The sequence below is a fragment of the Cytobacillus kochii genome, from assembly GCF_020171845.1.
GTDB lineage: Bacteria > Bacillota > Bacilli > Bacillales > Cytobacillaceae > Cytobacillus > Cytobacillus kochii.
Window position 1 is genome coordinate 115,344 of sequence record NZ_JAIVAM010000005.1, and the last position, 230,686, is coordinate 346,029.

Sequence of the window (230,686 nt, forward strand, 5' to 3'; positions counted from 1 at the left end):
GACTGCGATCGCTTTAGCCTTCTCTGAATCGCCACTTTCATTCGCGTTCTTTGCCTTTCGTTTCGCTGCAGCGGCTGCTTTTGCTTTGGCAATAGCGATTGCCTTTTGTTTTTCTAAGTCTTGGTTTGATGTTGAATCTGTTTCTGTTCCTTCTGTCTCTTTTGCTTTTTTCTTTGCTAATGCGGCTGCTTTTGCCTTAGCGGCGGCCGCCGCTTTTTGCTTTTCTAGGTCTTGATTGGAGGTTGGCTCTGTTTCTGTTCCTTCTGCTTCTTTTGCTTTTTTCTTTGCTAATGCGGCTGCTTTTGCCTTGGCGGCGGCCGCTGCCTTTTGTTTTTCTAGATCTTGATTGGAGGTTGGCTCTGTTTCTGTTCCTTCTGCTTCTTTTGCTTTTTTCTTTGCTATTGCGGCTGCTTTTGCCTTAGCGGCGGCCGCTGCTTTTTGTTTTTCTAGATCTTGATTGGATGTAACATCATCTTTTGTTTGGTTCACTTCCGATACTGAGTCATGCGATTCTTCTTTTTTCTTTTCCCTCTCTTCCCGTTTTCTTTGTGCAGCTGCTCTTGCTTTTTCCGCTGCTTCCTTTTTTAACCGCTCTTTATCTTTTTCATCCAAGTCAGATCACCCGCTTTCCTGTTTTCGCCTCATAACGGATTTTTGCCTTTAACTTATTGACACCGTAAATGAGTGCTGCAGGATTAGGTGGACAACCAGGTATGTACACATCAACTGGGACCACTTGGTCTACCCCTTTTACAACAGAATAAGAATAAACATATGGACCACCTGCAGTCGCACAAGAGCCCATGGCAATCACCCACTTCGGTTCAGGCATTTGATCGTAAAGCCGCCTAATGACTGGAGCCATTTTTTTCGTGACGGTACCAGATACAATCATGACATCAGATTGTCGTGGAGAAGTGCGGAAAAAAGAGCCAAAACGATCGAGATCATAGTGAGAAGAACCCACACCCATCATTTCAATGGCACAACAGGCGAGCCCAAACGTCATCGGCCATAATGAATTACTTCTAGCCCATCCTTTTAGCTGCTCTAATGTAGACATGAATATATTACGCTGAATTTCAGCCATTTCCTTTTCACTCATTTGGTCTAATTTTAAATCCATTTCAGCACCTTCTTTTTCCAAGCATATATTAAACCTATCACTAACATAAACACGAAAATCAGCATCTCTATTAAAGCAAATATGCCTAATTTTTCATATGCTACGGCCCATGGATATAAAAACACAGTCTCCACATCAAAAATGACGAAAAGAAGAGCAAACATGTAATAACGAACCGTGAATTGTACCCTTGAGTCTTGAAAGGGATCAATTCCACTTTCATAAGTAGTATACTTATTCTCATTTGGTTGATATGGTCGCAATAATTTCCCGAAAAATAGAGCAACTAATGGTAATAGCACACCGATAATTATAAAAGAAAGGACTATCAAATAATTATTTTGATACAGATGCCATAATTCCAATATCATCCCCCCTGCAATAATAAAATTATTCATAATTTTTAAAATGTAATCGGATACATTATAACATTCCTGCCATATTCTGTCGATAATCCAAAGATCAATTCCACCTGTCCTTACTCATTTATATGACAAGTTGTTTAGGATATATCTTTTTTACTCAATCTTATTTGAAAAAATGATTGATTGTTGCTTTTGTTATCTTGAAATGAGAATGTGAATGATGGATAGAGTTGGGAGGAAATCGTTCGAATATAGCTTTGTGTCAAGGATGAACGAAGGAAACAGGGTTGGGAACTGATTTTAGACTCTTTTAAGAAATCCTCAAACCAAAGGGATTTCATCACATGAAGGGATTTAATATTTAGTCGCACTAATTCGTACATAAAAAAACACGAGCCAAATCCTGCTTCAGCAGCAGCATTTTGGCTCGTGTTCGTGATGATTATATATTTCTCTCCGAAACATTGATACGATTCATCGCACGTTTTAGTGCAAGTTCTGCACGTTTGAAGTCGACGTTTTCACGCTTTGTTTCATTCAAACGTTGTTCTGCACGATCTTTTGCACGTTTGGCACGATCAAGATCGATATCAGTCGCTTGTTCCGCAGATTGCGCTAAAATCGTTACTTGGTCCGGACGTACTTCGAGGAAACCACCGCTAACAGCAACCAAATCAGATTGATTTTCTTTCTTTAGACGGACAGCTCCAATTTGTAACGGTGCAACCATAGGGACGTGACCTGCTAAAATACCTAGCTCTCCACTTTCAGCTTTGGTACTTACCATTTCCACATCGGATTCATACACCGGGCCATCGGGAGTAACAACACTGACTTTAATCGTCTTCATTTTTTACCCTCCTGGTCCTAAATTATACCTCTACGCCCATTTTTTTAGCAGCTTCAATTACTTCTTCAATACGACCAACTAGACGGAAAGCATCTTCTGGTAGGTGGTCATATTTACCTTCAAGGATTTCTTTAAATCCTTTAACAGTTTCTTTTACAGGAACATAAGAACCTGGTTGGCCTGTAAATTGCTCTGCTACGTGGAAGTTTTGAGATAAGAAGAATTGGATACGACGCGCACGTTCAACGATAAGCTTATCTTCGTCTCCAAGCTCATCCATACCTAGGATCGCGATAATATCTTGAAGCTCTCTGTAACGTTGTAATGTTTGTTGTACAGTACGAGCTACTTCATAATGCTCTTCACCAACTGTTTCAGGTGAAAGTGCACGTGATGTAGATGCTAATGGATCCACGGCAGGGTAAATACCCATTTCAGATAATTTACGCTCTAAGTTTGTTGTCGCATCTAAGTGAGCGAAAGTTGTTGCTGGAGCCGGGTCAGTATAGTCATCGGCAGGTACATAAATCGCTTGGATTGATGTAACAGATCCAACATTCGTTGAAGTGATACGTTCTTGTAATTTACCCATTTCAGTAGCAAGTGTTGGTTGGTAACCAACGGCAGATGGCATACGACCAAGTAGGGCAGATACCTCAGAACCTGCTTGCGTGAAACGGAAGATGTTATCCATGAAGAAAAGAACGTCTTGTCCTTGCTCATCACGGAAATATTCAGCCATTGTTAAACCAGTTAGGGCAACACGCATACGTGCTCCAGGCGGCTCATTCATTTGTCCGAATACCATTGCTGTTTTCTTAATAACGCCTGAGTCAGTCATTTCATAGTAAAGGTCATTACCTTCACGTGTACGCTCACCAACACCAGCGAATACAGAAATACCACCGTGCTCTTGAGCGATGTTATTGATTAACTCTTGAATTAAAACGGTTTTACCAACACCGGCACCACCGAATAGACCGATTTTACCACCTTTGATGTAAGGAGCAAGTAAGTCTACTACTTTAATTCCTGTTTCAAGAATTTCTACTTCTGTAGAAAGTTTTTCGAATGTAGGTGCTTCTCTATGAATAGAGTCACGACGAGCATCACCCGTAATGGCTGGATCCAGGTCAATTGTATCACCTAGTACGTTAAATACACGGCCAAGAGTGATATCACCTACTGGTACAGAGATGGCTGCACCTGTATCTAATACTTCAGTTCCACGTTGTAAACCATCTGTTGAAGACATAGCAATTGTACGTACAGTGTCATCACCTAAATGAAGGGCAACTTCAAGGGTTAAGTTGATTCCAACTTCAGATTCGTTACGCGAAGTGTTATCAATTTGCAATGCGTTATAGATTGCTGGTAATTGACCGTTTTCGAACTTTACGTCAACAACCGGACCCATAACTTGAAGAACGCGTCCTTTGTTCATCTTTTTCCCTCCTAATAAGAAATGCTATTTAATTATTCTAGAGCAGCTGCTCCACCGACAATTTCAGTAATCTCTTGAGTAATTGCAGCCTGACGCGCACGGTTATAGCTTAAGTCTAATGCATTGATTAGATCTTTCGCATTATCCGTAGCATTCTTCATCGCTGTCATACGCGCGGCATGCTCACTAGCTTTACTATCTAATAATGCACCATAGATTAAGCTTTCAGCATACTGAGGTAGCAATACTTTCAAAATTTCTTCAGCGGAAGGCTCAAATTCATACGAAGTTAACTGGTCTGATCCACTAGAAATGTCTGTTAGTGGTAAGATTTTTTTCGATGTTACTTCTTGAGTAATTGCGCTGACATAGTGATTGTAATAAATGTATAGCTCATCATATGTTTCATCAGAGAACATACCAACCGTTTTAGTTGTTAAGTCTTTGATTTCAGCAAATGATGGCTGGTCTGCTACGCCGACGATATCGACGATTACATTCATCCCTTTTCCTTTGAAGAAATCAACGGCCATTCTACCAATCGCTATTATCGCAAACTCATCATTAGACTTATGTCTTTGTTGAATTGTTTGGTTAACGGCTTTTAGAACTCTACTGTTAAATGCCCCAGCTAGTCCACGGTCAGATGTAATGACGACATAACCCGTTTTCTTAACCGGACGGCTCACTAACATTGGATGTGATGCATCTGCACTACCAAGTGCAATAGAAGCTGTTACCTCTTGGATTTTTTCCATATAAGGTACAAATGCTTTTGCATTCATTTCCGCACGAGTCATCTTTGAAGCTGATACCATCTGCATAGCTTTAGTAATTTGACTTGTTTTCTTCGTAGAATTGATTCGGTTCTTTATATCACGTAATGATGCCACAGGTTCTCACCACCCTTATACTTAAGTGTGTTTGATTGGTTAGCGCGTAGGCTGTCCAACCCTTATATTTCATTAGATCCTGTAAAAACAATGCATGAAAAGGCAGGAAGGGACAACAATCCCATCCTGTCTAACTCTGCAATGATTATTCAGAAACCACAAACGTTTTCTTGAATTCGTTAATTGCAGCTGCCATATCTTCATCAGCCGGAAGGCCTTGAGTTGTAGCGATATGGTCAAGCAATTCTTTATGATTTTGATCTAACCAAGTAAGATATTCTTCTTCAAAACGACGGATATCTTCAACTGGAATATCATCAAGGAAACCACGAGTTAACGCATAAAGAATCGCAACTTGCTTTTCTACTTTAAGTGGTTTATTAAGGTCTTGTTTAAGAACCTCAACTGTACGAGCACCACGGTTTAACTTCGCTTGTGTTGCTGCATCTAAATCTGAACCAAATTGAGAGAATGATTCAAGTTCACGGAATGAAGCAAGGTCTAGACGTAATGTACCAGCTACTTTTTTCATTGCCTTGATTTGTGCAGAACCACCAACACGTGATACAGAAAGACCTGCGTTGATCGCTGGACGAACACCAGAGAAGAATAGGTCAGACTGAAGGAAGATTTGTCCGTCAGTGATAGAAATAACGTTTGTTGGAATATAGGCAGAAACGTCACCTGCTTGTGTTTCAATGAAAGGTAGCGCAGTGATTGAACCGGCACCTTTTGCGTCACTTAGTTTAGCTGCACGCTCTAAAAGACGGCTGTGCAAGTAGAATACATCCCCTGGATATGCTTCACGACCTGGAGGACGACGTAATAATAATGAAAGTTCACGGTAAGCAGATGCTTGTTTTGTTAAGTCATCATAAACAACTAGTACATGTTTACCGTTATACATGAACTCTTCACCCATTGCTACCCCAGCGTATGGTGCTAAGTAAAGTAATGGAGCTGGTTGAGATGCAGATGCAGTTACAACAATCGTGTAATCTAGTGCACCTGTTTTACGTAATGTTTCAACAGCATTACGTACAGTTGATTCTTTTTGACCAATTGCAACATAGATACAAATCATATCTTGGTCAGCTTGGTTTAAAATGGTGTCGATTGCAACAGATGTTTTACCTGTTTGACGGTCACCGATGATTAACTCACGTTGACCACGACCGATTGGCACTAATGCGTCAATCGCTTTAATACCTGTTTGTAATGGCTCATGTACAGATTTACGATCCATAACACCTGGAGCCGGTCCTTCAATCGGACGAGTTTTTGTTGTATTGATTGGTCCCATTCCATCAACAGGGTGTCCAAGAGGGTTTACAACACGGCCAATAAGTTCTTCACCTACTGGTACCTCCATGATGCGTCCTGTGCGGCGTACTTCATCGCCTTCTTTGATCTCTGTGAATGGTCCTAAAATAACAATACCGACGTTACTTTCTTCAAGGTTTTGCGCCATACCCATAACGCCATTCGAAAATTCAACAAGTTCGCCAGCCATGGCGTTATCTAAACCATGAACACGCGCGATACCATCACCTACTGAGATAACTGTACCGACATCACTCACTTGAATTTCCGACTGATAACCTTCAATTTGCTTTTTTATCAGCGCACTGATTTCTTCAGCTTTGATGCTCATGAGTTTCACCCCTATCTACGAATCTTAGCCTAACAATTGTCGCTCAAGTCTATCTAGCTTGCCACGTAAGCTGCCATCGAAAATCTTGTTTCCTATGCGAAGCTTGACACCGCCCAATAAATTTGAATCAACGATATTTTCTATACGAAGGGATTGCTTGCCCACTTTAGCTGCAAATGTTGCAGATAAAGCGCTTCTCTCTTCATCAGTTAAAGGACGAACAGAGTAAACTTTCGCTTCAGCAATTCCTTTTTGCTCATCTGATAGGTCTAAGAAATGCTCGACCATACCGGTGATTTCATCTTCACGATGACGCTCCACCATGATGAGTAAAGTGTTTATCACATATGTGTTAACAGATGCAAAAGCTTCTTTTACGATCTCTTTCTTTTTTTGAATAGAGAGCTTAGGAGTCTTTAGCACTGCTTTAAATTCAGAGTCATGATTCACTACGTCTTTCACTGCACGAAGCTCATCTTCCATTTGGTCAAGAAGCTGATGTTCATTCGCAAGCTGGAATAGAGCTAACGCGTAACGTTTTGCCACTATTGAGCTCGTCATTGCTTCTCGCCTGCCTCTTGAATATATTCGTTAATTAGTTTTTCTTGATCGGCTGCACTTAATTCCTTCTCAATGACTTTCGAAGCAACTAGGACAGATAATGAAGCAACTTGTTCACGAATAGCTGATACAGCTTGTTCTTTTTGCTGCTCGATTTCAAGTTTTGCAGAATTTTTCAAACGATCGCCTTCAGCACGTGCCGCAACAATTATCTCTTCGCGTTGCGCTTCACCTTGCTTTTTCGCGCTTTCAATTAACGTTTGCGCTTCTGTACGCGCTTCTTTTAATAGAAGTTTTTGCTCTTCTAGTAATTTCTTCGCCTCTACACGACTTGCTTCTGCTGCTTCAATTTCACCAGCGATATGTTCTTCACGTTGGTTCATGATTCCCATAAGTGGGCCCCATGCAAACTTTTTAATTAAAGCTAACAAAATGATGAACATAATCAATTGGAATACGATGTCGCCACCATTAAAGCCGCCAGATGCACCTAATACATAACTATCTAATAACACCCTCGATTCACTCCCTTCAAGAGACGTTCACTTAAGGTCAAACTATTTTAAAGTCATTCGATTGATTTTCACATAAAGGAAAGGCGAAGGTCCACTTGTGATGATCTTCGCCATTTTACAAATACAAAAAATTAGCCACCGATAACCATGAATGCGATAACTACGCCGATGATCGGAATCGCCTCAACTAACGCTACCCCGATGAACATAGTAGTTTGAAGCATACCACGAGCTTCTGGTTGACGTGCCATACCTTCAACTGTTTTTGAAACGATTAATCCGTTACCAATACCTGCACCAAGTGCTGCTAAACCGATTGCGATTGCTGCTGCTATAAGACCCATTATTTGTTTCCTCCTTAAAATTTTGGAATATAATTATTTTTATCAAACATGTTTTGTTCATGTAATGAACAGGTATATATTAATGGTCGTGACTCACTTTGTGAGACATATAAACCATTGTTAACATACAGAAAATAAATGCTTGGATAGCACCGATAAATACGGAGAATCCCATCCATAATAATGTTGGTAATACTGCTACAGCATGTCCTAAGAACCCTGTTGCAAGTGATCCTGCAAGTAATGTCAGTAGGATTTCCCCTGCATAAATATTACCGTAAAGACGCAAACCAAGTGTTAATGTGTTGGCAAACTCTTCAATGATTTTCAATGGGAACATAAACCACATTGGCTTGAAGAAATCTTTCCCATATTCTTTCAGACCCTTCACTCTCACACCATAATAATGTGAAAGACCTACCACCATCGCTGCTAGTGTAAGCGTTACGACCGGATCAGCTGTTGGTGATTTCCACCATAGCTCGTGGTTATAGGTGACTGCAAATGGAAGTCCTAGCATGTTCGATACAAATACGTACATGATGAGTGTGATTCCAAGCACGTGGAATCTACCACCATCTTTCCATGCCATGTTGCTGTTGATGATGTTCTTAACGAAGTCCATCACCCATTCAAAAAAGTTTTGCATGCCTGTCGGCTTCATTGCTAAACGACGAGTTGAAATGACAGCAATTAAGAAAACTATCGCACTTGCTACTGTTATCATCAAAATATTAGATAAGTTGAAGGTTAACCCCATAAATTCTCTCAATGGAGCTCCATGATCCATAAATTATTCACCTCTCTTCCCGCTTTTTACGTAAATGAAAAGATTGAAGAAAAAAATCTATCATAATGACTAAATAGGACGTCATTAATCCCAACACTACACTTATAAGGTGAAAATACGCTGGATACTCCAGTGCGATGATAACTGCCAAAGCGGCAGATGCCATTCGCGACATTGTTCCTAGTGAACGCACCTTTTGCTCTTTCTCTACTGCTTCTCGGAACTGAATCATCTTCCTTACAATTAACCAAAGATTAAAGAAGCTGAGAACGGTTCCCAAAATCAGGCCAAGAAAGATAGATTGATAAGACGTAAAGCCCCAGCCGAGTACAAAGAACGACAACAAGAAAAGCATGTATTTACGTTGTCTACTGAATCTTTCTTGTATTTCCGGCATATTTGTTTATTCTCCTGAAAAAAATTGTTGGATTAAACGAAGCATGGCATAAATGCCCACTGTCAAACCTAGTAATAAACCGATTATTAGAAACAGTGGTTCGGTCTCTAGTAACCGATCGAACCATCTTCCAGCAAAAACACCTAGAAGGATGGCGCCTACTAATTGGGAAAGAATGGCGGACATGAGTGCCATCGCTTTAAAAGGGCGACGGTCATTATGACGCATTAAAACGCATCCTCTCAGTCGAGAATGGTAAGAGGTTTTCTGAGGAAAGCAGTATGTTAAATCGTCATTTTCATATGATATAAAACTATAAAATCTGCTCATGAAAACCTTATCAATAATACCCTTTGTAAGCATACAATAGGGGCATGTCAATGTCAATGCGTTTAATGGGAATTTCGCCAGTTCTCTTTTGGGCAAAATATGGATGTTCACACTTTTTTCATAAAATCTTCACTAGATTTTTCTTGCAAATTCAGAAAATTTATGCGTTATTTTTGCCAATTGTTTTTCAATTATAATAATTTTATACTGCTTAATTCCCTATCATTTCTAATTCACCATTAGCCCCAATGAATAAACGGGTCTCTATCCAATCTTCTTGTCCAGATTTGCGAGCAAATACTTTTGCAATATACAAACCAGGTTGTGGTAAATCGCTTATGACTAAATCCTCTTCTACCTGGCCTTTCTTTACATCTTTCTTCCAATCGAGCATGCCTATAAAAGTTAATGAAGTTGAATCGAATAAAGCAATCCCAAACTCTTCAGCTCCACCTGGTAAATATACTTCATAGCGATACGTTTTCTTACTATCACCTTTACCAAAACTAAAGCCCATGACACGGGGATAATCCGGTTCTTCCAATACGTATAAATAAGGAAGCTGAATCGTTTGCTTATTACTATTCAATCGAATCGTACCGTCTGCCAGTTTTTCAGTGAGTTCTTTCGGATTAACGATCATATGTAAACGAATGGTTTTCTTCTCCTTAGGCTCAAGCATAAATGATAATGGTAGACGCCATTCAATCCCCTTTTGTTTTTTCGGGATTTCAAAAGCATAGGACTGCTTTTCATCGGTTGTATTTTCTACCGTAATTTTTGCTACATGGTCATGATGTTGTTCTGATAACTTAAACTTACCAAACTGTATGGACGATGGATAGATCAATGTGGATGTCATTAATGCTTCCTTCAATTGAATCCGGCCCGCACCTTGTTCAAAAGTCCGGTAAGGTGTACCATCTTCATTCACCATAGATAAGGCTGTATTCATGAGTGCTGCTTTTACTTGTTCAGGTCGCCAATCAGGATGAGCCTGTATTAACAAAGCAGCTGCCCCCGCCACATGAGGCGCTGCCATACTTGTTCCTTGTAATGGTGTGTACCCACCAGGTACCGTACTATTAATGGCTACTCCTGGTGCAACCACATCGGGCTTTATTTCCCAAGTAGAAGTCACAGGACCCCTTGAGCTAAATTCAGCTAAGATGTCTTTTTCTTCCTTTATCACTGTTTGTCCATATAATCTTTTAGCTTGTGAAAGCTCTTGATTAATCTCTTCCCCATCTGCCTTCGTTAAGGACACAACCGGGATATCTAACAGCTCTTCTAAATTGCCCATGAAGGAGCCCGGTGTATTATTGTAAATGAGCAAAGCAATTGCTCCTGCTTCCTTGGCATTCTTACTTTTTTCCGTGAAAGTTAATTCCCCTCTCTCAACAATAACTACTTTTCCATTAGCCCCTTTTAATTGCTCCTCTTTCCCAATGCCACCGTTATATAACTCAAATGATTTATTTAAATCCCATGGAATCGTTCCTTGCATTGGGTACAACTTCATTTCTTTTTTACCAATATGTAAATAAGGTACTTTTAATGTAGGGGTAGAAGCTCCTACAGAAATAGCTTTGGCAGCCGTACCCGGTGAGCCAACACTCCATATGCCAGGCCCTGAATTACCCGATGATGTAACAGCAACAATTCCACTATCGACTGCCTTATTTAAAGCAAGACTAATAGGGAGATCAGGTCCGTTCACATTATTTCCCAATGAAAGATTAATGACATCTACTTTATCTTTCATTGCTTGTTCTATTGCTTGTAACACTTGCTCTGTCGTCCCGCTTCCTCCTGGGCCTAAAGCACGATAGGCAATAATCTCTGCTTTTGGTGCTACACCTTTTACTTTTCCGTTGGCTGCAATGATACCTGCCACATGGGTGCCGTGCAATGTATCCAACCGTCCCATATTCACTGTTTCCATCGGATCGTCATCTTGGTCCACGAGGTCTTTCCCACCACCATAACTAATGCGTAAATCTGGGTGACGATAATCAATTCCCGTATCAATGACGCCAACCTTAACACCTTCTCCAGTGAGGCGGTGATTATCATCATCAAAATATCCTCTAATGGCTTCTCCACCAATCAGCTGAATATTGTCATTCTCTGCTTGCACAGTATAATTTTGTACGGTCGTAAGGTGATGAATTGGTTGATTCCCTTCTATTTGTGCTAACTTATCATTTGTTGCTTCAACTGAAAATCCTTTGAGGGCATAGTTAAATATGTATCTTATTGCGACACCTTGTGCTTTGAGCTTCTCCTTTTCTACTTGTAAGTCAGCGTCATCACTATAAACGATGATAGCTACTTGTTCTTCTGTTTGAATTTCATCCAAGGAAGGCACAATTAGTTGAGATGAAGATGCGCTCATACCTAACGTACAAGGAAAAAGAAAAAGAATAATAACGAGAATAAATAGATTTTTCTTCATTACGACGCCTCCTTTTTTATGTTAGCGTCTTCGATTTCTTGCCTCCCTATACTACGGAATATAATGGGAAGCGCAAATAAAAAAGGTGAATACCTTTTTTAAACTTAGGCAATCACCTTTTTTATTATAGGCTGTTTAAAACCATGTGGAATGGAGCAGAAATCCTCGAGTTACCGTGCAGGCAAAATCCGAGGATGCTTATATGATCTTCGCGAAAAAGCGAGTGTCTAGTGCACAATGAAAAGAATCAAGTGTCATAAGTAGTTAAAAGCTACATCCGTTACAAAAATAGCGTTATGATATTAAGGGCTTAAATGGAGCTGGCCTCTTTAAACCTTCACGAAAATAATACCTAATGGCCTCTGCGATTCTTTCAGAAGCGTGACCATCCCCGTATGGATTAGAAGCTTTCGACATCGCATCGTACGCCTGTTTACTAGTTAATAGTTCATGAGCGTTTGCATAGATAACTTCCTCATCTGTACCAACGAGTTTCAATGTACCTGCTTGAATACCTTCAGGGCGTTCTGTTGTATCACGCAACACTAACACAGGCACTCCTAGCGATGGTGCTTCTTCTTGTACACCACCTGAATCAGTTAAAATTAAATGGGCACGCGAGGAAAAATTATGAAAGTCGATCATTCCTAGTGGTTCAATCAAATGAATCCGAGGATGCCCTTGTAAAATTTCATTCGCGACTTCTCTTACAGCAGGGTTTAGGTGAACAGGGTATACTAATTGTACATCTTCATGCGTTTCGACAATTTTTTTGATCGCTTTAAACATATGTCTCATCGGCTCGCCAAGATTTTCCCTGCGATGGGCTGTCATCAAGATTAAGCGATCGTCACCAATTTTCTCTAAAATCTCATGCTGATATTCCGGTCGAACTGTGGTTTTTAACGCATCAATCGCCGTATTACCCGTAATGAATATTTGCTCTGCAGATTTATTTTCCCGCAATAGATTATCGGCCGATTTCTCTGTTGGCGAGAAATGAAGATCACTGATTACACCTGTCAGCTGACGATTCATTTCTTCTGGGTAAGGAGAAAATTTGTTCCAAGTGCGTAAGCCTGCCTCCACGTGACCGACAGTAATCCCGTTATAAAAAGCTGCTAAACTAGCCGCAAATGATGTTGTTGTATCCCCATGAACAAGAACAATGTCTGGTTCAACCTCTTTCATTACTTCATCTAAACCAGACAATACACGGTTTGTCACTTCTACTAACGTTTGTCTTGCTTTCATAATATTTAAGTCAAAATCCGGTTCTATTTGAAAAATCCTAAGCACCTGATCAAGCATTTCTCGATGTTGAGCAGTCACTGTAACGATAGAATGAAAGTCTTGTGGGTGCTTGTTGAGCTCAAGAATAAGCGGTGCCATCTTTATCGCTTCAGGTCTTGTTCCAAATATACTCATTACCTTAATCGGTCTTTGCATAAAACACTCGTCCACCTTTCTAAAAGAAGTGCTGGTTGCACTCACCTTCCGACAAACAGCTGTCGAACAGATCTTTATCAGATCCACTTCTTGTAAAAAAGCCCGTCCAAGGACGGGCTCATTTTCTATAATTAACTTTATTTTATTATTTCGTACCGAATAAACGATCTCCCGCATCCCCAAGACCAGGAACGATGTAGCCTTTTTCGTTTAACATTTCATCTAATGCAGCGATATATATATCCACATCTGGATGGGCTTCTTTTAATGCTTCTACCCCTTCAGGTGCAGCAATTAAACACATGAATTTAATGCTTTTTCCTCCGCGTTTTTTCAAAGAATTGATTGCTTCAATTGCAGATCCGCCTGTTGCAAGCATTGGATCAACAACAATGAAATCACGCTCTTCAATATCACCAGGGAATTTTGCATAGTACTCAACTGGCTTTAAAGTCTCTGGATCACGATATAGGCCAACATGTCCTACTTTAGCTGCAGGGATTAATTTCAAAATACCGTCTACCATCCCAATACCCGCACGTAAAATTGGTACAATTCCCATTTTCTTTCCAGAAAGCACTTTTGAATTTGTTTTTTGAACCGGTGTATCTATTTCAATTTCTTCTAAAGGCATATCTCTCGTGATTTCGAAAGCCATCAAAGTTGATACTTCATCAACGAGTTCACGGAATTCTTTCGTACCTGTATTTTTTTCACGAATGTATGTAAGCTTATGTTGGATTAATGGATGATCGAAAACATATACTTTTGCCATAAATATCTCTCCTTTTACTGATTGTACAAATCACACTTCGTACTATTTTACAGAAAAAATGTTTGTGGGGCAACTACGATTCTTGACGTAGAAACATTTATTCCCATTGGAAGAAAAGAAAATGTTGAAGATGCTTTTAGAACATTCGTTATAGTTGGCATAACTTAACAAAAATCCAGCCCTCAAGAGAAGGCTGGATAAACTAGATGATTATCTTTCTGGATATAAAATAAATTTGCTTGTTAATGCTTCGACTCGTTGTGAAGCTTCAGCTAACTTTTCTTCGTCTTCCGCATTTTTCAACGTGAACGCGATAATAGAAGCAATCTCTTCCATATCGTTCTTTGCAAATCCACGAGAAGTAACTGCAGCTGTACCAATACGTATCCCACTTGTCACAAATGGGCTTTCTGGATCAAATGGAATTGTATTTTTATTAACAGTAATACCTACTTCATCAAGTACTTTTTCTGCTACTTTACCTGTTAAACCTAATGAACGAACATCTACAAGTAAAAGATGGTTATCTGTTCCACCAGATACTAAGTCGATGCCTTCTTTTTTAAGTGACTCTGCTAAATGCTTAGCATTTGTGATAATGCTTTCCGCATATTCTTTAAAGCTATCTTCTAATGCCTCTCCGAAAGCTACAGCTTTAGCGGCAATGACATGCATTAATGGACCACCTTGAATACCTGGGAAAATCGATTTGTCGATTTTTTTTGCAAATTCTTCTTTGCAAAGAATCATACCACCACGTGGACCTCTTAATGTTTTATGAGTTGTTGTTGTTACGAAATCAGCGTATGGTACTGGATTAGGGTGAAGACCAGCTGCCACTAAGCCCGCAATATGAGCCATATCGACCATTAAATAAGCGCCAACCTCATCTGCAATTTCACGGAAACGCTTGAAGTCAATTACACGAGGATACGCACTTGCACCTGCTACAATTAGCTTCGGTTTATGCTCTTTCGCTTTTGCTAATACATCATCGTAATTGATGGTATGAGATGTTTCGTCTACACCATATTCAACGAAATTATATTGGACACCACTAAAGTTTACAGGACTCCCGTGCGTTAAGTGGCCACCGTGGGATAGATTCATACCAAGGACAGTATCACCTTGTTCTAAAATCGTGAAGTACACTGCCATGTTTGCTTGCGCACCTGAATGAGGCTGAACATTCGCATGCTCGGCTCCAAAGATTTGCTTCGCACGATCTCTAGCTAAATCTTCCACTACATCTACATGCTCACAGCCACCATAGTAACGACGACCAGGATACCCTTCAGCATATTTATTCGTGAGAACAGATCCTTGTGCCTCCATTACCGCCTCTGACACAAAGTTCTCTGAAGCGATTAATTCAATCTTACTTCTTTGACGTCCTAATTCATCTTGAATTGATTTGAAAACTTGCTCGTCCTGCTGCGCTAAATGCTTCATACAATAATCCTCCCTTATCTCTACCACACTATCAAAAATGAATAGCTATTATGAAAATTCTCCTTTATTCTATCATGTTTTTTCGGGAGGATACAGGCAAGCTTACTGTTTATTGAGAGAAAAAAATTATCCATACTAACGGAAAACGGTTACATGTAAATGATTATGAAATAGAGGGTAAAGTTGGTATTTTTGAATAAAAGGTGTGCAGAAATAATGAGCAACATACGTCATTTATCTACTTATTATCGCTACCGGCACATTATCAGACATTGACTATTTCTATTGGTAGACCGCTCTTTCTCCTCCAATCAACTTCGGCCTAGTCGTTGCTAATGTGACGTGTGCACCACCTACTTCTTTTAATGAAAGACGTATAGGTACAACCACATGCTTCAAGTGCATGCCAATGAAGGTATCACCGATATCTATCCCTGCATCAGCTTTTATATGCTCGACTACAACAGGGTCATCCAAATGTTGAAACGCATAAGTCGCCATCGCACCACCCGCTTTTCGGATTGGCACAACACTCACCTCTTCTAAGTTATACTTCTTAGCGGATGCCCGTTCGAGAACAATGGCGCGATTTAAATGCTCACAGCATTGAAAAGCGATTTGAACATTTGTTTGTTTTTGTAAGTTCATTAGTTCTGAAAAGATGAATTCAGCCACACCCTCTGAACCAGCCGTGCCGATATGATTACTCATCACTTCACTCGTACTACAGCCAATAACAATTAATTTGTCTTCGTTTAGTGAGACTTTTTGTGTAAACTCTGTTAAAATATCCCGCCATTGTTGTGTTAACTCTTCCATCGTCAGATGCTCCCTCTCTTCTCAGATTTATTCATAACCTTAGCTAATAGATAAAAAAGATGCATATGTCTTCCTTCCTTTCATGAAGTCAACATATGCAACAAAGTTTTATAAATTTTCTTTTTCGTATTGATCTATCTTCCCAATACGGTTCTGATGACGACCGCTTTCATAATCCGTGCCAAGCCATACTTGGGCAATCTCTCTTGCAAGCCCTGGGCCAATGACTCTTTCTCCCATCGCTAACACATTACTATCATTATGCTGTCTGGTTGCTTTCGCACTGAAAGTATCATGAACAAGCGCACAGCGAATACCTTTCACTTTATTGGCTGCTATAGACATCCCAATCCCTGTCCCACAAACGAGAATACCTTTATCAAATTCACCGCTCGCTACTTTTTCAGCAACCGGCAAAGCATAATCAGGGTAATCTACAGAAGTACTACACTCACAACCAAAATCTTCATATTCAATATTGAGTTCTTCTAATAATGATTTTATTTCCGCACGAATGTTTAATCCACCGTGATCTGATGCAATTGCAACTTTCATTTTTTTATGCCTCCAATCAAACTTGATTGTATGATTATCACTTTATTCTGACACAAAATTTAAAAATTATAAAGATGCAATTACTTTTCAGTTGGGTAGGCTACACTTTAAATTTATTCATATCTGTTTTTAACTGGTTTGCTTGCTCTTGTAATTCTTTTACTAGTATGTCGACTGTATCAATCACAGATGTTTGAGCCTCAGTTGAAGCAGCAACTTGTTGTGCACCAGCAGACGTTTCCTCCGCAATCGCTGCTACTTGCTGCGATTGGGCTGAAGTTTCCTGCATGGCATGCATTTGTTTATCTACTAGATCTTTAATCATGGTCACTGCAGCATTCATTTGATCTACAGTTTGCGTCATCTCTTCAATGACGGCATGTGTCTCGGTCCCTTTTTGTGCTTCTTGATTGGCAGACTCCACTTGATTAGAAATTTGACTGACCACATTACGCACTTCTTCTTGAATGTTTTTTATTAATTCCGATATTCCTTGCACAGCTTTCGCACTTTCATCAGCCAACTTGCGCACTTCTTCGGCTACTACAGCAAAGCCCTTACCATGCTCTCCTGCTCTCGCCGCTTCAATAGAAGCATTTAATGCTAATAAGTTTGTTTGCGTGGCAATATCGCCAACAAGTTGGATAATTTGTTCTACTTTGACTGCATTTTCTTCTAAAATTTTTACAGTCTCTAACGATTTCTGATTACCTACTGCTAGTTTTTCTATTCCAGAAATAAGTGAATGCATGGCATGTTTGGATTTATTCAGATCACCGAAAAGCTCTTCAGATACTTGCTCAGATTGCTTTGCCTGCACCTGAACTTCTTCAGCAATTCGAATGACTTCATCAACAAGTTCGGCAACAGATTGAGTTGCGACCGCTGAGTTTTCTGCTCCTTGAGATATTTCTGAGATAGTTGTAGCAATTGCTTCAGCCTGCTCATTAGCAACCGAAGACTCCGAGGAAATTTCGTGCACTTTTTTATTTGTCATAGCAAAGTTCTCATCAATTCGTTCAATCATTTCTCTTAAACTCGTTAACATTTGATTAAAGGCTAATCCTAAAGAACGTATTTCATCATCCGAACGCGACACCTGTGCCTTTTCTTGTAAATTACCATTCGCTGCTTTTATAGCAGAATGCTCTAAGTCTTTAAGTGGTTTTGTAATAAACCCTGCTGCAATAAACGCTAAGATCGCAGACCATATCGCTCCAAGCAAAAGGACAATAATCGTAAAAAATTCTTTACTAATCGGCATATTTCCCATTAAAGGATATACGAACTGAATACATATCGCGCTTATTGAGTATGTAATAACGGCTAATACTGAGATGAGAAGAACCAATTTTTTTCTTAAACTAAATTTCATCTTACGCGTCTCCATGATTGCCCCCTACTTCAACCTGTTCATCTTTGTTTATCTTGATTCCTATCTTTTAATATTTCTGCTATTTTTCTTATACTTCCCTGTAGTTCATTATAGGTTTCTTTATATTGTTGCAACGTCCCCCCGAATGGATCAATGATATCTTCTTGTTTACCATCATAAGCAAACTCTTTTATTAAAAAAACTTTTCCCTTAGCATTAGGAAAATGTGATAAAATCGCATGTTTATGTCCATTAGTCATCACTAATATATGTGTCGCCCATTGAATAAGCTCTTCATTCAATTGAGCTGATTGATGATTGATGCTTATGCCCTCTTCTTCTAAAACTTGCGATGTATAAGCAGATGCAGGTCCACCTTGACTTGCAAAAATCCCCGCAGATTTCACCTTCACATCAGGAATGTCTATATGACGTAATATCGCTTCAGCCATGGGGCTTCGACAAGTGTTACCTGTACAAATAAATAAAACGTGAGCCATAAAGCTCGCCTCCTTCTCTTACATTATAATCCAAAACTCCTATTTGATATAGACAAAATAAGGTGTCTATCACCGACATATTTCGACAATTTTAAGAATTTTTTGTCGAAATACATCAATAATACGCACCTTAACTGCTTTTTATTAGGAAATTTTAACCATATTACATGAATAACATTTTGACGCCAAAAGCAAAAAGAATCGCCCCTCCAAGTGTCTCACTATATTTACCGAACCACCCTTGCATTCTTCTTCCTATCATTAATCCTGCCCAAGTAAGAACCATTGCAATTACACCAAATAATGTAAGAACAAGAGCCGTTTTTGCCCCCAATACACCTAATGTAAGCCCGACTGAAAAGCTGTCTAAACTTACACTTAAAGCAAAAATTAATAAGCCAAAACCTACAGGTGTTAACAGACTTTCTTTTTCAGCCTTTAAGCTTGACCAGAACATTTGCAGGCCCAAAAGCATCAACAAACCGGCACCAATATAGGCAGCAATCTCACTAAAATAAACCGATAAAAACTTCCCTGCCATCATTCCTAACAATGGCATGATGACATGAAATACTCCAATCGTAAAGCCTATATATAATATTTGCCGATACCTTAATTTGTACATCCCCATACCTAATCCAACTGAAAATGCATCCATTCCTAAGGCAAACGCCATTAAACTTAAAGTTAAGACTTCACCTACTAACAACGTCATCTCTTTAGCCTCCTCGGGACTTGCTCTTTTGAAGATATGCATGTCCAAGGAGAATTAGAATTGTTTTTTTAGGCGAAAACAAAACAGCTTCGATAGAATCAAATATGATGGTTAAAAACTCAGCGCCTCTCTATAGGCTGGGGGATGTAGTTACGCCGCAGGATCATGCAAAATGCATACATACAGGGATTTTTGTATGGTTGTTTTGCCAGAGGATTCACAATTAAGGTAGGTTTTTTCTGTTTTCATAGTGATCTTCACTAGCAAAGATGCATCAATAGAGTTGCTTGCGGTGGATATCTTGTAGTAAAGAAGGAAACAAACGTTGTTTATAGATGATGAAATGTAAATTATTTGCAGGGTGAATCATTTTTAGTAGGCATTTCGCGCATGATTTGGCATGAGATTTCTTTTTTAGTAGGGCTTTTGCTCTTTTCACGACTTATCTTAGTTGGTTCTCCTTTTTTAGTCGCGTTTCTTGCCTTTTTGCGACTTATAAAGAGTTTCACTGCTTTTTTAGTCGCGTATTTGACCTTTTCGCGACTGATCATAGACGGTTCTCCTTTTTTAGTCGCGTTTCTTGCCTTTTTGCGACTTACAAAGAGTTTCACTGCTTTTTTAGTCGCGTATTTGACCTTTTCGCGACTGATCATAGTCGGCTCTCCTTTTTTAGTCGCGATTCTTGCCTTTTTGCGACTTATAAAGAGTTTCACTGCTTTTTTAGTCGCGTATTTGACCTTTTCACGACTTATCTTAGTTGGTTCTCCTTTTTCAGTCGCGATTCTTGCCTTTTTGCGACTTATAAAAAGTTTCACTGCTTTTTTAGTCGCGTATTTCCTCTTTTCACGACTTATCTTAGACGGTTCTCCTTTTTTAGTCTCGATTTTCCTCTTTTCGCGACTTATCAAGGACGGTTCACCTTTTTTAGTCGCACAAAATAAAAATGCTCCGCTAATAAGTAATACAATCGGAATATGATCATTTTACCCACACAACTTACCGGATTTCTAATGAAATAGCACGCTATAGGAATCATTGAAAAAATCTTAGTAACCAACATTTGAGCTTCTGTTTTAGTTTTTAAGGTAACAAGGGATAACAAATCAGAACCTGAACAATTTTCGTTCAGGTCCTGAAACACTCATCTTTAAATCTACTTATAATTGAATGCGCCGATGGCCTGCAGCTTTTTCTAAGCGATTCATAATCGCCACACCGACACCTTCATATGGGAAAACCTCACCTAAAATGATATCGACATTCTCATGATTAAATGCTCTCAAGGCATAGTATAAACCTGCAGCCACCGTATCTAGCGCTTCCCGCGCACCCATAGAAAGGACAACATCCGTTTCATAGAAATCTTTATTTTCATCTGTTGTCAGTACACCTACTCGCAGTCCTTCTGCCCTTTTTTCATTGATCAATTGTTGCAACTGCATCGGAGTTGCATCGACTAATGTTAATGGTGCATCTGGTGCGTAATGTGTATATTTCATACCAGGCGATTTTGGTTTGGCTTGTTGATTATGTAGCGCGGGATCTAATTTTACTTCACCTATCACCGCAATCATCTGTTCCTTGGTCACACCACCCGGCCGTAAAATAACAGGTATCTCTTCTGTGCAATCAATAACGGTTGACTCCACACCAACGCCAGTAGCTCCTCCGTCTACCACACCAGCAATTTTTCCTTCTAAATCTTCCCACACGTGATCCGCTGTTGTTGGACTCGGTCTTCCCGAGCTATTTGCACTTGGAGCAGCTATTGGTAATTCCGTTTGGGCAAGAATGGCTAACGCTACAGGATGATCCGGCATACGGAAGCCAACGGTTTGTAATCCTGCTGTTGCTAAATCAGAAAGGCTACCCCTTTTTTTCTTAAGAATAATCGTTAATGGTCCTGGCCAAAAGGCATCCATCAATTGCTCTGCCTTTAATGGAATCTCTTCAGCCAGTTCCTGCAGTTGCATTCTCTTTGCTATATGAATAATTAAGGGATTATCTGCCGGCCTTCCTTTGGCAGCAAAAATTTTCTCTACGGCACCGTCACTTTTTGCATTCCCACCTAACCCATATACGGTTTCAGTTGGAAAAGCAACAACCTCATTTTCTTTAAGTAAATCAGAGGCTTGGACAATTTGTGGGTAACTATTCAAATTATCCACATTATTATCCACTGACCATCTAATTGTTTTCATTGTTATCCACCTTCAATATCTTTCATTCTAAATAGGAGAAATCCCCCTATTTTCAGTCTATCATCTAAGACAGTATAAAAGAAGCAAGGTGATAACTCAAGGTATTATCCACAAATTGTGAATAAACACATCGTTTTTGTGTATAACTTTGTGGATATATCCACATTATTCGAGTGAATATTTCAAAAAGAAAGAGTTATCCACAGATTGGACATTTTTAATATGTTCTTTTTCTACTAAAAATGTTGGCAATTCCGATTTATCCACTTGTTGAAAACCCATTAATAAAAATAATTGTAGTGTACTTTTGCGATTTGATCCTAAATATACTGTGGATAACCCTTTTTCTTTTGCTAATAGAAAAATTTGTTGCAATAAATACAATAAATCTGTCTGCACGGTTGTTTCTGACTTCATAACAAGCGAGCGTAACAAACCAACCGTTTCGTAAGGTTCGATGCCAATTGTCGCTTTTATTTCTCCCTCTTCATCTTCCATAATTAAAAAGTAATCAATTAAGTCCGCCACACCTTCCGATCGAACTGACGCTTCTGTTAAAAATTTCATGAGCTCGTTTTCATCTTGCTTCTGTGCAACTCTTACAATACTTGTTTTCATTCACTTCACCCTCTACTCATTTTATAGTCTATGAATATGAGTTAATTGAAATTGATAGAACTAAAAATTTGCTAGAGTTAAAATATTATCCGAATAGCTTATCCCATATCTCTGCTAAAAAGAATTTTACTTCCACTTCTTCTTCATCTTGTTCACCTGCATAAACAGGGTCTTCTTCTTTTTCGGTCATTTCTTCCTCTACATTCTCTTCTTCCACTACTAATTCTTCCTCTTGCTGTTCTTCATCACTAAACCCTTCGCTCACAGCCACACCATTTGAAAAATCAAGAAAGCATAATGGTGGAAATAAAACACACCACCAGTTCGCACCGTCTCCATCACCAAGCGTAATTAGAATCGCTTCATACTCACCAGCAGGGTATAAAAACTGGCCATAAAGTTTCGTCGGAAAATCTACTTTATCAAACTCCGTCTTAACTGTTTGTTTAGAGCCCGCTTCTGCTACAACTCGTTCGGCTATTTTTTGGATTTCTGGTAATTTTGATTGAATCAATGCTCTTGCTTCTTCTAAAGAGGTTAAATCAGATACCCACTCAGTTATATTTGCATTTACTTCGTCTCTCACCGCACGTTTAATCTTTTGATCTTTCTCCATATCGCTATTCGCTAGAATTCTTAAACGGATTGCTTCGTTAGGAATGACTAGTGATTCATCAGCCACTACCTCTGTTTGCGGAATATATAAACTAAATAAAGTACCTAATGATAAAATTAAGATATATAAGTTCACAATCGATTTCGTTTTCATCTTCCTGCACCATCCCTTCACTATCCACAGTGTGGTCAGAAAGAGAACATCTTAAACTATTAAAATTAAAAAATTATAAAATAAGAAGGAAAGATAGACCCCATTTAGATGGTAAACGGATTAAGTTAACATGTATCAAGCGTTACTATGTTAATAATCCATACATATGTCCATGGCGGGTCTTTTTTCTTTTATAATGGGAGAAGCTTGCAGAAAATATCTTTGGGGGGTTTTTACATTTGTACCGCTGTTGGCTTTTTTACCTAGGACCGTTCATTTTGCAACGGTCTTACTCTTGGACGTTTCACCAAGTGCCGTCATTTTTCTTTTTCCACCGCGCTCTGTTCCTATTTCCTTACAGAGAGCGGTGGTTTTTACACAGACACCATTTAACATTTCACTTAGTTCCTAATGATATAAACTCTCTTCACATTAGTCACTTATTTCAGCGAAAACCATTCGATCTTTCCCGTTGATGTCAAAGACGACTTCGACCTGTGCTTGTGGGAGGGCACCTTTTAATAAGTTTGCGACCAATTCCCCTTGCCCTGCACCTACTTCAAATCCAACAAGTGCTTGTTCGTTTAGTACATGTGGTAATTCATTTACTAAACGGCGATAGATGTCTAAACCATCCTCTCCAGCAAACAAGGCACGATTAGGCTCATGTTCAGTTACAATCTCTGACATCCACGAACGATCTGCAGTTGGAATATAAGGGGGATTGGAGATAACTACATCTAATTTTACTCCAGAGTTGATAAAAGGCTGCAGCAAGTCCCCTACTATCCAATTTATGTCTGCGTCTAAATAAGCCCCATTACCCTTAGCTACTTCTAAACTTGCAGGATATAGATCAGTTCCAAAACAATCAAGCTGAGGGTTTTCTCGTTTCAGAGTAATAGCGATTGCACCGCTACCTGTACCAACATCGGCCACTTTTAATCCTGTATCGTCTTGCCAACGTGCACGAATACGCTCAAGCGTAGCAAGGACTAACTCCTCTGTTTCTGGCCTAGGAATTAGAACTTCCTTATTCACCATAAATTTTCTACCATAAAACTCCTCATAGCCCATAATATACTGAATAGGCTCACCAGCAATATGAGTGAGTATCGCCTTTGAAAAAAGTTGATCGATCTCCTCAGGAAGTTCTTCACGTAATCTTGTTAAGAATTCAGCTCGACTCATCTTCATATAATGTCTTAGTAAAATTTCAGCAGCATATGCTTCCCGTTGATTTTCTTCTAAAAAAGAAGAAGCCCAGTTAAGGGCTTCGAATACTCTGCGATTACTCATTAGTCGCACTTTCTAGTTTAGCCGATTGCTCTTCTAAAATAAGAGCATCAATAATTTCATCAATCTTACCGTGTAGGATCTGGTCTAACTTTTGGATAGTTAAACCAATTCGGTGATCAGTTACACGGTTTTGTGGGAAATTATACGTACGGATACGTTCAGAACGATCCCCTGTACCTACAGCTGATTTACGCTGCTGATCGTATTCAGCTTGTGCCTCTCGTTGGAATTTATCGTATACACGTGCACGCAAAACTTTCATCGCTTTTTCTTTGTTCTTAATTTGCGACTTTTCATCCTGACAAGAAACGACAGTTCCCGTAGGAAGGTGGGTAAGTCTTACTGCGGACATAGTCGTATTAACACTTTGTCCACCCGGTCCACTAGAAGCAAAAGTATCCACACGGATATCCTTATCATGAAGCTCAATTTCCACTTCTTCTGCTTCAGGTAACACCGCTACTGTTGCCGTAGACGTATGAATGCGACCGCCTGATTCTGTTTCCGGTACACGTTGCACGCGATGCGCACCATTCTCATATTTTAATTTAGAGTAAGCACCGTTGCCGTTTACCATGAAGATAATTTCTTTATAGCCACCGACCCCTGTACTACTTGCTTCAATGACGTCAATTTTCCAACCTTGGACTTCAGCATAGCGACTATACATACGGTACAAATCACCCGCAAACAGTGCAGCTTCATCTCCACCAGCTGCACCACGAACTTCTACGATAACGTTTTTGTCATCATTAGGGTCCTTTGGAATGAGAAGGATTTTTAATTTTTCTTCTAATTGCTCCACTTTTTCCTCTAATTCAGAAATCTCTTCTTTCACCATATCACGCATTTCAACATCTAGTTTCTCTTCCAACATGGCCTTTGCGTCTGTATATTGTTCATGTATTTCTTTATATTCACGATATGTATCCACTGTTTCTTGGATATCAGACTGTTCTTTTGAATACTCACGTAATTTTTTTGGATCATTTACTATTTCTGGATCACTAAGCAATTCATTAAGACGTTCATAGCGTTCCTCTACAGATTGAAGACGATCAAACACGGTTATTCACCTCTAATTCATTATTAACATGCATCTATCTTATCACTGCTATCAGTATGCAGTTTCATTTCCAACGTATAACATTCTAATTATAGTATAGCCGCCTTGTTCAGTCAAAACCACTTTAGATTATTTTAGAAATTTCTGTTATTCGATTGATGAATCTTTCATCGTTTACTATAGTAAAGTTATCTACTTAAAAATGAGGTGCAGCACATGAAAGCCATTATGATTGGAATACTCTCCGCATTCTTTTTTGCTTTTACATTTGTTTTAAATGCAGCTATGGAAATGAATGGAGGAAGCTGGTATTGGAGTGCATCGCTCCGTTACTTCTTTATGATCCCACTTTTACTTATCATTGTTTTATACCGTAAGAGCTTACGTGCACTTATGATTGAAATGAAAAAAGCCCCTGGAAAATGGATACTATGGAGCACAATTGGATTTGGGCTATTTTATGCCCCTATATGTTTTGCTGCTGCCTATGGTCCCGGCTGGCTAATTGCTGCCACCTGGCAAATCACAATTATTTCTGGCAGTCTACTTGCCCCATTATTTTATGAAATGCGCCAGACTTCTAAAGGAGTCATTCGCATAAAAGGGCAAATTCCTTTTAGAGGACTACTCATGAGTCTCATTATTTTAGTTGGCGTATTTGTTATCCAATGGGACCATGCCTCTGTTGTATCGGTGAAAGATACATTTATTTGCACCTTAGCCATTCTTATTGCATCGTTTGCTTACCCTCTAGGGAATCGAAAAATGATGGCCTTAACAAACAAGCGCTTAGATCCTTATCAAAGAGTGCTTGGTATGACAATAGCTAGCCTTCCCTTTTGGCTCTTACTTGCATTTATTGGTTTACAAACAGCTGGCATGCCATCGATGAGTCAAGTTTATCAATCGGGGTTAGTAGCCTTATTTTCCGGTGTTTTTGCAACAGTACTATTCTTTGCTGCCACCGATCTCGTTCAAGGCAACATGCAAAAACTTGGAGCTGTGGAGGCAACACAGTCCTTTGAAGTGCTTTTCGCAATGATTGGTGAAGTGATCATTTTATCTGCTCCTCTTCCTTCTGCCACTGCTACGGTTGGGATCAGTTTAGTAATACTCGGCATGGCACTTCATAGTTATGTATCCAATTTACCTCAAAAGGGATTCAAAAAGAAAAAGGTAGAAGAGACGGTTTAATTCACCGTCTCTTTATTCTGTATGATCTTCTCTAATTTTCACATTTATATAATAGGTCGGCACCGCACCAACTAATTTTTTTTGCAAACTTTCCTCAGCTTTTTCACGTTCCGCTTTTGAGGAAAAGTCTTTATTCGTATACACAGTTACATGCATATATTCCCCGTCAATCCATATACCACCTGGTTCATAATCAGTAAGCTTATTAATCGTTGATCTTGCTTGATTAATATCGCTACGGTCAGATTTTTTATCGCCATTGGTATTTAATAAGTTGGGATTTTGTTCATACATTGACCATTCCTGAACATCTTCGGAACGATGACCAGAAGGGCTGCTTATTCTAACGGTTTCGGTATGTTTGTTGATATCATAAGTTTTATCAGCATTTGCACCGTAATTATAAGAACAACCAGTTAGTAGACTGATTAACAAAACACCTGTAATGGTTTTTTTCATGAATGAATGGCACCCCCTACTAAATAAAATGCCCATTCATTTTAAAATTTCAGCAAGCAATTTTTCCTATGTAAAAAAATGTATGACAAGGAGTTTTTCGTTCCAAAAAAGACGCCAAAGTTAGCGTCTCCAATCAAAAATGTGTTACTTCATCATTTCCGTGTGATTTTTAATACTTTTTGGTTTGCCAATCACTTCATGATGTTCACGGCACCGAGGTTCATACGATTCAGATGCGCCCACAAGAATAGTGGGGTCTGTATATGATGCCGGTTTACCATCAATTAAACGCTGTGTTCGACTAGCAGGTGATCCACAAACAGCACAAACGGCTTGTAGTTTTGTCACTAACTCAGCAGTAGCCATTAAATCTGGCATTGGACCAAAAGGCTCACCACGAAAATCAACGTCTAACCCAGCCACAATGACACGATGACCGTTTCCCGCAAGCATCTCCACAACTTCAATGATTTGATTATCAAAAAACTGAACTTCATCAATAGCTACGACTTCTGTATCAGACGTAACAAATGACAAAATATCCTCTGAGCAGGCTACAGGTTGAGCAATAAACGATGCCCCATTATGAGAAACAACTGATTCTTCACTATAACGTTTATCGATTTGAGGCTTGAATACAGCAATTTGCTGTTTGGCAAATTGTGCCCTCCTTACTCTGCGAATAAGCTCCTCTGACTTACCAGAGAACATACTCCCGCAAATTACCTCAACCCATCCATGATGATTGATAACATACATGAAAGGTCTCTCCTTCCGCAACAATCTAATCTATCTATAAACACCTATTACAGTCCTTACTGTTAAGGTCTCACAAAAGAAACATTCTTATGTTAAATGCCGAAAAATAGTGGTGGTGTGCACCACTATTTTTCGACATTCATGAAAAAACAGGCAAGTATCATGACTTGCCTGCTTTGATTGTTATTTAAATTACTTCTGTTTGATGCCGTATTTTTTATTGAAACGGTCAACACGTCCGCCAGCTTCAGCGAATTTTTGACGTCCAGTATAGAATGGGTGGCATTCTGAGCAAGTTTCTACACGGATTTCTTCTTGTACAGAACCCGTTTCGAATTCGTTACCGCATGCACATTTCACCATTGCTGTTTTATAGTTAGGATGAATTCCTGCTTTCATTCTTTTCATCTCCTTCCGCCCTGAATCATTCTGAAACAGAGTTATATAGTTACGGATTCACCGTAATCTTAGAAACGCACTGGAATCATTATAACAAGGTCGAGCTTAATTTGCAATCATCGATTACGAATGAGCTTTACCATTTGATTCCAAACCTAATGAGAGCGCTTTGCTTTCATCTCTTCACTCAATAAGGCAAAGAAATCCTCATTCGATTTCGTTTGCTTTAATTTTCTCATGAGTTTTTCCGCAAAATCAGGAGAATCAGTCATTGATTTACGGATTGCCCATAGTTTATCAAGATGATCCTTAGGAATCAACAATTCTTCCTTACGGGTGCCAGATCGTCTAATATCAATTGCAGGGAAAATTCGTCTTTCAGCAAGCGAACGATCAAGATGTAACTCCATATTCCCCGTTCCTTTAAACTCTTCATAAATCACATCATCCATACGTGATCCCGTATCAACCAGAGCAGTAGCTAAGATAGTTAAGCTTCCGCCTTCCTCAATATTTCTTGCGGCACCGAAAAACCTTTTCGGACGGTGGAATGCGGCTGGGTCAATACCGCCTGATAACGTACGACCACTTGGAGGAATGACCAAGTTATAAGCTCTAGCTAAACGTGTAATACTATCCATTAAGATGACAACATCGCGCTTATGCTCAACTAGACGCATCGCTCTCTCTAATACGAGCTCTGCCACTTTAATATGATTTTCCGGCACTTCGTCAAATGTTGAACTAACAACATCACCAGCAACAGAGCGTTCAATATCTGTTACTTCTTCCGGTCTTTCATCAATAAGTAATACGATAAGCTCTGCTTCAGGATGATTCGTTGTAATACTGTTGGCAATTTCTTTTAACAACATCGTTTTCCCTGCTTTTGGAGGAGCGACGATTAAGCCACGTTGTCCAAAACCAACTGGTGAAATTAAGTCCATAATTCTAGTGGAAATATGTCTTGTTTTTGTCTCTAAATTCATATGACGATCAGGATATAGAGGCGTTAAACCTGGGAAATGAACACGTTCCTTTGATGTCTCTGGATCATCTCCGTTAACCGCTTCCACTTGTAGCAAACCAAAATAACGTTCATTTTCTTTCGGCGGACGAACTTTACCAGAAACTTTGTCACCATTTCTTAAATCAAAGCGACGAATTTGCGATGCAGAGATATAAATATCCTCTGAACTTGGCGAATAGTTAATCGGCCTTAAGAAACCGAAACCTTCTGATTGAATGATTTCTAGAACACCTTCCATAAAGAAGTATCCTTCTTGTTCCGCTCTCGCTTTTAATATCGCAAAAATAAGTTCTTTCTTTGATAATTTACTATAATAAGAAACTTTATATTCTCTTGCATGTTCATAAAGTTCTTTCAATTTCATATTCTCTAGACTTGAAATATTTAGTCCCATTTCTACACCACTCTTTAGATTTTTCGATTATTTCCCCCATATGCTAAAAAAATAAGATTCATTATATATTCGAATATGGTTGGAAAGGAAAGTATGTTTGAGGCTTCCTGAAGTAAACGAAGAGTTTGATTTAGTCAACTCTCCTTGTAATAGAGGAATGATTGGTCTTCCTTTGAAAATATCTTTTATTTTACCCCTAACCTCTATGTTAGGCAACTACATTTTATAGTAGGATATTTGGAAGGATTCTTTCTATTTTAATTTAACCTAAGAAATGCAAGGATGCACTTCTTAGGTCTATCATCAATTATTTAATTACAAGATTAGGTTTTTTCTTCAAGCTATGACGACCATCAATAAACCTTACTGTGCCCGATTTAGCACGCATAACGACTGAAGACGTCGAACCGTAAGATCCTTTAAATTGAACGCCTTTCAAAAGTTCTCCATCCGTAATACCTGTCGCAGCAAAGATTGCGTCATCACCTTTAACTAGGTCTTCCATCAATAATACTTTGTTAACATCTAATCCCATTTTAATACATCTTTCTAGTTCCGCATCGTTTTGGGGAAGCAGTTTACCTTGCAATTCACCACCAAGACATTTCAATGCTACAGCTGCAACAACACCTTCAGGGGCACCACCTGCTCCAAATAAAATATCTACGCCTGTATGATCGAACGCCGTATTAATGGCTCCTGCTACATCGCCTTCATTAATTAGCTTAATTCTAGCGCCAGCGTCACGCAATTGTTCAATAATATGTTGGTGGCGATCACGATTAAGTACAGTTGCAACAACGTCCTCAATATCTTTGTTTTTTGCTTTCGCAACAGCTCTCAAGTTATCAATCACTGGAGCATTGATATCGATTTGCCCAACCGCCTCAGGTCCAACGGCAATTTTATCCATATACATATCTGGTGCATATAGTAAGTTACCTCGATCTGCCACTGCCAGAACCGCAAGCGCATTCCAACCACCAGAGGCAACAATACTTGTACCTTCGACAGGATCGACTGCAATATCAACTTGAGGGCCAGAACCTGTTCCAAGCTCTTCGCCAATATATAGCATTGGTGCTTCATCCATTTCACCTTCACCAATCACTACTCTACCTTGCATAGGAACTGTATTAAAGATATCTCTCATTGCTTCAGTTGCTGCACCATCTGCTTCATCTTTTAATCCACGGCCCATCCAACGAGCAGATGCTAGTGCTGCACCTTCTGTAACACGAACCAACTCCATTGATAAACTTCTTTCCATTTTTACTTCCTCCCCAATATTCACTTCGTCTCAGTATGTACTGAAATCGATGCGGAATCTAGATGTACATTTATAACATTGTCAATTCATCATTAAGCATTATTCATTTGTTCAATTTCTTGATCAGTTAGCTTTTCTCTCCAAATCGTTGCTCCTAAACCATTGAGTTTTTCAACTAAATGACTATAACCTCTATCAATGTGATCAACGCCAGTAACCTCTGTTACCCCTTCAGCCATAAGGCCTGCGATGACTAGCGCTGCTCCAGCACGTAAATCACTTGCCTTTACTTTGGCACCTTGCAATTTCATAGGGCCGTTAATAATAGCCGAACGACCTTCCACTTTAATATTGGCATTCATTCTTCTCAATTCATCAATATGCTTAAATCTAGCCCCATATATCGTATCAGTTACCATGCTTGTTCCTTCTGCATTCGTTAACAATGCCGTTAATGGTTGCTGGAGATCAGTTGGAAAACCAGGATATACAAGTGTCTTAATATCTACTGCCTTCATTTTTTCAGCGGGACCGACAAAAATTTGATCATCACCCGCTTCAATTTGCACACCCATTTCTCTTAACTTTGCCGTTAATGATTCAAGATGATGGGGAATAACATTATCAATTAAAACGCCCTCTCCAGAAGCTGCAGCAAGCACCATATAAGTCCCAGCTTCAATACGGTCAGGAATAATTGTATGCTGGCATCCATGGAGCTGATCTACACCATCAATACGGATTACATCAGTACCCGCGCCTTTTATCTTTGCACCCATATTATTCAGCAATGTAGCAACATCAATAATTTCAGGTTCTTTAGCCGCATTTTCTATAACCGTACGACCCTTTGCCTTTACAGCAGCGAGCATAATATTAATGGTTGCACCAACACTGACGACATCTAAATAAATACGTGCACCTCTTAGTTCATCTGCACGTAAATAAATCGCGCCTTGTTCATTTGTTACACTTGCGCCAAGTGCCTCAAAACCCTTAATATGCTGATCAATCGGTCTCGGTCCTAAATGACAACCACCCGGAAGTCCAATGACTGCTTTATTAAATCGTCCAAGCATGGCCCCCATTAAATAATAAGAAGCACGAAGCTTTTTCACCTTGCCATTAGGCATAGGCATCGAGATCATTGCAGAAGGATCAACCTGCATATCTCCATCAGCGAATGTTACTTCACCACCGATTTCCTCTAGTAAACCTTTTAAGATTTGCACATCCGAAATATCTGGTAAACCTTCTATTGTTACAGGCGAATCTGCCAGTATTGTTGCCGGTATTAAAGCAACTGCACTATTCTTCGCGCCGCTAATTCTCACTGTTCCTTTTAATGGGTATCCGCCTGCAATCATAAGCTTTTCCATTTTGAACTCCCTTCTAAGCCGTTAACGCAACCCCTTTATAGAGGATGCTCTATAAGAATAAGCTTGTCCTATGTGGAATCTTTGCTCTATCAGTCATAAAACAAACCCGCATTTTTAAAAAAACACAGGTGTAATCTACATTACCATTGTTGTCTATCTATTGAAAAAATAAGCATCTTTATGTTAACATGTCTAACAATTTTTAAAAAGCTCACATATGATAGGCATTTAGATGCATCTTCCTTCTTCTATTTTACACCATAACAATTGGAAATGTAGTTGTTGTTTCGAATTGTTATGAATATGTAAATTTTTAAGGAAACATTTGCATCATGGATTCATTCACCGATGGAAATTGTTGACTAATGAGTTTTCCGAGAGTCAAGAGGGATTGAATTGAGAAGTTGCTTTAAATAAGCTTAAGAAACCGTTGAATGAACAACGGCTTCTTTTCTATTTTATGCCTTGTTAGCAGAACCAAACTCGCGCATTTTGCCAATTACTGTTGCTTTAATCGCTTCCCGAGCAGGCCCTAAATATTTACGTGGATCGTACATTTTTTCATCTGCTGCAAGGACTTCACGTACTTTTTTCGCAGATGCAATTTGGTTCTCTGTATTTACGTTAATTTTTGCTGTTCCTAGAGAAATTGCTCTTTGAATATCTTTTGTTGGGATACCTGTTCCACCATGCAATACAAGTGGCACACCTGTTAATCCTCGAATTTCTTCCATTTCTGTAAACCCTAAGTTAGGCTCACCTTTGTATGGTCCATGGACAGACCCAAGAGCAGGCGCTAAGCAGTCAATCCCTGTTCTCTGAACTAATTCTTCACATTCTTTTGCATCTGCATAAATAACGCCATCTGCAACAACGTCATCTTCTTGTCCACCAACAGTGCCAAGCTCAGCCTCAACAGATACGCCTTTTGAATGCGCATATTCTACTACTTTAGAAGTGATTTCGATATTTTGCTCAAATGGATCGTGAGAAGCATCAATCATAACAGAAGTAAACCCAGCATCGATTGCTTCTTTACATTTATCATAACTTGAACCATGATCAAGATGAATGGCTACTGGAACAGTAATATTATAGTCTTCCATTAGACCTTCTACCATTTTAACAACCGTTTTAAATCCACCCATATAACGACCTGCACCCTCAGAAACACCAAGAATTACAGGTGATTTTTCTTCCTCAGCTGCTTGTAAAATTGCTTGTGTAAACTCTAAATTATTTAAGTTGAATTGACCAACTGCATAGCCCTCTGCATTTGCTTTTTTCAACATTTCAGTCATAGAAACTAAAGGCATATGTAAAAATCCTCCTTGTCTTATTCACTTCAGTCATTCCTTTTAAAGGATTTCCTTCCAGCTACATGTTTATGTACCCTAATAGCTCTCCATCAAACGGAAAAAATGAAATGAACATATAAATTCCATTTGTATCATACCAAAATGTGCAGAGAAAATCTATGATTAGGTTATAACTTTTCATAAATAAGATGTACTATTAATTAAAAAAGGCATAATTGTATAACCTTATTTAGGTACTGGTAAATATTTCTTGACCGCCGCCCGAATGTCATCTATGTCGAATGGTTTAGCAAAATGTGTTAAAGCACCTAAATCTTTTGCCTCTTGAATCATATCTAATTCTCCATAAGCAGTCATAATGATGACTCTTATATCATGATGCCCTTCTCTCATTCTCTTTAGAATTTCAATCCCATCCATACCTGGGATCTTCATATCTAATAATACTAAGTCTGGGTCATGCTTCGCTACAATATCAAGGGCTTGAATTCCGTTTGCTGCTTGGTACGTTTCATAGCCCTCCTTCTGTAAAACTTCATTTAATAGAATCCTTATACCAAACTGATCATCGACAATCAATATTTTCCCTTTCATAATACACCCCATTCTCGTTTAATCAAGAATACTTAATGTTTTTAAATTCGACCCTAAGTGTTTTTTTCCTGCATTTGTTAGGAAAATAACTAGAATGAGTCATCGCCGTTAATTGCTATATTTCGACAAGTTGATGGTTCTCTTTTCGTTGTGTATCAATCAAATACTGTCGCACTAAATACCAAAGTGTGCAGCCTGATTATTTTGTGATTTCGTCTTATTTCAATATAATGATAATATTGGGAGAAGTACAGGAGGAATTATTAATGTTAAAGATTTTTTCTACACAATTATTCGGCTTATTTAAAAAATGGCAAGACAGTCATGAAGAATCAATAGAAGATGCTGCTCGAATTTTAGCTCAAGCGAGTGTCGGTGAGGGCCATATATATATTTACGGAAAACAGGAGATGCACGCTGTCGGTATCGAAGCAACTGAGGGAGTAGACGCACTGGCAAACGCAAAAGTCTGGGATTCTTCTGCATCATTTGACGATATCTCAGCTAGTGACCGTTTTCTCATTATCACTAGAGAGAGTGATGACCAGGAAGCACTCCTATTAGCACAACATTTGAGTAATCAATTCATACCATTTGCAACAATAAGTGCCCTTCCATCTGATAGCACGGAACAATTAGCCTCCTATTCCGATGTACATTTCGACTTACAACTGAAGCAAGGACTTGTTCCAAATGAAAGCGGGGAACGAGTTGGTTATCCATCTGCAATTGGAGCATTATTTATCTATCATGGAATTAAATTTACGTTAGACGAGATATTAGCAGATTATTAAAATGTGTATTTATATGAGGCGAGGGATTCCGTTTTGACGGGGTTCCTTGCTTTTTTTATATGTTATAGAAGGGCTTATTTATCGGGCGCATATATTCTTAACTACACAACGGCTTTGAAATAAATGATTAGTGTTTGTTTTATTGTCTCTTTAAACGAATATTACTTTTCTTTGCAAGTGTGAAGCGATTCTAAATTATTTACTGTGAACTTTTTTGTTTCGTTCATACATTTTTAGTGACAAATTTACGATATACACTGATACATGTTTCTTTCTCTTTCTGAACGACATGCGGGCCTCTTTTGTAAAGCGCTCACCTTTGGTTTTCTCTCTGAGTGACTTGCAAATCCCTTTTGCGAAGCGCTCACCTTTGGTTTTCTCTCTGAGTGGCTTGCAAACCCCTTTTGCGAAGCGCTCTCCTTTGGTTTTCTCTCTGAGTGACTTGCAAACCCCTTTTGCGAAGCGTTCTCCTTTGGTTTTCTCTCTGAGTGACTTGCAAACCCCTTTTGCGGAGCGCTCACCTTTGGTTTTCTCTCTGAGTGGCTTGCAAACCCCTTTTGCGAAGCGCTCACCTTTGGTTTTCTCTCTGAGTGACTTGCAAACCCCTTTTGCGAAGCGCTCACCTTTGGTTTTCTCTCTGAGTGACTTGCAAATCCCTTTTGCGAAGCGCTCACCTTTGGTTTTCTCTCTGAGTGGCTTGCAAACCCCTTTTGCGAAGCGCTCACCTTTGGTTTTTCCTTCTGAGTAACGTCATACCACTTACAGAAGCTAGCTTCATGAAGATTGATTGTAATAAAAATACCAACTTTTATTTTTACCCTTTTGAATTCTTGATTTTACACAAAAAAAGGAAGAGATCCGGAAATCTCCTCCTTATAACAATTTATTCATTGATATTGATTGTAGCACCGACAAAGTCACGGAAAAGTGGTTGTGGACGTGTTGGTCTAGATGTGAATTCTGGATGGAATTGAGATGCCACGAACCATGGGTGATCTTTCAATTCAATGATTTCTACTAGTCGACCATCTGGGCTTGTACCAGAGAAGACAAGACCCTTTTCTTCCATTTCTTGACGGTAGTGATTATTAAATTCATAACGGTGACGATGACGTTCGTAAACGACTTCATCTTGGTATGCTTCATAAGCAGCTGTACCTTCTTCTAGTTTACATGCTTGTAGGCCTAAACGTAGTGTACCACCTAAATCTTCAACATCTTTTTGTTCAGGTAAAAGGTCAATGATTGGGTGGTTCGTTTCAGGATTGATTTCCGCTGAGTGTGCACCATCTAACCCAAGGACGTTACGAGCAAATTCAACAGTTGCTAGTTGCATACCCAGACAAATGCCTAAGAATGGTTTATTGTTTTCACGGGCATATTGTGTTGCTAGGATTTTTCCTTCAATCCCACGATCCCCAAATCCACCTGGTACAAGAACACCGTCAACATCCCCTAAAAGTTCAGCAACATTTTCTTTAGTGACATGCTCTGCATTGATCCATTTCACATCAATATCTGCATCATGTGCATAACCTGCATGTTTTAATGCTTCAACAACAGAAATATAAGCATCTTGAAGAGCAACGTATTTCCCTACAAGTGCAATTTTTGTTTTCTTCGTTAAGTGAAGCACTTTGTCTACAAGTTGTTTCCACTCAGTCATATCTGCTTCTGCACATTCTAATTTCATTTCTTTGCATACACGTTTATCTAAGCCTTGTTCTTGTAAAGCTAATGGAATAGTGTAAAGTGTTTCAGCGTCTCTACATTCAATAACTGCTTCTTTATCAATATCACAGAAGAGTGCAAGCTTGTCTTTCATTTCTTGAGAGATAGGCATTTCTGTACGGACAACGACAACATTTGGTTGAATACCTAAGCTTCTTAATTCTTTTACACTGTGTTGTGTCGGCTTTGTTTTCATTTCTCCAGCCGCTTTAATATACGGTACCAATGTACAATGAATATACATAACATTATCTCGGCCGATATCACTCTTAATTTGGCGAATCGCCTCTAGGAATGGTAATGATTCGATATCACCGACAGTTCCACCGATTTCAGTAATAACGACATCTGCATTCGTTTCATGTCCCGCACGGAAAACTTTATCTTTAATTTCATTTGTAACATGAGGGATTACTTGAACCGTTCCTCCGTTATAATCTCCACGACGCTCTTTACGTAGAACCGTTGAGTAGATCTTCCCAGTTGTTACACTGCTGTATTTAGTTAAGTTTATGTCTACGAAACGCTCATAGTGACCTAAGTCTAAATCCGTTTCTGCGCCATCTCCTGTTACATAAACTTCACCGTGTTGATAAGGACTCATTGTACCTGGGTCCACATTGATATACGGGTCAAACTTTTGTATCGTTACGCTAAGCCCTCTATTTTTTAACAAACGTCCTAAAGATGCTGCAACGATTCCTTTACCTAATGACGAAACAACGCCGCCTGTAACAAAAATATATTTTGTCATGAATGATTCCCCCTTAACTATTCATAGCTTGTGCATTTATCCTTTGTTTAAAAAGATGAATCTTATCTTTCATAAAAAATTGTCCCATGCACGACCTTTTATTTGAAAAACTTGGTAGAAGCAGCATATGCTCAACTATCAAGCCTTACTCAAAAAAATAAAAAGCGCCCCGCTTACTTTACTTAAGTAAGGGAGCGCTTTTAGCGTATCAATTTATGATCGTTCCTTTTTAAAGGAGCCCAAAAATGATTCTACAAGGCTACAAGAAAAAAGTCAAGGCTATTATTTTCTGTCCTCATCGTCTTCATCTTCATCTAAATCATCATCTTCTAAATCATCGATGAGCTCATCGTCTTCATCGAAATCCTCTTCGATATCTTCATCGTCATCGTCTTCATCATCAAGAAGATCATCCACATCGTCGTCTTCATCTAGATCATCGTAATCCTCTAAATCATCGTAATCGATGTCTTCTTCTTCAAAATCTTCCTCTTCCTCATCTATTACAGATTTTTTCGCCTTTTTCTTCTTCGGCTTAATAACTGTAACAACTTCCTCTTCGTACTGTTCTACAGGGTACCATGCACGCAGTCCCCAACGATTGTCTCCAAGACCAATGAAATGCCCTTCGATATTTAAATCTGTATAGAACTGGGCAATCTTCTCTTGGAATTCTTTTTCACTAAGATCCAAAAGGTTTTTTAATTCACTCACAATGTCAGCAAACGCCAAAGGCTCTTTTCTTTCATTTAATAATTCATGAGCCACTTCAATTAATGCCATTTCTTTTAATTGCTCTTTTGAGTATCCTTTTAAACTCAAGACCAGCACTTCCTTTCCCTATATCAAGCTATGTATTAGCAACATGTAATCAAATATTTCGTGCCTAATAGTATAACGCTAAAAATAAAAAAGACAACCTAAACATACTCGTCCAATCTCTAGGTTACAAGCAGCGGTGCCTTCTTAAAAGAAAAAAACGCATATTCTTCATTATAAACAAATTATTAGTGTTTATGCTACCTTTAACGATAAGTTTTCCTACTTTTTACATTGACCTTCGAGTTGTCTCTCCTTTTGATACAATCTTATTGCTAAAAGTGTAAAAAAGACAGACAACAAAAAGAAGGGGATGGCCCCTAGTTGTATTGAATAAAGATATCGTGCACATATGATAAACACTATGAATGCAAAAACAATCATAATTTGCTTCACACTCGCACCCACCTTAAAAAACAAAATCCATACCGATACTATTATATGATGATGGTTAGCAATTGTATATCTTATTTACTCAAGAAATTTTGTTGAATACGATCACTTTACTCCATTGTACCCAATTTATTCATTCCGGAAAAGTCAATGAATAAAATATCCTCTCTAGACGTTTAAAAACCCGAACTCACCTTTTAACATTTTTAGATGGTTCGGGTTATTATTCAGTTATGACAATTTACATATTCCGTCTGTATTGTCCGCCCACTTCATATAATGCATTTGTTATCTGTCCTAAACTTGCTACGTTAACCGTTTCCATTAGTTCGTCAAAAATATTCCCACCGCTTACTGCAACCTCTTTTAATCGTTGCAGTGCTTCTTGAGCAACTGCTTGATTTCTTTCTTGGAAAAGTTGCAGATTACGTATTTGTGTTTCTTTTTCTTCTTTAGATGCCCTGGCAATCTCCATACTGTCAACTGCATCATCTGCTGGTGGATTTGGATTGATATACGTATTAACACCAATAATCGGCAGCTCTCCTGTATGTTTTTTCATTTCATAATACATCGATTCATCTTGAATTTTGCCGCGTTGATATTGCGTCTCCATCGCACCTAGTACGCCACCGCGATCATTCATTCGCTCAAATTCAACTAATACTTGTTCTTCGACTAAATCTGTTAATTCATCAATAATGAATGCACCTTGTAAAGGGTTTTCATTTTTAGACAATCCATGTTCCTTTGTAATTATCATTTGGATAGCCATCGCTCGTCTAACTGATTCTTCTGTCGGTGTTGTAATCGCCTCGTCATATGCATTAGTATGAAGAGAATTACAATTATCTTGGAGTGCCATTAACGCTTGAAGCGTTGTACGAATATCATTAAAGTCTATTTCTTGTGCATGTAAAGAACGACCAGATGTTTGAATGTGGTATTTTAATTTTTGACTTCTCTCATTTGCACCATATTTGTCGCGCATAACTGTCGCCCATATACGTCGCGCGACTCGACCGAGAACAGTGTATTCTGGGTCTAAACCGTTCGAGAAGAAAAATGAAAGGTTTGGCGCAAAGTCATTGATATTCATCCCTCTACTTAAATAATATTCCACATAAGTAAAACCGTTGGCTAAAGTAAACGCCAATTGAGAGATAGGGTTCGCCCCCGCCTCGGCAATATGATAGCCAGATATTGAAACAGAATAATAATTTCGAACCTTTTGATCAATAAAATATTGTTGAATATCTCCCATCATTCTTAAGGCAAACTCAGTGGAGAATATACAAGTATTCTGGCCTTGGTCTTCTTTTAAAATATCAGCCTGAACGGTTCCGCGTACAGTTTGTAAAGTGAAAGCTCTGACTTCTTTACACTCTTCTACTGTGAGAACCCTACCTAGTTCTTTTTCTTTCTTTTCAACTTGCTGAGAAATGGCTGTGTTCATAAACATCGCTAGGATGATAGGGGCCGGACCATTTATTGTCATAGAGACAGAAGTCGTAGGGTGACAAAGATCAAAGCCCGCATAGAGCTTCTTCATATCATCAAGTGTACAAATACTTACGCCACTCTCTCCTACTTTTCCATATATATCTGGGCGATAGTCCGGGTCTTCTCCATATAAAGTAACTGAATCAAAAGCTGTACTTAATCGTTTCGCATCGTCATCTTTAGATAAATAATGAAAACGACGGTTGGTTCTTTCAGGTGTACCTTCACCTGCAAATTGTCTCTTCGGATCTTCTCCTTCTCGTTTAAAAGGGAAAACACCAGCTGTATAAGGGAAAGAGCCTGGTACATTTTCTTTATAAACCCACTTGATAATTTCCCCGTAATCTTTATAACTCGGTAGAGCTACTTTCGGGATCTCTAAGCCAGATAAGCTCTTCGTCCGCAGAATGGTTACTATCTCTTTATCTCTTATTTTTGTGACAAACCTATCGCCTTTGTACTGCTCTCTTAACTGTTCCCAACCTTCTAATATCTTCTTAGATTCAATCGTTAATTGTTCATATGTCTTATCTTTTAACATTTGCAGGGCACTGTGCGCACTTGTATCTTTTTCTTCAGATAACATGGTCATTGCACCCTCTAGCTGAAAAAGCTTTCTTGCTAAATCCGCTTGTTCTTCGGCTTTTTTATGATAGGTGCGTACCGTATCAGAAACTTCTCTTAAATAGTAACGTTGATCATTCGGAATGATGACATTTTGTTTTTCTACATCAGCCGTTTTCTCGTAAGTGGTTACCCAATTTAAACCCGCTTGTTTATTTATGATTTCAACGAGATTAGCAAATACGGCATTCGTGCCCGGGTCATTAAATTGGCTGGCAATCGTACCGAAGACAGGCATGTCATCAAGTTCTTTTTCAAATAGCATGTGACTGCGCTGATATTGCTTTTGCACTTGTCTTTTCGCATCTTCCGACCCTTTACGTTCAAATTTATTGATAACAATTAAATCAGCATAATCAATCATATCAATCTTTTCTAACTGTGAAGGAGCGCCAAATTCACTAGTCATCACATACATAGAGACATCACAAATATCCGTGATACCTGCATCCCCTTGACCGATACCACTTGTTTCGACAATAACTAAATCAAAACCAGCAGCTTTTACTACTGAAATCGCATCCTTAATGGCCAGTGACAATTCACTTCTCGCTTTTCTCGTTGCCAGGCTTCGCATATAGACTCTCGGATGAAAAATCGCATTCATTCTTATCCGATCTCCGAGTAATGCCCCACCTGTTTTTTGTTTTGTCGGATCAACTGAAAGAATAGCTACTTTCTTATCAGGGATATCATGGATAAACCTTCTAATTAGTTCATCCGTTAATGAACTTTTACCCGCTCCCCCTGTTCCAGTGATACCAACGACCGGGACTTGTTTCTCTAGTTTCTTCACTTTATCCATTACGGGATCCAGACTGACCGCAAGTTCTTTCTCTAAACTAATGTGATGTTCAGCGATTGTAATTAACCTTGCTATCGAGTTCACATTGCCTTCTGGAAGCTTCTTAACCAGGTTATCATCTTGTTGAGTAAACGTAGGAAAATCACATTCTTGTAGCATTTCATTAATCATTCCTTGCAAGCCATTCTTTCTGCCGTCTTCAGGAGAAAAAATTCTTGCTATGCCATATTCGTGCAATTCTCTAATTTCACGTGGGATAATCACGCCTCCACCGCCACCATAGATTCGAATGTGAGGGGCTCCCTTTTCTTGTAAGAGGTCATACATATACTTGAAATATTCAACATGACCTCCTTGATAGGACGACATGGCAATTCCTTGGACATCCTCTTGTATCGCGGCATTCACTACTTCTTCAACTGACCGATTATGCCCAAGATGAATGACCTCTGCCCCGCTCGCTTGAATAATACGCCTCATGATATTAATAGATGCATCATGACCATCAAATAAACTTGAAGCGGTTACAAATCGGACATGATTCTTTGGTTTATAAACCTCTATCGTACTCATGGATAAATCCTCCTCTTCATACAGCATTAATCATCACTTTTCTTTCTTTCGGTGAAGGCAAACTTAGTTGTGAAAATATTTTATTTTCAGTTATCTTTACAGGTAACCTATTCTCGTTTCTCTGCATGTATTGCTTGAAAAAGTAAATCTGTTTGTAGTTCAATATATTCCTCAATCGTAAACATTCTTTGTAATGACCAACGCCTAAACGCCCACATTTGTCCTTGGACAAAAATATTATGAGCGATCATCTTGACCTTTGTCTCAGGTAATGAAAGCTCTCCATTTTCTATGCAAAGAACGATTACTTTCTCAAACATTGCCACCATTTCAATTTCTTTTTCTAAAACATAAGGTAACGCGTCTTTCGATAAAGACTTTACTTCCTGATACATTACTAGCACTTCATCCTGCATGCCATCAACGACTCGGAAATAATCTGCTATCCCTTGTCTCAAGCTATCAATCGTTCCCTTTTTTGTGTCTAGCCCCTTTTGTAGATGCTCTCGAACCTTATCATAAATACTGTCACAGACAAGATATAGTACATCTTCTTTTGTTCCGATATATTCATATAATGTACCAATACTAAATCCAGAAGCTTTCGCAATCTCTCTTGTCGTCGTTCGGTGGAACCCTTTTTCGATGAATAAGTTCACCGCTCCTTTGATCATTTGATCTCTTCTTTTTTTTACAAGCTTTTCATCTTTGACAGAGGCCTGTACTTCTCTCTTTGACATGATTATCTACCGTCCTTTTATACCCTCCATCCATGTTGATGACTGTATAAACCTCTCTTTACTTAATGGATCTACGAGAAGAATCATTTAATGCGGGGCAACGATCTAAATACGTACCAAAACATAATCGGAGCCCCATTTCTTTATTTGTTATTTCGTAACCATTCTTGAAATGACTAATCTTTGAATTTCTTGAGTACCCTCATAAATTTGTGTAATCTTTGCGTCTCTCATGTAACGCTCGACAGGATAATCCTTTGTATAACCATAGCCACCAAATACTTGTACAGCATCCGTTGTCACCTTCATCGCTGCATCGCCAGCAAAAAGTTTAGACATAGCTGATTCTTTTCCATAAGGTAATCCGGCAGATTCCAACCAAGCTGCTTGATAGGTCAATAGTCTAGCTGCTTCCACACTTGTTGCCATATCTGCTAACTTAAAACCAATTCCTTGCTGAGTCGCAATCGGTTTGCCGAATTGAACACGCTCTTTTGCATAAGCAGTTGCCGCATCTAACGCACCTTGTGCAATTCCAACAGCTTGTGCAGCAATACCATTGCGACCACCATCTAACGTCATCATCGCAATCTTAAAGCCCTCACCGACTTCACCGAGCACATTTTCAACTGGTACTTTGCACTCTTCGAAAATGATTTCAGTTGTAGGAGAAGAACGAATACCTAACTTTTTCTCTTTTTTACCGACAGAGAATCCTTCATAATTAGACTCGACTATAAAGGCCGTTGTTCCTTTATGTTTATTTGAAGGATCAGTTAAAGCAAATACAACATAGATTTCTGCTTCACCACCATTTGTGATGAAAATTTTTGAGCCATTAAGAATGTAATGATTGCCCTCTAATCTCGCCGTTGTTTTCATGCCGCCAGCATCAGATCCGCTACCTGGTTCTGTTAGACCATAAGCACCTATTTTTTCACCTTGTGCCATCGGCTTTAAATATTTTTGTTTTTGTTCCTCTGAACCAAATTTATAAATCGGCCATCCTGCTAGAGATGTATGTGCAGATAAAGTTACACCTGTAGATGCACATACACGTGACAGTTCTTCCACCGCTATACAGTATGCTAAATAATCACTCCCAATACCACCATATTCCTCTGGCCAAGGAATACCTGTTAATCCTAGCTCAGCCATTTTATTGAATATATTGCGGTCAAAGCGTTCCTCTTCATCACGACTAGCAGCAGTCGGCGCCACTTCGTTTTGAGCAAAATCTCTTACCATTTTTCTAATCATTTCATGCTCTTCACTTAATTGAAAATTCATGATTATTCCTCCAAGATAAGTTGTTAAAGTTGTTTACTGATTACTAGCTTTTGAATTTCACTTGTACCTTCGTAGATTTCCGTTATCTTTGCATCACGGAAATACCTTTCTACAGGATAATCTTCTGTATAGCCATACCCACCAAATACTTGAATCGCATCCGTTGTGACTTCAACAGCTGTTTTAGAAGCAAACAATTTAGCCATTGATGCTTCTTTCCCACATTTTTGACCGTTTTGTCTCATATGAGCAGCACGATAGATTAGTAGTCTTGCCCCTTCAACTGCCGTTGCCATATCTGCTAACTTAAAGCCAATACCTTGCTGGGCTGCAATCGGCTTACCAAATTGGACTCTTTCTTTAGCATAAAGAGTGGCTGCGTCAAGGGCAGCTTCAGAAATCCCCAGGGCTTGGGCAGCAATGCCGATTCTCCCCACATCTAAATTAGACATGGCAATCTTAAAGCCTTCACCTTCTTCACCTAAAAGGTTTTCCGAAGGTACCTCCATATCTTCAAAGCTAAGCTGTAAAGTTCTTGAACCATGAAGTCCCATTTTATGTTCATCTTTTCCGATGACTAGTCCAGGGGTATCCTTGTCAACAATAAAAGCCGATATTCCTTTTGTCCCTAATGCTGTGTTTGTGGAAGCAAAGACAATATAGACATCCGCTTCCCCACCGTTTGTAATAAATACTTTAGAGCCATTGATGATGTATTGATCACCTTTTTTTACCGCTTTTGACTTTAAGCTTCCTGCATCAGAACCTGCACTTGGTTCAGTCAAGCAAAACGCACCCAAATATTCTCCACTAGCTAACTTGGGAACATATTTTTGTTTTTGTGTTTCTGTACCGAAATAAACAATTGGATTCGTACCTACAGATGTATGGACAGATAGAATCACACCAATTGTTGCACTTACTTTAGAGATTTCATTAATAGCAATTATATAGGACATAAAATCCATTTCAGAGCCACCATATTTTTCCGGAATGGGAATCCCCATTAATCCAAGCTCTCCCATTTTTCTCAAGACTTCCCGTGGAAATTCGCCCGCTTCCATCCTTTCCACATATGGAGCTATCTCAGCTTGAGCAAAATCCCTCACCATTTTTCTCATCATCTCTTGCTCTTCAGTAAACTTTAAATGCATATACTTAACCCCCGATGTCGTCAATTGTATGTGTCTTAGCAAGGTTCAAAACAGATTTTTATCCACTTCGACTAATTATTTAACTTACTTAATCATTAAGCGTATTCGTAAAAACCTTTACCAGTTTTCTTACCTAGCCATCCAGCCTTTACATACTTTCTTAGTAAAGGACATGGACGATACTTATCATCACCGAAGCCTTCGTGTAAAATTTCCATAATATAAAGACACGTATCTAAACCGATGAAATCAGCTAATGTCAACGGTCCCATCGGATGGTTCATACCCAGTTTCATAACGTCATCGATTGCTTCTTTCGTTGCAACTCCCTCATATAATGTATAGACAGCCTCATTAATCATCGGCATGAGAATGCGGTTAGAAACAAAACCTGGAAAGTCCTCCACTTCTACTGGCACCTTGTTTAATTGTTTCGTCATGTCCTCAATGGCTTGATACACTTCGTCTGTTGTTGCTAAACCACGTATAATTTCGACTAATTTCATGACTGGTACAGGGTTCATAAAATGCATACCAATCACTTTATCGGGACGTTTAGTCGCTGCGGCAATTTCAGTAATCGGTAAAGAAGATGTATTTGATGCTAATATCGTATGTGCTGGCGTAATTTCATCTAGTTGGTTAAATATCTTTGTCTTCACTTCCATATTTTCAACAGCTGCTTCTATCACTAAATCCACCAGTTTTGCATCTTCTAATGAAGTAGAGGGAATCAGATTAGCAAGAACTTTTTCCATTTCTTCTGCTTGCATTCTGCCCTTATCTACTTGTCTCGTTAAATTCTTTTTAATCACACTTAATCCGCGGTCTAAAAATTCCTGCTTTAAATCATTTAAATAAACACTGAATCCCGCTTGTGCACAAACTTGCGCGATCCCTGAACCCATTTGTCCTGCACCGATAACCATTACTGTATTGATACTCATTTATTTATCCCCTCCAGGAAAATTATTGTTTGGCCACTTCTATCATTACTGCGTCACCTTGACCTCCACCTGAACAAATCGCAGCAATGCCAATACCGCCACCTCTGCGCTTTAATTCATGCATGAGTGTTAAAATAATCCTTGCACCACTTGCACCAATCGGGTGACCGAGGGCAACCGCACCGCCATTCACATTTACCTTCTCTTCATCTAAATTGGCAATTCTTCCACTCGTTAAGGCAACTGCTGCAAATGCTTCGTTTATTTCAAATAAATCAATATCATCTAAGCTTTTACCTGTCTTTTTTAATAACTCATTAATGACTAAGCCAGGTGTTTGCGGAAAGTCCTTTGCTTCTACCGCAATTGCTGTATGACCAAGAATTACTGCCCCTATCTCTTTTCCTTCACGCTCTGCCTTTTCTGCACTCATCAGTACAAGGGCAGCCGCACCGTCATTTACACCAGGAGCATTTCCTGCAGTAATACTTCCACCTGGACCAAACGCGGAACCTAATTTAGCTAACTTTTCTAAGGATGTATCTTTCCTAGGCGCTTCATCTTCTGAAACGACGATGCTCTCACCTTTTCTTTGCTGTACTTCAACTGGCACAATTTCTTCAGCTAATTTACCTGATTTAATTGCTTCTGTTGCACGCTGATGACTTCTCAATGCCCATCTATCTTGTTCTTCTCTACTAATGTTGAATGCTTCAGCTGTTTCATTCCCATAAGTGCCCATATGCACGCCAGAAAAGCTACAAGTTAAACCATCATATGTCATTAAATCCTGCACTTTGCCATCGCCCATTCTTAATCCCCATCTAGCCTTTGGCAGAAGATATGGAGCATTACTCATCGATTCCATCCCACCGGCAACAATGATCTCTTCTTCACCTAGTCTCAAAATTTGATCTGCTAAGGTCACACTTCTCATTCCTGAAGCACAAACCTTATTGATTGTTTCCGTCTTCACTTCCCAAGGTAAGTCAGCTTTTCGCGCTGCTTGCCTTGACGGGAGCTGTCCTTGTCCTCCTTGTAAGACTGAGCCCAAGATTACTTCGCCCACATCTTGCCCAGCAACATTCGCTCGTTTTAGAGCTTCTTTAACAACGATTCCGCCTAAATCTGAAGCGGTGAAAGAGCTTAGCCCACCAGCAAATTTACCAAAAGGTGTTCTTGCACCTGCAACAATGACTGTTTTACTCAAAACTTTCACTCCATTCCTATTTATCTCTTATTCAATTAATTTTCTTTTAACGAAAGAGGCTATTGACTGAACGCTCGCTCAAAGGATGTCCACAGAAAAAGAAGAATTTCTGCAAATATCATGAAAGCGCTTTATTTACTTTATTTTACACGAAAAAAGAGAAGAATTAAAACAATATCCTAAAAATTCATAAAATTTATTTTTACTGAATTTTTATACGTTTCAATTCCTCTCTCCTTATTTCTATGAAGCGAGTGTTTGTTCACCGATAACAGCTTTTTCTAAAAGCTCAGCTACATCATATGTTTGTACATTTTCTTCTACTTCTTTTGCTTTTGTTCCATCTGATAACATCGTTAAGCAATATGGACACCCTGAACTAATAACCGTTGGATTGACCGCTAATGCTTGTTCCGTACGTGAAACATTAACACGATTGCCTGTTTCTTCTTCCATCCACATTAATCCACCACCAGCACCGCAGCACATTCCTTTTTCGCGATTTCTCTCCATTTCAATTAGTTTCACACCTGAAATCGATTTTAAAATTTCACGAGGTGGATCATATACTTCGTTATAGCGTCCTAGATAACAGGAATCATGGAAGGTAATCGTTTCTTCTACGGCATATTGTGGTTTTAACACACCGTCCTTCACTAATTTCGCTAATACTTCTGTATGGTGGTATACCTCGGCCTTAAGCCCAAAGTCTGGATATTCATTTTTAAAGATATTATAAGCATGTGGATCGATTGTTACGATTTTCTTCACTTCATTTTTCTCAAACTCTTCGATATTCTTTGTTGCTAACTCTTGGAATAAGAACTCATTCCCTAGACGTCTTGGTGTATCACCTGAGTTCTTTTCTTTATTGCCAAGGATAGCAAATTTAACTCCCGCCTCATTCAAAAGACGAGCAAAGGAAAGGGCAATCTTTTGGCTACGGTTATCATAAGAACCCATTGCTCCTACCCAGAACAGATACTCATAAGATTCATCTGCTTTCTTCATTTCTTTCACTGTAGGAACATGTACATCTTCACGAAGACTTCTCCAATCTTCTCGCTCTTTCCTATTTAGTCCCCATGGATTTCCTTGACGTTCAATATTCGTCATCGCACGTTGTGCATCGGCATCCATTTTACCTTCTGTTAAAACAAGATATCGGCGTAGGTCAATAATTTTATCTACATGTTCGTTCATAACTGGGCATTGGTCTTCACAATTACGGCAAGTTGTACATGCCCATATTTCTTCTTCTGTAATGACTTCTCCAATCAAACTCGGACTATAAGCGAGACTCGCTGCCGCCTCTTCAGCTCCCTCTGCCCCAGCTGCTAAAGCAATTTGATTTCCCTTCGTATTCGAAAAGGCAAATGTCGGTACCCATGGTTGTTTTCTAGTCACCGCTGCCCCGTGGAATGTTAAATGGTCACGCAACTTAATGATAAGATCCATCGGAGAAAGCATTTTACCTGTTCCAGTCGCCGGACACATATTTGTACAACGACCACACTCAACACAAGCATAAAAGTCGATCATTTGTAATTGCGAAAACTCCTCAATATGTCCAACACCAAATGTCTCTTGTGATTCATCTTCGAAATCGATTGGTTTTAACTTTCCTGGGTTATCTAATCTATTGAAATATACATTTACTGGTCCTGCAATCAAATGAGCATGTTTCGATTGTGGAATATAGACTAGGAAAGCGAGTAGGAATAATAAGTGAATCCACCAAGAAACATAAAAGACTACAATAGAAGCTGTTTCACCAATCCATGATAAGGCGATGGCGAAAAGCGAAGCGACCGGTTCGGTCCATACAGGATCATGTCCGTGCCAAATCATCGACATGCCATTTCCTAATAAAACAGATAACATCAAGCCGCCAATAAAAATTAAAACAAGCCCTGATTTAAAACCTCTTTTTAAACGAACAAGCTTTTCAACATATCTTCTGTGAAATGCCCAGATGACGGCAACCAAAATCATTAAAGTAACGATTTCTTGGAAAAAAGTGAATCCTGGATACAACGGACCTAATGGAAGATGTGATCCAGGCGATATTCCTTTGATAATAAAATCGATTGCACCAAACTGTACTAAAATAAAGCCATAGAAGAACATGACGTGGATAGCGCCACTTTTTTTATCCTTTAAAAGCTTTTTTTGTCCAAATACATTGACCCAAATTTTGTTCATACGCTCTTTGACATTATTGTCAAATGCCGTTTTCTTTCCAAGCTTAATGTACTCATATCTGGTCTTGAGCAAATAAGCAAACAAACTAAGTGCGTAAGCGATTACAAGAACGGTCGCAATAAGGTTAACCCATAATAATGCATTCACGTGTGTTCTACTCCTTTCTCGTCTAATCCATGTGTATAAGAAGATTATTCAATGTAAAAAGAAAATTTTATCGTATTAAAATTTTCTGAATTTAAATCTTAGTTCCATTATATAATGAATGAGCATTCAGTCAACTACTTTTTATTTATTTTATCCTTTTTTCTTCAGTCAATAAAAGCGATAATAGAATAGGTCTCTATGGAGATACTATTTAAACATACTGTTTTGGGAGATGATCAACTTGACAATCCTTCTTTCTGTTGCGGTCATCTTGCTGATTGCTATCGTATTTATTTTTCTTCTGTGGGTCGATTATGCCCTTGGTCGTAAAAAACATTTAAAAACAGTCAGCCGAATGAACCCCTCCCCCGCTTTCGCTAACTTTGTCCTTTTTGCGGACGGACCTTCATTATTTGATGATTATTTTACGGAATTAAAAAAAGCAAAACACCATATCCATATTCTCTTTTATATTGTTAAAGACGAAGGAATAGGACAGGAATTTTTAACTATCTTAAAGCAAAAAGCAAATGAAGGTGTAGAGGTACGTCTGCTATTAGATTGGGCAGGTAGTTTACCGATTATTCTGAATTTTAAACTCAAAAAAGAGTTACGATCTCATGGTATTCAATTAGCCTTTGCCCATACACCTACGTTTCCCTTTCTATTTTACAACGTACAAGCAAGAAATCATAGGAAAATTTCTGTAATTGATGGAAAAGTAGGATATTTAGGTGGATTTAATGTAGGCCCTGAGTATATAAACCTTGACCGTAAACTCACACCATGGCGAGACTACCATTTAAAAGTAAGTGGAGAAGGTGCACATACTTTACAAAGTGTTTTCCTACAAGATTGGGCAGATGCTAGCAACCAACTAATAAGTAAAACTGAAAAGTATTTTCCAGAAGATATAACAAAAGGCAGTGTACAACATCAGTTTAAAGTGACTGATGGCGCATTCTTGAAAGAGGAATATATCACACTGATTGAAAATGCTGAACAATTCATTGAAATTGGTACACCCTATTTTATTCCCGGTGTAGAAGTAATGCAGCATCTATTGTCCGCATTAACAAGAGGGGTAAAAGTAACGATTATGATTCCCTATACGAGCGACCACTTTCTTGTCAAAGAAGCTTCCCATCGTTACTTACGTCCATTACTGAAGGCAGGGGCAGAAGTGTATGAGTATAAAAAAGGTTTTTATCATGCAAAAGCAATGATCGTCGATGAAGTGGCTGTTGTCGGAACAGCTAATTTTGATAAAAGAAGCTTCTTTCTTAATGATGAAATAAATTGTTATAGTAAGGAGCCTCATTTTCATAAAGAACTAAGTGAAGTATTTCATAAGGATTTAGCCTATGCAGAAAAACTACAATATCAAGATATTTCTGGTTTCAACCTGAAGAGGCAAGGGAAAGAATTATTAGCACGATGTGTAGATCTCTTTTTATAAGGAGCCGATAACTATTGATTTCAATACGTTTCGGGTATGTATCTCATGCGATTACATTATGGGATGCCTCCCCTGCAAAAACACTTACTTACGCCCGCTATCAACAATTAAATGCTCATGAAAGATTAGATAAACTCAAGGAAATTACTGCACTTAATCTTGCTCACACAAGGCGAATGGTTCATTATAATATTGCTCATGAAATCCCATTATACCGATTATCAAGTTCGATCGTGCCACTTGCGACACACCCTGATGTGAAATGGGATTTCCAAACTCCATTTAAGGACGAGTGGCATGCATTAGGTAAATTAATTACAGACCATCAATTACGGGTAAGCTTCCATCCTAATCAATTTACTTTGTTTACTTCTCCAAGACAAGGAGTGACAGAGAATGCCGTGACTGATATGCAGTACCATTATGACATGCTCCAAGCAATGGGTCTAAGCGATACCGCAATTATTAATATACATATAGGCGGTGCTTACGGTGATAAGGAAACCTCACTAGAACGTTTCGAGAAAAACCTTAAAACTTTACCCACTCATATCAAGTCGAGAATGACGTTAGAAAACGATGATAAAACCTATAATGCCGAGGAAACACTTGCTGTATGTGAAGAAGAAAAGGTGCCAATGATTTTTGATTATCATCACCATATGGCTAATCTCGTGGACATTCCTTTAATAGAATTATTGCCTCGCGTGTTTCAAACATGGAGCCATATTGGTTTGCGACCAAAAATTCATGTGTCTTCGCCTAAGTCAGATAAAGCCTACCGATCACATGCTGACTATGTAGATTTCCAATTTGTTAAGCCACTGCTCTCGACTCTCCATGAAATAGGACAAGATGTTGATTTAATGATTGAAGCGAAAGCAAAGAACTTAGCCTGTTTACAACTTGTTGAAGATGTCGCTAGCATTCGCGGGGTAAAGCGTGTTGGTGGTGGAACGGTTGAATGGAAATAGCGGATAAGACAATATATACTCTGATGCATACCGATAAAAATAAAAGAACCTAAAGTAGACTAATGATCTTATTTAACTGCTTTAGGTTCTTTCTATGTGTAATGATAAATGTGCCATGTAAAAACTTAATAACACCATCCCCTTTCTTCTGTCTTTTACTGCGGAGACATAACTTACGCGCAATTCTTCATCTCCTCCCTTTACCTTTTGCGTGCAAACACGACTTACGCGCAATTCTTCTCCTTCTCCCTTTGTCTTTTGCGTGCAAACATAACTTACGCGCAATTCTTCATCTCCTCCCTTTACCTTTTGCGTGCAAACACGACTTACGCGCAATTTTTCTCCTTCTCCCTTTGTCTTTTGCGTGCAAACATAACTTACGCGCAATTCTTCATCTCCTCCCTTTGTCTTTTGCGCGCAAACAAGACTTACGCGCAATTTTTCTCCTTATCCCTTTGTCTTTTGCGCGCAAACATAACTTACGCGCAATTCTTCATCTCCCCCCTTTACCTTTTGCGTGCAAACACGACTTACGCGCAATTCCTCTCCTCCTCCCTTTACCTTTTGCGTGCAAACATAACTTACGCGCAATTCTTCTCCTCCTCGCTTTACCTTTTGCGCGCAAACACGACTTACGCGCAATTCTTCTCCTTCTCCCTTTGTCTTTTGCGTGCAAACATAACTTACGCGCAGTTCTTCATCTCCTCCCTTTACCTTTTGCGCGCAAACACGACTTACGCGCAATTCTTCTCCTTCTCCCTTTGCTTTTTGCACGCAAACACAACTTAGTTACTCTATTGATTCGAGATGAATCTTTCAATATTTTGAAGATTACTAACTTCAGATTTTATAAAGAGAGGTGGGAATGATAGCGTTATTTAGTCTACCAGCATCTACTTCCTTTTTCGGTTAAGGAAATCTACCTGTAGTATCCCCATCCTAATATAAAATAAGGTCATATTTGGTCATGATAGATAATCCTCTACAGTGCAATTCGCTTCGCACCTCTTGATATTTATGAAACTTTTTAATTCTCCTATTACTACTCTGCAAGCAACCAACAAAGCCTGAATATATTGTGTGAATCTATTTTTATTTCAAGAAAAAAAGCGCCCACTACATGAGTGGGACGCTTGCTGTACGGCACTTACATTTTTTCAGGAGCTGATACACCGATCAATGCTAATGCATTTTTCAATGTTGTTTGTACCGCTTTAATTAGCGCTAGTCTTGCTTTTGACTTTTCAGGCTGTTCGCTATCTAAAACTTTTTCAGCATTATAGAAGCTATGGAAAGTAGATGCTAAGTCAAAGATATAATTGGTAATTCGATGAGGCATGCGCTTCTCAGCTGCTTCAGCTACCGCTTGTGGAAATTCGCCAATTTTCTTCAATACATCTAGTTCTTTTTCTGCTCCGATAAAAGATAAGTCAGCTTGGGCGTCAAGAACTAACCCTTGTTCTTCACCTTGTCTTAAGATGCTTGAAATACGCGCATGTGCGTATTGTGCATAATATACTGGGTTCTCGTTAGACTGTGATACAGCTAAATCTAAATCAAAATCTAAATGAGTGTCTGCACTTCTCATCGCGAAGAAATAACGAGTCGCATCTAAACCGACTTCCTCTACAAGATCACGCATGGTTACTGCTTTACCTGTACGTTTACTCATTTTCATTTTCTCGCCATTTTTATATAAATGAACGAGCTGAATAATTTCAACTTCAAGGGCATCTTTACTATAGCCAAGTGCTTGAATGGCAGCTTTCATACGCGGGATATAACCATGATGGTCTGCACCCCAAACGTTAATAATTTTTTCAAAGCCACGCTCTAATTTATCTTTATGATAAGCAATATCTGGTGTTAAATACGTATAGGAGCCGTCATTTTTAATCAAAACACGATCTTTGTCATCACCGAAAGTAGTAGAGCGGAACCATGTCGCACCATCTTCTTCGTATATATGACCATTCTCTTTTAATGCTTCCAATGCACGGTCGATTTTTCCATTATGATAAAGTGAAGTCTCTGAATACCATACATCATAAGGAACACGGAAATCTTCCAAGTCATTTTTTAATTTTTCCATTTCATATTTCAGACCATACTCACGGAAAGTGTCAAAACGCTTTTGGGCATCGTAATCGACATACTCATTACCATGTTCTTTAGCAAGTGTTTTACCGATATTAATAATATCTTCCCCATGATAACCGTCTTGCGGCATCTCTTTTTCCATACCTAACGCTTGGAAATAACGGGCTTCTACAGAATAAGCGAGATTATTAATTTGATTGCCGGCATCGTTAATATAGTATTCACGCGTAACATCATAGCCTGCCTTCGCTAGAATGTTGGATAATGAATCACCAACAGCTGCCCCGCGCGCATGCCCTAGGTGTAAATCACCTGTTGGATTAGCAGATACGAACTCTACTTGAACTTTTGTGCCATTACCTACATTTGTTTGACCGTAGGCTTCATCTGCTTCTAACACGGTAGGAATTAAGTTCGTTAAATAACGATTATCCATGTAAAAATTCAGAAATCCTGGCCCAGCGATTTCCATCTTTTCAATCGAAGCTTTTGATTGATCAAAGTGAGTAATGATATCTTCAGCAATCATTTTTGGCGCTTTTTTTGCCACTCTTGCAAGTTGCATTGCCATATTTGTAGAATAATCACCATGCGTTTTGTCTTTTGGTATTTCTAGAATAACATCAGGAATTTGTCCCTCTTCAGCTAAGCCAGCTTTTATGACCGCTTGTTTAATTTCCTGTTTCAAATTGTGTTGCACCTGTTCAACGATATTCACTCAGTTTTCCTCCTCAAATGCGATGGTTAGATGATAGGTTCCTGCTTTAGCTCCTTGCATGTTTAAATCATACATCAAATCAATAGAGCCAGTGCTTGTCTCTTCTTTAAACTCATGCACCATTCTCTTCGTTAAAGTTTTTAAATTAAATACACCATATGGGGTCGTATAATTGCCTCTTAAAGACTGATGCATTTTAAATGGCAAGCGCATTTTTATCGAACCACTTCGTAAGATTAAACCGTCATCCTCAGTCATTTTTACAATGGTTTTCACCATGCCTACATCCATCTCTTCTTCATATTGAAGATATCTAGCATTTCCTTTTTTATAGTATCGACCAACCGCCGTTAATTCAAAAGTATCCTTACTATTCCCATCATGGATGGTCGTTTTCACATTTATTTTTACAGGAATTTGATCATCTAAAACTTTCGACAATCCCTCCACATCCTTTTATACCGTTTCAAACGAAATTTCTATAACCTTATTAGTATAAAACAAATTAATGTTATCTTCCAGTCATGAATAATTATACAATAACAACTTTGACCACTAGTATACCACGGGCGTCCACAGGACTTTTCTGATGAAAAGCGTATGATGAAGCTTTTCACGTAGTTTTTTATTTTTGAACTAAACACAAGATATCACACAAAACCAAATAAAAAACGAACAAATTCTCCAATAATAGAATTTGTTCGCATCATCAATTTATTTCACCCAACCTAAAATCATTTCACGAATAAGCTTACTAGCTGTATTGGCAGTTTGTTCTGATGGGTCATAAATGGGTGCCACTTCAACTAGGTCACAGCCAACTACATTCACATTGGCACGAGCAATTTCATGAATAGAGGCTAAAAGCTCCTTAGAAGTAATGCCTCCAGCATCCACAGTACCTGTACCCGGCGCATGTGCAGGATCAAGGACATCGATGTCAATTGTCACATAGACAGGACGACCAGCTAATTGTGGCAAAACTTCCTTCAAAGGTGCTAACACTTCAAATTTAGAAATATGCATCCCTACTTCTTTAGCCCATTGAAACTCTTCTTTCATACCAGAACGAATCCCAAATGAATAGACGTTTGTTGGACCAATGAGATTAGCCGCCTTCTTGATTGGTGTGCTATGAGAAAGTGGTTCGCCTTCGTAATCGTCTCGTAAATCTGTATGTGCATCCATATGGATAATCGCTAAGTCAGGGTATTTCTTATACATCGCCTTTATGACTGGCCAGCTAACTAAATGCTCCCCACCCATACCAATAGGGAATTTATTATCTGCAAGTAGTCCGTCAATGTATTCCTCTATCATATCGATACTTTTTTGCGGGTTTCCAAATGGTAATGGAATATCTCCTGCATCGAAAAATTTCACTTCTTCTAGTTCCCGATCTAAATAAGGGCTATACTCTTCAAGGCCGATGGACACTTCTCTTATTCTTGTTGGGCCGAATCTTGAACCAGGACGATAGCTGACTGTCCAGTCCATTGGCATCCCATAAATAACAGCACTGCTGTCTTCATAATGCGGATGACTTTTAATAAACACATTTCCTGAATAAGCTTCATCAAAACGCATAGAGAGTCCTCCTTATTCCACTAAATCTTGAACAAATTTTGGTAGTACAAATGCAGCCTGATGTAGTTCTTTTGTATAATATTTCGTCTCAATTTCGTGGAAACGCTCTTCTTCCACTTTTAGTGGATCGTGCTTTTTCGAACCGATAGTGAATGCCCATAATCCACTAGGATAAGTAGGGATATTCGCCACATACAGACGTGTAATTGGGAAAATTTCTTTTACATCCTTTTGAACATTGCGGATTAAGTCTGCTTTAAACCACGGATTATCTGACTGCGCTACGAATAAACCATCTTCCTTCAATGCTTTAGCAATACCTGCATAAAAACCTTTAGTAAATAAGTTAACTGCCGGACCCACTGGTTCTGTTGAATCGACCATAATAACGTCATATTCGTTTTCACTTTCAGCAATATGCATGAAGCCATCGCCCACTTTTACTTCTACACGCGGGTCTTCAAGCTTTCCTGCAATTTCTGGCAAGTACTTTTTCGAGAATTCAATAACCTTCCCATCAATATCTACAAGTGTCGCTTTTTTCACGCTAGGGTGCTTTAACACTTCACGAATAACGCCTCCGTCTCCACCACCGACAACGAGGATATTCTCAGGGTTTGGGTGAGTAAATAAAGGCACATGAGCGACCATTTCATGATAAACAAACTCATCCTTCACAGAAGTCATGACCATATCATCAAGAAGAAGCATATTGCCCCACTCTTCTGTTTCTACCATGTCTAGCTTTTGAAAATCTGTCTGTTCCGTATGTAAAGTTCGATTCACCTTCATCGTGATACCGAAGTTCTCTGTTTGTTTTTCAGTAAACCAAATGCTCATTATTCTTCAATCCTTTCTATTAAAAAAGTGCCTCATTTAACCTTATCGTTCCCGAAAAGCAAAATGACAAACATGAGAAAAGTATAGAGGATTCTAGCAAAATTGCAAGTGAAAATTTTGTTAAAAAGAAGATACCCTTTAAAAAGAAGAGTGGGCTAATAGAATCTTCGCACTCAGTCATTATGAAATCGGACCCGTCTTTGACTTTTTGGCTATATGATTGAACCGATTTAGATGTTTGCTGACCTGACTTTCTCTTTTATGTTCATGGCTTTGACTTTACTATTCATGTTTGACCCATTCCAGGGGTTTCATGCAGACTTTAGAGATTCGTGTAATCACAAATATGCATGTTTAAAATACCCTATAGTTTTCAATACTATATGTAAACGAAGCACATTAAAATGGGGGTGGTATATGTGGAAATCATGACAAATCAGCGCTTTAGAAATGCAGGTAAATATTTGCGAGCACTCGTCATTTGTAGCTTAATAGGTTCAGCGTTAGTGGTCTGCCTGCTCATCGGTATTTTCATTTATGCCAAAATTTTAGGTCCACCACCACTTGCCGTACCACAATCCACTTTATATATGGCAAGTGACGAATCTATTATTGGTGAAAGTCACACAGGGGAGAAAAGGTATTGGGCAGATATTACTGATATTTCCCCAGATTTAATTCATGCGACGATCGCGATTGAGGACCAGAGTTTCTATGAACATCATGGCTTTGATTATAAAAGAATTGCTGGCGCCTTGCTGGCAGACCTAAAAGCAATGGCAAAGGTACAAGGTGCGAGTACAATTAGTCAGCAATACGCTAAAAACCTTTTTCTCGATCAAGATAAAACGTGGACAAGGAAAATAAAAGAAGCGTTTTATACCCTAAGAATAGAAATGAGTTACACAAAAGAGCAAATACTAGAAGGCTATTTAAATACAATCTATTACGGTAACAGGGCTTACGGTGCACAAGCAGCTAGTCAGTTTTATTTTGGAAAAGATGCAGCTGATTTAACTTTAGCCGAATCCGCTATGCTCGCAGGTATTCCGAAAGGACCAAGTGCCTATTCACCTCTTGCCTCATTCGAGAAAGCGAAACAAAGACAAAAGTTAATCTTAACTTCTATGGTAGGGAATCAATATATTACGAAAAAGGAAATGGTAAATGCTTTTAATGAAGAGCTTACTTTCGTTGGTGAGCATCAATATTACGTGAACACTGTTGCCCCCTACTTTCAGGATGCAGTCAAAGCTGTACTAAAATCTCAATTAGACCTTGATGAAAGAATGGTTGAACTTGGTGGATTACGAGTTTACACAACACTAGATCGCCAAAAACAAGAGATAGCAGAGAAAACAATTGAAGAAGTGATGACAGAAGATACTTCAATGCAAGTCGGGCTCGTATCAATGAATCCTAAAAATGGACATGTAGAAGCCATGGTTGGAGGTACAGATTATGAAGAGAGCTCATTTAATAGAGCTTTACAAGCGATTAGACAGCCTGGATCTACGATGAAGCCCCTTTTATATTACGCGGCCATTAAACAAGGATTTACACCAGTATCAACAGTAATGAGCAAACCTACTACTTTTCGGTTTGACGATGGACAATCAACATATGCACCTCATAATTATAATAATAAGTATGCAGATGGAGATATAACGATGGCGCAGGCACTAGCGCTCTCGGATAATATATATGCCGTGAAAACCCACCTTTTTTTAGGTGAAGAAACGCTCGTTAAGACCGCTAAAGATTTTGGTATTCAGTCTAAGATGGCCAAAGTCCCTTCACTCGCCCTGGGTACATCCGGATTAAGAGTAACAGAGCTTGCCAATGCATACAGCATGTTGGCTAATGGTGGGAAGCGTACTGACCCTGTTTTTATAACAAGAGTTGAGGATTATAAAGGCGATGTCCTTTACGAGGCTAAGGGATCAAATGAGCAAGTATTAGATAAGGATACAGCCTTTGTCGTGACAGAGATGATGACGGGCATTTTTGATCAGACATTAAATGGTTATGCTAGTGTGACTGGATCTACTATTAGCGATCAACTCACAAGACCATACGCAGCAAAATCTGGTTCGACGGAGACTGATAGCTGGATGGCTGGATTCTCTCCCCAGCTCGTTACTGCTGTATGGACAGGTTACGATGATAATCAAACGATCGACCTTGTGAAGGAAAAGGCGTTTGCAAAGGAAATTTGGGGGAATTATATGGAAGATGCCCACCAGGGACTTCCAATTCGCCAGTTCACACCAACAAAGAATACAGTAGGCGTTTATGTTGAACCTTCCACTGGCAAACTAGCAACAGAAAATTGCCCTGCCAAACGTCTTACCTACTTTATTAAGGGAACCGAACCAACTGAATACTGTTCGCTTCACCTGCCTGAATACCATGCAGAGGAAAAACAAATAGAGAAAGAGCCAGCCCCTAAGGAGAAAAAGCCTTGGTACAAGAAGATATTACCATGGACTTCATAATTCGCACACAAACATGACAATAGTAGAAATAATGAAAAACCTCGACAGTAGCTGCCGAGGTTTTTCGTGTCCTAGTTCTATACAGTGCTTCGCACTAATATTAAGTTTACTTTTTTTATCCACTTGAAGCAATACTTTGTAAATTCCTTCAATAAACTGTCACAAATACGCCACAATTATGGCTGAATTTGTCTCTTATGCTTGCAAATCTGTTTTTAGTTGTTCTGATGATCTCTCCCACATACCTGCATCATAATCTTGTAGGAATTTTGCTAATACTTCTTTAGATGAAACATCCATATGATCCACGATTACTTGACCTTTAATTGATTTATCCATTCGATTCACATGTTCAGGAAGTGACTTATACCCTCTTCTAATTGATCGATCAACTGTAAACTCACAAGCTGTTACACCCGCATAATACGTACCTTCTTCCCCACGTTCTACCGTTACCCAGATTAACCAGTACGGCTTTCCATTAGGGACTTCTTCTTTTGTCTTTAAAAACTTAATGCCTTTTTCCTGTGGGCTGCGGGCATGCATTGCCCCAACCTCGATTGAAGCCTCTTTTTCATTGACATCTATAATAACCGGCGAAACATTATCTAAACTAAAAGCACCGGCCCCGAATCCACCATGCCCCTCGGTTGGGTCACTTTTAATAATATTAAACTCCATTTTTTTCTTATTCTCTGCCATTTGAAACTCCTCCTTCATCTATGATCTCACAAATAATGTATAAAAGAATGCGCTTAGGTTTTCCATAATCGCTGGAAGTAATGTATTCAGGATAGGGCTAATCGTATATTGACTGAGCGGTGTAATCACAAGGATGAGAAAAATAAGACCTCCATAATTCTCAATTGACGTCATCTTCGCTCGCCAATCATTTGGTACTAAATCTGCAATCACCCGATAGCCATCTAAAGGCGGCAAAGGGATTAAATTAAATATGAAAAGAAGCATATTTAGACCAATAAAAATATTGAGAAACGCGAGCAACGACTCCGGCACTGTATAACCATTTCCAATTAACCAATACCATAAACCTAAAGCAAATGTAGCCAAAACAAAATTACTCAATGGACCAGCTAAAGAAACACATACACCAGCAAGCCTCGGATTTTTAAAAAAGAAGCGGTTAACAGGGACTGGTCTCGCCCACCCAAAACCCGCTATAAAAATTAAGAGTGTCCCAATTGGATCTAAATGACTAATGGGATTCAACGTCAATCTGCCTTGATTTTTTGCCGTTGGATCACCAAATTTATAGGCGACCCACGCATGTGCAAGCTCATGAAGAGTGAAGGCAATAATTAACGTGATAGCTACATAGGGAATATCCCTAAGTGGATAGGCTAAGAATTGTTCCACACTTTAATCCCCTTTTTTAACTCATGAATGAGTGTTTTATACCTTTTCATTAACCATATGTAAACCTTATCTTTGTCATACATATTAAAGTATAACGCATCATTCCTGCAATAAGGAAATCATGCGCTACTATAAATTTGCTTGTCTAAATGAAGAAAATATGGAAAACTTAAAATAATCGTTGTTCAGAAACAGCGCGAATTCATTTAGGAGGAAGAACTTATGCCATACGTAACTGTTAAAATGCTTGAAGGACGTACAGAAGATCAAAAGAAAGCACTCGTAGAAAAAGTCACAGTAGCCGTGAGCGAAACAACAGGTGCTCCAAATGAAAAAATCACTGTATTTATAGAAGAAATGAGCAAGAACCATTACGCTGTTGGTGGCAAGCGTCTGAGCGACCAATAAAATACAAGATTGAAATATATCGGCACTGACAATGTTAGTTATTCGTTGGTGCCGGTTATTTTTTTGTGTTCCTGGTGAATTCCTTTATGTACGATTCTCTATTGTTCTTGTACACTATTATTGATTTTGCCTAGGTTCTTCATATCAGAATTTCCTCTCGAATCCTTTTTTTCACTCATTTTCGGCCGAATCCAATCAAATTTTCGCTCCGCCTTCCGGATCCCATTAGATTTAAGAGAACTACGCAATTCTGAGGGAAATACAACGTTTTCTTTTCAGACATGAAGAAACTTCCCAGGGTGAGGATAAGCCGGAACAAATTAAATTTTATACGCGTAAGTAAGAGCGTAAAAATACAGCATGAGATATGTGTATTTTTACGGTTTAGTTGCGCTCTCATCTTCATTTTTTTCTGAGTGACTCGCAAACTTCATTTATGAAGCGCTCAGCTCCTTTTCTCTTTCTGAGTGACTCACAAACCTCAGCTGCGAAGCGATCATTCTCTTTACTCCTACTGAGTGACTCGCAAACCTCATTTGCGAAGCGCTCAGTTCCTTTTCTCTTTCTGAGTGACTCACAAACCTCAGCTGCGAAGCGCTCATTCTCTTTTCTCACCTTGAGTGACTCGCAAACCTCATTTGCGAAGCGCTCATTCTCTTTTCTCACCTTGAGTGACTCGCATACTTCATTTGCGAAGCACTCATTCTCTTTTCTCACCTTGAGTGACTCACAAACTTCATTTACAAAGCGCTCATTCTCTTTTCTCACCTTGAGTGACTCACAAACTTCTTTTGCGAAGCGCTCATTCTCTTTTCTCACCTTGAGTGACTCGCAAACCTCATTTGCGAAGCGCTCAGCTCCTTTTCTCTTTCTGAGTGACTCACAAACTTCATTTACAAAGCGCTCATTCTCTTTTCTCACCTTGAGTGACTCACAAACTTCATTTGCGAAAACTCATTCTCTTTTCTCACCTTGATTGACTCACAAACTTCATTTGCGAAGCACTCATTCTCTTTTCTCACCTTGAGTGACTCGCATACCTCATTGGCGAAGCGCTCATTCTCTTTTCTCCCACTGAGTGACTCACAAACCTCATTTGCGAAGCACTCAGTTCCTTTTCTCTTTCTGAGTGACTCACAAACTCTAATCCATCAAAACAGAAGCACTCAATTCTTATTACCGATTAAGTCACGCAATATCATTTCCACACGAGCATAAATATAAACAACCTCAATATGAAAAAGACCGCTCCTATGATAGGATAGCGGCTTTTGTATTTAAGGCATCGATATAGTGATAAGCTTGGTTAATCTCTTCTTCTGTATATCGTTGTTTGCTTTTGAGCGTGAAGATCTTTTCCTTTACTTCTTCTTTAGGCAGTTCCTCGAAGTATAAGACAGTGGATACTAGCTCTAGAAATCTTGCTGATTGTTCATTCATATCAACGAGACAGTCTTTTAAATGAGGCATATTTACTTCATTTAATTCTAGAAATTCTGTTCCCGATTCGGTTAGTGTATAACGATATTGATAGTATCCACCTTTTTTTTCTTTAATTTCATTCAAGAATCCCATATTGCATAGTTCTTCAATACGAAGAGTGAGTTCTTCTGAATAAGGTCCATAAAAGTGAAAGGCAAATTTCTCATGAAAAGGATAATTGATTTTTTTTGCAATGTAAATCATTTTTTGTAGCTTTTTACGGCCGACAATTTCATCCGAGGCAGCAATGGCATGAATGATTTTTGCATGGTCTTTCAGCACATTGATTCATCTCCTAATTATTTATTACGTTCCATTCGAACTTTTTTATTCTAAGTCTAGTAATTTTCGTATTTGTTTCTTAATCTCTTTATGTGGCCCTTCATCATGAAGGAGATTGGCAGGGTAGTATAATTTATGATCGGTCCTTCTTTTACCTGAGATAGCATCAACAATCGATGATTCCCGAGATAATTCCCTTACCTCTCCATTTTTCGATAATAAATGAATCGGTAAACGCTCCTCTTCTTCACCCGGTCGATAAAAATCATAAGGTAAATCAGAGGAAGAATCGACAACTAAGTAATATTCAGGGTCAATTCCCGCTTTTAAAAATAATATAGACAGCTCTGACAGTTTCTTATATTCCTTGGCTGGGTCAAATTCAACATACTTAAAGAGATGACGGTCTAAGAAACGTTGCGCTAAATCACTTAAAATCTCATCTTCTTCCCACTGCCACATTTGGAAATAGTATAGAACAATTGATTCATCCAGATGAATGTAATCATCCACCGTTATTTCGCCTTTAAATAAAGAATAAAAATGAGCAGGGGCTTGTTTGAACTGATAAGATGCTTCATATAGAGCCTTTGCCCTATGGAGAATTTTTGTTAAGATTACCTCTGCACTTCTCGTTACAGGGTGAAAATACACTTGCCAATACATTTGGTATCGACTCATTATGTAATCCTCAACAGCATGCATGCCACTTTGTTTAATCACAACCTGGTCTTCCCTTGGCCTCATCACTCGTAAAATACGTTCCATATCAAAATGACCATAACTCACGCCTGTAAAATAGGCATCTCTTTGTAAATAATCCATCCGGTCGGCATCAATTTGACTAGAGATTAAACTGATAACTAATTTGTTTTTAGACGTTTTCGCAATTATTTCTTCTACTTTTTTTGGAAAATCATCACTTACTCTTCTTAACACATTGTTAACTTCTGTGTTACTGAGAATAATTTTCTTTGTAAAATTTTCATGATCTAAGCCAAATACCTTTTCAAAAGAATGCGAGAACGGCCCATGACCTAAATCATGTAACAATGCTGCACAAAGGGTTAATAAACGATCGTCATCATTCCACTCTGGACGTCCTTTGAAGACATCATCGACAATTCGCCTAACAATTTCATAGACACCAAGCGAATGATTAAACCGGCTATGTTCCGCTCCGTGAAAGGTAAGAAAGGTTGTTCCTAACTGTTTAATCCTTCTTAGACGTTGGAATTCTTTAGTACCAATCAAATCCCAGATAAGACGATCTTTCACGTGAATATATCGGTGAACAGGATCTTTAAATACCTTTTCTTCAGTTAATTTTTCTGTCGCATATGACATCATGACACCTCCTTTTTTTATATAGACATAACCAATATATTAACTTCTTTTTTTACATTCAAACATTTGACTGCTCTTCATCTGTTTTTTTCTTCCCCTATTATATCTTTCTCTTTCTTTTGTTTCACCCCCCGAATGTAATAGACCAACCTCTCCTGCACATACGAACCCCTGTCCTAGTTGTTTTTTGGCGAAATGAGAATTTTTTTCGACATTTTTAACATGATTTACCATACGTATCTATTAGAAATCATCTTCTACTATCCTTTCAAACATAGAATGTATAAAACCTTTTATTCTTGACAATCCTATTGCTAAAGCTTAACTATTATAAAAATTTAGGGAGTTGAGATCATGAAAGTACGTCAAGATGCATGGTCAGAGGAAAATGATTTATTATTAGCAGAAACGGTTTTAAGGCATGTACGTGAAGGTAGTACGCAATTAAATGCATTTGAAGAAGTTGGAGATAAGTTGAATCGCACATCAGCTGCTTGCGGGTTTCGCTGGAATGCAGTTGTACGGCACCAATATGAAAAAGCCCTTCAACTAGCAAAAAAACAACGAAAGCAACGACAAAGAATGCTTGGAAAAGAGCAAGGTGGAAAGAAAAAACTATTATATTCACCACCAGTTCCTACATTAGATGACGTAGAAACAGCGATGGAGCCGATGAATGATTTGCTATTTGAAGAACCTGAAGTCACAACAACTAATGCGACTCCTACTGAAGAAGTGGAAACACCTGTATTCAAAACGGAGGAAACTTCATCATCTAATATGACGATGGCAAGTGTCATTCAATACCTTGAATCATTAAGTCACTCAAGTATTAAACTGGATATCTTAAAAAATGAGAATGAAAGACTTAAGCGCGAGAATGCTTCTTTAAAGGCTAGAAACCAAGAATTAGCGGCAAGAGTAAGCAAGCTAGAGCAGAATAGTGTCACTATCCAAGAAGATTACGAGACATTAATGAATATTATGAACCGTGCTCGAAAATTAGCGATTTTAGATGATGAGGAAAGAACCGCCACTAAATTCAAAATGGATCGTAATGGCAATTTAGAAAAACTAGCAGAATAAATGATTAGACTGTGGTTTACCACAATCACTTATAAAAATAACTGAGTAAAAGGCTGAATCAGCTTACTCAGTTATTTTCTTTCTATTTTGCGTGACTTACTAGATTAAGATTTATTCGTACATTTGATAAGCCCTTCAACAGTGGTAAAACAAGCAAAAGAGCACCTATTTCATTCTAAAATCTGCAAATTATTCGGGAGCTGTCTGGACTCATATTATTTCTTGTTCATGATTTTTTCGTTTCTATCGACTACACGGTCGAAATAGTTTTCAAACATTGGTGCTTCAGTAACGGTTAACTGACCTGAATGAAGCGTGCCACTATATTTCTTTAATGTTTGTAGGAAGCGGAGCATCACATCTTCTATGGTGAATTCCGTTTGGAGTAGTTCAGCTAGCGAAGCCATCACTGTTGGATCAATGTCAGGATAAGTAAACTTAGTCTTCTCATCCTCTTTACTAATACGGTAAAATTCTTGAATGAGTTGCGCTCGTTCACTGCCACTGCCATTTACACAAAGGTAGATTTGCACAGCGACACCCTTTCTCAATCTGCGTTGTGAAATGCCTGCAAATTTCTGGTCACCAATGCTTAGATCATAACTCCCTGGACAGTAGGACTTGGTGATCTCTTTCGCTTCAATTTCTACGGGAAAATCAGCGAACATTTCTTTCACTAAAAACCACATCGCATCATATCCACGGTTAATATCAATACCTTTTTCCGTTTCCTGCAGCACTAAAGTAATATTCAAGACACCTTCATCGAGAACAACCGCAAGCCCACCTGAATTCCGCACAATACAGTCATAACCTTGTTGCTGTAAAAATTGAACCCCTGCGTTAATAAAAGGCAGTTTTGTATCTTGAATACCAAGTACGATTGTGCGGTCATGCACCCAGCTTCTCGCAGTAGCAGGAGAGAGTCCCGCTCCAACCGAAGCGCATAAAGTATCATCCATACCGAAAGAGTGAAGTGCACTGACAAATCGCCCTGATTGCGACTGATCAATTATACGCCATTCTTTTTGTTCTAATAAATTTAAAGCCTCTTCCATTCCTTCTGCTCCTTTACCATTTAAGAACTATTCGACTAAAGCTTGACTAGCCGTAATAATCGCAAGCTTATAGACATCTTCCTCATTACAACCGCGGGAAAGATCATTAACCGGTTGATTCAAACCTTGTAAAATCGGACCTACCGCTTCAAATCCGCCTAATCTTTGCGCTAACTTATAGCCAATATTCCCTGCTTCAAGGCTTGGGAATACAAAGACATTAGCTTGGCCATTGATTGGTGAACCCGGCGCTTTTTTCTCTGCGACAGAAGGTACGAACGCTGCGTCAAACTGAAGTTCTCCATCAATGACAAGCGCTGGATTTTTTTCTTTGGCCATAGTTACTGCCTCAATGACCTTATCAGTTTCTGGAGAATTTGCAGATCCTTTTGTCGAAAAGCTCAACATAGCCACACGAGGATCAATATCCATCATTTTTGCTGTTTTTGCACTCTCTACAGCGATTTCTGCTAATCCTTCTGCATCAGGGGAAATATTGATCGCACAGTCAGCAAAGACATATTGTTCTTCCCCACGAACCATAATAAATACACCAGAGGTCCTTTTCACCCCTGCTTTTGTTTTAATGATTTGTAATGCCGGTCGGACAGTGTCTGCTGTTGAATGTGCCGCTCCACTTACCAAGCCGTCCGCTTTGTTTGCATAAACAAGCATCGTTCCAAAATAGTTTCCATCCAAAAGAATTTCCTTTGCTGCTTCCGCTGTTACTTTCCCTTTTCTCCTGTCGACGAATACAGGAAGCAATTCATCCATATACTCACTATTTTTCGGGTCAATGATTGTACAATTTTCTAAAGAAACCCCTAATTTAGTGGCCTGATTAGTAATTCCCTCTTCATCTCCAAGTAAAATAGGTACAAGAATGCCTTCCTCAGCTAAGCGACTGGCAGCTACAAGAATTCTATCGTCTGTGCCTTCAGGAAAAACGATTTTCAAGCTCTTCCCGTTTATTTTTGCTTTCATTATTTCAAATAAGTTGCTCATATTAAGCCCCTCCAATTAATCATTTAAAATACAATTATTTCTTCTCTTCTTCCATTACAATAGACCGCTCGTTAAATAGCAATAGAAAAGGCAAATGTCGGTTAATTCTAAAAAATGAATTCTTTTTAATAAAACAGTGCACTGAAGCGCTTCATTCATATCATACTTATAACCTATCCATTAAGCAAAATAACTAATCAACACTAGCTGGTTTTAATCGTGTGGTTTGCTGGCTAAACTATGGTATAGTAAACATGAAGTAAATAGTACATATATGAGGAGCGATGACAATGAACGAAGCAGCAAAAACTCTTGACGGCTGGTATTGTCTCCATGACTTCCGTGCCATCGATTGGACTACATGGAAAATGATTTCTAGCGATGAGCGTGAAGCCGCTATTCACGAATTTCTATCACTGGTTGATAAATGGAACACCACGCAAGCTGCCGAGCAAGGTAGCCATGCACTATATACAATTGTCGGTCAAAAAGCAGACTTTATGATGATGCTTTTACGCCCAACAATGGAAGAATTAAATGAGCTAGAAAATGAATTCAATAAAACAAAATTAGCAGAATATACGATTCCGACTTTCTCTTACGTTTCTGTCGTTGAATTAAGTAACTATATGGCAGGAGATTCTAATGAAGACCCTTATCAGAATCCTCATGTGAGAAGTCGATTATATCCAACACTTCCACAAGCGAAATATGTTTGCTTCTATCCAATGGATAAGCGTAGACAAGGTGAGGACAACTGGTATATGCTCCCAATGGATCAACGTCGTGAATTAATGCGCAGCCATGGTCTCATCGGACGCTCTTATGCTGGCAAAGTTAAACAAATCATCACTGGCTCAGTCGGATTTGACGATTATGAGTGGGGCGTCACTTTATTTGCCGATGATGTGCTACAATTCAAAAAGCTCGTATACGAAATGCGTTTTGATGAAGTAAGTGCTCGTTACGGAGAGTTCGGTGCCTTCTATGTAGGTAACATTTTACCAGAAAATGGTTTAAGTAAGTTTTTACATGTTAATTAATCGATATCGTTCCCGTCAATTTATTGGCGGGAGTTTTTTTGTCATAAATGAAAAGGCTTATACATAGTTATAAATAGTGAGTTTATGAATAAGCCTCTATCTAGCAACATGGCAAACTTTTTAAGAGGTGATTGTATGGGCGTGATAGCCTACACAGAAGCAGATGTAAAGCTACTAGCAAGACTTTTGCGTGCAGAAGCAGAAGGTGAAGGAAATCTTGGTATGTTAATGGTTGGCAATGTCGGCGTCAATCGCGTCCTTGGTAATTGCTTGGATTTTAAAGACATTACATCCATTAGGCAAATGGTTTTTCAAAATCCTGGTGGGTTTGAAGCAACGCAGAAAGGCTATTTTTATCAAGCGGCACGATCGAATGAATTGAACTTAGCAAGAAGAGCTTTAAAAGGCGAAAGGCAACACCCTGCTAGTAATGCTTTATGGTTTTTTAGACCAGGTGGCGATTGTCCAGCACAATGGTATAACCAATGGAATTCAGGTAGGTTCAAATCACACTGTTTCTACATCCCTACCGAATCAGATTGCCCATCTGTTTATTAATTTATTTGGAGGGAAGTGCAATGACTCAACAAGGTTATCCTTATTATGGTGGGAATCCCCAACAACAACAACAGCAATACAACAACCAATATCAGCAGCAGCCTCAACAGAATTTCAACACTCAACCACCTTCAGTAAACATACCAACACAAGGGATGCCAACAAACGTTCAAGGTCAATCAACAGGTCAACTGCCAATGGAACAATCCTTTATTGAAAATATTCTCAGATTAAATCGCGGCAAGCTTGCATCCATCTATACAACATTTGAAAATAATTCACAATGGAATGCCAAAGTGTTTAAAGGAATCATTGAAGCAGCTGGACGTGATCATGTCATTATTAGTGATCCCGAAACGGGTGAGCGCTACTTAATCCCAATGATTTATTTAGATTATGTTGTTTTCCCTGAGGAGATTGAATACTATTATCCAGCGCAATTAACACAATACAACCCAAGGTAAGCAGAAAAGCGGAAGCGGCTCGCTCTGGAGCGACAAGCATAAGACGAAGATGGCTTTGAGGTTGTTCTTTACCTCATAGACAGCTTTGACTTATGACCTCGAGCTCCATGACGCTGGAGCTAGACATGATGAAAAGCGGAAGCGGCTCGCTCTGGAGTGACAAGCATAAGACGAAGATGGCTTTGAGGTTATTCTTTACCTCATAGACAGCTTTGACTTATGACCTCGAGCTCCATGACGCTGGAGCTAGACATGATGAAAAGCGGAAGCGGCTCGCTCTGGAGTGACAAGCATAAGACGAAGATGGCTTTGAGGTTATTCTTTACCTCATAGACAGCTTTGACTTATGACCTCGAGCTCCATGACGCTGGAGCTAGACATGATAACTCATTGAAAAATTTTATACTTTCTGTTGAAAAAGGGCTGAACATCATAAATGTTCAGCCCTTCATTATATTATAAGTGTTTTACAGCAAATACAAGAATAAGTACCCAACCGACAAGGAATGCTACACCACCAATAGGTGTAATGGCGCCTAATATGGATATTTTCGTTAATGCTAAGATATATAAACTTCCAGAGAAAAATAAGATACCAAATGCCATTAACCAGCCAGACCAAGTTAATAAGGAAGAGTCTGGCATTTTCGATAATAATAAAGCAACAATAAAAATCCCAATAGCATGGAACATTTGATATTGTACAGCCGTTTGCCAATTATCCATATACTTGCCTACTACTTTACCTTCTAAAGCATGGGCTCCAAATGCACCAAATGCAACAGCTAGAAAGGCAAAAATCGCCCCAATAATGATGAAAAGCTTCATTTATTTTCAGCCTCTTTCTTTTAAGTATGTATTTAGTATAACAGGTAAAGTAAAGCTACTCCTTAAAAGTCAAAAATCGACTCACCGTTTGCCTCATCACCCATTTTCATTGGTTTTTCATTCAGACTTACCTGTTGAGGACCGGGGATATTCGTCTGAGGAGTTACCATCGGTTGTTGCTGCGTTTGCGCAGTCCGTACTACTCCCGTTGATTGATCAAGAATCACTTCACACAACGTTTTAATAGCATGGACTCTTTCTCTTACTGCCGAATCATTTAACCCTTTCGCCTCAATAATCTCAGCTTCCATTTTACTTAGCATTTTCTCGATTGAAATACTCATGTATTCACCTACTTCATCTACCATCTTTTTCTTCCTATAGTGTATCAGTTCTTCTTTTCAAAACGCAAACACGATTGCCCTGACGCAGTATGAACCTCCATCGACGGCCATTTTTTTGTTTTAAAACCAAATGCCTTGCAGCCTCTGGGAAATCTTTGATCCCATGTAACATAGAAATATTTACATTTGACACAGCTTACCTTTTTCTCCGGCATTTCGACATTACCCCTCTCGTTTCACGTGAAACATGACGAAAAGTCTTATATATTGTCTATTTTCCAATCTATTGGTTTCTCTCCCCATTCTAATAATTTTTGATTAATTTTTGAGAATGGCTTGCTACCAAAGAAGCCTCTATGAGCAGATAACGGACTCGGATGGGGCGCGAGGATAGTGGCATGTTTTTCTGTATTAATTAACTTTAACTTCGCTTGCGCGGGCTTCCCCCACAACACAAAAATAATAGGCTTCTCTCTATGATTTAAAGAAGTAATAATATGATTCGTAAACTCTTCCCACCCTTGTCCACGATGAGCATTGGCCTCTCCTTCTCTTACTGTTAATACCGTATTTAATAATAATACCCCCTGCTTCGCCCAAGAAATGAGGCAACCATGGTTAGGTATGGGACAACCAATATCTGTTGCTAATTCTTTATATATATTTCGTAGAGACGGAGGTATTTTCACACCAGGTTGTACCGAAAAGCTTAAGCCATGCGCCTGATTGGCACCATGATATGGGTCTTGACCAAGGATAACCACTTTTGTCTCTTCAAAGCTTGTATATTCCAATGCATTAAAGATATTTCCCTTTACAGGATAAATCGTATGATTCCGATATTCCTGTTCTAAAAAGCTCATCAACTTTTGGAAGTAAGGCTTTTCTTTCTCCGAAGAAAGTCTTTTCTGCCAATCCGAATTCATCTCTTTCTCTCCTTCATTAGTTTTTATACTATTTTCATTGATTATTAGATATACTATAGAGAATACAATTAACTGCTCGGAAATGAAAGCACGAAAGCGGAAAGGATGAGGTGATAGATAAAATGAAGGTTGCCTTAATACACGCAACAACGACTGCTTTAAAGCCTATAGAAGAAGCGTTTAGAAAAGTGGCGCCTGAGGTTGAATTATTACATTTCATGGATACTCACTTACTGACGATGATTGAAGAAAGCGGCTCATTGACACCAGAAATTGCTCGGCGCTTTTCAAAATCTGTCTCTTTAGCAGCTGAAGCTCGCCCTGATTGTATTCAACTAACTTGTTCGGCATTCAATCCTTTAACAGCTATCCTTCAACCACTTTGTCGAGTGAAAATGTTCCGTTCAGACGAAGCGATGCTAGATGAGGCTTTAGAATATAATCGAATCGGTTTAATCTCTACCGTCAGAGAAACACCCGAAGCGCTAATTAATTACCTACAAGCACGTCAACCGAACTGTGCCATTGAATCTGTTGTTGATCCTGGCATCATCCATCTACTTTTTGAAGGAAAAAAAGAAGAACATGACGAAAGAGTCAGGAGAATGGTGGCGGAAATGGATGGGAAGGTAGATGTCATCGTCCTCTCGCAATACAGCATGGCACATGTAGCTAACCAAGTGACACCCAGCACCCCTATTCTTGTTGCACCGGAAGCAACTGCGAAACGGTGTTTTCAATATATACTGCAAAAATGATTTAAGAAACAAGCATAATCACTGCTTGTTTCTTTTATTCACTAAATTGCTCTACTGTTCATTTTTATTAAGAAATGTTTGTATCGATACGGATTCAAATGAAGCCACCTATTCACAAGGAATGATAAATTCATATAGTAGTTGCTCGCTATTTAGTAGCTTCACACATTAAACATTTCTAGCTTGTCCTGGTTCATTCAATGACTGCTGCTTTGTGTTTCGTAAAATAATCGCCAAAGCAACAAGGAATAAACAAGCAGACACTTGAAAGATAAAAGTTACTGATACCACACTTTTTAATATGCCTACTAATGTTATACTCATTACCATAGACCCACTAAACAGAGGCACTAAAATACCGTTGACCCTTCCTATAAGATGATCATTTGTATTTTTTAATACCATTGTATGAATGCCTATTTGAATAACCGGAAGAAATACCCCATATAAAAATTGTCCTAATAGTGTTAGCATAAGTACTGTTGAATAGCCAATTATACTTATAGATATTGCGGTCATTGCCACTCCTATTGCTAAAAACTTCATCGGTTGTATCTTACTAGATAAAGTAAATGATATTACTCCACCAATCACCATTCCTAAGCCATTTATCATTAGAAGCCACTGTAAATACTCTGTTCCTAATGACAATTTTTCCATGACAATAAAAATGTTCATTGGTTGAATGAGCCCTACTGCTAGTCCTGCAAATAAGAAACATGCCCCCAGCGCTTTTAATTGATTATTTTTAAGGACGTATTTTATTCCACCCCTCATATCATCCAAAATATTGGCTATATGTATGGACGACTCCCTTTCAATATTTTTACTCTCTGTAATGAAAACCAACGAAAGAGCAGATAATAGAAAGGCACTTCCAGTGATTAAAATGGAAGGGAGAAGGCCCAAGTTTTCATAAACAATGGTACCAATGACCGGCCCCATTATCATAAAAACAGCAGATAAGGTTTGATAAAGAGACATCGCAGGCTGTAATAGTTTGTCTGGGAGATTTTGCTTAAATAACTTCATACCCGCTGGTTGTGAAAGCTGGGAAAGCACTGCAGAAATTAAAGTAATAAAAAAGACAACTTTCCAAGTACTAAAAAGTAGCGCAGCAAAAATAGCAAAAATTGATATTGCCGTAAGAATATCACACCATACCATCGTCTTCTTTGGTCGCCAACGGTCTGCAAATGTTCCTCCTAGGAAAGAAAACAAAAAAATGGGGGCATACTCCGCAAGCATTATAAAAGAAATGGCTATAGCGTTTCCATTCGTTTGTTCAGTAACAAATAGTAATATCGAAAAGTTCCTTATCCAAATACCCATTTGAAGAAATAAGGCAGAGAAAAGGATACAATAAATAAAGCGGTTTTTAAAAATTGAACTCACCTTTCATTCTCCTTTTTGAATACTTTCACCTAAATATTAAATCATAACCATTAAAAAACAGATCTTATCCTCGTCCAAAATACCCACAGAATTGAGAAAAAGAAAGCTTAGTGAAAACACCACTAAGCCTCAATGTTTACTTCTTCTTTTTGAGCTCTTTTCTTTTTAAACTTCTTTTTCATCTTCATTAAAGCTTCATAAACAACTGGAACGACAATCAAAGTGAGTATTGTTGACGTTGTAAGACCACCAATGACTGTTATCCCTAACCCCCTCGAAATTAAGCCACTTCCATCCGTCTCACCAGTAAACACAAGTGGAACTAATGCCCCTACAGTTGCAAAAGCAGTCATTAATATCGGTCTCAAACGTGTTGTACCCGCTTCTAATATTGCCTCCCTTAAATCAATACCTTCTTTTTCATTCTGAATAATTCTCGCCACTAAAACGATCGCATTTGTTACAACTATTCCGATTAACATTAAGGCACCAATCATTACTGAAATACTAATTGGTTCTCTAGTTAACAAGAGTCCAACCAAACTCCCAATAATTGCATATGGCAAGGAGAATAGGATAGCAAATGGTGCTAGACCGCCTCCAAATGTGACAATTAAAACGAAAAATACAACGAAGATAGCAAGACCTGAAGCAATAATTAATTGATTAAAAGAGTCTTCAATTTGATCTGAAACACCGCCAAATTCGAGGTTGACTCCATTCCCAAATGAAATTCCTTTTAATTCACTTTCTAAATCTTTGATTGTCTTATTGATATCATTGCTTTGAACATTAATCGTTACTTCACCATATTGCTTGCCATTACGATTGTATATAGCTGAGGGAGCTTCTTGCTCAATGAGTTCTGTCACCTCTGATAGTTCTATCTCTTCACCAGACAAAGTGGAGATAGGCAACTTAAGATAATCCTCCTGTTTTTCAATCGTTTTTGCTGTATTCAAGTAAACAGGTAAGTCGTCTCCTTCCTCATTTATAGTGGTGAGTCTCATATCCACCCCTCCACCTAGTGCTGAATAAACCTGTTCTGGGTGCACACCATTATCGATTAATTCATCCAGTTTCAACTGAAAACCAAGCTTATCATGCAACTCAGAGACATTGGTTTTTATGCTCTTTACTTCTTCTCTATTTGATAGTTTATCTTCAATCTGACCTATTGACTGATTAATCTCTTCAAAATTATTACCGTAAACATAAATATTCATTTGACTATTGCCTGAACCAGAATCCTGAAAACTCCATTCTCCCTCGGTTTGCTTCCGAATTTCAGCAGAGATTACTTCCTGCTCTTTTCCAAAGTCTTCAACGCTTCCTTTATATTTAATGAAGAATAGAACTTGTCGGGTATCCGCTGGGTTAAGTGGATTTCCTCCACCTTGTGATGATTGAACGAGCTCTATATGTTCCCGACCAAGCAAATAATCCTCTACAGTCTCTACTTGCTCATTAATTTCTTCTCTTGTATCACCTGTTTTTGGATCATAAGTGATAATAAGTAAGTTATTTTCATCTTCTTGTATGAAGGTGACGCCAATAAATGGAATCAAAAACAAACTACCAATTAAAAGAATATTGATACATGTGAAAGATACGATTTTATGATTAAGACTCCATCTTAGTATCTTTCTATACGTTTCTCCTCTATGTTTCTTATCTCTAGAAGCACGCTTTTCCACTTTTCTACTCATCATAAAATGAGCCATCATTGGCACAATTGTTATAGAAACTAACAGTGAGGCTAAAAGGGCAAATACGATTGTTAATCCAAAAGGATAAAATAGTTCTCCTACTGGACCATCAACAAGCCCTAATGGAAGGAACACTGCAATTGTTACAATCGTAGAGGACATAATTGGTGAAAACATTTCCTTTGTAGCTGCTACAATTAATGCATTTCCACTCAATGGTTCTTTAGATAACTTTATTTTTCTATGAATGTTCTCAATAACAACAATCGAGTCATCAACTACTCTTCCAATGGCAACTGTCATCGCTCCAATTGTCATTAAGTTCAAGCTTATTCCAATCCGATGAAGTAACAATAATGCAATGAGTAATGATAGTGGAATTGAAATAACCGATATAAGGGTAGATTTTATATCTCTCAGAAACAGTAATATAATCAATACTGCAAATGCGGCTCCTATTAGAGCCTTTTTGAACATCATACTGATGGAATCTTTTATTGGATCGCCACTATTCAATACTGTTTCAAATGTTAAACCGTCATATTGTTTTTCAAACTCATCCATTTTATTGGTTATTGCGTCAATAATTTCAACCGTATTCCCGTTTACTCCTTGTACTACTTGTATACCAATTGACTCTTCCCCATTAAATCTAGAGATGGACGATGAGCTTTGTTCTAACTCAACTTCCGCAATATCACTAAGGGTAGGTGTTGCTTCTGCTGTTTGATCTACTCCTTCTATTACAGATTGCGGATTAATTGGCACACTGATATCCTTTAGTTTTTCTATATCCACTTCGCTTTGAATCGCAACGACCTTTTCTTGATTATCAACCTCTTTCACGCCTAATGAAAATTCATTTAACACGCTATTCAAATATTCTGCTACGTCTTGATCATGCAGTTGATATTCTTGTAGTCTTTCCGGTAAAAGATTGATTCTGACCTCTTTCGACTCATTCCCAACGATATTTACTGTAGAGATTCCCTGAATTTCTTCAAAAGCCGGCTGTATTTCATTTTTTACGAGATTGCTTACTTCTGTAAGGTTACTATTCTGATTTAATACGGATACAACTAAAATTGGTAAATCATTAAAGCTAAGTCTCGCAACCTTTGGTGTCTGGGCATCCTCCGGAAGATTCAGGTTTTTTATCGTTTCTTCAATTTCCTGTTCTGCTTCCTTAAGATCCTTATCAAATCCATATTCTACTTGGATCGATGACGCGTCTTGCATGGAAGTTGATACCACATTTTTTACCCCATCTAAATTCCGCACACCATTTTCTATCTGGTTGGTAATTTTATCCGAAACTTCTTCAGACGATGCACCGGGATAAATAGTTGTAATATCAACGATTGGCTCATTAATATTTGGGAGTTGCTCCATTTTCATTTGAAAGGCAGAAAACATACCAAAGACTATAATAAAGATTGTGACGATCCAAATTGCGAGCTTGTTCTTAATTGAAAAATTAATAATTGACTTCATTCTTCGACTCCTTCTATATTTTACTTATTATCACCTACAAACACCTCTCTATTGTATTCAGTTTGAACAACAAAAAGATTAGAGTATCACGCAAATTTCGCCTGTTATTAAAAAATGCTAAAAACCTCCTAAAAAAGGAGGTTTTTTCATAGGTAAACAGTTGTAATTTCTTCTATAGACACAATTACAGAACCATTAACTGAAGCAATACCCTTCCCTTTCATTAATCCATTCCTTATTCTTGTAACCTCAAAGTACAAATCTAACCTATCCCCTGGATAAGCTGAACCATGTATTTGTGCGCCATTAATCCCGGCTAATATTTCATATTTTTCTGATTTTTCAACACGAACAAAAGCGCCGATTTGCCCAATTGCTTCAATAATAAGTGTAGAAGGCATACTTTTTTGACTTTCACTAATAAACCATTCATTATTGCTTATATTTTTATAACCCTTTACCCACATCATCGGTTCTCTTTCAACTACTCGATCTACGTATAGGAAAGGATACTTGTGCGGTAAATACGATAAGCTTTCCATAACCTTAAACAGATTCAGATTTTTTTTGTTTCTCAATAAAACTAATAATATTATTGATAGTCATAAAGGAATCAGTATCTAATGTGCTATATTCTAAGCCAAATTCTTTTTTTAATTCATTAATGAAAACCAAAACATCCATAGAATCTAAACCATATACTGAATCTGGCCCAAATAAATAGCTATCATCCAATAATTCCTCCGGTTTAATATCCATTTTATAGACCTCAATAAATTTCTCTTTTATTTTTTCTTTCATTTTCCTAACCCCTTTTCTCATTTTTAGTATATTTTAAGCAGATAGAACCCCATAAGAAACCCGCGCCAATAGCTGAAAGAACAATCGTATCATCCTCTTTCACTTTTCCATCTTTCAAGGCTTTATATAAAACTGAATATAATGTCGCTGAACCAGTATTGGCATATTCTTGTACAGTTATGGTCGTTTTTTCGAGTGGGACATTTAAATCATGCATAACTTCTTTTACTATATTAAGATTTGCCTGATGGACTAAGAAATGATCAATATCACCTATTGTTAATCCTGCAGATACTATGGCTTCCCTTATAGAAGTTGGAACTACTCTTGTTGCAGTATTCCAGACTTCACGACCATTCATCTTAACAAATTGGCTTGTTCTATAATCTTCATTTTCACCCAGTGGTACTGTCCCGCCTCCAGGGATTTGAACTGCATAATTAAGCTCTGAATCTAAATGGAAGGAAAGAATGCCTCCACCCTCTCTTGTTTTTTGCAACACCATTGCTCCAGCTGCATCACCAAAAAATACACGTGTAGTGCGATCCTTTGGATCACTAATCCTCGAAAGGATTTCACAACCGATCACTAATACATTTTTCACATTGCTATTTTGGAGTAGATGAGTCCCGACATACATAGCATAAATCCCACCTGCACAGCCACTTTGCGTAAGATCAATCGGAATCGCTTTTTCTGCACCTATTTTTTCTTTGATAATCATTGCAGTTGAAGGTAATGCTTGATCAGGTGAAGTAGTGGTGACAATAATGGCATCAATCTCTTCTGCTTGAATATCAGCATCCAGGAGTGCCTCCGCCGCTGCACTTGCACAGAGATCAGAAGTCACATACTCCTCTTCTAAGTACCTCCTTTCCTTTATTCCGGTTTTGTCCTGTATCCATTGATCACTTGTATCTAGTTCTTTCACTAGATCTTCATTTTTGACAATTTTGCCTGGTACACGAAATCCTATCCCTTGAATATTAACTGGGATTTCTAACCCTGTTTGATTCAATATTTTTTCAGTGAGTAATGCTTCCATTTACCTTATTCACCTCTCCTTTAGTGGAAAATCCCCATATATATCTTTTAAAGCAGATGCTACATCCTTTACTTGTACAAAGCATTCTAGTACAACTGATTTACCTACTCTATACGCAGCTATAGCTTCTTTAATTGAATCTACTAGTTCATGACAGGATTTTACTTGTAGGTGATGCAGATTTGAATGTACACCTATAAGCGCCGATTCCTCTTCATGAATAAAAACGGAAGATGCCCCATTATTTTTATTTTGATAAGCTAACCATCCATATCCACCATTATTTAAAACAACATATATGATGGGAATTTTATTCTGTACTACAGTTGAAAGATCGCTTTGGAAAAGAGTAAATGCACCGTCTCCTACTATAGCCACAACCATTTTTTCTTTTTGAGCTTGGGCAACCCCTACTGCTGCTGCTGCCCCAAATCCTAAGGGCGTTTGTTCGCTAGGAGTAATAGCATCCTGACCCGCTTTTAGAGCATGATAAGGATAGAAATAACTCCACATGTCTTGCAAACCATTTTCATGAACAAAAACAACCTCTTTTGGTAAATAACTATTTAACACTTTAAGAATGTCAGCAACCCTTAATTGATTATAATGATAAGTTACTGCATCCTTTTCTCTAAAGAGATGATTCTTTAAATTTTCCGTGAATTCAATCCACTGATATGAATCTTCTCTTGGAATACTAGTCTCCATTAATTTACTTAAAATTTCTTCTGCATCCCCCTGGAGATTGAAACTATCATACAAAAGATTGAAACCTTGCTCACTGATATTAATTTGTATCATTTTATTTGCTCTTAGTGAGGCTTCCCAACCGAAAGTAGCTGTTTCTTCGAGTCTACTGCCGACTGATATAAACAAATCTGATTGTGTGATAAGTCCCATCATATGAGCTGGACAATATAATCCTGCTAAACCACAAAAAAGAGGATCCTCTTCAGAAATCGCACCACGTCCTGAGGCTGTTACAAAAATAGGTGCTTTAAGCCATTCCGCAAATGCCTTTAATAGATGTCTATCTCTTCCTCGTTTCGTTCCTCCCCCGTAAATGATGATCGGTTTTGTTGATTCTTTAATCATCCTTCTTGCTTTGTTTATATTTTCTACATCTGCAGAAAGCTTTGAATGAATGGTAGGTATATATGAGGAAACTTCATTTTTCTGCATCTGTTGAAAACCAATGTCCTCTGGTATTTCTATATATACAGGTCCAGGTGATCCTGATGTGGCAAGAAATATTGCTTTCTTCATTACCCAATGAATTGAATCAGCACTCTCCACACGGTGGGCCCACTTTGCTAGAGGAGCCACAACTTCGTATTGATTAGCTTCCTGGAAAGACCTATTAAAGCCATATTTTTCTGTTTTAGTGCTAGTTGCAATGATTAAAACCGGTGCACATTGTGCATCTGCCTCAAGGACACCCGTCATACAATTCATCATTGCTGGTCCTTTTCCAACAACACATACACCTAATTGATTCATGGCCAAACTATAACCAGTTGCCATGAACATCGCATTTCTTTGATCCTTAGTTATTAAAAAATCAATGTTATTCTTTTTTATTTCTATCATTAGTGCAAGATCATCACTAGGCAAACCAAAAACTTGAGTTACTCCATTGCATTTTAGGGCTTGTGTAATTGCATACCACACTGTATTACTAGTCATGCTTCGACTCCCAATAATCATGGAGGATTTTCGAAAGTAAAATAGGCTTAATGATTAATTGACCTTTATAAGAAACATAATTAGCCATCGGTCCATAACCTCCGAACGGGGCATTTCCATCTTCTATATCTAATAAGGTTTTATTTATTGATACCGTATGCCTCTTATGTAATGCATCAATTAAATTTTTATTGCAGTCTCCATACACCGTTGCCCCCATCGCTCTCTCAAGAAAATAACCTGTTTTAAAAACTTCCAAGATTTCCTCCTCAGACTTATACATAACCACATTAAAGATAGGAGAAAAGAATTCCGCCATTGGCAAATCATCCTCTATTTTACTTAACAAGATCGTTGGTTCTATTCTTCTTTCACGATAATGAATATTACCCCCTGAGTAGATATAGTTACTAAATTGATTTAAATGTACGGCCACAACGTCTATTGCAGATAGGTAGTGAATAGGGCCATAATCCATTGCTCCGTCCTTATTGCTACCGAATTTGAGTACCTCTAATCTTTGTTTTAACATTGAAACAAATGGATCTTTCAAATGTTCTGGTACATAAATAACATCTGGACCTAAGCAGTCTTGCCCGGAATTATATGTTCGTATAGAAACAAGGTCATTAATGGATTTTTCTACATCCGCTGATTCAGTTAAGATAAATGGATTGACTCCGTGACCAAAGAAAACAAAGAATTGATCTTCTGAAAGTTGGAATTTAATTTCCTCAGCATTTTTATAGGCACCAGTAAAAATGACTAGTTCCGCCTGTAGAGCTGATTCTTTAATGTACTTTCGATGAGACAATTCTAATAATTGAATAGGCAACTGATGTATTTCTTTTAACAAATTGTGTAGCTGTCTAACTTGTTCAATAACAAGCCCTGATCCCCTAAATTCAATTTTTTCTACATAAAGCGAAGGGATTAACAAGTAGAGGACATATGAGTATAACAAAACGTTTGATGGCATAAATACTGACATACTATTCAATGTTGGTGGCCTATTTTCATTGACCTCTGCAATCGCGCGGGTGAGAGCTTGAATAGATATATTTATTTCATCTTTAGCTGTATGATAAGGTGAAACCTCTGTCAATATTTCCATCATACATTCTCTGTTTTTTTCGAGATATTCAATTGTACGCTCAATCGCTTCCTTTCTCTCCAGAACTAAAGATGGGAAAGGATCAACTATGATAGTGCTATGCAATTTGAATCCTCCTCTCTATTTTGATTCCATTGTGATGCAAGTTTTTGTAATCCAACCTGATCAACCTTTCCATTTAACAAGTATGGAAATTCCTTTAACACTAAGATTTTATTAGGCTGATAGAATGGATCTATATGTGTATAAATATTTCGTTTAATTTCAGCTATATTTGCAGGATCTTCCTCTATAAAGATAAGTACATATGAATCTTTCTTTTCGTCCTTAAAGGAAAAGACCTTCCCTCTATATCCCAAAGAATCAAATATTTCTTTTTCAATTGTTGCTGGGTATATGAGATAACCTTTCCTTAGGAACCCCTCCCCTTTTCGTCCAACTACATAAAGATGCTGATCTGGTGTCATATATCCCAAATCACTTGTACGGTACCATCCATCTAAAAAGGCTCTTTCTGTTTCTTTCTTTAAACCAAGGTATCCTTCCATTAATCCTGGGCTTTTTATTAACACTTCACCAATGTTTCCAGCTTGAGCTTCTTTTCCATATTCATCCATTATCATTATTCTTACACCCTCTAAAGCTTTACCGCAGCCTTTCTCGTTACCTGTATTTAAAGCTATATTTCCTGCTTCAGATAGACCATAGCCGTCAAGCAAGGGCCTGCCTACATAACCTTCAAAATCAGCAGCTAATTTAGCCGATAATGGAGAACCTCCAATACACCACAATCTAACACTTGATCTTTTTAAATCATTTCTAACCTCTTGCCTTTTTTCCATTAGCTGTATTAAAACATGATACGTAGAAGGAATAGCATCAACAACCGTTACTTTGTAATCAGAAATAGCCTTTAGAATTTTCCTTACTTTCTTGTAGTCACATAAGACCAAATGACAATCCATCATCCACCAAATGAACACCAAAGATAATCCGTAAAAATGGGAAAAAGGGATAACCGGTAATAATATGTCGTTTCGAAGGTAGCACATGCTTTTCATCGTACTTTCTAAATTGATAAACATGGACTGCCCAGACTTAATTATTGCTTTGGATTGGCCCGTTGAACCTGATGTATATAGGATTAGTGCATCCTTTCTCGATTTCCATTTTTCTATATTTAGTTTAAATTCTATATACGATATTTCATCTGGTGAGGCCAATGGCTTTATACTTATTGTATTCACGATAGGCAAATCACGATCTATTAAGCAAATCTTTGCATTGGTTTCTTCCATAACTCTCTTAATTTTTTGTTCCCCTACCTGACCATCTAGAAGTATAATGGAGCAGTCTAAATGGATTAGCGAAAATAGGGTAACAATAAACTCATAAGAATTTTCTGCGGAAATTACAACTCGATCTCCACTGGAGATACTGTGAAAAGATAAACTTTCGATAGATTGTCTTATATCATGGAAGAGTATTTGTTTTGTATAGGATCCACTCTCTGTAAATATCATTTTATTCCGTCCTTTAATGGGTCACTGCCTGTTTAATTATCGAATCAGGATCAACCTTAATGGTCTTAATTTTATTTTTCAGAAGTTGGTAAAATAAATTTTTAGGACCTACAACATATACCTCTTTGATTCCGAGAGATTCCATCTGTTTAGTTACTAAGTCCCAACGTACAGGGAGGTCATATCCTTCCGACATCATCACTTTTAATTGCTCTGACTGATTAATTAATCTTCCATCTACATCCGAGATGATGGGTAGAGTAGGCGGCTTAAATTGAACATTAGCAAAAACTTCCCTTTCTACATCTAGTCGTAAAGGAGTTAATATCTCACTATGGATGGGATGTCCCATAGTATGAAGAGAAAAACACTTTGGCTTATTATTCAAGGTTCTTTTTAATAGATCAATTGTAGAAGCGCTACCGCAAAAACACATTACACTCTCCATATTTCCAACCAATTCTAAAAAGTGCCCTTTCGACTTGAAATCCTCAATGATTTTATTGGACTCATTCAATGAAAGATTATAAACAAAGTGAGTTTTGAAATCCCCCAGCCGTTCATACCATTCACCTGATAATTTATTGGATTCTTTTGTTATCCACACAGCTTCTTTATAAGAAATGCTTTTCACGTAAATCGCTGCAACAATTCCACCAAAACTCGGACCAATGACCACTTGAGGAGAAAGGCGATATTCCTCATAGAAATGGTCTAACATTGCCATTGTATTGGCAAGGAAGGCACATTCCATAATTACGTAATCTTTATCTCCTACATTTTTGAAAGCCTCAGTCAATGAAAAACCTAAAACCTCACTCGCCTCTTCAAATCTTCTTTTTGAAAATGGGCTATTTTGCATAAAAGTTTTAATATCTTCGTAGTATGATGGTGCTAAACCGGGAAATACTAGACCTATCATCTTTTAACCTCCAATAGACGAACTACTTCTTGTACAGATTTTATTGATCTCCTCCGCCACAAGATATGATTCCACTTCAAAATCAATATCCGTAAATTGTAGTGATTTGGCTACAAAATTCCCAGGGCCTACCACAATCAACTTTTGCACATTATTTTCTGCTAAAAACTTTAGCGATTGATACCATTGAACAGGTTTGGTGTACTGATTAACCAACTCATTCGCTATCTCTTTCCCGGTATATAAGGGCGTGGCAGTTACGTTACTAACCAAAGGTTTAATGGGATTCACCGGCTTGATCATGGGCATGAATTCATTCTCAAATCTCTCTTTGACAGATTGAAGAAGAGAACAATGACCTGGTGGTCCATAAGGAATTGTAATTCCAAGGCCCCCAAGTGGTGATATTTTGCTACTTAGCTCCTCAAGACTTTTGGTATCTCCATTAACAATCATTTGATTGGAAGTTCCGTACATACATGGTTCTAGCGTACAGCCTTTATTACGTAATTCAGCAATATGGTAATCCAGTACCTCGGTATCAATGTTGTAGAAGAAATAAACTCCATTGCCCTTATTACTCTTCTCCTCAGCCTCCATTAAGCACATAGCTTGAATCATTTTAACAGTATCTGTAAAATCTAGACTTCCACTACAATGAATAGCATTTACTTGGCCTAGACTTGGACCTAAATAAAAATCTGGCTGACTAATTTCATTTCTAATCAGCTTATATAAAGCTGAACTGATTGTTACAATGCTCGTTCGGGCAATATCCCCACGATTTGTCATGGCCTCATTTTCTAAAAAAAAACTTTTTGCTAAGTCTATACCGATAATGTCACTTGCTTGTTCAAACTGTTCTCTTACTATAGGGAAACAATCATATAAATTTTTGAAATCGCCCTTTTTAAGTTTCATTAAAGGGGGAAACAATATGGCTGTTCTCAATTTTTCTACCTCCATCCATTCACATTAGTCCTCCATCAACGACTAATGTTTGCCCCGTGATATAACTTGATTTGTCTGAAGCAAGAAATGATACAGCTTCAGCAACTTCTTTTGCAGTCCCTAATCTGCCCATGGCGATTTTCTTTCGAAACTCAGTCATCTGCTTTTCTGGAATTCGATCTACCATTCCAGTTTCTTCAATATATCCTGGAGCAACTGCATTCACCCTGACATTATAAGGGGCATACTCCTTTCCAAGTGAACGTGTTAAACCAATTACACCCGCTTTACTTGCGCTATATGCACTTAGTCGTTCTATTCCTACCAACCCTGAAAGGGATGATATATTAATAATTGAACCGCTTTGTGCTAACAACATGTGAAAAGAAACGGCATGAATGCAATTAATTGTTCCCATAATGTTGGTGTCCACAATCTCTTTCCACATCTCTACCGGGTTACTTGGAATTAATGCACCACCAAAACTGATTCCCGCGTTATTAACAAGTACATCAATTCGCTTATGCGTGGATATTATATTTTGAAAAACATTTTTGACCATTTCAATATCATTGACATCCAGTTTTTCAAAAAACACACGCTCATGACCCGTTTCTTTTTTTATCTCCTCAACTACTTGTTTGATTTCTGATAAAGAAGATCGATATAGCATGATTACAGTTGCACCTAATTCAGTAAAATGCTTTGACATACTTTTTCCTATTCCTTTTGAAGCTCCTGTTATGACTACTACCTTTTCACTCCACATTAACACCAACACCTTTTACCAAACTTGGAAAGCACTCATCCTTCCATTGATGATTGAGATATTCATATAATTCTTTTCTAGTTTTCTCCTTTTCACTTTTGGGGATCATATCCTCTGGCAGATTCCCCTCATCCTGAGAGTAATATTCCTCCCTCAAAATAGAAGAAACCACAGCATCATGATACTCTCCATCTAAGAAGAAATAGTCACGTAGCACCCCTTCTATTGTGACTTTATTTTTTATTAGAAAACGAATAGTCCTCAAGTTGTATAAACCATTAATGAATTGAACTTTGTGAGCATTTTTAAAATGAAATAAATAATCTAAGATCAATAATGAGGCTTCTGCCCCGTAACCCATATCCCATAAATCGGGATTTCCTATTACACCACCAAGTAAATAACTTCCTTCATACTTCTGAGGCTGCCAGGAAATAAATCCTATCTTTTCATTGTCATGTGTAAGCACTGTGGCATAATTTGTATTCCCTGTTCTAATATCAGCCTTAATGTCCTCCAATGTGGCAAAGTCTTGGGCTCCTCTCGCCAATGCACTTACTTTTGATGGACAAACCCATTTTGAGAACAACTTAAAATCTTCTTCTTCAAGAGCCTGTAGTTTAACAAAATTACCTTTCATAATTTCCTCCTATTTGTATTTATTAAGCTCATCATAAAATAGGAGTGGGTCAAAAGAACCCGTAAATCACGCAAATGTAAGTCGTCTTCTTACATTCTCCTATCTTAGTTCTGTGTTACTAGTTGGGATGTGTATACTGTATAAATAAAGTGGAGGTGAACCTCACTTTTGAACTATTTCCCTCTATTTTTTCCATAAAAAAAAGTCTGACATTTGGTCAGACTCTATGCATATACCGTTTGAACTTTTCTTATACTTATTGATTGATTCTGCAATAGTATGGCCTTCGTCATCTTAACCGCCAGACCCACTCTTGAGTTTACTTTTAATTTTTGCATACTAGATGTAATATAGTATTCAACTGTCCGCTTACTTAAATACAAAGTATCTGCGATTTGTTGATTGGTTTTATCATTTATTAACTCTTCTACGACTTTTAACTCCATTTCAGTTAAAATCGTAGGTATATACTTCAACTCTTCGTCAAGATCAAACGGAATTTTATTAGCCATTAAAGGAAAGATATATTGCTTTAATGCTGTCGAAAAGTAAAAGCCGCCCTTTTCTATCATTTCAATAGCAAAATGTATCTCTTCTGGTTTTTCCTTTGAAACGATTCCTTGGACATTACTTACAACAGAGATTAAATGCTGCTCCCTTTTTCCAATTAATACAATGCTAGGAACTTTATTTTCTAGAAGACTGTCTATATAAATGCTTTTAACTTTATTAATAATTGCCAAGGAGAATCCCTTTAAAAATAGTGGATCTTGTAAAAGATTTTCATTGTTTAAGTAATGAAGCTGATATTTGTCCTTATTCAATAATACGGAATGTATCGAGCCTTTTTTGAACGCCTTCTCTTTCCCCACAATCAAAACTTTTTTAGGCTTCATAACTTTTTCTCCTAGTGATGGCCTGGGATAGGTTTATCTTCGAATATACCTATACCGATGTTATCAGCACCATTACTTTGTACTACTTCAGATTTAATCACTCCATTAAATACGCCTATAGTAAGTAGTAAACCAACAATAAATTTATTTAGGACTTTCATCCTCTTTTTCCCCTCCTTTTGATTATCTAATACCATTATCACCCAAAAATTTGTTAAAATGTATATGTATTTACGCAATATTTAGACATATTTCATTAGGAGGATTGGTCTTTTGGAGAAAACAGGTGAAAAAATTGCCTATTATCGAAAGAAAAACGGGTTTTCTAGGCAATATTTAGCTGATAATATATGTGATGAATCCACTTTATATCGTATCGAAAAAGGACAGCAACTGCCTAGATTGGATATACTGAAAGAGATCTGCATGAAACTTAATATCCCTATTGAATACATTTTATCAGATAATGATGAAGCAGAACTTATATCCTACGTACAAAAATTTAAGAGGCTTTGCCGTGAGAGTCTCTATCAATTAGATTTTATCACTTTACAATACCACTATGAAGAGGCAAAAAATTTCTCTAATAACAACCCTTTATTAAACAACCGACAATTCCTCAGATTTCTAAGTTGGATTGAGGCAGTTCTTTATCATAAACGAGATCAAAACCCTGAAAAGGCTGAAATACTGCTACGAAAACTCATCCAAAACGGTAAAATTATTAACGAAATAGATATTAATATAACGAATTCTCTTGGATTATTACTCTTGGAACAAAATAAATTAAAAGAGGCTCTTCGTCTTTTTAGCTCATCATACAAAGCTTTAGAAAATAGTCCCTATATTGAGGATAAGTCCCTCTTCCCTAGAGTAGCCTATAATCTGGCCTGTCTTTACTATGAAAATCATAGAGATAGTGAATGCTTTGATATTTGTTATCGCCTAGAGTACTACTTACAATCTAATCACTTATTTTATTGTGCAGGAGAAGTAAGATATCTATTGGGCATTCTACATAAGCGAAAAAACGATTTAGATATCTCCCAACAATACTTCGATGAAGCAGTAAATATATTTTCTTTTGAAAGGAAATATGCTTTCTGTAGCCAATCACTACACTCCCTTGCAGAAATTCACTATTTAAAAGGGGATTCCAGAAATGGTGAGTTACATGTTAACAAAGCATTAAGCATAGCAGATTCAATTAATGATCAAGAAATATCTAACGCCATCAAAAAAGAAATAAAGCATACTATAAAACAGTATGCTAGTAGGATTTAATAATAGTAGAGTGTAGTATCTCTTTTATGATCTTAATTGTTGAAGTGATATCGTCATCTGTAATATGTCTATGAATAACCGCTCGTATTCTACCATATCCCATCTCAGAAAATATTACATTATTTTTTTCTGCAGCCTCAAGAAATGACTTCCAAGTGAAATTTTCATTATTGATTTTGAACATGATTATATTTGAATGTACATCCTTTGTTTCAACCTCAATCCCATCAATCGCTTCTAATTCTTTCGCAAGTCTTTTCGCTTTCTGATGATCTTCTGTCAGTCTATCTATCATGGTTTGAAGGGCCACCAAGGCGGGAGCTGCTAAAATTCCCGCCTGGCGCATTCCTCCACCCAACATTTTTCTAATTCTTCGTACTTCGTTAATGTGTTGTTTTGTTCCTGATACAATCGAGCCTACAGGTGCCGATAATCCTTTTGATAAACAAAATTGTAAAGAGTCCACATGCTGTGTAATCTCTTTTATATCGACACCCAATGAGAGAGCTGCATTAAAAACACGGGCCCCGTCCATATAGATAGGAATATGATTTTCATCCCCAAAACGCTTTATCTTACTTAAGTAATCTAAGCTTAACGCTTTCCCTCCACACCTGTTATGTGTATTCTCAAGACAAATTAATGCCGGCAGAGCAAATTGAGGATCGTTCTTATCAATTGGAATTGCGTTGGTTAAATCTTCTATAGAGAGACTTCCATCTGACTGTGTACGAATAGGTTCGTACATAATCCCCCCGCAAACGGAAGCTCCTCCAGCTTCAAAAATATAGATATCAGATTCATCGCCAACAAGTGCTTTTGTTCCTCTTGGGCAGTATGCCATGATAGATGCTAAATTAGCCATTGTACCACTTGGCATAAAGCAGGCCGCTTCTTTCCCTGTTAACTTTGCAGCAAATTCTTCAAGATGATTTACTGTTTCATCCTGCCCATAGACATCATCACCTAGCTTTGCTTCTTGTATTGATTGCATCATGGCATCTGTTGGCAACGTAATTGTATCACTTAAATAATTGATCATGTACACACTCCTCAATTCGCATTGATTGTTCAAAACCATCCAATAAACATTTCATTTCACTATAAGTTTGTGAGGCTACCACCATATAACCTATTCGGCCATACGCATTTTCCGCTTTCTTTACATAGTCACCAGGTACTTTAGAATAACGAATCTCTTTTATATCACTATGAGATGTAACATTATGCAATTCTTTTATTTCCCCTGACACACTAGGCACTAAAAATTTGATACCTGCAGTTAAAGACTTTTTTTTCTCAATTATCGGTTCAATTCCTGATGCATTCTTTAATTGTTCTTTAAGCAGATCCACTCCAGTTGCATATTTTATAAGTTCAGGTATCATACCTCCTGCAAGTCTCCCATTAAACTCCACTAAAAATACTTTATTATCTTTTATCTTTATCTCTAGATGAGCAGGTCCTGATTTCCAATGTAAACTTTCAAGAATAAGTAAAACCCCTTTTTCAATTATTCCTTTAAGATTTTCACCTATCCTAGCTGGAAATACATGACCACTTTCTATAAAAAAATCGCCCTTCTTTAATTGTTTTTCTGTCACTCCTATCAGATGATGTTTACCTTTAACGGAAAAAACTTCTACGCTGTATTCTTGCCCTTCTATATACTCTTCGATCAAAGCTCCTTGTTTTTTCATTTGACCTCTGACATTATGAGTAATTCTCATTATCTCTTTTGCATATGCAGATAATGATGGATAGTCCATACATTTACGTACGAAATTGGACCCGCTATCATCAATTGGCTTTACAATGACTGGATAAATAAGTTCACCTTTTAATAATTCTAAGTCTTGCTCTGATTCTACTAATCTAAAATATGGTTGATAGACTTCTGAGCATTCTCTTAATACCTGTCTAACAGCAGACTTATTTCTTACAATTTCGATTGTATCTGGCGAATTCCCAGAAAAATGAAAAAGGCGATTCAAACATGCGACAGTATAAATATAAAATTCACTTGTTGTTGTAATACCTGCAATCTCTTCTAATGCAAAGTGATTCAAAATTGTATGTTTCAAACCTTCTAAATCATTCGTTTCTGCTATAACAACCTCACAATCAATTAACGTCAATTGCTCATAACGGCTAGAATTATTTGTTATGAACACTGGCCTTAACCCTAGTTCCACCGTTTTTTCCAGTGCCAGCATTCCTGTACCAGTCGTATTAGATTCAATAAACAGCAACTTTTTCATTCACTTTCTCCCCTCGATTGATATGGGTATATGACCAATTACACACATCCTTAATATCCTTTTCCTCGACAGGATTCATGTTTAAACAATTGCTGAAGATACCGTGTTTCCTTAAATACTTCTCATCATATATTGAATGAAAATAGCGATCCCCTCTGTCTGGAAAAATGCCAACAATCACATTGTCTTTGTTGACTTGTGTACTTAGCCATCTACTTACAGCATAAACACTCCCCGAGCTATTTCCAGCAAATATCTTCTCATGTCTAGCAAGTTCTAGAGTCCATGAAAAAGCTTCCTGATCATTCAGCCAATGCACACTATCTATTATGGAGTAATCAACATTTTGCGGCTTCAAGCTATTCCCCAATCCTCCTTGCAGTCTGTGGGGCTGATCTTTTTGTTGGAAAATCGCACTTCCTACTGCATCTACTGCAATAACCTTTAATGAGGGATTCTCCTTTTTTAAAGCTTTAGCCGTTCCACATAAGGACCCTCCACTTCCCACTGCCGCTACCAAATAATCAACTCTACCGATATCATTGATTAAGTCATTGGCCAAATCCTCATAAGCAAGGGGGTTATTAGGATTTTCATATTGTCTTGGCCAAAAGGCATTGGGATGGGATTCCATAAAGCGATGAAGGTAATTAAGTCTCGCCCTTTGCCACCCTCCCTCCTCTTCCATTTCTTTTACAATATGAACATGGGCTCCCAAAGCCTTCATTTTTGCCAACGTTAACTGATCAATACGTGGATCCGTAATAATATGCACATCATAGCCGAGATACGTTCCTACTAATGTAACTCCCATAGCCAATGTACCTGAAGAACTTTCTACAATGACGCCTCCAGGTTTTAAAATTCCCGCATTGATTGCTTCATAAATTGCCTTTTTTGCTACTCGATCCTTCATACCAAAAGGATTATTCATCTCTAACTTTGCATAAACCGGTGCGACACTATTTGCTTCAAGCCGTAGCCTGACTGCTGGTGTCCTACCTATCAGATTGATCATACTATCATTCACCAAAGCCACCCCCCGCCTTCTCTTGTAGAGGGTAGGGAGTGAAAGACTTCAGCACTTAGTCCAAAGGATTTAAACTTTTCAATACCCTTTTTCAATTTATCTATATAATTGGGATCCGTATCCGATAGTAAAACTCCAATATAAGTACCACTATGAGCTGTAACTATACCAATCCCTCCTATTTCTTGATTAATTCTTTTCATTTTATCTATTAACAATTTCGGTCTAACCTTTTGATTCATCTCTGTACTTCTTGTCGCTACCTGCCCCAGTAAGTTCACATCGCCTACTACAATAGCACCTTCTGCCTGTTGTAAAAGACGTTCATATTCTACCTTTTCTTTTTGATTAAATGGTTTAATTTGGTGGTTGAACTCAATTGTATCTACTACCCCACCTTCATCAATTGCAAGAACGGTTAATGGTGGACAACTACCAAAGTTGCCTCTGATCTTAACTTCGCGATGGTAATAAGACACAACGCCTTCATACATTATGCCATCGGAGGGCTCAATTCTTCTCATCATCTCTTCTAAAAGATAAATAGGAATCTTAATTGGGTAACAGTCTTCTATTGCCCTTATAGCTGCCACCATATCAGCAGTCGAGCTCGCCAACCCTTTCCCCTCAACAAGCTCACTATCTATTTCCAGTCTTCCTCCTGTAGGTAAGTTAAAATAAGACAAAATATTAATAGCTAATTGTCTAGTTTTTTTCTTATGAGGAGGAAAAACTTCTAACTCTTGAGCAGATGGGGATGAGTTAAAATAGCAAGTCGAAAACCGATTAATCGGAAAAGTGACTAAAAATTCCTGATTATCTGGTAGGATCCCTTGTAGGAATTCTCCAAAGGTACCACATGCTCTACCAACACCGGTAATCACTTCGTTATCACATACCATTTTGGCTTCCTTAATCATTTACATTTTCCTTTCCGGGCACCCATTTATTCAATCTCTGCTTTGCCTCGGTCACCTTTTCTGTTATCCGATTAAAACGACGAATAAACTCTGCGTTTTGCCTTTTCTGACACTCTATGATTTCATTTACTTCTTCAGGATGAACAGAGCCGGCTGTAATTTTTACAAACAAAGCCTTTTCTGGGTCAAATATATCAACTAAAGTAGCTTGATTCATCTGAAGCTGTTTATAGCCATACCGCTCGCAGACTTGTGATAATAATAAAATAGGTAGTTTTTTTGGCGCAATTCCCTCATTGATTGCTAAGGTGATGAATTCACCTGAAATGACTTGGGCCTTACGATAAGGAATGCCTTCTTTAGCTGATAAATAATTGGCTAACGTAAATCCACCAAGGTAATCCTCTTCACATCTTTTTTTCATCTTATTTATGTTGAAATCAATATTCTCAAAAATAAGTAGCAGAAGATCAGCAATGTCATTTGCTGTTTGGAAAAGCCGTGGAAGGTTGCTCGATGATTCCTTTGAAACCTCCACTAGATTACTAAAGGGTGTATTCCGTTGACCCAACATAAAATCCTGATAATAACTAATTAGATGACTTGTTTTTCCTCTAATTCTCTCTAGTATAGGAAGATTTCTTTTTTGTGGCATGGAGGAAGAGATACCTACTAGTTCATCAGGAAAATGAAGGAATTGATATTCACTACTCCCCCAGTTCATCATATCTGTCATGAAACGGCTCATATTCACACCAAAGAATGCCAGACTCTCTCCTATTTCTAAGATCCAATCCCGTGATGCCACACATACTAAAGCATGTCCACCAAATGAATCGAAACCTAGATCATTTGCCATCATTTCCAAATCCCATGGATACTCCTGACCTGACATTGCCCCAGAGCCTAATGGACAACTTTCATTTATAGACTCCAAACAAAGAACCATTTTCTCTAATGTCTTCTGTATATGACGGCTTATGGCAGTCAGATAGAATCCTACACTCATCACCTGCGCCGTTTGAAAGTGTGTATAGCCTGGCATAATCGTCCTTTTGTACTTAGAAGCCAGTGCCCATAACTCTATCAAGAGCTTTTGAAATTTTTGAATGAGACTGATCCATGAATCCCTTGCATACATTAACTGTCCGCATGCCTGTAAATCATTTCTGCTTCTGTCTAAATGCCAATTTAATACTGGCTTACCCAAGTTCTCATCAATTGCCTTTTCAATAGAAAAGGCAATATCATTCATATTAGAATAGGCGCTTTTAATAATATTTTCTTTTTGTACAGATTCTACGCTTTCTAAGAGTTTTACAGCATCTGTTGTATTAATTAAATTCATTTCCTCATAAGATTTTATGAGCACTTTTTCAATAGAAAGATAATGTTCTAGATAGTTTTCTGACTCAAACAATAGCTGCGGATATAATATAAGCTTATTCATGATTTCATGCGGGGGACTCTTGACTCTTCCTGTCATTCTCAATTTGCTTCATCTCCTTTAACGATAATAATTGATCCATCATTGTTCCTATTACTACAGAATGTGGAGATTCCAGTAAATTATTATGATTACCATCAACTGGTATGACCGTTACCTTGCCTAACGTCCTATTCCGCCAAATGTTTTCATCTACAAGTGCATGAGGCTGAGTCTCATCAATCTTTTGACATTTAAAAAGAATTAAATCTGAAGTAATTTCTTGAACAAACTTATACGACTCACATGCAATGTTATTCTTCCCCATTACTTCAATGATTCTTTTGACATCCTCTTGTTCTGAGCCTTTAGGTAGTACACCTTTTCTAATCGCTCTCTCTAAGACTTCTGCATATTTATCCTTATTTGAAAGTTGACTAAATGCCTCTAAGTCCATCCCTAAACTATGTGCCCATACGATCAATGGATCCCTATTAGCTACTGACTGCAAGTTATGAAAAGGGTGAGCATCAAAAAGTATCACTGATGACACATGATAGTTTCGCTCTTCTAATATTCTTGCCATTTCTACCGCAATTGTCCCACCCATGGACCAACCAGCTATTCTGTACGGACCTTCTGTTTGAATTTTTAATACTTCCTCCACATATTTAACTGCCATTTCTTGTATAGTACTTAATGGTTGCTGATTATCTCCATATCCAATGGATTCTATTCCATATATAGTAAGATTTATAGACATATCTTTCACGAGAGGCATATAACAGAGTGCCCCCCCACCTCCCGGATGAATCAAAAATAATGGGGGGTGAGTTGTATCTGATTGCTTTAAAACAACTACATTATTATCAACTTTCACTTTGTTGCCATCTTCAATAAATTCACTCAATTGCTCAATCGTTCTATACTTAAATAAATCAGAAATCGTCATACTGATATTAAACTCTTTTCGAACGGCAGCAACTACTTCAATGGCTTTTATACTGTAACCACCGAGATCAAAGAAATCCTCTTTAACCCCCAATTCTTTAATACCTAATACCTCTTGCCAAATGTGACAAAGTTTGATTTCCACATGGCTCTTTGGCATTAACTTCACTTTGCTCACAAGGTCATTTCGCTCAAAAGGCAATTCGTTGACGAGAAGTTTACCATTTGAGGAGAGGGGGATTTCATCCACCCAAACAAAGGATGCTGGTACCATATAATGTGGAAGCACTTGTTGCAGTCTCCGTTTTATGTTTGCAGCTATTATTTGACTATCTTTATTTTTAACAAGAAAAGCATAGATTTGATTTTCTCCATTATTTATATGTGTAACGACTGCAGCATCTGTTATCTCAGGGTAATCTAGAATTGTACTTTTTATCTCGTTTAATTCTATTCGAAAACCTCTAATCTTTACTTGGGAATCCTTCCTTGATATAAACAAAAACTCATTGTTTGCCAGTTGCTTCACAATGTCCCCTGTTTTGTAAAACATTTGATTTTTTCCACTTACATCTAAAGTAATAAATGTGTTTTTTGTTAACTCTACATTGTTAATATACCCCTGTGATACACTTGGACCACCAATAAACAATTCTCCTTCAACGCCTTTAGGAACGAGTTGAAGATTCTCATCTAATACTATTAGTTGGTAACCTCCAAAGTTTTTCCCTATTGGCATCGTTACGTTAGGGTATGTTTTACTACATATATGATAACTTGCCGCAACAGTCGCTTCTGTTGGCCCATATAAGTTGACTAGTCTTGCATCGATATTAATCGATTCATAGAATTTTTCTACTATTCTCCTATTGAGTGCTTCACCTCCTGTGAAAACCAGTCGAAGCGAGTCATTATTATTAAATAGAGATTGATCATTCAATTTATCTATTAAACTATGAAACAGCTGTGCTCTCGTGACTCTTTCTTGATACATTAAATTCGCTAAATAAGCGATATCAAATTGATTCTCTTGTTTCGTGAGAACCAATGTTCCTCCTCCTATCAGCGAACCAAATATTTCGGTTATTGACGCATCAAAAGTAAAATTTATGTTTTGTAAGACCCTTTCACTTTCTTGATAAGGAAACACTTCTAAGTAATCATCAATATGATTGAGCAATGATGCATGTGTAACTTTAACTCCTTTTGGTTTGCCGGATGAACCCGATGTATATATTACATATGCTAGCATCTCATCTGGAGGCAATTCCTTTAAACACAGGAGTGGTTTATCCAGCTCTGATTGCATTGCCTCTTTTATGTTTATAATCTGATAAGGGACCCCATGTTGATTCACTACTTTATCAGTCAACAAAAGCGGGGCATTTGCATCACTAAGCATATAATTCATCCTGTTTACAGGAAGCGCTGGATCAATTGGTAAATACGCACACCCGCTTTTGATAATTCCCAATATTGCCGCTATTTGCTCTAAAGTCCGACTCATCGAAAGACCTATTATGCTCCCTTGTTTACTACCGTTTCTTCTTATTATGGCTGCAATCTGATTACTCTTTCTCTCCAATTCTGCAAAAGTATAACTGCCTGAATCTGTTTTGACAGCGCAGGCATTTGGCTTATAAAGAGAGTGATAGGCAATCCTATCATGGATATAAGATGGCGGCCTTCCCTTCATATTAAAGCTTGTTAATTCGGCAATTTCATGTTTACTCATAAAGCTCAATTTAGATATTGGCTTATTAGGATCCGCCATAATATCTTGAACTAATTGAATATAATGATTAATGAACCTTTCCATTGATTGCTTGCTTAAAATATCAGGGTTGTACTCAATTTCTGCATATGCTTGATTTCCTTCAGCATTTATATACAGGACCTTATCAAACTTTGATGTACCTGTATTAATTTTTTCATACTCGACCTTTAAACATTGTTCACCTTCTGTTCCTTGCTCATGGTAAGTAAATAGAACCTGAAATATCGGATGATAAGAGTTTTCCCTTTTGGGATTAACCTCTTGGACAATTCTCTCAAATGGAACCGTACTGTTTTCGTATACATTTAGAAAAGATTTGATTGTCTTTTTCAATACGGATGAAAATTTACTATAGGGTTTTAAAGACATACGGATAGGAAGTGTATTAACAATAAATCCAATCATATCTTCGGTAAATGCTGCTTTTCTATTAGATATTGGACTACCTATGACAATATCTTTTTGACCGGTATATCTATAAAGTAAAATAAAATAGGCTGCCATAAAAAAGGCGTTCATTGTGGATCCACTCTTTTGAGTATACTCCCTTACCTTTCCTACCAACTCGTTAGGAAAAGATAGCCTAATATTGTTGCCGCTGTAGGTTTGTTCTCTTGGTCTTGGGAAATCAGCTTGTAATTGTAAAAAGGGAGAAGCATCTTTCAAGTATTCCTTCCAGAAGCCAATACTCTGTTCTAGTTTCCCATCAAGAAGTGACTCACTTTCCCAATTAGCAAAATCCGCATAGTGATATTCAGGATCGCTAATTTGAAGCTCATCCCCTTTTTCTAAGTGTGTATATATATTTAAAAGTTCTTTTTTGAATATATCTAAGGACCACGCATCATAAATAATATGGTGTACATTAAAAAGAAAGTAATGAAAATGCTCATCGATTTTAATTAATTCAAAATTAATGAGAGGACCCTTTTCGATATCAAATGCTTTTTTTGCAAAGCTCTGTATATACTCTTCTAACTTTACTTCTTCTTCAATTTCTTGCTTATTTTTCATTATCAATTTAAAAGTTGGAGAAGAGACAGAAACTTTTTGTACTGGCTCTCCATCCACTTCAAGAAATGTCGTTCGAAATATTTCATGCCTTTCAATCATTTTCATAATTGAAAGTTCTAGTATGTTTTCATTTAATCTACCACTAAGCTTAAAGATAAAAGGAATATTATAAGTTGGACTCTTTTGAAATAACTTTTCAAAATACCATATTCTCTTTTGTCCAAAAGAAGCCGGGAGAAGATACACATTTTCTTCTAATGACTCGTCCATTTTTTCACTCCTTTCCACTATAAGTAACTGTTCTTTTTATTCGCTCAACTTTTCTCACAGCTACGGTCTTATTATCACTTTGACCTGCTTTTAGAGAAAGATAGGCCGTTAAGCTTCGTATCGTAGGGTATTTAAAAATATCAATTAAGGATAAATCCTTGCCGATTTCATCTTTTACAGCGGCAATCATACGTACAATTAGCAAAGAATAGCCACCCAATTCAAAGAAATTGTCATCGGGACGTATCACTTTTCCTGGTAGAAGATGATCCCATATTCTTTTCATATCCTTTTCCATTTTTGTTTGAAAAGAATAAGAGCCCGTGTGTTCCTGTTGACTAGACCAAGCCATTAACTTCAATACATCTACTTTTCCATTTTTCGTAACAGGAATTTCTGGTATGGATATAAATTTGTTAGGTATCATCGACAATGTCAGTACTTCTCTCAACCGAATCCGTAGTTCATTCGGATTAAACATTTCCTTGTTTACTACGACAAAAGCAATTAAGTGAACATCGTCATCTGTATTTACATCTATTACTGCACAATCAGTAATTTGAGTTTCATTAACAATAGCCGCTGCTACTTCATTCTTATCTACTCTTACACCTCTTATTTTTATTTGATGATCTTTCCTACCCAAAATCTCAATTAATCCATCTGGACGATATCTCCCCAAATCACCTGTCCTATATAACACATCATCTGAAGAACCTGACCATTTATGTTGTTCAAATATCTTGTCTCGGGAATTAATATAGCCCTTAGACATATAAGGTGTTCTTATTGTAATTTCACCCATTTCACCAACTCCACATTGATCACCACTTTTATTCACAATAAGAAGTTGAGCATCAGAAATAGGGCTACCAATAGGCATTACTGTATTACTTTGTAATGCTGAATCGATGGGACAACTGCTCTTGGCTAAAGTTGTTTCCGTTTGACCGTAAAAATTATTAACCTGGGCACATGTTACCTCTCTCCACTTCTCTACCAAATAATCAGGTAACGGTTCACCGGCAAAAAATATGTGCCTTAATGAAGGCAATTTTATCTTCAAACCGCTTCTAAACCAGTGCATGGTAATAGACGGGACAGCGTGAAGGAGCGTGATTTTTTTCTCATTGAGCCAATGAAAAATATCTTCCTCCTCATCCTCTACAGGTACACAAACTGTAGATCCACTTGTTAACGGTAAAAATATATCACGTAAGTATACATCAAACGTTGTATGAGTCAGCTGGGCACTTCTATCTTCATTACTGACACTAAAATGGTTTCTTTGCCAATTGAGAAAATGTGAAAGGCTATTATGAGATCCTAATATTCCTTTCGGTTGACCTGTAGTACCTGAAGTAAAGAATATATAAGCATTGTCATGATTGATAGGTTTCATACTTCTTGAATTCTCCAACCTATTAACAAACTCATCTACATGGTATGTAGCGAGAGTACTAATTGAAAAAACGCTCTGATGAATGCCTAAATTGTCAGTAAGAATAATTGCCTTAGCTTTCGACTGCTCAATCATTTGAGTAACCCGTTGTGCAGGTAGGTCATTATCAATATTTAAAAACGTTCCGCCTGCCTTTAATACACCTACGATTGTGCCTATCATCGAATAACTTCTTTTGCCTTGAATAGCAATAACATCCCCTGGTTTAATGCCACATCTTCGTAAACCAATGCTCACTTTATTAGAATAATTAGATAATTGCGTATACGAGTAAAATTTATTACCTTCTTCCACGGCGATTTTCTCGGGCGTGTTCTTTGCCCAATATTCAACCTGTTCGGTAACAGAAGGATAGCTTTTTTTGTACAGTGGTTTCTCTGGGTTAGGCAATATTTTTTTTGATTTTCCCGTCATTAAACTCGGTCGTAGGATCGATTGTTCTTTGTTAGCGATAAAAGTATTTAATAGACTCAAGTATTGTTCAAAAAAGTCTTCCATTCGCTCCACTGAAAATAAATGATTTTGATAAGCTATACTGAATTTAAATTGATCTGCTGTCTCTTCAATATATAAAGTCATCAGGAATTTAGACGTTATATCCGCTACTTCTAGTTCAGCTATTTCCTCACCATGAACGCTGAACGTTTTTTGCTCTTCAAACTTCCGATAATTTATTAATATGTCAAATAACGGATTCCGGTCTATATTTCTTTCAGGTTGAACAGCCTCAACAATTTGTTCAAAAGGAATATCTTGATTTTCGAATGCGCCCAAGACAATTGCTTTTGTCTTCATTAAAAACTCGGTAAAACTCAAATGCTCATTGATATCCGCTTTAAGTGGTAGCGTATTTAAATATAACCCTACTGCCTTTTCTAATTCGGTATTACTTCTATTAATAATCGGTGTACCTAGAGTAATTTCCTTTTGCCCACTTAAGCGGGATAAAAGAACATAAAATGCACTCAAGAAAAACATAAATGGGGTTACTTTATTGCTTCTAACAAAAGCCCTAATTTCATTGGCTTTATTCAAATCAATTTTTTTGTGAATCGTATGATTATATCTTGTGTTATTTTCTAAATGATCCATTGGAAGCTGAATAATTGGAATATCTTCATTAAATATCTTTTTCCAATATTCTAGTTGATGTTGGATTTTACTCTGCTTATTAGACAACCAATAAGTATAATCTAAATACTGAATTGGCTCTTCTGCAAAACAATCCTCATTCCCCATATAAACTTGAATAAGCTCATTTTTTAGTACATTTATAGACCAACCGTCACAAATAATATGGTGAAGTATTAGTACGAAGATATCTCGTTCCTCACATCGCAAAACACTTCCTCTAATTAACGGCGGGTCTTCTAGGTTAAATTTCATTTTCATCTCAAGATTAATGCACTCTTGTAAAGTAGCCTCACTTGCCTCTATAACCTTCACACACTGTTCATATCCAGGAATGACCTTCTGAAAAGGAAAACCATCGATTTCTAAAAATTGAGTCCTCAATGATTCATGCCGAATAATAAGTTTGTTTATTGCATCATTTAAACGATTTATATCAAACCTTCCAGTTGATTTTAAGATAAGCGGAAGGTTATAACTCGTATTATCTGTATTTAATTTTTCTAAAAACCAAATTCTTTGCTGTGCATCAGTCAAAGGATGCCAATCTTGTCTATCTGCTACCTTAACAATCGGTGACAATTCTGAAATAGAAGTAGAAGCTTGAATCAAATTGGATAATTGTTTAACTGTAGGATTTTCGAATAATGATCGTACGGTTAAAGAGATTTGAAAGGCTTTGTTTATTTGCGAGATAATCTGTACGCCTAATAAGGAATGGCCGCCTAATTCAAAAAAATGATCATTCAGTCCAACAGAATCAATGCCTAATCTTTCACTCCAAATATCTGCTACTTTCTTCTCTATCTCACTTTCAGGGATTGCGTAATCCTGATTAATCATAAGATGTTCCGCATTGGGTTGAGGAAGAACTTTTCTATCTACTTTTCCATTTGCATTCAGCGGAAAACTCTCTAACTTCATATAATAGGCAGGTATCATATAAGAAGGTAAGTGTTCTGTTAGATGTTCTCTTATATCAACAGCCTGCTTATCTTCACCTACATTTAAAATGTAATAACAACTTAATTGCTGTCCATTTGCAGTGACAATGGCTTCTTTTATAAAATCTAAAGCTGCAATACTACTTTCTATCTCTCCAAGTTCTACTCTCATTCCTCGAATTTTAATTTGATTATCATCTCTTCCGAGGAACATAATCTCGCCATGTTCATTTAAATATCCTCTGTCCCCTGTTCTATACATCTTCTCACCTTCAAAAAAAGGATCAGCAACAAAGGACTCATTTGTTTTTTTAGGGTCATACAAATAGTCTCTGGCAAGACCAATGCCAGCTATATAAAGATCTCCTGGAACCCCATATGGAAGTGGATTTAATTGATGATCAAGCACGTATACCCGATTATTATCAATAGGGCGTCCAACTGATACAATATCTGTTTCAAATTCGTCATCAGGCGTGCAATCATAACACGTTGAATCAATAGATACCTCTGTTGCTCCCCAGGAATTAAATAATTTACCAGGCATTTTTTCGTAGAATTTTTTGACCAATGAAGCCTTTAATGCCTCACCACTAGATACAACAACCCTTAAATTAGATAATTTCTCTTTCTGCAAAGGTGTGATTTCCTCAATAACCATCTTGAGCATACTTGGCACAAATTGTAGCAGAGCCACCTTGTATCGTATTGCATATTCGATAATACTTGTCGGTTCACGATGTGCACCTGGAGGAATGAATGCGACTGCTCCTCCTATCATCAATGGCCAGAAAAACTCTACTGCTGAATCATCGAAAGTTAAAGTTGTCTTCTGCAAGGCTACTTCATTTTCTTGTAGTTTATGTTTATTTTGCATCCAACACATACGATTAACCCAACCCCTATGTGTACTACTCACTCCTTTAGGGGTGCCAGTGGATCCCGAAGTATAATATACAGATACCAAATGATCTGGAGATATTTTCACCGTTGGCTTTTCACTCTTGTAGGTACTGAAAGAATCTATTAATTCATATTCTATAAATGTAGTATTTGTAGCTGCTAATCCCTTTTCATCTGTGATACAAACAATTGATTTAGCACTTTTCAATAAACTATACACACGTTGTACAGGTGCTTCCTTATCGATTGGCAAATAGGCGCCTCCTGCCTTTAAAATACCAAGCATAGCAACCACAAGCCCCAAGGACCTATCCATCCTTAACCCTACCGGTTGATCAGGTTTCACACCTCTTTCTATCAGAACATGTGCTAATTGATTGGCGCGCTTATCTAGTTCTTCATAAGTTAAAATCTCATTTTCAAAGATTGCTGCAGTAGCAGAAGGCGTTTTTTTGACCTGTTCTTCAAAAAGCTCATGTAGGCAACAGTTAGGAAAATCCACCTTCGTATTATTTAAATCTACTATTAACTCCCTTTTACTCTCTTCCTTGATGATAGAAATATCTTTAATTTTGATTTGCGTGTTTTCCATCACCGATTGAAGGATTTGAAGAAAGATATTGTTATATTGCTTCATAATCTTTTCACTAAATAAATCACTTCTATATTCCCACTTGCCTAGATATTCTGCCCCTTCTTTTTTAATAAATAATGTTAAATCGAATTTCGATAAACCATTAAAAACAGATTTAATGGGGCTGAGGTTTAAATCTTCAACTGTAACATCTGTATTTGGCATTTCTTCAAAAGCAAACATATATTGAAAGAAAGGACTTCCAAACAACTTCCTATTAGGCCTAACCTCTTCAACAACCTTTTCAAAAGGAACATCATCATTTGAAAACACATTCATCGCTTTATTTTTTATCTGCTTTAAGAATTGTTCAAAGCTGTTATCATTATCTATTTCATTTCGTATCACAACCGTATTAACAAATAAGCCAATAATGTCTTCAAAATTTGCTTGCTTTCTTCCGGCCACAGGGGACCCTACAGAAATATCATGTTCACCTGAAAGTCTATGTAGAAATATAATATAAATAGCCAAAAATACAGTGTACACCGTTACATCCTTATGCTTGCAATAGTTTTTTAGCTCCTTTATTATTCCTTCTGGTAATGAAAAGGTAATTTCTTCTCCTTGCATTGAATTGGATTGCTTTTGCTTACCAGCTGATAAGTTTACTATCGGTTGCTCTTTTTCTAGTTCCTTTTTCCAAAAGGCAAGTTGCTCATCCATATATGGCTGATTCCAATGGGCAGATTGCATTGAAATATAATCTTGGTATGTTACCTTCGTTTTTTCTTTCAATTCTTTTTCTTGCATAAATGATTGATAATGTCTAAAGAGCGCTTGAATAAAAACATGATCAGACCAACCATCTGAAATGATATGATGAAAATTAAAATAAAAAATATGCGTATTTTCTGCTAATTTATAAAGCTTGAATCGAAAAACCCTTTCTTTTTGTATATAGAAAGGAATTTTTGCATCGATCTTCATAAAATTAACTGCCTGTTCTCTTGCCAATTCTAATGGGTAGTCTGACAGATCAACTTCCGATACAGTTATACCTTCAATGACATCTTTATATTGGTAAGGTTCTCCATCCTTGTCACCAAACCGGTAGGAAAAAATATCATTTTCTATACATGTTTGATGAAGACTCGCCTTTAAACCAACAGTATCCAAGAGTCCATTGATTTCTATATAATGAGGTAAATTATATAAAGGACTGTCACCTTCCAATTTATTTAAAAACCATAAACGTTTTTGTGCATCAGATAGGCAAGATGGTTCGCCGTTCTGTATTTCTTTGCATGCCAACTCCTCATTTTTACCATCCTGATACTTTTCATTTATGAGAATAGATAATTGTCTTATCGTCTTTGCTTCAAAAACATCTTTTAAAGTAAGGAAAAGGTTAAATGTTCCATTAATTCTTCCTACTAACCTTGCTACGAAAAGAGAGTTACCACCTAATTTGATAAAAGGCGTATCCATATCAACAACCTCTAAGCTTAGAAGTTGTTTCCAAATCGCAGCCACCTTTTCCTCTGTTATATTGGCAGGGACACTTTCTATATTGCTTCTATAAGGCGTTGGTAGCTTCTTCCTATCCACTTTTCCATTTAATGATAATGGGATAGATTCCACTTCTATAAATACGGAAGGAATCATATGTTCAGGCAACTTAGTATTAAGATCATCTCTCAATTCAGACTCCTCGAGCACAAAACCTTTACTAAATTGCACATATGCTACTATACTCATTTCTCCAGATTGGTCCCACGGTGTTGCTATGCACCTTTTTATTTCTTTTCTTTTTTCTAGAGAAGCTTCAATTTCTCCGAGTTCAACTCGAAAACCACGAACCTTTACTTGAAAATCTTTTCTCCCTATATATTCTATTGCTCCGTCTGACCTTTCCTTACACCAGTCCCCTGTTTTATATAAACGGCCCCTCTCTTTATTTGGATGATGTATAAAGGAATGTCTAGTTAATTCCTCTCGATTGTAATAACCTCTTGCAAGGCCAATCCCTCCGATATATAATTCCCCAGTCTCTCCAGGAACAACTGGTGCGAGGTTTTCGTCTAAAATATATAGTTGAGTATTACTTATCGGATAACCAATAGGTACAACTCTTTCACTTTCATCACCTGTACACTTCCAAAATGAAACATCTATTGCTGCTTCTGTTGGACCATAGTAGTTATATAAATTAGTGTTTTCATATTTAGAAAAAAAATCTAATTCAATTTTCTTTGTTAGGGCTTCACCACTGCAAATCACCCTTTTCAATGATGTTTTCTGTTTAGCTGGAATTACTTCAAGAAAGACAGATAACATGGACGGGACGAAATGTATGGTTGTTACGTTCTGTTCTCTAATTAAATTCAACAAGTAAGTGGGATCTTTATGTCCTCCCGGCTTAGCCAATACGATAGCAGCACCGGTCATTAATGGCAAAAAGATTTCCCATACTGAAACATCAAAACTGTACGGGGTTTTCTGGAGTACTCTATCGGCAGTTCCTAAGACATGTTCATTCTGCATCCACTGTAAGCGGTTGTTTAATGCTTGATGTGTATTTGCCACTCCTTTAGGTTTCCCTGTTGAGCCCGAAGTGTAAATAATATACATTAAACGATTATTATCTCCTTGTACCAAAGGGGATTCTCCAGAGTGAACTTTCCATTTCTCCTCATCTACTAGAATTTTTTTATCTATTAATTTATTCATTGCTATAAATAAGTTTTCTTTTTCTTTTGAGGTAATTAAAAATGGCGAATGAATATCCTCCACCATATATGACAGCCTATCTGATGGATAATCTGAATCTAACGGCACATAAGCGCCTCCTGCTTTTAAAATACCTAAAAGCGTGATTACCATATTAAAGGAACGATCTAAACATACAAGTACAGGTTCTTCAGGCTGAAGACCTTCACTGAGTAGATAATTTGCCAACTGATTTGCTTTTTGATTTAAATCAGCATATGACATAGCTTTGTTTTCAAAAATAATTGCAGGAAGGTTAGGTGTTTGAATCGCTTGCAGTTCAATTAATTCATGTATACATTTATCACTATTCGGAAAATTTATTTCAATTGATGATGAACCCTTCTTCGTTATATCCATAATCCACCCTCCCTTTACACATTCCATTCTTTCACTACTAAACTTGCGTTATGACCACCAAACCCAAATGAGTTACTCAAAGCCACTTTTACCTGTTTCGCTACTGCCTCATGTGGGACAAAGTTAAGATTTAATTCAGGATCAATATGATCACAATTGATTGTAGGATGTATAAGATTTTCCCTTATAGAGCAGATACTTGCTACTAGTTCAACCGCTCCTGCTCCCCCTAGTAAATGGCCTGTCATTGATTTTGTTGCACTTATGGGAATATGTGTTGCTGCTTCCCCCCACAGTTTTTTAATGGCCATTGTTTCATAATAATCATTGTATTTTGTACTCGTACCATGAGCATTGATATAATCAATTTCAGAGAGTTCTACGCCAGCATCCTCAATAGCTTTCTTCATTGACATCATCATTCCCTCAGCACTTGGGTCAGGAGCAGTCTGATGATAGGCATCTGAAGTAGAGCCATATCCAGCGACTTCAGCTAGAATAGTAGCCCCTCTATTTCTTGCAAAATTTTCAGACTCAAGAATAAGAACTCCCCCACCACTTCCTAGTACAAATCCATCCCTATCTTTATCAAATGGTCTACTTGCACCTTGTGGGTCATCATTTCTAGTGGATAGTGCTTTAATATTAGAAAATCCCGCAAGATCTAATGGGGTCAAATCTCCTTCTGCTCCGCCAACAATCATTACATCTGCTTCACCCCACTGGATTGCTCTTAAACCTTCACCTATACAATTTGTACCCGTGGCACAAGCAGTAACAAATGCGCCACTCTTCCCTTTAGCGCCAGTTAATAAAGTGATTTCACTAGAGGCTGCATCTACTACCATAGATGAAACAAGATAGGGGCTGACCCTTTTAGCCCCTCGCTCAATCAGCCTTTTATCATTTTCTAATACAGTATTAAGCCCGCCAGAACCCGAACCAACGATTACACCTATCCGATAGGGGTCAATATTTTGTAAGGGCAAACGTGATTGTTTAAGTGCCTCTTTTGTCGCAATTAATGCATATTGAGTATATGCATCCATACGTTTTATTTCCTTACTATTAAAATAGTCTTCGGCTTGGTAATCTTTGATTTGTGCTGCAAACTTAGTTGTAAAAGGCTCCGTATCAAAATTAGAAATGGCCTCTACCCCGCTTTTACCACGAATTAAATTTGCCCAAAATTGCTCTACCCCAATTCCAATAGGGGTGACAACACCCATCCCGGTTACAACTGCTTTTTGTTTCAATGTTTATCCTCCTAATTACTGCAAAAATAGATTTTTAAACTGGTAAAAAAAATCAATAGTCTAGTAGGATAATGACGACTCCTTTTCCAATGCATTTGTCACGATCTCTTTTATTACTGGAATATAAAGATCATCATCAAATTTTGATTCCAAATGTTCTTCTAAGTCATATTTAATTATTTCGTCGCCCTGTTTCACTCTAATGACTGGATGAATATGCACACTTTGTGTAGCATCCCCTGGTACTCTTGGAATACTAAATGTTTCTTCAAATTTCCTAATGTCCCCATATTCCAGCGAAATAAAGAAGGTTAATTCATTAGTGTTCAATGTTGAATCTTTAAATTCATTGATTGTCCGATGACCATTCTCATACCAATGATGCCCATCAAATTTCAATTGGTAGCCCACATATCCAGGCTGAAGCCATAATTCTGGCGATTCATTCAACTCATCTAATATCCTCTTGGATGGATCTTGTACTAATGACTTTTCCATTTTACTGATATTAAATTTTTCAGCTAGATGGTTTGCAAGGATTCGAGAGTTATAACGGAACCCGTGAATAAATCCACTTGTAGAATATCCTCTATAATCCAGACCATGTGTTTGTGCCCCCGCAAAATACAAATTAGATACCTCTGTCGATTCAAATACCCCATTGATCGATGGGAATTTTTTATGCATCAACTGGATGTTAAAATCCTTTATCAGTTGATCTATATTTGACTTAAAGCCTGTTGCTGCAATTACTTCATTGAAAAAAAGTGTTTCAACTTCACCTTCTGCATGAATATATTCAACGGTTACATTAAATCCTGTTGCTACTTTCTCTATACTCTTTATATGGCAATCAAGTAGTGCTGCTTGATGTTTAAGTTGATAGTTTTCTGCAAAAATCGAATTAACCGCTCGGATATTTCCAACATAGTGGGTTTTGTAAGCCATTTTTGCTGAGGAAGGGCTTGCTACCATAATCACATTCGCTTCATTTAATATCTCCTGCGCACATTCAAGTCCACTATTGCCTTTCCCTAAGATAAGAACACGCTTGTCTCTGTATGATTCTTTTGTTTTCATATTTTCATACATAGTTATATGCTCTATTCCCTCTATTTTGGGGATAACAGGTTTTAGACCTGTTGCTACAACAACTGTTCTGCTCGTAAAGGTTCCTTTAGTAGTAACAACCTCAAATAATCCTTGTTCTGTTTTATTCGTTTGAATCCACTGAGTATCATAACTAATAGGAATATGACATTCATCAATAAGATCATTTAACATATCAACAATTGCTTTCCTATTTGGATAAAAATCCTGGCTATAATTTCTCATTAATATATTCTTCTCTTTTGTAATTAAGCTATTCCAATCAAACCTTTCTGCATATCGGCTTTTAAATGGTTTGCCGGTATACAATTTATTATTACTAATCAGTTTTTCGTGAACGGGATATTTTGTGAAGCTATATCCAGCTCTGTTAAAAGCCTCTAGGACGACCATATTAGGTTCAGTCCCATTCTCTCTGCAAACCTCTGAATAAGTAAGTGCCGTTTGTATTCCACCTGGTCCTCCACCAATAATCAATACATCATAGATATGATTGTCCATTTTTACTTCCATATATAAATCTCTCCTTTTATTTTATTGTGATAGTATTTGAAGGTAGCGCCTTCTTGAATTTAAATTTTTCCGAAAAATGATAAGCAGGTAACGCCATCGCAGTCGTGATAATTGCCATCCAAACCATTAAACTAAATAAGTCTTGAGAAATAATGTTATATGTTAAGCCAACATTAAGTACGATTAATTCCATTAATCCTCTGGCATTCATTAGAGAACCTACCCCTGATGACTCCCTCCATCCAAATCCAGCTGCCCTCATAGTAATCAAACAGCTAGCATATTTACTGATAGAAGAAAAAATAAGAATGATCAAAAACATGATGAGCATCGAAATGTTCAATGTAGTAAATTGCGTGTTGATCCCAGAGTACGTAAAGAAAATGGGGACAAGAAAGACCACTACAATGTCTTCTAATTTTGATCGAACCTGCTGTTCAAACACTTTATTCTTAGGCATAATAAGCCCCATCATAAAACCACCAAATACTGAATACACCCCTATATAATCAGTAAATGCTGCTGCACTTAAAACGAGGACAAGTATCAGCGCTAAAAGCCCCTGTTGCATCTTTCCTGTTTCTACTACGCTTACAAATATTCTCTCTAGTAATGGTTTACATACTTTAAATAAAACAATGACAAAGATTATCGTTCCGAGGAATGTCACGCCTCCACCTTTGAGGGAATTTGTCTCTACTAAAGCAATAACTGCAGCTAGCGACAACCAGCCTAAGACATCTATCACACTCGCAGATAAAAGTGTAATTCCACCTATTTTTGTCTTCATCATGTTTTTTTCTTGGAGAATACGTGCCAACATAGGAAAAGCTGTCATGGAAACTGCAATGGCAATAAACAATGCAAAATGGAGGAAATTCCCCCCTTGAAAGAAAGCATCCTTCAAAATAAAAGCCAAAGCGATTCCTGCTACGAAGGGTATTAAAAAACCTGATAGCGATAATTTTGCTGAGTTTCGATAAAACTTTTTATCATACTTTTTAAAATTAACCTCTATACCAACTAGAAACATATAAAGTGCCAGCCCTAAATGACTAAACATGTACAGGATATTTTTAATATCAGCATCAAACAAATTTGCATACAGGCCCGGAAATACTGCCCCGAATAATGTTGGTCCTAATATTACCCCTGCTAACATTTCCCCTAATACACGTGGTTGTCCGACATAAGTGCATAACCTTCCGACACTTCTGGAGGCAATCAATATTAGGATAAAAACTACTAACATTTTTATAAATATATGCATCTCATTTCCCATATCACGGCTCCTTTTCTTGTACTATTTCTCCTAAAGTTTAATAGTCTAAAGGGTTTCAAAAATCCGTATTTTACGCAAAATTAAATTGATTCTATTGCGTTATAGCCATATTTTAGTAAGTTATTAGTATGAGAATGTAAATAAAAAAACGAGAAGGTGGGAAAATGGTTGTTTTTAAAGAGAAGATGCATCACATCATAGACGGGGAATGTGCCATATGGTTAATTGACCTGAGTAAAATATACATGGAACAATACAGTATACTTTCAGCAGTTGAAATCACTAAAGCCAATCAATTTATACATAAGAAGGAAAGACATCGATATTTAACCTGTAGATATGCACTTAGAAATCTGCTCGGGTATTATTTGCATACTCCTCCTGCTTCAATCCATATCCAATACTCTAAATACGGCAAACCGTACATATCTAACAAGCATAAACATCCTTATACTTTTAATATAAGCCACTCAAATAATTGGGCTTGTATTGCAATTAGTTTAAGCCACTCAGTTGGAATTGATATCGAGGAAATCAAACCTTACCAACCTGATATGAATGACACTGCTGAGCTATTCATGTCCAATACAGAATTGGACCAGTTGAAGAAAATAGAATCAGATGGCGAACGAGCTTTCATCCACTGCTGGACACAAAAGGAATCCATACTAAAACAATTAGGTGTTGGGTTTTATACTGACCCTAAATTAATTCATACCATCATTTCAAAGGATGTTTGTTTAAGAAACTATCCTACTGATTCATTATTTTTAAATACTTACACTCTTTCTAGTTATATATTGTCGCTTTGTACATCACAGCCTGTCTCCCCCTTCTTTTATAAGTATGACTCATTCTTTTAGTGAAATGTTTTAACAGGGAGATTGAACTATTTTTATTAAAAATTGGCATTTAGTGTATACTCAGTATATATTAGTGGTATATACTGAGTATACAACATATATACTGAGTATATACGGAATAGGAGGCTTTATATGATTCAAATAGAAGGTATAAAGAAAACTTATCAAATTGGAAAGGAATCATACGAAGTATTAAAGGGCATTGATTTAACAATAAATGAAGGGGAATTTATTGCAATTATGGGACCCTCGGGTTCTGGAAAAAGTACGCTATTGAACCTCCTTGGTGGCCTTGACCAAGCGGATATTGGAAACATCCAAGTTAATCATGCAAAACTTCAAGACATGTCAGAAAAGGAAAGAACACTTTTCCGCAGAAAGAATATTGGATTTGTATTTCAGAATTATCAGCTTCTTCCTAACATGACAGTTGAAGAAAATATTGCTTTTCCTATGCACGCCGATCGTTTGCCAAAAGCGAGTATTCAAACAACTGTTACTAATCTCATCCAATCCACAAAACTGGAAGGCAAAGAAAAAAATTATCCTTCGCAATTAAGTGGTGGTCAACAACAACGTGTTTCCATAGCAAGAGCATTATCAATGGAACCAAAATTAGTACTCGCAGACGAACCGACTGGCAATCTTGACAGGAAAATGGGAACAGAAATATTAAGACTACTCTCTTCTCTTCACCAAGACCAGAAACTCACGATTATCATGGTTACTCATGATATGTATGCAGCAAGCTTTGCGAATCGTATTATTTTGTTAAAAGACGGAATGATTGAATCGGATATTAAGCAAGCAGAAGGCGGGGATCAAAATGCTATGGCTAGCATCATTACGAAACTTAATTCGTAAAAAATCACGCTCCTTCTTTACTTTATTGGCCATTCTCATTGGCATTACCACGATGTTCGCAGTTATCAGCACTGTCGAAACGGCAAAATATCTTACAACGGAGCAACTAAAGGAGTTCACAGGGAACGCTGATTATACCATAAATTCAACATCCAATACTTTTTCAGAAGAAATATTGGATGAAGTTGAAACAAACTCAGATATTAGTAGCATAACAGGGCTAGTCCATAGACAAACAAAAATTAATTTAGATAGTGCACATCATTCCGCTGAAAGCAATCTGAGATTAACCGGGCTTTCTTCCTTTGATAACGAGTTATTATCATTAGATGTCATTGCTGGTAACCTTGATCAAAAGGGCATTATTATATCAGAGACTACCGCCGAATTGTGGAATCTACGCGCAGGGGAAATATTGAATATCCAACTTCCTAAAGGTAATAAAGATGTATCCATATCAGCAATTGTAGCTGATACAGCTTTGTTGGAAGGTCCAGCAAGCTGGAATGAGGCAAGTAATAAGAATTGGCGAGCTCTTACAACTTTAGATAATATTCAAGAATTGTATCATGCACCAAACCAAATTGGTGAAATAAGAATAAAGTTTAAAGAGAATGTCGAACAAATAAGCAGTATAACAGCAATAAAGGACAGCTTACAAAATGAAGAACTCATATTTCAAAAGGTCGTTTTAGATGAAAGACAAACCAATCAATTAGAAGAGTTGTATTTCATGCTTTATGCCATTGGTGGACTCGCCATGCTTATTGGGGCTTTCATTTTATACAACACCCTTTATGTTAGTGTATCGGAACGAAAGAATGAAATAGCCATCATGAAGACTGTCGGTTATACACCTAACCAAGTCAAAATCCTATTTCTTATGGAAGTCTTATATCTCGTAATTATTGGACTTATTCTTGGCATTCCATCAGGGTTTATGCTAGCAAACTTACTCCAAGATGGGTTATTCGGTTCTTTCCAAACAAACATTGAAGTCAAAATGCAATTCATGTATGCACTTCCCCTTTCCATTTTATTAGGTATTATCATACCTATGCTCGCATCTTTAATTCCGGTTACTTATGCTAGCAAAGTAGATGTGATTAGTAGCTTAAAGTCCATACCTACTGAAAAGGTCAGCGGTCAAAAAAAGCGAACGATCATTGGGTGTATTGTATTATTAGGTGTGTTTATTCCTCATGCCATATCCATCGTTTGTCTTTTAGTAGCTGTTATCCTTTTATATCCTATAATGATGAAGGCTTTGACGATTCTCTTTTCTAAAACCTCATTTTTGGGATACGAGGGAAGTATTGCCGGAAAGAGCACATTGCTTACATTAAATCGTTCTTCAAATATGTCATTAATTCTTGCCATTGCTATTTGTCTTGGCTTACTCGTTTCATCTATCTTTACTTCTTTAGAACAAAACATAAGCCGAGATGTCATCCGTTCCTTTGGTGGTAATATTCAGTTTAGCAGTGAGACATCGATCTCTAATGAAAAACTAGAACAGATAAGTCAGATGGATGGTGTAAAAGATGTTATGGCTTATAGCGAAAGCCAAGCCACTTGGAGCATAGGCGATGAGAATCGCCAATTTACAATGATAGAAGTGAAGAATGATTGGTATAGTAATAATCCTTTATTTTACGCTAATGCATCTGAGCAAAAGCAAATATTGGATGCCCTTGAAGAAAAAGATACCATTTTACTAGGAGAATATGCGTTTCGTGAGTGGGGCGGAAAAATAGGCGATACTATGACTATTTATCAAAACGGAAAAGAAAACAGCTTAAGAGTTGTTGGGAAAGTTAATACAACACAATATGGTGGTTATACTGCGTTTATTTCAGAAGAGAATATCAACCAACTGCATCCCAATGTGTCTCCTTCTAAGGGATTAATACTCTTAGATGAATATACAGATGAAAGCTCTGTAAAAAATGAACTTCTTAACACTTTTCCTTTTGATTTAAGCTCTGTACAGACTTTAAATGAGGAAATATCTAAACAAGAGCGTGCCCTTCCAGGCGTAAAATCACTCTTCAGTGGATTATTAATGATTGCTATCATCATAACGGGAATTGGTATATTAAACACATTAACAATGAATGTAATGGACCGAGTTAGGGAAATTGGCGTGATGAGAGCTATTGCTTTTACAAGATGGCAAATCTATAAAACCATCATAAGTGAAGGGCTTATTATTGGGTTAAACGGTATTTTGATTGGCATATTTCTTGGAATTACCACAATCTATTTAAACGCCAAAACCTCAGAGGATATACTGATAGAATTTATTGTACCATTAGAGACAATACTCATTTCTATCATTTGTGGCTTAATTGTCAGCATAGCAGCTTCAGTATTACCTTCATATACAGTGAATAAAATAACGATATCAAAATCACTTAAACAAGATTAGATGGGTAGAATTTTTACAACTACCCATTCATATTATTAAAAAGAGGAAAGAGGAATTTATATGTCAGTAAAGCATGCCATATTGACGCTTTTATCCCAGTCTCCTCGCCATCGTTATGATTTAAAAGTCTCTTTCGAATCTATGGTTTATAAACAGTGGGATTTAAACGCTGGACAAATATATACAACGATTGATCGATTAATTAGAGATGAATTTGTACAAGAAGCACAAGAAAAAGAGTCAGAACTGAAAATTTATCGCATTACACCAAAGGGGAAAGCTGAGCTTCAAAAATGGCTATTGCTACCGGTTGAAAGCTCTCTCCTTCAAGATGAGTTTTACTTTAAATTACTTTGTGCAAAACAACTATCATTTAAAAATCTTGGCGAGATGATTAAACAACATAAGGAACTCATCATTAAAAACATCTTTCAATTACAACAGCTAAGAAATAGTCACGTATTTTCTGAAGAAAATGAGGCCATTCATTATTTAATTGATGGTAAGATACTGCATCTTGAAGCTGACATGAAATGGATAGAAATGCTTACAGAAAATTAGGAGGGTTTACTAAATGGATTTTATTTTAGACCATAAATGGGAGTTCTTTATTGCTGCTGAAGTTATTTTCTGGATTTCAATACTATCTTTTCTCATTTTAAGATATTGGTTCAAGTTAAATAAGCTCAGTTTTCTTTTCTTCGGCATTTTTATAGTGAACGACCTATGGATTGCCACAATGGGCTTTATGGATTATATGAGAACTGGTGAATTTACAAGCTACCAGGTTGTTATATTAATTGTGATTGTATATGCATTTACCTATGGGAAATCAGATTTCAGAAAGCTTGATCGATTTATACAGAAAAAAGTAGCAAACTGGAGAGGCGAAACAATTAATATAGAAGATCAAGTAAAAGAGTTGGATGGAAAGGAATTTGCTGCTGTAGAAAGAAAACACTTTTTTATGCATCTTCTCATATTTTTAGGTGTGCATATTCTTTTAGCCCTTTTTCTTGGATTATCAAACCAATTCTCCACGATTAGTTCTATAGGGGACTTCTTTCAACAATGGTTTGCATCAAGTAACGCTGCGTTCCCTTTTGATCATTCAGCAACAAATAACTTAAGTAGGATTTGGACAATTATTTTAGTTATTGATGGATTAATTTCTTTTTCCTACACAATTTTTCCAAAAGAATCGAAAAAACACGCATCGTCATAATTAGAAATGATTTTCCATCACATTTATAAAACAAAAGTCCGTTTACCAGTTTTTTGAGGGTAATCGGGCTTTTTACTTACTTTTTTGAACCTATGATTCAAACCATGCAAATATCAAAGTAATAATACATATGTTGAAAAATGGGCTCCTTCTTTCTACCAAATATCATACTATGTGATTTCTTTAAAGGTTAATGCTTTACTTCTTCTCTGGGTAGGTGTTGCATTCTTTTTCATCATTAAAACCTGGGCTAAATCATCAAATGATATATGTTGTTCTAGTTGCATAAGAGAAGATAAATTTTGTAATTCTTTTAAAAGACCTTCCTGATTTTTTATCGCAATTTTCAGCCGCTCTATATGAAGGTTAATGACTTTGTTAGGTGTGTAATCTTCATCTTTCAAAGTAGATTTAATCTCTTCGAGTGATAACCCCAAATCTTTCAGAGTAAGAATTTGAAATAAAATTAAAATGTCTTCCTCATCATATAACCTATGTCCAGATTCGGAATATTCAGATGGAGATAATAAACTAATTTGATCATAATATCGTAAAGTTCGAAACGTAAGCCCCGTTAGTTTTGATAAGTCTCCAACTGTCCAATATTTAGTCTTTTTAATGGTCATCCTCTCATTTCGCAATATTTTTTCATTGTGTAACTTTACCATAACATATTCCTCAACATTCAATATAGTAGTTATTTATAAATTTTAAATATTTCGTTAAAAAAGCGGATATTCGTAATGAGAAGCTTCCATCCCTATTTATTAAACAATTTTTCAACTTCACTCCTTCTATGGGCAAATGACAAATGCCCTCAAAAGAACGATTTTAACGAGAGCCCTATTAGTTAAACTTATATGTTTTTAAATTTAAACTAGCAAAACTAATTTCATAAAGTTAAAAAACCCCCAAAAGATATATAAGGAAATGAAATCTCTTAGTAAAATTCACAAATATGTCACTTATGAAGAAAAATTTGAACCGATATAATTACATTTATTCTCTTAAAAGAAAGGTTGTTTTTCATTTGCCTAGTAATAAAAAAGAAGGCCTTATTTTTGGCCTATTCATGTGTTTTGGGATGGTTTTAATCATGTCCGTTTACAACTCTGCTTTACACGGCTTTTCATCGTATAGCTTAGGTAGTGCATTGATTCAATTTGCAATAACGTTTATTGTTGCTTTTATCGCAGAGTCTTTCGTTGAGCCAGTCGCACACAAACTTGCAAGATCTCTACCTTATGATCAATCAAAAGAATTCAACTTTATTATTGTTTTTGCTTTTTGTATGGTTCCTATAATGGTTGCCATCATGTCAGCATACGGAATCATCTTGACCTTGATAACAATCGGGATTGAAGGTTCTATCTTTACCGCTTATCTAAAGACATTAGCTTTAAATATTATTGTGGCCCTTCCATCACAGTTATTAATCGTTGGCCCTATCTCGAGGAAATTACTATGTAAATATATAAAACCGGCGATACAAAAACCAGAACTAAATGGATAAAAACGGGGTAGGACATAACTAAATGACCTAACTTCAAAACGAACAAAAACAAATCATAATCTATAAAAAATCAGTTGCCAAAAAGGCCGTTCCATTGCACTACAGACATTCGCTTTCCACGGGGAGGGAACGCTTGAGCCTTCTCTGCATTACCTGTGAGGTCTCAAATTTCCCTCTATTTCCCTGAGGGAGTCGAGTGTCTTTTGCTCTATTCCTCTATTTTTTTCATATAAGGATATAAATTACAAAAAAACCGAATGATTAGACACTTCATACTCCTAATCATCCGGATCTACCCTTATAGAGATAGAATGCCATCTTCAGATCTATTTTATAAACACCCCTAGAATAATGATTAATGTGATAAAGCCTATTAAGATTAAATATGGGTACATCAATGCAAATACATCTTCAAAAATAAGTTGTATTGGTTCATATCCAAAGAGGAAAGCAAAAAATACTATGGCAAGTATAATACTAATAATCCTATTCAAATTCATTCTCCTACCTTTAGATCTATCATTGCCCATTCTCTAAGTTGTTAGATTGTTACTTTAATAAACAGTACTTTTATTTATTCATATGACCACAGCGCCTCACCATGCTTTTCTCGAGTTTTTTTGGATCACCTTTTTCAATTACTCATCTATCAAATTTAAGTTATTTAAACGAAGGAGTACTACTTGTTCTTCGTTATGATAGGATAAAAAATATTTCTTTTTATTAATAATGAAAAGCCCTGCTTTATAACCGACTGTAGTAATATCTGTTCTTTTAATTGCTGTTAAGGGAAGCTTGAAACTTCCAGGTTCGTATCGGTTATATTCCATTATCTTATTATACAATTATTACCACACCCCCACTTTACTCTAGACCTCCTGAGGAGATTACTCATTTGGGCATTTATTTTCAAGCAAATATTTAGCTTCTTCTTCAATCATTTCTATATAGTTGTGCTTTTTAAAAGGTTTCGTAAGTTTATGGATTCTTCTAAGACTTCCTTTTACGGAAGTTTTTTCGTTCAGAACATCTACAACAACGGTCAAGTAAACCTTCTCATCATACATGACTAACCCAGTCACTTGACCATTTTCCGTATCAACTATATATTCAGGGAGTATCTTTAGTGGAGCAAATAATGTCCATCCTGCTCTTCTAGAATTTCTCCCAAACAGCCGAAATAATATATATCTATAAATCTCTTTTAATCTTCTCATTTATACTCACCCTTATTATTGATTAGTCTAACTTTCAAGACGCGCTTTGTTTATTCCTGCTATTGTTGTTATGAACGAGCAAAAGCACGCACATATTAATGTGCGCGCTAATCCTGACTAAAGATATAATTAATGATGGCCCCCACCAAAAACTTTTCCGACACCGTGGATTTTCTCTAAGATGACGATGAGTATCACGGAGATGAATATAACAACACTGGATACAGAGGCAACAATTGGATTATAAGCATCTTGCATGGTAGAGAATATTTCAATTGGTAAAGTGCGTGTTTCAGGTGAGATCATAAAGAGTGAGACCGTTACATTATCAAAGGAGGTTAAGAAAGCGAAAAGGCCACCGGAGATAATTGCAGGTCGGATTAATGGGAGCGTGATTTTCCAGAAGACGGTCCATGGATTGGCGCCTAAGATTGCCCCCGCTTTTTCTAAATTATAATCAAAACCGCTTAAGCCGGTTAACACTAAACGAATCACGTATGGAATACAAATGATAATATGTGAAATCAGGAATCCTATTGACGTACCCGCAAGCATTAATGGTGTGAAGTATATTAATAACGCTATCCCTAATACAAGCTGAGGTACACTAAGTGGCGCCGTTAAAAAGGATGTAATCGCTGACTTTCCGGGAATATCATACTTGGCAATTGCCAGCGCACCTAGTGTGCCGAATATAACGGCAAATAGTGCAGCAAGCACTGCAAATTGCAAACTATTCATGAAGGCGTCAATAAATTCAGGTCTTTCCAAGATTTTCGTATACCATTGAAACGAAAATCCTTCTGGCGGAAAGCTTGGATAGCTTGCTTTTGTAAACGATGCAGGGATGACAGCGATTAGTGGTATCAAGATGTAGATAATCCCAATAACAGCCAATGCTCCGCGTAATTTCCCAATGGCATTCATTAACGGAACACCTCCTTGAATTTACTCTTCTCAAACCCTCGAGTAAATAAAAAGACTGATAGAAGCGTTGTCCCAAGCAAAACGTATGATAATGCCGATCCAAATGTCCATTGCAGGAGATTATTAATTTGATCGTATACAACAACTGGCATCACAGGCACATTCGCTCCACCCATAAGTGCCGGTGTTACGTAGGCACTCATCGATAAGCTAAAGACTAAAACGCAACCAGAGACAATACCTGGTAAGCTCAGTGGTAATGTAATCGAAAGGAAGTTTCTTAATGGACTTGCACCTAATATGGCCGATGCCTTCTCTAATGATGGGTCAATATTGTATAAGCTTGTGACTATAGCTAGTACCATAAATGGTAAATACGCGTTTGAAAGACCTATAATGACACCAACCTCTGAAAACAATAGATTCATAGGCTTGCTAATTAGACCCAAATCCATTAATAGTGTATTAACGGTCCCATTAGGTAGAAGTAATAAATACCAGCCAAAGTTACGAACAACAATACTAACTAAAAGCGGTGAAGCAATCAGTAGTGTAATAAGTGCGCGCATTTTTGCTGAAGCCTTTGCCATCGTTAAAGCGATCGGATAACCCAGTATGAGCGCAACCAGACTAGATAATAAGCTAATCTTAACCGTAATCCATAAAGAGTTTAAATAATAGCTATCCGTAAAGAGCGTGATATAATTTGATAAACTGTAACTAGCTCCTTCACCACTTAAGCTATCAGTTGAAATAAAGCTTAAGTACAAAATATATAACATCGGTACAACAAAAAATCCGAATAAGAACAAGAGGATCGGTGTTAATAACAATAAGCCAGGTGCCCATGGCTTCCGTTTTTTCGCGCGCTTCTCTTGTTGCGGCGGTTGTCCCTCAGGTGCTACTCTTTTCTGATGATTTTGAGCTCTTGCGGCTTCCATCCTACAAACACCTCGCTTCCCTCTTTCCATGATGAACGGTACTCATTTGTTAATATTTGCAGAGATTTCCCCATAAATGCGACATCTATTTCCCAAGAAGTCCCTAAGTAATTCAGTTGTGTGATTTTCGCACGATGTAGTTCATATCCATCAACAGCCTCTTGTGACTCAGAAATATGAATGTTTTCTGGGCGAATGTATAATTTCACTTCATCCCCTTTTTGGAACGTGCGATTCTCTCCAATCACATTATCCCAACTTACTGATGTGACTTCTTGACCCGCTTGAACCATAATCCGGTCTTGATCTGTTGATATAACCATACCTTCAAAAGAGTTAGATTTACCGATAAATTGAAAAACAAATTCTGTTTTTGGATGTTTGTAGATGGATGTCGGTGTACTAATTTGTTCAATCTTACCTGCATTCATTACTACGACACGATCGGAAAGCGATAGAGCTTCTTCCTGATCATGGGTAACAAAGATAGTCGTTACACCGATTTCTTTTTGTAACCTTTTGATTTCTAAGCGAAGCTCATGCCTTAACTTCGCATCAAGGTTCGATAATGGCTCATCTAATAATAATAATTCCGGTTCGACAACCAACGCTCTAGCGATGGCTACTCGCTGTCTTTGCCCACCTGACAGTTCTCGAGGATAACGTTGTTCTAACCCTGATAACTTTACAAGTTCAAGGACGCGATCGATTTTCTTTTTTTGTTCTGGTTTGGCAATTTTTCTTAATTTTAAACCAAAGCTTAAGTTGTCATAAACCGTCATATGTGGAAAAAGAGAATACGTTTGGAAAACCATGCCCAAATCTCTTTTATATGGAGGCACCTTTGTCACCTTTTTTCCTTTAATAAATACCTCTCCTTGGTCTGCCTCAAGAAATCCCGCAATTAAATTTAAAGTGGTCGATTTTCCGCATCCAGAAGGGCCAAGCAAGGTGAGAAGCTCACCCTGCCTTACTTCTAAATCGATGGAATTAAGAACAATATTGGATCCGAATTTTTTTATAGCTCCCTTAATTTCTACGTCGCTTATCGCTGTCGTCATCTCCTTATGCCTCCTCTTCTATTATTCTAGTAGTTTGCCAATTTCAGGAACGACTTCTTTATTCCAACGATCTGACCATTCCGCTCTAATTTCTGCGAATTGAGGGACATCTGGCTTAAATGTTGGATCATCCTCTGCTATCCCAATAGATTCTTGATATTTTTCAGGTAGTTCTACTCCTTCAGCAATTGGATAGAATCCTTCCTCTGCAATTAACGATTGTGCTTCCTCACTCACAAGATAATCAATAAATTGAAGAGCTTGCTCTTCTTTCGGTGTGTTCTTCACTAAAGTTGCACTAAAGGCTTGTAGGGGAACACCTTCTTTTGGTATCGCCATTTTAATTGGTATGCCTGATTCAGCTAAATCACTAATTACATAAGAACCTAAAACAGATAGGTCAGCAGCACCTTGTTGAATCGCTGGCATCACTTGTGTTGAGTTTTTATAGAAAGTGGTTGAGTAACCTGCCAATTCCTTCGCTTTTTCTATACCAGGATCAACGTTATCTGTACTCCCACCATTTGCCATTGCTAACGCGTTTAATGTATTAAATCCCCAGTCATTTGTGATATCAACAAATGCTGTTTTTCCTTCATAATCTCCGGATACAAGGTCATTCCAAGATTCAATTGGTCCCCAACCATTTTTCTTGAATGATTCCGTATTATATGCTGGGGCAATAGCTAAGCCAAAAACTGGTGCCCCCGCACCCTCAACAGAAACGAAATCATCAATGACATTGGAGAAGTTCGGTACATTCTCTTCACTTAATGTCTCAGTTAAATCTTTTTCATTCGCCCGATAAACATCAGTTGGTACAAAGAAAGCGATATCAATATGTGGCGCATTCTTTTGTAGCTCTACTTTAGAAAGAATCTCTCCTGATAAGCCTGGGACATAATTCACTTTAATACCGGTTTCTTCTTCAAATTTCGGTGCGATTACATCTCTTATCGTTTGTTCAATCACGCCACCATTGCCCGCTACCGTAATTGACTTACTATCTGAGTCTCCACCTTCTGAACTTGCTTGTTCACCGGATTTTTGTGGTGTCGGCGCCCCACAAGCAGCTAGGCATAGCAACATAAAAATAGATAATGCCGTAATGATTTTTTTCATTTTACTTTCCCCCTACTTCGTTTATATATTGTTTGGCACCTGGATGAAGCGGAATCGCTATATTAGTTGCTGATTTTTCAACCGTCATATTTGCTACGGCTGGATGATAGACGGCCCATTCATCTAAGTGCTCATAAATACCTTTTAAAATATGATAAGCCAGCTCATTAGATAATTCTTCATTCGCATACAGCACGTTTTGCACTGTAACTGTCGGTGTCGGCTCCGTTATTCCCTCATATGTATGGCTCGGAATTTCTTGCCACTCATAACCCTCGTATTGCTGATTTAAGCGCTTACTTGTTTCCTCATCTACCTTAACTAACGTAAGATTCTCCTCCTCTAGCAATTGTTCGATCACTGGATTAGGTAATCCGGAAGAGAGGAAGGCAACGTCAATGGTACCATTGTTCATACCCGCTGCCGATTGGGTAAAGGATAAATACGAAATATCCATTGTCTCTTGACTAAGCCCTGCTGCTTCTAACAGCCTTTCTGCTGTAAATCTTGTGCCACTTCCTTCTGCACCTAAACTGACTCGCTTCCCTTTTAAGTCAGATAAGGATTCAATGGATGGATCTGACGTAACGATTTGCATATAGTTGCGATAAAGATTGGTTAATACCTTTAAATGTTTTTGTGATAGTTCATCAGAATACAATACATCAGCCATCGATATCCCAAGTTCTACCTCGTTACTACTTACGAGCTTCGCATTTTGAATCGAAGCATTTGTCACTCTCGTACCAAAAGCAGCCTTATTATATTTTTCTAAAATCGTCATTAATCCTGTACCTAGCGGATAATACACACCCGATACATCACCTGTTGCCAGCACGATTGACTTTTTCCCAACCGCTAGTTCTTCTGATGGAGCCTTACTTGGATCATAAGAAGACCGGATCTCGGAATGAGTATTCGAACAACCGCTTAACAGAAAAATAATTGCCACCCATAAAAATGACTTCATCCCTACTAACATCCTCCTTATTTTTATTAATGCAAATATTATGCCAAAATTCATAATATTGTTTTATGTATACGCTTACAATTTTATCAAAAGAAAAACCGGCAATTTTTTCCGTATGAGTCAGAAAATATTGCCGGTTCTTTTATTTCTTATAGTTCTTCAACTTATCCCGCAAACTCCTCTCAGAGATCTGCAAGGAGTGAGCGGTTTTTTGCCTATGGTCTTTATAGTGCTTGAGTGTAGCAGTGATGACTCGCTTCTCGACCTCTTTCATCGGAATGCCAAGTGGTAATTGAATCATTTCATCCTCTTCAATCGGATGTTCGGCGTGACCTTGGACGAAATGCGGAAGGTCTGTGACATCGATTAATTGATTAATTGATAATGCCACGGCATACTCGATAATATTGCCGAGTTCTCTCACATTCCCTGCATATGGATAATGGAGAAGCACTTCCATCGCTTTCGGTGTCAGACCTTCTTTTTGTTTGTTCATTGATTGATTAAATTTTTGAATCAGATGATTGATGAGTAGCGGAATATCTTCTTTTCTTTGTCTGAGCGGTGGCATATGAATAGGAATCACATTTAAGCGAAAGTATAAATCTTCGCGGAACTCACCATTTTTGACCATTTGCGCGATATTTTTGTTGGCTGCACTAATAATACGGATGTCGAGTTGCTTTTTCTTATTTGATCCAAGTGGTGTGACTTCGCGCTCTTGGATGACTCGTAAAAGCTTTGCTTGTAGAGACAGAGGCAATTCACTCATTTCATCTAGAAATAATGTCCCGCCGTTAGCTGCAACACATTTGCCATCCTTCGATTGAGTGGCTCCAGTAAAGGCTCCTTTTTCGTAACCAAACAGCTCTGATTCTAGTAAATTATCAGGAATAGCCGCACAATTGACAATCTCTAATGGACCTTGATACCTTCTACCCGAAAAATGAATTTCCCTCGCAACTAATTCTTTGCCTGTTCCACTTTCTCCCGTAATAAGGACGCTTGAATCGATGTCCTTAATGCGATCAATCATTGAGAATACCTGTTGCATCGCCTTGCTTGTCCCTAAAAATGCACGTGCTTCCAGTTGTTTATCTTTTGACTCCAGCCGATTGGAGAATTGTTTATATTGCAGTGCGCGCATGATTAATACAGATAATTTATCCATATCAATCGGCTTTTCAATATAATAATAGGCACCTTGCTTAATTGCCTCAATCGATGTCTCAATGCTAGCAAAAGCTGTCATCATAATGGCCGTGAGCTCCGAACGTATTTCCTTCACTTTCTTTAAAATATCTAGACCGCTAACAGCCCCCATTCTTAAATCTAATAAGACGATATCGATTCGTTTACTTTTCACCCACTCTATTCCTTCCTTTGGGTCTATGGTTGTATATACTTGATAATCATCTTCTAAGGCAAACTTAATGGACATACAAATCGCAGCTTCATCATCAATGACGAGTAGACCTGGCTTCATTTGAGCGAATCCTCCTCTCGATAAATGGGTAAAGTAATGACGAACCTAGTCCCTTCTTTTTTCGTACTTGTTACGCTAATGTCCCCATTATTTTCTTGTATTAAATGATAAGAAAGTGTAAGCCCTAGACCGACTCCTTTTGCTTTTGTCGTATAAAACGGATCAAAAATATGATGTTGTTGCTCCACACTCATCCCTTCTCCGTTATCTTTAATAGAAATCTCTCCACACTCTTCATCTAGATAATACATCTCTAACTCTATACGCTTCCTAGTAACGTTCTTTACTGCATCAACAGCATTCAGTAAAATATTCAAAAGCACTTGTCTAATTTGTTGCGGATCAATATAAAAGACTAACCCATCTGGTACTTTTAATTGAAAGTCAATGTACTCATCCTTCATCGTTACATGTAAGAAAGTCAGCATAGTGGTTAACTCCGATGCAGTACATGGCTGAATACGTGGTGTGCTTGGTCTCGCATAATCAATAAGATCGGTGACAATCTGATTTAGCCGGTCAACTTCTTTTGGTAAATGTTCGACTAACATCTCTTGAAAGTCTTTTTGTGCTATTTTTCTTGGAATTAAATTGATAAATGTTTTAATGGATGTTAATGGGTTTCTTATTTCGTGAGCAACACCGGCGACTAACTGTCCAAGCGCATGAAGCTTTTCCTGTGTGAGTAACTTCTGCTCTAATTGGACCTTTTCCGTTTCATCTCTGATAGTAAGCAAATACCCTGCTTGATTTTCCAAAGAATTATACATTTCGTTCAGTGAATAATAGATAATTTTCCGTTGACCGTTTCGGTGAAACACGAATTGTTTGGCACGATCATGATAGAAATGCGTTCGTATTTCATTAAAAATAGGTGACTGCTCAACCCCCTCTTGTTGGGGCCACTCTAGAATATCAAGTGCCCTTGGATTGCAACTCGTCATCATAAAATTCAAATCAAAAGTAATAATACCAGCATCTATATTATTGATTATTTGATCTTTAAAAGCATTGCTATCAGCGGTGCGTTGCCGTTGATCATGCAAATCCTCATTCAAAAGGGTCAGTTCTTTCGTATGTTTATTGACAGCTAATTTCAACCGATAATTCCATATATAAATGAGAATAAGAATAAAACCACCAATGGCCATAAATATTGATAAAATAGTAATAAAATCCTTTAACCTTGTTATTTCCTCTTCATTTTCACCTTTCGTCCAAAAATCAACCAGCTGGTTCATTTCCCCTGTTGCCTTTAAATCAATGATGGCTTTATCTAAGAACCGTCGAAATTCTTCATCCCCTTCTTGTACGGCTACAGCATAATCTGCAGGATCCAAAATGATATCTAACACAACATATTGTTTCTCTAACTCATAACGATCTAAAAAAAAATAGGAGGTCCATTTGTTGCCAATAAAAACATCCGCGCGGCCATTCCAAAGCATAAATAAACCGTTGTATTGGTTAGTCGTCACGGTAAAGTTATTATTTCGCAAGTTTATTAATGTATTTAATCCAGCCGTATCTTCTTTTAAAACTATATGCGTATCCCGCAAATCTTCTATATTCTCTACTTCGTCTTTCAAGCGCCTAGGTATCACTAAAGAATCCGACATCGTAAAATAAGGGGTGGAAAAGTCCATATACTTCTCCTTGTCTATACTATAGGTGACCCCGGCAACACCTTCTATTTCTCCTTTTCTTAACGCTTCCTCAGCTTGCTTTCCATCCATTGGGATAAACTCAAACTTCACATCATTTTTGTCGGCTATCCTTTCTAAGACGGCAATGCTTAAGCCTTGTAGCTCTCCGTTTTGATTAAGATAAGAAAATGGTGGAAACGCTTTTTCTGCTCCTATTCGATACACTTGTTCTTCTGCTAAGACATGAGTGAATGGGAAGAGAGTGAAAAACATGAAAACGAGCAATACTTTGCGCAAAATGATCTCCTTATTATGTTAGAAAATTATAAATATTTTATATTTAAATAATAAATAAATCACTTTCATAACACAAGGCTCCAAAGAACATTTTTATCTATCAATTAATGATTCTATTTTTTACCAATAAACATTAAGGTTTAATCTATTGTAGAACGGATATATATACACTAAGAAGAGACACAAGATACTCTTCAAAAAAGAGGAGGATGTAAACTATGTATAAAATCGAAGTTGTAGAAAACGGAGTACAGGCGGTTAGCATCATTAACTCTCTTGAAAACGAAGGTTATACTAAGAAGGATATATACTTATTCGCACATGACAGAGACCGCTCAGAAAATTTAACAGATGCAACAGATACAAATGATATTGGTATGAAAGAACAAGGTGTTTTTGACTCCATCGGAAACGTCTTCAAAAGCCGAGGCGATGAATTACGTTCTAAAATGAAATCAGTTGGTATGACTGATGTTGAAGCTGAGAGGTATGAAGAAGTACTTGATCAAGGTAAACTTGTTGTTGTCGGCTCTACTAAAAACTAATCCTTATGTCTAATATCATTCCCCCCATTTCACTATATATGACCGGTAGCGAATTGCTACCGGTTTTTATAATTAAAGAGAAGGATGAAAGATTAATAGATTTTTCTCATATTCCCTTCTATTGATGACTTCATTTCAGCATGAGCATCTTGCAAACAGGGCAATCGTCCTTCTCAGATTAAAGAATGAAGCTACGAATCCATCTGCAAATATCTCTGATAACTAGTTGAACCAAAGACAGTTTTTCATTCGGTCTTACGCTCCCTCACCTAGACTAATAGATAATCAATCCCGAAATGGCCCCTACTGCTAAAGCGATACTAATAACAATGGCCGGGTGCATTTTCATTTTTTCTAATAAAAAATAACTACCAATGACCATCAAAAGAGAATAAATCATCCCTAATGAAGTAAAGGAATCCTTCAGAAATTGGAAGGTCATGACGGCTAGCAACACTGCAATCACTGGACGGACAATTTTAGAAATATTTTTGACTTGTGGGGTGTCTTTATATTTCATTAAAATCGCCATCAATACGAGCATTAAGATAATCGAAGGAGCTATGGTAGCAAAAAGGGCGACGAAACTCCCTACAATTCCCCCTTCTGCGTAACCGATATAACCGGCCATTTTCGTCGCAATCGGACCTGGCAAGGAATTCCCAATCGCCAGGACTTCACTAAATTCTTGAGTGGACATCCAGCCATATTTACCGACGACTTCATTTTCAATTAAGGGAATGGTCGCAGGTCCACCACCGTAACCAAGAATACCTGGAATAAAAAAGGCTAAAAAGATTTCCCAATAAATCATGATGGATTCTCCTTCCTCTTAAAAGGAATAAAGACGGAAATAATTAATATCATGATGAGAATACCTGGATGTAAGTGCGTCACTTCTGTAAGTAAGAAAGACGCTAATATGAGAATAATCGCTTTCTTCCACCCAAGCGTCGTGCCCGATTTCTTTACAAATTCCCAAGTCATTTGCGCCAGCATCACAGCTACAACCGGGACAATCGATGCTGACATATGCTTTACCCATGGAATATCTTTATAAGCTTGTAAAACTTGCAGAAGACTTATAAGGATAATAACAGTAGGAAGAACGGAAGAAACAAGGGCATTAATCAATCCTACGATTCCTCCGACACGGTAGCCAATGTAACCCGCCATCTTTGTCGCAATTGGGCCTGGCATCGTGTTAGCCAATGCCAAAGTATCGGCAAACTCTTCTTCTGTCATCCATTTATATTTCTTTACTGCTTCTTGCTGGAAAAGTGGTATAGAGGATGGTCCACCGCCAAACCCTAACATTCCAGTACGGAAGTTCCCAATCATTAATTCTTTTTGTAAACGTAAGCCTTGGCGTGTTTGAGGCTTAGCTTCTTCCCGTTGTTTTTCTTTCGCTGAGGCTACCAAGCGGCAATCGTACCATCCGTACGGGATTCAGTTCCACCCATTAAAACACCCGTCTCAGGATTACGCCAAATGATTTGCCCACGCCCAAAGCTTCCTCCATCCGGTGTAATTGTAACTTGATGACCCCTTCTTTCCAACTCTTGCACTATATAATTAGGAAACTCTGGTTCTACGAAAATAGATTTTTCTTTGATCCATTGCCATCTTGGCATATCTAGTGCAGCTTGCGGATTTAAGGCATAGTCTACCGTATTGGTTACTACTTGGAAATGACCTTGTGGTTGCATATAGCCCCCCATTACACCAAATGGACCAACTGCCTTACCATCTTTTGTCAAGAAGCCAGGGATGATCGTATGATAAGTCCGTTTGCCACCTTTTAAATAATTCGGATGATTGTCATCCAATGAGAAATCATGACCTCTATTTTGTAAACTAATGCCCGTACCTGGGATCACAATTCCTGAGCCAAAGCCCATGTAATTACTCTGAATATAAGAAATCATATTTCCTTCTTCATCCGCAGCAGCTAAATAAACCGTACCGCCTTTCGGCAACTCATAAGGTTCCGGATTGGAAGCGATATCCGAAATGGTTTGACTGCGTTTATCCGCATACTCCTTAGAAAGTAACTCTTCTGTTTCAATAGGCATATCTGCTGCCTCTGTAATAAATGCTTTTCCATCGGTAAAGGCAAGTTTCATCGATTCAATTTGTTCATGAAGCGTTTGTGCTGATTGCCATTGTGGCTTTGACAATCTCTCAAAATTATTTAGTGCCATCAACGCAACCATACCTTGACCATTCGGAGGTATCTCCCATACATCGTAACCTCTGTACTGAGTAGAGATAGGATTTACCCATTCAGGCTCATATTTACACAAATCTTCTTTTGTTAAAAAACCTTCATGTTTCTTCATAAAAGCATCCATTTGTTCAGCTAATTCACCCTCATAAAAGGAGCGGCCTTCCGACTCCCCAATTGCTTGAAGGGTTTTGGCGTGCCCTTCTGAACGCCATAATTCACCGATTTCTGGTGCCTTCCCCCCCGGTGCGAACGTTTCGAACCATCCTTCGAAAGCTTCATCCGTAAATTCTTCTTTAAACTTCGTATATGCCCTTTTCCAATACTTCCCTAGAATCGGTGTCAGCGGATAGCCCTCTTCTGCATATCTAATCGCTGGCTTTAATGATTCAAGCAAAGATAGTTTACCGAACCGTTTCGATAACGTTGCCCATGCGGCTGGTACCCCGGGTACAGTAACAGGGACGGTACCGTATGTTGGCATTTTTGTGAATCCACGCTTTTTTACCTCATCAGCAGAAATCGATTGAGGTGCAGGGCCAGAAGCATTTAATCCATGGAGTTGATCTTTTACCCAAACGAGAGCAAAGGCATCTCCACCGATTCCATTCGAAGTTGGCTCAACGACTGTTAATGCTGCAGCTGTTGCAATCGCTGCATCAATCGCATTCCCCCCTTTTTGCAATATCTCAATACCTGCTTGTGCTGCTAAAGGCTGTGAAGTCGCTACCATTCCTTTTTTAGCGAACACTGTATGTCTTTTTGCCGAGAATGGGTGATGTAAGTAATCCAAATTAACCTCTCCTTTTACATTTGTAAATATAAAATCAATTTTAACTTACGTAATGTATATTACACATTACAGATTATAGAATAAAATTAGTGATAATAATAGGATTTAAATCTAATATATTTAAATTCTCTAAAATCAATATGTAGAATTATCTTAATTATTCTTACACAAATGTTAACCTACAATAAAAAAAAACACGAGATGCTAGCTAACAGCACCTCGCTCTTCAAAGGAATTTCACTTCGCTTCTTTAAAAATAGATTCCCCAGCAAAATGACAAGCTGCATAATGTTCCTCACCGTACTCTCTCCATTGAGGCTTCTCTTCCATACATTGTGTCCTCGCTATCGGGCAACGTGTATGAAAGGGACATCCAGAAGGAGGATCCGCCGGATTCGGTAAATCACCTTGTAATCTTATTCTATTTCGTTTCTTTTCAATAGAGGGTCTAGGAATAGCAGAAAGTAATGCTTGTGTATAGGGATGTAGGGGAGCATTATATAAATCCTCTACCTTTCCCTCCTCAACCGTATTCCCTAAATACATCACTAGTACTCTATCGCAAAAATAACGAACAACACCTAAGTCATGAGAAATAAACATATAAGATAGTTGATACTTTTGCTGTAAGGTTTTCAATAACTTTAACACTTGTGCTTGGACAGATACGTCGAGAGCAGATACTGCCTCGTCACAAATGATAAAGGATGGATTTAAACAGATGGCACGTGCAATCCCAATTCTCTGCCTTTGTCCACCACTGAATTCATGAGGAAAACGATCATAATGCTCTTCTTTTAAACCTACTTCTTTTAATAAATCTAAAACCGCTAACTTTTTTTCTTTACTGGACATAGATGTATGTATGGAAAAAACCTCTGCTATAGCTGGACCTATTTTTTGTCTAGGATTTAAAGAAGCAAAGGGATCTTGGAAGATCATTTGCATTTCTTTCACAAATTTAAGCTTTTCTTTTTTTCTTAATGATTGTATTTCGGTCTCTTTGAATTTAACTGTCCCGGCCGTTAATTCTTCTAATCCTAGAATGGCTTTTCCTAACGTCGATTTTCCACACCCTGACTCGCCTACAACACCTAAACTTTCACCTTCATATAATTTAAAAGAAACATTTTCTACTGCTTTCACATGAGATTGTACCCTTTGCAACAAACCACCCTTGATTGGGTAATACTTCTTTAACTGGTTGATTTCAAGAAGGGTCTTTCTTCTTCCATTATCATCTGCGACATTCATGGATTTGTTACCTCCTCTGCTTCCAGCCAACAACTCACCGAATGAGAGTGAGACAAATCAAAGGCAGGTGGCTCTTGTTGTTTACATGTTTCCATGGCAAATTTACAACGTTCGTGGAATCGACAACCTTGAATTTGTTGATTTAAACTAGGCAAAGAACCAGGAATAGCTTCAAGTTCAAAGTCCGGTTTGTCTACATCTGGCACAGAATTTAACAGTCCAATTGTGTAAGGATGTTTTGGATGATTAAAAATCTCCTCTACAGTCCCTTCTTCTACCTTCTTCCCTGCATACATAACCATTACTCTGTCAGCTACTTCTGCAACAACACCCATATCATGGGTCACCATGATTACACCCATATGGTATTCTTGCTTTAAATCATTAATCAAATCTAGAATTTGCGCTTGAATCGTCACATCTAACGCAGTCGTCGGTTCATCCGCAATCAGTAATCCCGGGTTACATGACAAAGCAATCGCGATCATTACCCTCTGACGCATGCCACCACTTAATTCGTGCGGATATTGACTCATTCTTTTTTCAGGATAAGGAATACCCACACTTTTCAGAAGATCAATTCCCTTTTTATGGGCTTCTTTTTTAGATAATTTCTCATGAATCATTAGAGGTTCTCTTAACTGATAGCCTATCGTTAAAACAGGATTCAGCGCTGTCATCGGTTCTTGAAAAATCATCGAGATTTGGTTGCCACGAATCTGTCTCATTTGTTCAGCTGTATGACTTTGAATAGCCTCTCCCTCATACTTAATTTCTCCACTTGCAATTCTACCGTTGCTTGGTAATAATCCAATAATTGAGAGAGAAGTTATACTTTTACCACAGCCCGATTCGCCAACAATACATAATGTCTCACCCTTATTTAGCGAGAATGAAACATCGCGGACAGCAGGTAAATACCCGTCTGCTGTCCGAAACTCTGTAATCATATTTTTCACTTCTAGTAAAGCCTCTCCCATTGTTGCACCTACTTTCTTGTTACTTCTGATAGATTCCATTTACCAGTTGCTTCTAAAAGTAGACCTTCATAAGATTGATCCATTGCAGCTGTTACGATGGAGTGATACATAATCACGACTGCATCTTCATCTAACATTAAGCGATTAGCTTGATCTAATAGTTCTAACCGTTTATCTTGGTCTGTTGTTGTTCTCGATTCATCTACTAATTGATCAAATGCTTCGTTACTATATTGTGCTCTATTTGAAGCACCTACATTATCACTGTGGAAATTAGGATAAAATAATTCTGAACCATCAGCTGTTAAGTTAGACCAGCTTAAGAAGGTTAAATCAAAGTTCCCTTGTCTTGCTGTATCTAGGAATGAAGCCCATTCCATTGACTCAATTTCGATGTTAAACCCTGCCTCTGACAATTGCGCTTGAACAATTTCAGCCATCAGTAAGAAATTACTTCTATTTGGTGTTAATAACTTATACGTTTTCTCTCCAAATCCATTTTCCTCTACTAAACTTTTAGCCTTTTCTAAATCATAAGGTGTACCTGCTTCAGCAGCAGATTCTACGTACCCAAATACTTTTGGCCCTATGACACTATCACTGCGAATGCCTAACCCGTTCATTTTTGAGACAACAGCATCCCGGTCAATCGCGCTAGCAAAAGCTTCACGTAATTTTGCATCTTGGAATTCCTCTTTTCCATGATTCACAGAGAAATAGTATTCTGGTGTCCCATCCACCTTTTCAACTGTTACATTCTTCAGACTTTCAATTCTTTCAATCTGTTCCATAGGAAGGTTATCAATAAATTGTACTTCTCCTGTTTGTAACATCGAGATCGCTGTTGATATCTCTGGAACAACTTTAAAAATTAATTGTTGAATCGCAGGTGCGCCATCGCGATAGTCTTCATTTGCTTCTAATACGACTTGATCCCCTGGTACCCATTTCGCAAATTTGAATGGCCCTGTACCGACAGGCTCTTTATTTAAATCGCCCTCTTTATCTGCTGTTGGGCTTACAATGGCTGCGTTAGAATGTGACAGTGCCGCTAAAAAAGGACCGTATGGATATTTAGTTTTGATTTCAACTGTGTAATCGTCAATCACATTAATAGATTCAACCGGCTCCATTAGTGAAGCTCGTGGGGCTGCTGTCTCTGGATCTCTTAATTTATCAAAAGTATATTTAACAGCTTCTGCATTAAAGTCTGTTCCATCATGGAACTTAATTCCTTCTTTTAATTTAATCAGCCAAGTGTTCTCATCTGGATTTTCATAAGATTCAGCTAATTTAGGTTCTATTTCCATTGTTTCTGTATTTCTATCAAACAGCTTTTCGTATACATGGTCAGTCACATTAGCTGATGCACTATCATTTGTCATGATAGGTGATAGCCCTACTGCATCTGATAGTGAGGCATATGTAAATGTATCGATTTTACCGTTCCCTTCACCTTCCCCACTTGCCGGTTCATTACCGCTTGAACAAGCAGATACAATCATTAGTGTAAATACCGCTAGTATTGCTAATAACTTTTTCCTCATTCTTAATTCCCCCCAATTTTTAAACATTCATATTAGGATCAATGGCATCTCGTAATCCATCTCCTAATACATTAAAAGCAAATACAGTTAACATGATGGCAATCCCAGGTACAATCGTTAGATGTGGAGATGACCACATAAAAGCCTGACCTTGCGAAATCATTGATCCCCATTCAGGGGTAGGTGGTTGTGCACCTAAGCCTAAATAGCTTAATGCAGCTGTTGAAAGAATAGCCGTAGCCATTCGCATTGTGGCAAAAACAATAATAGGCGCAAAACAATTTGGTAATATATGTTTAATCATAATACGAAGATCTGAAGCGCCTACCGATTTCATGGCCATAATATATTCTTTTTCCTTTATCGATAAAACGGACCCTCGTACAATTCGTGCACAGGAAGGTATCGACCAAATACTTATAGCGATAGCTACATTTACTAAACTTGTACCGAGTACAGCAATAATGAGCATAGCAAGTAAAATTCCTGGGAATGAAAATAATAAATCGACAAATCTCATAATAATGCCATCTAATTTTTTGTAATATCCCCCAAGTAAACCTAGCGTAACGCCACCAAGAAGGCCGAGCACTACAGCTACAATCCCTACTAATAGAGAGATTTGGGAGCCATAGACAATTCGGCTCCAAACATCTCTTCCATAATTGTCTGTGCCTAACCAATGATCCTCACTAAATACAGGTAATTCACTAGCTGATAGGTCCTGCTTCACGGGGTCGTGGGTAGCAATAATAGGGGCCAACAACGCCATGGCGATTTGAAGAATAATAATGATTAACCCAAGAAACGCTAACTTATTTCGTAGCAACCTTTTTATAATTAACAACCACTCATTATCCTTTTTCGGTGTTACTGCTATTGGACTATTCGTTGCCTGAACAACCTCTGGCATCAGTTTTTCCTCCCTTCGTCATTACTGATATTTAATCCTTGGATCAATATATGTATAAACCACATCAACGACTAAATTCACAACAACAAAGAGTGTAGCTACTAAAAGAACAGATCCTTGTACCATCGGAAAATCTCTAGCTGCTATGGCGTCAATCATTAGCCTACCTACACCATTAATCGCAAATACTTTTTCAGTGATAATGGTCCCTCCTAATAGTGAACCAAAGTTCACACCAATCACTGTCAAAACAGGAATCATCGCATTTTTTAATGTATGAATCCATATAACTTCGCGTTCCTTTACACCTTTTGCTCTTGCTGTTCTTACATAATCTGCCCTTACTACTTCAAGCATAGATGATCTCGTCATTCTAGCAATCATCGCAGCTGCCCCTGTCCCTAAAGTGATTGCAGGTAAGATTAATTCCTTTATCCCTTCAATGGTATACCATGGTGAAGATAACCCACCGACCGGGAGTAGTTGTAAGTTAACGGAAAATATAAGGATAAGGACAGCACCCATCCAAAAGTTCGGTATAGAAATACCCGCAAGAGCAAAGGTTGTTGACCCTACATCTAGCCAAGAATTTTGTTTAAGAGCTGATATCAACCCTGTTAAAATACCAATAACAATGGCGACAATCATACTAGCAATTGCTAACTTTAGCGTATTTGGCAGTCTCACCCCAATCGCCTCAGCTACAGACTGTTGGTTTTGATAAGAATATCCTAAATCACCTTGTACAAGATCTACTACATAGCGACCATATTGTGTAAGAAAAGGGTCATCTAAACCAAGATTATCTCTTATCGCCTCCACATCTTCTTTTGATGCAGTTGGCCCTCCAATCATTGATGCCGGGTCACCAGGCGCCAAATACATGGATGAGAATACAAGAAAGGAAATACCAAATAGTAGAATCACAAGTTGAAAAAATCTTCTGAATATAAAACCGACCAATTTCACCCCTCCTTCGAAATCATTTGTTAATCATTTTCCTTTTTTTAATTACTAAATGTTTAAAATAATTTAAAAATGATTATAAAACATAAATATACAAAATTCTATATATTTTTTCATTTTTTTAAATTATTTTTTATTTCCATTTCCTTTTGTTTTCATTATTTGACAAAAATGTTCATTATGTAACTTAAGTATAATTATTTATCATCTTTTAGTTATCGATAGGTAAAGCGTTTTCAAAAACAAAAGGTAATTTACCAATTTCTTGTCCAATACAAAAAAAGACCCGCCAGTGGCGAGTACCTGTTTTTTAAAACATATTAAAGTTTAAGGAGGTATCATATTTCGTTAATCAGGAATCTAGCAAAGATAGGAGTTTTTCTTTTCAGAAAGACGGACAAATTGGTTGGTGCTGTTCAGCTATCTTTTCGGTTGTTCCGAAGTTGGACGTGCAACTTGGATTTACCTCCGCTATCTACCAGAATGTCTAATCAGAAGTTCCAATTGGCTTAATTGTTATTATCGCAGCTTGCATTCGATATAAATTATGCAATGCTACTACAATTTTAACCCGCGACGACTTTTAAATCTTCTCAGCAATATGTTACTTTCCACACGCGTAATGCCATCTAGGGCATATAGTTCTTCGTTAATAAACCGCTCAAGTGCATCAAAGTTATCTACTAACACATGTGTATGTAAAGTAGAGGGGCCGGTCATTTGGTAACAACTAGCAACACTTGCATTCTCCGCCAACGCCTCGGCTACTTTCACTAACGAACTCGGTTCACAATCAATCTCAAAAAATGCGGAAACTTCCTTCCCTGCCTTGCCACTATTAATCACAACTGTAAACTGTTCAATCACACCATCTTCCACAAGTTTAGACACTCTTTCCCTTACGGCTACTCGGGAAAGACCTAATTGTTTGCCAATATCAACATAAGACATTCTACCATTTTCGATTAATAAATCTAATATTTTCTTATCGACCTGATCCAAAAAAACACCACCTTCTCTTTTGACTATGTAAAAAATGAGATTGACCTGTATATTTAATTAACATATCAAACATAAATTATCAAATACTATTTACACTGCTGTCTCATTTTAAGATTTTTTTTAAAGAAAACAACGTTACACAATTAGCAATATGAGAGACAATGATTCAATCTCTTATTATGCCACCTCCGACGGTAAACACGGAAATAATATATAGTGTACAGATTGCGGTTTGTTCCTTTCTGTTTTCACTTCTAACCGAACCGCAAATCGCTTTAGCTCAACACTTAATTCAGTTTTCGATCTGAAATGACCTGTGTTGGTTGAGATTTCCCATTTCCCCAAACTACTTATTCGATTTCTTATTTGTTATGTTCATACCGGCAATAACACCCACCACGTTGTTTATTTTTGACTCCTTAAAACAAAAAAGAAAAACCGCTCTTCAAACAGAAGATGCGGTTCTTATTAACCTAATAATTTTTGGTAGATGGAGCGTGCTTGTGCCAGGTCTTTTGTTCCGTGAATAAGTGCCCGACCATCTTGGAAGATCACAACTCTTTCCGGTTTCAGATCAATTGACAAAAGGTACGGATTCCCTTTCGTGTCATAGCCCGACACCTTCATTTGTTGAGATAGCCTTTGCAAGTCTAATTGCTGGGCAGTCGATGGCCTCACTTGCACGGTATCTCTTCCACAAAGTACAGTTGTCTTTGTTAAGTTTTCTTGTTGGAGAAACGGATAGGTCGGAGCCTCCCCACATGATAAGCAACCTGTATCCTTTATTTTAGCAACCTTTATATTCGAATATTGATTTCGCCACATGTCAAAGCTTGTAAAAGTCGTGCGAATGGCATCTAAATCACCTACCAGTATCTTGAGTGCTTCTGCGGTTTGATGAGCGATAACCATTTGCACAGCAGGACCTATAATTCCACCTGTATCACAGGTCATACCTTGAATAGGAATCTTCTTCAACAAGCAATGCAGACAGGGTGTCACACCTGGAATTATGGTTAAACTCATTCCAAAGCTGCCGACACATGCGCCATAAATCCATGGAATGTGATGTTTTTGTGATATATCATTTAAGAGCATTCTCGTTTCAAAATTATCTGTCGCATCAAGAATTAAATCAACTTCACTCACGAGATCTTCTAACAAGGACGGCACAGCATCAGCTACTATCGCCACCACTTCAACTTCTGAATTAATCGCCATTAATCTCTTCTTAGCAGCAATAGCTTTAGGTAACTTTTCTTTTACATCCTCTTCCGTATAAAGCTGTTGTCTTTGGAGATTACTTGCCTCTACGTAGTCGCGGTCAATGATGGTTAACTTGCCTACACCCGAGCGAACTAACACTTCAGCATTGCCAGAACCAAGTGCCCCTGCCCCTATCATTAAGACATGCTTACGCCCAATGAGTGATTGCCCTTTTTCACCAATAGGAGAAAATAATAATTGCCTAGAGTATCTATCATTCATGACATTAGCCTCCACTAACTGGCGGAATAAAGGCAATCGTATCCCCTTCTTGAATCACATCATCATCTTCAGCAAACTCTTCGTTGATCGCTGTCATGACACTATCAATTGATGATAAACCATACGTATCATGTACTACTTGTTTTAACGCTAATACGCTCTTACCCTTCGCCTCTATTTGTAAACTTTCTGCACCAACTTCATCCTTTAAATGAGCAAAAAACAATACATTATTCATCTAGATGTTTCGCCTCCGGTTTCCCTTCAGGATAAGATACTTTTTCCAATTGGTCGCCAATCCATTCTTGCCCATCTTCCCAATGTTCTTTTTTCCAAATGGGTACGATTTCTTTAATACGTTCAATGGCATATCGGTTTGCTTCATAAGCATCAGCACGATGAGGTGTCGAGACAGCAATGACAACAGCAACGTCAGTTATATCTAATTTACCTACTCTATGCACAATTGCTACTTCGGCTCCTTGCCATCGCTCCCTAATTTCCGTGCCAATTTGCTCAAGCTTTTTTATAGCCATACTTTCATATGCCTCATATATTAAAAACAAAGTCTTCTTACCTTTAGTTAATTCTCTTACTGTTCCAATAAACGTCGTAATAGCTCCTGCGTTTCTTTGTACGACATGATCAATTACTTCTTGTATATTGATTGGCTCTTTAGAAATTCCAAACTTCATTTTAACACCTCTCATCTAAGTTCTATTTTATCAATTCTTACTAGAAATTTGTATTGCTTTCCTCCAATCACTCGGGTCATTCATGTTGAAGAAGCTTTGTTCAAAATTGACTAGACGATGCCGAGTCATATCTTCTTCTGTTACTTTTTTTACCTTTAACTGATTTAAGAAAATCTGTAGCTTCAAATCATTTGCCTCTAAACATTTCTCTACTATTTCCCTTACTCTCTTATGGTAGACAGCAAGAAGTGGATGAATTTGACCATTCACTTCAGGAATAACAGCTGAATAACCTTCGAGATGGCTTAAAAGCCATTCCATTGTTTCAGCCGCAACAAAGGGCATATCACAAGCAACGATAATATTTTTATCATTTGTAGAATGATATAGGCCAGACTCAATTCCAGCTAACGGACCTTTATTAGGGTAGCGATCACTTACCTTTTTAACTGGGAGAAAATGATAATCTTCTGGTGTATTTGTTACAATAAGAATATCATTCGTTACGGATTGCAACTCCCTTACTAGGCGTTCGATTACTGTTTCTCCATTGACCGCTAACAAAGCTTTATTTTCCCCCATCCTACTCGACTTGCCACCTGCTAATATAATTCCGGTACTCTGCATACTACCACCTTTTTCACCATTCACGTTTATATATACCATTAAAGCGATTTTCCGACGGCTATGCAATGGATAAAACTGAAAGATAGACAAACAGGAAAATGTTTGTTAATTTAAACAATGTCCAAAACCTTTGACAAGAGAGGCAGGACTACGATTTGAAAAACCGGATAAAACCGCTAAGAATACAGCTGCGCTTAACACAAGAGGCATTAGCAAAGGAATGCAACGTTAGTAGGCAGACCATTAATTGTATTGAAAACGATAAATATGACCCAACTTTAGCGCTCGCCTTCAAAATTGCAAGGTCATTACAGACAAATGTAGAAGAGGTTTTTAACTATGAGGAAAATTTCTAAAGATACGATAATTACCATGAAAGATTTTGTCGATGAAAAGCATGAGATCCTTCATCAACCAATAGAGGATTTAAGGTTACCGGCAACTGAGGAAGATTTAGCGGAGCTACAGGCGATGCTCGTATACTTACGAAATAGCCAGGATGAGAAATTAGCTAAGAAATACAAATTACGCCCTGGTACTGGCTTATCAGCCAATCAAATCGGTATTGCTAAACGAATGTTCGCTGCTAAATATGAAGATGAAAAAGGGCAATCATATGAATACCAATTGATTAACCCGAAGATTATCAGTCATTCAACAAATATTATTTGTATTCCAGAAGGAGAAGGCTGCTTATCCGTTAATCGTGAAGTGTTCGGCCAAGTGCCACGTTATGAAAAAATTAAAGTTAGAGCGTATAATGAAAAAGGTGAGGAAGTCACGCTCTCTTTTAAAGGATTTGCCTCTATTCTTATGCAACACGAGATTGATCATCTAAACGGTATTATGTTTTACGACAGAATTGATAAAAATCAACCAATTATAAATAAAATTTAACCATATTCACTATATTAAAATAGAGACCATATACATTTTTAAAATAATTGTTATAATGATGATAAAATGCATGTCTAATCTATCACTCCAGGGAGGAAACGTCAGATGACTATGAAAAAAGTCTTAACTATAGCTGGATCAGATTCTAGCGGCGGTGCGGGGATTCAAGCTGATTTAAAAACTTTTCAAGAGCTTGGTGTGTACGGAATGTCAGCACTCACTACTATTGTAACAATGGACCCTAAAAACGACTGGCATCATAATGTTTTTCCAATTGAAATTAGTACATTAGAGGCTCAAATTGAAACCATTCTTTCTGTTGGTATAGATGCAATGAAAACAGGTATGCTTGGTTCAGTGGAAATTATTGAAACAGCTGCCAAAACAATTAAAGAGAGTGGCGTTCCTGCCGTTATTGATCCAGTAATGGTATGTAAAGGCGAAGATGAAGTACTACATCCTGAAACAGCGGATGCCCTTCGTGAGGTACTCGTTCCTTTAGCTACCGTTGTGACTCCAAATCTTTTTGAAGCATCACAACTTGCACAAGTGAAACCGATCAAAACAATTGAAGAAATGAAAAAAGCGGCAGAAAAGATTCATGCACTCGGACCAAAATATGTCATCATTAAAGGTGGCAGTAAGCTGCAATCTGAAAAAGCCATCGACCTTTTATTTGATGGAGAAAATTTCACAATCTTGCAGGCTGAACTGATTAATACGCCTTACATCCATGGGGCAGGATGCACTTTCTCAAGTGCCATCACTGCTGAACTGGCAAAGGGCAAATCGGTAACAGAAGCAATCGATGTAGCCAAAGATTTTATCACTGCAGCCATTACACATGGATTCAAACTAAATGATTATGTTGGACCAACAATGCACGGTGCTTACCGTACTTTTGGAGCGGATCGTACGAAGGTTGAACAATAATAACATTTTAAGGAGAATGTCTCTCGAGTGAGCATTCTCCTTTTTTTTCTTGATCCATTCTTCTAATCATCCTGCTTCCTGAGTCACTCATTATGCAAAACCACTTTATTTTTAGTAAAATAAAAGAATCAAATGGATAGCTTAATTCTCATTTTGACAAATTATATAGAAATGCTTTTCGAAAGGGGGAAATGAATTTGGATATCGTTATGAAAGAACAAGTACAGCTGGCTTTGGATGAACGTGCAAATAAGGACGTTTATATCCACCTTGAAACAACAAACGGTGCTTACGCTTCACACTTTGATGAGACTTTCTTTTCATCAGGTGCCTATATTCGTAATGCCAAATTAAAATACATTCATAGTAAAATCGCCGGAAACGGACCTTACCGAATCGGGTTAAAAACTGACATCGGTTGGGTCTATGCGGAGGGCATTACCCATTATGAAATAGATGAACATGATCGCTTATTAATGGCTGGTCATGATTTTAAAGGTAAACTAGCGGTTTCTTTAGAAATTAGCGAAACACCCTTTGAATAAATAGCGGAAGGAGGAAGAGTGATGGAAAAAGAAAGACAAGTACTTGTTATTTTTCCTCATCCAGATGATGAGGCATTTGGCGTTTCTGGTACGATTGCCAAGCATATTCAAAATGGCACACCTGTAACTTACGCATGCTTAACACTGGGGGAAATGGGTAGAAATATGGGCGACCCCCCTTTTGCGACAAGAGAATCATTGCCACATATTCGAAAGCAAGAGCTTCAAAATGCCGCTAAAGCGATGGGCATAACTGACTTGAGAATGCTTGGTTACCGCGATAAAACGGTTGAATTTGAACCAGAAGATAAACTAGCACATCATATGGGTGAAATCATAGAAGAATTAAACCCCTCTTTGATCATTACATTCTACCCAGGTTATGCAGTGCATCCAGATCATGATGCAACAGGTGCGGCAGTTATTCATGCCGTTAAAAGCCTTCCAAAAGAAAAACGTCCAAAGGTATATTGCGTTGCTTTTTCTAACAATTGTGAGGAAGAAATCGGTGCGGCAGATGTTGTTCATGATGTAACAGAAGTTGCTGACATTAAATTGAATACATTAAAAGCCCATGTCTCACAAACACAGTTAATGATTAAGGAAATGGAAGAAAACCTTAAGAAACAGGACCCTGCTGTGATGGCTAGAATTAACCAAGAACGTTTTTGGACCTATCAATTTGATGAATAAATACTTAAAAAAACAGAACCTCCATTTACCATTGGAAGTTCTGTTTTTTATTGAAAGCTTATTTTGTTTGGTTTTCTTCAACTTTTTCTTCTAGCTGTTCGCCTTCTTTGGAGACATCTTCATCAGATACTTCTTTCGTACCTTCAAGCATATTTTTCAAATTCGTTAATTGATAGCCATCTTCACGATGTACCATGTTCACTAAAAATTTACGTAGAAGCTTCATTTTAAATCCTGTTGTTTTAATATTGGCTTCTAAATCAACCTGTGTACCTTCATCCACTTCATCAAAACGATAATAGTATTCTGCGATTAAACCGTTGGAATTCGATCGAGTTGCAAATACCTTATTTGTTTCATATGCTAATACTTCGATTTCAGATGTGATATCGGAAGCACGAACTCTTCTTGTTTCTCTCAGTTTTGAACCCACAGCTAATGGCTCGTCATTGATCTTTTCTCTTTTTACTACAAGTGGCATGATCTCATGAATATTATCTATATCGACCATATAGGAAAAAACTTCTTCAACTGGTTTATGAATAATTACGGTTGTGCGAAAGTCAGACATTATGTTTTCTACAACTCCATTCGTTAACTATCTACATTCATTCTTACCATAAAGTTGGGGTTGCTGTCATCTTAGACGAATAGAAGATTAACTGCTGTTCGCTTATCGTTTTGCTACTTATTTGATTTTTAATCGATATAAACGATCATCCTGTTCTGCCGGATTGCCGCGGCCATCTGTATTATTACTGATAAAATACAGATGATCGCCATCGACATAAACATCTCTTACTCTACCTACGTCACTTACTAAAGTAGACATTTCATTTGTCTCTAAATTTAACTGCATGACTGCGGTACCTCTTAAACTTGCTATATAAAGATTATTATCTGCATAAGCAATACCTGATGGTGCCCAGGTTGTGTCATCTCCTGAGGTGACGAGTGGGGCAATCATCCCTTCTTTTTCCTCTGTGCCCGTAATTTCAGGCCAACCATAATTCCCATTTGCGGTTATTTTATTAATTTCATCATTTGCTGTTGGACCATGTTCACTTGCGTACATGTCTCCTCCATCTGTCCATGCCAATCCTTGAGGATTACGATGACCATAGCTATAAAGATAAGATTCTTTTGAAGGATTATCTTCTGGAATACTACCATCTTTATCCATCCTTAAGATCTTCCCTGCTAACGAATTTTGATCTTGTGCAAGTTCAGGTTCTGTCGCATCTCCTGTAGTGACATATAATTTATCATCTGGACCAATCGCTAGTCTTCCCCCATGATGAAAAGCACCACTCGGAATTTCATCTAAAAGCAAATCCGTTTCCACCCAAACTTGTTTTTGATCATCCAATGATAATGTGACAACACGATTAAGCGGTTGACCATCGAGCTCATATGTATAATAAGCAATTCCTTTTGTACCATCATCAATTAATACAAACCCAAGTAATCCTGCTTCTTGTGCCGTTGATAATGATTTCTCTAATTCTACTGGTTGACGAGTTAATTCTCCCCCTTCAATTTTAGCAATTGTCCCTTTTCTTTCCGACAAATAGAATACGTCATCGCGCTTATTAATTGACCAAGGGATATCAAGATCTTCTGCCACCACTTCTAACTTTTGCTGATTCGAAACATCTACCGATTCTGGTTCTTCATCCATTTCATTGTTAGAATTACAACCCATAAGAATAAGTAGGAAACTTACAACAAATAAAATAGTCAGTTTCTTCACTAAATCTACATCCTTTCTTTTTTTAAAAATCTTGTTATATTAAAGTAATAATTTTCAGAATGATATGATAAAATTCTATCAAAAGGGGGAATGATAGATGAAAATTATTGTTAGCTTTTTTAATCGTCTAATGCAAAGATACTTACCAGACCCATTTCTATTTGTTATCATTTTAACATTTTTAGTGTTTGCACTTGGACTCATATTTACTGATAGTGGTCCATATCAAATGGTCCAATTCTGGGGTGAAGGATTCTGGGGATTATTATCTTTTGCTATGCAAATGGTACTAGTGTTAATTACCGGTCATGTATTAGCAAGCAGTGCTATATTCAAAGCTGGACTGAGTGCCTTAGCTTCAAAAGCAAAAACACCTGGGCAAGCTGTTATTATTGTAACAATCATATCTTTACTTGCCAGTTGGATTAACTGGGGGTTTGGATTAGTCATTGGTGCTTTATTTGCAAAAGAGTTAGCGCGCCATGTAAAAGGAGTCGATTATCGTCTATTAATTGCAAGCGCTTACTCAGGCTTTGTTATTTGGCATGGTGGTATTTCAGGATCAACACCGCTAACCATTGCCACTCCAGGTCATTTTTCCGAAGATTTGATTGGGATTATTCCAACAAGCGAAACCATCTTTTCATCATTTAACTTGATTATCACTATCGCACTTTTTATTGTTTTACCTATTATCAATCGATTCATGCTTCCAGCTAAAGATGATACTGTTACGGTTGATCCAGCGTTATTAAAAGAAGATTTACCTGCAGCGACATTAGAAAGAGATTCCATGACACCAGCAGAGAAATTAGAGAATAGCCAAATACTCTCGTTACTTATTGGCGTGATGGGATTAATCTTCTTATTTTATTATTTTGTTACTAATGGTTTTGCCCTAAATTTAGATATTGTAAACTTTCTTTTTCTATTTCTTGGTATTCTCTTTCATCGTACCCCTCGTCACTTCTTGCAGGCAGTTACGAATGCTGTTAAAGGTGGCAGTGGCATTATTATTCAATTTCCGTTCTATGCAGGAATTATTGGTATGATGACAGCTTCAGGCCTAGCGGCTGTTATATCCAATGGATTTGTTTCTATTGCTAATGAACATACTTTACCATTATTTACTTTCCTGAGTGCAGGTCTTGTCAATATTTTTGTACCATCTGGTGGGGGTCAATGGGCTGTGCAAGCTCCTGTTATGTTAGATGCAGCGATCGCATTAGATGTTTCCATCCCTAAAATCGCAATGGCGGTAGCATGGGGAGATGCTTGGACGAACTTAATACAGCCTTTTTGGGCTTTACCCGCTCTTGCCATCGCAGGTCTAAAAGCAAAAGATATTATGGGCTTTTGTGTACTTACATTAATTGCTAGTGGAATCATTATTTCGTTAGGTTTCTTACTATTATAAAACAAACAAATTTACGAAAAGTATGAGGATTTATGCACCAGTCTGAAGCAATTCGTGATGTAAATCGCTTCAGACTGTGTGATAATTAGATTGGTTAATCGCCATAGTAACATTATCATTTGTCTAAAGTCTATTTTCAACTATTGGTGCATACCCTTTTACGCTCAAAATCACCTCTTTTTGCTGCCACTTGCATCTACATCACTTCTGCACGCTTATCCTATCCTCTGCTTATCCTCACCTATAGGGATATTTATTAGACCAAAGGATATGTTTAACAACTCATCTACCGTTTCTTACATCTAGTTCTCCAATAAGTGAAGAGAAAAGCCCCCATAAATTCGACCAGTTATTATGTTGAGCAACATCGAATAAGTTTTTTATTTTTACCATTGTATCTAACGTAACGTGAGGTTTTATAATACTACATAAGGAGGGCCTCTTATGACAAATGATTATTACCGTATTGGAGAGTTTGCTAAGAAAACAAATACGACCATTCGTACATTGCATTATTATGATGAGATTGGCTTATTAAAGCCCGCACGCACTAGCAAAACAGGTGATAGATATTATTCTACAAACGAAATATTAACAGTTCAAAAGATTGTTACTTTAAAATACTTGGGTTATCCATTAAATAAAATACAGAAACTTCTCAACAACAATGAGTGGGATCTGCGACAATCTCTTTCGTTTCAACGAGAAGAGCTCGTTATCAAAAGACAGCAAATAAATCATATGATTAAAACATTAGACCATGCTCTTTCTATTTTAGAAGAAAATCAAACAGTTGATCCCAATATTTTCATTATGCTTATTAACTCCATTCAAATGGAGGCGGAGCATAAAGAATGGATGAGGAATTTTATCCCTGAGCATATGATTCAAGATATCTACAATATTTCTGATGAAAAACAACAACAACTAAACAAACGAGTCGCTAAAGAATTTGCAAACATAAAAAAGTTGGTGGGCACTGATCATAATGATGAGCATGTCCAAACAGTGGTTGCAGCCATTTGGGATATCCTCTATGACCTTTATCCCAATATAGAGGATATCATTCTCCGCATAACAGAAGTAAATGACGATATTGATCGCCATCTTGCCGAAGCTCCTGTTCTTTTCCCCTCTCCATTTACAGTGGAAGAAGAAGAATGGCTTGCCCAAGCTATCTCCATTTATCTAGAAAAGAAAGGAATGGAAAAAATTGAAGACAAAAAAGAAAACGACTAGTCTGTGGTCATTATTAAAAGGCGCAAATGTACCAAAGTGGATCATAATTGTTGCTTTGCTACTCAGCCTACTTGAAACCGCAGCAGGATTGGTCGTTCCATTATTCACAGCTAATATGGTCGACCAGTTAGCTACATCTCGCCTTGAACTTTCGCTCATTGCATTATTAGGAGGCGCGTTCATTATCCAAACAATTGCCTCAGGTTTCTCCTTTTATTTAATGACTTATATTGGAGAGAGAATGGTTGCTTCTTTACGAAGGAAACTATGGGAACATTCCATCCATCTCCCAATTCCTTTCTTTGATAAGCATCAATCAGGAGAAACAATGAGCCGCATCACACAAGATACAAATATAGTAAAAACGTTGATTACCCAACATATTATTACTTTTATAACGGGAATGATTTCAATCATTGGGGCAATTATTATTCTACTAATGATTGACTGGCGAATGACACTCATCATGCTTATTGCTGTTCCATTAGCCGTTCTTATAATTATGCCGCTCGGGCAAAAAATATATAAAGTCTCTTTATCTACCCAAGATCAAATGGCTGACTTTACAAGTAATCTTGGTCGGGTCTTATCAGATATTCGACTTGTGAAGGCTTATCAAGCTGAAAAAACGGAGATTGAAAAAGGGGATAAAAACATTCAGCGCTTATTCCAATTTGGTTTAAAGGAAGCAAAAATCCAGGCTGTCGTCTCACCATTTATGACCTTTATTATGATGTTTGTTCTTGTTGTCCTAATTGGATACGGCGGTGTACGAGTCGCTTCAGGGGAATTATCTGCAGGTTCATTGGTAGCTATTATTATTTATATGTTCCAGATTGTTGTTCCATTTACCCAAATGGCTTCCTTCTTTACTGCTTATCAAAAAGCAATGGGTGCAACAGAAAGAATTCAGGATATGTTAAATACACCTACTGAGAATATGAATGAAGGAACAAAAGGGATAATTCATCCAGAGGAGATTTCTTTTAACCAACTCCAATTCTCATATAAAGAGGACCAGATCATTAAAGATATCAATTTACACATTCCAGCTGGAAAAACGACGGCATTTGTCGGTCCAAGTGGTAGCGGTAAAACAACCTTATTCGCTCTGCTCGAACGCTTTTATGAACCTAATGGTGGCCTTATTCTATTAAATGGTCATCCTGCAGACGAGTATGCTCTTGAAAATTGGCGGGAACAAATTGGTTATGTTTCTCAGGAGAGCCCGCTGATGTCTGGCACGATTCGAGAAAACTTAACATATGGCACGAAAAGAGAAATTAGTGAAGAGGAATTACGGCAAGCAACTATACAAGCTCATGCAGCAGAGTTTATAGAGAGATTGCCAAATGGTTTAAACACTGATGTAGGGGAAAGAGGAATTAAACTCTCTGGTGGACAACGCCAACGCATTGCCATTGCTAGGGCCATTATTCGTGATCCAAAAATTCTTTTATTAGATGAAGCCACATCGAATCTTGATAGTTCATCCGAACAACTCGTACAATCAGCTCTCCAAAATTTAATGAAAGGCCGAACAACACTCGTCATTGCACACAGACTGTCAACTATCATTGATGCCGACCAAATTATTGTTCTCGAAAATGGAAAAATCACAGGAAAAGGGACACACGCTGAATTGCTGCAATCACACCCTTTATACGTACAACTCGCTACAAAGCAATTAAATATCAGTCAAACGTAAGCTGAGAGAGAGGCATACCTCTACTCAGCTTCTTTTATGACCCACTTTTAACAGGAATAGGTTGCTCAACACCGTCAAAGCCTTCTTGATAAATACGACTAATAATTGATTCAATTTCAGGCTCTTCGACAGTTAAATCTTTAATATTATGTGTTTGTGTAATTTGCGTGATAACACCCGAAGCAGATATATCTTCTCGATTAAAGCGTATCCAATACTTACCTGCTTCTTCTTTAAACACTTCTGCTTTTTCAAGCGTCAATGGCTTAGAATGTTGTTCTAGATCTACTACAAGAGTACGAATTTTCCCAAATCGATTTTTCACTACAGCCATTTCTCCATCATACACTTTCTGCCCGTGATCAATTAATACCATCCTTTTACAAAGTTGCTCGATATCTTCCATATCATGGGTGGTTAAAATAACTGTAATATCGCGTTCTTTATTGATTTCTTTTATAAATGTACGCATGCGTTCTTTCGCCACTACGTCTAACCCAATCGTTGGTTCATCTAAGAATAAAATGGGAGGATCATGCAGTAAGGAAGCGGCAATGTCAGCACGCATTCTCTGACCTAACGAAAGTTGCCTGACTGGCGTATTGATGAACTCATCTAACCCAAGAATTTCCGTAAATGTATCCATATTTTCTTTATAGCGGCTATGCGAAACTTGATAAATTTCCTTTAATAATTCGAATGATTCAATCGTTGGTAAATCCCACCATAATTGCGTTCTTTGCCCAAAGACAACACCTATATTTTTTGCATTTGCTTGGCGGTTTTCATAAGGAACGATGCCATTTACTTTAACCGTTCCTCCACTAGGCACAAGAATTCCGGTTAACATTTTAATCGTTGTTGATTTCCCTGCACCGTTAGGCCCGATATAGCCGACCATTTCTCCTTTATCCACAGTGAAACTTACATCCTTTACCGCATGCTTCGTATAAAATTCACGTTTTACCAGACTTTTCATGGCACCAAGAAAGCCGGTCTCACGTTTCGCAACTTTAAATTCTTTCATCAACTGATCTACTTCTATGATAGCCATTCTTTACCCTCCACTCTGTTTATGACTGCCAACCTTCACTACGCTTTATGAGCCCGTACTCTTATAACGGCTGAGTCCTAGCATCCAAATGTAATAGGCAATAATGAAGAAAACAATACCAACCAATGGTGAAAAATAACCAATATTTTCTGGAAAGTATGGCGTTTCTTTACCCAAGATAACGCTTGCAGGAAAATAATTCACAAAACCAAAAGGAACAACAAACGCCGTAAACCATTGCACCATTTTTGGATAAATGACTAATGGGTAATTCGTTAAGTTTCTTGCTGGATACATTACTACCCAATAAAATTGCTCCGATTTCGTTGTCCAAAAAGCAAAAGCTGAGATAATCACGAGCAAGCCACCTTGTATAAGGACTCCACCAATCACTGCGGCCAATAAAAACAGGACATTAGCAATGGTCCAATGAATGTGTAATTCTACACTTACCCAAATAAAAATAAAGATACTAAAAATAAACTGTCCAAAGGATGCCACATCAAATTTCATCGCCATAAAGTGAAAAAAAGGATTAATCGGTCGCACTAAGAAACGATCAAATGTACCGTTCAAAATGTATGTATCAAGACTACGAAAATGGAAAAATAAAATAATGCAAAATCCCCAAGAGAGCACAGCTATCGCAAATAAAAATAACATCTCATAAAAATTCCATGTACCTAACTCCTGAAACTGATAAAGCATTACCCACATCGTTATCGCCGTTCCTGCATACGAGGTCAGCATCCCTACAATCCTCATAAAGAAGGCAAATCGGTATTGCAGCTGGGCCCTTATACCAGCAGCAACAAGCTTAAAATATAAATCAATATATCTCATGAATGTACTTATCCCCCTTGAACAACAACCTTCTGCGATGCTTTATTCCATACTAATCTTAAAAAGATATATGTAACGACCACCCAAAACAACTGAACCCCAATAGAAGTAAGGATTTGATATCCTGCAATCTCACCAATAAAGATCGCATTTGGTATGTAATAAATACCTTGAAAGGGCAAGTATGAGGCAAAGCTCGCGAGCCAACCTGGGAAAAACCACAATGGAATAACCGAACCAGATAGTAATGACATCGCAAAATAAAAGATATCCTCCACTCCGCCGGTTTCTACTAGAAAGAAAGTTAATAATCCAAAGGCCATTTCAATACAATAACGAATTAAAAACCCAATAAAAGCGGCAAATGAAAAAGCTAACCAGATAAGTGGATCGTTAGGTAATGAAAGGTCCATGAAGAAAAATAATATAATATACAAAGGTAATAGTGCAGTAATCATATAGAAAAACACACTGCCAAAGTCTGCGAATAAATAACGTAAAGGTACATCAAAAGGACGCATTAATTCTAATGAAATATCACCAGTACGCACTTTTTCTTGTATTTCCCAGAGAGGAGTCCCAGCCCCGTTTACACCTGAGAGAAATTGACTTACTACAATATATGTAAGCATTGCTTGAAAACTGACGCCACCAGCCTCTTCTCTACCCGCATATAACGCTGTCCAGATAGAACCCCACATTAAAAGAAAGATCACATTAGAACCGAGTCTAGACCAGACATCAAACCGGTACACAGCCGAACGAAGAAAAGACTTTTTGGCAAACGTCCAATACAATCGATAATTGAACATCTACTTCCCACCTGCTTCTTTAAAAATCACGTCATCTGCAAACATTTTAACATAATTTTACTAAGTCTCACCCCTTTTAGTTTGACAATTATTAAAATTGACAATAGAATAACATCTCTACCATTTTTAAGTATAAGGTTGGCAATTAATATAGAATGAATTAAAATGTAGTCTGACTTATTTTTATTAGAAGGAGACATCAACTGATGCGTAAATATAAATTATCGGATATGTTGACCTTCCTCATTCCGTCAATTCTAGGTATCTTATTCTTTATGATTCCTATTAGTATTGATGGGGAGGTAACAATTCCTATCGCTATATTATCCGGCTGGATACAGGATTTATTAAATGGATATATTCCACTTATTATGGTCGTTATTATTGTCCTTACTTTAGTAGGAACTTTGATTGCCAAGATATCTCCTGCTATATTCAAAAACTCACCCTTTTTAAATAACCTATTCAATGTCACATATGGATGGGTAATTGTCCGCTTTATCGGGGCTGTATTTGCTGTTCTAACATATCTCCAATGGGGAGTTGAAGCAGTTTGGTCTACAGCTACTGGTGGACTTTTATTATTTGATCTATTGCCCGTTTTATTTAGTGTATTTTTATTTGCCGGCTTACTTTTGCCGTTATTAGTCAATTTCGGTCTACTAGAGTTATTTGGTTCTTTACTTACCAAGGTAATGAGACCACTTTTCAAACTACCAGGTCGTTCAGCAGTCGACTGTGTTGCCTCTTGGATTGGAGATGGCACAATCGGAGTGCTTTTAACAAGTAAGCAGTACGAAGAAGGCTATTATACAAAAAAAGAAGCGGCTATTATCGGAACTACCTTTTCTGTTGTGTCTATCACTTTCAGTCTTGTTATTATTTCTCAAGTTGGTTTGGGGGATTACTTTATTCCTTTCTACTTAACCATACTAGCAACAGGGCTTATTGCAGCATTTATTATGCCTCGTATCCCACCACTTTCAAGAAAAGCGGATACTTATTATAAAGAGAAAGCAAATGAAGCCGATGAGGACATTCCTAAAGGCTATAATTCTTTTACTTGGGGTATTGATTCTGCGATTAATAGAGCAAAGAAAAATAAAGATGTTAAGGCTTTCTTCACCGATGGCTTTAAAAATATTTTAGATATGTGGATGGGTGTTGCACCGATTGTTATGGCCCTCGGCACACTCGCGTTAATTTTAGCTGAATATACGCCTATCTTCACTTGGATAGGAATTCCATTTATTCCTATTTTGGAGCTTTTAGGACTACCTGAAGCTGCTGCCGCATCTGAAACATTATTCGTTGGGTTTGCAGATATGTTTTTACCTTCTGTCATGGGGGCAGGAATTGAAAGTGAAATGACACGGTTTGTCATCGCTGCTCTATCCGTATCACAGCTCATTTATATGTCTGAAGTTGGCGGATTACTACTAGGTTCTAAAATTCCTGTATCTTTCTTTGATTTAGTACTCATTTTTATTCTGAGAACAGTTATTGCTTTACCAATTATTACTTTGGTTGCTCATTTTATTTTTTAACCCGTTATTCTTTCTCGGGAAATAAATTTTCGTCACCTGTCATTCCTAACAGGTGGCGTTTTTATATACATTGAATTGATTGAACCTTTGATAGATGTATAACTAAAAAGATCCATCGGTTACGATAAAACCTCCACCCATACAACGTTTGGCCCTTTATGAAGGTTGGACAAAACCAAAGTTGTTCTCCATTTTTAAGCGCCATACAGTGAATACGGTATAAGCCTTTCACACAAATTTGTTTCAAAATGAATTCAGGTTGTTCTTCAGGTAGATTTGGCATTTTTTTTGGCGGTTTATAAGAAGGGGGCGTTTGCTGGAATGTACCTATATCCATATTTTTTAACAGCTTCCCTTTCATACCTTTTGGTTCATGTACGTTAAAATGACTCATATTAATCACCTCATGCACATCTTATGTGAAAAATGACTATTTGGCCTCACACCTCTTTAGAAATTCACGATAATCCCTATGCAGAAAACAAAAAAATGCCTGCAGTAACATCTTCTGAGGCATTTGGTATTTTATTGAGCGATCTCGTATAATTCTGCACTTGTCATTTTAATGAGGTCTTGCAACGTTAATTCTATCTGAGTACCTAATTTACCCCCACTAACAATCATACTTTTCAAATCTTTTGCTGATGCATCGATAATGGTAGGATATTGTTTTTTCATACCAATTGGTGAACAGCCGCCACGAATATAGCCGGTTATCTTTTGAATATCTTTCACATGAATCATTTCAATTTTTTTCTCACCTGACGCCTTAGCTGCCTTTTTCATATCCAGTTCCTTATTGACTGGAATAACAAAGACATAGTTTTGCTTACTTGCACCCGCTGTCACTAATGTTTTAAAAACCGTTTGACCTGATTTCCCCGTTTTTTCTGCCACCGAAAGACCATCTATTTTTCCATCCGCGACATCATAAGTCATGATCTCATAGCTTACTTTCGACTGATCTAATAACCGCATCGCATTTGTTTTTCCTTTTGCCATTCATCTACATCTCCTAGAAATAACGAAAAAATATATTTATATTTGCTTATGTTCGATAAACTCTAGCTTCATATGGACGGAGTTTCATTTTCTTAGATAGCGATAGATCGCCTTGTGTTTGATAGTTCCATAATAATAGCTTTGCACTATCCCTGACAAGTTGGTGATTTAAATTTACAGTTACGCTACACTCAGACAGGTTTACTATAACCAGAAACCTCTGTTCTTCATCTTCTCTTGTATAAGCAAAAATCTGTTTATGATTTGGAAAAAGAAGATTATATTCACCCTCAATAAAAGTAGCGTGAGTTTTCCTTAAAGTGATCATATCTTTGTAAAATTGCAATACAGAATGATTTGAATTCTTTTGGAGGGTAACATTGATTTTTGTATAATTCTCATTTGTCTCCATCCATGGTTTGCCCTCCGTAAAACCTGCGTTTGAATCAGAGCTCCACTGCATAGGTGTACGGCTATTATCACGAGAAGAAGCCCAGATGAGTTTCATAATCTCTTTGTGTGACCAACCTTTCTGTTGTTTGTCCTTATATAAATGATGAGTGAGGATATCATAATAGGAGGACATCCCTTCGAAGTGCACATTCGTCATGCCTATTTCTTGGCCTTGATAAATAAAGGGGGTGCCTTTCATAAAGAAGTACATACATGCTAAGGCTGTGGCGCTTTCATACCAATAATCTTTATCATTTCCCCAAGTTGAAACAATTCTTGGCTTATCATGATTTTCGAGAAATAGAGCATTCCAACCATCTGAAGCTAGCGCGACTTGCCATTTTGTTAATACTTCTTTCAGAGCAATGATATCCAGGACTGGTTTTTCTTCTGCATCCCATAAACCAAGATGCTCAAATTGAAAAACCATATCCATTTTTCCTTGATCTTTACCAACCCAAAGAAGAGACTCCTCTGCACTAACCCCATTTGCCTCCCCAACCGTAACGACAGGGTACTTCCCATACGTTTCTTTTTTTAATTCTAAAAGCCAATCATGGATTCCAGGTTGATTCATATGCTTCGAGAAGGAAGGAACATATGTCTCTTTATTAGTTGGAGGGATGTCTGGTAATCCCGGGCTTTTCTTGATATGACTAATCGCATCAATTCTAAAGCCGTCTACTCCTTTTTCTAGCCACCAATTGACTGTATCGTATAGTGCATGACGCACCGCTTGATTTTCCCAGTTTAAATCTGGTTGTTTTTTTGAGAATATATGCAAATAATATTCATCTGTTTTTTCATCAAACGTCCATGCAGAACCACCAAATATACTGGCCCAGTTATTCGGCTCTTGCCCATCTTTTCCTTTTCTCCAAATATACCAATCTCGTTTTTTCGATTCCTTGCTAGCTTTCGACTCTATAAACCATGCATGCTCATCACTTGTATGGTTTAGAACAAGATCAATAATTAGTCGCATACCTCTTTGATGCACTTCTTCTAATAATTGATCAAAGTCATTCATTGTCCCGTATTCAGCTAGTATTTCTTGATAATTTGAAATGTCATAGCCGTTGTCATCGTTAGGAGACTGATACATCGGACAAATCCAAATCAAATCAATCCCAAGTTCTTTTAAATATGATAAACGTTGAATAATGCCTTGAATATCCCCAATGCCGTCCCCATTTGAATCTTGAAAGCTTCGCGGATAGATTTGATAGGCAATTGCGTTTTTCCACCAAGTCACATCCCATTCCTCACCTTCTACTAACGATAAATTAATGATTTATGAATCCATATGGCCGCCTGAGAGCCTTCACCCATAGCAATTGTCACTTGTTCTGAATGAGCCACAACATCACCCGCAGCCCAAACATGAGGGACATTCGTCATTTTCGAGCGCCCATCCGTTATAATATGCTGATTACCTAAACGTTCTACACCTAATTTTGCTGCTAAGTCTGATTTTACCTGATTCCCTCCATAAGCAATAAAACCCCTCTCACCTTCTACCACCTGCCCAGATTCCAATCGAACCCCCCGAAACGATGAGTCCTCTGCCAATACTTCCGCTATTTTTTCTTCAATCACTTCTATTCCTAATTTCTCTAACTGTTGATAAGTTTGTGGATAAACTTCTTTTTTCTCATCATTAACGAATATTATTGAATTCGTCCAATAAGCAAGCGTCAATGCCATATTAGCACCCGTGTTCCCAGAACCCATCACAACCGTTGTTTTATCCTTCACCTCATACCCATCACAGTCTGGACACACGTACACAGTCAAACCTAGACATGGGCCGAGCGATTCATAAGGGGGAATATGGTCCATTATTCCTGTGGCAAGTAATAACCGCATGCCTCTATATTGCTTATTACTTCTTGTGTAAATAATGAACTCCTCTTCCTCGTATACAATGTCTACCACTCGTTCATCTTGATAATGAACACCATATTGTTCTCCATGCGCTCTCCCGATTTCCCTAAGATAAGGGCCGCTTACGCCATTAGGATAACCTAATATATTATGATAACTTTGACAGATTGACGATCGACCTTGATTATCATCAAGCACTAACACCCGGTGTTTATAACGACCTAATTGAATCGCTGCCTGTAACCCTGCGATTCCACCACCAATAATGATGCATTCGTATTTCATACTCCTCATCCCTCCTCATTTTCATCTTCGTATTGTTTCCAAACGGATGAAAAAAAATGAAAAAGGGCAACAAAAACTTATTATCCACAATAAACACATTAACTTGTGGATAAACCATATATATACACAGGGTTATACACATACGAACAAACGCTTGGTTTAATAGCTTTTCTCCGTGATATAAATAACTTCTTCCTTTGAATCCATTTCACCTTTTTAAGTTATCCACTTTTTATTGTGGACAACTGTTGATAAGTGCTAATATTCTTTAAATTCTTTTCAAGTGACTTGATTTTTAACTTTTTAGTTACTCAGACTTGCGGCACACTCCTTTTTACTTTGTTTATTTCTGGAGGAGCTCTTCTTTTAGTCGCGGTTCTTCCTTTTTCGCTACTTATTTCTTGAGGAGCTCTCTTTTTAGTCGCGATTCTCCCTTTTTCCCTACTTATTTCTTGGGGAGCTCTTCTTTTAGTCGCGATTCTTCCTTTTTCCCTACTTATTTCTTGGGGAGCTCTTCTTTTAGTCGCGATTCTCCCCTTTTCGCTACTTATTTCTTGGAAAACTCTCTTTTTAGTCGCGATTCTCCCCTTTTCGCTACTTATTTCTTGGAAAACTCTCTTTTTAGTCGCGATTCTCCCCTTTTCGCTACTTATTTCTTGGAAGGCTCTCTTTTTAGTCGCGATTCTTCCTTTTTCCCTACTTATTTCTTAGGAAGCTCTCTTTTTAGTCGCGATTCTTCCTTTTTCCCTACTTATTTCTTAGGAAGCTCTCTTTTTAGTCGCGATTCTTCCTTTTTCCCTACTCATTTCTTGAGGAGCTCTCTTTTTAGTCGCGATTCTTCCTTTTTCCCTACTTATTTCTTGGGGAGCTCTTCTTTTAGTCGCGATTCTCTCCTTTTCGCTACTTATTTCTTGGAAAGCTCTCTTTTTAGTCGCGATTCTCTCTCTCTTGTTCCCTAATTAAAGACATATCTTCACAGGCCCGCCCAACATGGGTTCAAAAATAACAAAAAGGTTGCCCACCCACGTCGGCAACCTTCCTGCTATTTATTCATATGTGACAAAAAACCACCTAATAAATCATCAATATCTTCTTCGGCTTCTTCCTTATGTGGTTCTGGTTCGTTTTTCTTCGCTTGATTCCAATCGAAACTATCTAGTTCATCTTCAAACGTCGCATCGTCAGCAGGTTCTTCCGCAGCAGCAGTTTCCTGCCATTCATCAACAGGGGTAACTCCTGATTCTTCTTGCAAATATAATGCTTCATCGATATTAGCTGAGCCACTATTTAAAGAGGCTAATAATGCTGTAGCTCTGAGTGGGTCGGAAATAAGCTGGTACACAATACTTCCGAGTAGTGCCTCAGAATGCTCATGTTTTAGCCAATCCTTTTGAACCTTTGTTAAGTGTTTCGGAAGTGGAATCGTAATAGCTTCTCTCTCATTACTCTTATTTTGATTGACTCCCGCAAGGACAATTTCTGCAACCTTACTAGAAAAATTTCTTCTCTCTGTTGTTTTTAACCTTTGTAGCTCTTTTAGTAAATAATCTGGTGTATCAGATGGTATTCGGAATGAAATTGACTGACCCCTTTTCAATTCCGAAGAAGCTGGTTTTTTCATCAAAACTCACCTAGTTTGATTTAACAGGTTTCTTATCCTGCTTATCTTTATTTGTTCTTCTTGCATAATCTGCAACCAATTTATAATAGGCATTCGCCATCATCCAAATGCTTTCTTTTTCATCTTCAAAAAAGTCGATGTTAAAGCCATCTAAATTATTATTCAATGTCTTGAGGTAATCTTTTAGGACGATGGAGCCTCCACCAACAAAATAGCATATCTCGGTTTGCGAATTTTTTTGCCATACGTTTCTTAATAAACGGTATTGCTTCTTCGCTAAGTCTAAAAGAATGCGATCTGTAATGTCATGAACGCTTGTGCGGCTACCTTTAACCATAATATGGTTGCGATTGTTTTTTCTTGTAATAATCTCTACGACATCGCGGCGGCTATCAAGCTCTATACCATGTTTTGATCTTATTTCTTCTCTAATCGCTTCTAAAGATTCAGACACACCTAAATTAAAGCCTTGAGCTTTATCATCATCCACATTTCGATCTTTAATAACTGCGATATCTGTTGATAAACCACCAATATCCTGAATAAGTATGCGTTTATCTATTAAGTCTTTATTAATAATATTTAATTGATTGTCCATCACCAAATTAATGAATGCAGCAAAGCCTTCAGGATAAACTTTAACATCATCAAATTTAATATTAACCTTTATCCCTTGATATTTAGGCGTAATTAAAAATTCAACTTGATGAACAGACCCCATTAATTTAGAACGATAACCTGAATCTTTACCTTCTTTAGCTTCTCTCAATGGAAGGCCTGTACCTAATAAATAATTCGCATCCACCACATTACCAGATCTCTTAAATGTAGCTCCTTTTTCTTCGTTAACTGCATCCAATGCCAATGCTGTAAATAACATGACCAATGTTTGATCTTCTTCAGATTTACTACTGCCTGGATCAAGCTCTGACGCGTTATCACTTTTGGTTGCTAAATGCCCAACACGATAGATTGCATTATTCTCTTTCAAAGCAGGGGAGTGGACACGAATATGTATGCCATCTAGCGGATCCTTACTATTTAGCTCTTCAATTCCAATGACTGGTCTATCCTCAATATCTCTTGCTACGACATTCGGTAAATTAAGCTCGTTCTCTACCTTACCAAAAATAGCTTTAAGCGAATCATTACCAACATCGACAGCCGCAATTCTTGTATTCGTCATCTCTTATCCAACCCTTTCATTCTCATAAATTTGAGTTAATAGTTTAAGAGTAATAGAGAATGAAGTAATAAGCAATGAAACAGGGTGAAAAGTTACCAAATCGTAAAAACGTAAACAAACAGCAAAATTACGCATACTTGTATACTTTAATGTTTACAAGAATACACAACAAGCATACATGTTGATATAACAAGATGTATACACTTTTGCACACTTGTACACATATGAAAAATCGAATGTAAACAATAACGTAAACTTGCACACTTATTTCGTTTACATGTATTCAATTACAGAATACATGTAAACACAAACCTTCCTACCTCCTATTTGTTTATAAAAAATATTAAAGGGAACGATACTTTCATGCCCTTAGGGAGGTCTATTGAAAGTGAATAAATGAAAGTATGAGAATCATTTAAGCAGAAAATACTATCAATGGTTTATAGTTCCCACTTGAGGGTCTTCAGAATTTACATATAATTACCAAAATTTGCTGAAATGTAATTAACATGATTAGACTTTTTGATAAAGTCCACCTATTATACTTCTCCCTAAAACATTATTATTTTATTATCCGAATAATCTTAATATAATTTTTTCAAAAAGGATCATTCCCATTAAATCAATATTTATACGTTCACATGGCTAAAATATACTTATCTTTGATTTGACAAAAATCTGAAAAACATTATTATAGTATAAGTAAAAAAAGGAGGAAGTTATATGTCTGACGACAAACAACGTATTGTCGATAGTGTGCCTCAGAAGGGATTTTTTGGACACCCTAAAGGTTTATTCACACTATTTTTCACTGAATTTTGGGAGCGCTTTTCCTACTATGGAATGAGAGCCATCCTTGTTTACTACATGTATTATGAAGTTTCACAAGGCGGTTTAGGTCTTAGTCAAACAACGGCTTTATCTATAATGTCTATATATGGTTCACTTGTTTACATGTCTGGAATCATTGGCGGTTGGTTCGCTGACAGAATATTTGGTACTTCTAAAGCTATTTTCTATGGCGGAATCCTTATTATGCTTGGACATATCGCATTGGCTATTCCTGGAAGCGTTGCCATGTTCTTTGTATCCATGGTATTAATTGTCTTGGGAACTGGTTTATTAAAGCCTAATGTATCAAGTGTTGTAGGTGATATATATAGCGAAAATGATAGTCGCCGTGATGCAGGGTTCAGTATTTTCTATATGGGAATTAACCTTGGTGGTTTCCTTTCTCCTCTAATCGTTGGTTCACTAATGGATACAAGTTTCCATCTTGGATTTGGTGTGGCTGCGGTTGGTATGTTTGTTGGATTAGTCACTTTCCAAGTAACTAAGAAAAAATATTTAGGTCTAGCAGGTACTCAGGTACCTAACCCATTAGCACCAAATGAAAAGAAACGAGTATTTACACAAATAGGATTAGGTATCCTTATTGTTGCTATTCTAGTTGCTGTAGGTATTCCTACTGGATATTTAACATTTGAAAGTCTTGTCTTTATTGTCGGAATTTTAGGAGTAGGAATTCCAATTATATACTTTACTGTTATGTACAGAAGTAAGAAAACGACAGATGTGGAACGCTCAAGATTAATTGCCTATATACCTTTGTTCATTGCAGCAGTTATGTTTTGGGCAATTCAAGAGCAAGGTTCCACAATCTTAGCCAGTTATGCAGACAATCGTACGGATTTAGAATTTATGGGAATTACTATTTCCCCAGCATGGTTCCAATCTCTTAATCCTTTATTCATTATTGTATTGGCACCAATGTTTGCTTGGTTATGGGTGAAGCTTGGTGATCGTCAACCTACGATTCCACAAAAGTTCTCTCTCGGATTACTATTTGCAGGTCTTTCTTTTATCGTTATTCTTGTACCTGGATATTTCGCTGCAGACGGTGCATTAGTAAGCCCACTTTGGTTAGTATTAAGTTATTTTATTGTTGTACTTGGTGAACTTTGTTTATCACCAGTTGGTTTATCAGCAACGACAAAACTAGCTCCAACTGCATTCTCTGCACAAACAATGAGCCTTTGGTTCTTAGCAAGTGCAGCAGCTCAGGCCATCAATGCACAAGTGGTTAGATTTTATTCAGCTGAAACAGAAGTACTTTATTTCGGTATTATTGGTGGTTTATCCATTGTCCTTTCACTCGTTCTTTTCTTGGTTGCACCAAAAATCCAGAAAAAAATGCGAGGAATTAAATAAATCCATAGAAAAAGATGAACCTATACGACGGTTCATCTTTTTCTTTCGCTTAAACCTCTACTTCTGTACCAATTCCCTGTATTTTGGCTTTATCATATACAGCTGCTGCAGCTGCTAAGTCAAAATAAGCAGCTCCAACAGATTTGAAGAAAGTAATTTCTTCCTCTGATTCTCTTCCCTTAATGGTATGTGCTGCTAATTCTGTAAGCTCTCCATGTAGCTCATTAAATTGCCAATCACCTTTATTATTAGGAATAATAAAGTCACCAGCTTCTTCTTTTACACCTTCTATCGTATCAGCAACCACTTTACTCGCTCGTTTTAATGTTTCAACGTCCACTTCTTGCATATTAGGTAAATAAGATCCAATGCCATTGATATGTGTGCCTTGCTGCAAACTAGCTCCTTTGAATATTGGTTCCACTGCTCGTGTACTACAATTGACAATATCAGACCGTTTCACAGCATCATCAGGATCTGCTACCACTTCCACTTTCCCTTTATAATTTGGCAGGATCTCTCTCATTCGGTTATAAAAGTTCTCCGCTCTTTCCCTTGTACGGTTATATAAATATATATGATCAATATTTCTGACTTCGCATACAGCTTGTAGTTGCTCCTCTGCCATTGCACCACAACCAAGCACGGCAACAGATTTTGCGTCTTTTTTTGCTAAGTATTTTGTTGCGACGCCACTAAGCGCTCCCGTTCTTAATCTAGTTAAATAAGATGCATTCAGACAAGCCACGTGTGTACCGTTTTCTGTATCTGATAACAAGATGACACCTTGGGTTGTTTTTAACCCTTCTTTAGGGTTCTCAGGAAAGATTGTGACTATTTTTACTGCAGCTTTCTTCATTGTCTCCATTGCACTAGGCATATATAATGCCGATGCTTTTTTTGAAGGAATATCTAAAACAGTTCTTTGTGGACTCGCGATTTTACCTTGATGATGAGCAACAAGTGCTGCTTCCATATCCTCAATCGCATCTTTCATTACATATAATGTTTTAATTTCTTTCTCTGATAAAACAAGCATAAAAACATCTCCCTTACAACTATTGACCACATCTCATAAAGCCCGATACGATGACGTACCGAGCTTTTAAATTAACAATCTACTACATGGCTACATCTTGATCTAATTCTTGTTTACTTTTTTCACGTACAGCAATCATGGCAATGAGAGAAATCGCAGCACATAATATAATATATAATGCCACCGGTACATAGGAACCATTAAAGTAGGCAAGTAATGCAGTAGCGATTAATGGCGCGGTTCCACCTGCTACCGCAGCACCAATTTGATAACCTAATGTAATACCCGTATAACGAACATTTGATTTAAAAATTTCTGAGAACATTGTTCCTAAGACCGCTGTAATCGGTGCCCAGACAATCCCTAATCCTAAGACAGTTGCAATGACAAGCCAAGTAACCGTTCCTTGCTGTAACATCCAAAAATAAGGGAAAGCAAAAACAGCCATTGCTATTGTACCACCAATATAGAGTTTCTTCCTACCGATCTTATCAGAAAGACTCCCCATGATAGGAATAAGAATAGTTGTTACAATGGTTCCTACTGTCACAGCATTTAGGGTCGCTGTTCTTGAAAAGCCTAATTCGCTCGTTGCATATGAAACGATAAACGTACCGAAAATATAAAACGGCGCGGTTTCTACTACTTTTGCTCCTACTGAAATGAGTACTTCTCTCCAAGAGGTTTTAAATGTTTCAACGATTGGTATTTTAGCAATCTCTCCACTTTCTTGTGCCTTTTTAAACGATGGTGTTTCATCGATTCCTTTACGGATCCAAAGACCAAAGAAGACGAGTAATGCACTCATGATAAACGGAACACGCCAACCCCATGATAGAAACTGCTCTTCAGGTAATAATGTCATAATAGACAGCGCAATAGTTCCAAGAAGCATACCGATAGTTACCCCCATTTGTGGGACACTACCGAATAATCCACGTTTTTCCTTTGGGGCATATTCTACAGCTAATAAAACAGCTCCACCCCACTCTCCTCCGAGTCCAATTCCTTGGATAAGACGAAGAATAATCAGCAGAATAGGTGCCATGACACCAATGGTTTCATACGTTGGTAAGAAGCCCATTAATACAGTAGATCCACCCATAATGGTTAATGTTAATACTAATGTTTTCTTTCTCCCTACCCTATCACCAATATGGCTGAAGATTACTCCACCTAGTGGTCGAATAAAGAATGCTAACGCAAATGAAGCATATGCCAACATTAAGCCGACTGTTGGGTCATCACTATGGAAGAAATATTCATTAAATACAAGAGCAGCAACCGTACCATAGAGAAAATAATCAAACCATTCAATCGAGCTTCCAACAAGGCTAGCAATTAATACTTTTCTATTCTGAGCTTTACTCATTCTAGCACCTCCCTATAATTATAAGAAATATCAAAATATTGTATTTTCAATATAATAGTATATTTATACAAAAAAATCTATAGTTTTCTAAAAAAAGTTCTTTTAACTTATTTAATTGGTTCATAATAGACTGAATGCACAAGAAGCTATGCTAGTAAAAGATTTTCTCACCAAATCACTTTATAAGAATAATAATTAATAGATACTTCTTATTATCTGCACTAAATCCTGCATTACTGGACATAATAGAGGTATATAACTTTGATTTCCTACAGCACTTTCTTTTTCTCTGCCCTTATGATATTTATGTTATAGAGCTGTTATCAGTATTGGAGTGACTTTTGTGATCGAAAAGAAAAAAGCTTTACCTATTTTGTTTGCTGTTATGTTTCTCGTTATGTCCGGATTTGGTGTCATTATTCCGGTTATACCATTCTATGCAGAAGAAATTGGGGCAACCCCTTCGCAATTAGGTTTATTAATGGCCGTTTATTCACTTATGCAATTTATCTTCGCACCATTATGGGGACGTGTGTCTGATCGTTATGGCAGGAAACCAGTCATGCTCATCGGCATATTAGGTCTCTCACTTTCGTTCTTCTTAATGGCTTTATCTAGTGAATTATGGATGTTATTTGTCGCACGCATCATTGGAGGAACGCTGTCTGCAGCAAATATGCCAACAGCGATGGCTTATGTTGCTGATATCACGACAGAGGAAGACCGTGCAAAAGGCATGGGGATGATTGGCGCTGCAACAGGTTTAGGCTTTATATTTGGCCCAGCAATAGGTGGGGTATTTTCCCAAGCAAGTTTAAGTACACCCTTTTATGTAGCAGGAACTCTCTCGCTAATTACGAGTCTTTTCGTCCTTTTTGTTTTAAAAGAATCGTTACCTGCAACAGGTACAGGCGAAGGTAGAGAGCGTCCTTCATTTTGGGAAGCGTTTAAAGGCACGACCTCCATTTTATTTATCTTGAATCTGTGTGTATCTCTGTCTCTTGCAGGATTAGAGGCTACCTTTGCTTATTTTGCTTTTCAAAAAGCAGGGCTACAGCCAACAGAACTAGGTATCATTTTTATGATAATGGGCTTCGGTTCTGCTCTTGTTCAAGGCGGGTTAGTCGGGAGGCTCTCTAAGAAATATGGAGAAGGAGCAGTCATTCAAGGGGGCATAATCGTCAGTGTGATTGGTATGGGGCTTATTTTAACATTAGATACCTTCTTAACCGCGGCAATCTTCCTTACAATTTTCGGAATGGGCAATGGCGCGATAAGACCTGCAGTGTCAAGTCTATTAACAAAATCAGCAAAAGGAGCGCATGGCAATATAACAGGGCTTTTATCCTCTTTTGATTCCTTAGGAAGAATACTTGGTCCTCCTCTCGGCGGGTTATTATTTACTGTTTCGATTGGATTTCCTTATATTTCAGGAATGATTCTTTCCGTTTGTGCATTATTATTATTTCAAGTTTACCGTATGAAAGCACCAGGTAAAAAAAGCTTTGAAGCTTAAAAAAGGCTGTCTATGTAAGGCAGCCTTTTAATGTTGACTTGGGAAATAGTGTTTTTTAAGCTGTGTCGACGCAAGTTCTAATAGTATCGCAACAAGGAGAATACAATAGGTGATAAAACCAACTTCTCTTAAATCAAAGTAGAATCCCGATGCCATAAAGAGTTCAAAGCCAATGCCACCTGCCCCTGCGGCCGCCCCCATTGCAACAGCAACTGAAAAATTGATTTCAAAACGAAGAAATGTCCATGATAAAAGATAAGTCATTGTAGATGGTAAAACTGCATGAACGATAGTTTGCCACCAGCCAGCACCTGTCGACCGTAACGCTTCAAGCACCCCTTTATCCACTTCCTCAAATGATTCGGAGAAAGCTTTTACCAAATAGGCTACGGAATGGAACAGCATGCCTAGAACAGCTGCCGTACTCCCTAATCCAGCTGCAATAGCAAAAATCAAAACCCATAAAACCGTTGGAACTGCTCGTATGAACGCGACATACGTTTTAATCACTTTAGCTATACCTTGATTTGATAAGTTTTCCGCTGATAATAATGCAAGGAAAAAGGCAATTACGGCTCCAATTACTGTCGATAGAACGGCTAATGCTAATGTAACACCAACTTGATACAACGCTTCACCCCAAGAAAAGTGAGTTAAAGCTGGCGTAAGGAACATTGTCTGTAAATTCGTCATTGTCTCCTTTAATGCGGAAGTTAACTGAAAGCCGGTATAGTCAAAAAAAAGGAAGGCAGCAACAGTTACAATGCCGAGGCTCCATAGAATCGCCTTTAATGTATAGTCAACCTTATTGCCTATTTTTATATTAATTCGACCCGTTTTATCTCGCTTTATATAGGCTATTCCCATTATAAGATCACCTTCCTGATACGGTTCGATGTGAGTTCTATGGCGATGACTGTAAGGATAATTAATAATGTCACCAGCGCAACCGCTTCATAATTTAAGGTCTTATAATACAGGTCAAATGTATAGCCGATACCTGTACCTGTCAAAATGCCAACCAAAGTTGCGCTTCTTATATTCGTTTCGATCATAAACAACATCCAACTCAACATTTGTGGTAATGCCTGTGGAATAACAGCTTTAGAGATGACTTGAAAATATGTGGCCCCCGTCGCCGTTAAGGCTTCAAAAGGCTTTAAGCCCACTTCATCAATCGTTTCCATAAACGCTCTCGTCAAAAAGCCAACTGTACCAACAAATAGAGCAAGAAATCCGGTTAGTGAGTTTTGTCCAAATGAGAGTAGAAGAATTAACGCCCATGCTACGACAGGGATATTTCTCGCGACAGAAGCTATCCCTCTAGATAAACCCGCCATTAATCCATTACGCCTCGTCGTTGTTGAACCTGATATTCCGAGGAAGAAAGAAATGAATGCCGCTATCGTTGTCGCAGCTACTGACATGAGAATGGTTTCTACCAATTTCAACATAATGTCAGGAAACTCACGCCAAGTATCCGCCGTAATCCATAAATTTTCAACCATCCATAGACCAGCTGTTGGAATAGCTAACAAGCTTTGATAAAAGTCAAATTGGACCATCTCAATCGATAACCATGTGAAGCAACAAACGATAATCAGCAAGAAGAGATGTTGCCATTTTCTACTTAATCGTTTTTGATCTGTTAACATATTCGCCTTCCTCATACCGTTATAAGCTCTCTTGTATCCATACCATAGACTTCTCCAATATGATGAGTGTCTAATTGTCTATTTGGCCCATTAAAAACTAAATGTCCTTTATTTAAACCGATAATTCTATGCGAATAGGATTGGGCTACCTCGACTTGATGGAGGTTAACGATACAAGTGATACCCATTTCTTCGGTAATAGACTTCAGATAATCCATAATAACCTTGGAAGAATGAGGATCTAATGACGCAATCGGTTCGTCACATAAGATGAGCTTCGGATCTTGGATAAGTGCGCGGCAAATTCCTACTCTTTGCTGTTGTCCTCCACTTAGTTGGTCACAGCGTTTATAAGCATGTTCAGCGATGCCCAGCTTCTCTAGGAGATAGAAAGCTCTTTCTTTTTCTTCTTCACTAAAAATACCGAACATTCCTTGTAAAGTTGACTTATATCCGAAGCGCCCATGAAGTACATTTTCGATAACTGTTAAACGTGGGACAAGATTATAATGTTGAAAGATCATCCCGATATTGGCTCTTTCTTTTCTCAATGACTTTCTGCCAAGTGTAAGAATGTTTTCCCCATTAAAAAGGATTTCGCCACTATCCGCTTCCACTAAGCGATTGATGCATCGCAATAAGGTTGATTTTCCGGCTCCTGATGGACCAATAACCGATAAAAATTCACCTGTTTCAACAGTAAAATCGATATTTGTTAGTACACGGTGATCTTGATAGGATTTATTTAGTCCCCTTATTTCTAATAATGCCAAAGGATTTCGCCTCCTCATAGATTACTTAGATAGCTCTCTTATCGGGTTAAACCATTCATCATCCACTGGCGCTAATCTTTCTTCACCAGATTTAAAGAATAAAGCCGATTGATCTGAACCCTCAGGAACAAAGATTTTCTCATTATTTGCTACTTCGTCACTCGATAAGTAGTCTTGTAGCTTTTTAAAACCATCCTCCCCTAAAAGGTCGATATTGCCAACAAAAGGTGCATTTAAAACCGGTGTGACACTAATGAGCACAAATTCTTTACCCTTTACAAGACTAAATGGCTCAGCTGCATTATCTTTTACGCGATAAATCGAACCCGGACGATTCGCTTCGCCTTCCACAAGCTCAACATAATTTTCTACACATGTATCACAAAAAGCTGCTACATCAGCACTTCCCTTTAACAAATTAACCGCAGACCCTTGATGTGAATTGCCGAATAATACCTGAGAGAATAATGGACCACCTTCCATTAAATCTTCTTCTGTTAAACTTTTATCGCTAAAATGGGCAATCAAATCAGAGGCAGGTACTTTAAATCCTGATGTGGAACTATTTGATACAAATGACATTTTTTTATCAGCAATTGTATCTAAAGAAAATTCCCCATTTTCTTTATAGTTATTTACATCATCAACATTGACAGCTAACCAGCTATGATAAACGGCATCGTCTAACGTGCCTGATTCTCCTGTTGAAACAACTAATGGTTCAATAGCGTCATTACGCTCTTTCGCTTCTATATAACCTTGTGCACCCATAAAAGCGAGCTCCGCATTGTTATTTACCATTGTCTCAATAGAAATCGCATAATCCGTTGTTAAATGGTGCTTCACTTCACGACCTGTTGCATCAGCAATTACCTCACCAATGTCATCTCTTGATGATTTCATATCTGATCCTGATTCACTTGGATACCAAACAATATCGACAACATCATCACTTGCAGAAGCCTCGCTATTTCCTTCTTCTGAGCAAGCACCAAGTAACAAAGTCAATAATACAAGCAGCAACCAACCATATGATTTTTTACCCATTTTCATTCACTCCCTTTATTTACGATTTAACTTATTTCACTTTAATTTAAGCATAATAATCTACACAAAAGACTGAATTTACTGTCTTTTTACACGAAATATACCGGCTTTCACTAATCATTTACAAACCAAATAATCAGTTAACAATCGGTTTAGAGGCGACTCATAGTCCCCCATACGGACTGATGAACCAAATGCACCGTGATAATCTGAACCACCTGTCATAAGAAGACCATACCTTGCCATAAGGATATCAATTCTTTGGTGATCCGCTTCACTATGATCAGGATGATTACGCTCAACACCATCCAATCCAATCTGACTATCTACAAGCTCTTCAATCAGATCATAGGAATCAAGTTGACCAGGATGGGCAATTACAGCAAATCCACCATCTGCTTTAATCGCTCGAATGGCATCATATACGTCCACATAAGCAATATCCCCAGCAGCTACTCCCCCTCCTTTAAACAGTGAACGATACAACTTTTTATATGCTTCTGAGTCGTAAGGTTCTGACGTAATGGCCGCCATAATATGTTGCTTATAAATCGTCTCACTTGGTGAGGCGATTTGCGATATTGCTTTTATAGACAAATGGATGCCTTGCTGTTGAATTTGCCCAATTTGCCAAATGGAATGGGCTTGTCTCCGCTTAAGCACTTCATTACATAATGCTAAAATATGCCCTTTGTTAGCATCATAATGGTAGCCTAGTACGTGTACTTTTCGGTTTCTTTTGAAATCAAATGTGGAAATTTCAATCCCAGGAATAAGCTGAATCTGATATGTTTCGGCCCATTTCAAGGCTTCCCCTTGCCCTTTTACCGTATCATGGTCAACGATGCTAATATGTGTGATACCGGCCGCTGCAGCTTTTTCCATAACCACTTGAATGGAATCTGCGCCATCTGAAAAATCGCTATGAACATGTAAATCCGCCTTCCTCATAACGCCGCTCCTGCCCTTTTGAACGATTGCTGGCTCATTTCAAAAATATGATCACATAATTCATCCATAAATTCGATATCATGGAAAACCCCTAGCAATGTTGTCCCACTTTCCTTTAACTTTTGAATCACTTCTTTCACCTTTTGTTTGGACTGTTGATCAAGACTTGCTGTTGGCTCATCTAACAGGAGTAGCCTTGGCTTTTTAACGGCTGCGATGGCGATGTTTAACCTTAACTTTTCCCCACCTGAAAACGTATTAGGGTACGTATCCCATAGTTTGCGATCAAGTTCAAAATGAGAAAGCACTTCCTCTGCTTCTTTTTGTGCTTCTAATAATGACCGCCCCGTCTCCAAAACAGATTGCTCTACTAATTCGCGGGCGGTTGTTCGTGGCATGACATTTAAAAATTGTGACACATACCCAATTTCATATTTTCGTAAATAGATGATCTCCCTTTCTGACGCTTTTTGCAGATCAATCCATCCATATTTCTCTGAGTCAAAATAAATCCGCCCCGCTTCAGGTAAATATGTGCGATAAATACTTTTTAAGATCGTTGATTTCCCACTGCCACTTTTGCCCGTGATCCCGATAAATTCACCTTGGTTCATTGAGAAGTTCAACTGTTGCACAGCATGAATCGTCTGACCTAAATGCACAATTTGAAAATTCTTCTCCAGACCTTCAATTTTTAAGAATGTCATCGTATTACCTCCTCCATCGCCGGGTTTTTTCGGTAATTCGTTGTCGTTATCACAACACCATTAACCATTGTTAATGTTACAGTTGGAAAACCATCATCCAATTTCTCAATGATGAGTAAATCCGCTTTATAGCCAGGTTTGATAGAACCAATTTCATGATCAAGGTTTACTGCCTTCGCTGGCTTTGAAGTGACCATTTGGAACATATCTAGGAGGTTCTGATCATACTTATCATGGAGCGTAAAGATAGAATGGAGTAAGGCCGATGGATAATAATCACTACATAAAATATCTGCACATTGATGGCGAATCGCTTCTGCTGCAGATAAATTGCCTGAGTGCGAGCCGCCTAAAAGGATATTGGGCGCCCCAACGATTGTATATAGACCGCTCTGCTTCGCCTTTTTAGCAACCTCTAATGTAATTGGAAATTCACTGATTGTGGTCCCAATGGATTGGACGAGGTCAATCTTACCTTTATGGTCATCATCATGTGAAGCAACGCTAACCCCTTGCCCTATCGCTATTTCAGCAATCTCTTTCATCATGTCAATCGTCATCACTTTTGAAGATAGGCGGTCTTGGATAATACGATTTAACTCCTGTTCAGTTAAATCACGATAACCACGCATCGTTTCACGAAAAACTTCTAAATTGCGATACTGACCTTGACCTGGTGTATGATCCATAAAAGATAGCAGGTGAATTTTACCTGAACGGAGGTTCTCTATTAAACGGTCGACACCTTCCAGATTATCTATTTCAAAACGAGCATGTAGGCGATGGCGAATAAGATGTTGCTGCTCGGATGTTTCCGTAATCGCTTCGACTAATTTCTGTACATTTTCTGGTAAGCGCATCGGCTTATGGGTGAAAATATCCTCCCGGTAGAAAGAAAGTGAATGAAACATCGTTGTAATCCCGTGTCCAATGAGGATCTTTTCTGCTTCACGCAGGCCCATTTGGACATTCATCATACTTGTCGGTCGCGGCGAGATGATAGATTCAATATAATCAGAGTGAATATCTATAAATCCTGGAGAAATATAACCCCCGTTTGCATCTATTCTTTCAACATTGGTAAATGAAGTGAGTTCATCTTCTTTTACAATCGCCTTGATCCGTTCTTCTTCTACTAATACTGCATGTTTTTCTAGCATTCTATCTTCAAGTACAATCACACCGTTATGAATAATATACATATGCACCCTCCTCTTTTATAGCAACGAATAAACAAGCTGTTGTGTGTAAGCGTCTTGAGGATCTTCAAGGATTTGATCTGTTAGCCCTTTTTCGATTACTTCCCCATTTAACATCACCATTGTGCGGTCAGCTAGCATACGAATAACGGCTAAGTCATGCGATACCACAATCATGCTGATACCCATCTCACGTTGAATCGTTTTAATTAAATCAAGGACACTGGCTTGCACAGATAAGTCTAACCCGGTCGTTACTTCATCTAAGAAAAGAATAGGAGGATAGTTAGAAAGGGCTTTTGCAATCTGCACACGCTGCTGCATTCCCCCTGAGAACCGCTTGGGTTCTTCTTTCATTCTAAAAAGGGGAAGATGGACTTTGTCGAGCAATTCCGTTCCGACACGCTCCATTTCACCGACATGGCGATTGCCTGCTGCAATGAGTTTCTCAGCGATATTTCCAATAGAGGAAAAGTTCATCTTCAACCCTTTTGCTGGATTTTGATAAACCATTCCGAGGATATGGTTGCGCACATATCTTTTTTGCTGATTAGAAAGAGCAAAAATGTTTTTCTCCTTAAAATCTTCATGGTTGATAAACATTTCCCCACCTGTCGCAGTCTCATCAAAATATAAACATTGCATAAGCGTAGATTTCCCACTCCCACTTTCGCCAACAATCCCTAATATTTCCCCGGGAAATAATTCAAACGAGATATTTCGACAGGCATACACTGTCCCACAATAAGGGCAAAAATTCTTTTCTAACTGTCTCGTATCTTGATGCTGACAATGACTACAGCTTCTTCCAAACACTTTTTCTAATCGCTGGACTTGTAAGATAGGTTCATCACGCATAGCTTATATCCCCTTTTCCTTGAATCGCCCCATTTACTTGTGCTAAACAATGGTGAGAATCATTACATTGGTAATACACCTTATCCTTATCTGCATCTATGATCTCATCCAAAAACGTATCGGTTGACCCGCATAAATGACAAGCTTGTTCTGCGAAAGATTCGACAGTAAATGGGTAATCCTCAAATGCTAATGAACGGACATCTGTATAAGGTGGAACCGCATAAATTTTCTTTTCTCGTCCTGCCCCTAATAAAATAAGTGCTTCTGAATGATTCATTTTATGATTATCAAATCGGGGAATAGGACTCGGTGCCATCACATAACGGTCAGCTACATAGACGGGGTGGTCCGCCCCTGTTTTGGTCTGACCATATTTCATAATTTGTTCAAATAACTGTAGCCAAGCACCGCTGTATTCTTCTTCCGCATGGAGAATTTTCGTTTGTCTTTCACTCTTTTCTACTGACCGCAATGGTTCTGGAGCAGGGACCTGCAAGACGAGCACTTGACCTTCTGTTAAAGGCTGCTCAGGGATGCGATGTCTTGACTGAATAATCGTTGCTTCTGCCGTTCCTTCCGTAATGGCAATGCCTGTCGTTTTTTCAACTAGTTTTTTGATATTGACTGCATTAACCGATTCATCTGACCCTTGATCAATCACCTTTAATACATCGTCTTTGCCAATGATGGATAGCGTCACCTGTAATCCACCTGTACCCCAGCCTCTAGCGATAGGCATTTCCCTCGAAGAAAAGGGCACTTGATAACCTGGAATACTAATCGCTTTTAAGATCGTTCTTCTAATCTCTTTTTTTGAGCCTTCATCGAAGAAAGCAAAATGATGGAGTCTTGTCATAATTATTACTCTCCTTTCTGTCCTTTTCTTGCACGATCGAGCTTAGATTGGAAAGTCACATAATGAGGAAGTTTCAAATGCGAAATGAACCCTGTCGATTCAACGGAATCAATATGCAATAAAACAAACTCCTCGTCATGTGTAGGAAAATCAGGTGATGGGTGCTGCAAGCATTGATCTAAAATACTCATCGCTATCGCCTTTGTCTCATTTTGCCCGTAGCACATCCCATAGCCGATTTCAAAGTCGAGGGCTTCTTCACTTTCCTCACTCGCGCCCTTTACCGGCACAAATGATTCCACTTCTGTCACTTCAATAGCACCTATATAATAATGCTCTTCCTCACATTCATGTGGCGATGAGATGTGAATAGGCATCATACCCACCCTCAACTCCCCTACATTGGGATGAACTTGACCGTATCCCCGCATAGAAGCATAACCAAGAGAAGTAACTGCACCTGTCTGTCCCCTTGTTAATGTCTGCAACCTTGCACTTCGATTGGCAGGAAATTGGAGGCTCTTCTTTGTGACATCAAAAGGCTCGCGATTATCATCTACATAAGTTTGCACAAGACCGTTTTTCCTTAAATATTCCACAACTTTAGGGAAAATTTGTGATGATGGCTGCTCTCTCAGCTGATCGATTTTTTCTTTATAATGCTGCAACCATTGTTTCTCTTCTTGTTGATTCTCTATTAATAAATCAAAATCTAACAATCTATGTGTATAATCCGTTGTTGCTCCTAATATTTGTCCACCAGGGATATCTTTAAAACTAGAAGAGATCCGCCTAGAAATGCGCATATCTTCTGTCTGAATTGCTTCGCTATAATACAATCGTGGTAATGTCGAACGATGGGCACGCAAGGTAAATACGGCCTCCTCCATATTCCCTTCCGATTGTTTAATAGCCAGCGCAGCTAACATAGGCGCATACAGACTAGCTTCAGACATCACCTGATCTACTAAACCCTTCATCGTGGCAAGAATTGTTTCAATTTCTATATGCCTTTCACCTTTCAGCCGGTTATAACGAAGGCGTTCAATGGAGGCTTCGATAGCCTCTGTCCCTCCTTTAACGGCAACATATCCCATTACTTACTCACCTCACTGATTACTGTTGTCCTTGGTAAACAAACAAGCTTACCTACTTGGTCTGTTATCACGATATCGATTCCTAGCGGAAATTCTTGATTTTTCTCTTCACGTGCTTGGTTGATTGTCTGAGAATAAGCGAGCTTTAAACGCTTAACCTTCTTGATCCCCGGTCCTTTTAATAGCCATTCTTGTCCTGATGACAACTCTGGGGTCTCAATAATGATGGTGGCAGAAAGTTGAGGGTCGATTAAACTCCCTTTTTTCGCCGATTGGATAGCGCTTATTAGACCAGCTTGTGGTAAATCAGCTGTAATGATGATAAAATCGGCTTCACTTTCCTCCACATGCTTGGCTAATGTCAGTTGGGAGATTCTTTGGACGAGTGACGTATGGTTCCCTTTAATATGGAAAGTTGCCTCGCTATCGAGTAAGGTGACCATCGTTAAAAAGGTAGAATGATAACAATCAATTGGATGGTCAATTTGAATCATTTGCTTAGCTAAACTATTTGTTTTACCAGGCTGTGCCATGCCATCCATTACCTTGCGAAAAACAGCTTGTGTGTCATGGACATAATCAAGTGGCATTATTTTCACTCCCTTAAATTGACATCGTTTCAAAGGACACTTTTGTTTCCATTAAGTGTGCCTGCTCTTTGTTTTCCTGATCGATGATTGCTTCTTCTTTCGCTTGGAGAAGTTGATTCCATCTCGCCATAATCGGCAATTTCGCGCCATAAGCGGCATCAATGATGGCAAGGTCACGAGACCACTCTTCTTCTAGACCGATGACCATTCCCTTACCTATACTGCCCTCTATTTCTACCATCGTCTCCGTCATTAATACTTCCCCTAGATAAAATAGGGATCGCTTGGCTGTTTCTCTTACCTTCAGCATTGTTAAACCGTTTCTCGGTGCAACTATTTCTTTTACGTCGTAATGTTCGGTCACCTCTCTCGCCATCTCCTTAGCCAACGAGGCTCCCGCCTTCACTAAAATCGTTGTTCTTCTTTTTCGATTCATCTCCCTACCTCCTCTCGCAAGTTCATCGTAACTTGGCGCCAAGCTGTTGTGTTTTAATTTATTTTTAATATTGTGTAAATAAGGATTTACATGGCGGACACCTTTATAGAATTAACCCTTGCAAAAAAACCCCTCTCCTTTTTTTTGTGGTGAGGGGTCTTTGAAAATGAATATAGCTATAATGGTTTCGAGCTGGAGCTGCTTTTTTGAGGTTATTAATGTGGTTGTCAGCTAGTAGGGTGAGTAGATCGGTGGTCGGTGGTTGCTCTTGCTTATCAAGCGATTATCTACCATATTCCGTTAAGGTTATTGTTCAATTATGAGCTTAATTTCATGATACCCTTTGACATCGAGCCTCTACGGGTATAATTATTCCGCCGCAAAAGCCAGGAGTATCAGAGGCTGGTACGCCCTACCATGCAAGGTGATCATGTCCGCATTTCCATATAAATTTGGCGACAATATCCTTCAAACTGTTGTCAGCCTCATCCAATCAAAATATATATTCTTATATGAGCGTTTAAAACTGAGACTGTGTGTAAAACATGGTTTCACGCAAGAGGATGATGGACTTGGCTTTGTATTGCGCGCAAACCTTAGTTTCGCGCAACATTCTTTTGGATTTAGCTTTGTTCTGCGCGCAAACCTTAGTTTCGCGCAACATACTTTTGGATTTGACTTTGTTCTGCGCGCAAACCTTAGTTTCGCGCAACATGCTTTGGGATTTAGCTTTGTTCTGCGCGCAAACCTTAGTTATGCGCAACATGCTTTTGGATTTGACTTTGTACTGCGTGCAAACCTTAGTTTCGCGCAACATTCTTTTGGATTTGACTTTGTACTGCGTGCAAACCTTAGTTTCGCGCAACATACTTTTGAATTTTGCTTTGTTCTGCGCGCAAACCTTAGTTTCGCGCAACATACTTTTGAATTTTGCTTTGTTCTGCGCGCAAACCTTAGTTTCGCGCAACATGCTTTTGGATTTAGCTTTGTCCTGCGCGCAAACCTTAGTTTCGCGCAACATACTTTTGAATTTTGCTTTGTCCTGCGCGCAAACCTTAGTTATGCGCAACATACTTTTGGATTTAGCTTTGTTCTGCGCGCAAACCTTAGTTTCGCGCAACATACTTTTGAATTTAGCTTTGTTCTGCACGCAAACCTTAGTTTCGCGCAACATACTTTTGGATTTAGCTTTGTTCTGCGCGCAAACCTTAGTTTCGCGCAACATACTTTTGGATTTGGCTATGTACTGCGTGCAAATCTTAGCTACACGCACCATACTTATAGATTTGACTATGTATTGCGCGCAAATCATGTTTTTTTCTCTCTCTCACATCATTCTCTCTAGTTATATATCTAAAACCAAGCAATCGGCCCCATTTTACCGGAGCCGATACTTAAATTTATCACTTCTATAAAGAATGCACGTTCGTTCTAGTATTTTTTCAGTGTCTTCGCATACGGTATGACTTTCAAGACAAATAAGTGGGAGGATATTATTGCACTTGAGCAACTCTTGCTCATAGGCGGAGGGAAATTGTACGCTTAATACTGCTCCATTATTGGTGAAGTGATGAAAACCATGAACTCGGTAATAGGCGAACATGGATGTAATTGTCGGCGCATCTTTTTTAATAGTAGGGAAAACCTCTGTATTGACATACGATTGATGAATAGCAATTGGCTCCCCATTAATATAGCGAAGTCTCGACAACATATAGGTTTGGTTCTCTTTATCTATCTCATTAGCTGGGGAAAATAGATTCACCGTTTTCAAATCATAACCGGAAGCTAGCATTTTATCTGTAAAACTTTCGCCCCCCGATAAGTGTAAATGAATCACATCTGATTCAGGCTTTAAATACCGCCCTTTTCCGCGAACGGAATAAAGGTGGCCTCGACCTTCTAAGTGTTGTAACGCTTTTCTCACAGTCATTCTTGGCAACTGAAACTCTTCTGCTAATTGATTTTCAGATGGGAACTTTTCATTCGATAGATACTCACCTGCAATGATTCTTTTCACTAATTCATCAATTAATAACGCTTCACTATACATCCCTCTCACCTCTCGCCTTTATTTTACCAAATGAAGGGCTTTAATTTCAGAATTGATGAAAGTAAGTTTATAATAAAAGCATGATCACTAAAAGGAGGAATCATGATGTATATTGTAACGAATCGCATTAAAATGAAAAAAGGTTTTGCTGAAAGATTAGCACCTAACTTCACCAAGCCAGGTCCTCTACAAGAAATGAAAGGTTTCATTAAAGTGGAAACCGTTATTACACAAAACTTAGAAGAACATGATGAATTGAATGTGAATATGTATTGGGAAGACCTTGATAGCTTCCAAGCTTGGAAGGAAAGTGACATATTCAAACAAGCACATAAACGCCCAGAACCAAAACAAGGGGAAGAGCCTAAAGAATCTCCAATGCTTGGTAGCGAACTCGTTATCGGGAAAGTAGCAACGACAGTTGAAGCTATCGGAAAATAACGGATAAGAAGATCGTCGCTGTACGGTCTTCTTTTTTTCTAGAAGGTTGTCCTCCCTTTCGTTTTTAATATAATATATGGAAAAACAAGTGTGGTGAAAAGATGTTTACTCTCTTACTTATAGAAGACGATGAAAGCTTATATCGGGAGATCAGAGAAAGGTTAGAACAATGGTCATATAACGTGAATGGAATTGATGATTTCTCAAAAGTAATTGAACGATTTTCAGAGGTTAAGCCCGACCTCGTAATCATAGATATTCAATTGCCTAAATATGACGGCTTTCATTGGTGTCGTATGATTCGTAACCATTCTACTGTCCCAATTATTTTCTTATCTTCTCGTGATCACCCGACAGATATGGTCATGTCTATGCAACTTGGAGCGGATGATTTTGTGCAAAAGCCTTTTCATTTCGATGTACTTGTGGCAAAAATCCAAGCTTTATTAAGAAGAGCCTATAACTATACGGCTGATTCTCAGACACTACAAACATGGTATGGAGCTAAAATCGATTATGAGAAATATGCGGTTTCTAACGAACACGGTGAGATTACCTTAACGAAGAACGAAATGTTTATTCTTAAACAATTGCTTCAACACAAAAATAAAACACTAAGCCGTGATGAACTTATAAAAGCTCTATGGGATGATGAGCGATTTATTAGTGACAATACTTTAACCGTTAATGTGAACCGGCTAAGAAAACGGCTGGAGGAAATCGATTTAGGCAAACATATACATACAAAGGTAGGACAAGGTTATATGGCAATGGAAGAGGACTATTAATATGGTGATTACTTTCTTAAAAGAACGAATAAGTTGGATACTTCTCTTCCTCTTCTCTCTGATGCTTATCATTGTATTTGCTTATATTGATCCTGGATTATCAATGTATTCGACCCTCTATATGGTTGGGATCCTGCTGGTTATTTTCATTATCTTTCTATTCTTGCGGTTTATAAAAGAGGTCTCCTACTACCGCCGATTAGAAAATTGGGCACCTGGACTTGATCTCCATTATTTAGAAGAGGCCGGCTCACCTTTTGAAAAAATCATTGAATCTAGTCTTCAGAAACAAACGCAGCAATTAGAGGTGGAAAATCAACAGATCAAATTGGAGATTGAACAAGAGAAAGATGAATTATTGCGATGGATTCATGAGGTAAAGACCCCTTTAACGGCAATGAAACTCATCATTGATCGCCTAGAGCATCCAAGCTCGAAATCAGCTTTAGCTAACGAGTGGCTTCGCATTCATTTACTGCTTGATCAGCAGCTTCACCATAAACGTATGCCAACTTTAGAAAATGATCTTTATATTGATAAGGTCTCACTTGAGGAAATATTATTTAGGGAAATACGAGACTTGCAATCTTGGTGCATGCAAAAAGGGATTGGTTTTGAACTGGATCTTGCAGTGAAAGAAGTGACAAGTGATGGTAAATGGCTTGGGTTTGTGATTAGGCAGATTTTATCTAATGCAGTAAAATACAGTCACTCATCCGAAATTACCATTGAATCACAGGCACTTGGTGACATTAACGTTCTCACCATTTCAGATAAAGGGAAAGGCATTTCACAAAAAGATTTACCGCGTATATATGACAAGGGATTCACCTCAACAGCTGACCATGCAGGACATGCTGCTACAGGAATGGGGCTTTATTTGGCCAAAAAAGCAGCTGATACATTAAAAATAAACATTCAAGTTAGTTCAATCATAAATGAAGGGACGACAGTAACACTTGTGTTCCCTAAAATGAATGATTTCGTTTATATAAGAATGACAACGAAGTGACAATAATGTCACACACAATGATATTTTGTTCGCTGAATCGAAGGAGAAAGTCCCTCCATCCCTTTACAATGTAGGTAAGCTTAGAAAAAGGAGCATTCACATGAATATATTAGAAGCACATAAAATTCATAAAACCTACGGTAGTAGAGGGAATAAACAAGAAGTTTTAAAAGGCTTGGACCTGCATATAAAGCAAGGTGAATTTGTCAGTATTATGGGGGCATCGGGGTCAGGGAAGACAACCTTGCTCAATATCCTTTCGACGATTGATCACTTAAGCTCTGGTTCCATTAGTATTGAAGGAAAAGAAATGACGAAAATGAAAGAAAGACAACTTGCGGAATTCCGTAAACATTATCTTGGCTTCATTTTTCAAGATTATAATTTACTTGATACATTGACAGTAAAAGAAAACATTTTACTGCCATTATCAATCAAAAAAGTATCACGGACTGAAGCCAATAAACGCTTTTCTGACATCGCCACTGAATTAGGGATTGAAGAATTAGCAAACAAATATCCAAGTGAAATCTCTGGTGGTCAAAAACAACGAACATCAGCAGCACGTGCTTTCATTCATGAGCCAAGTATTATTTTTGCGGACGAACCGACCGGTGCCCTTGACTCAAAAGCAGCTTCTGATTTACTCAATAAATTAACGCGACTGAATGAAACAAGAAAATCTACGATTATCATGGTCACACATGATCCTGTTGCAGCGAGTTACTGCAGTCGCGTAATTTTTATTAAAGATGGACGTATCTACACCCAATTGAACAAAGGTGATGAGAAGAGGCAAGATTTCTTTAAGGATATTATGAAGACGCAAGCCATTTTGGGCGGTGTACAAAATGAACATTAATTTGCTCATTTGGCGTAATTTAAAGAAGAATTTGAAGAATTATTACCTTTATGTTTTTGCACTTGCTTTTAGCTCTAGTCTTTATTTTGCCTTTGTTACATTACAATATGACCCTGCATTAGATGAGGCGAGCGGTACAATAAAAGGTGCAGCGGCTATACGGGCAGCATCTGTCCTACTCATCGTAATTGTTGCTGTTTTTCTTTTATTCGCTAACAACCTTTTTATTAAACGACGTGGACAAGAAATTGGTCTCTTTCAACTAATTGGGATGACAAAGGGGCAAATCTTCCGCATACTCACAATAGAGAACTTCTTATTGTATTTCGGTTCTCTATTCATTGGCATTTTTCTCGGTTTTCTTTGTTCCAGGTTTGTGCTAATGATTTTATTTAAGTTAATCTCAATGGATGAATTAGCTGAATTACAATTTTCAACTCAGGCGTTGGTACAGACATTAATCGTGTTCGCTGCCATTTACCTTCTCATTATGGCGAACAATCTTTTCTTTATTCATCGTCAAAGCATCCTATCACTGTTTAAGGTTAAAGCTACGACAGAAAGCACCGTCAAACGTGTAACAATTGTGGAAATAATTATTGGTATTTTAGGAATTGCTTTTATTCTTACTGGTTATTATGTTTCATCACGCCTGTTCAGTGGGGATTTCACCTCAATAAATGAATTATTTATAGTGATGATTTTCATCCTTGGGAGCGTGATTGTTGGTACGTACCTGTTCTTCCGTGGTTCTATTACCTTCTTAGGAAATGTCATTCGTAAAGGCAAAGGTGGTTACTTGAGCATAACAGATGTTATGTCCTTATCATCTATTATGTTCCGCATGAAATCCAATGCGTTACTATTAACGGTTATTTCAACGGTATCGGCACTTGCCATTGGTTTACTGTCTTTATCTTATATCCAATACTATTCAGCCGAAAAGAGTGCTTTTGAACGTGTACAAGCGGATTTTTCTACTAATAGTGAAAAAGAAGCAAATATGCTAACAGAGGCATTCAATGATCATAATATCGCTTATACAGAAGAAACAATGGAAGTCTTAGTTACTACCTTTAATATGATAGATTTGATTGAACTAACTGTTGATCCCGAATTAGCAGAAGTCGATGTAAAGAAGATGGAATCTACAGTAGTTAGCGATAAATTTGTTGAAGGGTTAGATGTTTTGCCTAATGAAGTGTTCTTCGCTGGATGGCCAGCAATGTATGACTCACTGATGAAAGTAAAGCATGATAGCTCTATTGTGATGCATACAACTGCAAAAGAATACAAACTAGACTTTATTGGTTTAAATGATGAACCTGTCATTCCCTTTTATTTCACAAACGGTGGCTCACCAACTGCTGTTGTCGATGACACTCTATATAAGCAATTGCAAAATGAATTAAATGCTGATTTACAATTAAATCTCCAAGACCAAGGTAACCATTTTTATAAAATAAACCTGCAAAACACAGGAGACATAGAAAAAGCGAATAATCTATACGAAACAATGGATTTCGCTCACAATACTTGGTCCCTACAATTAGAATTTGAAGGGGTAAAAATATTTATCGGTTTGACATTATTTATTACCGGCTTCTTAGGGCTTACATTCTTAATCACTTCAGGCTGTATCATTTACTTTAAGCAAATGGATGAAGGGGAAGAAGAAAAGAATGGCTATACGATTTTACGTAAGCTTGGCTATACTCAGAACGATCTCCTAAAAGGCATTTGCGTGAAACAATTTTTCACTTTTGGTATCCCCCTTGTTCTCAGTCTGTCTCATAGTTACTTCGCTGTTAAATCGGGCTGGTTCTTGTTTGGAACAGAAATGATGACACCAACTATTATTGTCATGGTTATCTATACTGTGCTTTATTCCATCTTTGGATTATTAGCGATTTTACATTATAAGAAAGTGATCAAAGATGCATTGTAATGAATGAAGAGCACCGTTCATTTAAGAACGGTGCCTTTTTAATGCATTTTTTACATCATAAAGTTTGAATAAAATGCTTTAATTGTTTGTTAAACTCCTGTACTCTCAAAAATCTTCCTTCTCTTAAGTACTCTTTTCCTTCTTTAAAGAGGATGACTGTCGGTACAGAAAAAACCAAAAACTCACCGGCTATTTCGCTTACAACCTGATAGTTAACTTTTCCTAGTTTTATCTTTTGAAAATCCTTCACACTCTCTAATAATTTGGGATACAATGCATGACATACACTACATTGATCACTCCAAATATAAAGGAGGGCAAAGTTATTTTCTTGAACAAATGCTCGAACTTCTTTAATTGATTTCAATTCTGAATGCTTATTCACTTTTTCAAACTCCTTTAAAAGCACAGCATCATTTTTTAGTAATTTTTATTTTAGTCAGTGCCCTCCCTTTTACTTCTAATATTTCAAAAGTAAGATTGTTTTGTACAATGACTTCACCTACTGCTGGAAAATGGTCTATTTGCTTTTGTATGTAACCTGCCAGTACATCATCTTCCTCTGGTATATCTGTCTTAAATACAGAATTGAGTTGATATAATGTAATTTTTCCATTACAGATGATTTCTGTGTCAGTCAGCTTATGAATATGCCTTTCAGTATCAAGATCCATTTCATCTTCAATTTCTAACCCAATCATGGCTTCTATAATGTCTTCATGAGTAACAATTCCTTCTGTTCCACCATATTCGTCCAAGACAATTGCTAGATGTTTTTTCTCCATTGTCATTTGGCGAAAAACACGCTCAAGAGAAGCAAATTCATAAATAACTAAGGGATCTGTATCACAATAATCCTCTAGTGTTTTATGTGGTTCCGCAGCCCAAGATAATAAGTACTTTGAATGAAAAACTGCGACAATACGATCAATATCCTCCCGATAGACAGGATACCTTGTATACGGATGTTGAATCACAGTATCTCTTACTTCTTCAAATGTAGTTGTAATAGGAAACGCAACAAGATCTATTCTTGGGGTTTTTAGCACGTCTTTTACATTTAAATTGTGAAAATTAAGTACACCTTTAATACGATGAGACTCTTCTTTTTTAAAGATGCCTTCCGTGTCAGCGATTTCCACCATTGCCCGTAGCTCTTCCTTAGAAATCGATGATTCTTGTTTCTGCCCCTTTGATAATATGCGGGTAATAAACCCCGTTAAGCCATTTAAAATGACTGTCACTGGTTTTAGAATAAAAATAACGGTCCGAATCACAGGGTATACAAGATACGATATACGATCAGGGAAAGCTGCTGCAATGGATTTCGGAATTACCTCCGAAAATATAATAATAACCACTGTTAAAATGGCCGAAGCAAGCGCAACATTAAACCCATATTGAATAGCAAGGGTTGTTACAAGTGTTGGTAGTAAGATATTAGCAATGTTATTACCAATGAGAATAGAAGTAATAAACTCACTTGGCTTTGAGACGATATTAAGAAGCTTTTCTGCCTTTTTATCATGGTTTTTCGCTTTCGTTCGCAGCCTCATCTTATTTGTTGCAGTTAATGCCGTTTCACTCCCTGAAAAAAAGAATGAAACAAATAAGAGAAAAATAATAGCAATAATCAACTCTAGTCCCCCTAACAAATGAACAGCCATTAATCGATATTTTATATACCAATAGTATACCTAACTACTCTTCCTACAAACATATTTGATTGACTTTAAAAAAGGATTATATATTCTAGCAGCTAAAAAAAGGCTAGGAACTGCTTTTCGCACCTGCCCTAGCCTTTATTGTCACCTTATTTTACTCTTTAATAATTTGCAGCTTTTCTTTCATACTTGTTCGGGGCTTTGCTTCAGGAATATGATCGGCATAACCAATCATTAAAGTAGCTACTACTTTCTCCCCTGGTTTTACACCAATCGCTTCTCGGAAGACAGGATTATAGATCCAATCATTGGTACGCCAAATCATGCCAATGCCTCTTTCCCATGCAGCTAATTGGAAATTTTGAATCATTGCACTCACTGCACCAAAATCCTCATCCCATGTCTTTTGACGAGGGTCCTCAGGCATCACAACAACTAAGTGCAACGGTATAGAGCGAAAATAAGCGGATTTATTTTGTGCTTTTTCAGGTATGGTCCCATCCTTTAATTTTTGCGTTTGGCAAAATGCGTCAATAAACTTCTCTTTCCCTTTTTCAGCGAATAGTAATAAACGCCATGGTTCCGTCATTTTATGATTTGGTGCCCATTTTGCCACCTCTAGTAATTCTACAATTTCATCTATGCTTACAGGATCTTGTTTGAATTTTTTAATCGAACGGCGATCCTTGATGATTTCATCGATTTTTCTCTCCATTTCCAGTCACCTCTTCTAACATTCTACTTACCAGAACTATTATACTATTTTCTGAACTTTCTTTCATGCTCAAGCAACCAGCCTTTTCTTTCCATCCCACCTGCATAACCAGTTAATTTTCCGTTTGTGCCAATAATACGATGGCAAGGTACAATGATACTCATTTTATTTTTTCCATTAGCGCTCCCGACTGCACGGACAGCTTTTTCATTTCCAACAATGACGGCAATGTCTTTATATGAGGCAGTCTCGCCGAAAGGAATTGTTGTTAACGCTTGCCATACATTCGTTTGAAAGGTTGTCCCATTGAGCTCATAAGTAATGTCAAATGCTTCTCGCTTCCCTTGAAAATATTCCTCTAATTGCTGTACGCATTCCTTTATTACATCTGGCGAGTCATCCCTCAATGGTTCTGCGATTTCCGTTCTATCAAGAAATTGAACAGCTGTGATGGCTTTTTCTGTTCCTTCGATTGATAGCACACCTACAGGGGAATTTATTTGTACAAGCGATTTTTGCATAACAAGCTCACTCCCTCATTTTTTACTTGTATTCTAACACTCTTTCTAAAATTTAGTTAGAGAAAGAAGGAAATCACCTTGTAAGCGCTTAACTATTTATAAGTAAAAAAAATATTAGAAGGAGAGGATCAGCGAATGAGTTTATTGAACGCATCATTTCACTTAAATCTACAAACGGATTTAAAATTTGGTTATGAGGTCGTTCAACAAGAGCTTTCAGACAAAATTAAAGCGACAGGAAAGAAGAAGGTCTTCGTTTGTACAGATAAAGGACTGATTTCATCAGGTGTCGTAGAAAAAGTCACCCAAGTATTAGAAGATGCATCCATTGAATATGCAGTTTATGCAGAAATCGAGCCTAACCCGTCTGCTCATTCCGTTATGGAAGGCATGAAGAGCTTTCAACTAGAAGGCGCAGACTTGATTATTGCCCTTGGAGGCGGTAGCTCTATGGACTTTGCCAAAGCGCTGGCTGTAGCAGTCACACACCCCGGATATGTACTGGAATACGCTCTTGGCGGTAAGCCAATAGAAGATAAACTACCATTACTTTTTGCGATTCCAACAACAGTTGGTACTGGCTCTGAAGTAACGATTGCGAGTGTAATTACAGATAGCGACGGTGGTAGAAAACTTGTTCTAGGGTCTCCTTATCTAGTACCAAAAGTTGTGTTTGTGGATCCGGCACTCACGCTAGGATGACCACGCAAGCATGTGGCTGCTACAGGGGCTGATGCACTTGTCCACGCCATTGAATCTTATGTTTCATTACCTGCTAATCCTTTTACAGATGCTCTTGCTCTTCAAGCGATTCGCATGCTCTGGACCTATTTACCACAAACCTATGCTCATGCAGACAATTTAGAAGCAAGAGGGCAAGTCCATCTTGCTAGTACATTGGCTGGCATGTCATTTAGCCTTGGTGGATTAGGGATTGTTCATTCCTTATCACATCCAATGTCTGCACGCTACGGTGTCCCCCATGGACTTGCGAATGCCGTGATATTACCAAAAGTGATTGCCTACAATCTTCCGGCATCAACAGAAAAATATGCAACAATTGCACGCATGATTGATCCATCCTTACATTCCGTAAGTATGCAACAAGCAGCCAAAACTCTTATTCCGTTAGTAGAAGAATTAATGCATTCTATTGATATTCCACAAGATTTCTCGCATCTCGATCACCACTTTACAGATGAAGATATCGCCCAACTAGCAGAAGATGCAATGAACGATCATGGAACCGTACATTATAATCCAAGAAAAGCAGTGAAAGATGATATTGAAGCCATTTATAAAAAGGTTTTACCTGTGAATATAGACGAGAAAATTTATCATTAACTAAGGAAAAAGAGTATTCCTTCCGAGCTAGACACGAAATAAGATTCATTCCCGAGCGGAAATACGACAGCATAAGTTGGTCTTACGAATGTGGTTCATTCACCTTTGTCGCGGCCCAACTTTGACCAAAGAACCGAAAGTAACTAGAAAATGAACTTCTGAGCCTATTCCAAGGCTTTTAACAACGTTCCAGACATGGGGCTATCATTCCTAAAACTAAAAGAAGCCAACCCAATTTAATCATTAAATCGGGCAAGCTTCTTTTAGTTACGTGTACGTTGTAGGAAAGCTTTGGTTCTTTCCATTTTGGGGTTATTGAATAGTTGCTCTGGTGTCCCTTCTTCAGCAATGACGCCTTTATCCATGAAAACAACGCGATCCGATACTTCACGGGCGAATTCCATTTCATGGGTGACAATGAGCATGGTCAAGCCTGTGCCAGCCAGTTCCTTCATCACCTTTAACACTTCGCCAACCATTTCAGGATCGAGTGCTGAGGTTGGTTCATCAAACAACATCACATCTGGCTCCATTGAAAGTGCTCTTGCAATCGCCACACGCTGTTTTTGACCTCCGGAAAGCTGTCTTGGCTTAGCTTCTACATAAGCCTCCATCCCGACCACACGCAAATATTTCTTCGCGATTTTTTCTGCTTCCTCTTTTGAACGCTTTAATACTTTTACTTGCCCAACAACACAATTGCCCAATACATTATGGTTATTAAATAGATTAAAAGATTGAAAAACCATGCCGAGATTTTTACGATATTGATGGACATTATGTTTATCGTCGAGGATATTTTCACCGTTATAGATAATTTGTCCACCACTTGGTTTTTCTAATAGATTGACACATCTTAGTAGTGTCGATTTCCCAGACCCTGATGAGCCGATGATTGTAACTACTTCTCCTTTATTCACTGAGAAGTTAATATCTTTTAATACTTCATGACTACCAAAAGACTTACTTAACCCTTGAATATCAACAACTGTATTCACCTTTCCAACTCTCCTTTCCGCCACCTATGCTCCTGTTGTTTTCCTTTTGATATCTTCTGCCGTATCCATTTCACCTGCAACGACGTAATTTTCCGGTCCATCCATTCTTCTTTCAATATAGCGTAGAATTAAAGTAACGGTATAAGTCATAATGAAATAAATAATACAAACAACAAAGAATGACTCAAAGTAGCGGAAATTATTCCCTGCAATTGAATTCGTTTGGAAAAATAATTCAGATATAGAAATCACGCTTAATACGGCAGTATCTTTTATATTAATGATAAATTGATTACCTGTAGCTGGGAGAATGTTTCGAATGACCTGAGGTAAAACAACATTCATCATTGTTTGCAAATGGTTCATCCCAATGGCTTGGGCTGCCTCATATTGACCTGGGTCGACAGAAATAATCCCTCCACGAACAATCTCAGCCATATAAGCACCCGTGTTAATGGAAACAATAACGATACCAGCAATGAGCGGATCCATTTGATAGCCAAAGGCCATTGCTGCCCCGTAAAAAATAACCATTGCCTGTACAATCATTGGTGTGCCTCTAAAGAATTCAATATAAGCAGATAACAAGAAATTCACTATTTTTAATAACAACCGTTTAGGGCCATTCTCCGGTATTGGTATTGTTCGAAGAATGCCTGACAACAAACCAATTAAGGCACCGAAAACGGTACCAATTAAGGCAATGACTAATGTCACACCGGCGCCCCGTAAGAACATTGGCCAATATTCGACTACGATGCGAATAATCCATTCTATACTCATAACATAATCTCCTTTTCTCTCATCATGATTGGCCATTACCAATCAATCTGCTAAGGATTTGCGCTTCAAAGGTTTAATTAGTCCTTCTATTACTTAAAGGGAGAGGATGCGCTACCCTAGTTGTTTATTTCTCATGTCTCTCCTAACCTTCTTCTCGATATAAAACCGGCTACATCTCATGCAGCCGGCTCATTTAATTATTCTGCCGCTGGCTGATTCTCAATAGCAGCATCCATTAATTCTTTTTGTTCTTCTTCAGAAATATCTGCAAGGATTTCATTGATTTTATCTGTTAAGTCGCTATCCTTTTTCACCCCTACTGCAATGGCAGTATCTTCTTCACTTGTCTCAAATCCTTCAGTAAATTCAACCATCGCAAAGTTATCATTAGCAGCTGAAGCACTTACACCTTCAGGACGTTCAGAAACATAACCGTCAATAATTCCAGACTCTAATGCAACACGCATAGCAGGGAAGCTCTCCATCGCTGTTTGCTGTTGTACGCCGTCAATTTGATCAATTACTGAATAATGAAATGTATTTAATTGGGCAGTAACCTTTGCTCCACTGAAGTCTTGAATGGATGTGGCATTTTCGTAATCGCTACCTTTTTTCACTACCATGACTAAATCAGATTCGTAATAGTTATCAGAAAAATCAATCGTCTCTTTTCGTTCTGCTGTTGGTGACATACCAGCAATAATGGCGTCAATTTTATCTGAACTTAATGATGGTACTAAACCATCCCATTTTGTTTTCACAATTACTAACTCTTTTCCTAAACCTTCTGCTATCTTCTTCGCAATCTCAACATCGTAACCGCCTGCAAACTCTGAATTACCTTCAATTGCAACTGCGCCGTTGCTATCATCCATTTGCGTCCAGTTAAATGGCGCATAACCCGCCTCTAGTCCTACACGAAACACGTCTTTATCTTCTCCACCTGAACCTGTGCTTCCTTCAGCCTCATCATTTGAACCACAAGCAGCTAGAAACATACTCATTACTAAAGCCATAACTAGTAAAGCAAATCTCTTTTTCATTTCTATTCCCCCTAATATATTTTTCTACTAATTAAACTATTCCGAATTAAGAAAAAGAATAACAAAAAAAGACCTGAGATGAACTCAGGTCCTTGTTATTCTTCCGCCTAAATCCTCTACTTTTCCCATTTTAGAGATAGTGCACCTTAATAAACCGGGTAAATTTATTAAGACAGTCCTGCAATTATTCACTGCAGACCCAACATGCTATACAAACGGATATAGCACATTTCGGCGATATTTCCTTCTCTTTAGTTTCATCATGCCTTATCACTCTACTAAAGACTGTTAAATACCGCGCCTCTACCCCACCAGAAAAAGTGAGGTTTATTCAATTTGATATCTATTAGGCTACAATAGTTTAATAGCGTCTGTCAATATAAACTCTATGGAAAATTGGTCCTTTTTTCGCACAACCTTTTGATCAGAGCATAATTACCAATGTCAAGCTTGTTTGCTTGAAGCTAACTCTTTTAACTGGATGCTCAAATGATTAATATCCGCTACCGAATGGTTTACTTTTGACACCATCTCATGTTCATCTTCTATGATGGCAACGATTTCCTCTGTAGCTGCAGCGTTTTCCTCTGATATATTTGCCATATTTTCAATCTGTTCTTGAATTTGCTCAAATTTTTCTGTGGCAGCGGACACTTCATTGACACCTTTCACTAACTCTAAGTTGTTTTCTTGTAATGATGTTTGGATCTCGTTGAAAAAGGCAGATATCTCTGTTAGAAGTGCTTGTCCCTGCTTTACAGCACCTTCCCCTTCAAGAGAGCTTTGACGTGCTTCAAGAGACTGAGTGAAAAGAGTATTCGTCACTTCAGAGATCGCCACCGTGATTTCAGCACTTTGCTCAGCTAACTTCCTTACTTCATCTGCAACGACCGCAAACCCTCGCCCATGCTCTCCGGCTCTTGCTGATTCAATTGCTGCATTTAATGCGAGTAAATTAGTTTGATCGGCAATTTGTTTAATGCCTGCTAATAATTTATTCACTTGTTCCATACTAGAATGAACATCTGATACCGTCGATGCTGTCACACTAATCGTTGTATTTACTGTATTCATATGCGATGTAACATCGACTATCTTAGTTAAACCATCTTGTACTTTCTCATTCATACTCTTCGACTTTTCTACGACACCTTCTGAAATGGCAACAGATTCTTTTGTATTTTGTAAAGACTGACTCATAGAATCATTGACAATATTTAAGCTGTTCGCTTCTTCCTGAATACTTGTAGCCATCTGTTGAGCAGCTTCTAATACTTGTTGGCTTGACTCATGTATCGTTTCAATATTTTGCTTAAAAAGTCCAATATGATTTTCTAGAGTCACTGTACCTTTATCTATTGAACCAAAGGTGTCTTGCAACTGTATGAGAAGGTCTTTTGACTCCGTTTCTTTTTGCTCTGCTTGGTCAATCAATTCCCTACCCCAACTAGCTAATAAATAAAATAAGTACAAAATCCCGTTGGTGACAAGAATAATAGTAAAAATACTCCGGACACTATTACTTTCTCCTAATAACTGATGGCCAATTATAAAGTAGGTAGCAATAAAACTAATATTAAAGAATGCAGAAAAAGCAACAATCATTTCTTTCTTAAAATACAGCACCACCATTGCAACCGTTAAGAATAAAATATAATGCTTATTCAAAGCATATCCGTCCACAAAAAAGAGCATCATCACAATGAGGTTTGGTATAGCAGCATACAAAAAGCCCTTTACGTAATCATTGATACGCAAAAAGTACAGAACAATAGCCATGACAATGACAGAAATCCCAGCACACATAATGACAATTGTATCGCTCAAACCTCGGTCAATAACAATAGGTAAGACTAATAAAACAGCTAATGTCATCAATCCCCACATATTCACTTTATGAACTCTTAATAATTCGTTCTTTTGCGTACCCAATTATTTTTCCTCCTAAATTAATCCAAAAACAAGGACTTTAAGCCTATTATTTGGGTTTTTTTTCTTTTATTTCTCTTATTTATTTCGGTATGATTAACTATTATGTTAGTGCTTTATAGCTAAATATTTTAGGAGGATACATAATGAGAATTGCGATCATGGGAACAGGGTCTTTAGGGACGATTATTGGGGCACACTTATCAAAAGGGGCACATCATGTGGAATGCATCGATGTGAATACTGATCATATCAATGCCTTAAACAGTAACGGCGCAACAGTTGTGGGGACGGTAAACTTGCAGGCTTCTGTAAAAGCCATCACGCCACAAGAAATGAATGGCATTTATGACCTTGTCTTACTTTTAACAAAGCAAGTATACAATGAATCAGTGCTCCTACAATTACAAGCGCATATGAACGAAGCAAGCATATTACTCTCTTTACAAAATGGTGTTCCAGAAGAAAGTTTAGTAGAATCACTTGGTTCATCCAACATTATTGGTGGTTCTGTTGAGTTTGGTGCAACTTGGGTAAAACCAGGTGTATCACAATTAACATCAGACAAAGAGGCATTCTCTGCTCACGCGTTTCAAATTGGTGAGTTAGACGGACAGATTACTGATCGCGTGAATCAAGTAAAAACCGTTCTTGAAGATGTCGGTGGCACAATCGTGTCAAATAATCTTATCGGTACAAAATGGTCCAAACTTCTTGTTAATGTAGCGATGAGCGGTATGTCGGCAGCACTAGGTTGTACATATGGAGATATTTTGAATAACGAGGCAGCTGTCACAAGTGCAGTGATGTTAGCTGATGAAACGTTAAAAGTTGGATACGCGAATAACATTCAATTTAGCGAACTAGCGGGTGTAAATGTAGGTATCTTCTCTATTAGCGAAGACAAGAGCAACCTACCAATGGTCATCCAAGTTGCTAAACAAGCATTTGCTCCTCAAGCACTGCTCAAAGCTAGTATGCTACAAGATTTAGAAAAAGGATTACAAACAGAAGTCGACTATATTAATGGTTACATTTCAACAAAAGGGAACGCCCTACAAGTATCTACTCCAGTAAATGATCTTGTCACAAGCTTGATCAAACAAGCAGAAGAAACAAAACAACTGCCGGACTTTAATGAAAATATTAAAGCATTTGAGTCCCTATTAAACAAAGAATTTGCCATTCATTAATCCATACTTGAAAGACAGGCTGAGTGAGACGTGCGAAATCGAACCCCTCACCAGCCTTTTTTCCCTCCTCATTCCCATGCAGCATTAGAGAAATAATTGGTTAATACATAAGTATAATCCAGTAAATAAAAGGATGGAGTATGAAATAATTGAGAAAAACTTTTGGCTCATGACTTTAAATAATAATTGTCCTAAAAATATGCCAATTAGTGCCACAGGAGCTCCAACCAAACTAGCGAGCCAAACTGTTTGTGTGGTACCGGCGACAACCATTTGGATAGTCAGACTGATTACATAAATATATAAATAAAAAGCAATTGTCGTTCCTCTGAGAATTTCCATATTCGTTTTGGTGCCCGAGAAATACAATAATAACGGCGGACCAGGCATCCCAATACTTGTCGTTAATGTTCCAGATAGCCCACCAGCGCCATAATCTCTATTTCTCGTTTGCTTCATCTTCAATTGAGCAATCATCAACACAGTCAAAACCAAAATTAGAATACCTATCCCTAGTTTTAGCCAGTTAAGCGGTAACCAAAGAAAAATGACCATCCCTAAAGGTAAACCAAAAATACTGCCGATGATGAGTCGTTTTAACACTTTTTGATCAACATCGACCTTGACTTTCCCTATCATGACAATCGAAATAAACAAAGATAAGATTAAGTTGATTTGAATGGCCTCCATCGGCTCAAAAAACAGCAGTAAAAACGGCGTCGCTAAAATAGAAAATCCATATCCCGTACTCGCCTGTAATATAGATGCAACTAAAATAAGAAGTATATATAAAATGAGCAATTGAGCAAACCACCTTCATTATTACAGAAACTTTCTCCCCTGCCTCTATTTTACCATTTCAGCTAACAAAACCCTCATAAGATGGACCGTTTGTTTCACGTGGAACGAGAAATTTTTGTGGGGACTTATCTAATTAAGATAAGAAAAAAGTGCCCCTTAATTAAAGGGATGTAGGACTACTTTTCCTTATTGAATTGCTGTTTAAAAAAGCTTTGTTGGATACGGATATTTCACGTTTCAATCATGCCTTATTTTATATATACGACTATTTGTAATGGATGTTAGTTTACTGTTGCTTTACATGTAAACATTCATTATTTTTTTACTGCCCTAATGATATAAACCGGCTCACTTCCTAATTTCTGTGGAGAAACGGTCATTTTCATATCGCTAAAACCGGCATTTTCCATTGCCTTCATCATATCCCCAGATGATACTCTCGGTCCTCTGGCATCTGCGGTTTTTTCAATATCAATGCATAAGAATGTACCTCGAGATTTTAAGGTACGCTTGATTTCTTCTAGTACAGCGGATAATGGTTTTACTTCATGTAGCGAGATTGAAGCGATCGCAATATCTACTTGTTCATCTGCTAATGGTATGTCTTTAAAATTAGCTATTACGGGCTGAATATTTGTGATCCCTCTCTTCTCTGCTGTTAGCTGCAAATAGTTTAAAATTTCCTCATCCAAATCAAGTGCATAAACCAAATCTACCCTTTCTGCTATAGGTAGCGCTACGTATCCTGCACCAGCTCCTATATCTAATACGACGTCACTATGATTGAGGGGGAGGTATTGAAATAATTCCTCAGCTGAAAAACGATCAATATTTTCAAGATGACTAATCTTTCTTTTTACTTTTTCATTCATAAGTAATAACCCCTTTTTAATTATAGATATAAACACTCTTTAATAACTATAATTTATTTAATCTTCTTTGTAAATGGGGAATATTGTAATGGATGAAAAAACGGAGCAGAGTTTGTTCTGCTCCTTTCTTTATGAGGATGCCTTTGTTTGGAGAAGCTTAATACCTAAGCCGACAAAGATCATGCCCGTTACCTTATTAATGATAAATTCTGCTTTAGGATTATTTCTAAGTTTTTTCGTTGTTGTAGAGGCAAAAAGCGCGACTATCGAACACCAAATGGTTCCTGTTACAACATAGGTCATACCAAGGATGATAAAAGGAAGTGGGCCATATCCATTGTCTACAGATATAAATTGGGGTAGAAATGAAATATAGAAAAGCGCCACTTTTGGATTGGTTAGATTGGTTAGTAAACCTTGAGCAAACACTTTCCTTGCAGTTAAAGGTTTCGTCTTTTTAACTTCAAATTGTGAGGATTTTTGAATGACCATACGTACGCCAAGATAAATTAAATACGCCGCACCAATCATCTTTACAATAGTAAATAAAATGACTGAGGTTGTAAGAATAAGAGATAATCCGATAGCAGCTAAAAATGTATGCACCATTGCTCCTGTAGATATACCAAGAACAGAGTATAACCCTGCCTTCTTACCTTGTGAGACACTCCGTGAGACAATATACATCGTATCTGTCCCAGGGGTAATATTCATAATAATCGCGGCGGCTAAAAACACCGTAAAACTTGTGATGCCAAACATCTAATCTTCCCCCTCAACCAATACATGTATTAAAATTACTTCCATTGTACTCCTCTCGCAAGAAAAGAAATAGAATATTTTTAAAAATTATTTTTGAACAAGGATAGCCATTGTCTCGCTTCTATCAGTGTAAGGCTCTCCAGCCACATTACTATACTCATTAATTACTTTAAATCCAGCATCTCGGAGCTCTCTTATCAACCGCTCCTTAGTAAAGTATTGATACCAAATGTGATACACATCAGCGGATTCTTCAGTCAGTACCAAAGTTTGTTCAAGAGAAATTTCCTCATCATATTTTTTGTTATGAGAGATTTCCAAGTAAGGATGGGCAGACCAAAATCCCCCATGATTATTCATTGACCATTGTTTTCCCTCTACAAAAGAATGATACTTATTAACGGTAAATACATCTAAAAATAGGCGTCCAGATTCAGTTAAGCAGCGATAAATATTCTTTAACAACTGCTTGCGATTCTTTGGCGATAATGCACCATAATCACAATAGATCAGCGTCGCAAAATCAAACGTATTTACGTCATCCATGTTCAGATAATCCTCAAAGCGATACTGTATCGGTAAATGCCTTTCACTAGCCTGGGCTTTGGCGTAAGCAATAGAGTTCTCGGAGAAATCAATCCCTGTAACCGCATAGCCTCTCATTGCCAGCTGTTCACAATAAAGACCTGGTCCACAACCGAGATCAACTACTCTATCTCCACTGTTCATAAGCTGTGAAATAAATCTTACCGAAGCATCTATAAATTTCGGTTCTCTACTCGCTCCTTCATGGTTTGGATTAAGATGTGCTTTTAAAAGCTGTTTTGCAATATACTCATCTTGCCAAAACATTTTTTCAGATGGTTGAAAAGCTTCTGGCTGTTCAATTTTGCTTAAAATCTCCTTATACATAAAAAGTCCCCCTAGTCGAAAGATATTGCATATTATAACAGAATTCAAGGAAAGCAACGATCATTCTCTTGCTGGATGAATACAGGGTTAACGGCTATACTATAAGAGATTCTTACTGAAAATTAGAGGTGTACAACGTGAAGCACGTAAATATTTTGATTGCCGATGATGAGGCGGAAATTGCTGACCTTGTAGGGCTCCATTTAGAAAAAGAAGGCTTTCATATTTTCAAAGTAAATGATGGAGAAGAAGCATTAAAAATTGTACAATCACAGCCAATTGATTTGGCTGTCTTAGATATTATGATGCCCCGTTTAGACGGGCATGAAGTCACTAGAATGATTCGCGAACAAAACTATCTTTTTCCGATTATCTTTTTGAGCGCTAAAACATCTGATTTTGACCGTATCACCGGGCTTGTCATTGGAGCTGATGATTATATGACCAAACCGTTCAATCCTATGGAATTAGTGGCACGCGTCAAATCACAATTACGCCGGACAATGCTGTATAATCAATCAGCTTCAAAAGAGAATATTTTAGAGTTTCGAGGACTTACGATTGATCCTGATCAACATAAAGTAACAAAATATGATACGGTCCTCTCTCTCACCCCGAAGGAATTTGATATTCTCCTCTTACTCGCTAACCACCCGAATAAGGTTTTTAGTGCAGAGCATATTTTTCAAACTGTGTGGGGAGATGCTTATTATGACAACCAAAATACAGTGATGGTTCATATTCGCACATTAAGAAAGAAACTTGGGGAAGACAAGAACGAGTTTATTAAAACCGTCTGGGGAGTAGGTTATGCCTTTCATGGTTAAATTTAAAATTAATTTTCAAACGAAACTATTACTACTCGTCTTCGTTAGCATGATATTAGCTGGCTTAATCACCTATGCACTTTTTGCATTTATGCAATATTATTATCATCAGTTTGTGTTCATCGATGATCCTTTAGCTCGAATCAGGTGGGCATTAGGAAATAAGGGTCTATTTATTATTTTTGCGATTCTATATATTCTATTTACACTCGTCATTTTCAAATTACTTACAAGACGAATTTCATCTTATTTCAGTCATATTTCACATGGTTTAAAGCAATTAGCTAACAGTGATTTTCAATATGAAACAATAATCTCTACTAACGATGAATTTAGCCAAATAGCGATGGATTTAAATACAGCTAGTCTCAAGCTAAAAGAGGCGATTGAGCGTGGAGATTTTGCTGAGTCAAGCCGTGATCAGTTAATTGTCAATCTCGCCCATGACTTACGAACACCACTCACATCAGTCATTGGCTATTTAGATATTATCAAAAAAGACACTAGCTTAACCGAGGAACAAAAAAAGCATTATACAAACATTGTCTATAAAAAAGCTGGGCGGTTAGAAGAATTAATTGATCATCTTTTTGATATAACGAAATTAAATTATGGGAAACTCTCTATTATCAAAAGTGAAATTAATTTAAGTGAGTTATTATTACAACTCTGTGAGGAAATGTATCCTGCCCTAAAGAAGAATCACTTAGAGGCAAGATTACATTTACAGCCCTCCTTAATGATTGAAGCAGATGGGAGACAATTAGCACGTGTATTTGAAAATCTCCTAAATAACGCAATACGCTATGGGGTGGATGGACAATTTATCGATATTCACTCTTCATTAGACGATGAAGGAGCGATTGTGCAGATTATTAACTACGGTGATGATATCAGAGAAAAGGACCTACCTTATATTTTCGATTCCTTTTACACATCCGACCCTTCTCGCGCCCATCAAGAAGGTGGAACAGGGTTAGGGTTATTTATTGCCAAGAATATTGTTGAACAGCATGGCGGTCATATCACTGTCAATAGTACCGTCATACAAACAAGCTTTGAGATTAGACTTCCCGTTCATCCATCTACTTTGGATCATTAAAGGGATGATTTAAGAAAAACTTTATATTTACCCCTACTTTTTTTTAAGCTTTATTCTTTATCTTTAATTTTATGAATTGAAGGAGGAATAAACGTATGAAGAAGTGGGGATTTTTTTTAGCCATCATTTTATTTTTATTAATAGCCATCAATCAATATCTTACTTCGAATAAAGCCAATTTATTAAGGGATGATATTGAATACGCCAATGAGGAGAACGAAAACAATGATTTCAAGCCCATACCTTCTAATAGAAATTTATCTGTAGAAGAAGATATGATAAACGATGGTCAGCTATTACTTGTTAATGAAGAACATCCATTGAAGAAAAATACAATACTAGACGATGTAGTCAACGTATTTGAATATGATGAATTAGAGAAAGAGTTTGGTCTTATCGATGCTAATATTGAATTGTCGATAGATTTATTATATCGATTTAATGATATGATACATGCAGCTAACAAAGAAGGAGATTTTCAATTTTTACTAACAAGTGGCTATAGAAGCTGGGACGCACAACAAACGCTGTATCAGGAAAAAGGGGCGGATTACGCTCTACCTGCTGGTTATAGTGAACATAATTTCGGACTTGCTCTTGATGTCGGTTCTCAAACAACCACTATGTATAAAGCAAAGGAAGCCCAATGGTTAGAAGAGAAAGCTTGGATGTATGGCTTTATTTTACGATACCCTGAAAACAAAAGTGATATTACCGGCATTTCATATGAACCATGGCATATCCGCTATGTTGGTTTACCACATAGTGCAGTAATGCATGAGAAAAAACTTGTATTAGAGGAATATTTAAAACTGCTAGAAACAGAAAAGACAATTGACTTTACATTAGGTGATGTAACTTATCATATTCAATATTTCCCGGTCCATGATGCCAATACTATTACCTTACCGGATGACGATTACTATCACATTTCTGGTGATAATAAAGAAGGTGTAATAGTCACTACTTACTCTCTTTAAAAAAATTACAGAGCTTTGACCATACTAATACATGAGAAACAAGAAAATTACTCGAGTAGTGTGCACAATTCAGCATGCACACCACTCGAGTAAAATTAAGCAGGATTTCATCACCGTTGTTACTATACATCTTTCTCCATAAACATTTAATAACCCAATCTTCGAACGACATCTGCTCGATCGACTTCATCAATCCAGTTACCATACTTTTCATATAGCTGTCTCAGAATCTGAACATTGCGGGCAATGACTTCACAACCACGATCATCGTATATGAAAAAGATGACATCTCTCGTTAAATTAATAAAGAAAACATCTGGATAATTGACATGATAACCACCAAAACGTGGTTTTAAAGGAAAGTCTTCATGAGCAGCTGCTTTTATAAGTGAATCTATTTGTACGTCTCGGCACTGGCATAATAAAGAGAATTGTTGTAATTGGTATGCGCCTGCATCCTCCACTTCAAAAGGATAAGGCATGGTTTCCACCTGAAGTTGATACAACTTTTTACGTTGCTTCAAATGAGATTGGTAAACCTTTAATTTTCTCGTTCTCTTTTCTTTTTCAGTCATTTTATACATATTAGTCACTAGCATCACTTCATCCTCGCTAGCAAATAACTCCTTAAAAAGGGTTGTTGCCTGTTCATAAACAAGCTCAAATCTATCCATATTTAACTGACCTTGTTCGTTAAATTGGTAGATTTCTTCAGCGAACGTGAAAGGAATACCGATGTTCCATTGCTGATATATACTTGGCATTAGTTTTAATCCTGGAAATTGAGACTGCAAATAGTTTGATAACTCCATAGAAGCCCTTTCTTACAGGATTGCATATTGTTCATTTAACACATCTGTAATAAACATATGACCAGGGGCATGCGTAATCATAATCTCTGGTTTTGCCCGCATCGCCACTGCTTGTGGGGTTACGCCACATGCCCAAAATACAGGAACTTCTCCATCTTTAATGGTAACCGCATCTCCAAACTCAGGTTTGTTAATATCTTTAATCCCTATTTTTTCAGGATTTCCTAAATGTACCGGGGCACCGTGGACTGAAGGGAAACGACTCGTTACTTGAATAGCCCTTATCGCATCCGCTTCTTTCATTGGTCTCATACTTACCACCATCGGCCCTTCAAACATACCAGATTTTACACATTCAATATTTGTTTCATACATCGGCACATTGCAGTTTTCTTCGATATGTCTGATTGGAATATGATTATTTAAAAGCGCTTCTTCAAAAGTAAAGCTACAACCAATTAGAAAGCCAACCATATCTGTACGCCAATAACCGGTTGCATCTTGCACCTCATCCACAAGTTCTCCATACTTATATATACGGTACTTAGGGATATCTGTCATAATATTGCCGTTTGGTGCGGCTAACTTTGGTATAACTGATCCGACCTCTGTTACATCGATAATCGGACAAGACTTTTGGTTTCTTTGACAAAATAATAAAAAGTCAAAGGCAAGTTCTTTTGGTAATACAGCTAAATTCGCTTGGATAAAGCCATTAGCAATGCCAGCAGTGGGCTGCTTCCAATAACCTTCCCTAATCTGCTTACGTGCTTCTTCAGGACTTACTGTTGTTAAATTCAATCTTATTCACACCTTTCAAGCTATTATTCAAACAATTGTGGAATCCCATTAATTAAAGAGTAACCGCCCATTAATGCCATAACAATGACAATTAGTAGCCCAAACAAGGTTAACCATAACGGATGTTTATAATCGCCAACAATCTTCGCCTTATGTGCAGCAATTAACATCACACCTAGAGCGATAGGCAAAATTAGTCCATTTAATGAACCAACTAATACGAGGATTTTCACTGGTTGTCCAATCATAACAAATACAAGGGTAGATATTGCGATAAAACCTACTGTAAACCATTTTGCATTTTTATCAATGAAATGGGTGAATGTCCGAATAAATGAAACGGATGTATAGGCCGCACCAACGACAGATGTAACCGCTGCTGCCCACATAATCACACCAAATATTTTATAGCCAACATTGCCGGCAGCATGTTGAAACACAGATGCTGCTGGATTATCAGGGTTTAAAGTTAACCCTTGAGAAACAATCCCTAAAGCAGCTAAGAAAAGGAAAATTCTCATTAATGAGGCAATTCCAATGGCACTCACTGCACTTCTTGTTACTTGTGGTAAAGCTTCTTTCCCTTTAATACCAGCATCTAATAAACGATGCCCACCGGCAAAGGTAATGTAACCACCGACTGTTCCACCTACTAGTGTAACAATGGCTAAAATATCAATCGTTTCTGGTACAAATGTACGTGTCACAGCTTCACCAACTGGAGGAGAGGCAGTAAACATGACATATACCATCAATCCAATCATGACAAACCCTAGCACTTGTGTGAAGCGGTCCATTAGCTTTCCTGCTTCTCGAACAACAAAAATACCAATAGCAACTAATCCACTTAATAAAGCGCCTAATTCTGGAGAAACACCAAATAATACATTCGTTCCAAGTCCAGCTCCAGCAATATTACCAATATTAAAAGCCAGTCCCCCCATCACTATGAGTAAGGCCAAGAAATAACCTAATCCAGGTAAAACCTGATTAGCAATATCTTGCGCTTTCTTTTCTGAGACGGCTAAAATTCGCCAAATATTTAATTGTGCTCCGATATCTATGATAATCGAGACTAAAATAACAAACCCAAAGCTTGCTGCTAGTTTTTCTGTAAACACAGTTGTTTGTGTTAAAAAGCCCGGCCCTATTGCTGAAGTAGCCATTAGGAAGGCTGCACCTAAAATAATACTTCTAGTTGATTGTGTTTTCATTAAGCTTCTCCTATTCGTCTCACTTGGATATTTTCTTTTTGTAGAGTCGCATGAATGAGTTTAGCAAATGCCAATGCATGTTTGCCGTCACCATGAATACAAACAGTATCTGCTAAAATGTCAACATCCTTGCCACTTACAGACGCTACTTTCCCTTCCTTTACCATACGAACGACCTGCGCGACCGCTACATCTTGGTCGGTAATTAATGCATTTGATTCTCTCCTTGAAGTCAAGGAACCGTCATCTTGATACGTACGGTCAGAGAATACTTCACTTGCCGTTTTTAAACCTATCTTCGCACCCGCTTTTACTAGCTCGCTACCAGCTAAGCCAAACAAAATTAATTCTGGATCGACTTTGTACACAGCTTCTGCAATAGCTTCAGACAACTGAGCGTCTTTTGCTGCCATATTGAAAAGGGCTCCGTGTGGTTTAACATGTTGCAACTTTCCGCCCTCAGACTGAACAAAAGCGGACAATGCGCCAATTTGGTAGACAACAATATCATACGCTTCTTGAGGGGAGATATTCATTTCTCTTCTACCAAAGCCAACTAAGTCTTGTGTTCCTGGATGAGCACCAATCCCCACTTTTTTCTCTAATGCCAGTTTCACCGTCTTACGCATCGTTGTCGCATCTCCTGCATGGAAGCCACAAGCAATATTTGCACTGGTCACATAATTTAAAATTTCTTCATCATTACCAATTGAATAGTTACCGAAACTCTCACCTAAATCACAGTTTAAATCAATCTTTATCATCGTTATCCTCCTATCGATATTTTATTTGGATACTCCTTTTATACTCATAGAGCCTTTGCTCCTTTTGAATAAAGAGCTTTTGAGCTTCTGTAAAAGATATCTTTTCAAAATATACCTCTTCTCCAGGCTTTGTTTGAGCCAACACATGTAAATCGATGGATGCCACCTGCCCAATCTTCGGGTATCCTCCAGTCGTTTGCCTATCAGCCATTAAGATGATTGGTTGCCCGTCAGGAGGTACTTGAATGGTCCCCATAGCAACAGCCTCTGAGATCATTTCTTTCTCTTCTGATAATGCGAGTGCACTACCATTCAGGCGATAACCCATTCGATCCGACTGTGAAGCTACCTTATAAGGGTTATTAAATAATGCTATTTTGCTTTCTTTATTAAAAAGAGAAAATTGCTTCCCTTCAATGACCCTAATTCTTTGATTAGAGGGCCTTCTCATCTGAACCGGTATATGCCATTTTGCTTCAACAAATGGCTTGTCAGGTTGTTTTAATGAAGCGATCATTTTTTTCGATAAGCTACTCTTCTCTTTTAAAGTTAATCGATCGCCTTTTTGAAGCGCGCGCCCATTATGTCCGCCAATATGTGCACGTAAATAAGTAGCATAACTATCCATGACCAACTCGATATCAAACCCACCAGCAATGGCTAAATAAGTACGACAGCCCTCTTTATACGAAGCGAATGTTAGCTCACTTCCGGCATTTACCCAAATAGGTTTCCACAGCCCTACTTGCTGTCCATTAATTTGCGGACCGATATCTCCTCCACAAAGACTAATCAAACAATCTTCGTGAAAAACAATGCGTGGGCCGATTAATGTCATTTCTAATGTAGGTTGTTCTTCGGTGTTCCCGACAAGCATATTCGCAATCTTATGCGCATCTTGATCCATGACACCACTGGCGATTACACCATATTTCTGGTATCCTGTTCGGCCCAGATCTTGTAGGGTCGATAATAAACCTGGTTTCTTAATCTCTATCATGACTGCTCAGCCTCCAATTGCTTATACTCATCAAAGCTAATTGGCTTAAATTGAATGCGATCGCCAGCCCTTAACAAAGTTGGCATTTCTTCCTGTGGTGTAAATAATTCGATTGGCGTCCTTCCAATCAATTGCCAACCTCCAGGTGTTTCAATAGGATATACACCTGTTTGCATCCCTGCAATCCCAACAGTCCGAGCTGGAATTTGTAGCCTTGGTGATTTCCTCCTAGGTGCCGCAATCTTTTCAGACATCCCTCCGATGAATGGAAAGCCAGGGGCAAAACCAATCATATGGACCAAATAATCACCAGCTGAATGAATTTCGATTACTTCATCGGGTGTTAGGTGATTTAACCGGGCAACCTCATGTAAATCGGGACCAAATTCCCCACCATAACAGACAGGAATGTCAATTTTCCTCGAAGATAAGCGATTTTGTGTATCCACAGATTTTAATAATTCATTCAGTTCTGCGCATACAAATTCATAAGGCAGTTGCTCTTTATCGCATAATTGACTAACCTTCCAAATGTCATAAAATACCGCAATATTCGTGTAAGCTGGAATGCATTCCTTCATCCACGGTAAGCGTTGATCCTCGAGAAAATTCGAGAACATTTGAATTTGTTGTTGGGTTTCAGATGAAATCTGATCCCCTAATTCTATAAGAAGAGCTTGGTCTCCCAACGGACAAAAGTGCCATTTCAATTTACACCCCTCCTTATCTAAGCTGTTCAGTTTATTTGTAAAAAATTCAATTATACTAATAATCTATCTATACAGATTATTTTATTTAAATAATACAATAAAGTATTAAAAATAAAAAGCAACCCTAACGATATTTACTATCTTTCAATAATAAAGATTGTTAGAGTTGCTTTATTGATGAATGCTTAATAGTTTTTTGTATTTAATTGATAATGATTCATCAAGTTCGTGATTTGATTACAAAAATGAGTAGCATTTTTCTCGCAATCCTCTTTTACCCAATTTAGTATAATTTTGGTGAACCCACCAATTTGAAATTGAATTAAGTATTCTGCAATATCAACGTCAGTGAATACTTCCGATAGCCCCTCTTCTATCATTTCAATGAATTCTTCCATAACTAAGTATTCCAAATCATGCGCAAATAACTTCCTCAATACTGGTTTTTGTAGTTCTGTGATCATAAACATCATATGGATCATTTGCGCTATAGTTAGATTATCTTGTTTCTTCCTCATATTGAATAAATCTCTATACAATTGACGTAAATAGATGCGTATAATATCTTCTTTTGTGCCAAAGTTTCTATAAAAAGTTATTCGTGCAATCCCTGCTTGTTTCGTAATTGCTGAAATTTTTATTTCACGAAATTGAAATTGATTCATCAATTCCATTAAAGCACTACACACAATCTCACGTGTTTTGGTTACTTGCTTATTCGTTGCTTCATTCAATTTTCTACTCCTTTTTAGGATCTATTTACTTTCTCTATAAACACAATTGCTCTAATCTAGTTCTAAATTCTCAATTAATTAAAATAAAACACATTCTTTTTACCTATAACATATTTATTTTAACACAAAACGCTCTATAAAAACCTGCTCAAAAATATATAGATAGAATGGACGAATTAACAGTATACTAATTTTGAATCCATAAAAACTAGGTGATAGTAAATGACCTTTGATCAACTAAAACATTTTTCAACTGTGGCAAAAACACAATCATTCACTGTGGCAGCTCATGAACTTTTCCTTTCTATATCGGCATTAAGTCAATCCATCAGTAGTTTAGAGACCGAGCTAGGGTTGATGTTGTTTAAACGCTCCCGTTCTGGTGCCCATTTAACTGCTGAAGGCGCTCTATTAATTGAAAAGGCAGAAGAAATCATGAAGATGACGGAAGAGTTTCAAACATTCGCGCAAGCGCAAACAGAAAAACTCCAAGGGCATCTTCGTATCTCTACAATACCAGGTCCTTCAAACGCCTTACTTGCCGCTGTATTTTCTTTTAAGAAAGAACATCCAAATGTCTCCATAGAGCTTCAAGAGTTAGGACCAAAGGAGATAACAGAAAAACTAATCAACGAAGAAATGGACGTGGGTATGCTTGTTGTTGGGCCATCTTCTGAAGTAAATGAAGATAAATTCCACTTTGAACCACTGCTAGAAGGCTATATGGTTGCTGGAGTACAAGCCCATTCCGCACTTGCTGAAAAGCCTTTTATTTCAAAAAAAGATTTATCAAGATATCCCATTATTTTATATCAAGATGCTTACCTTAATCAGACGATCAAACAGCTTCTTGATAACAATAGCCAAAGAAATCTAGTTGTAAAAACCAATCATACAAATGCAATTACCCAATGGGTATCTAGTGGTAATGCGATAACGATTGGGCTTGATTATTCATTTCAGCATATTGATGGGATTACCGGGGTAAAAATACAAGAATTAAAAGAAGAAAGAGTTCACTACGGCTGGGTTCATTTAAAGAAAAAACATCTAAACCGACTGACAGATATTTTCCTTGAAACATTAAACCAGGAAATGAATAAGCTTATTGCGCAATCAAACAAGATGTGACATTTATGAAAAGGAACGCCCTCTGCATTAGGAAATGAAAATTGGCTAAGAACATCGGTTTAAAGGGGTAAAATCCGAACGCACACGAACCCTAAAGAAGGCATTCGAGTGACTGTTCGGATTTTCTTCTTATACTAAAATAACCCATAAAATCATTGCTACGATGATAGAAACAAGTCCTTGTAATAATGTCGCCATTGTTTGAGCTTTGTAAGCATCTGTTACCTTCATACCAGTAAATTGTGTAACAACCCAGAAGTAACTATCATTCACATGACTAACGGTCATTGCACCCGCTCCAATAGCCATTACAACTAATGCTAGCGGTACTGCTCCTTCAATACCAACAACCGGAAGCATTGGGGCAATTAATGAAGATGTTAGTACTAATGCTGTTGTTGATGAACCTTGTGCTGACTTTAATGCTGCAGCAATCATGAAAGGAATAATCAAGAACAGCGCACCTGTAAACATATCGGAAATGTCCCAACCCTGAATAATATCAGCAACACCAGAGTTTTTGATTACTGTCCCAAAAACTCCACCTGCTCCAGTAATTAAAAGTACAGGTGCGGCATCTAATAATCCTTTACCAACCCAATTAGTTAATGTTTCCTCATTAAATTGAGGTAATAATGGTAGAGCAGCGAGAATACCAATGAACAATGCTATAACTGGTGTACCTAAGAAACCAATAAATTGTGCAAACCAACCTTCGTATCCCAGAACGGCAACAATTGAACCTAACCCGATTAATAGAATAGGTAAGATAATTGGGAAGAATGCTTGAAAAGTCGAAGGCATCTTACCAAATGAAGCGACAACCTTATCATAATCGAATTCCTCTGTGTTACGATCCTCTGGAACTTCAATTCTTGTTGCTACTTTAACTGACCAAAGATAACCAATGGCAGCAGCAGGAATGGCTACAATAAAACCAATTAAAATCACTGTTCCTAAATAGGCTTCTGCACCAATATTTCCCGCAGCGGCAATTGGGCCTGGTGTTGGTGGTACAAGTGTATGAGTGGCATATAATCCTGTAGCTAGTGCTACAGACATTGAAGCCATCGTTACTTTAGCTCTCTTAGCTAATGCCTGGCGTAAACTATTAAGAATAATAAAACCAGAATCACAGAACACTGGAATAGAGACGATGAAACCAATAATACTCATGGCAAGCTGTGGTCTCTTTGGACCCACGATACGTAACACAACCTCTGCCATTCGATAAGCCGCACCTGCTTTTTCTAAGATCACTCCAATAATTGTTCCAAACACAATGACAAGACCGATACTTGTCATAACACCGCCAAATCCACTATTAATGCTCTCAACTATTAAATCAAATGGCATACCTGATGCAAATCCAACGAATAGAGCACCTATTAGTAAAGACATAAATGGATGAATCTTAAACTTTGTTGTCGCTAATACGATAATTAAAACCCCAATAGCAATGATGAAGAATAACATTCTTTTCCCTCCTAAAAATGGAATTATCTTTGAAACGCAATAAATGTTCTCATTACTCGTTCAGCAGCATCCGCTAGCAATTCTGCTGAACGCTCCATCGCCTCGTCTAACTCCATAGGGCTTGTCACTAAACTGTGGACACTAGTAATGCCATATTCATATAACTCTTCAATACCTTTACCAATAGAACCCGCTAGAACAAAGACAGGAATATGATTGATTCTCGCTGCCTCTGCCACACCCATAGGTGTCTTACCAGAGGCGGTTTGAAAATCACACTGGCCTTCACCAGTAAATACACAATCGGCATTCACCATTTTTTCCTTCAGTCCAGTGTACTCAATAACAAGATCAATCCCTCTTTTCATATCTGCATTGAAAAAGGCTTGGAAAGCACCACCAATTCCTCCTGCTGCACCTGCACCCGGCCGATCATGTAAGCGAACTTTAGTCGCATGCTCAATCACATCTGCCCAGTTACCCATATAGTGATCTAACATCTCAACTACTTCAGGACTTGCCCCTTTTTGAGGACCAAAAACATGAGAAGCACCATTAGGACCAATAAACGGATTTTGTACATCAGAAGCGATTAGAAATTGACAATCCTTAATCCGCGAATCAAGAGAGTCTAATTGAACAGACGTAACCTCACCTAACGCTTCTCCACCAAGACCAATTTCATCTCCGGCATCGTTCATCATTTTCAGCCCTAGAGCTTGTAACATACCAGCTCCGCCATCATTGGTAGCGCTTCCACCAACTGCTAAAATAAAATGACGATAACCATCATCTAACGCTTGCTTAATTAATTCCCCTGTGCCAAAAGTTGTAGCAATCAGTGGATTGCGTTCACTTTTATTTATCAGCTCTAGACCAGAGGCACTCGCCATCTCAATAACACATGTCTTTTCATCGCCGAGTACACCATACTCCGCCGCGACCTTTTTGTGTAATGGACCCATTACACTAACTTTTACCTTTTTTCCCCCCGTTGCAGAAACAAGACTATCCATTGTTCCTTCTCCACCATCCGCTACAGGCACAGAAATAACTTCACACGAAGGAAGCGCTTTCTTAACACCTTTAGCAATTGCTTCTGCAGCAGAAACACTCGATAAGCTACCCTTATATGAATCAGGTGCAATAACTACTTTCATAAACTCGCCACCTAACATCTATTGTGTTATCCTTATTATAATTATGTGTCATACTATTTGTCATCGTTATGATTGAACAAAAAAACAGATTATTTTGGTTAAATTTTTATCTATTATAAACAGATTGTGATATTATTTTACTGATATATAACAAACGAAATGAAGAGAATAAGGATGGGCCATATATGTTAACTCGTGAAATTGCCGCAGAAATTGTTAAGCAAACCATGGTTAGACTGGATAGAAATATAAACATTATGGATGATAGAGGCAAAATAATTGCATCTGGTAACCCCGATCGAATCAATATGATTCATGAGGGAGCAACAGAAGTTTTACGTACTGGTAGAGCTGTCACCATTAGTGATAAGGATATACAATGGAAAAACTCATATCCCGGCGTTAACCTACCTATTCATTTTCAAAAAAAAATCATCGGTGTGATTGGCATTACTGGTGACCCAGATGAAATTTTTGAATTTGGTGAGTTAGTAAAAATGATTACAGAGATGATGATTCAACAATCCTTTAGTTTAGATCAGTTAGAGTGGCAACAAAAAGCGAAGGATCATTTATTCGATGATTTATTGCAGGACTCAATTGAAGATTCATCGATTGAACAACGATTTAAACTATTTGAGATTCATCTTTTGCCCCCCTTTCAAGTGTCAGTCATTAAAACAGATATGCCCAAATTGAAAAAAAATGACTTCATCCAATGGGTGGAAAGATTTTTTCCCAAAGAAAATACATTGATTGGTTTCCTAGGAATAAATCAACAATTTATACTTCATACAGGCTTAACAGAGGAACAAATCATTCATCGGTATCAAAGTTTCATTTCATTTATAGAAGAAAATCAACTTACTGCAAGAATTGGGTTGGGTTCCAATGTAAAGACTGTCAATAACATTCAACATTCCTATCAGCAATCCATTTCAGCTTTAACATTAAGTGCAGAGTCTTCTATTTTTGCTACTTTTAAAGATATTGAAGCACAAGCATTACTGAATGAACTGAGTGAAGCATCTAAAACTTACTATTATACAAGAGTACTGAATGGACTTTCTGAGAAGCTAATTGAGACACTTGAAAGCTTGTTTGCAAATAATTTAAACCTTGGAGAATGTGCGAAAAGTTTATTTATCCATAGAAACTCACTCATTTATCGGCTAAAGAAAATCAAAGAAATAACCGGATATAACCCACAGCATACTCTCGATGCGATTACATTGCAACTTGCGATTTGGCTTAGACAAATGCATAAAGAGTAACTGGTTAAATACCTTCCTCACTTGTTGGTTCTCTGACTCTTGTAAAAATACCATTTGTGATTTCAAGTAAAAAAAGCTCGCCATCTGGTGAGCTTTTCTAATCTATCTACTAATTAATGAAATAAACCAAATCTGGTGGACCATACTAATTAGACAATCGCGCAAACGACTGTAAAGTTTCATCTATATCATCTTTTGTCCGTGAAACAATATCTTTTAGCTCATCAGTTATCTCATACACATTCACGACTTGCTCTGTAATATTCTCAATATTTATATTTACTTCTTTCATCGCATTATCAGCTGAGACAGATAGCTTTTTAACTTCTTTGGCAACAACTGCAAACCCTCTTCCTTTTTCACCAGCATGAGCTGCCTCAATAGCAGCATTAATTGCCAATAAATTCGTCTGAGATGCAATATTTCGAATAAGTTTAGATGTTTCTTCAATTAGCTTCATTTGTTGTTTCAACGTTTCTAAAGCTAATACCTTTTCATTAGAGTTAGATAATACCAGTTCAACAAGATGTGTGGGCGCCATTTTTAATTTTGAGATCATCTCATTTGTATGCTGCTCCCTTTCAGTAATGTCCGTGGCAATTTTTAAAACTCCCTTTACCTCTCCTTTCGTTCCTATAACAGGAATATATGTCGCTTCTAACCACAATAATTGGCCAAACTTACCCACTCTTTTGATTTTCTCTTGAAACTTTCTTCCCCTTCTCAAATTACGCCATAGCTCAAGATAGGTTGAACCATTCACCTCTTCAATAGTACAGAAATTCTGATGATCCATTCCTACCATTTCTCCTGACTGATACCCCAGTACTCTAGCAAAATTATCGTTAACCCATATCACTTCTCTATCCAAATTAAACTCAATCATGGCTAAATTTCTCTCAAGTGATGCTAACACTTCATTATTATCTAACACTTGATGATTTTCCTGAAAACCAATTGTTGTATTCATACATGCTCCCTTTCATACGCAAGTAGTTCTTTTTACCCATATCAAACATAAACGAAACCTACAACAGAATATAGTTTTATTTCATCTACTTAAACAAAAAGGTCTTTCCTTTGTTTTTTGCCAAAAAGGAAGAGATAATAAATAGATGGAAATTTGCCAAAGGTGGGGTTAGCACTGAATAAAATGAATATGGAACTCATATTAAAGACACTTGATTATACACGCGTTGGTATTTTAATTACCGATCCGAGTCAGCATGATAACCCTATTATCTATTCTTCTAAAGGTTTTACTGATATGACAGGTTACACCAAAGAGGAGGTAATCGGTAATAATTGTCGTTTTCTACAAGGCGAGCAAACAAGTAATGAAACCATTGCTCGTATTAGAGAAGCAGTAACAAGAAAAGAATCCATACAATGTGAAGTTCTAAATTATAAGAAGAACGGCGATATTTTCTGGAATCACTTAACAATTGATTCGGTTTATATGGAAGAGGAGGAAGCCCATTTTTTTATCGGTGTTCAACATGATATAACTGAACAGAAAGAGGCCGAGCAAAAGTATTTACAGTCCTTACAGAGAATCGAAGAACTTGAAACACCTATTATTCCACTCACAGATAAGGTATCTGTTCTCCCTTTAGTTGGAGAGATGAATGAAAGTCGTTACCATAAGATGACAACGCAATTATTGCAATCATTAGAGAATACATTTGCTGAAACCCTATTAATCGATGTAAATGGATTAACTACTTATAATGAAGAAATTATGCAAAGATTTATTGAACTAGCAAATGTATTATCATTAATGGGTACGTCTATGATATTATGTGGAATCAAACCGGCAATGGCACAGAAATCAATTACATTTGCCGATCGACCTACAAGTAAACTTAGAACCGCTAGTACAATTAGAGCTGCTCTTGATATTGCTTCTAAATAAAGGAAAAATGCAACTCTAATTGATAGCAGTTGCATTTTTTTCAAATGATTATTTTGGTGTCTGGCTAAACTTTCAATGAATAAACCAACAACTTATCCTGCCATTGATTGTTTCTTCTCTTCTTGTTTCTCTTTTTTTCTAATCTCAGTGAATTTCCGGGATTCAGCCACAATGACTGGAGATAGAAGCAAGAGAGCAATTAAGTTTGGTAAGGCCATTAGTGCATTAAAGATATCAGCAATTCCCCAAACCATTTCTAACTCTAAAGCCGAGCCAATGAGTACTGTTATGACAAACAGCACCTTGTATATCACTGCATTTTGATCACCAAATAAATAACCAAAACATTTCTCGCCATAATAAGACCAGCCAATAATAGTCGAATAAGCAAAGAACATAATACCAATAACTACAAGCATATTACCTACACCAGGTAAGAAGAATTCAAATGCTTCTCCCGTTAAACTAGAAGCATTTTCATGCCCGACATAAAGACCACTTAATACAATCGTTAAACCAGTAATCGAACAAACAATAATTGTATCAATAAATGTTCCTGTCATTGAAACTAACGCTTGTCTACCAGGATAATCTGTTTTAGCCGCTGCGGCTGCGATGGGTGCTGAACCAAGCCCCGCTTCATTAGAGAATACCCCACGAGCGATACCATAACGAATGGCCATCCCGACTGCACCACCAGTTGCTGCGGATGGGTTAAAGGCCTCAGAGATAATAAAACCTAATGCTTGAGGTACTTCAGTAATATTCATAAAGATAATAATAAGTCCACCAGCTAAATAAAATAATGCCATGAAAGGAACGAATATACCCGTAACTCGACCAATTCCTTTAATTCCACCTAACAGTACTAATCCTGTTAATACCATTAGAACAACACCCGTAATCCATGGGTTCACCCCGAAATTGGCTTCAAATGAGCCAGCAACAGTATTTGCTTGTGTCATATTACCAATTCCAAATGATGCCAAAAATCCAAAGAGAGCAAATAATACAGCTAACCATTTCCAGCCGAGACCTTTTTCAATATAATACATCGGTCCCCCGGAGATTTCACCTTTACTATTCGTCACGCGGTATTTAACTGCTAAAATGGCTTCACCGTATTTTGTTGCCATTCCAAAAAATGCAGCTAACCACATCCAGAATAAAGCACCGACCCCACCAAGCATCACTGCTGTCGCTACACCGGTAATATTTCCTATCCCAAGTGTGGCTGCCATTGCTGTCATCAAAGATTGAAAGTGGGATATATCCCCTTTATCTTTATTGTTTTTATCACTTTTACTAAAAGTAAGCTTTAAGGCATACGGAAGTTCCCTTATTTGGATAAATCCTAACCTAAAAGTAAGAAAGATCCCCGTTCCCACTATCAATACTAGGGTTACTGGCCCCCATACAAAATTACCTACTACGCTTATTAAGTTCTGTAGCCATTCCATCATTTTCCCTCCTCTTTGATCTTCTGTTATACAACAATAAACAATTAGATTGAATTATTATATTATAATAGATTCTTTACAAAAAATAAATACGAATTAAAGCATTACCACGTTATTTTGTTGAACATTTTCTAAATTTTTATCATAGTAAGAAAATTAACTTAACTCATAAAGTCTAAAAATTCTAAACTATTAGCCTATAATTCTCTTCTTATATAAGAATCACCTCTTTTTTCTTCAAAATAATGATGAATTCTGTCGAACAAATAACCAATACTTTTGTTTTAAGAATATATTACTGTAAAATTAAATCTTTTGAAGCGGGAACAATGCCTTAAGGGAGAGGAGATTTACCCCATACGAGTCCTTTAAAGAACCTAGAATGGGTTGTATTTATTCAAACACCTCATGAAAAACTTAAATGGTAGACCCTCCTATCATATCGAACGATAGTGTTTTAAATTTGAACATTACATGGGAGGGATCACCTGATTGAAGCAAATAAAAAAAGTAGGGGTCGCCTACTTTTTTTGGTTTAAGCTTGCACTTCCCGATATTCTGCTTTCTTCTTAAATAGAGCAGCGACAAAGGGACAAGCTGGGACAATTTTTTTGTTTTGACTTTTCACCTCTTGCACAACCGAATCCACTAGTTGTTCAGCAAGTCCAGTACCTCTCGCTTCTTCCTCTACATATGTATGTTCAATAACAATGGTGTGATCGTTTCTTTCCGAAAAAGTAACTTCTCCTTGTTCCTTCCCACTATCATCAATACCATAATGACGATTGCTAGCTTTTTTAATTTCCACGCCTCACACCTCCTTCTTTTATATGATGGCCTTCATTATGCTTTTCTCAAACACGAACCGTACATGTTATAGGAGCAGCGTACCTTTTTAATTATAGTATGTACGAATGATTAATGGGATATGTATTTTTTACGCTTTGTATTTATCCTCTAAGTGACGGGCAAATCCTACTTGTTCGGCCTTCACCTTTGCTTTCTATGGAGGGGCCCTACATGGTCCCACCTGTTTATCCTGGTAGAACGATGGCTCTATTTTTTTGGAAATGATAAGTTACCATGATGATAATAGTAGGGTTCGCTTTCAATTGCCGTTACGGTATGTTGACGAAGTGCTTTTGACGTGAGTATTCTATGCTCATTTAACTCTTGTACCTGCGATGCAAAAATGGTTTGAGGCAGAGGACAATCTAAAGCATTTAACCACTGGCTATCTTTTTTAGCTTGTATAAGGTGCCAACATCCTTTGGGGATATTAACTACTTGGTTGGGGGAAATAGTGAACACCTTGATTTGATGTACATCTGGTAAAACAAATGATACTTCTATTCGCCCCTGTACACAATATAAGAGCGAAGAAGCATTCAGGTGACATTGAATGGGTGTCACTTGACCCTTCTCTAAGGAGACAATCAATAAGATAATATTCTCACCATTACAAAACACCCTTCCCACTCCTTCAACATCAAATTGCTTCATTATATGTAACCTAAATGGAATAATGACGAATGATTTATCTTAAATAGTGAATAATAATTAAATCTTTATTTGAGCTAAGAATACCTTTCTAAGAGGATTCGTCCACCACCCTTCCCCCATTTCCTCCATACTGAAAAAAAACAATTCTTATTAACGCCTTGAATAATCGAAAATTCGAGATATAATACTTGTATACAAGTATACTAAAATGAGAAGGTGTTATGATGAACGAACCAATAGAATTTCTCTACCCTTCCAAATGGCTCACGAAAGCTTCGACAGGTGAGCGCGTTGTAAGTGAATTAAGGATGCAAATTCTCTCAGGACGTATTGAAAGCGGTACCATTCTTTCTGAAAATAAATTAGCTGCTGACTTTTCAGTAAGTCGATCACCAATAAGAGAAGCATTAAAAATTCTTTCTGCTGAAAATATTATTCGCCAAGAACGAATGGGTGCAGTCGTCATTGGTTTATCCGAAAAAGAAATAGAAGAAATATACGATGTGCGCATTCTTATTGAAACGTTTATCTATCAACGACTTGTACGTTCAGATATTACAGACCTTGTAAAAGAACTCAATAAGATTTTAGAAATGATGAAAGTCTCTATTAAATATAATGATGCGGATGAATTCTCACTTCAGGATTTACAATTTCATGAGACCATTATTCGAGCCGCTAATCACTCATATATATTAATGATCTGGAATAATTTAAAACCAGTCATGGAGGGGTTAATTCTATTATCCATGCGCAAGCGTTTTAAAGAAAACCAGCACGATTTCGAACGCATATTCACAAACCACGCACTCTATATTGAAGCGATTGAGAAAAAAGATAAAGCATTAATGATTCAATCTCTCCATCAAAATTTTGATGATGTGCAAGGAAGAGTTGAAGATATGTGGAAATCCCAAGAAATTCTTGCAGAAGGGGGCGGAACAAAATGACAACCTATATGTTAGGTGTAGATATTGGAACAACCAGCACAAAGGCTGTTCTTTTTACAAAAGACGGGAAAGTCATTCAAAAAGAAAACATCGGCTACCCATTGCATACACCAGATATGTCTACAGCTGAGCAGGACCCTGAAGAAATCTATCAAGCGGTCAAGCAGGCGATAACGAACATTATGAAAAAAAATAGAGAAATGATGCCAGCATTCATTTCCTTTAGTAGTGCCATGCATAGCTTAATTGCTATCGATGAGAATGATCAACCATTGACTCCATGTATTACATGGGCCGATAACCGCAGTGAATCATGGGCACATAAAATTAAAGATGAATGGGGTGGCCATGAGATTTATAAACGTACAGGGACCCCTATTCATCCAATGTCCCCATTGAGTAAAATAACATGGATTACAAATGAACGCCCAGAAATAGCCCAAAGAACGAAAAAATACATTGGCATAAAAGAGTATATATTCAAGAAGTTCTTTAACCAATATGTTGTTGATTATTCTATCGCATCAGCAATGGGAATGATGAATCTTACTGAATTAACATGGGACAAAGAAGCATTAAAGATAGCGGGCATTCGCGAGGACCAGCTATCCACCCTTGTTCCCACAACTCAGATATTCACACACTGTGACAGTGAGCTTGCCTTACAAATGGGACTTGATCCTCATATCCCTTTTGTTATCGGTGCAAGTGATGGTGTCCTCTCTAATCTCGGAGTCAATGCGATTGGCAAAGGGGAAATCGCCGTCACCATCGGAACTAGTGGAGCCATTCGTACGATTATTGATCGTCCGCAAACAGATGAAAAAGGCCGGATTTTCTGTTATGCACTAACGGAAGATCACTGGGTCATTGGTGGCCCTGTTAATAATGGTGGGATTGTCCTCCGTTGGATTCGTGACGAATTTGCCTCATCCGAGGTAGAGACTGCCAAACGTTTAGGACTCGATCCATATGAAGTGTTAACGAAAATTGCTGAACGTGTGAGACCAGGTGCAAATGGACTTATTTTCCATCCTTTCCTTGCGGGTGAAAGAGCACCTGTATGGAATCCAGATGTTAGAGGCTCATTCTTTGGTTTAACCCTTTCACATAAAAAAGAACATATGATTCGCGCCGCATTAGAAGGTGTCATTTTCAACTTATACACTGTTTTCCTCGCACTTATGGAGTGTATGGACGAACCTGTTACGCGTATTCAAGCGACAGGCGGATTTGCCCGCTCTGCTGTTTGGCGCCAAATGATGGCGGATATTTTTGATTCTGAAGTGGTCGTACCTGAAAGCTATGAAAGTTCCTGCTTAGGGGCATGTATCCTTGGGTTATACGCTACAGGAGAGATTGAAAATTTTGCAGTAGCTTCTGACATGATCGGTAGCACACATAGACATACACCAGATGAAGATGCAGCTAATGCGTATCGTCAACTAATGCCTAGCTTTATCAACCTGACAAGAGTATTAACAGAGGAATATACAAAAATCGCTAACTACCAAAGAGGCTTGATTAGAAAAGATAGCGAATAAAAAGGAGAGAAAAATATGCCATTATTTATTGTTGCTTTAGGTATTATCGCCCTATTGCTCCTTATTATGGGGCTTAAACTCAACACATTTGTCTCACTTATTATCGTTTCATTTGGTGTTGCCCTAGCTCTTGGCATGCCTGCATCAGAAATTGTTGGCACGATTGAAAGTGGTCTTGGTGGAACACTTGGACATATCGCCTTAATCTTTGGTCTAGGTGCTATGCTTGGTAAATTAATCGCTGATGCTGGCGGTGCACAAAGAATTGCAATGACCCTTGTCAATAAGTTTGGTGAGAAAAATATCCAATGGGCAGTTGTCGTATCATCCTTTATTATCGGGATTGCCCTATTCTTTGAAGTAGGTCTTGTATTACTTATTCCCATCGTATTTGCGATTTCTAGAGAATTAAAAGTATCGATTCTTTACCTCGGTATCCCAATGGCAGCAGCATTATCTGTTACACATGGTTTCTTACCACCTCACCCTGGTCCAACCGTCATTGCCGGGGAGTACGGTGCAAATATCGGTGAAGTTCTATTATACGGGATGATTATTGCTATCCCAACAGTGATTATTGCTGGCCCAGTTTTCACTAAAATTGCGAAGAAAATCGTACCCAACTCTTTCACAAAGAGCGGAAATATTGCTTCTTTAGGTGAGCAAAAACAATTTAAACTTGAAGACACACCAGGGTTTGGTATCAGTGTATTTACAGCGATGTTACCAGTGATCCTTATGTCAATTGCAACAATCGTTACTTTACTTCAAGAAACGATGGGCTTTAGCGATAGCATAATCATTATCGTGATTAAGTTCATTGGTGATGCTTCAATCGCGATCTTGATCTCTCTACTTGTGGCCATTTACACAATGGGCATTGGCCGTAATATTCCAATTAAACAAGTAATGGACTCTTGCACAACAGCCATCACACAAATTGGAATGATGCTACTAATCATCGGTGGCGGTGGTGCTTTCAAGCAAGTATTGATTGACGGTGGGGTTGGTGATTATGTTGCCCAATTATTCGAAGGCACGACCCTTTCACCTATCTTATTAGCCTGGACCATCGCAGCCATCTTGAGAATTTCTTTAGGTTCTGCGACAGTTGCAGCATTAACAACAGCTGGACTTGTTATCCCTTTACTCGGTCAAACAGACGTTAACCTTGCTCTCGTTGTACTCGCAACAGGTGCAGGTAGCTTAATTGCATCCCACGTCAATGATGCAGGTTTCTGGATGTTTAAAGAGTATTTTGGTTTATCAATGAAAGAAACGTTTGCTACATGGACTTTATTAGAAACCATCATTTCCATTTCAGGCTTAGTATTTACTTTATTATTAAGCTTGATTGTTTAAGTGACAAAGAGCAAAAAGCCGGAAGAGTTACGATCCACTCACTCGGCTTTTTGCTTTTTATTTCGGAGAGAAACGTTAACGTGTCAAAAAGCCGATCCGAAATTATAAAAGCTTGAATGGAATGGAAAAATGAAAAACAAAGTAACCCTAGGAATAGTGGCAGGAACTGAAACTCCCTCCACCAAAAGAAACTTGCAAAGATGTGCACACAAAGTCACACTGGTTTTCGATACGATTTTGTCCGGACATTTCCTGTTTGAGGGACTTCCTTCCTTTTCTTTACTCGCTTTTGCGCGTATCTCCTATTTACGCGCACTTCTTTCCTTTTCTTTACTCACTTTTGCGCGTATTTCCTATTTACGCGCACTTCCTTCCTTTTTTTCACTCACTTTTGCGCGTATTTCCTATTTGCGCGCACTTCCTTCCTTTTCTTCACTCACTTTTGCGCGTATTTACTGTTTACGCGCACTTTCTTCCTTTTCTTCACTCACTTTTGCGCGTATTTCCTATTTACGCGCACTTCCTTCCTTTTTTTCACTCACTTTTGCGCGTATCTCCTATTTATGCGCACTTCCTTCCTTTTTTTCACTCACTTTTGCGCGTATTTCCTGTTTACGCGCACTTTCTTCCTTTTCTTCACTCACTTTTGCGCGTATTTCCTATTTGCGCGCACTTCCTTTTCTTCACTCACTTTTGCGCGTATTTCCTGTTTACGTGCACTTTCTTCCTTTTCCTTAATCACTTTTGCGCGTATCTCCTATTTATGCGCACTTCCTTCCTTTTCCTTAATCACTTTTGCGCGTATCTCCTATTTATGCGCACTTCTTCCCTTTTCTCCCCCTACTTTTGCGCGATCATCCCACTTCATTTCCCACCAACCAATTCAATAAAAAGGTTCTGATTCAATGCATCAGACTCACTTAGACAGACACATTCATAAAATGCAACTAGAGGCTGGGACAAATGGTTTTCAGCAAATGAAAAAAACGAACTAATATTTGAAACACTATTTTAGAGCTTCAGATTAGTTCGTTTTTTATTATTTTTCACGTGTTTAGTTTAGTTAAGAATTAGAAATGATAAATTTAGTTTGGTTCCAGCCTCTTGGATCTAACACATTTCTATGTTATTCAAATGCCGGAATCGCCGTTTCATCATAATTTTCTTCTAAGAATTTTTTCACTTCAGGGCTTGTCATTGCTTCTGCAAGTTTTTGAATCGCTTCTGAATCTTTGTTATCTTCGCGAGCGACAAGTGTAATGGCAAAGTCATTATCAATACCTTCTGTTAGTAGTGCATCACTTTTTGGTGTTAAGCCCAGTGGTGCAGCATAAGCAGGAGTCATTACGACTGCATCAGCATCATCATACATTCTCGCCAGCATTAATAAATCTACCTCTTCAAACTGATAGTTCTTTGGATTAGATGTGATGTCTGATTTCGTATAATATGGACCTGTTTTTTCTTTTAATTCAATCACATCATGTTGTGCTAGTAATGCGAGTGAACGGTCAATATTGGATACATCATTGGCAATGGCAATCGTTGCTCCTTCAGGTAAATCAGCTATTTCTTCAAAGTTCTTTGCATAAACACCATAATTGGCAAAATAAATCTCTTGTATTGCCACTAAATTCGCATCATTACTACGATTGTACTCTTCCATATAAGGCACATGTTGAAAAAAGTTTGCATCTACTTCTTTTGCCGCTAAAGCTGTGTTGGGTTGCACATTATCACTTAGCACAACCATCTCTAGATGAATGCCCTCTTCTTTCAGTTGTGGCGCTACTAACTCAAGAATCTCTGTCATCGGTGGAATAAGTGAAGCGACTTTTAGTGTTACCTCTTCTTTACTGTCACCACCATTTGTTTGTTTATCATCTGCTTGATCTTCTGTTTCTTGACCACAAGCAGCAAGCATCAAAATACTTAGTATCATTAAAGCAAATAGTCTTTTCATATTGTCCTCCTTCAGTATGTAGTCATCTCTTATCAATCACTCTCGCAACAGTTGTCCCAATAAACTGGATGCACTGTACGAGAATGACCATAATAATGATCATATATATCATTAAATCCGTCATAAATTGTTGATATCCATAGCGAATGGCGAAATCACCAATTCCTCCACCACCTACTACTCCCATAATAGTGGAATAGGATATAAAACTAATAATTGAAGTAGTTAAGCCAAGGACTAGCCCTGAACGTGCTTCGACAAATAAAAATTTGAAGACAACTTCGACAACCGATGCGCCCATTGCCTTTGCTGCCTCTATTACGCCTCTAGGGACATCTAATAAAGACTGTTCTACAAGGCGAGAATAATGTGCGATAGCGATAATTGAAAGCGGTACAGTTGCTGCCGCTGTGCCTATCGCTGTCCCAATAATGAACCTTGTAAAAGGAATCAAGAATACGACTAATAATAAAAATGGAAAAGAACGAATCGTATTTACCAATAAATTTAAAATCGAAAAAACAGCTCGACTTTCTAGTAAATTCTCTTTTCGACAAAGAAAAAGTAGTGTTCCAACAGGGAGTCCCACGATGACAGCGGCAAGAATGGACATCCCCACCATCGCAAAAGTCTCGCCAATCGCTTGCCAAATTTCCGCCTCATACCTTTGCAATACTTCAGGCATCCCCGCTCACCTCACCTGTTAATTTTTCAATAAAATATTCAGGGGTGTGGTCCACATCAGGGATGCCTTTCGGTTCAAGCTCAATTGTCTTATAGACAGAGCCATCTGCCATAACCGATACGCGGTGACAAATGCTTTGTATAACCTCCATCTCATGGCTAACTATGACAATCGTGACCCCTAATGTACGATTAATCTCCTCTAGCACAGCGAGAATTTCCGCTGTTGTATGAGGGTCAAGTGAAGAGGTTGGTTCATCGCATAATAACACCTTAGGCTCGTTCGCAAGGGCTCTAGCAATCGCCACTCTTTGTTTTTGACCGCCACTTAAACTTTGTGGGTACTGCTTTTCCAAATGAGCAAGACCTACGAACCTTAAGCATTCCATCACTCTTTCTCTTCGTTGATGCTTTGGGTAGTTTGCTAGCTGAAGACAAACCTCGACATTATCATAAATAGTTAAATTCGCCACAAGATTAAAATGCTGAAAAATCATCCCCATTGATTTTCTCGCTTCTCTTAACTGTTTTGGTTTCATCGTCATCAAGTTTTTTCCATCAACAACGACTTCACCGCAATCGGGTACTTCAAGCAAGTTCATTAACCGTAGTAATGTCGATTTTCCCGCTCCACTTGCACCAATGATGCCGTAGATCTCGCCTCCATTTACTTCGATATCAACCGCTTTAATCGCTTCGTAATCAGCGAAGCGTTTACTTATATCATGCATTTGAATCAAATGAAATAAACCCCCTTTCCATTTATGAAAGGTAATCAATAACGGATATATTATAGCTCAATCCCTCTACAATGTCATTTTGACGGGCATTTACAAACATTCTGTCTACTTATAATGATGGAATCTGAGTTAGAGACAAAAAAAATCCCCCGCCATTTATTTTGGTAGGAGATTCTTGAGTTAATGTAATTTTATTGAACCACCATCAACAAGTATAGTTTGTCCAGTAATGTAGTTTGAATCTTCACTTGCTAAGAATACAGCTACTTTCCCGATATCATTTTCAGAATCACCTAAACGGCGTAATGGAATCTTATTTACCATCGCATCATATGCTTCAGGCGCATGTTGTTTCCATTGTTCCACTCCTGGTGTTAAAGCAATTGGAGAAATCAAGTTAATATTAATATGATCAGGTCCCCATTCATTTGCTGTTACACGTGTGATGGCACGTATCGCTTCTTTCGCAGCAGCATAAGCTGTTTGTGTCACTTGTCCATCAATTCCCGCTCCTGAAGCAAAATTAATGACTTTTCCTTTATTTTTCTTTAACTCAGGATACGCCGCTTGCATAAAGCGAACCGTTGGATAAAAACCAGTGTTAAAAGAAAGGTCAAAATGCTCTTGAGTTGTTTCATTAAAGAGCACCTGTTTAGATACATGTGCATTATTTACGAGAATATCAAGTTTACCAAACTTCCTAACAACTTCTTCAACAATTTGCGTAATGTTTTCTTGTACTGTGATATCTTTGATAAACAGCATACCTTCTGTGTGAACACGAATCTCTGCTAATGTCTCTTTCCCTTTTTCTTCATTCACATCAACAATGGCAACATGCGCGCCTTCTTTCGCCATCGCAAGCGCCATTCCTCTTCCGATTCCAGAAGCACTCCCAGTAATAATCGCAACCTTACCATTCAATTTCATGAGAAAGACCCCTTTATTAAAATAATATATTTAGACATCTAAATACTTTATGAATAAATCATATCAGATTATATTAGGATCTGACAATAGATTATACTTCCACGTCATGGCAAATATAGGGTTTAGAACAGCAACATTACGGACGGATTTCATCAATGATTTATTGATAACTGGAGAGGAAAAATGAACGAAAAGGGTTTGTATGGAAAACGCAAGGGAGCTAAAGGGCTGTGCTCACAATAGTTACATTTATTCTGTCAGGTTGTGTGGGTAATTCGCCTATGTGCACAGTAGTCTCTCCGTTTTCGCAGTTTATGCGGACAATTCGTCATACCCACACTTTGCGCAATCATAAATACGCTACTCTGGAACTTGTAACTAATCACAATCCATTTATCAAGGTTCTTCTGATTTTCAACTATTTATCATGCGGCAGCGCAATCGGACAGGCTTACCAGATTTCCCACCAATCAATAACCATTCATAAACACAAAAAAGAAAAACCTGAACATTCCACACTTCAGCTGTGATGTTCAGGTTTCTCTCTCATCTATTAATTATGAATCGCTTTATTTTGATCTAAACCGAGCGCTCGGTCAGTCGTTTGATTTACTTTTTGGAGTAACTCCGGATTTTCTGATAAAGAAAGGCCGTAAGATGGTACCATCTCTTTAATTTTTGGCTCCCAATCTTTTATGTTTTCTGGGAAGCAGCGCTCAATGATATCCAGCATAACTGGAACAGCTGTCGATGCCCCTGGTGATGCGCCTAATAAAGCAGCTATTGAACCGTCGCCTGCCGTTACCACTTCAGTACCAAATTGGAGCGTACCTTTTCCGCCTTCTTCTGTATCTTTAATCACTTGCACACGTTGACCAGCAATGACTAATTCCCAGTCTTCACTTTTTGCATTTGGAACGAATTCACGTAATTGTTCCATGCGCTTTTCTTTTGACTGTAGCACTTGCTCAATTAGATATTTTGTTAAGCCCATTTCCTTCACACCAGCTGATAACATGGTTAACACATTGCTTGGCTTTACAGAAGTGATTAAATCAAACATGGAACCATTTTTTAAAAACTTTGGTGAGAAGCCGGCGAATGGACCGAATAATAATGATTTTTTGTTATTAATGTATCTTGTATCCAAATGCGGCACAGACATTGGTGGTGCACCCACAGGCGCTTTACCATAAACTTTCGCATGATGCTGTTCCACGATCTCTTGGTTTGTACAAGACATAAAGATTCCACTTACAGGGAACCCGCCAATGCCTTTCCCTTCAGGAATACCTGATTTTTGTAGTAAGTGTAAGCTACCGCCTCCACAACCGATAAAGACAAAGTCTGCTTTATGGTTTTCCAGGTTTCCACCTGCATGGTCACGTACTTTCACTTCCCAGCCGCCATCTCTTGTGCGTTTTAAATCATCTACACTATGCTGATAGTGCATTTCCACACCTTGAGACTCTAGTTGTTGGAATAATAAACGTGTAAGAGCACCGAAGTTTACATCTGTACCTGAATCGATTTTTGTTGCGGCAATCGCATCAGTAGTTGCACGGTTTTCCATAATTAAAGGAATCCATTTTTTTAATGTTTCATGATCTGTCGCATACTCCATACTAGCAAATAGTGGATTGCTAGACATTGCTTCATGCCGTCTTTTCAAAAACTCTACATTTTTTTGTCCTTGCACTAAACTCATATGTGGCAAAGGCATAATGAACTCTTGTGGTCTTCTAATTAATTGACTATCAACTAGATAAGCCCAAAATTGTTTAGAAACTTGGAACTGCTCGTTAATATTGATGGCTTTCTTAATATCAACAGAACCATCTGGATTTTCTTTCGTATAGTTAAGCTCACATAATGCAGCATGACCTGTACCTGCATTGTTCCACTCATTTGAACTTTCTTCCCCTGTTTTATCCAATTTCTCAAACACTTTGATTTTCCAGTCTGGAACTAATTCTTTTAAGAGCGAACCTAAAGTCGCGCTCATAATCCCAGCACCAATTAAAATCACTTCTTTGGTTTCCCCGTTGCTCATTTTTTACCATCCTTATACCGTGAAATTTGCAGAGAAAATAAGACAATAGTCTAACCTACACCAAAAACGCTTCTCTACCCTTCCAGTTGTTGGTCGATGTAGGCAAACGTTTACATTGTGCAGGCACCTTCTCTTTAATATGCGCTAAATTAAATGTCATCAATCTTTGCAAAATATATATTTCTCAATACTAATTATACTATAAAATTGGCAATTATCCATCATAGAAGAAATTCTTCTCCCTCTATAATAGTATAAATCCTATTTATATTATATAAAATTTTTTGATATTTGACTGAAAAAAATAATGGAAAACAGATAAAAGTTGGAAAGTTCCGCGCATTTTTTCTTAGTGGTTATTCTTTTATTTGCTTTTAACGGATATTTTGCTGTTTTATTCAACTTTACCATTCTTATTATTTATTATTCCAAAATACTTAAAAGGCCCCGAAAAAAATTTTCAGGGGCCTATCTTTACGCATTTATTTTTTCTATTACTTCTGAAGGAATATCACTTTCTTTTACTTCATCGTAAGACGTGACTTCATTACTATCATCAAGATAAAGCATTAAGTAGGCACCCTCTCGCAAAGCTCTAGAAGAAGAGAATTCTACTGCGATTGCTTTGCCCTCTTTATTATAAGCTGAAAGCTCATACCAATACCTTTTCATCACTTCTCCTGATTCTAATGTTTCTTCTTCTACTCTCGGCTCTTCATTTAATTGAACATACGCGTTCTCTTTGCCTAAACGATTAAAATCCATATTCATTAATAGAATAACTGCCACAATAAAAACGATGACAATTCCCCCGATAACCCCAGTTGTCTTCTTCATTTATCTCTCCCCTAACATTGAAAATATCGTTTTTTGAAAGCTTCTTATCGTTAAGAAATAATAGATGAAATAGATTATTGTATATGCTAGCATCCATATTACTACTGGTATAAGCAGATTCATCATTAGCAAATTAGAAAATGCAACTAAGGCGATCGCTCCATGCATTAATCCAAGTAGTAGTGGTGCCGTAAAGATCATTCCCACCTGATGTCTAATCGTTCGTTTCATTTCTTTTTGTGACACACCAATTTTGTATAACACTTGATATTTCCCTTTATCTTCTTCTGCTTCAGTCATCATCTTAAAGAAAATGATGCTACCCGTAGCGACTAAGAATACGAGTCCAAGAAAGCTTCCAACAAATAGCATAGAGCCTGAAGCTTCAATGGAATCTTTATATTGTTGTGTTGCACTTGAAAATTGTTCTGTAGAAGCAGCTAAATCATCAGATAGTGCTTGCTGCTTTTTATAATCTTCCACTTGAACTGCCTGGTAGGTCACCTGAGGGCTGTCAATTTGTTCAAAAAAAGCATCTGTTACAACTAATAATTTACCTCCCATTGTGAAGGTATTAACAACAGATCGATCCTCGTAAGCAATTACGTTTAATGTTTGCTTATTAAGCTTAACCTCATCTACTTTCGTCGACCAACGCTCATCATAATACGTATCCAGGATAAATGCCTCTTCCTGATTAATGGTAGGGAGGCCCTCCCACCCTTGTTGTGTAGCCAATTGCTTGAAGGTTGAATAATCCATTACTTGGTAGTCAATTTCCATGTCACCTTCAGCTATACGGACAGTTTTACTTTTGATTTCCTCTTCATACACAACAATGTCTTGTGTAATTTTCTGTGGCTCGCCCTCCCACATAAATGTAATAGGCGTGTAGGTCTCTATTTCTTTGTCCGCATTATAATAAAGCCCAAATACCGCACCACCAGCAGTAATTGTTGTTGCACTTAAAGTTGCAATTACTGTTAGTGTTCGTGCATTCCCACGAATGCGGTGCAATAGCTGTGACGTTGTCCATAGATTTAATCCTTTCCAAGCCCAGTTCTTTTGATTTTTTAATTTCGATAAAATATAGACAAGTACACTATTAAAAATCAGATACGTTCCTAACACAGTTAATCCAATAATCACTAATGGCATAGCTCCACTAAGTAAGCGCCATACTTCTGAAGTCATCAAATCTTGCAACGCCAACCAATAAGCACCTGCTAATGATGCCACACCTAATACAGCCGAGATAAGACGTGCTTTCGGCAATTCCTCGCCTTTCTTTTCTGCGTGAAATAAATCAATTAACTTAAAACGATAAATAACACGATAACCTTGTAATGACGTAAATAAAAACAGAATCATAAAGACGATGACTGTATTAACAACTGCACTTGGTGAAAATGCTAGACTGCTCATTACTTCAAGTCCCATTAATTTTAATAAAACCATTAAGAGGAGTTGTGATAGTAAGAAGCCCAAGCCAACACCAATAATTAAGGCAATTACGCCAATAACGATATTCTCGAAAAAAAGCATAAAACCGATGGAGCGTTTACGTACCCCAAGTAAGGAATAAAGCGCTACTTCCTGCTTCCTTTTTTTCATAAAAAAAGAGTTCGAATAAAGGATAAACACAGCAACAAAAATAATCAGAACAAATGCAGATGCACTCATAATACTACTGACTTGCTTTGAGACTGCTGCCAAAGCAGTGATGTCTTCACTATATTTCAACGTGACAAAAGTAAAATAAATGATAATAGAGAAAATCATCGAGCCGATGTACAGCCCATAACTCTTCACATTTCGACGAATATTTTTGATCGCTAAATCAAATAGCGTCATTATCGTCACCGCCTAGTTGTGCCAATTCCGCTAAGATCATTTGGAAAAACTCTTTCCTGGTATGTGAACCACGATAAATTTCCTTTGATAATTGGCCATCTTTAATAAAAAGAATTCTTCGGCAAAAACTAGCAGCATAAGCATCATGCGTAACCATCATAATCGTTGTTTCATGCTTTTCATTTAATTGGCTCATGCTTTCTAGTAAATCTGTTGCTGACTTTGAATCCAAAGCACCAGTCGGTTCATCAGCAAAAATCAATTTAGGATTCGAAATCAGTGCACGACAAGCTGCCGTTCTTTGTTTCTGACCTCCAGATATTTGATAAGGATATTTATCCAATAAAGGAGCAATCCCGAATGTATGCGCTAATGTCTCTACTTTTTCAGCCATTTCCTTTGCTGATTTTTTAGCAATCGCAAGTGGAAAGACAATATTTTCGCGAACAGTTAATGAATCGAGTAGATTGTAGTCTTGAAAAATAAAACCTAAATGATCACGGCGAAAATCCGCTAACTTCTCTTCTTTCATTTTGGCAATATTGTCTTCTTCAATATAAATATCACCGTTTGTCGGAGAGTCAATTGTTGCCAATACATTTAGTAAGGTAGACTTCCCAGCTCCTGATGGCCCCATAACGCCTACAAATTCCCCATGGCTAATGTCAAATGATATATTCTGAAGCGCATGAAATGTGTTTGCACCTTTTCCGTATATTTTTTCTACCTTTTTTACAACTAATAATGATTCCATATATTAAGCACCTCTTTCTTATGTCTCTACTTTACCTCCCCATCCTTACACTAAATTCACTTCTACCTTACAAAATCCTTAAATTGTATATAATAATCGTTAAACACTGTTAAGATAAGGCTAATAGATAGATGAAAGGAAGGAATCAATGTGGAACAGCCTCGTATTCTAATCGTTGATGATGAACAAGATTTATGTCAGCTCATGCAAACTTCTCTAAAAAAAGAAGGATTTCAATCCATACAAACAGCAGGTACAGTTAAGAATGGTTGGGAACAATTCCAGGCTTTCTCCCCACATTTAGCGATTCTCGATGTGATGCTTCCTGACGGTGAGGGCTACGATTTATGTAAAAAAATCCGTGAAGTCTCAAGAATTCCAATTTTATTCCTATCCGCCAAAACAGATGAAGTCGATAAGATATTAGGATTGGCAATTGGCGGAGATGACTATATTACAAAACCATTCAGCCCAAAAGAAGTTGCTTATCGTGTGAAAGCGCAACTCCGACGTGCTGGCAGCTATTCACAACAGATATCTGAACAAGCAATGATAGAAACAACGATGATGACTGCCGGTCCTTTTGCCTTAAA

General features: G+C 37.8%; 218 protein-coding genes and 1 riboswitch (2 of these 219 only partly in view). Of the genes, 50 read left to right on the forward strand and 168 right to left on the reverse strand.

What is annotated here, in order from left to right; all coding sequences use genetic code 11:
- The 28 genes from LCM23_RS09570 to prfA all read right to left on the reverse strand — a co-directional run.
- On the reverse strand, positions 1–612 hold the 5' portion of the coding sequence (locus tag LCM23_RS09570) for an NADH-quinone oxidoreductase subunit C (protein ID WP_224936752.1). 567 nt of this gene lie to the left of the window's left edge; only the first 612 of its 1,179 coding nucleotides appear in the window; its start codon is at positions 610–612; the stop codon falls past the left edge of the window.
- 1 nt (position 613) lies between these two features.
- Positions 614–1,126 carry a NuoB/complex I 20 kDa subunit family protein gene (locus LCM23_RS09575; protein ID WP_157733862.1) on the reverse strand — a complete coding sequence of 171 codons (513 nt, stop codon included), beginning with the start codon at positions 1,124–1,126 and terminating at the stop codon, positions 614–616.
- Positions 1,117–1,491, reverse strand: coding sequence for an NADH-quinone oxidoreductase subunit A (locus LCM23_RS09580; RefSeq protein ID WP_095371596.1), 375 nt, complete (start codon positions 1,489–1,491; stop codon positions 1,117–1,119). The genes LCM23_RS09575 and LCM23_RS09580 overlap by 10 nt, the downstream gene beginning before the upstream one ends.
- A 442-nt stretch (positions 1,492–1,933) precedes the next feature.
- Positions 1,934–2,341, reverse strand: coding sequence for a F0F1 ATP synthase subunit epsilon (locus tag LCM23_RS09585; protein ID WP_224936753.1), 408 nt, complete (start codon positions 2,339–2,341; stop codon positions 1,934–1,936).
- A 22-nt stretch (positions 2,342–2,363) separates the two neighbouring features.
- Positions 2,364–3,785, reverse strand: coding sequence for a F0F1 ATP synthase subunit beta (atpD, locus tag LCM23_RS09590; RefSeq protein ID WP_224936754.1), 1,422 nt, complete (start codon positions 3,783–3,785; stop codon positions 2,364–2,366).
- Positions 3,786–3,817: 32 nt separating this feature from the next.
- On the reverse strand, positions 3,818–4,678 hold the full coding sequence (locus LCM23_RS09595) for a F0F1 ATP synthase subunit gamma (protein WP_224936755.1): 861 nt from the start codon (positions 4,676–4,678) through the stop codon (positions 3,818–3,820).
- Between the two features lie 145 nt (positions 4,679–4,823).
- Positions 4,824–6,332, reverse strand: coding sequence for a F0F1 ATP synthase subunit alpha (gene atpA, locus LCM23_RS09600; protein WP_095371592.1), 1,509 nt, complete (start codon positions 6,330–6,332; stop codon positions 4,824–4,826).
- Between the two features lie 24 nt (positions 6,333–6,356).
- Positions 6,357–6,893, reverse strand: a complete 537-nt coding sequence (locus LCM23_RS09605; RefSeq protein ID WP_224936756.1) for a F0F1 ATP synthase subunit delta — start codon at positions 6,891–6,893, stop codon at positions 6,357–6,359.
- Positions 6,890–7,408 (reverse strand): F0F1 ATP synthase subunit B, encoded by a 519-nt coding sequence (locus tag LCM23_RS09610; protein WP_224936757.1) that lies wholly within the window; start codon positions 7,406–7,408, stop codon positions 6,890–6,892. The genes LCM23_RS09605 and LCM23_RS09610 overlap by 4 nt, the downstream gene beginning before the upstream one ends.
- A gap of 131 nt (positions 7,409–7,539) precedes the next feature.
- Positions 7,540–7,752, reverse strand: a complete 213-nt coding sequence (atpE, locus tag LCM23_RS09615) for a F0F1 ATP synthase subunit C (RefSeq protein WP_095371589.1) — start codon at positions 7,750–7,752, stop codon at positions 7,540–7,542.
- Positions 7,753–7,831: 79 nt separating this feature from the next.
- Positions 7,832–8,542 carry a F0F1 ATP synthase subunit A gene (atpB, locus tag LCM23_RS09620; RefSeq protein WP_224936758.1) on the reverse strand — a complete coding sequence of 237 codons (711 nt, stop codon included), beginning with the start codon at positions 8,540–8,542 and terminating at the stop codon, positions 7,832–7,834.
- 7 nt (positions 8,543–8,549) lie between these two features.
- On the reverse strand, positions 8,550–8,939 hold the full coding sequence (locus tag LCM23_RS09625) for an ATP synthase subunit I (RefSeq protein ID WP_095371587.1): 390 nt from the start codon (positions 8,937–8,939) through the stop codon (positions 8,550–8,552).
- 6 nt (positions 8,940–8,945) lie between these two features.
- On the reverse strand, positions 8,946–9,167 hold the full coding sequence (locus tag LCM23_RS09630; protein ID WP_095371586.1) for an AtpZ/AtpI family protein: 222 nt from the start codon (positions 9,165–9,167) through the stop codon (positions 8,946–8,948).
- A gap of 313 nt (positions 9,168–9,480) precedes the next feature.
- A complete protein-coding gene (locus tag LCM23_RS09635) occupies positions 9,481–11,727 on the reverse strand; it encodes a S8 family serine peptidase (protein WP_224936759.1) in 2,247 nt (748 codons plus the stop codon).
- A 294-nt stretch (positions 11,728–12,021) separates the two neighbouring features.
- On the reverse strand, positions 12,022–13,176 hold the full coding sequence (wecB, locus tag LCM23_RS09640; RefSeq protein ID WP_224936760.1) for a non-hydrolyzing UDP-N-acetylglucosamine 2-epimerase: 1,155 nt from the start codon (positions 13,174–13,176) through the stop codon (positions 12,022–12,024).
- Between the two features lie 145 nt (positions 13,177–13,321).
- On the reverse strand, positions 13,322–13,951 hold the full coding sequence (gene upp, locus LCM23_RS09645) for a uracil phosphoribosyltransferase (RefSeq protein WP_095371583.1): 630 nt from the start codon (positions 13,949–13,951) through the stop codon (positions 13,322–13,324).
- A gap of 210 nt (positions 13,952–14,161) precedes the next feature.
- Positions 14,162–15,403: a serine hydroxymethyltransferase gene (glyA, locus tag LCM23_RS09650; protein ID WP_095371582.1), complete on the reverse strand. Its 1,242-nt coding sequence runs from the start codon at positions 15,401–15,403 to the stop codon at positions 14,162–14,164.
- Positions 15,404–15,685: 282 nt separating this feature from the next.
- Entirely contained in the window at positions 15,686–16,222 is a 537-nt protein-coding gene (locus tag LCM23_RS09655) for a TIGR01440 family protein (RefSeq protein ID WP_224936761.1), read from the reverse strand.
- 108 nt (positions 16,223–16,330) lie between these two features.
- A complete protein-coding gene (gene rpiB / locus LCM23_RS09660) occupies positions 16,331–16,777 on the reverse strand; it encodes a ribose 5-phosphate isomerase B (RefSeq protein ID WP_224936762.1) in 447 nt (148 codons plus the stop codon).
- Positions 16,778–16,877: 100 nt separating this feature from the next.
- The gene (locus LCM23_RS09665; RefSeq protein ID WP_224936763.1) at positions 16,878–18,167 is read right to left on the reverse strand and encodes a methyl-accepting chemotaxis protein; all 1,290 of its coding nucleotides are present in this window, start codon (positions 18,165–18,167) and stop codon (positions 16,878–16,880) included.
- A 23-nt stretch (positions 18,168–18,190) separates the two neighbouring features.
- Positions 18,191–18,652: a low molecular weight protein arginine phosphatase gene (locus LCM23_RS09670; RefSeq protein WP_224936764.1), complete on the reverse strand. Its 462-nt coding sequence runs from the start codon at positions 18,650–18,652 to the stop codon at positions 18,191–18,193.
- A 163-nt stretch (positions 18,653–18,815) separates the two neighbouring features.
- The gene (locus LCM23_RS09675; protein WP_095371577.1) at positions 18,816–19,367 is read right to left on the reverse strand and encodes a manganese efflux pump MntP; all 552 of its coding nucleotides are present in this window, start codon (positions 19,365–19,367) and stop codon (positions 18,816–18,818) included.
- Between the two features lie 350 nt (positions 19,368–19,717).
- On the reverse strand, positions 19,718–20,275 hold the full coding sequence (locus LCM23_RS09680) for a hypothetical protein (protein ID WP_224936765.1): 558 nt from the start codon (positions 20,273–20,275) through the stop codon (positions 19,718–19,720).
- Between the two features lie 249 nt (positions 20,276–20,524).
- Positions 20,525–21,568, reverse strand: coding sequence for an L-threonylcarbamoyladenylate synthase (locus tag LCM23_RS09685; protein ID WP_224936766.1), 1,044 nt, complete (start codon positions 21,566–21,568; stop codon positions 20,525–20,527).
- 165 nt (positions 21,569–21,733) lie between these two features.
- A complete protein-coding gene (locus tag LCM23_RS09690; RefSeq protein WP_224936767.1) occupies positions 21,734–22,186 on the reverse strand; it encodes a GNAT family N-acetyltransferase in 453 nt (150 codons plus the stop codon).
- Between the two features lie 85 nt (positions 22,187–22,271).
- The gene (gene spoIIR, locus LCM23_RS09695; RefSeq protein ID WP_224936768.1) at positions 22,272–22,955 is read right to left on the reverse strand and encodes a stage II sporulation protein R; all 684 of its coding nucleotides are present in this window, start codon (positions 22,953–22,955) and stop codon (positions 22,272–22,274) included.
- Between the two features lie 432 nt (positions 22,956–23,387).
- Positions 23,388–24,254 carry a peptide chain release factor N(5)-glutamine methyltransferase gene (prmC, locus tag LCM23_RS09700; protein WP_224936769.1) on the reverse strand — a complete coding sequence of 289 codons (867 nt, stop codon included), beginning with the start codon at positions 24,252–24,254 and terminating at the stop codon, positions 23,388–23,390.
- Positions 24,247–25,320 (reverse strand): peptide chain release factor 1, encoded by a 1,074-nt coding sequence (gene prfA / locus LCM23_RS09705; RefSeq protein WP_224936770.1) that lies wholly within the window; start codon positions 25,318–25,320, stop codon positions 24,247–24,249. The genes prmC and prfA overlap by 8 nt, the downstream gene beginning before the upstream one ends.
- Positions 25,321–25,536: 216 nt before the next feature.
- Between prfA and LCM23_RS09710 the strand changes: the two genes are divergently transcribed.
- Positions 25,537–26,514 (forward strand): DMT family transporter, encoded by a 978-nt coding sequence (locus LCM23_RS09710; RefSeq protein WP_224936771.1) that lies wholly within the window; start codon positions 25,537–25,539, stop codon positions 26,512–26,514.
- 12 nt (positions 26,515–26,526) lie between these two features.
- Here LCM23_RS09710 and LCM23_RS09715 read toward each other — a convergent pair whose 3' ends face one another.
- From LCM23_RS09715 to LCM23_RS09750, 8 genes are all read right to left on the reverse strand, one after another.
- Entirely contained in the window at positions 26,527–26,973 is a 447-nt protein-coding gene (locus tag LCM23_RS09715; protein WP_224936772.1) for a hypothetical protein, read from the reverse strand.
- 144 nt (positions 26,974–27,117) lie between these two features.
- The gene (locus LCM23_RS09720) at positions 27,118–27,732 is read right to left on the reverse strand and encodes a thymidine kinase (protein WP_095371568.1); all 615 of its coding nucleotides are present in this window, start codon (positions 27,730–27,732) and stop codon (positions 27,118–27,120) included.
- 192 nt (positions 27,733–27,924) lie between these two features.
- Entirely contained in the window at positions 27,925–28,131 is a 207-nt protein-coding gene (gene rpmE, locus LCM23_RS09725; RefSeq protein WP_095371567.1) for a 50S ribosomal protein L31, read from the reverse strand.
- 155 nt (positions 28,132–28,286) lie between these two features.
- On the reverse strand, positions 28,287–29,555 hold the full coding sequence (gene rho, locus LCM23_RS09730) for a transcription termination factor Rho (RefSeq protein WP_095371566.1): 1,269 nt from the start codon (positions 29,553–29,555) through the stop codon (positions 28,287–28,289).
- Positions 29,556–29,862: 307 nt separating this feature from the next.
- Entirely contained in the window at positions 29,863–30,825 is a 963-nt protein-coding gene (gene glpX / locus LCM23_RS09735; RefSeq protein WP_095371565.1) for a class II fructose-bisphosphatase, read from the reverse strand.
- Positions 30,826–30,917: 92 nt separating this feature from the next.
- Positions 30,918–32,204 (reverse strand): UDP-N-acetylglucosamine 1-carboxyvinyltransferase, encoded by a 1,287-nt coding sequence (locus LCM23_RS09740; protein ID WP_095371564.1) that lies wholly within the window; start codon positions 32,202–32,204, stop codon positions 30,918–30,920.
- A 458-nt stretch (positions 32,205–32,662) separates the two neighbouring features.
- Complete coding sequence (locus tag LCM23_RS09745; protein ID WP_095371563.1) at positions 32,663–33,520, reverse strand: class II fructose-bisphosphate aldolase; 858 nt, start codon at positions 33,518–33,520, stop codon at positions 32,663–32,665.
- A 228-nt stretch (positions 33,521–33,748) separates the two neighbouring features.
- Positions 33,749–34,117, reverse strand: a complete 369-nt coding sequence (locus tag LCM23_RS09750) for a response regulator (protein WP_095371562.1) — start codon at positions 34,115–34,117, stop codon at positions 33,749–33,751.
- Between the two features lie 266 nt (positions 34,118–34,383).
- Here LCM23_RS09750 and LCM23_RS09755 point away from each other — a divergent pair, with 266 nt between their 5' ends.
- Entirely contained in the window at positions 34,384–34,911 is a 528-nt protein-coding gene (locus LCM23_RS09755; RefSeq protein WP_224936773.1) for a DUF2529 domain-containing protein, read from the forward strand.
- Positions 34,912–35,156: 245 nt separating this feature from the next.
- On the opposite strand, the gene LCM23_RS09760 is transcribed toward LCM23_RS09755, so the two are convergent.
- From LCM23_RS09760 to LCM23_RS09805, 10 genes are all read right to left on the reverse strand, one after another.
- Entirely contained in the window at positions 35,157–35,636 is a 480-nt protein-coding gene (locus LCM23_RS09760) for a hypothetical protein (RefSeq protein ID WP_224936774.1), read from the reverse strand.
- 158 nt (positions 35,637–35,794) lie between these two features.
- On the reverse strand, positions 35,795–37,396 hold the full coding sequence (locus LCM23_RS09765) for a CTP synthase (RefSeq protein ID WP_224936775.1): 1,602 nt from the start codon (positions 37,394–37,396) through the stop codon (positions 35,795–35,797).
- A 282-nt stretch (positions 37,397–37,678) separates the two neighbouring features.
- Positions 37,679–38,218 carry a DNA-directed RNA polymerase subunit delta gene (gene rpoE / locus LCM23_RS09770; RefSeq protein WP_224936776.1) on the reverse strand — a complete coding sequence of 180 codons (540 nt, stop codon included), beginning with the start codon at positions 38,216–38,218 and terminating at the stop codon, positions 37,679–37,681.
- A gap of 631 nt (positions 38,219–38,849) precedes the next feature.
- The gene (icmF, locus tag LCM23_RS09775; protein WP_224936777.1) at positions 38,850–42,113 is read right to left on the reverse strand and encodes a fused isobutyryl-CoA mutase/GTPase IcmF; all 3,264 of its coding nucleotides are present in this window, start codon (positions 42,111–42,113) and stop codon (positions 38,850–38,852) included.
- Positions 42,114–42,220: 107 nt separating this feature from the next.
- A complete protein-coding gene (locus tag LCM23_RS09780; RefSeq protein ID WP_224936778.1) occupies positions 42,221–42,853 on the reverse strand; it encodes a TetR/AcrR family transcriptional regulator in 633 nt (210 codons plus the stop codon).
- A gap of 150 nt (positions 42,854–43,003) precedes the next feature.
- Positions 43,004–44,143 carry an acyl-CoA dehydrogenase gene (locus tag LCM23_RS09785; protein WP_224936779.1) on the reverse strand — a complete coding sequence of 380 codons (1,140 nt, stop codon included), beginning with the start codon at positions 44,141–44,143 and terminating at the stop codon, positions 43,004–43,006.
- A 23-nt stretch (positions 44,144–44,166) separates the two neighbouring features.
- Entirely contained in the window at positions 44,167–45,297 is a 1,131-nt protein-coding gene (locus tag LCM23_RS09790; RefSeq protein WP_224936780.1) for an acyl-CoA dehydrogenase, read from the reverse strand.
- Between the two features lie 95 nt (positions 45,298–45,392).
- A complete protein-coding gene (locus LCM23_RS09795; protein WP_224936781.1) occupies positions 45,393–46,244 on the reverse strand; it encodes a 3-hydroxybutyryl-CoA dehydrogenase in 852 nt (283 codons plus the stop codon).
- A 22-nt stretch (positions 46,245–46,266) separates the two neighbouring features.
- The gene (locus tag LCM23_RS09800; RefSeq protein WP_224936782.1) at positions 46,267–47,454 is read right to left on the reverse strand and encodes an acetyl-CoA C-acetyltransferase; all 1,188 of its coding nucleotides are present in this window, start codon (positions 47,452–47,454) and stop codon (positions 46,267–46,269) included.
- A 243-nt stretch (positions 47,455–47,697) separates the two neighbouring features.
- On the reverse strand, positions 47,698–49,806 hold the full coding sequence (locus LCM23_RS09805; protein ID WP_224936783.1) for a heterodisulfide reductase-related iron-sulfur binding cluster: 2,109 nt from the start codon (positions 49,804–49,806) through the stop codon (positions 47,698–47,700).
- A gap of 241 nt (positions 49,807–50,047) precedes the next feature.
- Here LCM23_RS09805 and cls point away from each other — a divergent pair, with 241 nt between their 5' ends.
- Both cls and uvsE read left to right on the forward strand, forming a co-directional pair.
- Entirely contained in the window at positions 50,048–51,265 is a 1,218-nt protein-coding gene (cls, locus tag LCM23_RS09810) for a cardiolipin synthase (protein ID WP_224936784.1), read from the forward strand.
- 17 nt (positions 51,266–51,282) lie between these two features.
- The gene (gene uvsE / locus LCM23_RS09815; RefSeq protein WP_224936938.1) at positions 51,283–52,239 is read left to right on the forward strand and encodes a UV DNA damage repair endonuclease UvsE; all 957 of its coding nucleotides are present in this window, start codon (positions 51,283–51,285) and stop codon (positions 52,237–52,239) included.
- Positions 52,240–52,320: 81 nt separating this feature from the next.
- Here the strand turns inward: uvsE and LCM23_RS09820 are convergent, their stop codons facing one another.
- The 6 genes from LCM23_RS09820 to speE form a co-directional block, all read right to left on the reverse strand.
- Entirely contained in the window at positions 52,321–52,677 is a 357-nt protein-coding gene (locus LCM23_RS09820; protein ID WP_224936785.1) for a hypothetical protein, read from the reverse strand.
- Positions 52,678–52,686: 9 nt separating this feature from the next.
- The gene (locus tag LCM23_RS09825) at positions 52,687–53,013 is read right to left on the reverse strand and encodes a hypothetical protein (protein WP_224936786.1); all 327 of its coding nucleotides are present in this window, start codon (positions 53,011–53,013) and stop codon (positions 52,687–52,689) included.
- 373 nt (positions 53,014–53,386) lie between these two features.
- A complete protein-coding gene (argS, locus tag LCM23_RS09830) occupies positions 53,387–55,057 on the reverse strand; it encodes an arginine--tRNA ligase (protein WP_224936787.1) in 1,671 nt (556 codons plus the stop codon).
- Positions 55,058–55,498: a DUF1934 domain-containing protein gene (locus tag LCM23_RS09835; protein ID WP_224936788.1), complete on the reverse strand. Its 441-nt coding sequence runs from the start codon at positions 55,496–55,498 to the stop codon at positions 55,058–55,060. It lies immediately after the preceding gene.
- A gap of 273 nt (positions 55,499–55,771) precedes the next feature.
- A complete protein-coding gene (speB, locus tag LCM23_RS09840; RefSeq protein WP_224936789.1) occupies positions 55,772–56,644 on the reverse strand; it encodes an agmatinase in 873 nt (290 codons plus the stop codon).
- Between the two features lie 12 nt (positions 56,645–56,656).
- Complete coding sequence (speE, locus tag LCM23_RS09845) at positions 56,657–57,484, reverse strand: spermidine synthase (RefSeq protein WP_224936790.1); 828 nt, start codon at positions 57,482–57,484, stop codon at positions 56,657–56,659.
- Positions 57,485–57,903: 419 nt separating this feature from the next.
- Here speE and LCM23_RS09850 point away from each other — a divergent pair, with 419 nt between their 5' ends.
- Entirely contained in the window at positions 57,904–59,982 is a 2,079-nt protein-coding gene (locus tag LCM23_RS09850) for a transglycosylase domain-containing protein (RefSeq protein WP_224936791.1), read from the forward strand.
- Positions 59,983–60,177: 195 nt separating this feature from the next.
- Here the strand turns inward: LCM23_RS09850 and LCM23_RS09855 are convergent, their stop codons facing one another.
- Both LCM23_RS09855 and LCM23_RS09860 read right to left on the reverse strand, forming a co-directional pair.
- Complete coding sequence (locus LCM23_RS09855) at positions 60,178–60,684, reverse strand: YwhD family protein (protein ID WP_224936792.1); 507 nt, start codon at positions 60,682–60,684, stop codon at positions 60,178–60,180.
- Between the two features lie 18 nt (positions 60,685–60,702).
- Positions 60,703–61,359, reverse strand: coding sequence for a site-2 protease family protein (locus LCM23_RS09860; protein ID WP_224936793.1), 657 nt, complete (start codon positions 61,357–61,359; stop codon positions 60,703–60,705).
- 222 nt (positions 61,360–61,581) lie between these two features.
- Here LCM23_RS09860 and LCM23_RS09865 point away from each other — a divergent pair, with 222 nt between their 5' ends.
- Entirely contained in the window at positions 61,582–61,767 is a 186-nt protein-coding gene (locus LCM23_RS09865) for a 2-hydroxymuconate tautomerase (protein WP_095371543.1), read from the forward strand.
- Positions 61,768–62,169: 402 nt separating this feature from the next.
- Here LCM23_RS09865 and LCM23_RS09870 read toward each other — a convergent pair whose 3' ends face one another.
- From LCM23_RS09870 to LCM23_RS09880, 3 genes are all read right to left on the reverse strand, one after another.
- Positions 62,170–62,688: a hypothetical protein gene (locus tag LCM23_RS09870; protein ID WP_224936794.1), complete on the reverse strand. Its 519-nt coding sequence runs from the start codon at positions 62,686–62,688 to the stop codon at positions 62,170–62,172.
- Positions 62,689–63,018: 330 nt separating this feature from the next.
- On the reverse strand, positions 63,019–63,531 hold the full coding sequence (locus LCM23_RS09875) for a YwgA family protein (RefSeq protein ID WP_224936795.1): 513 nt from the start codon (positions 63,529–63,531) through the stop codon (positions 63,019–63,021).
- A 45-nt stretch (positions 63,532–63,576) separates the two neighbouring features.
- Positions 63,577–64,878, reverse strand: coding sequence for an HD domain-containing protein (locus tag LCM23_RS09880; protein WP_224936796.1), 1,302 nt, complete (start codon positions 64,876–64,878; stop codon positions 63,577–63,579).
- A 354-nt stretch (positions 64,879–65,232) separates the two neighbouring features.
- On the opposite strand from LCM23_RS09880, the gene LCM23_RS09885 reads away from it, so the two are divergent.
- Positions 65,233–65,964, forward strand: a complete 732-nt coding sequence (locus tag LCM23_RS09885) for an RsfA family transcriptional regulator (protein WP_263624192.1) — start codon at positions 65,233–65,235, stop codon at positions 65,962–65,964.
- A 215-nt stretch (positions 65,965–66,179) separates the two neighbouring features.
- Here the strand turns inward: LCM23_RS09885 and LCM23_RS09890 are convergent, their stop codons facing one another.
- Together LCM23_RS09890 and pta are read right to left on the reverse strand one after the other, a co-directional pair.
- Positions 66,180–67,022, reverse strand: coding sequence for a lipoate--protein ligase family protein (locus LCM23_RS09890; protein WP_224936797.1), 843 nt, complete (start codon positions 67,020–67,022; stop codon positions 66,180–66,182).
- 27 nt (positions 67,023–67,049) lie between these two features.
- Positions 67,050–68,027 carry a phosphate acetyltransferase gene (gene pta / locus LCM23_RS09895; protein WP_224936798.1) on the reverse strand — a complete coding sequence of 326 codons (978 nt, stop codon included), beginning with the start codon at positions 68,025–68,027 and terminating at the stop codon, positions 67,050–67,052.
- A gap of 290 nt (positions 68,028–68,317) precedes the next feature.
- Here pta and hemQ point away from each other — a divergent pair, with 290 nt between their 5' ends.
- The 3 genes from hemQ (at position 68,318) to gerQ (ending at position 70,092) form a co-directional block, all read left to right on the forward strand.
- Positions 68,318–69,070, forward strand: coding sequence for a hydrogen peroxide-dependent heme synthase (gene hemQ / locus LCM23_RS09900; protein ID WP_224936799.1), 753 nt, complete (start codon positions 68,318–68,320; stop codon positions 69,068–69,070).
- Between the two features lie 135 nt (positions 69,071–69,205).
- Positions 69,206–69,628: a cell wall hydrolase gene (locus LCM23_RS09905; protein ID WP_224936800.1), complete on the forward strand. Its 423-nt coding sequence runs from the start codon at positions 69,206–69,208 to the stop codon at positions 69,626–69,628.
- Positions 69,629–69,648: 20 nt separating this feature from the next.
- The gene (gerQ, locus tag LCM23_RS09910; RefSeq protein ID WP_224936801.1) at positions 69,649–70,092 is read left to right on the forward strand and encodes a spore coat protein GerQ; all 444 of its coding nucleotides are present in this window, start codon (positions 69,649–69,651) and stop codon (positions 70,090–70,092) included.
- Between the two features lie 456 nt (positions 70,093–70,548).
- Here gerQ and LCM23_RS09915 read toward each other — a convergent pair whose 3' ends face one another.
- The 3 genes from LCM23_RS09915 to LCM23_RS09930 all read right to left on the reverse strand — a co-directional run bounded on the left by LCM23_RS09915 (position 70,549) and on the right by LCM23_RS09930 (position 72,190).
- Positions 70,549–70,920, reverse strand: coding sequence for a DUF423 domain-containing protein (locus LCM23_RS09915; RefSeq protein ID WP_095371531.1), 372 nt, complete (start codon positions 70,918–70,920; stop codon positions 70,549–70,551).
- A gap of 62 nt (positions 70,921–70,982) precedes the next feature.
- Positions 70,983–71,288: a YwdI family protein gene (locus tag LCM23_RS09920; RefSeq protein WP_224936802.1), complete on the reverse strand. Its 306-nt coding sequence runs from the start codon at positions 71,286–71,288 to the stop codon at positions 70,983–70,985.
- A 236-nt stretch (positions 71,289–71,524) separates the two neighbouring features.
- Positions 71,525–72,190 carry a uracil-DNA glycosylase gene (locus LCM23_RS09930; protein WP_224936804.1) on the reverse strand — a complete coding sequence of 222 codons (666 nt, stop codon included), beginning with the start codon at positions 72,188–72,190 and terminating at the stop codon, positions 71,525–71,527.
- A gap of 122 nt (positions 72,191–72,312) precedes the next feature.
- Between LCM23_RS09930 and LCM23_RS09935 the strand changes: the two genes are divergently transcribed.
- Positions 72,313–72,948 carry an aspartate/glutamate racemase family protein gene (locus LCM23_RS09935; RefSeq protein WP_224936805.1) on the forward strand — a complete coding sequence of 212 codons (636 nt, stop codon included), beginning with the start codon at positions 72,313–72,315 and terminating at the stop codon, positions 72,946–72,948.
- 168 nt (positions 72,949–73,116) lie between these two features.
- Here the strand turns inward: LCM23_RS09935 and LCM23_RS09940 are convergent, their stop codons facing one another.
- The 14 genes from LCM23_RS09940 to LCM23_RS10005 all read right to left on the reverse strand — a co-directional run bounded on the left by LCM23_RS09940 (position 73,117) and on the right by LCM23_RS10005 (position 88,054).
- Positions 73,117–74,343: an MFS transporter gene (locus LCM23_RS09940; RefSeq protein ID WP_224936806.1), complete on the reverse strand. Its 1,227-nt coding sequence runs from the start codon at positions 74,341–74,343 to the stop codon at positions 73,117–73,119.
- A 122-nt stretch (positions 74,344–74,465) separates the two neighbouring features.
- Positions 74,466–77,546, reverse strand: coding sequence for an efflux RND transporter permease subunit (locus tag LCM23_RS09945; RefSeq protein ID WP_224936807.1), 3,081 nt, complete (start codon positions 77,544–77,546; stop codon positions 74,466–74,468).
- A 146-nt stretch (positions 77,547–77,692) separates the two neighbouring features.
- Positions 77,693–78,088 carry a 3-hydroxyacyl-ACP dehydratase FabZ family protein gene (locus tag LCM23_RS09950; RefSeq protein WP_224936808.1) on the reverse strand — a complete coding sequence of 132 codons (396 nt, stop codon included), beginning with the start codon at positions 78,086–78,088 and terminating at the stop codon, positions 77,693–77,695.
- 4 nt (positions 78,089–78,092) lie between these two features.
- The gene (locus tag LCM23_RS09955) at positions 78,093–78,347 is read right to left on the reverse strand and encodes an acyl carrier protein (RefSeq protein WP_095371523.1); all 255 of its coding nucleotides are present in this window, start codon (positions 78,345–78,347) and stop codon (positions 78,093–78,095) included.
- A 4-nt stretch (positions 78,348–78,351) separates the two neighbouring features.
- Positions 78,352–79,392 carry a 3-oxoacyl-ACP synthase III family protein gene (locus tag LCM23_RS09960; protein ID WP_224936809.1) on the reverse strand — a complete coding sequence of 347 codons (1,041 nt, stop codon included), beginning with the start codon at positions 79,390–79,392 and terminating at the stop codon, positions 78,352–78,354.
- Between the two features lie 9 nt (positions 79,393–79,401).
- Positions 79,402–81,078: a thiamine pyrophosphate-binding protein gene (locus LCM23_RS09965; protein WP_224936810.1), complete on the reverse strand. Its 1,677-nt coding sequence runs from the start codon at positions 81,076–81,078 to the stop codon at positions 79,402–79,404.
- Entirely contained in the window at positions 81,071–82,297 is a 1,227-nt protein-coding gene (locus LCM23_RS09970; protein ID WP_224936811.1) for an aldehyde dehydrogenase family protein, read from the reverse strand. The genes LCM23_RS09965 and LCM23_RS09970 overlap by 8 nt, the downstream gene beginning before the upstream one ends.
- Entirely contained in the window at positions 82,279–83,715 is a 1,437-nt protein-coding gene (locus LCM23_RS09975) for a class I adenylate-forming enzyme family protein (RefSeq protein WP_224936812.1), read from the reverse strand. Before LCM23_RS09975 ends, LCM23_RS09970 begins: the two co-directional genes overlap by 19 nt.
- A gap of 13 nt (positions 83,716–83,728) precedes the next feature.
- Entirely contained in the window at positions 83,729–84,637 is a 909-nt protein-coding gene (locus LCM23_RS09980; protein ID WP_224936813.1) for a hypothetical protein, read from the reverse strand.
- A 3-nt stretch (positions 84,638–84,640) separates the two neighbouring features.
- The gene (locus LCM23_RS09985; RefSeq protein WP_224936814.1) at positions 84,641–85,588 is read right to left on the reverse strand and encodes an ACP S-malonyltransferase; all 948 of its coding nucleotides are present in this window, start codon (positions 85,586–85,588) and stop codon (positions 84,641–84,643) included.
- A 19-nt stretch (positions 85,589–85,607) separates the two neighbouring features.
- A complete protein-coding gene (locus LCM23_RS09990) occupies positions 85,608–86,357 on the reverse strand; it encodes an SDR family NAD(P)-dependent oxidoreductase (protein ID WP_224936815.1) in 750 nt (249 codons plus the stop codon).
- Positions 86,347–86,997: a GNAT family N-acetyltransferase gene (locus tag LCM23_RS09995; protein WP_095371516.1), complete on the reverse strand. Its 651-nt coding sequence runs from the start codon at positions 86,995–86,997 to the stop codon at positions 86,347–86,349. The genes LCM23_RS09990 and LCM23_RS09995 overlap by 11 nt, the downstream gene beginning before the upstream one ends.
- A gap of 224 nt (positions 86,998–87,221) precedes the next feature.
- Positions 87,222–87,893, reverse strand: coding sequence for a response regulator transcription factor (locus LCM23_RS10000; protein WP_224936816.1), 672 nt, complete (start codon positions 87,891–87,893; stop codon positions 87,222–87,224).
- Between the two features lie 11 nt (positions 87,894–87,904).
- Complete coding sequence (locus LCM23_RS10005) at positions 87,905–88,054, reverse strand: hypothetical protein (RefSeq protein ID WP_224936817.1); 150 nt, start codon at positions 88,052–88,054, stop codon at positions 87,905–87,907.
- Positions 88,055–88,166: 112 nt separating this feature from the next.
- Here LCM23_RS10005 and LCM23_RS10010 point away from each other — a divergent pair, with 112 nt between their 5' ends.
- Entirely contained in the window at positions 88,167–89,177 is a 1,011-nt protein-coding gene (locus LCM23_RS10010; protein ID WP_224936818.1) for a helix-turn-helix domain-containing protein, read from the forward strand.
- Here LCM23_RS10010 and LCM23_RS10015 read toward each other — a convergent pair.
- From LCM23_RS10015 to LCM23_RS10060, 10 genes are read right to left on the reverse strand one after another with little or no spacing between them, the layout of a single operon-like run.
- Complete coding sequence (locus LCM23_RS10015; protein ID WP_224936819.1) at positions 89,164–90,219, reverse strand: GntG family PLP-dependent aldolase; 1,056 nt, start codon at positions 90,217–90,219, stop codon at positions 89,164–89,166. The genes LCM23_RS10010 and LCM23_RS10015 overlap by 14 nt on opposite strands.
- Positions 90,200–91,438, reverse strand: a complete 1,239-nt coding sequence (locus LCM23_RS10020) for an ATP-grasp domain-containing protein (protein WP_224936820.1) — start codon at positions 91,436–91,438, stop codon at positions 90,200–90,202. Before LCM23_RS10020 ends, LCM23_RS10015 begins: the two co-directional genes overlap by 20 nt.
- Positions 91,416–92,471, reverse strand: a complete 1,056-nt coding sequence (locus LCM23_RS10025; RefSeq protein ID WP_224936821.1) for a PLP-dependent cysteine synthase family protein — start codon at positions 92,469–92,471, stop codon at positions 91,416–91,418. Before LCM23_RS10025 ends, LCM23_RS10020 begins: the two co-directional genes overlap by 23 nt.
- Positions 92,465–93,388 carry a GHMP family kinase ATP-binding protein gene (locus tag LCM23_RS10030; RefSeq protein ID WP_224936822.1) on the reverse strand — a complete coding sequence of 308 codons (924 nt, stop codon included), beginning with the start codon at positions 93,386–93,388 and terminating at the stop codon, positions 92,465–92,467. Before LCM23_RS10030 ends, LCM23_RS10025 begins: the two co-directional genes overlap by 7 nt.
- Entirely contained in the window at positions 93,381–94,874 is a 1,494-nt protein-coding gene (locus LCM23_RS10035; RefSeq protein ID WP_224936940.1) for an argininosuccinate lyase, read from the reverse strand. Before LCM23_RS10035 ends, LCM23_RS10030 begins: the two co-directional genes overlap by 8 nt.
- A complete protein-coding gene (locus LCM23_RS10040) occupies positions 94,843–98,826 on the reverse strand; it encodes a non-ribosomal peptide synthetase (protein WP_224936823.1) in 3,984 nt (1,327 codons plus the stop codon). The genes LCM23_RS10035 and LCM23_RS10040 overlap by 32 nt, the downstream gene beginning before the upstream one ends.
- A 4-nt stretch (positions 98,827–98,830) precedes the next feature.
- Complete coding sequence (locus LCM23_RS10045; protein WP_224936824.1) at positions 98,831–106,972, reverse strand: non-ribosomal peptide synthetase; 8,142 nt, start codon at positions 106,970–106,972, stop codon at positions 98,831–98,833.
- A 14-nt stretch (positions 106,973–106,986) separates the two neighbouring features.
- Positions 106,987–108,228 (reverse strand): beta-ketoacyl-ACP synthase II, encoded by a 1,242-nt coding sequence (gene fabF, locus LCM23_RS10050; protein WP_224936825.1) that lies wholly within the window; start codon positions 108,226–108,228, stop codon positions 106,987–106,989.
- 60 nt (positions 108,229–108,288) lie between these two features.
- The gene (locus tag LCM23_RS10055; RefSeq protein WP_224936826.1) at positions 108,289–109,851 is read right to left on the reverse strand and encodes an NAD(P)-binding domain-containing protein; all 1,563 of its coding nucleotides are present in this window, start codon (positions 109,849–109,851) and stop codon (positions 108,289–108,291) included.
- 16 nt (positions 109,852–109,867) lie between these two features.
- Positions 109,868–111,133 carry a cation:proton antiporter gene (locus LCM23_RS10060; RefSeq protein ID WP_224936827.1) on the reverse strand — a complete coding sequence of 422 codons (1,266 nt, stop codon included), beginning with the start codon at positions 111,131–111,133 and terminating at the stop codon, positions 109,868–109,870.
- A 164-nt stretch (positions 111,134–111,297) separates the two neighbouring features.
- Between LCM23_RS10060 and LCM23_RS10065 the strand changes: the two genes are divergently transcribed.
- The 5 genes from LCM23_RS10065 (at position 111,298) to LCM23_RS10085 (ending at position 116,516) form a co-directional block, all read left to right on the forward strand.
- Positions 111,298–111,996, forward strand: a complete 699-nt coding sequence (locus LCM23_RS10065; RefSeq protein ID WP_224936828.1) for a 4'-phosphopantetheinyl transferase family protein — start codon at positions 111,298–111,300, stop codon at positions 111,994–111,996.
- Between the two features lie 132 nt (positions 111,997–112,128).
- Entirely contained in the window at positions 112,129–112,860 is a 732-nt protein-coding gene (locus LCM23_RS10070) for an ABC transporter ATP-binding protein (protein WP_224936829.1), read from the forward strand.
- Positions 112,823–115,291 (forward strand): ABC transporter permease, encoded by a 2,469-nt coding sequence (locus LCM23_RS10075; RefSeq protein ID WP_224936830.1) that lies wholly within the window; start codon positions 112,823–112,825, stop codon positions 115,289–115,291. The genes LCM23_RS10070 and LCM23_RS10075 overlap by 38 nt, the downstream gene beginning before the upstream one ends.
- Before the next feature lie 60 nt (positions 115,292–115,351).
- Positions 115,352–115,852, forward strand: coding sequence for a PadR family transcriptional regulator (locus LCM23_RS10080; protein ID WP_095371502.1), 501 nt, complete (start codon positions 115,352–115,354; stop codon positions 115,850–115,852).
- A 13-nt stretch (positions 115,853–115,865) separates the two neighbouring features.
- A complete protein-coding gene (locus LCM23_RS10085; RefSeq protein WP_095371501.1) occupies positions 115,866–116,516 on the forward strand; it encodes a hypothetical protein in 651 nt (216 codons plus the stop codon).
- A 170-nt stretch (positions 116,517–116,686) separates the two neighbouring features.
- On the opposite strand, the gene LCM23_RS10090 is transcribed toward LCM23_RS10085, so the two are convergent.
- Positions 116,687–117,184: a MerR family transcriptional regulator gene (locus LCM23_RS10090; protein WP_224936831.1), complete on the reverse strand. Its 498-nt coding sequence runs from the start codon at positions 117,182–117,184 to the stop codon at positions 116,687–116,689.
- A gap of 404 nt (positions 117,185–117,588) precedes the next feature.
- Between LCM23_RS10090 and LCM23_RS10095 the strand changes: the two genes are divergently transcribed.
- Positions 117,589–118,029 carry a DUF2798 domain-containing protein gene (locus LCM23_RS10095; RefSeq protein WP_224936941.1) on the forward strand — a complete coding sequence of 147 codons (441 nt, stop codon included), beginning with the start codon at positions 117,589–117,591 and terminating at the stop codon, positions 118,027–118,029.
- Positions 118,030–118,667: 638 nt separating this feature from the next.
- On the opposite strand, the gene LCM23_RS10100 is transcribed toward LCM23_RS10095, so the two are convergent.
- From LCM23_RS10100 to LCM23_RS10140, 9 genes are all read right to left on the reverse strand, one after another.
- Positions 118,668–118,874, reverse strand: a complete 207-nt coding sequence (locus LCM23_RS10100) for a hypothetical protein (RefSeq protein WP_224936832.1) — start codon at positions 118,872–118,874, stop codon at positions 118,668–118,670.
- 42 nt (positions 118,875–118,916) lie between these two features.
- Positions 118,917–119,246, reverse strand: a complete 330-nt coding sequence (locus LCM23_RS10105) for a hypothetical protein (RefSeq protein ID WP_224936833.1) — start codon at positions 119,244–119,246, stop codon at positions 118,917–118,919.
- Between the two features lie 129 nt (positions 119,247–119,375).
- The gene (locus LCM23_RS10110) at positions 119,376–120,173 is read right to left on the reverse strand and encodes an ABC transporter permease (RefSeq protein ID WP_095371498.1); all 798 of its coding nucleotides are present in this window, start codon (positions 120,171–120,173) and stop codon (positions 119,376–119,378) included.
- A complete protein-coding gene (locus LCM23_RS10115; protein ID WP_224936834.1) occupies positions 120,173–121,114 on the reverse strand; it encodes an ABC transporter permease in 942 nt (313 codons plus the stop codon). Before LCM23_RS10115 ends, LCM23_RS10110 begins: the two co-directional genes overlap by 1 nt.
- Positions 121,075–122,175, reverse strand: a complete 1,101-nt coding sequence (locus LCM23_RS10120; RefSeq protein WP_224936835.1) for an ABC transporter ATP-binding protein — start codon at positions 122,173–122,175, stop codon at positions 121,075–121,077. Before LCM23_RS10120 ends, LCM23_RS10115 begins: the two co-directional genes overlap by 40 nt.
- 21 nt (positions 122,176–122,196) lie before the next feature.
- Positions 122,197–123,297 (reverse strand): ABC transporter substrate-binding protein, encoded by a 1,101-nt coding sequence (locus LCM23_RS10125; protein WP_224936836.1) that lies wholly within the window; start codon positions 123,295–123,297, stop codon positions 122,197–122,199.
- A gap of 1 nt (position 123,298) precedes the next feature.
- Positions 123,299–124,267, reverse strand: coding sequence for a TAXI family TRAP transporter solute-binding subunit (locus tag LCM23_RS10130; RefSeq protein ID WP_224936837.1), 969 nt, complete (start codon positions 124,265–124,267; stop codon positions 123,299–123,301).
- A gap of 142 nt (positions 124,268–124,409) precedes the next feature.
- Positions 124,410–125,753, reverse strand: a complete 1,344-nt coding sequence (locus LCM23_RS10135; RefSeq protein WP_224936838.1) for a sigma-54-dependent transcriptional regulator — start codon at positions 125,751–125,753, stop codon at positions 124,410–124,412.
- Complete coding sequence (locus LCM23_RS10140) at positions 125,750–127,696, reverse strand: transporter substrate-binding domain-containing protein (RefSeq protein ID WP_224936839.1); 1,947 nt, start codon at positions 127,694–127,696, stop codon at positions 125,750–125,752. The genes LCM23_RS10135 and LCM23_RS10140 overlap by 4 nt, the downstream gene beginning before the upstream one ends.
- Positions 127,697–127,914: 218 nt before the next feature.
- Between LCM23_RS10140 and LCM23_RS10145 the strand changes: the two genes are divergently transcribed.
- A complete protein-coding gene (locus tag LCM23_RS10145) occupies positions 127,915–128,241 on the forward strand; it encodes a general stress protein (RefSeq protein ID WP_224936840.1) in 327 nt (108 codons plus the stop codon).
- 274 nt (positions 128,242–128,515) lie between these two features.
- Here the strand turns inward: LCM23_RS10145 and LCM23_RS10150 are convergent, their stop codons facing one another.
- The 13 genes from LCM23_RS10150 to mobA form a co-directional block, all read right to left on the reverse strand.
- On the reverse strand, positions 128,516–129,055 hold the full coding sequence (locus LCM23_RS10150) for a chromate transporter (RefSeq protein WP_224936841.1): 540 nt from the start codon (positions 129,053–129,055) through the stop codon (positions 128,516–128,518).
- Positions 129,052–129,582 carry a chromate transporter gene (locus tag LCM23_RS10155; protein ID WP_224936942.1) on the reverse strand — a complete coding sequence of 177 codons (531 nt, stop codon included), beginning with the start codon at positions 129,580–129,582 and terminating at the stop codon, positions 129,052–129,054. The genes LCM23_RS10150 and LCM23_RS10155 overlap by 4 nt, the downstream gene beginning before the upstream one ends.
- 74 nt (positions 129,583–129,656) lie before the next feature.
- Complete coding sequence (locus tag LCM23_RS10160) at positions 129,657–131,261, reverse strand: gamma-glutamyltransferase family protein (protein WP_224936842.1); 1,605 nt, start codon at positions 131,259–131,261, stop codon at positions 129,657–129,659.
- A 237-nt stretch (positions 131,262–131,498) separates the two neighbouring features.
- Positions 131,499–132,515 carry an ABC transporter ATP-binding protein gene (locus tag LCM23_RS10165; protein ID WP_224936843.1) on the reverse strand — a complete coding sequence of 339 codons (1,017 nt, stop codon included), beginning with the start codon at positions 132,513–132,515 and terminating at the stop codon, positions 131,499–131,501.
- Positions 132,512–133,495: an ABC transporter ATP-binding protein gene (locus tag LCM23_RS10170; RefSeq protein ID WP_251162492.1), complete on the reverse strand. Its 984-nt coding sequence runs from the start codon at positions 133,493–133,495 to the stop codon at positions 132,512–132,514. Before LCM23_RS10170 ends, LCM23_RS10165 begins: the two co-directional genes overlap by 4 nt.
- An 8-nt stretch (positions 133,496–133,503) precedes the next feature.
- Positions 133,504–135,042, reverse strand: coding sequence for an ABC transporter substrate-binding protein (locus tag LCM23_RS10175; protein ID WP_224936844.1), 1,539 nt, complete (start codon positions 135,040–135,042; stop codon positions 133,504–133,506).
- Positions 135,043–135,061: 19 nt separating this feature from the next.
- Complete coding sequence (locus LCM23_RS10180) at positions 135,062–135,955, reverse strand: ABC transporter permease (RefSeq protein ID WP_224936845.1); 894 nt, start codon at positions 135,953–135,955, stop codon at positions 135,062–135,064.
- Positions 135,956–135,976: 21 nt separating this feature from the next.
- The gene (nikB, locus tag LCM23_RS10185) at positions 135,977–136,918 is read right to left on the reverse strand and encodes a nickel ABC transporter permease (protein WP_224936846.1); all 942 of its coding nucleotides are present in this window, start codon (positions 136,916–136,918) and stop codon (positions 135,977–135,979) included.
- A 561-nt stretch (positions 136,919–137,479) separates the two neighbouring features.
- Entirely contained in the window at positions 137,480–137,923 is a 444-nt protein-coding gene (locus LCM23_RS10190) for an Lrp/AsnC family transcriptional regulator (RefSeq protein WP_224936847.1), read from the reverse strand.
- 468 nt (positions 137,924–138,391) lie between these two features.
- Complete coding sequence (locus LCM23_RS10195) at positions 138,392–139,411, reverse strand: thiazole biosynthesis adenylyltransferase ThiF (protein ID WP_224936848.1); 1,020 nt, start codon at positions 139,409–139,411, stop codon at positions 138,392–138,394.
- A 4-nt stretch (positions 139,412–139,415) separates the two neighbouring features.
- Entirely contained in the window at positions 139,416–139,649 is a 234-nt protein-coding gene (moaD, locus tag LCM23_RS10200; RefSeq protein ID WP_224936849.1) for a molybdopterin converting factor subunit 1, read from the reverse strand.
- A complete protein-coding gene (locus LCM23_RS10205) occupies positions 139,642–140,106 on the reverse strand; it encodes a molybdenum cofactor biosynthesis protein MoaE (RefSeq protein WP_095371483.1) in 465 nt (154 codons plus the stop codon). The genes moaD and LCM23_RS10205 overlap by 8 nt, the downstream gene beginning before the upstream one ends.
- A 30-nt stretch (positions 140,107–140,136) precedes the next feature.
- Positions 140,137–140,733 (reverse strand): molybdenum cofactor guanylyltransferase, encoded by a 597-nt coding sequence (gene mobA, locus LCM23_RS10210; RefSeq protein ID WP_224936850.1) that lies wholly within the window; start codon positions 140,731–140,733, stop codon positions 140,137–140,139.
- Positions 140,734–140,888: 155 nt separating this feature from the next.
- Here mobA and LCM23_RS10215 point away from each other — a divergent pair, with 155 nt between their 5' ends.
- The 5 genes from LCM23_RS10215 (at position 140,889) to bshB2 (ending at position 143,801) form a co-directional block, all read left to right on the forward strand.
- On the forward strand, positions 140,889–141,089 hold the full coding sequence (locus tag LCM23_RS10215; RefSeq protein ID WP_095371481.1) for a helix-turn-helix transcriptional regulator: 201 nt from the start codon (positions 140,889–140,891) through the stop codon (positions 141,087–141,089).
- On the forward strand, positions 141,073–141,630 hold the full coding sequence (gene def / locus LCM23_RS10220) for a peptide deformylase (protein WP_224936851.1): 558 nt from the start codon (positions 141,073–141,075) through the stop codon (positions 141,628–141,630). The genes LCM23_RS10215 and def overlap by 17 nt, the downstream gene beginning before the upstream one ends.
- Before the next feature lie 105 nt (positions 141,631–141,735).
- Positions 141,736–142,563 carry a pyridoxine/pyridoxal/pyridoxamine kinase gene (gene pdxK, locus LCM23_RS10225; RefSeq protein ID WP_224936852.1) on the forward strand — a complete coding sequence of 276 codons (828 nt, stop codon included), beginning with the start codon at positions 141,736–141,738 and terminating at the stop codon, positions 142,561–142,563.
- A 191-nt stretch (positions 142,564–142,754) separates the two neighbouring features.
- Entirely contained in the window at positions 142,755–143,108 is a 354-nt protein-coding gene (locus LCM23_RS10230; protein ID WP_370873353.1) for a YojF family protein, read from the forward strand.
- Between the two features lie 21 nt (positions 143,109–143,129).
- Positions 143,130–143,801, forward strand: coding sequence for a bacillithiol biosynthesis deacetylase BshB2 (bshB2, locus tag LCM23_RS10235; RefSeq protein WP_224936853.1), 672 nt, complete (start codon positions 143,130–143,132; stop codon positions 143,799–143,801).
- Between the two features lie 58 nt (positions 143,802–143,859).
- Here the strand turns inward: bshB2 and LCM23_RS10240 are convergent, their stop codons facing one another.
- Together LCM23_RS10240 and LCM23_RS10245 are read right to left on the reverse strand one after the other, a co-directional pair.
- Positions 143,860–144,372 (reverse strand): SRPBCC family protein, encoded by a 513-nt coding sequence (locus LCM23_RS10240; protein WP_224936854.1) that lies wholly within the window; start codon positions 144,370–144,372, stop codon positions 143,860–143,862.
- Between the two features lie 117 nt (positions 144,373–144,489).
- Positions 144,490–145,554: a PQQ-dependent sugar dehydrogenase gene (locus LCM23_RS10245; RefSeq protein ID WP_224936855.1), complete on the reverse strand. Its 1,065-nt coding sequence runs from the start codon at positions 145,552–145,554 to the stop codon at positions 144,490–144,492.
- 97 nt (positions 145,555–145,651) lie between these two features.
- Here LCM23_RS10245 and LCM23_RS10250 point away from each other — a divergent pair, with 97 nt between their 5' ends.
- The 3 genes from LCM23_RS10250 to LCM23_RS10260 all read left to right on the forward strand — a co-directional run bounded on the left by LCM23_RS10250 (position 145,652) and on the right by LCM23_RS10260 (position 149,918).
- Positions 145,652–146,971 carry a short-chain fatty acid transporter gene (locus LCM23_RS10250; protein WP_224936856.1) on the forward strand — a complete coding sequence of 440 codons (1,320 nt, stop codon included), beginning with the start codon at positions 145,652–145,654 and terminating at the stop codon, positions 146,969–146,971.
- 444 nt (positions 146,972–147,415) lie between these two features.
- Positions 147,416–148,210, forward strand: a complete 795-nt coding sequence (locus LCM23_RS10255) for a MerR family transcriptional regulator (RefSeq protein ID WP_224936857.1) — start codon at positions 147,416–147,418, stop codon at positions 148,208–148,210.
- Positions 148,185–149,918 carry an ABC transporter ATP-binding protein gene (locus LCM23_RS10260; protein WP_224936858.1) on the forward strand — a complete coding sequence of 578 codons (1,734 nt, stop codon included), beginning with the start codon at positions 148,185–148,187 and terminating at the stop codon, positions 149,916–149,918. Before LCM23_RS10255 ends, LCM23_RS10260 begins: the two co-directional genes overlap by 26 nt.
- 34 nt (positions 149,919–149,952) lie before the next feature.
- On the opposite strand, the gene LCM23_RS10265 is transcribed toward LCM23_RS10260, so the two are convergent.
- The 3 genes from LCM23_RS10265 to LCM23_RS10275 are packed head-to-tail and all read right to left on the reverse strand — an operon-like array spanning position 149,953 to position 152,627.
- Entirely contained in the window at positions 149,953–150,972 is a 1,020-nt protein-coding gene (locus LCM23_RS10265; RefSeq protein WP_224936859.1) for an ABC transporter ATP-binding protein, read from the reverse strand.
- A 45-nt stretch (positions 150,973–151,017) separates the two neighbouring features.
- Entirely contained in the window at positions 151,018–151,815 is a 798-nt protein-coding gene (locus tag LCM23_RS10270; RefSeq protein WP_095371471.1) for an ABC transporter permease, read from the reverse strand.
- An 8-nt stretch (positions 151,816–151,823) separates the two neighbouring features.
- Complete coding sequence (locus tag LCM23_RS10275; protein ID WP_095371470.1) at positions 151,824–152,627, reverse strand: ABC transporter permease; 804 nt, start codon at positions 152,625–152,627, stop codon at positions 151,824–151,826.
- Positions 152,628–152,833: 206 nt separating this feature from the next.
- Here LCM23_RS10275 and LCM23_RS10280 point away from each other — a divergent pair, with 206 nt between their 5' ends.
- Positions 152,834–154,174 (forward strand): YjiH family protein, encoded by a 1,341-nt coding sequence (locus LCM23_RS10280; RefSeq protein ID WP_224936860.1) that lies wholly within the window; start codon positions 152,834–152,836, stop codon positions 154,172–154,174.
- Positions 154,175–154,235: 61 nt separating this feature from the next.
- Here the strand turns inward: LCM23_RS10280 and LCM23_RS10285 are convergent, their stop codons facing one another.
- From LCM23_RS10285 to LCM23_RS10310, 6 genes are all read right to left on the reverse strand, one after another.
- Positions 154,236–154,568 (reverse strand): hypothetical protein, encoded by a 333-nt coding sequence (locus tag LCM23_RS10285; RefSeq protein WP_224936861.1) that lies wholly within the window; start codon positions 154,566–154,568, stop codon positions 154,236–154,238.
- Between the two features lie 131 nt (positions 154,569–154,699).
- Positions 154,700–155,176 (reverse strand): Cys-tRNA(Pro) deacylase, encoded by a 477-nt coding sequence (gene ybaK, locus LCM23_RS10290; RefSeq protein ID WP_224936862.1) that lies wholly within the window; start codon positions 155,174–155,176, stop codon positions 154,700–154,702.
- Positions 155,177–155,222: 46 nt separating this feature from the next.
- Entirely contained in the window at positions 155,223–156,884 is a 1,662-nt protein-coding gene (locus tag LCM23_RS10295) for a glycoside hydrolase family 13 protein (protein WP_224936863.1), read from the reverse strand.
- Positions 156,885–156,904: 20 nt separating this feature from the next.
- Positions 156,905–157,801 carry an NAD(P)/FAD-dependent oxidoreductase gene (locus tag LCM23_RS10300; protein WP_224936864.1) on the reverse strand — a complete coding sequence of 299 codons (897 nt, stop codon included), beginning with the start codon at positions 157,799–157,801 and terminating at the stop codon, positions 156,905–156,907.
- A gap of 1,042 nt (positions 157,802–158,843) precedes the next feature.
- Positions 158,844–159,422 carry a hypothetical protein gene (locus LCM23_RS10305; protein WP_224936865.1) on the reverse strand — a complete coding sequence of 193 codons (579 nt, stop codon included), beginning with the start codon at positions 159,420–159,422 and terminating at the stop codon, positions 158,844–158,846.
- Positions 159,423–159,432: 10 nt separating this feature from the next.
- On the reverse strand, positions 159,433–160,608 hold the full coding sequence (locus tag LCM23_RS10310) for a ParM/StbA family protein (RefSeq protein WP_224936866.1): 1,176 nt from the start codon (positions 160,606–160,608) through the stop codon (positions 159,433–159,435).
- 723 nt (positions 160,609–161,331) lie between these two features.
- Between LCM23_RS10310 and LCM23_RS10315 the strand changes: the two genes are divergently transcribed.
- The gene (locus tag LCM23_RS10315) at positions 161,332–162,819 is read left to right on the forward strand and encodes a peptide MFS transporter (RefSeq protein ID WP_224936867.1); all 1,488 of its coding nucleotides are present in this window, start codon (positions 161,332–161,334) and stop codon (positions 162,817–162,819) included.
- A 49-nt stretch (positions 162,820–162,868) separates the two neighbouring features.
- Here LCM23_RS10315 and LCM23_RS10320 read toward each other — a convergent pair whose 3' ends face one another.
- Both LCM23_RS10320 and LCM23_RS10325 read right to left on the reverse strand, forming a co-directional pair.
- On the reverse strand, positions 162,869–163,858 hold the full coding sequence (locus LCM23_RS10320) for an ornithine cyclodeaminase family protein (RefSeq protein ID WP_224936868.1): 990 nt from the start codon (positions 163,856–163,858) through the stop codon (positions 162,869–162,871).
- An 82-nt stretch (positions 163,859–163,940) separates the two neighbouring features.
- Positions 163,941–165,230 (reverse strand): MFS transporter, encoded by a 1,290-nt coding sequence (locus LCM23_RS10325; protein WP_095371459.1) that lies wholly within the window; start codon positions 165,228–165,230, stop codon positions 163,941–163,943.
- A 346-nt stretch (positions 165,231–165,576) separates the two neighbouring features.
- On the opposite strand from LCM23_RS10325, the gene LCM23_RS10330 reads away from it, so the two are divergent.
- Positions 165,577–166,746, forward strand: coding sequence for an MFS transporter (locus LCM23_RS10330; protein ID WP_224936944.1), 1,170 nt, complete (start codon positions 165,577–165,579; stop codon positions 166,744–166,746).
- A 27-nt stretch (positions 166,747–166,773) separates the two neighbouring features.
- Here the strand turns inward: LCM23_RS10330 and LCM23_RS10335 are convergent, their stop codons facing one another.
- The 12 genes from LCM23_RS10335 to phnG form a co-directional block, all read right to left on the reverse strand.
- Positions 166,774–167,613 (reverse strand): ABC transporter permease subunit, encoded by an 840-nt coding sequence (locus LCM23_RS10335; protein ID WP_224936869.1) that lies wholly within the window; start codon positions 167,611–167,613, stop codon positions 166,774–166,776.
- Entirely contained in the window at positions 167,613–168,401 is a 789-nt protein-coding gene (gene phnE, locus LCM23_RS10340) for a phosphonate ABC transporter, permease protein PhnE (RefSeq protein WP_224936870.1), read from the reverse strand. The genes LCM23_RS10335 and phnE overlap by 1 nt, the downstream gene beginning before the upstream one ends.
- Before the next feature lie 11 nt (positions 168,402–168,412).
- Positions 168,413–169,174, reverse strand: coding sequence for a phosphonate ABC transporter ATP-binding protein (gene phnC, locus LCM23_RS10345; protein ID WP_224936871.1), 762 nt, complete (start codon positions 169,172–169,174; stop codon positions 168,413–168,415).
- Positions 169,175–169,195: 21 nt separating this feature from the next.
- A complete protein-coding gene (locus LCM23_RS10350) occupies positions 169,196–170,221 on the reverse strand; it encodes a PhnD/SsuA/transferrin family substrate-binding protein (protein WP_224936872.1) in 1,026 nt (341 codons plus the stop codon).
- Positions 170,222–170,338: 117 nt separating this feature from the next.
- Positions 170,339–171,172: a PHP domain-containing protein gene (locus LCM23_RS10355; RefSeq protein WP_224936873.1), complete on the reverse strand. Its 834-nt coding sequence runs from the start codon at positions 171,170–171,172 to the stop codon at positions 170,339–170,341.
- Positions 171,169–171,879, reverse strand: a complete 711-nt coding sequence (locus tag LCM23_RS10360) for a phosphonate C-P lyase system protein PhnL (RefSeq protein ID WP_095371454.1) — start codon at positions 171,877–171,879, stop codon at positions 171,169–171,171. Before LCM23_RS10360 ends, LCM23_RS10355 begins: the two co-directional genes overlap by 4 nt.
- Positions 171,876–173,081, reverse strand: coding sequence for a phosphonate metabolism protein PhnM (gene phnM / locus LCM23_RS10365; protein WP_224936874.1), 1,206 nt, complete (start codon positions 173,079–173,081; stop codon positions 171,876–171,878). The genes LCM23_RS10360 and phnM overlap by 4 nt, the downstream gene beginning before the upstream one ends.
- Before the next feature lie 15 nt (positions 173,082–173,096).
- Positions 173,097–173,936, reverse strand: coding sequence for an ATP-binding cassette domain-containing protein (locus LCM23_RS10370; RefSeq protein WP_224936875.1), 840 nt, complete (start codon positions 173,934–173,936; stop codon positions 173,097–173,099).
- Positions 173,929–174,795: an alpha-D-ribose 1-methylphosphonate 5-phosphate C-P-lyase PhnJ gene (locus LCM23_RS10375; RefSeq protein WP_224936876.1), complete on the reverse strand. Its 867-nt coding sequence runs from the start codon at positions 174,793–174,795 to the stop codon at positions 173,929–173,931. The genes LCM23_RS10370 and LCM23_RS10375 overlap by 8 nt, the downstream gene beginning before the upstream one ends.
- A gap of 5 nt (positions 174,796–174,800) precedes the next feature.
- Positions 174,801–175,892: a carbon-phosphorus lyase complex subunit PhnI gene (locus tag LCM23_RS10380; RefSeq protein WP_224936877.1), complete on the reverse strand. Its 1,092-nt coding sequence runs from the start codon at positions 175,890–175,892 to the stop codon at positions 174,801–174,803.
- A complete protein-coding gene (gene phnH / locus LCM23_RS10385) occupies positions 175,892–176,482 on the reverse strand; it encodes a phosphonate C-P lyase system protein PhnH (RefSeq protein ID WP_224936878.1) in 591 nt (196 codons plus the stop codon). Before phnH ends, LCM23_RS10380 begins: the two co-directional genes overlap by 1 nt.
- A 13-nt stretch (positions 176,483–176,495) precedes the next feature.
- The gene (gene phnG, locus LCM23_RS10390) at positions 176,496–176,918 is read right to left on the reverse strand and encodes a phosphonate C-P lyase system protein PhnG (RefSeq protein WP_224936879.1); all 423 of its coding nucleotides are present in this window, start codon (positions 176,916–176,918) and stop codon (positions 176,496–176,498) included.
- A gap of 430 nt (positions 176,919–177,348) precedes the next feature.
- Here phnG and LCM23_RS10395 point away from each other — a divergent pair, with 430 nt between their 5' ends.
- Positions 177,349–178,263 (forward strand): hypothetical protein, encoded by a 915-nt coding sequence (locus LCM23_RS10395; protein WP_224936880.1) that lies wholly within the window; start codon positions 177,349–177,351, stop codon positions 178,261–178,263.
- Positions 178,264–178,296: 33 nt separating this feature from the next.
- Here LCM23_RS10395 and LCM23_RS10400 read toward each other — a convergent pair whose 3' ends face one another.
- A complete protein-coding gene (locus LCM23_RS10400; protein WP_224936881.1) occupies positions 178,297–178,971 on the reverse strand; it encodes a GntR family transcriptional regulator in 675 nt (224 codons plus the stop codon).
- A 105-nt stretch (positions 178,972–179,076) separates the two neighbouring features.
- On the opposite strand from LCM23_RS10400, the gene LCM23_RS10405 reads away from it, so the two are divergent.
- The 5 genes from LCM23_RS10405 (at position 179,077) to LCM23_RS10425 (ending at position 184,022) form a co-directional block, all read left to right on the forward strand.
- On the forward strand, positions 179,077–179,412 hold the full coding sequence (locus tag LCM23_RS10405) for a heme oxygenase (protein ID WP_095371445.1): 336 nt from the start codon (positions 179,077–179,079) through the stop codon (positions 179,410–179,412).
- Positions 179,413–179,513: 101 nt separating this feature from the next.
- Positions 179,514–180,200, forward strand: a complete 687-nt coding sequence (locus LCM23_RS10410) for a response regulator transcription factor (protein ID WP_224936882.1) — start codon at positions 179,514–179,516, stop codon at positions 180,198–180,200.
- Between the two features lies 1 nt (position 180,201).
- Positions 180,202–181,212, forward strand: a complete 1,011-nt coding sequence (locus LCM23_RS10415) for a sensor histidine kinase (protein ID WP_224936883.1) — start codon at positions 180,202–180,204, stop codon at positions 181,210–181,212.
- 100 nt (positions 181,213–181,312) lie between these two features.
- A complete protein-coding gene (locus LCM23_RS10420; protein ID WP_224936884.1) occupies positions 181,313–182,074 on the forward strand; it encodes an ABC transporter ATP-binding protein in 762 nt (253 codons plus the stop codon).
- Positions 182,064–184,022: an ABC transporter permease gene (locus LCM23_RS10425; RefSeq protein ID WP_224936885.1), complete on the forward strand. Its 1,959-nt coding sequence runs from the start codon at positions 182,064–182,066 to the stop codon at positions 184,020–184,022. The genes LCM23_RS10420 and LCM23_RS10425 overlap by 11 nt, the downstream gene beginning before the upstream one ends.
- 55 nt (positions 184,023–184,077) lie before the next feature.
- Here the strand turns inward: LCM23_RS10425 and LCM23_RS10430 are convergent, their stop codons facing one another.
- From LCM23_RS10430 to LCM23_RS10445, 4 genes are all read right to left on the reverse strand, one after another.
- Positions 184,078–184,407, reverse strand: a complete 330-nt coding sequence (locus tag LCM23_RS10430; protein ID WP_224936886.1) for a thioredoxin family protein — start codon at positions 184,405–184,407, stop codon at positions 184,078–184,080.
- A gap of 28 nt (positions 184,408–184,435) precedes the next feature.
- Positions 184,436–185,659, reverse strand: a complete 1,224-nt coding sequence (locus LCM23_RS10435; RefSeq protein WP_224936887.1) for a hemolysin family protein — start codon at positions 185,657–185,659, stop codon at positions 184,436–184,438.
- Between the two features lie 181 nt (positions 185,660–185,840).
- On the reverse strand, positions 185,841–186,401 hold the full coding sequence (locus LCM23_RS10440) for a nitroreductase family protein (RefSeq protein WP_224936888.1): 561 nt from the start codon (positions 186,399–186,401) through the stop codon (positions 185,841–185,843).
- 44 nt (positions 186,402–186,445) lie between these two features.
- The gene (locus tag LCM23_RS10445) at positions 186,446–186,922 is read right to left on the reverse strand and encodes a methylated-DNA--[protein]-cysteine S-methyltransferase (protein ID WP_224936889.1); all 477 of its coding nucleotides are present in this window, start codon (positions 186,920–186,922) and stop codon (positions 186,446–186,448) included.
- Positions 186,923–187,057: 135 nt separating this feature from the next.
- Between LCM23_RS10445 and LCM23_RS26305 the strand changes: the two genes are divergently transcribed.
- A complete protein-coding gene (locus LCM23_RS26305) occupies positions 187,058–187,624 on the forward strand; it encodes an iron-containing alcohol dehydrogenase (protein ID WP_455738025.1) in 567 nt (188 codons plus the stop codon).
- A 12-nt stretch (positions 187,625–187,636) separates the two neighbouring features.
- Positions 187,637–188,266, forward strand: coding sequence for a hypothetical protein (locus tag LCM23_RS26310; RefSeq protein WP_455738026.1), 630 nt, complete (start codon positions 187,637–187,639; stop codon positions 188,264–188,266).
- A 263-nt stretch (positions 188,267–188,529) separates the two neighbouring features.
- On the opposite strand, the gene LCM23_RS10455 is transcribed toward LCM23_RS26310, so the two are convergent.
- The 4 genes from LCM23_RS10455 to LCM23_RS10470 form a co-directional block, all read right to left on the reverse strand.
- The gene (locus LCM23_RS10455; protein ID WP_224936890.1) at positions 188,530–189,264 is read right to left on the reverse strand and encodes an amino acid ABC transporter ATP-binding protein; all 735 of its coding nucleotides are present in this window, start codon (positions 189,262–189,264) and stop codon (positions 188,530–188,532) included.
- A gap of 24 nt (positions 189,265–189,288) precedes the next feature.
- On the reverse strand, positions 189,289–190,047 hold the full coding sequence (locus LCM23_RS10460) for an amino acid ABC transporter permease (protein WP_224936891.1): 759 nt from the start codon (positions 190,045–190,047) through the stop codon (positions 189,289–189,291).
- A gap of 197 nt (positions 190,048–190,244) precedes the next feature.
- Positions 190,245–191,090, reverse strand: a complete 846-nt coding sequence (locus LCM23_RS10465) for a transporter substrate-binding domain-containing protein (protein ID WP_224936892.1) — start codon at positions 191,088–191,090, stop codon at positions 190,245–190,247.
- A 129-nt stretch (positions 191,091–191,219) separates the two neighbouring features.
- Positions 191,220–191,404: riboswitch (Lysine riboswitch) on the reverse strand.
- A gap of 130 nt (positions 191,405–191,534) precedes the next feature.
- Positions 191,535–193,022: a methyl-accepting chemotaxis protein gene (locus LCM23_RS10470; RefSeq protein ID WP_224936893.1), complete on the reverse strand. Its 1,488-nt coding sequence runs from the start codon at positions 193,020–193,022 to the stop codon at positions 191,535–191,537.
- 143 nt (positions 193,023–193,165) lie between these two features.
- Here LCM23_RS10470 and LCM23_RS10475 point away from each other — a divergent pair, with 143 nt between their 5' ends.
- Positions 193,166–194,212, forward strand: coding sequence for a ketopantoate reductase family protein (locus LCM23_RS10475; protein ID WP_224936894.1), 1,047 nt, complete (start codon positions 193,166–193,168; stop codon positions 194,210–194,212).
- Between the two features lie 84 nt (positions 194,213–194,296).
- Here LCM23_RS10475 and LCM23_RS10480 read toward each other — a convergent pair whose 3' ends face one another.
- From LCM23_RS10480 to LCM23_RS10495, 4 genes are all read right to left on the reverse strand, one after another.
- Entirely contained in the window at positions 194,297–195,013 is a 717-nt protein-coding gene (locus LCM23_RS10480; RefSeq protein WP_224936895.1) for a sulfite exporter TauE/SafE family protein, read from the reverse strand.
- A gap of 314 nt (positions 195,014–195,327) precedes the next feature.
- Positions 195,328–195,885 carry a class I SAM-dependent methyltransferase gene (locus LCM23_RS10485; RefSeq protein WP_224936896.1) on the reverse strand — a complete coding sequence of 186 codons (558 nt, stop codon included), beginning with the start codon at positions 195,883–195,885 and terminating at the stop codon, positions 195,328–195,330.
- Positions 195,886–196,014: 129 nt separating this feature from the next.
- Entirely contained in the window at positions 196,015–196,647 is a 633-nt protein-coding gene (locus LCM23_RS10490) for a LysE family translocator (RefSeq protein ID WP_224936897.1), read from the reverse strand.
- 87 nt (positions 196,648–196,734) lie between these two features.
- On the reverse strand, positions 196,735–197,559 hold the full coding sequence (locus tag LCM23_RS10495) for a class I SAM-dependent methyltransferase (protein ID WP_224936898.1): 825 nt from the start codon (positions 197,557–197,559) through the stop codon (positions 196,735–196,737).
- A 137-nt stretch (positions 197,560–197,696) separates the two neighbouring features.
- On the opposite strand from LCM23_RS10495, the gene LCM23_RS10500 reads away from it, so the two are divergent.
- The 3 genes from LCM23_RS10500 to LCM23_RS10510 all read left to right on the forward strand — a co-directional run bounded on the left by LCM23_RS10500 (position 197,697) and on the right by LCM23_RS10510 (position 200,468).
- Entirely contained in the window at positions 197,697–198,386 is a 690-nt protein-coding gene (locus LCM23_RS10500) for a response regulator transcription factor (RefSeq protein ID WP_224936899.1), read from the forward strand.
- A complete protein-coding gene (locus LCM23_RS10505) occupies positions 198,379–199,488 on the forward strand; it encodes a HAMP domain-containing sensor histidine kinase (protein WP_224936900.1) in 1,110 nt (369 codons plus the stop codon). The genes LCM23_RS10500 and LCM23_RS10505 overlap by 8 nt, the downstream gene beginning before the upstream one ends.
- Before the next feature lie 95 nt (positions 199,489–199,583).
- The gene (locus LCM23_RS10510; protein WP_224936901.1) at positions 199,584–200,468 is read left to right on the forward strand and encodes a M15 family metallopeptidase; all 885 of its coding nucleotides are present in this window, start codon (positions 199,584–199,586) and stop codon (positions 200,466–200,468) included.
- A gap of 146 nt (positions 200,469–200,614) precedes the next feature.
- Here LCM23_RS10510 and LCM23_RS10515 read toward each other — a convergent pair whose 3' ends face one another.
- From LCM23_RS10515 to LCM23_RS10545, 7 genes are all read right to left on the reverse strand, one after another.
- Positions 200,615–201,280, reverse strand: a complete 666-nt coding sequence (locus tag LCM23_RS10515) for a DUF3885 domain-containing protein (RefSeq protein WP_224936902.1) — start codon at positions 201,278–201,280, stop codon at positions 200,615–200,617.
- 12 nt (positions 201,281–201,292) lie between these two features.
- Positions 201,293–202,081 carry a putative hydro-lyase gene (locus LCM23_RS10520; RefSeq protein ID WP_224936903.1) on the reverse strand — a complete coding sequence of 263 codons (789 nt, stop codon included), beginning with the start codon at positions 202,079–202,081 and terminating at the stop codon, positions 201,293–201,295.
- Between the two features lie 23 nt (positions 202,082–202,104).
- Positions 202,105–203,295: an NRAMP family divalent metal transporter gene (locus LCM23_RS10525; RefSeq protein WP_224936904.1), complete on the reverse strand. Its 1,191-nt coding sequence runs from the start codon at positions 203,293–203,295 to the stop codon at positions 202,105–202,107.
- On the reverse strand, positions 203,295–204,059 hold the full coding sequence (locus tag LCM23_RS10530; protein WP_224936905.1) for a LamB/YcsF family protein: 765 nt from the start codon (positions 204,057–204,059) through the stop codon (positions 203,295–203,297). Before LCM23_RS10530 ends, LCM23_RS10525 begins: the two co-directional genes overlap by 1 nt.
- Positions 204,060–204,069: 10 nt before the next feature.
- Positions 204,070–205,059, reverse strand: coding sequence for a 5-oxoprolinase subunit C family protein (locus LCM23_RS10535; RefSeq protein ID WP_224936906.1), 990 nt, complete (start codon positions 205,057–205,059; stop codon positions 204,070–204,072).
- Positions 205,056–205,769: a 5-oxoprolinase subunit PxpB gene (pxpB, locus tag LCM23_RS10540; protein WP_224936907.1), complete on the reverse strand. Its 714-nt coding sequence runs from the start codon at positions 205,767–205,769 to the stop codon at positions 205,056–205,058. The genes LCM23_RS10535 and pxpB overlap by 4 nt, the downstream gene beginning before the upstream one ends.
- Before the next feature lie 185 nt (positions 205,770–205,954).
- Positions 205,955–206,503 carry a TetR/AcrR family transcriptional regulator gene (locus LCM23_RS10545; RefSeq protein WP_224936908.1) on the reverse strand — a complete coding sequence of 183 codons (549 nt, stop codon included), beginning with the start codon at positions 206,501–206,503 and terminating at the stop codon, positions 205,955–205,957.
- 222 nt (positions 206,504–206,725) lie between these two features.
- Between LCM23_RS10545 and LCM23_RS10550 the strand changes: the two genes are divergently transcribed.
- Positions 206,726–207,634, forward strand: a complete 909-nt coding sequence (locus LCM23_RS10550; RefSeq protein WP_224936909.1) for a LysR family transcriptional regulator — start codon at positions 206,726–206,728, stop codon at positions 207,632–207,634.
- Between the two features lie 129 nt (positions 207,635–207,763).
- Here the strand turns inward: LCM23_RS10550 and LCM23_RS10555 are convergent, their stop codons facing one another.
- Together LCM23_RS10555 and LCM23_RS10560 are read right to left on the reverse strand one after the other, a co-directional pair.
- Positions 207,764–209,110, reverse strand: a complete 1,347-nt coding sequence (locus tag LCM23_RS10555; protein ID WP_224936910.1) for a GntP family permease — start codon at positions 209,108–209,110, stop codon at positions 207,764–207,766.
- A 23-nt stretch (positions 209,111–209,133) separates the two neighbouring features.
- Positions 209,134–210,270: a glycerate kinase gene (locus LCM23_RS10560; RefSeq protein ID WP_224936911.1), complete on the reverse strand. Its 1,137-nt coding sequence runs from the start codon at positions 210,268–210,270 to the stop codon at positions 209,134–209,136.
- A 185-nt stretch (positions 210,271–210,455) separates the two neighbouring features.
- Here LCM23_RS10560 and LCM23_RS10565 point away from each other — a divergent pair, with 185 nt between their 5' ends.
- Positions 210,456–211,544, forward strand: coding sequence for a CdaR family transcriptional regulator (locus LCM23_RS10565; protein ID WP_095371417.1), 1,089 nt, complete (start codon positions 210,456–210,458; stop codon positions 211,542–211,544).
- A gap of 145 nt (positions 211,545–211,689) precedes the next feature.
- Here the strand turns inward: LCM23_RS10565 and LCM23_RS26060 are convergent, their stop codons facing one another.
- Positions 211,690–212,514: a methyl-accepting chemotaxis protein gene (locus LCM23_RS26060; protein ID WP_095371416.1), complete on the reverse strand. Its 825-nt coding sequence runs from the start codon at positions 212,512–212,514 to the stop codon at positions 211,690–211,692.
- Between the two features lie 183 nt (positions 212,515–212,697).
- Here LCM23_RS26060 and LCM23_RS10580 point away from each other — a divergent pair, with 183 nt between their 5' ends.
- Entirely contained in the window at positions 212,698–213,459 is a 762-nt protein-coding gene (locus tag LCM23_RS10580) for an STAS domain-containing protein (RefSeq protein ID WP_224936912.1), read from the forward strand.
- Positions 213,460–213,551: 92 nt separating this feature from the next.
- Here LCM23_RS10580 and LCM23_RS10585 read toward each other — a convergent pair whose 3' ends face one another.
- The 3 genes from LCM23_RS10585 to LCM23_RS10595 form a co-directional block, all read right to left on the reverse strand.
- Positions 213,552–214,922, reverse strand: a complete 1,371-nt coding sequence (locus tag LCM23_RS10585) for an alanine/glycine:cation symporter family protein (RefSeq protein WP_095371414.1) — start codon at positions 214,920–214,922, stop codon at positions 213,552–213,554.
- A gap of 532 nt (positions 214,923–215,454) precedes the next feature.
- Positions 215,455–215,727 (reverse strand): GNAT family N-acetyltransferase, encoded by a 273-nt coding sequence (locus LCM23_RS10590; RefSeq protein WP_224936913.1) that lies wholly within the window; start codon positions 215,725–215,727, stop codon positions 215,455–215,457.
- Between the two features lie 248 nt (positions 215,728–215,975).
- Positions 215,976–216,422 carry a cupin domain-containing protein gene (locus LCM23_RS10595; RefSeq protein ID WP_224936914.1) on the reverse strand — a complete coding sequence of 149 codons (447 nt, stop codon included), beginning with the start codon at positions 216,420–216,422 and terminating at the stop codon, positions 215,976–215,978.
- Between the two features lie 224 nt (positions 216,423–216,646).
- Between LCM23_RS10595 and LCM23_RS10600 the strand changes: the two genes are divergently transcribed.
- The 4 genes from LCM23_RS10600 (at position 216,647) to LCM23_RS10615 (ending at position 221,016) form a co-directional block, all read left to right on the forward strand.
- The gene (locus LCM23_RS10600) at positions 216,647–217,372 is read left to right on the forward strand and encodes a GntR family transcriptional regulator (RefSeq protein WP_224936915.1); all 726 of its coding nucleotides are present in this window, start codon (positions 216,647–216,649) and stop codon (positions 217,370–217,372) included.
- On the forward strand, positions 217,369–218,916 hold the full coding sequence (gene gntK, locus LCM23_RS10605; RefSeq protein ID WP_224936916.1) for a gluconokinase: 1,548 nt from the start codon (positions 217,369–217,371) through the stop codon (positions 218,914–218,916). Before LCM23_RS10600 ends, gntK begins: the two co-directional genes overlap by 4 nt.
- Positions 218,917–218,931: 15 nt before the next feature.
- A complete protein-coding gene (locus LCM23_RS10610; RefSeq protein ID WP_224936917.1) occupies positions 218,932–220,278 on the forward strand; it encodes a GntP family permease in 1,347 nt (448 codons plus the stop codon).
- A gap of 129 nt (positions 220,279–220,407) precedes the next feature.
- Positions 220,408–221,016, forward strand: a complete 609-nt coding sequence (locus tag LCM23_RS10615) for a hypothetical protein (protein ID WP_224936918.1) — start codon at positions 220,408–220,410, stop codon at positions 221,014–221,016.
- A gap of 388 nt (positions 221,017–221,404) precedes the next feature.
- Here the strand turns inward: LCM23_RS10615 and LCM23_RS10620 are convergent, their stop codons facing one another.
- The 8 genes from LCM23_RS10620 to LCM23_RS10655 form a co-directional block, all read right to left on the reverse strand.
- A complete protein-coding gene (locus tag LCM23_RS10620) occupies positions 221,405–222,241 on the reverse strand; it encodes a MetQ/NlpA family ABC transporter substrate-binding protein (protein ID WP_224936919.1) in 837 nt (278 codons plus the stop codon).
- A gap of 22 nt (positions 222,242–222,263) precedes the next feature.
- Positions 222,264–222,926 (reverse strand): methionine ABC transporter permease, encoded by a 663-nt coding sequence (locus LCM23_RS10625; RefSeq protein WP_224936920.1) that lies wholly within the window; start codon positions 222,924–222,926, stop codon positions 222,264–222,266.
- Positions 222,919–223,665 carry a methionine ABC transporter ATP-binding protein gene (locus tag LCM23_RS10630; protein WP_224936921.1) on the reverse strand — a complete coding sequence of 249 codons (747 nt, stop codon included), beginning with the start codon at positions 223,663–223,665 and terminating at the stop codon, positions 222,919–222,921. The genes LCM23_RS10625 and LCM23_RS10630 overlap by 8 nt, the downstream gene beginning before the upstream one ends.
- A 180-nt stretch (positions 223,666–223,845) precedes the next feature.
- Positions 223,846–224,595: an SDR family NAD(P)-dependent oxidoreductase gene (locus tag LCM23_RS10635; RefSeq protein WP_224936922.1), complete on the reverse strand. Its 750-nt coding sequence runs from the start codon at positions 224,593–224,595 to the stop codon at positions 223,846–223,848.
- 553 nt (positions 224,596–225,148) lie between these two features.
- Positions 225,149–226,648, reverse strand: a complete 1,500-nt coding sequence (locus LCM23_RS10640; protein ID WP_224936923.1) for a malate:quinone oxidoreductase — start codon at positions 226,646–226,648, stop codon at positions 225,149–225,151.
- Positions 226,649–227,122: 474 nt separating this feature from the next.
- Positions 227,123–227,485, reverse strand: coding sequence for a YxeA family protein (locus tag LCM23_RS10645; RefSeq protein ID WP_224936924.1), 363 nt, complete (start codon positions 227,483–227,485; stop codon positions 227,123–227,125).
- Positions 227,486–229,339, reverse strand: a complete 1,854-nt coding sequence (locus LCM23_RS10650) for an FtsX-like permease family protein (protein WP_224936925.1) — start codon at positions 229,337–229,339, stop codon at positions 227,486–227,488.
- Positions 229,326–230,093 carry an ABC transporter ATP-binding protein gene (locus tag LCM23_RS10655; RefSeq protein ID WP_224936926.1) on the reverse strand — a complete coding sequence of 256 codons (768 nt, stop codon included), beginning with the start codon at positions 230,091–230,093 and terminating at the stop codon, positions 229,326–229,328. The genes LCM23_RS10650 and LCM23_RS10655 overlap by 14 nt, the downstream gene beginning before the upstream one ends.
- A gap of 150 nt (positions 230,094–230,243) precedes the next feature.
- Here LCM23_RS10655 and LCM23_RS10660 point away from each other — a divergent pair, with 150 nt between their 5' ends.
- Positions 230,244–230,686 carry the 5' portion of a response regulator transcription factor gene (locus tag LCM23_RS10660; RefSeq protein ID WP_224936927.1) on the forward strand. The gene runs 271 nt beyond the window's last position, so 443 of the gene's 714 nt are visible here — the first part of the coding sequence; the start codon lies at positions 230,244–230,246; its stop codon lies beyond the right edge, outside the window.

Coding starts and splice junctions, on each gene's coding strand:
- LCM23_RS10230 (WP_370873353.1), top strand. CDS start 142,755: ATGAATTTGGATATCGTTATGAAAGAACAAGTACAGCTGGCTTTGGAT.
- LCM23_RS10085 (WP_095371501.1), top strand. CDS start 115,866: ATGGATTTTATTTTAGACCATAAATGGGAGTTCTTTATTGCTGCTGAA.
- LCM23_RS10655 (WP_224936926.1), bottom strand. CDS start 230,093: ATGGAATCATTATTAGTTGTAAAAAAGGTAGAAAAAATATACGGAAAA.
- LCM23_RS10600 (WP_224936915.1), top strand. CDS start 216,647: ATGAACGAACCAATAGAATTTCTCTACCCTTCCAAATGGCTCACGAAA.
- LCM23_RS09780 (WP_224936778.1), bottom strand. CDS start 42,853: ATGTCAAAGAGAGAAGTACAGGCCTCTGTCAAAGATGAAAAGCTTGTA.
- LCM23_RS10120 (WP_224936835.1), bottom strand. CDS start 122,175: ATGACGACAGCGATAAGCGACGTAGAAATTAAGGGAGCTATAAAAAAA.
- LCM23_RS09575 (WP_157733862.1), bottom strand. CDS start 1,126: ATGGATTTAAAATTAGACCAAATGAGTGAAAAGGAAATGGCTGAAATT.
- LCM23_RS10565 (WP_095371417.1), top strand. CDS start 210,456: ATGTTAACTCGTGAAATTGCCGCAGAAATTGTTAAGCAAACCATGGTT.
- LCM23_RS10645 (WP_224936924.1), bottom strand. CDS start 227,485: ATGAAGAAGACAACTGGGGTTATCGGGGGAATTGTCATCGTTTTTATT.
- LCM23_RS10040 (WP_224936823.1), bottom strand. CDS start 98,826: ATGGACGAGTCATTAGAAGAAAATGTGTATCTTCTCCCGGCTTCTTTT.
- LCM23_RS10495 (WP_224936898.1), bottom strand. CDS start 197,559: ATGTATAAGGAGATTTTAAGCAAAATTGAACAGCCAGAAGCTTTTCAA.
- LCM23_RS09795 (WP_224936781.1), bottom strand. CDS start 46,244: ATGAGTATCAATACAGTAATGGTTATCGGTGCAGGACAAATGGGTTCA.
- LCM23_RS10285 (WP_224936861.1), bottom strand. CDS start 154,568: ATGAGTCATTTTAACGTACATGAACCAAAAGGTATGAAAGGGAAGCTG.
- icmF (WP_224936777.1), bottom strand. CDS start 42,113: ATGAGTACGATAGAGGTTTATAAACCAAAGAATCATGTCCGATTTGTA.
- LCM23_RS09905 (WP_224936800.1), top strand. CDS start 69,206: ATGGGCGTGATAGCCTACACAGAAGCAGATGTAAAGCTACTAGCAAGA.
- LCM23_RS10315 (WP_224936867.1), top strand. CDS start 161,332: ATGTCTGACGACAAACAACGTATTGTCGATAGTGTGCCTCAGAAGGGA.
- LCM23_RS26305 (WP_455738025.1), top strand. CDS start 187,058: ATGAGTTTATTGAACGCATCATTTCACTTAAATCTACAAACGGATTTA.
- LCM23_RS10400 (WP_224936881.1), bottom strand. CDS start 178,971: ATGTATAGTGAAGCGTTATTAATTGATGAATTAGTGAAAAGAATCATT.
- LCM23_RS09980 (WP_224936813.1), bottom strand. CDS start 84,637: ATGATAGGTCTAGTATTTCCCGGTTTAGCACCATCATACTACGAAGAT.
- gntK (WP_224936916.1), top strand. CDS start 217,369: ATGACAACCTATATGTTAGGTGTAGATATTGGAACAACCAGCACAAAG.
- LCM23_RS09935 (WP_224936805.1), top strand. CDS start 72,313: ATGAAGGTTGCCTTAATACACGCAACAACGACTGCTTTAAAGCCTATA.
- LCM23_RS09930 (WP_224936804.1), bottom strand. CDS start 72,190: ATGAATTCGGATTGGCAGAAAAGACTTTCTTCGGAGAAAGAAAAGCCT.
- LCM23_RS10145 (WP_224936840.1), top strand. CDS start 127,915: ATGTATAAAATCGAAGTTGTAGAAAACGGAGTACAGGCGGTTAGCATC.
- LCM23_RS10415 (WP_224936883.1), top strand. CDS start 180,202: ATGGTGATTACTTTCTTAAAAGAACGAATAAGTTGGATACTTCTCTTC.
- LCM23_RS10180 (WP_224936845.1), bottom strand. CDS start 135,955: ATGCCAGAGGTTGTTCAGGCAACGAATAGTCCAATAGCAGTAACACCG.
- LCM23_RS10135 (WP_224936838.1), bottom strand. CDS start 125,753: ATGAAGCCAGGTCTACTCGTCATTGATGATGAAGCTGCGATTTGTATG.
- LCM23_RS10560 (WP_224936911.1), bottom strand. CDS start 210,270: ATGAAAGTAGTTATTGCACCTGATTCATATAAGGGTAGCTTATCGAGT.
- phnM (WP_224936874.1), bottom strand. CDS start 173,081: ATGTATATTATTCATAACGGTGTGATTGTACTTGAAGATAGAATGCTA.
- LCM23_RS09670 (WP_224936764.1), bottom strand. CDS start 18,652: ATGGCTCACGTTTTATTTATTTGTACAGGTAACACTTGTCGAAGCCCC.
- LCM23_RS09710 (WP_224936771.1), top strand. CDS start 25,537: ATGAAAGCCATTATGATTGGAATACTCTCCGCATTCTTTTTTGCTTTT.
- LCM23_RS10175 (WP_224936844.1), bottom strand. CDS start 135,042: ATGAGGAAAAAGTTATTAGCAATACTAGCGGTATTTACACTAATGATT.
- pdxK (WP_224936852.1), top strand. CDS start 141,736: ATGACTATGAAAAAAGTCTTAACTATAGCTGGATCAGATTCTAGCGGC.
- LCM23_RS10475 (WP_224936894.1), top strand. CDS start 193,166: ATGAGAATTGCGATCATGGGAACAGGGTCTTTAGGGACGATTATTGGG.
- atpA (WP_095371592.1), bottom strand. CDS start 6,332: ATGAGCATCAAAGCTGAAGAAATCAGTGCGCTGATAAAAAAGCAAATT.
- LCM23_RS09865 (WP_095371543.1), top strand. CDS start 61,582: ATGCCATACGTAACTGTTAAAATGCTTGAAGGACGTACAGAAGATCAA.
- wecB (WP_224936760.1), bottom strand. CDS start 13,176: ATGCAAAGACCGATTAAGGTAATGAGTATATTTGGAACAAGACCTGAA.
- LCM23_RS09955 (WP_095371523.1), bottom strand. CDS start 78,347: ATGAAAGAAAAAATAAAAGAGAAATTTATTGAGGTCTATAAAATGGAT.
- spoIIR (WP_224936768.1), bottom strand. CDS start 22,955: ATGAAAACGAAATCGATTGTGAACTTATATATCTTAATTTTATCATTA.
- LCM23_RS10425 (WP_224936885.1), top strand. CDS start 182,064: ATGAACATTAATTTGCTCATTTGGCGTAATTTAAAGAAGAATTTGAAG.
- LCM23_RS10640 (WP_224936923.1), bottom strand. CDS start 226,648: ATGAGCAACGGGGAAACCAAAGAAGTGATTTTAATTGGTGCTGGGATT.
- LCM23_RS09720 (WP_095371568.1), bottom strand. CDS start 27,732: ATGTATGTTATCAATCATCATGGATGGGTTGAGGTAATTTGCGGGAGT.
- LCM23_RS09685 (WP_224936766.1), bottom strand. CDS start 21,568: ATGAAAACAATTAGATGGTCAGTGGATAATAATGTGGATAATTTGAAT.
- LCM23_RS10465 (WP_224936892.1), bottom strand. CDS start 191,090: ATGAAAAAGAGATTTGCTTTACTAGTTATGGCTTTAGTAATGAGTATG.
- LCM23_RS10535 (WP_224936906.1), bottom strand. CDS start 205,059: ATGATAGAGATTAAGAAACCAGGTTTATTATCGACCCTACAAGATCTG.
- LCM23_RS10270 (WP_095371471.1), bottom strand. CDS start 151,815: ATGAGATATATTGATTTATATTTTAAGCTTGTTGCTGCTGGTATAAGG.
- LCM23_RS10275 (WP_095371470.1), bottom strand. CDS start 152,627: ATGTTCAATTATCGATTGTATTGGACGTTTGCCAAAAAGTCTTTTCTT.
- LCM23_RS10530 (WP_224936905.1), bottom strand. CDS start 204,059: ATGATAAAGATTGATTTAAACTGTGATTTAGGTGAGAGTTTCGGTAAC.
- LCM23_RS10035 (WP_224936940.1), bottom strand. CDS start 94,874: ATGACAGGAAGAGTCAAGAGTCCCCCGCATGAAATCATGAATAAGCTT.
- glyA (WP_095371582.1), bottom strand. CDS start 15,403: ATGAAGCATTTAGCGCAGCAGGACGAGCAAGTTTTCAAATCAATTCAA.
- LCM23_RS10440 (WP_224936888.1), bottom strand. CDS start 186,401: ATGGAGAGAAAAATCGATGAAATCATCAAGGATCGCCGTTCGATTAAA.
- LCM23_RS10195 (WP_224936848.1), bottom strand. CDS start 139,411: ATGAATGATAGATACTCTAGGCAATTATTATTTTCTCCTATTGGTGAA.
- LCM23_RS10150 (WP_224936841.1), bottom strand. CDS start 129,055: ATGATTTATTGGGAAATCTTTTTAGCCTTTTTTATTCCAGGTATTCTT.
- LCM23_RS10310 (WP_224936866.1), bottom strand. CDS start 160,608: ATGACGAATACAAGAATTGCGGCTGTCGATGTTGGTAATGATTCGCTT.
- LCM23_RS10065 (WP_224936828.1), top strand. CDS start 111,298: ATGGTTGTTTTTAAAGAGAAGATGCATCACATCATAGACGGGGAATGT.
- rpmE (WP_095371567.1), bottom strand. CDS start 28,131: ATGAAAGCAGGAATTCATCCTAACTATAAAACAGCAATGGTGAAATGT.
- LCM23_RS10240 (WP_224936854.1), bottom strand. CDS start 144,372: ATGTCTGACTTTCGCACAACCGTAATTATTCATAAACCAGTTGAAGAA.
- mobA (WP_224936850.1), bottom strand. CDS start 140,733: ATGCAGAGTACCGGAATTATATTAGCAGGTGGCAAGTCGAGTAGGATG.
- prmC (WP_224936769.1), bottom strand. CDS start 24,254: ATGAGTAATCGCAGAGTATTCGAAGCCCTTAACTGGGCTTCTTCTTTT.
- LCM23_RS10370 (WP_224936875.1), bottom strand. CDS start 173,936: ATGCGTGATGAACCTATCTTACAAGTCCAGCGATTAGAAAAAGTGTTT.
- LCM23_RS09715 (WP_224936772.1), bottom strand. CDS start 26,973: ATGAAAAAAACCATTACAGGTGTTTTGTTAATCAGTCTACTAACTGGT.
- LCM23_RS09690 (WP_224936767.1), bottom strand. CDS start 22,186: ATGAAAACAAGTATTGTAAGAGTTGCACAGAAGCAAGATGAAAACGAG.
- LCM23_RS09635 (WP_224936759.1), bottom strand. CDS start 11,727: ATGAAGAAAAATCTATTTATTCTCGTTATTATTCTTTTTCTTTTTCCT.
- LCM23_RS09665 (WP_224936763.1), bottom strand. CDS start 18,167: ATGGAGACGCGTAAGATGAAATTTAGTTTAAGAAAAAAATTGGTTCTT.
- LCM23_RS09745 (WP_095371563.1), bottom strand. CDS start 33,520: ATGCCTTTAGTTTCTATGACTGAAATGTTGAAAAAAGCAAATGCAGAG.
- LCM23_RS09785 (WP_224936779.1), bottom strand. CDS start 44,143: ATGAATTTTCAATTAAGTGAAGAGCATGAAATGATTAGAAAAATGGTA.
- LCM23_RS10505 (WP_224936900.1), top strand. CDS start 198,379: ATGGTTAAATTTAAAATTAATTTTCAAACGAAACTATTACTACTCGTC.
- LCM23_RS26060 (WP_095371416.1), bottom strand. CDS start 212,514: ATGAATACAACAATTGGTTTTCAGGAAAATCATCAAGTGTTAGATAAT.
- LCM23_RS10005 (WP_224936817.1), bottom strand. CDS start 88,054: ATGAAAGTCCTAAATAAATTTATTGTTGGTTTACTACTTACTATAGGC.
- LCM23_RS10205 (WP_095371483.1), bottom strand. CDS start 140,106: ATGAAGTTTGGAATTTCTAAAGAGCCAATCAATATACAAGAAGTAATT.
- LCM23_RS10380 (WP_224936877.1), bottom strand. CDS start 175,892: ATGGGATATGTTGCCGTTAAAGGAGGGACAGAGGCTATCGAAGCCTCC.
- LCM23_RS10410 (WP_224936882.1), top strand. CDS start 179,514: ATGTTTACTCTCTTACTTATAGAAGACGATGAAAGCTTATATCGGGAG.
- LCM23_RS10105 (WP_224936833.1), bottom strand. CDS start 119,246: ATGAGAAGATTAAAAGAGATTTATAGATATATATTATTTCGGCTGTTT.
- LCM23_RS09990 (WP_224936815.1), bottom strand. CDS start 86,357: ATGTGGAGTGAAAAGGTAGTAGTCATAACAGGAGCTTCAAAAGGAATA.
- LCM23_RS09880 (WP_224936796.1), bottom strand. CDS start 64,878: ATGTCATATGCGACAGAAAAATTAACTGAAGAAAAGGTATTTAAAGAT.
- LCM23_RS10060 (WP_224936827.1), bottom strand. CDS start 111,133: ATGGGAAATGAGATGCATATATTTATAAAAATGTTAGTAGTTTTTATC.
- LCM23_RS09585 (WP_224936753.1), bottom strand. CDS start 2,341: ATGAAGACGATTAAAGTCAGTGTTGTTACTCCCGATGGCCCGGTGTAT.
- atpE (WP_095371589.1), bottom strand. CDS start 7,752: ATGGGTCTTATAGCAGCAGCAATCGCAATCGGTTTAGCAGCACTTGGT.
- LCM23_RS10615 (WP_224936918.1), top strand. CDS start 220,408: ATGAAAAACAAAGTAACCCTAGGAATAGTGGCAGGAACTGAAACTCCC.
- ybaK (WP_224936862.1), bottom strand. CDS start 155,176: ATGGCAAAAGGAAAAACAAATGCGATGCGGTTATTAGATCAGTCGAAA.
- LCM23_RS09790 (WP_224936780.1), bottom strand. CDS start 45,297: ATGCATTTAAAGTTTACTGAAGAGCAAGAGATGATGAGAAAAATGGTG.
- LCM23_RS10070 (WP_224936829.1), top strand. CDS start 112,129: ATGATTCAAATAGAAGGTATAAAGAAAACTTATCAAATTGGAAAGGAA.
- LCM23_RS10250 (WP_224936856.1), top strand. CDS start 145,652: ATGAAAATTATTGTTAGCTTTTTTAATCGTCTAATGCAAAGATACTTA.
- rho (WP_095371566.1), bottom strand. CDS start 29,555: ATGGGACTAAATATTTCAAGTCTAGAGAATATGAAATTGAAAGAACTT.
- LCM23_RS10325 (WP_095371459.1), bottom strand. CDS start 165,230: ATGAGTAAAGCTCAGAATAGAAAAGTATTAATTGCTAGCCTTGTTGGA.
- LCM23_RS10130 (WP_224936837.1), bottom strand. CDS start 124,267: ATGAAGTCATTTTTATGGGTGGCAATTATTTTTCTGTTAAGCGGTTGT.
- phnE (WP_224936870.1), bottom strand. CDS start 168,401: ATGTTAACAGATCAAAAACGATTAAGTAGAAAATGGCAACATCTCTTC.
- LCM23_RS09855 (WP_224936792.1), bottom strand. CDS start 60,684: ATGGCAGAGAATAAGAAAAAAATGGAGTTTAATATTATTAAAAGTGAC.
- LCM23_RS09740 (WP_095371564.1), bottom strand. CDS start 32,204: ATGGAAAAGCTTATGATTGCAGGCGGATACCCATTAAAAGGAACAGTG.
- LCM23_RS10335 (WP_224936869.1), bottom strand. CDS start 167,613: ATGGGAATAGCCTATATAAAGCGAGATAAAACGGGTCGAATTAATATA.
- LCM23_RS10515 (WP_224936902.1), bottom strand. CDS start 201,280: ATGGAGTTATCAAACTATTTGCAGTCTCAATTTCCAGGATTAAAACTA.
- LCM23_RS09655 (WP_224936761.1), bottom strand. CDS start 16,222: ATGGAAGAGTTAACACAACAATGGCGGGATATTTTAACAGAGTTTACA.
- phnG (WP_224936879.1), bottom strand. CDS start 176,918: ATGAATCGAAAAAGAAGAACAACGATTTTAGTGAAGGCGGGAGCCTCG.
- LCM23_RS10445 (WP_224936889.1), bottom strand. CDS start 186,922: ATGCAAAAATCGCTTGTACAAATAAATTCCCCTGTAGGTGTGCTATCA.
- LCM23_RS09605 (WP_224936756.1), bottom strand. CDS start 6,893: ATGACGAGCTCAATAGTGGCAAAACGTTACGCGTTAGCTCTATTCCAG.
- LCM23_RS10580 (WP_224936912.1), top strand. CDS start 212,698: ATGAATATGGAACTCATATTAAAGACACTTGATTATACACGCGTTGGT.
- LCM23_RS10635 (WP_224936922.1), bottom strand. CDS start 224,595: ATGAAATTGAATGGTAAGGTTGCGATTATTACTGGGAGTGCTTCTGGA.
- def (WP_224936851.1), top strand. CDS start 141,073: ATGAGGAAAATTTCTAAAGATACGATAATTACCATGAAAGATTTTGTC.
- LCM23_RS09890 (WP_224936797.1), bottom strand. CDS start 67,022: ATGGAAGAGGCTTTAAATTTATTAGAACAAAAAGAATGGCGTATAATT.
- hemQ (WP_224936799.1), top strand. CDS start 68,318: ATGAACGAAGCAGCAAAAACTCTTGACGGCTGGTATTGTCTCCATGAC.
- LCM23_RS10030 (WP_224936822.1), bottom strand. CDS start 93,388: ATGATTAAGGAAGCCAAAATGGTATGTGATAACGAAGTGATTACCGGT.
- phnH (WP_224936878.1), bottom strand. CDS start 176,482: ATGCCACTTGATTATGTCCATGACACACAAGCTGTTTTTCGCAAGGTA.
- LCM23_RS10610 (WP_224936917.1), top strand. CDS start 218,932: ATGCCATTATTTATTGTTGCTTTAGGTATTATCGCCCTATTGCTCCTT.
- bshB2 (WP_224936853.1), top strand. CDS start 143,130: ATGGAAAAAGAAAGACAAGTACTTGTTATTTTTCCTCATCCAGATGAT.
- speB (WP_224936789.1), bottom strand. CDS start 56,644: ATGCGTTTTGATGAAGCTTATTCAGGAAATGTGTTTATTAAAAGTCAT.
- LCM23_RS10620 (WP_224936919.1), bottom strand. CDS start 222,241: ATGAAAAGACTATTTGCTTTAATGATACTAAGTATTTTGATGCTTGCT.
- LCM23_RS10000 (WP_224936816.1), bottom strand. CDS start 87,893: ATGAAGCCTAAAAAAGTTTTGATTGTGGGGAAAGAGAAGGCGTTCAAA.
- LCM23_RS09920 (WP_224936802.1), bottom strand. CDS start 71,288: ATGGTAGATGAAGTAGGTGAATACATGAGTATTTCAATCGAGAAAATG.
- LCM23_RS10405 (WP_095371445.1), top strand. CDS start 179,077: ATGTATATTGTAACGAATCGCATTAAAATGAAAAAAGGTTTTGCTGAA.
- LCM23_RS10525 (WP_224936904.1), bottom strand. CDS start 203,295: ATGAAAACACAATCAACTAGAAGTATTATTTTAGGTGCAGCCTTCCTA.
- LCM23_RS10355 (WP_224936873.1), bottom strand. CDS start 171,172: ATGAGGAAGGCGGATTTACATGTTCATAGCGATTTTTCAGATGGCGCA.
- LCM23_RS09885 (WP_263624192.1), top strand. CDS start 65,233: ATGAAAGTACGTCAAGATGCATGGTCAGAGGAAAATGATTTATTATTA.
- LCM23_RS09960 (WP_224936809.1), bottom strand. CDS start 79,392: ATGGAAGCATTACTCACTGAAAAAATATTGAATCAAACAGGGTTAGAA.
- LCM23_RS10075 (WP_224936830.1), top strand. CDS start 112,823: ATGCTATGGCTAGCATCATTACGAAACTTAATTCGTAAAAAATCACGC.
- gerQ (WP_224936801.1), top strand. CDS start 69,649: ATGACTCAACAAGGTTATCCTTATTATGGTGGGAATCCCCAACAACAA.
- LCM23_RS10360 (WP_095371454.1), bottom strand. CDS start 171,879: ATGACATTCTTAAAAATTGAAGGTCTGGAGAAGAATTTTCAAATTGTG.
- LCM23_RS10550 (WP_224936909.1), top strand. CDS start 206,726: ATGACCTTTGATCAACTAAAACATTTTTCAACTGTGGCAAAAACACAA.
- LCM23_RS10115 (WP_224936834.1), bottom strand. CDS start 121,114: ATGGAAGCCGCAAGAGCTCAAAATCATCAGAAAAGAGTAGCACCTGAG.
- LCM23_RS10045 (WP_224936824.1), bottom strand. CDS start 106,972: ATGGATATAACGAAGAAGGGTTCATCATCAATTGAAATAAATTTTCCG.
- speE (WP_224936790.1), bottom strand. CDS start 57,484: ATGAGCATTTGGTTTACTGAAAAACAAACAGAGAACTTCGGTATCACG.
- rpiB (WP_224936762.1), bottom strand. CDS start 16,777: ATGAAAGTTGCAATTGCATCAGATCACGGTGGATTAAACATTCGTGCG.
- LCM23_RS10170 (WP_251162492.1), bottom strand. CDS start 133,495: ATGGGAGAGGCTTTACTAGAAGTGAAAAATATGATTACAGAGTTTCGG.
- LCM23_RS10155 (WP_224936942.1), bottom strand. CDS start 129,582: ATGATTGGGAACTTCCGTACTGGAATGTTAGGGTTTGGCGGTGGACCA.
- LCM23_RS10650 (WP_224936925.1), bottom strand. CDS start 229,339: ATGACGCTATTTGATTTAGCGATCAAAAATATTCGTCGAAATGTGAAG.
- LCM23_RS10320 (WP_224936868.1), bottom strand. CDS start 163,858: ATGCTTGTTTTATCAGAGAAAGAAATTAAAACATTATATGTAATGAAA.
- upp (WP_095371583.1), bottom strand. CDS start 13,951: ATGGCAAAAGTATATGTTTTCGATCATCCATTAATCCAACATAAGCTT.
- LCM23_RS09975 (WP_224936812.1), bottom strand. CDS start 83,715: ATGATATTTACAGAGAGTGGATCCTATACAAAACAAATACTCTTCCAT.
- LCM23_RS10585 (WP_095371414.1), bottom strand. CDS start 214,922: ATGATGGAATGGCTACAGAACTTAATAAGCGTAGTAGGTAATTTTGTA.
- LCM23_RS10510 (WP_224936901.1), top strand. CDS start 199,584: ATGAAGAAGTGGGGATTTTTTTTAGCCATCATTTTATTTTTATTAATA.
- LCM23_RS09950 (WP_224936808.1), bottom strand. CDS start 78,088: ATGGAAAGCTTATCGTATTTACCGCACAAGTATCCTTTCCTATACGTA.
- LCM23_RS09765 (WP_224936775.1), bottom strand. CDS start 37,396: ATGACAAAATATATTTTTGTTACAGGCGGCGTTGTTTCGTCATTAGGT.
- LCM23_RS09630 (WP_095371586.1), bottom strand. CDS start 9,167: ATGCGTCATAATGACCGTCGCCCTTTTAAAGCGATGGCACTCATGTCC.
- LCM23_RS10485 (WP_224936896.1), bottom strand. CDS start 195,885: ATGAATGAAAAAGTAAAAAGAAAGATTAGTCATCTTGAAAATATTGAT.
- LCM23_RS10090 (WP_224936831.1), bottom strand. CDS start 117,184: ATGGTAAAGTTACACAATGAAAAAATATTGCGAAATGAGAGGATGACC.
- LCM23_RS10350 (WP_224936872.1), bottom strand. CDS start 170,221: ATGGGTAAAAAATCATATGGTTGGTTGCTGCTTGTATTATTGACTTTG.
- glpX (WP_095371565.1), bottom strand. CDS start 30,825: ATGGAAAGAAGTTTATCAATGGAGTTGGTTCGTGTTACAGAAGGTGCA.
- LCM23_RS10280 (WP_224936860.1), top strand. CDS start 152,834: ATGCGTAAATATAAATTATCGGATATGTTGACCTTCCTCATTCCGTCA.
- LCM23_RS09915 (WP_095371531.1), bottom strand. CDS start 70,920: ATGAAGCTTTTCATCATTATTGGGGCGATTTTTGCCTTTCTAGCTGTT.
- LCM23_RS09965 (WP_224936810.1), bottom strand. CDS start 81,078: ATGACTAGTAATACAGTGTGGTATGCAATTACACAAGCCCTAAAATGC.
- LCM23_RS10080 (WP_095371502.1), top strand. CDS start 115,352: ATGTCAGTAAAGCATGCCATATTGACGCTTTTATCCCAGTCTCCTCGC.
- LCM23_RS10165 (WP_224936843.1), bottom strand. CDS start 132,515: ATGAATGTCGCAGATGATAATGGAAGAAGAAAGACCCTTCTTGAAATC.
- LCM23_RS10015 (WP_224936819.1), bottom strand. CDS start 90,219: ATGATCAATTATTTAAGTGATACAATTACGTTGCCAACAGATGCCATG.
- LCM23_RS10375 (WP_224936876.1), bottom strand. CDS start 174,795: ATGACAAGACTCCATCATTTTGCTTTCTTCGATGAAGGCTCAAAAAAA.
- atpB (WP_224936758.1), bottom strand. CDS start 8,542: ATGGATCATGGAGCTCCATTGAGAGAATTTATGGGGTTAACCTTCAAC.
- LCM23_RS10020 (WP_224936820.1), bottom strand. CDS start 91,438: ATGAAAAAGTTGCTGTTTATTGAATCTAATACGACTGGTACAGGAATG.
- LCM23_RS09675 (WP_095371577.1), bottom strand. CDS start 19,367: ATGACGTTGTTAGTAGGTGAAGTCTTAACTTTAAGTTTAATGGCGTTT.
- atpD (WP_224936754.1), bottom strand. CDS start 3,785: ATGAACAAAGGACGCGTTCTTCAAGTTATGGGTCCGGTTGTTGACGTA.
- LCM23_RS10055 (WP_224936826.1), bottom strand. CDS start 109,851: ATGGAAGTAAAAATGGACAATCATATCTATGATGTATTGATTATTGGT.
- LCM23_RS09625 (WP_095371587.1), bottom strand. CDS start 8,939: ATGCCGGAAATACAAGAAAGATTCAGTAGACAACGTAAATACATGCTT.
- LCM23_RS10555 (WP_224936910.1), bottom strand. CDS start 209,110: ATGTTATTCTTCATCATTGCTATTGGGGTTTTAATTATCGTATTAGCG.
- LCM23_RS10420 (WP_224936884.1), top strand. CDS start 181,313: ATGAATATATTAGAAGCACATAAAATTCATAAAACCTACGGTAGTAGA.
- LCM23_RS10265 (WP_224936859.1), bottom strand. CDS start 150,972: ATGGCTATCATAGAAGTAGATCAGTTGATGAAAGAATTTAAAGTTGCG.
- LCM23_RS09945 (WP_224936807.1), bottom strand. CDS start 77,546: ATGAAGTCAATTATTAATTTTTCAATTAAGAACAAGCTCGCAATTTGG.
- LCM23_RS10625 (WP_224936920.1), bottom strand. CDS start 222,926: ATGCCTGAAGTATTGCAAAGGTATGAGGCGGAAATTTGGCAAGCGATT.
- LCM23_RS09755 (WP_224936773.1), top strand. CDS start 34,384: ATGTTAAAGATTTTTTCTACACAATTATTCGGCTTATTTAAAAAATGG.
- LCM23_RS10095 (WP_224936941.1), top strand. CDS start 117,589: ATGTGTTTTGGGATGGTTTTAATCATGTCCGTTTACAACTCTGCTTTA.
- LCM23_RS10490 (WP_224936897.1), bottom strand. CDS start 196,647: ATGTTTGGCATCACAAGTTTTACGGTGTTTTTAGCCGCCGCGATTATT.
- LCM23_RS10305 (WP_224936865.1), bottom strand. CDS start 159,422: ATGAAAAAACCAGCTTCTTCGGAATTGAAAAGGGGTCAGTCAATTTCA.
- LCM23_RS10110 (WP_095371498.1), bottom strand. CDS start 120,173: ATGAATGCCATTGGGAAATTACGCGGAGCATTGGCTGTTATTGGGATT.
- pta (WP_224936798.1), bottom strand. CDS start 68,027: ATGAGCAACTTATTTGAAATAATGAAAGCAAAAATAAACGGGAAGAGC.
- LCM23_RS10460 (WP_224936891.1), bottom strand. CDS start 190,047: ATGAGTATAGAATGGATTATTCGCATCGTAGTCGAATATTGGCCAATG.
- LCM23_RS10395 (WP_224936880.1), top strand. CDS start 177,349: ATGTCCGCATTTCCATATAAATTTGGCGACAATATCCTTCAAACTGTT.
- LCM23_RS09995 (WP_095371516.1), bottom strand. CDS start 86,997: ATGAAAGGTAATTTTGTTAAACTACAGGCTCTTGAAGAAGAAGATTTT.
- LCM23_RS10595 (WP_224936914.1), bottom strand. CDS start 216,422: ATGAAGCAATTTGATGTTGAAGGAGTGGGAAGGGTGTTTTGTAATGGT.
- LCM23_RS09750 (WP_095371562.1), bottom strand. CDS start 34,117: ATGAAAGGGAAAATATTGATTGTCGATGATCAGTTTGGTATAAGGATT.
- LCM23_RS10300 (WP_224936864.1), bottom strand. CDS start 157,801: ATGAAATACGAATGCATCATTATTGGTGGTGGAATCGCAGGGTTACAG.
- LCM23_RS10255 (WP_224936857.1), top strand. CDS start 147,416: ATGACAAATGATTATTACCGTATTGGAGAGTTTGCTAAGAAAACAAAT.
- LCM23_RS10125 (WP_224936836.1), bottom strand. CDS start 123,297: ATGAAAAAAATCATTACGGCATTATCTATTTTTATGTTGCTATGCCTA.
- moaD (WP_224936849.1), bottom strand. CDS start 139,649: ATGAATAATGTATTGTTTTTTGCTCATTTAAAGGATGAAGTTGGTGCA.